General features: G+C 74.2%; 167 protein-coding genes, 3 pseudogenes and 1 riboswitch. Of the genes and pseudogenes, 82 read left to right on the top strand and 88 right to left on the bottom strand.

Going from position 1 to position 221,239, the window contains the following annotated elements; translation table 11 throughout:
• From ACWEFJ_RS11665 to ACWEFJ_RS11635, 7 genes are all read left to right on the top strand, one after another.
• Positions 1–805 (top strand): SAVED domain-containing protein (locus ACWEFJ_RS11665; protein ID WP_449713736.1); only part of this gene is annotated, 805 nt, incomplete at its 5' end.
• A gap of 25 nt (positions 806–830) precedes the next feature.
• Entirely contained in the window at positions 831–1,985 is a 1,155-nt protein-coding gene (locus ACWEFJ_RS11660; RefSeq protein ID WP_449713735.1) for a cyclic GMP-AMP synthase DncV-like nucleotidyltransferase, read from the top strand.
• Positions 1,986–2,079: 94 nt separating this feature from the next.
• Positions 2,080–2,385 (top strand): hypothetical protein, encoded by a 306-nt coding sequence (locus ACWEFJ_RS11655; RefSeq protein WP_449713734.1) that lies wholly within the window; start codon positions 2,080–2,082, stop codon positions 2,383–2,385.
• A 612-nt stretch (positions 2,386–2,997) separates the two neighbouring features.
• Positions 2,998–4,176: a putative glycoside hydrolase family 15 protein gene (locus tag ACWEFJ_RS11650; RefSeq protein WP_449713733.1), complete on the top strand. Its 1,179-nt coding sequence runs from the start codon at positions 2,998–3,000 to the stop codon at positions 4,174–4,176.
• Positions 4,177–4,276: 100 nt separating this feature from the next.
• The gene (locus ACWEFJ_RS11645; protein WP_378089159.1) at positions 4,277–4,588 is read left to right on the top strand and encodes a trypco2 family protein; all 312 of its coding nucleotides are present in this window, start codon (positions 4,277–4,279) and stop codon (positions 4,586–4,588) included.
• A gap of 9 nt (positions 4,589–4,597) precedes the next feature.
• Entirely contained in the window at positions 4,598–8,491 is a 3,894-nt protein-coding gene (locus ACWEFJ_RS11640) for a trypsin-like peptidase domain-containing protein (RefSeq protein WP_449713732.1), read from the top strand.
• 4 nt (positions 8,492–8,495) lie between these two features.
• Positions 8,496–8,966 (top strand): DUF4913 domain-containing protein, encoded by a 471-nt coding sequence (locus ACWEFJ_RS11635; RefSeq protein ID WP_449713731.1) that lies wholly within the window; start codon positions 8,496–8,498, stop codon positions 8,964–8,966.
• Positions 8,967–8,987: 21 nt separating this feature from the next.
• On the opposite strand, the gene ACWEFJ_RS11630 is transcribed toward ACWEFJ_RS11635, so the two are convergent.
• Positions 8,988–9,875: a hypothetical protein gene (locus tag ACWEFJ_RS11630; protein ID WP_449713730.1), complete on the bottom strand. Its 888-nt coding sequence runs from the start codon at positions 9,873–9,875 to the stop codon at positions 8,988–8,990.
• A complete protein-coding gene (locus tag ACWEFJ_RS11625) occupies positions 9,847–10,464 on the bottom strand; it encodes a hypothetical protein (RefSeq protein WP_378096468.1) in 618 nt (205 codons plus the stop codon). The genes ACWEFJ_RS11630 and ACWEFJ_RS11625 overlap by 29 nt, the downstream gene beginning before the upstream one ends.
• Before the next feature lie 4 nt (positions 10,465–10,468).
• Between ACWEFJ_RS11625 and ACWEFJ_RS11620 the strand changes: the two genes are divergently transcribed.
• On the top strand, positions 10,469–10,756 hold the full coding sequence (locus ACWEFJ_RS11620; protein ID WP_449713729.1) for a hypothetical protein: 288 nt from the start codon (positions 10,469–10,471) through the stop codon (positions 10,754–10,756).
• A 315-nt stretch (positions 10,757–11,071) separates the two neighbouring features.
• Here ACWEFJ_RS11620 and ACWEFJ_RS11615 read toward each other — a convergent pair whose 3' ends face one another.
• From ACWEFJ_RS11615 to mbhE, 8 genes are read right to left on the bottom strand one after another with little or no spacing between them, the layout of a single operon-like run.
• Entirely contained in the window at positions 11,072–11,890 is an 819-nt protein-coding gene (locus ACWEFJ_RS11615) for a universal stress protein (RefSeq protein WP_449713728.1), read from the bottom strand.
• A gap of 3 nt (positions 11,891–11,893) precedes the next feature.
• Positions 11,894–12,199, bottom strand: coding sequence for a monovalent cation/H(+) antiporter subunit G (locus ACWEFJ_RS11610; RefSeq protein WP_378096476.1), 306 nt, complete (start codon positions 12,197–12,199; stop codon positions 11,894–11,896).
• On the bottom strand, positions 12,196–12,465 hold the full coding sequence (locus ACWEFJ_RS11605; RefSeq protein ID WP_449713727.1) for a monovalent cation/H+ antiporter complex subunit F: 270 nt from the start codon (positions 12,463–12,465) through the stop codon (positions 12,196–12,198). The genes ACWEFJ_RS11610 and ACWEFJ_RS11605 overlap by 4 nt, the downstream gene beginning before the upstream one ends.
• 5 nt (positions 12,466–12,470) lie before the next feature.
• Positions 12,471–12,953, bottom strand: a complete 483-nt coding sequence (locus tag ACWEFJ_RS11600; RefSeq protein WP_378096482.1) for a Na+/H+ antiporter subunit E — start codon at positions 12,951–12,953, stop codon at positions 12,471–12,473.
• 14 nt (positions 12,954–12,967) lie between these two features.
• Positions 12,968–14,350 carry a complex I subunit 5 family protein gene (locus ACWEFJ_RS11595; protein WP_449713726.1) on the bottom strand — a complete coding sequence of 461 codons (1,383 nt, stop codon included), beginning with the start codon at positions 14,348–14,350 and terminating at the stop codon, positions 12,968–12,970.
• The gene (locus ACWEFJ_RS11590) at positions 14,350–14,787 is read right to left on the bottom strand and encodes an NADH-quinone oxidoreductase subunit K (protein ID WP_378096487.1); all 438 of its coding nucleotides are present in this window, start codon (positions 14,785–14,787) and stop codon (positions 14,350–14,352) included. Before ACWEFJ_RS11590 ends, ACWEFJ_RS11595 begins: the two co-directional genes overlap by 1 nt.
• Entirely contained in the window at positions 14,784–15,251 is a 468-nt protein-coding gene (locus ACWEFJ_RS11585) for an MnhB domain-containing protein (RefSeq protein WP_378096490.1), read from the bottom strand. Before ACWEFJ_RS11585 ends, ACWEFJ_RS11590 begins: the two co-directional genes overlap by 4 nt.
• Entirely contained in the window at positions 15,248–17,473 is a 2,226-nt protein-coding gene (mbhE, locus tag ACWEFJ_RS11580) for a hydrogen gas-evolving membrane-bound hydrogenase subunit E (RefSeq protein ID WP_449713725.1), read from the bottom strand. Before mbhE ends, ACWEFJ_RS11585 begins: the two co-directional genes overlap by 4 nt.
• Before the next feature lie 401 nt (positions 17,474–17,874).
• On the opposite strand from mbhE, the gene ACWEFJ_RS11575 reads away from it, so the two are divergent.
• Entirely contained in the window at positions 17,875–19,398 is a 1,524-nt protein-coding gene (locus ACWEFJ_RS11575) for a substrate-binding domain-containing protein (RefSeq protein ID WP_449713724.1), read from the top strand.
• 157 nt (positions 19,399–19,555) lie between these two features.
• Positions 19,556–19,798 (top strand): three-helix bundle dimerization domain-containing protein, encoded by a 243-nt coding sequence (locus tag ACWEFJ_RS11570; RefSeq protein ID WP_378098498.1) that lies wholly within the window; start codon positions 19,556–19,558, stop codon positions 19,796–19,798.
• A gap of 49 nt (positions 19,799–19,847) precedes the next feature.
• On the opposite strand, the gene ACWEFJ_RS11565 is transcribed toward ACWEFJ_RS11570, so the two are convergent.
• From ACWEFJ_RS11565 to ACWEFJ_RS11550, 4 genes are all read right to left on the bottom strand, one after another.
• Positions 19,848–20,249: a hypothetical protein gene (locus ACWEFJ_RS11565; RefSeq protein WP_449713723.1), complete on the bottom strand. Its 402-nt coding sequence runs from the start codon at positions 20,247–20,249 to the stop codon at positions 19,848–19,850.
• A gap of 122 nt (positions 20,250–20,371) precedes the next feature.
• Positions 20,372–23,137 carry a BTAD domain-containing putative transcriptional regulator gene (locus ACWEFJ_RS11560; RefSeq protein ID WP_449713722.1) on the bottom strand — a complete coding sequence of 922 codons (2,766 nt, stop codon included), beginning with the start codon at positions 23,135–23,137 and terminating at the stop codon, positions 20,372–20,374.
• Between the two features lie 275 nt (positions 23,138–23,412).
• A complete protein-coding gene (locus tag ACWEFJ_RS11555; RefSeq protein ID WP_378084898.1) occupies positions 23,413–24,861 on the bottom strand; it encodes an ATP-binding protein in 1,449 nt (482 codons plus the stop codon).
• A complete protein-coding gene (locus ACWEFJ_RS11550) occupies positions 24,858–26,537 on the bottom strand; it encodes an FAD-dependent oxidoreductase (protein ID WP_449713721.1) in 1,680 nt (559 codons plus the stop codon). Before ACWEFJ_RS11550 ends, ACWEFJ_RS11555 begins: the two co-directional genes overlap by 4 nt.
• Before the next feature lie 245 nt (positions 26,538–26,782).
• Here ACWEFJ_RS11550 and ACWEFJ_RS11545 point away from each other — a divergent pair, with 245 nt between their 5' ends.
• A complete protein-coding gene (locus tag ACWEFJ_RS11545; protein WP_378084896.1) occupies positions 26,783–29,854 on the top strand; it encodes a discoidin domain-containing protein in 3,072 nt (1,023 codons plus the stop codon).
• Between the two features lie 183 nt (positions 29,855–30,037).
• Here ACWEFJ_RS11545 and ACWEFJ_RS11540 read toward each other — a convergent pair whose 3' ends face one another.
• From ACWEFJ_RS11540 to ACWEFJ_RS11525, 4 genes are read right to left on the bottom strand one after another with little or no spacing between them, the layout of a single operon-like run.
• Positions 30,038–30,511, bottom strand: coding sequence for a hypothetical protein (locus ACWEFJ_RS11540; protein WP_378084895.1), 474 nt, complete (start codon positions 30,509–30,511; stop codon positions 30,038–30,040).
• A 57-nt stretch (positions 30,512–30,568) separates the two neighbouring features.
• Positions 30,569–31,270 carry a response regulator gene (locus tag ACWEFJ_RS11535; protein WP_378084894.1) on the bottom strand — a complete coding sequence of 234 codons (702 nt, stop codon included), beginning with the start codon at positions 31,268–31,270 and terminating at the stop codon, positions 30,569–30,571.
• Positions 31,267–32,481 (bottom strand): sensor histidine kinase, encoded by a 1,215-nt coding sequence (locus ACWEFJ_RS11530; protein ID WP_449713720.1) that lies wholly within the window; start codon positions 32,479–32,481, stop codon positions 31,267–31,269. The genes ACWEFJ_RS11535 and ACWEFJ_RS11530 overlap by 4 nt, the downstream gene beginning before the upstream one ends.
• Positions 32,478–33,035, bottom strand: a complete 558-nt coding sequence (locus ACWEFJ_RS11525) for a hypothetical protein (RefSeq protein WP_378084892.1) — start codon at positions 33,033–33,035, stop codon at positions 32,478–32,480. Before ACWEFJ_RS11525 ends, ACWEFJ_RS11530 begins: the two co-directional genes overlap by 4 nt.
• Before the next feature lie 265 nt (positions 33,036–33,300).
• On the opposite strand from ACWEFJ_RS11525, the gene ACWEFJ_RS11520 reads away from it, so the two are divergent.
• Genes ACWEFJ_RS11520 through ACWEFJ_RS11505 form a run of 4 tightly spaced genes read left to right on the top strand, consistent with a single transcriptional unit; the run spans position 33,301 to position 37,640 of the window.
• Positions 33,301–34,479: a 3-deoxy-7-phosphoheptulonate synthase gene (locus tag ACWEFJ_RS11520; protein WP_378084891.1), complete on the top strand. Its 1,179-nt coding sequence runs from the start codon at positions 33,301–33,303 to the stop codon at positions 34,477–34,479.
• Between the two features lie 13 nt (positions 34,480–34,492).
• Positions 34,493–35,491: an FkbO/Hyg5 family chorismatase gene (locus ACWEFJ_RS11515; RefSeq protein ID WP_449713719.1), complete on the top strand. Its 999-nt coding sequence runs from the start codon at positions 34,493–34,495 to the stop codon at positions 35,489–35,491.
• 17 nt (positions 35,492–35,508) lie between these two features.
• Positions 35,509–37,125 carry a hypothetical protein gene (locus tag ACWEFJ_RS11510; protein ID WP_378084889.1) on the top strand — a complete coding sequence of 539 codons (1,617 nt, stop codon included), beginning with the start codon at positions 35,509–35,511 and terminating at the stop codon, positions 37,123–37,125.
• 32 nt (positions 37,126–37,157) lie between these two features.
• Positions 37,158–37,640 (top strand): DoxX family membrane protein, encoded by a 483-nt coding sequence (locus ACWEFJ_RS11505; RefSeq protein WP_449713718.1) that lies wholly within the window; start codon positions 37,158–37,160, stop codon positions 37,638–37,640.
• 70 nt (positions 37,641–37,710) lie between these two features.
• Here ACWEFJ_RS11505 and ACWEFJ_RS11500 read toward each other — a convergent pair whose 3' ends face one another.
• Entirely contained in the window at positions 37,711–38,037 is a 327-nt protein-coding gene (locus ACWEFJ_RS11500; protein ID WP_378084887.1) for a DUF1540 domain-containing protein, read from the bottom strand.
• A gap of 158 nt (positions 38,038–38,195) precedes the next feature.
• Positions 38,196–39,863, bottom strand: coding sequence for a cellulose binding domain-containing protein (locus ACWEFJ_RS11495; RefSeq protein WP_449713717.1), 1,668 nt, complete (start codon positions 39,861–39,863; stop codon positions 38,196–38,198).
• 193 nt (positions 39,864–40,056) lie between these two features.
• Here ACWEFJ_RS11495 and ACWEFJ_RS11490 point away from each other — a divergent pair, with 193 nt between their 5' ends.
• The 4 genes from ACWEFJ_RS11490 to ACWEFJ_RS11475 all read left to right on the top strand — a co-directional run bounded on the left by ACWEFJ_RS11490 (position 40,057) and on the right by ACWEFJ_RS11475 (position 44,898).
• The gene (locus ACWEFJ_RS11490) at positions 40,057–40,917 is read left to right on the top strand and encodes a sigma-70 family RNA polymerase sigma factor (protein WP_449713716.1); all 861 of its coding nucleotides are present in this window, start codon (positions 40,057–40,059) and stop codon (positions 40,915–40,917) included.
• A 130-nt stretch (positions 40,918–41,047) separates the two neighbouring features.
• A complete protein-coding gene (locus ACWEFJ_RS11485) occupies positions 41,048–42,427 on the top strand; it encodes a glycosyl hydrolase family 18 protein (RefSeq protein WP_449713715.1) in 1,380 nt (459 codons plus the stop codon).
• 89 nt (positions 42,428–42,516) lie between these two features.
• A complete protein-coding gene (locus ACWEFJ_RS11480; protein ID WP_378084883.1) occupies positions 42,517–43,461 on the top strand; it encodes a DNA polymerase domain-containing protein in 945 nt (314 codons plus the stop codon).
• A 141-nt stretch (positions 43,462–43,602) separates the two neighbouring features.
• Entirely contained in the window at positions 43,603–44,898 is a 1,296-nt protein-coding gene (locus tag ACWEFJ_RS11475; protein ID WP_449713714.1) for a M28 family metallopeptidase, read from the top strand.
• A gap of 28 nt (positions 44,899–44,926) precedes the next feature.
• On the opposite strand, the gene ACWEFJ_RS11470 is transcribed toward ACWEFJ_RS11475, so the two are convergent.
• Complete coding sequence (locus ACWEFJ_RS11470; RefSeq protein ID WP_449713713.1) at positions 44,927–46,012, bottom strand: cytochrome P450; 1,086 nt, start codon at positions 46,010–46,012, stop codon at positions 44,927–44,929.
• Between the two features lie 228 nt (positions 46,013–46,240).
• Between ACWEFJ_RS11470 and ACWEFJ_RS11465 the strand changes: the two genes are divergently transcribed.
• The 4 genes from ACWEFJ_RS11465 (at position 46,241) to ACWEFJ_RS11450 (ending at position 50,131) form a co-directional block, all read left to right on the top strand.
• Positions 46,241–46,822, top strand: a complete 582-nt coding sequence (locus ACWEFJ_RS11465) for a hypothetical protein (RefSeq protein ID WP_449713712.1) — start codon at positions 46,241–46,243, stop codon at positions 46,820–46,822.
• A gap of 112 nt (positions 46,823–46,934) precedes the next feature.
• The gene (locus ACWEFJ_RS11460) at positions 46,935–47,480 is read left to right on the top strand and encodes a PadR family transcriptional regulator (protein ID WP_378084879.1); all 546 of its coding nucleotides are present in this window, start codon (positions 46,935–46,937) and stop codon (positions 47,478–47,480) included.
• On the top strand, positions 47,477–49,492 hold the full coding sequence (locus ACWEFJ_RS11455; RefSeq protein WP_449713711.1) for an oxidoreductase: 2,016 nt from the start codon (positions 47,477–47,479) through the stop codon (positions 49,490–49,492). The genes ACWEFJ_RS11460 and ACWEFJ_RS11455 overlap by 4 nt, the downstream gene beginning before the upstream one ends.
• Before the next feature lie 36 nt (positions 49,493–49,528).
• Positions 49,529–50,131: an HD domain-containing protein gene (locus ACWEFJ_RS11450; protein WP_449713710.1), complete on the top strand. Its 603-nt coding sequence runs from the start codon at positions 49,529–49,531 to the stop codon at positions 50,129–50,131.
• 20 nt (positions 50,132–50,151) lie between these two features.
• Here the strand turns inward: ACWEFJ_RS11450 and ACWEFJ_RS11445 are convergent, their stop codons facing one another.
• Positions 50,152–53,373, bottom strand: a complete 3,222-nt coding sequence (locus ACWEFJ_RS11445) for a S8 family serine peptidase (RefSeq protein ID WP_449713709.1) — start codon at positions 53,371–53,373, stop codon at positions 50,152–50,154.
• Between the two features lie 258 nt (positions 53,374–53,631).
• Here ACWEFJ_RS11445 and ACWEFJ_RS11440 point away from each other — a divergent pair, with 258 nt between their 5' ends.
• Positions 53,632–54,765: a hypothetical protein gene (locus ACWEFJ_RS11440; protein WP_449713708.1), complete on the top strand. Its 1,134-nt coding sequence runs from the start codon at positions 53,632–53,634 to the stop codon at positions 54,763–54,765.
• Here ACWEFJ_RS11440 and ACWEFJ_RS11435 read toward each other — a convergent pair whose 3' ends face one another.
• Together ACWEFJ_RS11435 and ACWEFJ_RS11430 are read right to left on the bottom strand one after the other, a co-directional pair.
• Complete coding sequence (locus ACWEFJ_RS11435) at positions 54,766–55,446, bottom strand: response regulator (RefSeq protein WP_449713707.1); 681 nt, start codon at positions 55,444–55,446, stop codon at positions 54,766–54,768.
• Positions 55,443–57,986 carry a DUF4118 domain-containing protein gene (locus ACWEFJ_RS11430; RefSeq protein WP_449713706.1) on the bottom strand — a complete coding sequence of 848 codons (2,544 nt, stop codon included), beginning with the start codon at positions 57,984–57,986 and terminating at the stop codon, positions 55,443–55,445. The genes ACWEFJ_RS11435 and ACWEFJ_RS11430 overlap by 4 nt, the downstream gene beginning before the upstream one ends.
• A gap of 188 nt (positions 57,987–58,174) precedes the next feature.
• Between ACWEFJ_RS11430 and ACWEFJ_RS11425 the strand changes: the two genes are divergently transcribed.
• Positions 58,175–59,860, top strand: coding sequence for a PHP domain-containing protein (locus ACWEFJ_RS11425; RefSeq protein ID WP_449713705.1), 1,686 nt, complete (start codon positions 58,175–58,177; stop codon positions 59,858–59,860).
• A gap of 228 nt (positions 59,861–60,088) precedes the next feature.
• Here the strand turns inward: ACWEFJ_RS11425 and ACWEFJ_RS11420 are convergent, their stop codons facing one another.
• Positions 60,089–60,457 (bottom strand): HIT family protein, encoded by a 369-nt coding sequence (locus ACWEFJ_RS11420; protein ID WP_449713704.1) that lies wholly within the window; start codon positions 60,455–60,457, stop codon positions 60,089–60,091.
• A 378-nt stretch (positions 60,458–60,835) separates the two neighbouring features.
• Between ACWEFJ_RS11420 and ACWEFJ_RS11415 the strand changes: the two genes are divergently transcribed.
• Complete coding sequence (locus ACWEFJ_RS11415) at positions 60,836–61,318, top strand: ricin-type beta-trefoil lectin domain protein (RefSeq protein ID WP_449713703.1); 483 nt, start codon at positions 60,836–60,838, stop codon at positions 61,316–61,318.
• 54 nt (positions 61,319–61,372) lie between these two features.
• Here ACWEFJ_RS11415 and ACWEFJ_RS11410 read toward each other — a convergent pair whose 3' ends face one another.
• The 3 genes from ACWEFJ_RS11410 to ACWEFJ_RS11400 form a co-directional block, all read right to left on the bottom strand.
• Positions 61,373–61,798 carry a DUF6010 family protein gene (locus ACWEFJ_RS11410; RefSeq protein WP_378084868.1) on the bottom strand — a complete coding sequence of 142 codons (426 nt, stop codon included), beginning with the start codon at positions 61,796–61,798 and terminating at the stop codon, positions 61,373–61,375.
• A 169-nt stretch (positions 61,799–61,967) separates the two neighbouring features.
• The gene (locus ACWEFJ_RS11405) at positions 61,968–63,524 is read right to left on the bottom strand and encodes an MDR family MFS transporter (RefSeq protein WP_449713702.1); all 1,557 of its coding nucleotides are present in this window, start codon (positions 63,522–63,524) and stop codon (positions 61,968–61,970) included.
• On the bottom strand, positions 63,521–63,979 hold the full coding sequence (locus ACWEFJ_RS11400) for a MarR family winged helix-turn-helix transcriptional regulator (protein ID WP_378084866.1): 459 nt from the start codon (positions 63,977–63,979) through the stop codon (positions 63,521–63,523). The genes ACWEFJ_RS11405 and ACWEFJ_RS11400 overlap by 4 nt, the downstream gene beginning before the upstream one ends.
• A gap of 200 nt (positions 63,980–64,179) precedes the next feature.
• On the opposite strand from ACWEFJ_RS11400, the gene ACWEFJ_RS11395 reads away from it, so the two are divergent.
• Positions 64,180–65,436, top strand: coding sequence for a cytochrome P450 (locus ACWEFJ_RS11395; protein WP_449713701.1), 1,257 nt, complete (start codon positions 64,180–64,182; stop codon positions 65,434–65,436).
• 51 nt (positions 65,437–65,487) lie between these two features.
• On the opposite strand, the gene ACWEFJ_RS11390 is transcribed toward ACWEFJ_RS11395, so the two are convergent.
• From ACWEFJ_RS11390 to ACWEFJ_RS11365, 6 genes are all read right to left on the bottom strand, one after another.
• Positions 65,488–67,908: a DUF7617 domain-containing protein gene (locus tag ACWEFJ_RS11390; RefSeq protein ID WP_449713700.1), complete on the bottom strand. Its 2,421-nt coding sequence runs from the start codon at positions 67,906–67,908 to the stop codon at positions 65,488–65,490.
• Between the two features lie 275 nt (positions 67,909–68,183).
• Positions 68,184–68,783: a TetR/AcrR family transcriptional regulator gene (locus ACWEFJ_RS11385; protein WP_449713699.1), complete on the bottom strand. Its 600-nt coding sequence runs from the start codon at positions 68,781–68,783 to the stop codon at positions 68,184–68,186.
• A 62-nt stretch (positions 68,784–68,845) separates the two neighbouring features.
• Positions 68,846–70,381 carry an MDR family MFS transporter gene (locus ACWEFJ_RS11380; protein ID WP_449713698.1) on the bottom strand — a complete coding sequence of 512 codons (1,536 nt, stop codon included), beginning with the start codon at positions 70,379–70,381 and terminating at the stop codon, positions 68,846–68,848.
• A gap of 114 nt (positions 70,382–70,495) precedes the next feature.
• On the bottom strand, positions 70,496–71,230 hold the full coding sequence (locus tag ACWEFJ_RS11375) for a TetR/AcrR family transcriptional regulator (RefSeq protein ID WP_449713697.1): 735 nt from the start codon (positions 71,228–71,230) through the stop codon (positions 70,496–70,498).
• 440 nt (positions 71,231–71,670) lie between these two features.
• On the bottom strand, positions 71,671–72,489 hold the full coding sequence (locus ACWEFJ_RS11370) for a helix-turn-helix domain-containing GNAT family N-acetyltransferase (RefSeq protein ID WP_449713696.1): 819 nt from the start codon (positions 72,487–72,489) through the stop codon (positions 71,671–71,673).
• A gap of 266 nt (positions 72,490–72,755) precedes the next feature.
• Positions 72,756–73,355: an ankyrin repeat domain-containing protein gene (locus tag ACWEFJ_RS11365; protein WP_449713695.1), complete on the bottom strand. Its 600-nt coding sequence runs from the start codon at positions 73,353–73,355 to the stop codon at positions 72,756–72,758.
• A 146-nt stretch (positions 73,356–73,501) separates the two neighbouring features.
• On the opposite strand from ACWEFJ_RS11365, the gene ACWEFJ_RS11360 reads away from it, so the two are divergent.
• Positions 73,502–73,783, top strand: coding sequence for an isoamylase early set domain-containing protein (locus ACWEFJ_RS11360; RefSeq protein ID WP_378084857.1), 282 nt, complete (start codon positions 73,502–73,504; stop codon positions 73,781–73,783).
• A gap of 112 nt (positions 73,784–73,895) precedes the next feature.
• Here ACWEFJ_RS11360 and ACWEFJ_RS11355 read toward each other — a convergent pair.
• Positions 73,896–74,198 (bottom strand): annotated as a pseudogene (locus ACWEFJ_RS11355) (winged helix-turn-helix transcriptional regulator); the annotation flags it as partial.
• A gap of 91 nt (positions 74,199–74,289) precedes the next feature.
• Here ACWEFJ_RS11355 and ACWEFJ_RS11350 point away from each other — a divergent pair.
• From ACWEFJ_RS11350 to ACWEFJ_RS11335, 4 genes are all read left to right on the top strand, one after another.
• A complete protein-coding gene (locus tag ACWEFJ_RS11350; RefSeq protein ID WP_378084856.1) occupies positions 74,290–74,889 on the top strand; it encodes an NADPH-dependent F420 reductase in 600 nt (199 codons plus the stop codon).
• Between the two features lie 160 nt (positions 74,890–75,049).
• Entirely contained in the window at positions 75,050–76,411 is a 1,362-nt protein-coding gene (locus tag ACWEFJ_RS11345) for a pyridoxal phosphate-dependent aminotransferase (protein ID WP_449713694.1), read from the top strand.
• Positions 76,412–76,487: 76 nt separating this feature from the next.
• Complete coding sequence (pip, locus tag ACWEFJ_RS11340; RefSeq protein ID WP_378084854.1) at positions 76,488–77,411, top strand: prolyl aminopeptidase; 924 nt, start codon at positions 76,488–76,490, stop codon at positions 77,409–77,411.
• Between the two features lie 90 nt (positions 77,412–77,501).
• Positions 77,502–78,263 (top strand): Clp protease N-terminal domain-containing protein, encoded by a 762-nt coding sequence (locus ACWEFJ_RS11335; RefSeq protein ID WP_378084853.1) that lies wholly within the window; start codon positions 77,502–77,504, stop codon positions 78,261–78,263.
• Here the strand turns inward: ACWEFJ_RS11335 and ACWEFJ_RS11330 are convergent.
• Positions 78,239–79,495: a serine hydroxymethyltransferase gene (locus ACWEFJ_RS11330; RefSeq protein ID WP_449713693.1), complete on the bottom strand. Its 1,257-nt coding sequence runs from the start codon at positions 79,493–79,495 to the stop codon at positions 78,239–78,241. The genes ACWEFJ_RS11335 and ACWEFJ_RS11330 overlap by 25 nt on opposite strands.
• Positions 79,496–79,523: 28 nt before the next feature.
• Positions 79,524–79,610, bottom strand: a riboswitch (ZMP/ZTP riboswitch).
• Positions 79,611–79,763: 153 nt separating this feature from the next.
• Between ACWEFJ_RS11330 and ACWEFJ_RS11325 the strand changes: the two genes are divergently transcribed.
• Entirely contained in the window at positions 79,764–80,621 is an 858-nt protein-coding gene (locus ACWEFJ_RS11325; RefSeq protein WP_449713692.1) for a hypothetical protein, read from the top strand.
• On the top strand, positions 80,618–81,277 hold the full coding sequence (locus tag ACWEFJ_RS11320) for a hypothetical protein (protein ID WP_378084850.1): 660 nt from the start codon (positions 80,618–80,620) through the stop codon (positions 81,275–81,277). The genes ACWEFJ_RS11325 and ACWEFJ_RS11320 overlap by 4 nt, the downstream gene beginning before the upstream one ends.
• Before the next feature lie 156 nt (positions 81,278–81,433).
• On the opposite strand, the gene ACWEFJ_RS11315 is transcribed toward ACWEFJ_RS11320, so the two are convergent.
• Positions 81,434–82,531, bottom strand: a complete 1,098-nt coding sequence (locus ACWEFJ_RS11315) for a VanZ family protein (RefSeq protein ID WP_449713691.1) — start codon at positions 82,529–82,531, stop codon at positions 81,434–81,436.
• 137 nt (positions 82,532–82,668) lie between these two features.
• Positions 82,669–83,505: a helix-turn-helix domain-containing GNAT family N-acetyltransferase gene (locus ACWEFJ_RS11310; RefSeq protein WP_378084848.1), complete on the bottom strand. Its 837-nt coding sequence runs from the start codon at positions 83,503–83,505 to the stop codon at positions 82,669–82,671.
• A 101-nt stretch (positions 83,506–83,606) separates the two neighbouring features.
• Here ACWEFJ_RS11310 and ACWEFJ_RS11305 point away from each other — a divergent pair, with 101 nt between their 5' ends.
• From ACWEFJ_RS11305 to ACWEFJ_RS11295, 3 genes are all read left to right on the top strand, one after another.
• Complete coding sequence (locus ACWEFJ_RS11305; protein WP_449713739.1) at positions 83,607–84,932, top strand: FAD-dependent oxidoreductase; 1,326 nt, start codon at positions 83,607–83,609, stop codon at positions 84,930–84,932.
• A gap of 121 nt (positions 84,933–85,053) precedes the next feature.
• The gene (locus ACWEFJ_RS11300; protein ID WP_378084901.1) at positions 85,054–85,380 is read left to right on the top strand and encodes an MmcQ/YjbR family DNA-binding protein; all 327 of its coding nucleotides are present in this window, start codon (positions 85,054–85,056) and stop codon (positions 85,378–85,380) included.
• A gap of 28 nt (positions 85,381–85,408) precedes the next feature.
• Positions 85,409–87,085, top strand: coding sequence for a serine/threonine-protein kinase (locus ACWEFJ_RS11295; protein WP_449713690.1), 1,677 nt, complete (start codon positions 85,409–85,411; stop codon positions 87,083–87,085).
• A gap of 10 nt (positions 87,086–87,095) precedes the next feature.
• On the opposite strand, the gene ACWEFJ_RS11290 is transcribed toward ACWEFJ_RS11295, so the two are convergent.
• The 3 genes from ACWEFJ_RS11290 to ACWEFJ_RS11280 all read right to left on the bottom strand — a co-directional run bounded on the left by ACWEFJ_RS11290 (position 87,096) and on the right by ACWEFJ_RS11280 (position 89,828).
• The gene (locus ACWEFJ_RS11290; RefSeq protein ID WP_449713689.1) at positions 87,096–87,485 is read right to left on the bottom strand and encodes an ATP-binding protein; all 390 of its coding nucleotides are present in this window, start codon (positions 87,483–87,485) and stop codon (positions 87,096–87,098) included.
• A gap of 86 nt (positions 87,486–87,571) precedes the next feature.
• On the bottom strand, positions 87,572–87,928 hold the full coding sequence (locus tag ACWEFJ_RS11285) for an STAS domain-containing protein (RefSeq protein WP_378084845.1): 357 nt from the start codon (positions 87,926–87,928) through the stop codon (positions 87,572–87,574).
• 226 nt (positions 87,929–88,154) lie between these two features.
• Positions 88,155–89,828, bottom strand: coding sequence for a sigma-70 family RNA polymerase sigma factor (locus ACWEFJ_RS11280; RefSeq protein WP_449713688.1), 1,674 nt, complete (start codon positions 89,826–89,828; stop codon positions 88,155–88,157).
• A 243-nt stretch (positions 89,829–90,071) separates the two neighbouring features.
• Here ACWEFJ_RS11280 and ACWEFJ_RS11275 point away from each other — a divergent pair, with 243 nt between their 5' ends.
• On the top strand, positions 90,072–91,109 hold the full coding sequence (locus ACWEFJ_RS11275; RefSeq protein ID WP_449713687.1) for a LacI family DNA-binding transcriptional regulator: 1,038 nt from the start codon (positions 90,072–90,074) through the stop codon (positions 91,107–91,109).
• Positions 91,110–91,544: 435 nt separating this feature from the next.
• Positions 91,545–93,854, top strand: a complete 2,310-nt coding sequence (locus ACWEFJ_RS11270; RefSeq protein ID WP_449713686.1) for a M4 family metallopeptidase — start codon at positions 91,545–91,547, stop codon at positions 93,852–93,854.
• 32 nt (positions 93,855–93,886) lie between these two features.
• On the opposite strand, the gene ACWEFJ_RS11265 is transcribed toward ACWEFJ_RS11270, so the two are convergent.
• Entirely contained in the window at positions 93,887–95,044 is a 1,158-nt protein-coding gene (locus ACWEFJ_RS11265) for a trans-sulfuration enzyme family protein (protein ID WP_449713685.1), read from the bottom strand.
• 63 nt (positions 95,045–95,107) lie between these two features.
• Between ACWEFJ_RS11265 and ACWEFJ_RS11260 the strand changes: the two genes are divergently transcribed.
• Entirely contained in the window at positions 95,108–96,508 is a 1,401-nt protein-coding gene (locus tag ACWEFJ_RS11260) for an aminotransferase-like domain-containing protein (RefSeq protein WP_449713684.1), read from the top strand.
• A gap of 8 nt (positions 96,509–96,516) precedes the next feature.
• On the opposite strand, the gene ACWEFJ_RS11255 is transcribed toward ACWEFJ_RS11260, so the two are convergent.
• Positions 96,517–96,753 (bottom strand): heavy-metal-associated domain-containing protein, encoded by a 237-nt coding sequence (locus ACWEFJ_RS11255; protein WP_378084840.1) that lies wholly within the window; start codon positions 96,751–96,753, stop codon positions 96,517–96,519.
• Between the two features lie 193 nt (positions 96,754–96,946).
• Here ACWEFJ_RS11255 and ACWEFJ_RS11250 point away from each other — a divergent pair, with 193 nt between their 5' ends.
• Positions 96,947–97,471, top strand: a complete 525-nt coding sequence (locus ACWEFJ_RS11250) for a hypothetical protein (protein WP_378084839.1) — start codon at positions 96,947–96,949, stop codon at positions 97,469–97,471.
• A 71-nt stretch (positions 97,472–97,542) separates the two neighbouring features.
• On the opposite strand, the gene ACWEFJ_RS11245 is transcribed toward ACWEFJ_RS11250, so the two are convergent.
• Positions 97,543–98,793: an SGNH/GDSL hydrolase family protein gene (locus ACWEFJ_RS11245; RefSeq protein WP_449713683.1), complete on the bottom strand. Its 1,251-nt coding sequence runs from the start codon at positions 98,791–98,793 to the stop codon at positions 97,543–97,545.
• Positions 98,790–99,467, bottom strand: a complete 678-nt coding sequence (locus ACWEFJ_RS11240; RefSeq protein ID WP_449713682.1) for a polysaccharide deacetylase family protein — start codon at positions 99,465–99,467, stop codon at positions 98,790–98,792. Before ACWEFJ_RS11240 ends, ACWEFJ_RS11245 begins: the two co-directional genes overlap by 4 nt.
• A 381-nt stretch (positions 99,468–99,848) precedes the next feature.
• Between ACWEFJ_RS11240 and ACWEFJ_RS11235 the strand changes: the two genes are divergently transcribed.
• A complete protein-coding gene (locus tag ACWEFJ_RS11235; RefSeq protein ID WP_449713681.1) occupies positions 99,849–102,809 on the top strand; it encodes a BTAD domain-containing putative transcriptional regulator in 2,961 nt (986 codons plus the stop codon).
• Positions 102,810–102,818: 9 nt separating this feature from the next.
• Positions 102,819–104,366, top strand: coding sequence for a bifunctional 3-(3-hydroxy-phenyl)propionate/3-hydroxycinnamic acid hydroxylase (locus ACWEFJ_RS11230; protein WP_449713680.1), 1,548 nt, complete (start codon positions 102,819–102,821; stop codon positions 104,364–104,366).
• Here ACWEFJ_RS11230 and ACWEFJ_RS11225 read toward each other — a convergent pair.
• On the bottom strand, positions 104,354–105,133 hold the full coding sequence (locus ACWEFJ_RS11225; protein ID WP_449713679.1) for an endonuclease/exonuclease/phosphatase family protein: 780 nt from the start codon (positions 105,131–105,133) through the stop codon (positions 104,354–104,356). The genes ACWEFJ_RS11230 and ACWEFJ_RS11225 overlap by 13 nt on opposite strands.
• Positions 105,134–105,187: 54 nt before the next feature.
• Between ACWEFJ_RS11225 and ACWEFJ_RS11220 the strand changes: the two genes are divergently transcribed.
• The 3 genes from ACWEFJ_RS11220 to ACWEFJ_RS11210 all read left to right on the top strand — a co-directional run bounded on the left by ACWEFJ_RS11220 (position 105,188) and on the right by ACWEFJ_RS11210 (position 108,232).
• The gene (locus ACWEFJ_RS11220; RefSeq protein ID WP_449713678.1) at positions 105,188–106,081 is read left to right on the top strand and encodes a LysR substrate-binding domain-containing protein; all 894 of its coding nucleotides are present in this window, start codon (positions 105,188–105,190) and stop codon (positions 106,079–106,081) included.
• A 72-nt stretch (positions 106,082–106,153) separates the two neighbouring features.
• On the top strand, positions 106,154–107,062 hold the full coding sequence (gene kdgD, locus ACWEFJ_RS11215) for a 5-dehydro-4-deoxyglucarate dehydratase (protein WP_449713677.1): 909 nt from the start codon (positions 106,154–106,156) through the stop codon (positions 107,060–107,062).
• Between the two features lie 24 nt (positions 107,063–107,086).
• Positions 107,087–108,232: an L-talarate/galactarate dehydratase gene (locus ACWEFJ_RS11210; RefSeq protein WP_449713676.1), complete on the top strand. Its 1,146-nt coding sequence runs from the start codon at positions 107,087–107,089 to the stop codon at positions 108,230–108,232.
• Positions 108,233–108,330: 98 nt separating this feature from the next.
• On the opposite strand, the gene ACWEFJ_RS11205 is transcribed toward ACWEFJ_RS11210, so the two are convergent.
• The 5 genes from ACWEFJ_RS11205 to ACWEFJ_RS11185 form a co-directional block, all read right to left on the bottom strand.
• A complete protein-coding gene (locus ACWEFJ_RS11205) occupies positions 108,331–110,886 on the bottom strand; it encodes a hypothetical protein (protein WP_449713675.1) in 2,556 nt (851 codons plus the stop codon).
• A 22-nt stretch (positions 110,887–110,908) separates the two neighbouring features.
• Complete coding sequence (locus ACWEFJ_RS11200; protein WP_449713674.1) at positions 110,909–113,056, bottom strand: glycoside hydrolase family 36 protein; 2,148 nt, start codon at positions 113,054–113,056, stop codon at positions 110,909–110,911.
• 174 nt (positions 113,057–113,230) lie between these two features.
• Positions 113,231–114,259, bottom strand: a complete 1,029-nt coding sequence (locus ACWEFJ_RS11195; protein WP_449713673.1) for a LacI family DNA-binding transcriptional regulator — start codon at positions 114,257–114,259, stop codon at positions 113,231–113,233.
• Between the two features lie 373 nt (positions 114,260–114,632).
• Positions 114,633–116,135 carry an alpha/beta fold hydrolase gene (locus tag ACWEFJ_RS11190; RefSeq protein WP_449713672.1) on the bottom strand — a complete coding sequence of 501 codons (1,503 nt, stop codon included), beginning with the start codon at positions 116,133–116,135 and terminating at the stop codon, positions 114,633–114,635.
• A gap of 140 nt (positions 116,136–116,275) precedes the next feature.
• Entirely contained in the window at positions 116,276–117,868 is a 1,593-nt protein-coding gene (locus tag ACWEFJ_RS11185) for a pectate lyase family protein (protein WP_449713671.1), read from the bottom strand.
• A gap of 297 nt (positions 117,869–118,165) precedes the next feature.
• Here ACWEFJ_RS11185 and ACWEFJ_RS11180 point away from each other — a divergent pair, with 297 nt between their 5' ends.
• Entirely contained in the window at positions 118,166–118,978 is an 813-nt protein-coding gene (locus ACWEFJ_RS11180) for an MBL fold metallo-hydrolase (protein ID WP_449713670.1), read from the top strand.
• On the opposite strand, the gene ACWEFJ_RS11175 is transcribed toward ACWEFJ_RS11180, so the two are convergent.
• Positions 118,975–119,832, bottom strand: coding sequence for a PaaX family transcriptional regulator (locus ACWEFJ_RS11175; RefSeq protein WP_378090276.1), 858 nt, complete (start codon positions 119,830–119,832; stop codon positions 118,975–118,977). The two genes, ACWEFJ_RS11180 and ACWEFJ_RS11175, sit on opposite strands and share 4 nt — an antisense overlap.
• Positions 119,833–119,955: 123 nt before the next feature.
• Here ACWEFJ_RS11175 and ACWEFJ_RS11170 point away from each other — a divergent pair, with 123 nt between their 5' ends.
• Together ACWEFJ_RS11170 and ACWEFJ_RS11165 are read left to right on the top strand one after the other, a co-directional pair.
• A complete protein-coding gene (locus ACWEFJ_RS11170; RefSeq protein ID WP_449713669.1) occupies positions 119,956–121,797 on the top strand; it encodes a cellulase family glycosylhydrolase in 1,842 nt (613 codons plus the stop codon).
• A gap of 249 nt (positions 121,798–122,046) precedes the next feature.
• Positions 122,047–122,109: pseudogene (locus ACWEFJ_RS11165) on the top strand (hypothetical protein); the annotation flags it as partial.
• Here ACWEFJ_RS11165 and ACWEFJ_RS11160 read toward each other — a convergent pair.
• On the bottom strand, positions 122,100–122,225 hold the full coding sequence (locus ACWEFJ_RS11160) for a hypothetical protein (RefSeq protein WP_449713668.1): 126 nt from the start codon (positions 122,223–122,225) through the stop codon (positions 122,100–122,102). The pseudogene ACWEFJ_RS11165 and the gene ACWEFJ_RS11160 overlap by 10 nt on opposite strands.
• A 317-nt stretch (positions 122,226–122,542) precedes the next feature.
• On the opposite strand from ACWEFJ_RS11160, the gene ACWEFJ_RS11155 reads away from it, so the two are divergent.
• The gene (locus ACWEFJ_RS11155) at positions 122,543–123,592 is read left to right on the top strand and encodes a hypothetical protein (RefSeq protein ID WP_449713667.1); all 1,050 of its coding nucleotides are present in this window, start codon (positions 122,543–122,545) and stop codon (positions 123,590–123,592) included.
• On the opposite strand, the gene ACWEFJ_RS11150 is transcribed toward ACWEFJ_RS11155, so the two are convergent.
• The 6 genes from ACWEFJ_RS11150 to ACWEFJ_RS11125 form a co-directional block, all read right to left on the bottom strand.
• Positions 123,581–124,492 carry a bifunctional methylenetetrahydrofolate dehydrogenase/methenyltetrahydrofolate cyclohydrolase gene (locus ACWEFJ_RS11150; RefSeq protein WP_449713666.1) on the bottom strand — a complete coding sequence of 304 codons (912 nt, stop codon included), beginning with the start codon at positions 124,490–124,492 and terminating at the stop codon, positions 123,581–123,583. The genes ACWEFJ_RS11155 and ACWEFJ_RS11150 overlap by 12 nt on opposite strands.
• Positions 124,489–125,097: a cyclodeaminase/cyclohydrolase family protein gene (locus ACWEFJ_RS11145; RefSeq protein ID WP_449713665.1), complete on the bottom strand. Its 609-nt coding sequence runs from the start codon at positions 125,095–125,097 to the stop codon at positions 124,489–124,491. The genes ACWEFJ_RS11150 and ACWEFJ_RS11145 overlap by 4 nt, the downstream gene beginning before the upstream one ends.
• A gap of 528 nt (positions 125,098–125,625) precedes the next feature.
• Positions 125,626–127,152, bottom strand: a complete 1,527-nt coding sequence (locus ACWEFJ_RS11140) for a serine hydrolase domain-containing protein (RefSeq protein ID WP_449713664.1) — start codon at positions 127,150–127,152, stop codon at positions 125,626–125,628.
• A 279-nt stretch (positions 127,153–127,431) separates the two neighbouring features.
• Positions 127,432–128,601: an MFS transporter gene (locus tag ACWEFJ_RS11135; protein ID WP_449713663.1), complete on the bottom strand. Its 1,170-nt coding sequence runs from the start codon at positions 128,599–128,601 to the stop codon at positions 127,432–127,434.
• Entirely contained in the window at positions 128,601–129,260 is a 660-nt protein-coding gene (locus ACWEFJ_RS11130) for a GntR family transcriptional regulator (protein ID WP_449713662.1), read from the bottom strand. Before ACWEFJ_RS11130 ends, ACWEFJ_RS11135 begins: the two co-directional genes overlap by 1 nt.
• Before the next feature lie 100 nt (positions 129,261–129,360).
• On the bottom strand, positions 129,361–130,626 hold the full coding sequence (locus tag ACWEFJ_RS11125) for a YncE family protein (RefSeq protein ID WP_449713661.1): 1,266 nt from the start codon (positions 130,624–130,626) through the stop codon (positions 129,361–129,363).
• Positions 130,627–130,844: 218 nt separating this feature from the next.
• Between ACWEFJ_RS11125 and ACWEFJ_RS11120 the strand changes: the two genes are divergently transcribed.
• The 7 genes from ACWEFJ_RS11120 (at position 130,845) to ACWEFJ_RS11090 (ending at position 137,842) form a co-directional block, all read left to right on the top strand.
• Positions 130,845–132,020 carry a PucR family transcriptional regulator gene (locus ACWEFJ_RS11120; protein ID WP_449713660.1) on the top strand — a complete coding sequence of 392 codons (1,176 nt, stop codon included), beginning with the start codon at positions 130,845–130,847 and terminating at the stop codon, positions 132,018–132,020.
• Positions 132,021–132,066: 46 nt separating this feature from the next.
• The gene (locus ACWEFJ_RS11115; protein ID WP_449713659.1) at positions 132,067–132,762 is read left to right on the top strand and encodes a TetR/AcrR family transcriptional regulator; all 696 of its coding nucleotides are present in this window, start codon (positions 132,067–132,069) and stop codon (positions 132,760–132,762) included.
• A gap of 29 nt (positions 132,763–132,791) precedes the next feature.
• Positions 132,792–133,532 (top strand): SDR family oxidoreductase, encoded by a 741-nt coding sequence (locus ACWEFJ_RS11110; RefSeq protein WP_449713658.1) that lies wholly within the window; start codon positions 132,792–132,794, stop codon positions 133,530–133,532.
• 391 nt (positions 133,533–133,923) lie between these two features.
• Positions 133,924–134,595, top strand: coding sequence for a DJ-1/PfpI family protein (locus ACWEFJ_RS11105; protein WP_449713657.1), 672 nt, complete (start codon positions 133,924–133,926; stop codon positions 134,593–134,595).
• An 85-nt stretch (positions 134,596–134,680) separates the two neighbouring features.
• A complete protein-coding gene (locus ACWEFJ_RS11100; RefSeq protein ID WP_449713656.1) occupies positions 134,681–135,874 on the top strand; it encodes an ATP-grasp domain-containing protein in 1,194 nt (397 codons plus the stop codon).
• A 122-nt stretch (positions 135,875–135,996) separates the two neighbouring features.
• Positions 135,997–136,464: a sigma factor-like helix-turn-helix DNA-binding protein gene (locus ACWEFJ_RS11095; protein ID WP_449713738.1), complete on the top strand. Its 468-nt coding sequence runs from the start codon at positions 135,997–135,999 to the stop codon at positions 136,462–136,464.
• Positions 136,465–136,471: 7 nt separating this feature from the next.
• Positions 136,472–137,842 (top strand): MFS transporter, encoded by a 1,371-nt coding sequence (locus tag ACWEFJ_RS11090; protein ID WP_449713655.1) that lies wholly within the window; start codon positions 136,472–136,474, stop codon positions 137,840–137,842.
• 6 nt (positions 137,843–137,848) lie between these two features.
• On the opposite strand, the gene ACWEFJ_RS11085 is transcribed toward ACWEFJ_RS11090, so the two are convergent.
• Both ACWEFJ_RS11085 and ACWEFJ_RS11080 read right to left on the bottom strand, forming a co-directional pair.
• The gene (locus ACWEFJ_RS11085) at positions 137,849–138,748 is read right to left on the bottom strand and encodes a serine hydrolase (RefSeq protein ID WP_449713654.1); all 900 of its coding nucleotides are present in this window, start codon (positions 138,746–138,748) and stop codon (positions 137,849–137,851) included.
• The gene (locus ACWEFJ_RS11080; RefSeq protein ID WP_449713653.1) at positions 138,745–139,629 is read right to left on the bottom strand and encodes a LysR family transcriptional regulator; all 885 of its coding nucleotides are present in this window, start codon (positions 139,627–139,629) and stop codon (positions 138,745–138,747) included. The genes ACWEFJ_RS11085 and ACWEFJ_RS11080 overlap by 4 nt, the downstream gene beginning before the upstream one ends.
• 107 nt (positions 139,630–139,736) lie before the next feature.
• Here ACWEFJ_RS11080 and bla point away from each other — a divergent pair, with 107 nt between their 5' ends.
• Positions 139,737–140,681, top strand: coding sequence for a class A beta-lactamase (gene bla, locus ACWEFJ_RS11075; RefSeq protein ID WP_449713652.1), 945 nt, complete (start codon positions 139,737–139,739; stop codon positions 140,679–140,681).
• A 128-nt stretch (positions 140,682–140,809) separates the two neighbouring features.
• On the opposite strand, the gene ACWEFJ_RS11070 is transcribed toward bla, so the two are convergent.
• Positions 140,810–141,862 carry a glucose 1-dehydrogenase gene (locus ACWEFJ_RS11070; RefSeq protein WP_449713651.1) on the bottom strand — a complete coding sequence of 351 codons (1,053 nt, stop codon included), beginning with the start codon at positions 141,860–141,862 and terminating at the stop codon, positions 140,810–140,812.
• 156 nt (positions 141,863–142,018) lie between these two features.
• On the opposite strand from ACWEFJ_RS11070, the gene ACWEFJ_RS11065 reads away from it, so the two are divergent.
• Together ACWEFJ_RS11065 and ACWEFJ_RS11060 are read left to right on the top strand one after the other, a co-directional pair.
• Complete coding sequence (locus ACWEFJ_RS11065; protein ID WP_449713650.1) at positions 142,019–144,172, top strand: amylo-alpha-1,6-glucosidase; 2,154 nt, start codon at positions 142,019–142,021, stop codon at positions 144,170–144,172.
• Positions 144,169–145,263 (top strand): glycosyltransferase family 4 protein, encoded by a 1,095-nt coding sequence (locus ACWEFJ_RS11060; protein WP_449713737.1) that lies wholly within the window; start codon positions 144,169–144,171, stop codon positions 145,261–145,263. The genes ACWEFJ_RS11065 and ACWEFJ_RS11060 overlap by 4 nt, the downstream gene beginning before the upstream one ends.
• Before the next feature lie 19 nt (positions 145,264–145,282).
• Here the strand turns inward: ACWEFJ_RS11060 and ACWEFJ_RS11055 are convergent, their stop codons facing one another.
• Positions 145,283–146,329 carry an alpha/beta fold hydrolase gene (locus tag ACWEFJ_RS11055; protein WP_449713649.1) on the bottom strand — a complete coding sequence of 349 codons (1,047 nt, stop codon included), beginning with the start codon at positions 146,327–146,329 and terminating at the stop codon, positions 145,283–145,285.
• Positions 146,330–146,404: 75 nt separating this feature from the next.
• Here ACWEFJ_RS11055 and ACWEFJ_RS11050 point away from each other — a divergent pair, with 75 nt between their 5' ends.
• Positions 146,405–147,298: a LysR family transcriptional regulator gene (locus ACWEFJ_RS11050; RefSeq protein ID WP_449713648.1), complete on the top strand. Its 894-nt coding sequence runs from the start codon at positions 146,405–146,407 to the stop codon at positions 147,296–147,298.
• Between the two features lie 68 nt (positions 147,299–147,366).
• Here the strand turns inward: ACWEFJ_RS11050 and ACWEFJ_RS11045 are convergent, their stop codons facing one another.
• The 6 genes from ACWEFJ_RS11045 to ACWEFJ_RS11020 all read right to left on the bottom strand — a co-directional run bounded on the left by ACWEFJ_RS11045 (position 147,367) and on the right by ACWEFJ_RS11020 (position 171,148).
• On the bottom strand, positions 147,367–147,738 hold the full coding sequence (locus ACWEFJ_RS11045; protein WP_449713647.1) for an STAS domain-containing protein: 372 nt from the start codon (positions 147,736–147,738) through the stop codon (positions 147,367–147,369).
• A gap of 79 nt (positions 147,739–147,817) precedes the next feature.
• Positions 147,818–148,603 (bottom strand): phytanoyl-CoA dioxygenase family protein, encoded by a 786-nt coding sequence (locus ACWEFJ_RS11040; protein ID WP_449713646.1) that lies wholly within the window; start codon positions 148,601–148,603, stop codon positions 147,818–147,820.
• Between the two features lie 55 nt (positions 148,604–148,658).
• Complete coding sequence (locus ACWEFJ_RS11035; protein WP_449713645.1) at positions 148,659–149,852, bottom strand: NAD(P)/FAD-dependent oxidoreductase; 1,194 nt, start codon at positions 149,850–149,852, stop codon at positions 148,659–148,661.
• A gap of 15 nt (positions 149,853–149,867) precedes the next feature.
• A complete protein-coding gene (locus ACWEFJ_RS11030) occupies positions 149,868–150,836 on the bottom strand; it encodes a TauD/TfdA family dioxygenase (RefSeq protein WP_449713644.1) in 969 nt (322 codons plus the stop codon).
• Positions 150,836–151,045 carry an MbtH family protein gene (locus ACWEFJ_RS11025; protein ID WP_378090228.1) on the bottom strand — a complete coding sequence of 70 codons (210 nt, stop codon included), beginning with the start codon at positions 151,043–151,045 and terminating at the stop codon, positions 150,836–150,838. Before ACWEFJ_RS11025 ends, ACWEFJ_RS11030 begins: the two co-directional genes overlap by 1 nt.
• Positions 151,046–151,057: 12 nt before the next feature.
• Positions 151,058–171,148: a non-ribosomal peptide synthase/polyketide synthase gene (locus ACWEFJ_RS11020; protein WP_449713643.1), complete on the bottom strand. Its 20,091-nt coding sequence runs from the start codon at positions 171,146–171,148 to the stop codon at positions 151,058–151,060.
• On the opposite strand from ACWEFJ_RS11020, the gene ACWEFJ_RS11015 reads away from it, so the two are divergent.
• Positions 171,032–173,719 carry an amino acid adenylation domain-containing protein gene (locus tag ACWEFJ_RS11015; protein ID WP_449713642.1) on the top strand — a complete coding sequence of 896 codons (2,688 nt, stop codon included), beginning with the start codon at positions 171,032–171,034 and terminating at the stop codon, positions 173,717–173,719. The two genes, ACWEFJ_RS11020 and ACWEFJ_RS11015, sit on opposite strands and share 117 nt — an antisense overlap.
• A complete protein-coding gene (locus ACWEFJ_RS11010) occupies positions 173,719–175,431 on the top strand; it encodes a carbamoyltransferase N-terminal domain-containing protein (RefSeq protein ID WP_449713641.1) in 1,713 nt (570 codons plus the stop codon). The genes ACWEFJ_RS11015 and ACWEFJ_RS11010 overlap by 1 nt, the downstream gene beginning before the upstream one ends.
• Here the strand turns inward: ACWEFJ_RS11010 and ACWEFJ_RS11005 are convergent.
• Together ACWEFJ_RS11005 and ACWEFJ_RS11000 are read right to left on the bottom strand one after the other, a co-directional pair.
• Complete coding sequence (locus tag ACWEFJ_RS11005) at positions 175,365–176,819, bottom strand: glycosyltransferase family 39 protein (protein ID WP_449713640.1); 1,455 nt, start codon at positions 176,817–176,819, stop codon at positions 175,365–175,367. The two genes, ACWEFJ_RS11010 and ACWEFJ_RS11005, sit on opposite strands and share 67 nt — an antisense overlap.
• Positions 176,820–176,836: 17 nt before the next feature.
• Positions 176,837–177,253, bottom strand: a complete 417-nt coding sequence (locus ACWEFJ_RS11000; protein WP_378087571.1) for a cold-shock protein — start codon at positions 177,251–177,253, stop codon at positions 176,837–176,839.
• A 209-nt stretch (positions 177,254–177,462) separates the two neighbouring features.
• Here ACWEFJ_RS11000 and dacB point away from each other — a divergent pair, with 209 nt between their 5' ends.
• On the top strand, positions 177,463–179,013 hold the full coding sequence (gene dacB, locus ACWEFJ_RS10995; RefSeq protein WP_449713639.1) for a D-alanyl-D-alanine carboxypeptidase/D-alanyl-D-alanine endopeptidase: 1,551 nt from the start codon (positions 177,463–177,465) through the stop codon (positions 179,011–179,013).
• An 18-nt stretch (positions 179,014–179,031) separates the two neighbouring features.
• Here the strand turns inward: dacB and ACWEFJ_RS10990 are convergent, their stop codons facing one another.
• Positions 179,032–179,763, bottom strand: coding sequence for a FadR/GntR family transcriptional regulator (locus ACWEFJ_RS10990; protein ID WP_378087567.1), 732 nt, complete (start codon positions 179,761–179,763; stop codon positions 179,032–179,034).
• Between the two features lie 111 nt (positions 179,764–179,874).
• Between ACWEFJ_RS10990 and ACWEFJ_RS10985 the strand changes: the two genes are divergently transcribed.
• The 3 genes from ACWEFJ_RS10985 to ilvD all read left to right on the top strand — a co-directional run bounded on the left by ACWEFJ_RS10985 (position 179,875) and on the right by ilvD (position 183,839).
• Positions 179,875–180,405, top strand: a complete 531-nt coding sequence (locus ACWEFJ_RS10985) for a gluconokinase (RefSeq protein WP_449713638.1) — start codon at positions 179,875–179,877, stop codon at positions 180,403–180,405.
• Between the two features lie 25 nt (positions 180,406–180,430).
• On the top strand, positions 180,431–181,819 hold the full coding sequence (locus ACWEFJ_RS10980; RefSeq protein ID WP_378087563.1) for a GntP family permease: 1,389 nt from the start codon (positions 180,431–180,433) through the stop codon (positions 181,817–181,819).
• A gap of 322 nt (positions 181,820–182,141) precedes the next feature.
• Positions 182,142–183,839 carry a dihydroxy-acid dehydratase gene (ilvD, locus tag ACWEFJ_RS10975; RefSeq protein ID WP_378087561.1) on the top strand — a complete coding sequence of 566 codons (1,698 nt, stop codon included), beginning with the start codon at positions 182,142–182,144 and terminating at the stop codon, positions 183,837–183,839.
• Between the two features lie 213 nt (positions 183,840–184,052).
• Here the strand turns inward: ilvD and ACWEFJ_RS10970 are convergent, their stop codons facing one another.
• From ACWEFJ_RS10970 to ACWEFJ_RS10955, 4 genes are all read right to left on the bottom strand, one after another.
• Positions 184,053–185,867 (bottom strand): hypothetical protein, encoded by a 1,815-nt coding sequence (locus ACWEFJ_RS10970; RefSeq protein ID WP_449713637.1) that lies wholly within the window; start codon positions 185,865–185,867, stop codon positions 184,053–184,055.
• 218 nt (positions 185,868–186,085) lie between these two features.
• Entirely contained in the window at positions 186,086–187,132 is a 1,047-nt protein-coding gene (sigJ, locus tag ACWEFJ_RS10965) for an RNA polymerase sigma factor SigJ (RefSeq protein ID WP_449713636.1), read from the bottom strand.
• Positions 187,129–187,866, bottom strand: coding sequence for an SDR family oxidoreductase (locus ACWEFJ_RS10960; RefSeq protein ID WP_449713635.1), 738 nt, complete (start codon positions 187,864–187,866; stop codon positions 187,129–187,131). The genes sigJ and ACWEFJ_RS10960 overlap by 4 nt, the downstream gene beginning before the upstream one ends.
• A 75-nt stretch (positions 187,867–187,941) precedes the next feature.
• Positions 187,942–189,957 carry an MMPL family transporter gene (locus ACWEFJ_RS10955; protein ID WP_449713634.1) on the bottom strand — a complete coding sequence of 672 codons (2,016 nt, stop codon included), beginning with the start codon at positions 189,955–189,957 and terminating at the stop codon, positions 187,942–187,944.
• Between the two features lie 74 nt (positions 189,958–190,031).
• Between ACWEFJ_RS10955 and ACWEFJ_RS10950 the strand changes: the two genes are divergently transcribed.
• The 6 genes from ACWEFJ_RS10950 (at position 190,032) to ACWEFJ_RS10925 (ending at position 196,962) form a co-directional block, all read left to right on the top strand.
• Positions 190,032–190,523 carry a MarR family winged helix-turn-helix transcriptional regulator gene (locus tag ACWEFJ_RS10950; protein WP_378087554.1) on the top strand — a complete coding sequence of 164 codons (492 nt, stop codon included), beginning with the start codon at positions 190,032–190,034 and terminating at the stop codon, positions 190,521–190,523.
• 100 nt (positions 190,524–190,623) lie between these two features.
• On the top strand, positions 190,624–191,718 hold the full coding sequence (locus ACWEFJ_RS10945; protein ID WP_449713633.1) for a glycosyltransferase: 1,095 nt from the start codon (positions 190,624–190,626) through the stop codon (positions 191,716–191,718).
• A 315-nt stretch (positions 191,719–192,033) separates the two neighbouring features.
• Entirely contained in the window at positions 192,034–193,179 is a 1,146-nt protein-coding gene (locus ACWEFJ_RS10940) for a glycosyltransferase (RefSeq protein WP_378087551.1), read from the top strand.
• Between the two features lie 111 nt (positions 193,180–193,290).
• Positions 193,291–194,448, top strand: a complete 1,158-nt coding sequence (locus ACWEFJ_RS10935; RefSeq protein ID WP_449713632.1) for a glycosyltransferase — start codon at positions 193,291–193,293, stop codon at positions 194,446–194,448.
• A gap of 115 nt (positions 194,449–194,563) precedes the next feature.
• On the top strand, positions 194,564–195,781 hold the full coding sequence (locus tag ACWEFJ_RS10930; protein WP_378087547.1) for an SGNH/GDSL hydrolase family protein: 1,218 nt from the start codon (positions 194,564–194,566) through the stop codon (positions 195,779–195,781).
• Between the two features lie 272 nt (positions 195,782–196,053).
• Positions 196,054–196,962: a S1C family serine protease gene (locus tag ACWEFJ_RS10925; RefSeq protein ID WP_378087545.1), complete on the top strand. Its 909-nt coding sequence runs from the start codon at positions 196,054–196,056 to the stop codon at positions 196,960–196,962.
• Between the two features lie 20 nt (positions 196,963–196,982).
• On the opposite strand, the gene ACWEFJ_RS10920 is transcribed toward ACWEFJ_RS10925, so the two are convergent.
• Complete coding sequence (locus ACWEFJ_RS10920) at positions 196,983–197,573, bottom strand: superoxide dismutase (protein ID WP_378087543.1); 591 nt, start codon at positions 197,571–197,573, stop codon at positions 196,983–196,985.
• Positions 197,574–197,758: 185 nt separating this feature from the next.
• Here ACWEFJ_RS10920 and ACWEFJ_RS10915 point away from each other — a divergent pair, with 185 nt between their 5' ends.
• Positions 197,759–198,277 (top strand): hypothetical protein, encoded by a 519-nt coding sequence (locus ACWEFJ_RS10915; protein WP_378087541.1) that lies wholly within the window; start codon positions 197,759–197,761, stop codon positions 198,275–198,277.
• A 4-nt stretch (positions 198,278–198,281) separates the two neighbouring features.
• Here the strand turns inward: ACWEFJ_RS10915 and ACWEFJ_RS10910 are convergent, their stop codons facing one another.
• Both ACWEFJ_RS10910 and ACWEFJ_RS10905 read right to left on the bottom strand, forming a co-directional pair.
• Positions 198,282–200,240, bottom strand: coding sequence for an endo-1,4-beta-xylanase (locus ACWEFJ_RS10910; RefSeq protein WP_449713631.1), 1,959 nt, complete (start codon positions 200,238–200,240; stop codon positions 198,282–198,284).
• Positions 200,241–200,398: 158 nt separating this feature from the next.
• Positions 200,399–201,694 (bottom strand): choice-of-anchor A family protein, encoded by a 1,296-nt coding sequence (locus tag ACWEFJ_RS10905; RefSeq protein ID WP_449713630.1) that lies wholly within the window; start codon positions 201,692–201,694, stop codon positions 200,399–200,401.
• A gap of 174 nt (positions 201,695–201,868) precedes the next feature.
• Between ACWEFJ_RS10905 and ACWEFJ_RS10900 the strand changes: the two genes are divergently transcribed.
• Positions 201,869–202,645, top strand: coding sequence for a DeoR/GlpR family DNA-binding transcription regulator (locus ACWEFJ_RS10900; protein WP_378087535.1), 777 nt, complete (start codon positions 201,869–201,871; stop codon positions 202,643–202,645).
• Positions 202,642–203,826 (top strand): MFS transporter, encoded by a 1,185-nt coding sequence (locus ACWEFJ_RS10895; protein WP_378087533.1) that lies wholly within the window; start codon positions 202,642–202,644, stop codon positions 203,824–203,826. Before ACWEFJ_RS10900 ends, ACWEFJ_RS10895 begins: the two co-directional genes overlap by 4 nt.
• Here the strand turns inward: ACWEFJ_RS10895 and ACWEFJ_RS10890 are convergent, their stop codons facing one another.
• The 3 genes from ACWEFJ_RS10890 to ACWEFJ_RS10880 form a co-directional block, all read right to left on the bottom strand.
• A complete protein-coding gene (locus tag ACWEFJ_RS10890) occupies positions 203,827–204,783 on the bottom strand; it encodes a hypothetical protein (protein ID WP_449713629.1) in 957 nt (318 codons plus the stop codon).
• A gap of 314 nt (positions 204,784–205,097) precedes the next feature.
• Positions 205,098–208,325 carry a S8 family serine peptidase gene (locus tag ACWEFJ_RS10885; protein WP_449713628.1) on the bottom strand — a complete coding sequence of 1,076 codons (3,228 nt, stop codon included), beginning with the start codon at positions 208,323–208,325 and terminating at the stop codon, positions 205,098–205,100.
• Positions 208,326–208,523: 198 nt separating this feature from the next.
• Entirely contained in the window at positions 208,524–210,443 is a 1,920-nt protein-coding gene (locus ACWEFJ_RS10880; protein ID WP_449713627.1) for a discoidin domain-containing protein, read from the bottom strand.
• Between the two features lie 190 nt (positions 210,444–210,633).
• Here ACWEFJ_RS10880 and ACWEFJ_RS10875 point away from each other — a divergent pair, with 190 nt between their 5' ends.
• Positions 210,634–211,614 (top strand): LacI family DNA-binding transcriptional regulator, encoded by a 981-nt coding sequence (locus ACWEFJ_RS10875; protein WP_449713626.1) that lies wholly within the window; start codon positions 210,634–210,636, stop codon positions 211,612–211,614.
• Between the two features lie 121 nt (positions 211,615–211,735).
• Positions 211,736–212,074: a hypothetical protein gene (locus tag ACWEFJ_RS10870; RefSeq protein ID WP_378095226.1), complete on the top strand. Its 339-nt coding sequence runs from the start codon at positions 211,736–211,738 to the stop codon at positions 212,072–212,074.
• An 88-nt stretch (positions 212,075–212,162) separates the two neighbouring features.
• On the opposite strand, the gene ACWEFJ_RS10865 is transcribed toward ACWEFJ_RS10870, so the two are convergent.
• The 3 genes from ACWEFJ_RS10865 to ACWEFJ_RS10855 form a co-directional block, all read right to left on the bottom strand.
• A complete protein-coding gene (locus ACWEFJ_RS10865) occupies positions 212,163–212,912 on the bottom strand; it encodes a GH12 family glycosyl hydrolase domain-containing protein (RefSeq protein WP_378095228.1) in 750 nt (249 codons plus the stop codon).
• Between the two features lie 212 nt (positions 212,913–213,124).
• A complete protein-coding gene (locus ACWEFJ_RS10860) occupies positions 213,125–214,507 on the bottom strand; it encodes an FAD-binding oxidoreductase (RefSeq protein ID WP_449713625.1) in 1,383 nt (460 codons plus the stop codon).
• 143 nt (positions 214,508–214,650) lie between these two features.
• On the bottom strand, positions 214,651–215,604 hold the full coding sequence (locus tag ACWEFJ_RS10855; protein ID WP_378095232.1) for a helix-turn-helix transcriptional regulator: 954 nt from the start codon (positions 215,602–215,604) through the stop codon (positions 214,651–214,653).
• Positions 215,605–215,703: 99 nt separating this feature from the next.
• Between ACWEFJ_RS10855 and ACWEFJ_RS10850 the strand changes: the two genes are divergently transcribed.
• Positions 215,704–216,264 carry an RDD family protein gene (locus ACWEFJ_RS10850; RefSeq protein ID WP_449713624.1) on the top strand — a complete coding sequence of 187 codons (561 nt, stop codon included), beginning with the start codon at positions 215,704–215,706 and terminating at the stop codon, positions 216,262–216,264.
• A 107-nt stretch (positions 216,265–216,371) separates the two neighbouring features.
• Positions 216,372–216,626 (top strand): annotated as a pseudogene (locus ACWEFJ_RS10845) (acyl-CoA dehydrogenase family protein); the annotation flags it as partial.
• 151 nt (positions 216,627–216,777) lie between these two features.
• Here the strand turns inward: ACWEFJ_RS10845 and ACWEFJ_RS10840 are convergent.
• Entirely contained in the window at positions 216,778–217,707 is a 930-nt protein-coding gene (locus ACWEFJ_RS10840) for an NAD(P)-dependent alcohol dehydrogenase (protein WP_449713623.1), read from the bottom strand.
• 88 nt (positions 217,708–217,795) lie between these two features.
• On the opposite strand from ACWEFJ_RS10840, the gene ACWEFJ_RS10835 reads away from it, so the two are divergent.
• On the top strand, positions 217,796–218,413 hold the full coding sequence (locus ACWEFJ_RS10835; protein ID WP_378095240.1) for a TetR/AcrR family transcriptional regulator: 618 nt from the start codon (positions 217,796–217,798) through the stop codon (positions 218,411–218,413).
• 170 nt (positions 218,414–218,583) lie between these two features.
• On the opposite strand, the gene ACWEFJ_RS10830 is transcribed toward ACWEFJ_RS10835, so the two are convergent.
• Complete coding sequence (locus ACWEFJ_RS10830) at positions 218,584–219,171, bottom strand: TetR/AcrR family transcriptional regulator (protein ID WP_378095242.1); 588 nt, start codon at positions 219,169–219,171, stop codon at positions 218,584–218,586.
• Between the two features lie 111 nt (positions 219,172–219,282).
• Here ACWEFJ_RS10830 and ACWEFJ_RS10825 point away from each other — a divergent pair, with 111 nt between their 5' ends.
• Positions 219,283–220,305: an aldo/keto reductase gene (locus ACWEFJ_RS10825; RefSeq protein WP_449713622.1), complete on the top strand. Its 1,023-nt coding sequence runs from the start codon at positions 219,283–219,285 to the stop codon at positions 220,303–220,305.
• Positions 220,306–220,321: 16 nt separating this feature from the next.
• Here ACWEFJ_RS10825 and ACWEFJ_RS10820 read toward each other — a convergent pair whose 3' ends face one another.
• The gene (locus ACWEFJ_RS10820) at positions 220,322–221,140 is read right to left on the bottom strand and encodes a siderophore-interacting protein (protein WP_449713621.1); all 819 of its coding nucleotides are present in this window, start codon (positions 221,138–221,140) and stop codon (positions 220,322–220,324) included.
• Positions 221,141–221,239: the final 99 nt, after the last annotated feature.

Genomic DNA, 221,239 nt, shown 5'->3' with positions numbered 1-221,239 from the left:
CAACCGCACCACGGTGCTGCGGGTGGTCGGCAACATCCACGGCAGGCCGGTCGAGCTCAACACCGCCAGCGTGACCACCGCGCTGCTGGCCCGCAGCCGATTCCCCGACTGGGTCCTGCGCGGCGCCGACGAGTTCGAGATCGACCTGCGGGCACTCCCCGGCGAGCAGACCAACAGCCCGACGTACTGGGCGGCCGCCCGCAGCCACCTGGAGGACCGCTTGGCGCACCTGCTCACGCAGGTGCGCAAGGAGGTGGTCAACCACGTCTCGGTCTTCGCCCTGGCCCGTATCCCGGTCCTGGTGCTGCTGGGCACTTATCTGGACAAGATGCTGCAGGTCGACATTTACCCCAAGCGCCGTGAGGGCCCCAGGGTGTGGGGGTGGGACGAGGTCGGCACGCCGGTGCACTTCACCGCGGAGCTGCGTCGGGGCGGCAGCGACCCCACACGGGTGGCGGTGATGTTCTCGATCTCGGGAAGCGTCGACATCAACCGCCTCCCGCCCGACGTGCTCGACTCGCACACCGTCTACGAGCTGCGCCCCAGCTCGGCGCTGCCGACTCCGGAACTGATCGACACCCAGGCGACCCTGGACCGCTTCTCCCACGCGTGGCGCACCCTGCTGTCCACCATCGAGGTCGACCACCCCGACGCCCCCGCCATCCCGATCTTCCCCGCAGTGCCACCCGCGGCGGCCATCGCCATCGGTCGTCACCTGCTGCGCGCCGCACACCCGCCCCTGCACATCTACGACCGCGCCCCCGGCTCCCACGACTACCTGTTCACCACCGACACCAACGCCTGATCCCCACTCAAGGAGCACCACGCCCATGACGGACTCCCCCGAGGACATCATCTCCACCCTGCTCACCGGCACCGTCGAGCACCTGGACATCCCCGACGACCTGCTGGACAAGACCGTCACCTGCTACGAGGACGTCGGTGCGTGGCTGCTGGACACCGGCGGTGAGCTCTGGTCGGTCTACCCGCAGGGATCGTTCACCCTCGGCACCGTCACCCGCCCTCCCAACGACGACGGCGAGTACGACATCGACGTCGTCTGCCACAAGGCGGTCAAGAAGACCAGCACCACCCAGGAGAAGCTCAAGAACGAAGTCGGCGACATGCTCGAGTCCTACGAGGAGCACAAGCTCGACGACGACAGCGACGACATCCCCATCCTGTCGATCAACGAGAGCCGGCGCTGCTGGACGCTGGGCTACGACGGCTTCCACCTCGACGTCGTGCCCTGCGTGACCGACGCGGAGCACCCGCCGACCAGCATCCTGCTCACCGACCTGAAACTACGGCCCTGGCACCACAGCAACCCCAAGGGCTACGCCGAGTGGTTCCGCACCCAATCCGCCGAGATGACCCGAGCCCTGGAGGCCAAGGCCGAGGAGGCCGGTGTCCCCGCGGTCCCCAACTGGACGGTGCGCACCACGCTCCAGCGCCTGGTGCAGGTGATCAAGTGGCACTGCGCGCTGCACTTCGCCGACGACCTCGACGACCGCCCGCCGTCGATCCTGATCACCACCTTGGCTGCCCACGCCTACGCCGGGGAGACCGACCTGTTCACCGCCACCGTGAACGCCGTCGCCGGCATGCCGAGGCACATCACCGAGGAAGGCGACAAGTGGTGGGTCCGCAATCCCGCCCACGAGCTGGAGAACTTCGCCGACAAGTGGAACGAGCCCAACCAGCGCCACAAAAAGTTCCTTTCCTGGCTCGACACCCTCGCCGAAACCCTGGACGATGCCGGGAACTCCGCCGGCAAGGGCCTCGACCACCTGGTCGACCGCCTCGGCGGCACCTTCGACCTCGGTCTGCTCCGCAAGTCGGCCCAACGCATGGGCCTGGAGACCAGGCAGTTCCGCGACGCGGGCAAGCTCGGCATGACCCGCAACGCCGGAGCCCTCACCACCCTGCCCACCGGCACGACCCGCGTTCGGGATCACGAGTTCCATGGTCCGACGCAGCGGTAGGGCCGTCCTCACCCCGGCACAAAAAGCCCTCGGTCTGCGGCGGGCAGTCGCCGACTGCCGGTGCCGCATCCGCGCAGGTGTACTGACCTGCATCGTGGACCTGCAACCCACGCCCATCTCACGCCGCTACACCGTCAAGATCACACAACAACCACCCCGCGCACCGAAGGTCGAAGTCCTCGCACCGGCCCTGCCCCTACACCCCGGTGCCACACGACTGCCACACGTCAACCACGACGACACGCTGTGCCTGCACCAGCGCGGCGAATGGGAATCCGACATGCCCATCGCCGACACCATCCTGCCGTGGACCAGCGAATGGTTCTATTACTACGAAATCTGGCTCATCACCGGCCAATGGACCGGAGGAGGCGACTGGCCCGCAGCCAGAACTACCTGACCTGACGAGAGAATACAACGATTCGATCTTCAGCCTGCACAGGCGACAACGCAGGCCGTAATCGACATCGTCAGCCTCCGACAACGTTGATCTCGGTCCTGCGCCGCCGGATCGATAGAACAGATCCTCGATCACGCCGACGTCATGGGCGCGTCTGGACGCACCACCAGATGTCGGTGACAGAACGCTCAGCAGGCGGCCATGCGCGACTTCAACACTCTGTAGTCGAATCACCACAGTGCGAACTATCGATCTCGGATGCACCCCGGACTTCCGTGATCGTTAAACAGTTGACGGAACAGCCGCGCCAATAGAGACGGCCGATTCACGCGTGATGTGGCGTGCGTTACTTGACTTGGCCGGAGAGCAGCGGTTTTACTGCGGTCGCGCTATCGCCTACCAGCGGGTAGGCGAGGTTCGCGCCAACGATACGAGCGTGGGCTCACGCATTCCTGTCGCGCCCATTCATTCGTCGTGTCCGACAGCGGATGACGCCTGCCGCAAAACCGGGAGTCCGGCATGTCCCTGCCCGATCGCCACGACCGCACCCGACGTCGGCTTGCGCGCCGAGGCCGAGGCCGCATACTGCTACCCGTCGTCGCCTGCGCCCTGATGGCGGCGCTGGTCACGCCGGCCAACGCCGTCGAGCAGCCCGCCCCGCCGGGAGGTGGCACCGTCCAGTCCTTCTGGCTGCACATGAACAGCACGCCGGTGTCCGACGAGGTGCTGGCCACCGAGGCGCGCCGCCGTGCGTACATCGTGCTGAACGCCTGGGAAGGCGGGTTGATCCCGAAGTTGAAGGCGGCGAACCCGGCCGTCCAGGTGTTCGTCTACAAAGACCTCTCCTCCACGCGGTCGTACGCGTGCCGTAACGGGGTGGACGACGCGCAGTTGCCGACCGGTGTCGGGTATTGCCAGGCGCAGAAGGACCACCCGGAGTGGTTCCTGCTCGACCCGAACGGCCGCCGGTTCGAGTACGGCGGCTATTCCGGGCACTGGCAGATGGACGTCGGCAACACCGCCTACCAGGACGCGTGGGCGGCCAACGTGGTCCAGAGCAGCACCAAGGCGGGATTCGACGGCGTGTTCATGGACAACGCCCTGTTCCCGTGCGATGCCTACCACCAGGGCGTGTGCCCGGCGAAGTACCCGACCGACGCGGCGTTGCAGGACGCCTACAAGTCGATGCTGGCCAACACCCGGGACGATTTCGTCGCGGCCGGGTTGAAGACGGTCGCGAACCTGTCCAACGCGCGACTGCACGCCGGCGCGTGGGACGCCTACACCGAACACCTCGACGGCGGCTTCGACGAGTGGTGGCTCACCTTCAACGACAACGACCTGCTCTCCGAATACCCCGAGGGCTGGAGCAGGCAGGTCGCCCAGATCACCTCCAACGAGGCGCGCGGCAAGATCACCTGGGTGCAGCCGCACCACAGCGACGGCGCGGACCGGCCCTACCGGTTCGCGCTGGCCAGCTACCTGCTCGCCGCCGGCGACAAGGCCGCGATCGCGAGCATCGACCAGACCGACGGCTACGGCGACCCCCGGCCGTGGCGGGCCGAGTACGACTGGGACCTCGGCGCCCCGACCGGTCCCTACAAGTCCGTCGGCGCGAACATCTTCCTCCGCGAGTTCTCCTGCGGCACGGTCGTGGTCAACGCCAACCGCACCGACACCAAGGCGGTGGACGTGCCGCTGGGCGGTTCCCACCTCACGGAGCGGGGCACGACGGTCGACCGGGTGTCCCTGGCCGGCACCAGCGGCGCGATCCTCCGCGCGGCCTGCTGACCGAAAAGGACAACTCACCCCACTTCCGCGACTTCGGCTCCGGTGCGGCGTGCGCGCGGCTACCATGCGCAGCGGCAATGAAGTGTGACGGAGGGTGAGCATGGCGTCTGGCGAGCACGACGAAGACTGGTTGGACCTGGCGGACGCCATCGACGTGTTGCGGGACCAGCTCTCCCAGGCCCAGCGGCGCGGCAAGGACTCGCCGCTGCGGTTCGTGCTGGGCGAGATCACCGCCGAGTTCGAGATCGAGCTGGTCCGGGCGAAGAACGGCGGCGGGGCGCTGAAGTTCGGTGTCGTGGAGGCGGACGCCCGGCGGGAGCGCACCACGCGGTCCACCCAGCGGCTGACGCTGCGGCTCAACCCGCAGCACCGCGACGGCGGGGACGTGGCCGTGGGCGACGACCGCGAGTAACCCGCCCCGATGGAGCACGACCAGGTCGTCAAGGTGCACGGCGCGCGGTTCGGCAGCGGGTACCTCGTCACGCCCCGGCTCGTCCTGACCGCCTCGCACGTGCTCGGGCCGGACACGGCGGTCGCCGTCTCCCGGCCGGCATCGCCCGCGCGGTTCGCGGCGGCCGTGCGGTGGGACGGCGGCCGGGCGCTGGACGCGGCCCTGGTCGAGATCACCGACCCCGCCTGGTCGCCGCCCGCGACGCTGCGGGGGCACCTCAGCCGCCGCGTCCAGCGGTGGGGCCGGTGCGTGACGGCCGGGAGTTCCGTGCCGGTCGCCGCCATGGGCTTCCCCCGCCAGCAGCGACAGGACGACGGCCGCGCCCCCGAGGAGGTGCTGGGCACGGTCCGACCGCGCCCCCACCCCGTCCTGGAGATCCTCGACCCGCACAGCCCGTTCGGCCGCGAGGAGGACACCGGCACGCCGTGGTCGGGCATGTCGGGCGCGGCCGTCTTCCTGGAGGGCTCGGACCTGCTGCTCGGCGTGGTGAAGGAGGACCGCGGGCCGCGCCACGGCACCCGGCTGACGGCCACCCGCGCCGAGGACCTGCTGGCCGACGACGGGTTCCGCGCCGCGGTCCGGGCGGCGGGCGGCGTCGACCCCCGGCTCGAACCGGTGGAGCTGGCCGACCTGCTGGAACCGGCGACGCCCACCGAGGTGCACTCGCCCGCGATGCTGCTGCGGGCGGACGCCGAGGTGGTGCCGTTCCTCGGCCGCGAAGAGGTGCTGGACGACCTGGAACGGTGGTGCCTGGCGGACGGCCCGCCCTCCGCGCGCGTCCTCACCGGACCGGGCGGCCAGGGCAAGACCAGGGTGGCCCGGCAGCTCGCGGCACGGCTGCGCGAGCGCGGCTGGGTGACCGGGTCGGTGCACGGCGAGCCGGGTGACGTGGGCGTGGTCCGGGCGGTCCGGCACCCGCTGCTGCTGGTCGTGGACTACGCCGAGTCACGGCCCGAGCTGGTCAGGACGCTGTGGCGGCAGACCAGGCGCGCCACCCACCCGGTGCGGCTGCTGCTGCTCGCCCGCTCGCTCGGCTCGTGGACGACCAAGGCGACCGGCACGCTGCCCGAGGTCAAGCTGCACGCGCTCGGCGCCGGCCCCGAGGACCGGGAGCGCGTGTTCCGGGCCGCGGCCCGGGGGTTCGCCCGCCGCCTGGCGGACGGCCTGGGCCGGCCGGACGTCGACTGGCTCGGCCTCGCGGACACCCTCCCGGTGACCCGCTCCCGGTCGGGCGCGGAGACGGCGTTGACGGTCCAGATGGCGGCCCTGGTCGCCTTGCTGCGCCAGGCGCGTGGCGAGGACCGGCGGCCGCTGGAGGCCGAACTGCTGGAGGAGCACGAGCGCGGCTACTGGGTGGACACCGCCGAAGGGCGGCGCGCCGGGGAGCTGGACGCGGGGCTGCTCGAACAGGCGGTGGCCACGGCCGTGCTGTGCCCCGCGCTGGACGAGGACGAGGCGCACCGGACCATCACCCGGGTGCTGCCCCACGAGCCGCAGTGGGTGGCCCGGGACGTCGCCGGCTGGCTGCGCGACCTGTACCCGCCGCCCGACGGCCAGTACTGGGGCCGCCTGGAACCGGACCGCCTCGGCGAGTTCCACGCCGCCCGGCAGGTGGTCCGCCACGCGAGCCTGTTCCGGCGGCACTTCGCCGAGGCCCCGGACCACCAGCGGCTCCAGACGCTCACCGTGCTCGCCCGCGCGGCCGTCGCCCACGCCAACGAGGGACGCGCGGACGACGCGCGGGAGGTCATCGCCCGGCTGCGCGCCGCGCTGCGCGAGGTCCCCGACCACGTGCCGCTGACCGCCGCGCTGCTGCGGGCGCACTCGGACGCGTTGCCCGCGCAGTCCCACGTGCTGCGGGACTACGCGCTCGACGTGGCCCACGAGCTGACCCGGCTCTGCCACGCCACCGACGGGGACCGGTCCGCGCTGCGCGACCGGGCGTGGGCGCTGCACAACCTGGCCGAGCGGCACCTCGCGGTCGGCCACCGCGCCGAGGCCGTGACCGCGGCGACCGAGGCGGTGGCGATCCGCGAGGGGTTGGCGCGCGGGCACGAGGCCCCGACCCACCGCACGGAGTGGGCCGAGTCGCTGCGGGTGCTGTCGCAGGCGTTGCGCGGCACCGGGCGGTTCGGCGACGCCTACCGCGTCGGCGAGCAGGCGCTCGGCCTGTTCCGGGCGCTGACCGCGGAGGACGGCGACGACGCCGGCAAAGGCGAGCGGGGGCTGGTGCGGGCGCTCATCGGCCAGGCGCGGGTGGTGTGGCTGCTCGACCCGCAGACGATCGGCTTCGACCAGGTCGCCAGGTCCGACGAGTACACCGACGAGGCCGTCCGCCGGGCCCGCGACCTCGTGGAGCGGTACCCGGACCTCGACCCGCTGCTGCTCACCGACGCGTTGGAGCAGCGGGCCACGAACCTCTGGCGGTTCCAGCGGCCGCCGACGGGCCTGTCGCCGAGCGAGGAGGCGGTCGCGACGGTCCGCCGGCTGGCCGAGGAGAACCACGACGCCTACGCCGGCGACCTGGCGAACGCCCTGCTCGGCCTGGCGGTCGAGGTCGGCGCGGACTCGCCCGGCGAGGCGATGGCGTTGGAGCACGAGGCGATCGCCCTGGTGCGCCCGCTCGCCGCCGACCTCCCCGAGGTCCACCTGCCCGAGCTGGGCACCCTCCTGCACAACCTCGCGTTGGACCTGTTCGACCTGGGGCGGCACGCGGCCGCGCGGGAGGCGATCGAGGAGGCCGTCGAGCACCGCCGCACCCTGGCCGACGACCCGTACGGGCTGGAGGTGCCCAGGCTCGCCCAGTCGATCTACACGCTCGGGTGGTTCGAGGCGTACGAGGGCGACCACCGGGCGGCGGTGGAGCGCTTCACGGAGACCCTGGCCCTCTACGCGAACGCCGTGGTCCCGCTCAGCGCGAGCCACCTGCGCCACCAGTCGGCCACCGCCCTGGCGCTGGCGCAGTCCTACGCGGCACTGGGCCGCACCGACGACGCGCTCAGGACCGTGGTGGAGGCGGGCGCGGTCCGGCGTCGCCTCAGCGAGTACGCGCCGAGCCTGTACGCGGAGGGGTACGCCGAATCGCTTCGCGACCTCGCCGACCTGTACCGGAGCAGGGGCCAGCGGATCCCGGAACGCATCGTGCTGCGGCACGCCCTGCCGATCTACCGGCACCTGGCCCGTGCCGACGCGCAGGGACGGGAGAAGCTCGCGTGGTGCCTGCACGAACTCGGCGCCAGCTACGGCGTGCGCTGGTCGACGGGCGAGCGGGCGGTCGTCACGCTGCGGGAGGCCCACGACCTGCTCGCCGAGCTGCCGTCCCGGACCGTCGAGCAGGACCGGCTCCTGGCCCGGATCCGCGCGGACCTGGTCGGCGCGCTGCTGCTGACCAGCCGCTTCACCGAGGCCGTGCAGGTCGCCGAGCAGGGGGTGCGGCTCCTGCGCCGGCTGTCGGTCGCCGACCCCGAGGGGCACCGCTGGTCCTTGTACTTCGCCCTCCTGGGGCTGTCCCGGGGGCTGGTGATGGCGGGCGACCCGGCCGCCGCCCGGCGCGCCGTGCTCGACGCGGAGGAGCTGGGCCGGGTGCTGGTGAGCCGGCCCGACCGGACGCCGGCCCAGGTCGCGCTCGTCAACGTCCGGTTGGCGCGGACCTTGAGCCTGTGCGGTCGGCACGACATCCGCCTGGTGCTGCGCGCGCTCGAACCGGCGCGGCGGGCGGCCCGCCTCAACCGGCGGCTGGTCGACCGCAACCCCCACGAGCACCAGGCCGCCCTGGAAGAGGCCGTCGGCACGCTCGTCACGGTCCTGACGCAACTCGGCCGGCACGCCGAGGCCGCCGAGGCGCGGTGGAGGAGAGGAGCATGACGCCATGACCACACCACCACGGGGCGTCGAGGAGCGCGACGAGTCGGCGGAGGACATCCGGCAGGACGAGGAGCGCGTCGGTCGCCCGGCGGAGCTGTTCTACCCCCACGTGGCCGAGTTCGTCACCGACCGGCTGATCTACCTGATCCCCCGCCCGACACCGGAGTCGCGGCTGGTGTGGTGCCCGAGCTGGTTCCGGCACGCGCATGCGCTCTCCCGGCTGGACTCGGTGTGGCGCGCGTGGGAGAGCCTGCGCTTCGACCCGGCGCTGGGGATGGCGAACTGGTGGACGCACTACGCGGACCCCCACCTGCGCGCCCTGATGGACCCGGTCACCGGGCCGTTCGCCCGCTGCGTCGACGGCCACCGGTCGGACGAGCCGCTGCCGGTCGACCTGCCCCCGGAGGGGCTGTTCACCGACCAGCGGAACACGTGGAACCTGCCGTTCCCCGACGACCCGCTGGCCCTCGACTGACCCCGACCGCGGCGGCCGGGGTCAGCGGGAGAACTCGAGGTGGATGTCGTCGGTCTCCTTCAACAGCATCACCCGGCGGTGCGCGGGATCCCAGCCGGCGCCCACGAGGAAGTACCGGGCGCCGGAGCGCTGCACCAGGCGCAGCCCGTCGTAGCGGAACTTGACGTGCGCGCCCGGCGCGGTCACGGGCGTCTCCACGACCCCGGGCAGGTTCGTCGCGAGCCGCTTCGCGCTGTGCACGGTGACCGCGACGAGCTGGTCCGGGTCGGCGGCGATGTTGTCCGCCTGGCCCTCGCCGACGGCCGTGGCGATGCGTTCGGTGTCCCAGAACACCGTGAGGCCCAGGGCCAGCAGGAGCAGGACGCGCAGGCTCGGCGTGCCCCGCCGGTCGCCCGCGTGGCGGCGCAGCACGTCGGCGTAGACGGCGCTCGACAACGCGACCGTGAGCACGTACGGGAACCACGTGCCGCCGGTCTGCGGCCACAGGGCGGTGAGCACGACCAGGCCGAGGCCGAGGAGCAGCGCCGTCCCGGTGAGCACGCGCGGCAGCGCGGTCCCGAGCCGGCGGCGTCGCACGGCCGGCAGGACGACCCGGTGGTGCGCCCAGTGCAGCCCGAGGGCGATCAGCACGAGCAGGGTCAGCGGCACGAACAGCACGTCGACGCTGCGCAGGAGGTAGTCCTGCACGGAGAAGTCGAGCAGCGCCGAGTCGTAGCCGAGCTTCTCGGCCTTCGCCCTCGTGCGGACCCAGCCGTAGTAGACCATCAGCGAGGTCGCCAGGGCGACGGGCGACCCGACGACGGCCACGGCGTGCAGGACGGAGGCGCCGGCGGGCCGCGGTGCGGCGGCGGGGGCGCGGAGGGAGGACAGCCGCCTGACCTCACCCGGTCGGGTGGGGCGAACTCGCACGACCCGCGGTCTCCTCGTCGAAGGTGTACTCCGCCACGGGCTCGAACGGCCAGGACGAGACCTTGACCCCGACGCGGGTGCTCGCACCCGATCCGGGTTCGGACAACGTCAGCAGCACGGTCGCCTCACGGCCGTCGACGGTGCGCACGTCGTCGATGACCGTCCACACGTTCTCCCCGGTGAGGTAGACCTTCACGACGGGCCCGAGGTTCCGGCCGACGAGGCGGACCTCCCGGCCGCTCGCCGGCCCGTGGTGCGGTTCGACGGCCAGGACGACCGGGCAGCTCGTGGACGCCGTCCCGGTGGCGGGCCGCTGCCTGCCGAACACGGCTCCGGGGTCCTGGCGGTGGGCCGTCACGACGTCGAGCAGCATCCGGTACAGGTCCCGCACGTAGCACTCGAACTGCCCGGTGGCCCCGGAGACCGCGTCGAGGCGGGCGTAGGCGGTCGGCCACAGGTCGGCGCGGCCGTGGAACGCGGCCAGGCAGGCGGCCGCGGCCCCGGCGAACACCGACGACACGGGCTCGGGGAAGTCCGGCGCGCTCGCCAGCGCGTCCGCGCACCGGCCGTTGGCGATTTCGTAGTACACGACGGTGGTGGTGTTGCCGCCACCGCCCGCCGGGGTGAACGACTCGATCCACGTGATGATTTTCGAACCGGACGGGCGCTGCGTCGTCTTCGAAACGGGCGGCGGTCCGGACGACGACGTGCCGGTCGTCGTGGACATCACCGCGGACAGGGGTGTCGGCGCGCCGGTCGACGTGAACCCGGGGGACGGCGTGAACGCGGATGACGACGCGTCGGGCGAATCGAACGCGGGGGGCTCCGGGGTCGGCGAATGCGTGCCCGTCGTGCCGCGCACGACGGGCACGTCCGCCTGACCTCGGGCTTCCGCGACGAGCGGATCGGACCGCAGACCGCGGTGCAGGGCGAATGCCGCGACCACGGCCACCAGCGCGCAGGCGCCGACGATGGCGATGATCCGCTGTGATCGGGACAAGCGGCTGAAACCCACGCCAGTTCCCCTCCCCGTGATGGTGGCGCGGTGTGCGAAGGCCGGACTTGCCTTTGCGGACCCCCCGGCGACGGCCGCCAGCCTATCCGCGGTCGACCACCGAAAGGCATCACACCATCGGGTATTGCGCTGGGTGATCGAGTGCTTTTCGGGTAATGCGCGCGGACGCCGAAAGGGAATCTCACGTGAGCGGAACGACGAGCACATCGCACGGCGCTTCGCGCAGCGCGTGGCGGCTCACGCTGCCGATGAGCGCGTGCCGCAGCCCCGATCCGCGCTCGACGCCCACGACGACCAGGTCCGCGCCGCGGCGGTCCGCGAGGTCCGGGACGAGGTCCTCGGGCCGCCCGGCTTCGACCAGGACCTCGGCGGGCGCGGGCGTGAGCCCGGCGGCCAACCGCTCGACCTCCGGCCGCGCCACCGCGAGCTGCCCGCGACGCAGCTCGCGGATCGCGCGGTCGTCCGCGCCGGTGAGCCGCAGCAGGTTCTCCCCCAGCACGGTGACGCCGTGCAGCAGCAGGTAGGGCGTGCCGCGGGTCAGCGCGATCCCCGACCGCGCGGCCCGGAACGACCGGCTCGTCGCGTCCACCGCGCACAGCGCCGACGAGTACGCCGAACCGCCGGCGCGCTTGACGACGAGCACCGGGACCGGGCTCAGCTCCACCACCTGCTCGGCGGTGGAACCCGGGAAGAGGTCCCGCGGCCGGTGCGCGCCGCGTGCGCCCACCACGACCAGCCCCGCCTCGCGGCGCTCCGCCTCCGCCACGACCTCCGGGCCGACCGACCCGGTGGCCACGACCGCCTCCACCGGCACCGCGGCGTCCCGCACCAGGTCCCGCAGCGCCCGGGACGCCGCCTCCACCAGCTCGACGCCCAACCCGGGCGGCGCGGCGTGCACGACCGTGACGTCCACGCCGTGGCGTCCGGCGATCGCGAACGCGCGCCGCAACGCCGCGCGGGAGCCCTCGGAGAAGTCCGTCGCCACCAGGACCCGGCGCACCGCTCAGCCCTCGCCGTCGGGCCGCCGGCCGCGGCGGTGGGCGGCGCGGGCGATCGCGTGGCTCGCCACCGGGGAGGTGAGCGCGATGAACGCGATCGCCAGCACGGCGAAGGTGATGATCGTGGCGTCCTCGGTCGCGATCGAGGACGCCAGGATCGCGATCACGCCCGGTCCCGTGGTCAGGCCCTGGGCGTGCAGTTGCACGTAGGTGTCGGTGCGGCGCAGGACGCCGACCAGGCTGACCGTGAGCAGGACCAGGCCGAGCAGGAGCAGCGCGCCGCCGAGCACGTCGAGCAGGATCGAGATCATCCGAACGGGCTCCCCGAGTCGAGGTAGCGGGCCGTCGCCACGGTGGCGACGAACGACAGCAGGGCCAGCGCCACCGCGGCGTCGAAGTAGTACGCCTGTCCCCGCAGGTAGCACAGCAGGGCCAGCAGCGCGATGACGGCGACCGCGAGGAGGTCCAGCGCGACGACCCGTTGGAGGACGTCGCGGGCGCGCACCAGCGCGATGCCGCCGGCGACCAGCAGCAGCGTCACCCAGAAGAGGGCGGTGATGACGACGACGGCGGGCATGGCGGTCACGGGAAGACGCGGCGCTGGCGCCGCCGGTAGGAGTCGAGCTGGGCGGCGATCACTGCCTCCGGGTCGCGCGCGTCGAGGACGTGCAGCAGCATCCGGCCGCGGTGCTCGTCCACCTCCACGACGACGGTGTCGGGCACGAAGCCGACGCGCACGCCCCAGGCCGCCGCGGAGGCCGGCGCGCCCGGCGGTATCGGGATCTCCACGAGCCCGCCCTCGGCCGGGCCGCGGCCGACGAGGGCGACGGCGGTCTGCCAGGTGCCCACCACCAGGTCGACCAGCGTCCCGCCGAGCAGCGCCGGCACGCCCGCGAGCCGGCGGCCCAGCGGCGGCGGTGGCTGCGCCGGCCGGACCCGCCGGGCCGCGACCACGATCACCGTCGACAGGAGGAGCCCGACGAGGACGTCCCCGGGGCGCAGGCTCGTCAATGCCAGCAGGTAGACGGCGGTGAGCACGACGACGCGGAGCAGCAGTGCGGGCATTCCGACCTCCCTGGTCATTCGGGGTGCGCGGCCAGCAGCGCGTCGACCGCGTGGCTGCCGATCAGGAGCAGCGGCTCGGGCCACAGCCCGGTGACGAGCACCAGCAGCGCCAGCGCCGCGGCGAGCAGCCGCTGCGGCAGCGGGCTCGGCGCGCCGGTCGCCTGCGGGTCCGGCCGCCAGAAGCGGCGTTGGTAGACCTGGAACATGTAGACCAGGGACAGCGCGCTGCCGACCAGGAGCAGCACCACGAGGGCGGCGCTGCCGGCCACGATCCCGGTGCGGAACAGCTCCAGCTTGCCGATGAACCCCGCGGCCGGCGGCACGCCCGCGACGCTGAGCGCGCCGACCGCGAACGCGCCCGCGACCAGCGCGCCCCGCACGCCCGCGGCCAGGAACAGCAGCGCCTTGTTCAGGGAGTTGATCACGCTGTAGAGCACCGCCGCCATGAGCCCGACCGGTCCGCCCACGCCGAGCGCCACCAGCACGTACCCGACCTGGCCGATCGCGGAGTAGGCCAGCATCTCGGCCGCGTCGCCGCGGGAGACCGCCAGCACGCCGCCGTAGACGATCGACGCCGCGCCCAGCACGACCAGCGCGACGCCGGCGAGCCGCAACTGCTCGGGGAACAGGTCCACGCCGAAGCGCAGCAGGCCGTACGCGCCGATGTTCGCCACCGCGCCGCTGAGCACGGCGGCGACCGCGGGCCGGGCGCCGGCGTAGACGGTGGGCAGCCAGAAGTGGAACGGGAACAGGCCGAGCTTGACGCTGAACGCGATGAAGAACCCGGCCGCGATCAGCACCGCCGCGTTGGGGTCGACGGCGAGCATGCGCGCGGCCACCTGTTCCATCGCCAGCGCGCCGGTCACCCGGTAGGCGCCGGCCACGGACAGCAGGAAGATGAACGACCCCAGCAGGTTGACCGCGGTGAACACCAGCGCCGACCGCAGCTGCCGCCGCTTGCCGCCGTAGGCGCTCAGCGCGTACGACGCGGTCATCGCCAGCTCGAAGAAGACGTAGAACGAGAACACGTCGGCGGTGACGAACAGGCCGGTCAGCCCGGCGCCGAGCAGCACGACCAGGCCGGGCAGGGTTCGCGACCGGACCCCGCCCACCGCCTCGTGGACGGCCGCGGCGAGCAGCACGAGCACCGACAGCAGCGCGAAGGCCACACCCAGGGCGTCGGCCCGCAGCACGATCCCCACGCCGACGGGCCAGCCGCCGGTCACGACCTCGCGCGCGGCGCCGGTGAACACGTCGGCGGCGAGCACGCCCAGCACGGCCAGCGTGGCGGCGAGCGACGCGACGGCGAGCCAGGCGACGACCCGCCGGCGCCCGTCGAGCGCGACGAGGACCGCGCCGGTCACCCAGGGCACGAGGAGGGCGGTCGAGAGCAGCATCAGGGCGTCACCCGCCCGGCCTCGGGCCGCGGTTCGTCGTCCCGGTCGTCGCCCTCGGTCTCCTCGCGGTCGGCCTGCCGCTGCCGCTCCAGGCTCGCCTCGTGCTCGGCCTCGGTCGCGGCCAGCTCGTCCTGCTCGGCGGTCCGGAAGACCACGACCGCGCGGTGCACGAGGGCGAGCAGCAGCGCCACCGTGGCCAGCCCGATGACCAGCGCGGTCAGCGCCAGGGCCTGCGGCAGCGGGTCGCTCACCGCGTCGCCCGGCGACACCGCGATCGCGGCCCCGCCGCGGGTCAGCGCCGAGGCGATGATCGTGACGACGGCGCTCTGCGAGATCAGCATGATGCCCGCGACCATCCGGACGAGGTCGCGCTTGAGCAGCAGGTAGGCGCCGGAGCCGAACAGGACGGCCGCGGCCAGGGCGAAGGCGAGGATCACCGCTTGCCCACCCCCGGCGGCCGGCGGGCGAGCTGGTGCAGCAACGTGGTGAGCACGCCGACGACCAGGACGAACACCCCGAGGTCGAACACCAGCGGGGTGAACAGCTCCAGCGTGCCGATCCTGGTGACGTGCTCGCCGCGACCGGGGCGGTGGCTGACCGGCGGCTCGCCGAGCAGGAGGGGGAAGAACCCGCCGGCGAGCGCGAGGAGCAGGCCGCCGACGGCGAGCTTGGGCGCGTGCCGCAGCACGGGCAGCGCCGACTCGGCGCCCTCGGCGCCGTAGGCCACGTAGATCAGCGCGATGGCCAGCGCGACGATCACCCCGGCGGCGAACCCGTCGCCGACCTCGACGTAGCCCTTGACGATCAGGGCGGCGGCGACGACCAGGCTCGGGCCGGGCAGCAGCCGGGCGACGACCCGGACCACCGAGTCCGGCGGCCCGTCCTCGTCCTCCGCGCTCACCACAGCCTGCCCCGTCGCATCAGGGTGGCCACGCCGACCACGGCGACCAGCAGCACCGTGATCTCGACCAGGGTGTCCAGGCCGCGGAAGTCGGCGACGATCACCGTGACCACGTCGCCGCCGTGCGCGACCGGGGTGAGCCGGATGTGCTCGGCCGACACGCTGTCGGGCGCGGGCTGGGACAGGAACCCCCACACCGAGACGAGCACGGCCAGCCCGGCGACCCCGCCGGCGACCGCGTCGCGCCGGCGGCGGGTGCGGGCGGGCGCCGTGGCGTCGGGGTCCGGGGCCTCGTGGGGCATGCGGGTCAGCGCGGCGACGAAGACCAGGGTCAGCATGGTCTCGACCACGACGGCCACCAGCGCCACGTCCGGCGCGCCGACGAGCGCGTACACCGCGGCCAGCGCGAAGCCGACCACGGCCAGGGCCAGCGCCAGGGCGAGCCGGGCGCGGGAGTTCGCGATCACCACGGTCGCGATGACCACCAGCGCCAGCAGCGGGAGGATCAGCCAGTCCGCCCCCGCGACCGGCCCGACCGCGTACGCGCCGGAGGTCGGGGTGACGACGAACGCCAGGCCGATCACCAGGCCGGCCGGCACGAGCACCGCGGCGATGCTGGTGCGCAGGTCCCTGACCTCCCGGTCGTGCACCGCGGCCGACGCGCGGTCCAGCCCGTGCAGCGCCGCCTCGTAGGCCCGGCGCGGACCCCACCGCTCCCCCGCCGCGGCCACCGCCCGCGCCACCGGGTCCACCAGGCGCGGCAGCACGAGCAGCAGCCCGCCCAGCACCCACGCGGCGACCGCCATGAGGTTCTCCGGGCGGGCGTCGAGGTGGTAGCCGGGGGACAGGGTCACCGGCCCGCCGGTCGACACGCCGGCCGCGTCGCCGGCCAGCCGCGCGAACGGCGTCGTGACCAGGCCGCCGAACACCGAGAGCGCGGCGAGGAACACGACCGGGGCGACCAGCAGGCGCGAGGTCGCGCCGATCCCGCCGCGGGGCGGGCCGAGGAACAGCCGCGCCCAGAAGCGCCCGATGTAGGCCACGGTCAGGGTCGCCGCGACCACGGCCAGCACCGCGGTCACCGGGCCGTGCCGCAGCGCCGCGGTGAACAGCAGTTCGTCCTTGAAGAACCCGATGGTCAGCGGCAGCGCGGCCAGCGTCGCGGCCGCCACCCCGGCCGCCGTCGCGAGCACCGGCGCCCGGCGGCCGAGCCCGCCCAGCCGGGACAGCCGGTCCTCGCCGGTGGCCATGGTGATCGCCCCCGCGGTCATGAACAGGGCGCTCTTGGCCATGGCGTGCGCCACCACGTAGAACGCGGCCGCGCCGTTGCCCTCGGCGCCGCCGATGCCGTACAGCATGACCAGGTAGCCGTACTGGGAGATGGTGGAGTAGGCGAGGACCTGCTTGAGCACGTCCTGGCGCAGCGCCAGCACCCCGCCCACCACGATGGACACCGCGCCGACGACCACCAGCCCGGTCAGCACCGCCTCGCTGCGGGCCAGCAGCCGGTGCACGCGGCCGATCACCAGCACGCCCGCCGCCACCATCGCCGCCGAGTGCAGGTAGGCCGAGACGGGGGTCGGCGCGGCCATCGCGCGCGGCAGCCAGAAGTGCAGCGGCGTCTGCGCGCTCTTGGCGATCGCGGCCACCGCCAGCAGCGCGGCCGCGAGCGTGGTCGTCGGCGACGGGTCGGCGCGCTCCAGCAGCTCGGGGATCGAGAACGTGCCGTGCGCGGCGTAGAGCAGCACGGCGGCCACCAGCATCGCCACGGCGGCGACCACGGTGACCAGCAACGCCATCAGCGCCGCCGTCCGCGCGGCCCGCTCGGCCCGGTCGAAGCCGATGAGGAAGTACGAGCACACCGCGGTCAGGTCGAAGAAGACGAACACCAGCACGAGGTCCTGCGCCGTGGCCAGGCCGACCATGGCCACGGCGAACAACGTCATCCAGGGCCAGAACCGCCACCGCTCGACCGCCGACCGGCGCTCGTGCTCCAGGTGCAGGGTGAGGTAGCGGGTGCCGTAGGCGAACACGAGGGCGCCGACCCCGGTGGCGAGCAACCCGTAGAGCACGGCGAGCCCGTCGAGCGCGAAGCCCAGCCGCAGGTCCAGGGTGGACGCCCAGGGCAGCGAGAACCCGCCGCCGCCGGCCGACCAGCCGAGCAGGCACAGCGCGAACCCCGCGGCCGCGGTCACGCACGCCGTCCAGCCCTGCCAGTCCACGCCTGGACGCCCCTCACCGCGGGTTCCCGCACCACCGCGAACGAGGACCACGGGCAGCTCCTCCGGCCGGACGTCGACTAGTCCGCAACGTACGGGATCCCGAACGGATCCGCAGACGGTGTGAACCCGCTCGGGTGGCCGTCGTCGCGGTGCGCAGCGGGTTTCCGGCCGTCCGAATCGGACGGGTCCGATGTGGTCGGTGCGCGCCGGCGGTTCACCTCGCCGACGCCCGGACGGGTTACACGGCGCGCCCGCCCCGGCCGGGGTGCCCGCGGGCCGGGCGCGTCGATTCGCCGAATTGCGCTTAAATGCAGGTGAACATGATTCCAACACCCGGAGAACCGCCCCGCGCCGTGACACACTGGACGGTGTCGGCGTTGTGATTCTGCGCGGAGGCGGCTTTGGCCGATTTACCGTGGGACTTCATCATCACGGTGGTCGCACTCGGGGTGTCCCTTTTCGCGTTCCTGTGGGAATTCGTGTTCGTGGGGCGCAAGCGGCTCGGCCACCGCGTCCAGATGGACACCACGGTCGCGAACCTCATCGCCCCGGAGTTCAGCGGCGACCTGCTGCCGGAGCTGGTCGAGAAGGACCGCTCCTACGTCCTGGTGCGCATCGAGAACAACGGCCGCACGCCCATCTCCACCGGCGACTACGCGGTGATGCCGGACAACCCGGTCGGCATCGAGATCCGGTTCCCGAACCGGCGGGTCACCGGGATGGCGCTGACCGACCTGACGCCGCCGACGCTCGACCTGTCGCTGCGCAGCTCCGAGCACAAGCCGGCCGACGGGCTGGGGACCCGCAACATCGAGGACGGGGGCCAGACCGTGGGCCTGGTCGAGCTGCCCAAGGTGCCGCTGAACCGGGGCGAGCACTACAAGGTGCTGGTCTCCCTGGAGAGCGCCGACGGCGACCGCGGGCCGTTCCCCGAGCCGAAGGTCGTCGGCGGCATCAGCGGGGGCACGTTCCGGGCCACGAAGAACCGCACGGGCACCTCCGCGCGCAGCGTCGCGCTGGCCGCGTTCCTCACCGCCGCCCTCGTCGGGCAGCAGGTCTACTCGCTCACCGCGACCGACGCGGCGCTGGACTGCGCGAGCGGGAGGCTGGTCCTCCTCGGCTCCACCGCGTTCCGCCCGATCCTGGACAAGGCCACCGCCACGTACCGCAGAACGTGCCCCCAGGCGGAGTTCTCGATCGAGCTGAGCAACAGCAACGCCGGGTTGGAGAGGCTGAACCGGGACGGCCCCGCCCACGCCGACGTGCTGGCGTTCTCCGACGGCGCGAAGCCCGACGGCTTCCCCCAACTGCTGCCGCGGCCGGTGGCGTTGCTGCTGTTCACCCTGGTGGTCCACCCCGACACCGGGGTCGGCGACCTCACCACCGCGCAGATCCGGGACCTGCACGCGGGCCGGATCGCCAACTGGCGCGACGTGGGCGGCAAGGACGTGCCGGTGCGCCTGGTCGGCCGCAACACCGGCTCGGGCACCCGCCGGGCGTTGGAGGAGCACGTGCTGGGCTCGTGGCAGCAGGGCGCCAACTCGGTCGACTGCCGGACCGTGGGCGCCGGCGCGCAGGACGGCGTCGTGCGGTGCGAGCGGGGCTCCACGCGGGAGGTGCTGGACACCGTGGCGGCCACGCCCGGCGCGCTCGGCTACAGCGAGTTCGGCCTGGCGACCGCGACGGAGGGGGTCGTGCCGGTGCGCATCAACGGCTTCGAGGCCACCACGGAGGGCGTGGATCGCGGTCTCTACCCGTTCTGGGAGACCGAGATCGCCTACACCTACGCCGTGCCGCAGGCCGACGCCCTGCCCGCGAGCTTCCTGCGCTACCTGACCAACCAGGTGGGCCAGGACATCATCCGCGCGTCGGGCCACCGCCCGTGCACGGAGATGGAGAACCTTCTCCTGTGCCGTCCGGAATGACCCGATCGTCGGAGTGTCCCGCCGGGCATGATGATGAGCAATTCATCGGATGTCCAGACTGGTGTCACTTCTCGTTCACCCTTACGGTCGATCCCGGCAGCGGTTCGGAGTACGTGCCGGCGGCGGGGATTCCCCCGCCCGTGGTGGGAGGGCTCTGATGGTCGAGAAGCTCGAAGGGCACCAGGTCCGCGACCCGCGCCGCCTGCGGGCCAACGTCGAGGTCCAACTGGACCAGGCCGCCGAGGAACTGACCCGCCGCCTGGCGGGCCGCGTCGCCTACCAGGTCGTGCGCGACGCCGTCACCGACGCCTACCACCGGCTCGCGGCCCAGGCCAAGGTCCACGGCTTCCTCCCCATCCTGGCCGCCCGTTCCGCGCAGCAACGCCTCCAGTCGTCCTGAACGGTCCGGGTCGGACGACGCGTCCGCCCCGGACCGCCACCCCCGCGGTTCAGTAGTACAGCGTCGTCCAGGTGAAGTTCTCCTGCGCGCCGCCCTCGCCGTCCTGGATCCACACCTCGAGCCGGATCTCATCGTTGCGGTTGGGCGTGTGCCAGAACCGGTCGAGCGCCGCACCCTGTCCCGTGCCGCTTTGCGGGGTGCAGCCATTGGCGCCGTTCTTGTCCTCCGGGTAGCCGAGGATCCTCCCCTGGGTCACGTTGACGGCCAGCGCCACGGCCCGCCTGCCGTCCGCCCGCGTGTCGCACACCTCGACCCGTCCGTAGTAGGTGTTCACGAACGCCCTCGCGCCTGTGGTGTACAACGGGTTCTCCGCCGCGTGGGCAGGTGCGGCGACGAGCCCGAGCAGCAGCGCCGCACTGGCGGGCACGGCTCCGAGCAGCAGTTTTCGCATGTGCTTGTCCCCCTGTGATCCGCTGCCGGAGACCCCTCGCCTCCGGCGGTCCTCAGCTTCGCCCCCGCGCGTGGGAGAAAGCTGGGGCGGATCTGGGATCGCCGCCGTGGCTCCGGCCGGGGTCAGGTGTCGAGCGTGCCGGGCAGGTCGCCGAGCAGAGCGGCGACGCGGTCGGCGTCGGCGGTCCGGTGTTGGGCCAGGAACAGCGAGACGGCGCGGCGGCGGGCGGCGGTGGCCTGGTCGTGGCGGTTGGCGGCGGCGTGGCTGTCGGCCAGGCGTTCCAGCGTGTCGGCGTAGTCGTAGGTGGCCCCGACCTCCTGGAAGTCGGCGAGCGCCTGCTCGTAGTGGGCCGCGGCTTCGTCGTGGTCGCCCGCCAGGTGGGCGATGTAGCCGAGGCTGTCCAGGGTGCGCCCACGGGCGTCGAGGTCGCCGTGGCGGCGGGCCAGGTCAAGCGCCGCCGTGCAGTGCGCCCGCGCCAGCGGCAGGTCGTGCAGCTTCGCGGCGTACCACCCGGCCTGGTTGAGGGCGTGCGCCTCGCGCATCTCGACGCCGAGCGTGCGCAGCATCGCCAACGCCCGCGTGGCGTGGTCCAGCGCGGCCGCATCGTCACCCCGTTGCTCGTGCACCCACGCCAGGGCCTGGTGCGCGTTGGCCTGTCCGGACAGGTCGCCCGACGCGCCACCGAGCGCCAACGCCCGGTCGAGGTGGCCGGACGCCTCGACCAGGTCGACACCGCGGGCAAGTGCCGCGCCCAGCCTCCAGGACGCCAACGCCCGCGCGTCGGGATCGCCCGTGCGGTCGGCGGCGGCCATCGCCGCCCGCCACACGGCCACCTGGTCGTCGACGAGGCCCTGGCGCCGCTGGAACGTGTCCAGCGACCACGCCAACTGCCACACGACCCGGTCCCACCCGCGCCGCGCGGCCAGTTCCTGGGCCGCGATCAGGCACGCGTACTCCGACGCCAACCACGCCAACGCGCTCGACTCGTCGGGGAACACGCCGTCGGCGGGCACCGGCTCACCCAGCGCGGGAGGGTGCTCGTACGGGTAGAGCACGCCCTCGGCGGCCCGTCCGACACGGGCGTAGTGCAGTACGACCCTCCGCAACGCCTCCTCCTGGTCCGCGCGGTCACGTGCCCGTTCGGCGGCGTAGAGCCGGACCAGGTCGTGCATCCGGTAGCGGCCCGGCACGTGCTGTCGCAGCAGGTGCCAGGTCTCCAGGTGCGCCAGCAGCCGCCGCGCCGCCGGCGGCTGCTGGTCCAGCAACTCGGCCGCGGCCCGCAGGGAGATGTCCGGACCGGGCGCGACCCCCAGCACCGCGAACGCCCGCGCGACCGGCGGCGGCAGCACCCGGTAGGACGACGTGAACACCGCGTGCAGGCTCATGCTCAGCTCGGTGTCGCCCGCGTGGGCCAAGCCGTCGGCCTCGCGCAGCTCCGCGACCAGCGCGCCGAGGGGGAAGTCCGGGTACGCGGCGGCGTGCGCGCCGACGATGGCCACGGCCAGCGGCAGCCCCGCGCACCACTCCAGCAGCGCGTCGACGGCGGCGGGCGCCTCGTGCACCCGCTGCGCGCCGACGTGACCGGCCAACAGCTCCCGCGCCTCCGGGTCGGGCAGCACGTCCAGCTCCAGCGTCGGCACACCGTGCGCGGCGGCCAGGCCGGTGAGGCGGTGCCGGCTGGTGACCAGCACGGTGCAGGTGCCGCTGCCCGGCAGCAGCGGGAGCACCTGGTCGGTGTCGCGAGCGTTGTCCAGGACCACCAGCAACCGACGCCCCGCCACGACGCTGCGGTACAGCGCCGCCTGCGCCTCCACCTCGGCCGGGACGGACGCCGGCGGCACGCCCAACGCGCCGAGGAACCGGCCCATCACCACCGCGGGGGACGCCGGAGGCCCGTCCGGGTCGAAGCCGCGCAGGTCGGCGTACAACTGCCCGTCGGGGAACCGGTCGACGGCGCGGTGCGCCCAGTGCAGGACCAACGCCGTCTTGCCCGTCCCGGCCGGCCCCACCACCGCCAGCACCGGCGACGCGCCACCGGACGGGACCAACGCCTTGTCGATCCGGGCGAGCTGGTCCGCCCGCCCCACGAACAGCCTCGGTGCCGCCGGCAGCTCGTGCGGCGTCGGCACGGCCTCCCGCCGCTCCTCCTCCCGGACCGTCGGCTCGCCCGCGAGCACCCGCTGGTGCGCCTCGCGCAGCTCCGGCCCCGGGTCCGCGCCCAGCTCCTCGGCCAACCGCCGACGGACCACCTGGTAGCGGTGCAGCGCGTCGGCCTGCCGACCCGACCGGTGCAGCGCCACGACCACCTGGGCGGCCAGCCTTTCGTCCAGCGGGTTCTCCTCGGCCAGCGCGGTCAGCTCCGCCATCACCTCGGCGTGCCGCCCGAGGCGCAACGCGAGGTCGTTGCGGTGCAGCACGGCCTGCCAACGCTCCTGCTCCAGCGTGCGGCGCACCGCCTCCGCCCACTCGCCCCGCAGCCCGCCCAGCGCCGGACCGCGCCACAGCCCGAGCGCCCCGCCCACCGAGGCCAGCGCCGCCCGGTCCTCCTCGCCCCGCGCCCGCCGGAGCAAACCGCGGAAGCGGTGCAGGTCCACCGCGTGCTCGTCCACCGGCAGCAGGTAGCCGGCCTGCGTGCGGTCGATCGCGACGCCGGGCACGTCCGCGAACGCCTGCCGCAGGCGGTACACGTACCCGTACAGCGTGTTCCGCGCTTGCCGGGGCGGCCGGTCGCCCCACACCCGGTCCACCAGCACGTCCAGGCTCTGCTGCCGGTTGGGTTCCACCAGCAGGGCCGCCAGCACGCACCGCTGTCGCGCGTGGCCCAGGTCGACCTCGACCCCGTCCACCCGCGCGCGGATCTCACCGAGCAGCAGGAACTCGACCGACATCCGCACCCCCTGTCACAGGGTGTATCGGTCCGGGCACGCACGGACAAGAAGAACTCGAGAACTTCCCCAGATCGCCGCAGGACAATGCGCCGCCCGCGCACACGTTTCCCGGCCGTCCTGGAGCTGAGCGCGCTGGGCCCCGCCCGCGCACACGACGCGCGGCCGTCCTGAGGCTCAGCGCGCGGGGTCAGGAGTACGCCGCCCGCGCGCGTACGACTCCCGGCCGTTCTGGAGCGGTCGACCGGGTCAGGGCATGCGCCGCCCGCGACTCCCGGCTAGCCGGCGTCCGTTCCGGAGCGCTCGGCCGGCGGGGTCAGCGGCAGGTGGACGCGGAAGCGGGTGTCGCCCGGTTCGGACTCCACCCGGATGTCGCCGTGGTGGCGTTCGACCACGATCCGCCACGAGATGTCCAGGCCCAGGCCGGTGCCCTCGCCCACCGCCTTGGTGGTGAAGAACGGCTCGAAGATCCGGCCCTTCACGTCCGGCGGGATGCCCGTGCCGGTGTCGCCGACCTCCACCACGAGGTCGTCGCCGACGCGGGACGTGCGCACGGTCAGCGTGCCGCGGCCCGCCATCGCCGCCACCGCGTTGTCGACCAGGTTCGTCCACACCTGGTTCAGCTCGGCCGGGTAGGCGGGCAGCGGCGGCAGGGAGCGGTCGAAGTCCTTGACCACGCGCACGCCGTCGCCCAGCTTGCCGCCGAGCATCACCAGCGTGGAGTCCAGCAGCTCGTGCACGTCCACGACCTGGAACGGCGCCCGGTCGACCTGGGAGTACTGCCTGGCCGCGCCGACCAGCGCGGACACCCTGGTGGTGGCGTCCTCGATCTCGTTCATCAACGTCTCGGTCTCGACCGTGTAGGCCAGCCAGCGCACCGCGGCCTCGGTGGCGGTCTGCGGGCACAGCGCCGCCGCCCGGTCCAGCCACGCCACGTCGAGCCCGCCCGCGACCAGCACCGGCGCCAGGTCCCAGCCGCCGGCCACGCCGTGCGCGTCCAGCCAGTCGGCGACCTCGTCCTCCAGGTCGGCGGTCTCCATCGGGCCGAGCTTCGGCGCCTTCGCGACCTGCTCGACCGCGCTCTCCTGCAACCGCACCAGCACCGGCAGCGTGGCCGGGTCCAGCGAGCCGCTCGCCAGCAGCGCGAGCTTGTGCCGCATCCCGGCGACCCGTTCCCGCAACGCGCCGGTGGCCCGCACCGCGGCGGCGGCCGGGTTGTTCAGCTCGTGGGTCAGCCCGGCCGACAGCGAGCCCAGCGCGAGCAGCCGTTCCCGCTGGCTCACGATCCGCTCGGTGTTGCGCATGCCGAAGAACAGGCCCTCCAGCAGGTGGATCGCCATCGGGAACCACGAGCGGAACATCGCGCCGAAGTCGTGCGCCGGCAGCTGGTACAGCCGCACGTCGGTCACCGCGTCGGCGGTCATCTGGTAGACCGTCCTGGCCTCGACGTCCGAGCCCAGGTACGCCTGCGTGGCCCCGAAGTACGCGCCCCGGTGGTCGGTGCGGTTGGTCTCCACGCGATGGCCGCCGATCACCCGGCTCAACGCCACCGTGCCGTCCAGCAGCACGTAGAAGCAGGTCGCGGGCTGCCCCTCGCGCAGCACCCGGGTGCCCGCGGCGTGGGTCTCCACCCGGCCGTGCGCGACGAGCCAGGCGAGCTGCTCCTCGGACAGGTGCTCGAACAGGAACAGCCGGCGCAGGTCGTCCACCGTCAGGTTCTCCGTCACGACTTCTCCAGGTAGCGGTGGACCAGGGACACGGCCATCGCGCCGTCGCCGACCGCCGAGGCGACCCGCTTGACCGAGTCCGCGCGCACGTCGCCGGCCACGAACACGCCCGGCAGGCTGGTCTCCAGGTGGTAGGGCGGCCGGTCGAGGTCCCAGCCCGCCGGCGGGCGGCCGTCGACCACCAGGTCCGGCCCGGCGAGCACGAACCCGCGCTCGTCGCGGGCCAGCGTGCCCGCGAGCCAGTCGGTGTGCGGCGCCGCCCCGATGAACGCGAACAGCCAGGACGTCGGCACGGTCGTCGTCTCGCCGGTCTTGTTGTGGCGCAGCGTCACGGACTCCAGGTGCTGCTCGCCCGTGCCGCCGACGACCTCGGTGCACGTGAGCACCTCGATGTTGTCCACCCGGGCGAGCTGTTCGACCAGGTAGTGCGACATCGACCGGGCCAGGGAGTCGCCGCGCACCACCAGCACGACGCGGCGGGCGTGCGCGGCGAAGTACAGCGCCGCCTGGCCCGCCGAGTTCGCGCCGCCGACCAGGTAGACGTCCTGCCCCGCGCAGCCGGGCCCCTCGGTGGTGGCCGCGCCGTAGAACACGCCCCGGCCGGTCAGCGCGCCCAGGCCGGGCGCGTCGAGCCGGCGGTAGGACACGCCGGTGGCCAGGATGACGGTGTGCGCGGCCAGCTCGGTGCCGTCGTCCAGTCGCACGACCCGCGCCGCGCCCCGCGCCTCCAGCGCCACCACGTCGCACGCGGTCAGCACCTCGACGTCGAACTTCACCGCCTGCCGCCGCGCCCGGTCGGTCAGCTGCTCGCCGGACACGCCGTCGGGGAAGCCCAGGTAGTTCTCGATCCGGCTGCTCGTGCCCGCCTGGCCGCCGGTGGCCCGGCGCTCGACCAGCACCGTGCGCAGGCCCTCCGACCCGCCGTAGACGGCCGCGCCCAGGCCCGCCGGACCGCCGCCGACCACGATCAGGTCGTAGAAGTCGGCGGACGGCCGCGTGGTCAGGCCGACCCGCGCGGCCAGCTCCGCGTCCGACGGCTCGACCAGCGGCTCGCCGTCCGGGGTGATCACCACCGGCAGCCGGGCGCCGTCCTCGCCGCACGCGGTGAGCAGCCGGCCCGCCTCGGTGTCGCCGTCGTCCAGGGCGTGCCAGCGGAACGGCACCGAGTTGCGGGCCAGGAAGTCGCGGACCTCGTAGGACCGCGACGACCAGCGGTGCCCCACGACCCGGACCTGCCGCACCGGGCCGCGGTCGGCCGCCGCCCACGCGCTCAGCAGGTCGTCCAGCACCGGGTACAGCTTCTCCTCCGGCGGGTCCCACGGCTTGAGCAGGTAGTGGTCGAGGTCCACGACGTTGATCGCGCGGATCGCCGCGTCGGTGTCGGCGTAGGCGGTGAGCAGCACCCGGCGCGCCACGGGGAACAGGTCCATCGCGGCTTCCAGGAACTCGATGCCGCTCATGCCCGGCATCCGGTAGTCGGCCAGCAGCACGGCGACCTCCTCGCCGCGCAGCTTGATCTCGCGGAGCGCGTCGAGGGCCTGCGCGCCCGACTCGGCCCGCACGATCCGGTAGGACTCGCCGTACTTGCGGCGCAGGTCGCGCGCCACGGACCGGGACACGCCCGGGTCGTCGTCCACGGTCAGGATCGACGGCCTGGCGACCTGAGGTGTCGTCATGTCCACATTGAACCAGCGGTCCGGGGCCGCCCTCCCGAGGTGCGCCGATGTCGGGACCGGGCGCTCAGGTCCGGACCGGAACGGGGCCGCGGGGGCCGCGAGAACCGGTCGCCCGCGCCCTTGACGAGGGCACGGCGGGTGAAGTTCGCTGTGGGAGAGCGCTCTCCGAAGTTCCCCGACAGTCCCTCGACGGTCCGCGGCCGGCGGCACACCGGCCGCGGCTCCCCCCTGCCTGGAGTCGCCCCATGCCCGAAGCGCTCGCCCGGCAACGCCGCCGGGCCCTGCCCCTGCTCGCCGTCCTCGCCGCCCTGGTGGCGGGGCAGCTCGCCGCCACCGCGCCCGACGCGCGGGCGGCCGGAGTCCTGCTGTCGCAGGGCAAACCGACCACCGCCTCCTCCGTCGAGAACGCGGGCACCCCCGCGTCCGCCGCCACCGACGGCAACGCGGGCACCCGCTGGTCCAGCGCGTTCACCGACCCGCAGTGGGTGAGCGTGGACCTCGGCGCGACCGCGGCGCTCGACCGCGTGGTGCTGACCTGGGAGGCCGCGTACGCGACCGCGTTCCAGCTCCAGACCTCCACCGACGGCGTCACGTGGAGCACGATCCACACCGCGACCGCCGCCACCGGCGGGACCCAGGACATCGCCGTCACGGGCACCGGTCGGCACGTGCGCGTGTACGGCACGGCCCGCGCCACCGGCTACGGCTACTCGCTGTGGGAGTTCCAGGTCTACGGCACCACCGGCGGCCCCAACCCGTCCGGCACGCCGATCTCGCAGTACAAGCAGGTCACGGCCTCCACGTGGGAGGGCGGCAACGCGCCCGCCGCGGCGCTGGACGGCCGCACCACCACCCGCTGGTCCAGCCAGTTCGCCGACGACCAGTGGCTGCGGGTGGACTTCGGCGGCGTCGCGACGGTCAACCAGGTCGTGCTGAACTGGGAGGGCGCGTACGCCAAGGGCTACCGGATCGAGCTGTCGAACGACGCGGTGAGCTGGACGCAGGTCTACGCGACCACCACCGGCGCGGGCGGCACGGAACGCCTCGCGGTCAGCGGCACGGGTCGTTACCTGCGGTTGTTCGCCACCGCGCGGGCCACGGGCTACGGCGTGTCGCTGTGGGAACTCCAGGTGTTCGGCACGGTGGACACCTCGGCGAGCACCCCGCCGATGTTGTCGCCGCCGACGAAGGCCCCCGCCGTGACCGGCCGGTTCGCGCTGTCCGCGCCCGCCGACAACGCGATGGTCACCACCACCCGCCGGCCGGTGTTCTCGTGGGCGGCGGTGCCGGGTGCGGTGCGCTACCAGGTGTGGCTGAACATCAGCCGCACGGACTACGACTTCACCGCATCGGGCAACCTGATCGACCTCTACACCAAGGTCGCGGAACCGACGGGCACGAGCTACACGCCGTCGTGGGACATCACCGACCGGTGGACGTACAAGTGGTTCGTGGTGGCGGTGGACGGCGCGGGGGCCACGAGCGCGTCGAACATCCGCACGTTCAGCCTGTACCTGCCGACGGTGACGACCGTGGCGGACGGCGTGCGGGTGGTGAACGGCAGCCGTGACCTGAACAAGAACGGCACGATCGAGCCGTACGAGGACTGGCGGCAGCCCGTGGAGACGCGGGTGAACGACCTGCTCGGTCGGATGACGATCGAGGAGAAGGCGTACCAGATGTTCTACAACGCCCAGGCGTTCCCCCGGTCGGGGTGGCACTTCGGGCCGGCGGAGGCGCAGGACCTGCACGCGGCGTTGCTGGGGTCGAGCGGGACGCGGCTCGGCATCCCGTTCGTGTCGGCGGGTGACACGATCGCCGGGTACAAGACGACGTTCCCGTTGCAGAGCGCATTGGCGGCGGCGAAGAACTACCCGCTGGACTACAAGCTCGGCGACATGCAGCGGCGCGAGCAGCTGGAGGTCGGCACGCGCGGTGTGCTCGGGCCGTTGGCCGAGGTGGGCACGAAGGTGCTGTACCCGCGCATCCAGGAGGGCAACGGCGAGAGCTCGGAGGTCGCGTCGGCCCAGGTGCGCGCGCTGGTGGCCGGGTTGCAGGGCGGGCCGGAGCTGAACCCGGCGTCGGTGCTGGCGACGGTGAAGCACTGGCCGGGCGAGGGCGCGGGCGGCGAGGCGCTGATCGTGTTCGACAACGTGACGATCAAGTACCACGTCGCGCCGTTCCGGGCCGCGATGGAGGCGGGCGCGGTCAACATCATGCCGGGGTACGCGGGCAGCTCGCTGCTCGACCCGGGCGGGCCGGGCGCGGGCGACAGCGCGAAGATCCTCGCGTACCTGCGGCAGAACCTCGGCTACACCGGCTTGATCACGACCGACTGGTTGCCGTCGGGCTCGTGGGTCGGCGCGGCGAATGCCGGGTCGGACGTGATGGGCGGGGCGGACCCCGGTGCGCCCGGGTTCACCATCGCCGGGTTCACCTCGGCGGTGCCCGCGGCGCGGATCGACGACGCGGTGCGGCGCGTGCTGCGGCTGAAGTTCAAGCTCGGGATCTTCGAGAACCCGTACGGCGACCCGGTCAACGGCCCGTACCGGTTCCACAAGCCGGAGTACGCGGCGCTGGCGAACCAGGCGTCGCGCGAGGCGATGACGTTGTTGAAGAACACCAACGGCGTGCTGCCCGTGCGGCTGAACCGGGGCGACAACATCGTGGTGGCCGGGCCGCGGGCCGACGACACGGCCGCGTGCTGCATCTGGACCAGCTACTTCCACCAGGAGTACGGGTCGCAGACGATGCTGGAGGCGATCCGCGCCCGTGCCGCGCAGGCGGGGGTGAACGTGCACAAGGACACGGGGCCGTCGCCGAAGCTCGCGATCGTGGCGGTCGGCGAGACGTCGTACACGCACGCGACGAGCTGGCCGAAGGAGCAGCCGTACCTGCCGCCGGACCAGCTGGCGCTGATCCAGGACTTCCACCGCCAGGGCATCCCGGTGGTCGTGGCCCTGGTGCTGCCGCGGCCGTACGTGATCACGGAGTGGCACGACCTGGCGAGCGCGATCGTGGTGACGTACCGCGGCGGTGAGGAGATGGGTCCGGCCCTGGCCTCGCTCCTGTTCGGCGACTACACGCCGACCGGCAGGCTGCCGTGGCAACTGCCGCGTGCCCTGTCCGACGTCCTGCGTCCGGGCGGCACGGACGTCCCGGCCGACGCCGTGGAGCACTGGGACCTGCCCTACGACCTGGGCGCGACCGCCGCCCAACGTGCCGAGATCCGCGCCCGCATCGACGCGGGCCAACCGGTCCCCACCACCTACGGCAACCCCCTCTACCCCTACAACTACGGCCGCACCACCTTCTGACCCGCGCGAGTCCTACGTTCGCGTCACGCGTGTCCTACGTTCGGAACACCCGAGTTGAGCATTCGGAACAAGGCCGGTCGTCCTGAATGTTCAACTCGGGGTACGCGAACGTAGGACACACGCGTTCCCAACGTAGGACACACGCGTTCCCAACGTAGGACACGCGCGTTCTGGACGTAGGACTCACGTGGTCAGGGTGGTGATTCGGGTGCGCAGGGTGGTTTCCAGGTCGCGCAGTTCGCGGGCCGGTGCGCCCAGGCCCGTCATCGCCAGGCGACGGCGTTCCAGGCGCTCCGAGCGGTAACGGGGGAACGCGAGCTTCAGCGCGCAGTCCAGCATGCCCAGGTGGTAGCGCAGCAGTTCCACGACCCGCTGCGGCGGCGGGGGGCGGTCGGTCTGCCACACGAGGTCCGCCGCCCAGCCGGTCAGCCGCCCGTACTGGCCCGCCACGGCACGCCCGGTGCGCGCGATCTCCCACGACGTGTCGCCGGGCTGCGCGCAGCTCACGATCACCGCCTCGGCCCTGGCCTGCAACGCCACGGCCTGCACCACGACCTCCAGCAACGCGCCCAGCCGCACGAGTTCGGCCGTGGCCGGGTCGAGCATCACGCTCGTCGGCACGGCACGGCGGTGTGCCCGGCGCGGGAGGATGCGCACCCGTCCACGGTACCGCGCCACCCCGCCCCGACACCCGCGCCGAACCGACCGTAACGGTCAAGACGGACGGCCGGCGGGCGGCGGCGGGCTGCTGCCCGGCGCGACCAGCCCGCTGTGGTACGCCGCCGCGATCGCCTGCGCCCGGTCCCGCAGCCCGAGCTTCATCAGGATCCGGCCCAGGTGCGTCTTCACCGTCGCCTCGCCCACCACGAGGTGCGCGGCGATCTCCGGGTTCGACAACCCGTGCGCGACGAGCACCAGCACCTCCCGCTCCCGCGCCGTCAGCTCCCCCATCTCCGCCGACGTCGGCATCTGGTTGCGGGGCCGGGCGGCGAACTCGCGGATCAGTCCTTTCGCGACGGTCGGGTCCAGCCACGCCTCGCCGGACGCCACCGTGCGCACCGCGTCGACCAGCTCCCTCGGCACCGCGTCCTTGAGCAGGAACCCCGACGCGCCCGCCCGCAGCGCCGCGTACACGGCTTCGTCCACGTGGTACGTCGTCAGAATGATGATCTTGGTGGCGTGGTCCTCCCCCGCCGGGTCGGCGTCGATGATCCGCCGCGTGGCCTCCACCCCGTCCACGCCGGGCATCCGCACGTCCATCAGCACCACGTCGGGGTGCAGCTCGACGGCCCGCGCCACCGCGCCGGCCCCCTCGTCGGCCTCGGCCACGACCTCGATGTCGGGCTCGGCGTCGAGCAGCATCGCGAGCCCCGCCCGAACCAGTGGCTGGTCGTCCACCAGCATCACCCGGATCACCGGGGTTCGCGGACGGTCTCGTCCGCCACCGGGCCGACGACCGGCAGCACGGCCGTCACCCGGAACCCGCCCGCCGCCTGCGGCACCGCCGCCAACCTCCCCCCGACGATCCCCAGCCGCTCCCGCAGCCCCACGAGCCCCTGGTGGGTCGACAGCGCGCGCTCCGGCCGCCGCCCCCGCCCGTTGTCCGCGACCTCCACGACCAACTCCTCCGCCTCCCACCGCAGCCGCACGTCCACCTCCGCGCCCGGACCGACGTGCTTGGTCACGTTCGTCAACGCCTCCTGCACCACGCGGTACGCGGCGAGGTCCACGCTCGCCGCCAGCCGGCGCGGCTCGCCCTCCACCCGCGTGTGCACCCGCACGCCCGCCGCCGAGATCGTGCCGACCAGGTGCCGCACGTCGGCCAGGCCGGGTTGGGGGCGGCCGGTCACGCCGTCCGCCGTCCCGTCGTCGTCGCTGAGCCGCAGCGCGGTCAGCATCCGGCGCAGCTCCCCCATCGCCTGCTCGCCGGCGTCCTCGATGTGGCCGAGCGCGTCGCGCACCCGCGCCGGGTCGCTGTCGAGCACCCGCCGCGCGCCCGCCGCCTGCAGCACCATCACGGTCACCGAGTGCGCCACGATGTCGTGCAGCTCGCGGGCGATCCGGGTGCGCTCCCCCAGCACCGCCTCGTGCGCCTCGACACGGCGGCGGAACTCCAGGTCGTCGGCGTGCTGCCGGCTCAGCCTGGCCCACCGCCCGCCCGCCCAGACGCAGCCGTAGAGCATCAGGTTGAACACCAGCGTGGCGTACATCGCCACCACGGCCTCGTCGTGCGTCCGCGACCGGGCCTCCAGCAGCGCGGACGTCAACGCGGGCACCGCGCACGCGAACAGCGCGACGATCGCGACCCGGCTCGGCCGGTGCAGCGCGACGGTGAACAGCGCGACGCACGGCGTCGCCGTCGGCGTGAAGTCCATCCCGCTCACCGGGGCGGCGAGCACCGCGCACGCCCACACCACGCCGAACACCGGCACCGGGTACCGGCGCCGCACGCACAGGGCCAGGAAGCCGGTCAGGGTGACGACGATGGCCGGCAGGTGGTCCACGCCGGCGGACTTCTCGTTGCTGATCGTGGAGAACAGCATGAGGTCCAGCGCCGCGGTCGACGCCGCCAGCGCGACGTCGACCGCGACCTGCCGGGACAACCACCCGGTGCGCCTCCCGCTCATGACGTGGGGAGGATGCACGCCTTGATGACCGGGCACAGCGACGCCGGTCCGGGCGCCAACGAGTGCTCGTCGCGGCGGGGCGCGCGCTGCGCCTCCTCGACCGCGGCCGCCTGCCGCAGCAGGTCCGGCGTGATCGCGTCCCGCACGCCCGGCGACACCGCGTCGACGGCCTCCAGCGCCGCCCACAGGTCGCCGTCGTGCGCGCGCACGGCCTCGTCCAGGTCCGTGCCGCGGAACGGCCGCACCTGCGGCGCGTGCCGCGACGGGTTGCCCACCCGCAGCACGGCCAGCCGCTCGTCGCCGCCCTCGCGGGTGGCGGACAGCAGCACGCCCTCGACGGGCAGCCGCTCGATCCGCCGGCCCTCGTCGAGCGGCAGCGGCAGCAGGAGCAGGTCGAGCCCCCCGGTCGCCTCGGCCAGCTCCGCCGGCGCGGACGGCACCAGCACCTCGTCCGGCGCCACCAGCACCCCGGTGGCCAGGTGGCCCTCCCAGGGCTTCTCCTCGAATCCGTGTGCCTGGACCGACACCACCAGAGGCACGTTGGAACCCGTCACTTTTCCTCCCCCGTCCCGCGACCCCGCGTTCGACGCGCCGCCATTTCCCGAGCGGTCGCGAACAATGGGATCACCCCCTCTGCGACATATCGTCCACCCGGCGTCGTAGCTTGACGATCCCCCTGCCGGTTTACCTCGATCGGGCGACGCAGCACGGGAAAGCGGACCGCGTGAATCCTCCCCCGGACCGACGAAAAGACCCGCGCGAATCGGAACCATTGTCCACGAAACCAGCCGGGGGAAATTGATCGACGGAGGTCCGAGAGTGTCCACGGAACCCGTTCCGCGCAACGACGCGAGGGCGTCGTCCGAGTGGGCGGCGGCAGCCTGGGGATCGCTGCCGGCCGCGCAGCAGCCGCCGTGGCCCGACCGCCGGGCGCGGGCCTTCCGCGCCCGCCTGGCGCGGCTGCCGGGCCTCGTCACGGCGGCCGAGGTCGCCGCGCTGCGGTCCGAGCTGGCCGAGGTCGCGGCCGGTCGGCGGCTCGTGGTGCAGGCCGGTGACTGCGCCGAGCCGTTCGCCGAGTGCGGTCCGGGGCCCGTGTCGCGCAAGGCGGCGCTGGTGGACCGGCTGGCCGGGGCGCTGGGCGGTGACCGCCCGGTGGTGCGGGTCGGCCGGCTGGCCGGGCAGTTCGCCAAGCCGCGGTCGCGGCCGACCGAGGTGGTCGACGGCGTCGAGCTGCCGGTGTACCGGGGCGACCTGGTCAACGCGCCGCAGCCGGACGCGCGGGCCAGGCAGGCCGACCCGGCGCGGCTGATCGCGGGCTACCACGCGGCGCGGTCGGCCGCGGCGCACCTGCGCCGCCGGCACCCGGCGCTGTGGACGAGCCACGAGGCGCTGGTCCTGGACTACGAGCTGCCGCTGGTGCGCTTGGACGACCGGGGCGTCCCGCTGCTCACGTCCACGCACTGGCCGTGGGTCGGCGACCGGACCCGGGCCGTGGACGGCGCGCACGTCCGGCTGCTCGCGTCGGTCGCCAACCCGGTGGCCTGCAAGGTCGGGCCGGGCCTGGGGCGGGACGAGCTGCTGGCGCTGTGCGAGCGGCTGGACCCGGACCGCGAGCCCGGCCGGCTGACGCTGATCGCCCGGCTCGGCGCGGACCGGGTGTCCGGGCTGCTGCCGGGCCTGGTGGCCGCGGTCCGGGCGGCGGGCCACCCGGTGATCTGGCTGTGCGACCCGATGCACGGCAACACGGTCGTCGCGCCCGACGGCCGCAAGACCCGACTGGTCGACACGGTGGTCCGCGAGGTCGCGGACTTCCTGGCGACCGTGCACGTCGCCGGCGGGGTGGCCGGCGGCCTGCACCTGGAAACCACGCCGGACGAGGTCGAGGAGTGCGGGTGGGACGGGTTCCCCACCGGCCCGTACACGAGCCTCTGCGACCCCCGGCTCAACCCGGACCAGGCGCTCGCCGTGATCGCGGCGTGGCGCTCGGCCCACTCCTGAGGGGGAGAAGACATTGCGTGGCAACGTGATCGCGACACCACCGTGCGCGTTCCGGACGGCGGAGGACTTCGCCGGCCTGGCCGGTGACACCGTGCTGGGGGCCGTCCACTACTCGGCCCAGGCCGGTCCACCGCGGTGGGAGCACGGCCGACCGGTCCTCCCGCTGCACATGGTGCGGCCGGGCGAGCCCGAGGTGGTCGAGGTCTGGCACACCGAGGGCCGGCCGGTGCGCGTCGGCGAGCACCGGGGGCTGCTCTACGCGCACGACGACGAGGTGCTGTTCTGCGCCGGGTGGATCGGCCCGTCGGTGGACTGCGGCGAGGCGACGCGCCGGGCGTACCTGGCGGCGTTCGACCTGGTCGAGCGCCTGGGCTACCGCAACGTGTTCCGGATGTGGAACATGCTGGACGGCATCACCGACCTGGACGCCTTCGGCACCGAGGTCTACCGGGACTTCTGCGTCGGCCGCGGCCGGGCGTTCGACGAGCGCGGGCACGCCATGCCGGCGTCGACCGGCATCGGGGCGCTGGGCGGCGGCATCGCGTTCTACTTCCTGGCGCACCGGTCCCACCGGGCCGTGCACCTGGAGAACCCGTTGCAGGTGCCCGCGCACGAGTACCCGGCGCAGTACGGGCCGAGGTCGCCGAGCTTCGCCCGGGCCACCTACCTCGCCCCGGAGGGCGGTCGCGGCTCGCTGTACGTGTCCGGCACGGCCAGCATCCTCGACCACGCCACCGTCGGCGTCGGCGACGTCGCCCGCCAGACCCAGGTGACGCTGGCCAACATCGCCGCCCTGATCGGGGCGGAGAACCTCGCCCGCCACGGCATCGAGGGCGGCAACGCGCTGCACGACCTGCGGGCGATCAAGGTCTACGTCAAGCGGCCCGAGGACGTGCCCACCGTCCTGCGGCTGTGCCGCGACGAGTTCTCCCGGCGCGCCGACCTGGCGGTCTTCACCGTCGACGTCTGCCGCCCGGACCTGCTGGTGGAAATCGAAGGGATGGTCCCGTGACCCGAGAGGAAGCACCCATGGCCAACACGTCGGTCCTCGCCGAGCCCGACCCGATCCGCATCCTGATGGTCGCCGACGGGACGGCCGGTTTCGACAGGGCCGACTTCGGCCTGGCGACGCTCGTGGACGTGCTGGAGCAGCCGACCTCGTCGTGGGCCCGGTTCGAGGTGACCAAGGCCCACCGCGAGGAGAACCTGCCCGCGCTGTCCGCCGACCTGCAGGGTTTCCGGTTCGACGGGCACGACCTGGCGCAGTACGACCAGATCTGGTTGTTCGGCGTGGCCCGCGCGCCCCGGCCCCCGCTGGAGCAGACCGAGCTGCGGGCGCTCGCCGAGTTCATGGACGGCGGTGGCGGCGTGTTCGCCACCGGCGACCACGAGGACCTGGGCGTCTCGATGTGCGGCGACCTGCCGCGGGTGCGCAGCATGCGCAAGTGGCACTGGCCGCAGCCCGGCCCCTTCGGGGAGCCGGTCGCGCCGTCGATCGACGGCCCGGACCGCCACGACACGCTGTCGGAGGGCCGGGACCCGATGTTCCAGTTCAACGACCAGTCCGACGACGTGCCGCAGGTGATCACGCCCCGGATGTACGCCACGTCGGACTCGCCGAAGTGGGCGCACCAGGCGTACCCGCACCCGCTGCTGTGCGGGCCGCGCGGCACGATCCGCGTGCTGCCCGACCACCCGCACGAGGGCGAGTGCTACGTGCCGGACGACCTGACCCGGTCGTTCACCTTCGCCGGGTACGAGATGACCGAGTACCCGGCGGGGCTCGCGCCGGAGGTCGTGGCGTGGTCCACGCTCAACGCCCGGCCCGCCGAGCGCGACCTGCGCAAGGGCCGGCTGAACGCGACCACGTTCGGCGCGATCGGCGCGTACGACGGCCACCAGGTCGGCGTGGGCCGGGTGTCGGTGGACGCCACGTGGCACCACTTCTTCAACGTCAACCTGGTCGGCGACCCCACGGTGCCGAACGACCCGGTCAAGAGCGTCGGGTTCGCCGCGTCGGCGGAGGGCCGGGCCGCGTACGAGGAGATCAAGTCCTACTTCCGCAACATCGCGGTGTGGCTGGCGCGACCGGCCACGCAGGAGGCGATGTGGTGGCGGGCGGTGTGGGAGGCGCGCTGGCACCACCGGGTGGCCATGGACCTGCGGCCCGCCCTGGTGGGGTCGCCGGAGGACCTGGACCTCGCGGAGCTGCTGCGGATCGGCGCGGACGTCCGGGAGGTGCTCGCGGCCACGGTGACCAGGGCGGACACCCTGCAGTGGGCCGGGCGGTACGGCGTCGGCGCGGTCGACCCGGGCCTGTGGGAGGCGGTCCGGCCGCACCTGGACCCGTGGCGGCCGCGCGACGCCGCCGAGCAGGCGGGCCACCTGCCGAACCTGGTCACGTCGATGCTGCCGGAGCTGGTGCTGGACGCGGTGCTCGGCGCGGTGGTGTACGCGGTGGCCGCGGCGTTCCCGGAGGCCACGGCGGACGCCCGCGACCGGGCGGCCGGCGTGGAGTGGCCGCTGACCGTGCGACCGCACCTGGACCGGGCGCTGGACGTGGTCGCCGAGCAGGTGCTGCGGACCGACGAGCGGCTGCGCTCGCTGGGCCGCTCGCTCACCGCCGCGCGCCGGACCGAAGCCTGACCGGCAAGACCGACGATGGGGGGAACCGACCGATGACCAGTGAACTCACCAGACCGCCGGACGTCCGGCCCGACCGACCGCGGCCGACGCCCGCCGACCGGGTGTCGCGCCTGGCGGACGCGGTGCTGGACCGGAGCGTGCCGCTGCTGCGGATCGCCCTGGGCGTGGTGTTCGTGTGGTTCGGCGCGCTGAAGGTCGCCGGCGCCTCGCCGGTGCGCGACCTGGTCGCCGCCACCGTGCCGTTCCTGCCCGGCTCGTGGTTCGTGCCCGCGGTGGGCGTGTTCGAGGTGCTGGCGGGCGCGACGCTGGTCGTCGCGGTGCGGGTGCGGTTGGTCGCGGCGCTGGTGGCGCTGCACCTGCTGGGCACGTTCCTGGTGCTGGTGGTGCAGCCGGCGCAGGCGTTCCAGCACGGCAACCCGCTGCTGTTGAGCACCACGGGCGAGTTCGTGGTGAAGAACCTGGTGCTGGTGACCGCCGCGCTCGTGGTGGTGCGGCACCACCGCCGACGGCGCTGACCCGCCGTCAGCGGCCCGCCGGTCGGTCAGCTCTGAGGGGTGCTGACCGGCCGGCGGTCGTCCGCGCGGGTCAGGACACCGCCGGGCTCGTCGCGTCCGCCCTGCGGGTGTAGGTGAGGCAGTTGGCGGCGTGGCTGCCCTGGCCGGGGCCGACCCGCACGTCGGACGCCGTGCACTCCAGCTCGGCGTTGTGGACGCAGTCCGTCCGGGAGCACGCGCCGACCTGCGCGACGACCTTCGGCAGCCCGCCCTTGCGCGCCAGCGGGATGAACGTCCCGCAGTCGGCCGCGCCGTTCGCGCCGTTCACCGTGATCGCGAAAGCGTGACAACCATCGTGGTTGTACGAACAACCCGTGACCGTGCACTCGCTGACGGCCGGCATTTCCGTGGTGGTCATGACCGCTCCTTCGGACAGCAGTTCGGCTCACCTCGGACGGTGCCACCGGCCACCCGGCACCGCAACACGAAATCATTGAGGCGAGGCTAACCTAAAGCCGTCGCGCAATTCCCGCCGCTGATCACACAATGCGATTCCCGCGTTGCGGGAGTCGGCCGTCACGGCGTGACCGCGATGTTGGTCAGCCCGACGACGGCCCGGGTCACCGTGTTGGACGCGTGCACCGCGTTCGGCAGCCCCGCGCACTTCGACGTGGAGGTGATCCGGATCGCGTACTGGCCCACGCCGCCGAGGTCGGAGCGGTTGTCCCGCCACACGTTGCCGCAGCCGTTGGCGAACGCCGGCGTGGTGACCGGGTTGTGGGTCTCGTACCCGTTGGCGAACGTGCCCGGCGCGGCGAACGTGCCGGTGTTGCCCTCGATCAGGTAGCCGACGCCCTTCACGTCCACCCACGAGTCCGCCGAGTTCTGCCCCGAGAGGCCCGTGCCGTCGAACGCGTTGCCGCGGATCACGCCGCCGGACGTGCCCTCCTTGACGTCGACGTGCTCGGCCGTCACGCCGGGTCCGATGCGGTTGCCCAGCACCTGCACCCGGTCGCTGCGGTCCACGCCGCCGGAGTTGCCGTGGCAGTCCCAGTTCGACGCGGCCGAGCCCAGGTAGACCCCCTCGCCGTAGCCCGGCTGCGCCAGGCCCGTGTGGCTGATCGCGGAGTCGCGCAGCACGCCGTCGGCCGAGGAGCGCCGGAAGTGCACGGCCTCCTCGTCCACGTGGTGCACCGTCACCCGGTCGATGACGGTGTGGTGCGAGTTGTCCACGACGATGCCCTTCTTGGACTCCCGCACGGTGAACCCGGCGAGGTTCCAGTACGGCGCGTCGTGCAGCCACAGCCCGTAGCCGGGGTCCCAGCCGGGCGTCGGCGCGGGGCAGGCCGGGCCCGACCCCGAGGGCCCGTCGTTGACCAGCACCGCGTCCGCCGGTCCGGCGAGGGTGACGGGGGCGGCGGCCGTGCCCGGTCGGGTGATGACGAACGAGCCCCGGTACACGCCCGCGGCCAGCCGGATGGTCTGCCCCGGCACGGCGGCGGCCAGGGCCGCCTGGAGCTGCGCCGCCGTGGCGACGTCCACAGTGGACCCGCCCGGGCCGGTCGCGGTGGTCGCCGTGACCGCGGCGCTCGGGGCGGAGGCGTTGCGCGCCGCGTCCCGCGCCCGGACGGTGAACGCGTAGGCGGTGTCCGGCAGCAGGCCGCCGACGGTCGCGGCGGTGGACGTCGCCGAGGCGACCACCGCCGTGCCGCGCAGCACCTCGTAGTCGGTCACGCCGACGTCGTCGGCCGACGGGTGCCACGCCAACGACACCGAGCCGGCCGTCACGCCCGTGACCCGCAGGCCCGCGGGCGCGGTGGGCGCGGAGGTGTCCGGCGCCGGCCCTCCGCCCGCGCACGGCGCGCCGTCGACCGTGCAGCCGAACGGCAGGCCGAGGCCGGTGACGGTGAAGCCGAAGTCCGCCGTGCCGCCGGGGCGGACGCGGCCGTTGAAGCCCGCGTTGGCGAACCGGTGCCGCTGCCCGTCCCGGGTGAGCACCGCGTTCCACGCGTTGGTCACCGAGGACCCCGGCGGCAGCTCGAACTCGACCACCCAGCCGGTGCTCTCCGCGTCGCCGGTGTTGGTCAGCACGACCTGCCCGCCGTACCCCGTGCTCCACACGGACGACTGGCCGACCGTGGCGGACAGCCGGGCCGCGGCCGCCCGAGCCGGTGACACGGCGGCACCGGCCAGGCCCGCCGCGACGCACACCGCGACGCCCAGCGCCCACGCGCGCTTCCTCATGCCGTTGACCCCTTCGCAAGGCCGGAGGTGCGCGGCTCACCCCTGGGACCAGCCCTTTATAGGGCTCTGCGGGACGGCTGGTCAACAAATTCGGAAATAGGGAAGTTCACCCGGTCCGGGAAGACTTTTTCCGCCGACGCGGTCACCTTTCGGCCCGCCGGCTCGTCCACCCCGGCAGGAGGGAAGGGGAACGATGCGCGACGAGCTGGCCGACCTGTTCGAGGCGCACCGCGGGCAGCTGCGCGCGGTGGCCTTCCGGATGCTGGGTTCGCTGCCCGAGGCCGAGGACGCGGTGCAGGAGACGTGGTTGCGGCTGTGCCGGGTGGACCCGGGCGGGATCGACAACCTCGCCGCCTGGTCGCGCACGGTGGTGTCCCGCGTCTGCCTCGACGTGCTGCGCCACCGCCGCCACCGGGAGGTCGCGGTCGACCGGGTGCCCGACGCGGCCGCGCCCGACGACCCCGAGGAGGAGGCCGTGCTGCTGGACTCGGTCGGGCGGGCGCTGCTGGTCGTCCTGGACACCCTCACGCCCGCCGAGCGGGTCGCGTTCGTCCTGCACGACGCGTTCGCCGTGCCGTTCGACCGGATCGCGCCCATCGTCGGCCGCAGCGCGGCGACCAGCAAGAAGCTGGCCAGCCGGGCCCGGCGGAAGGTGCGCGGGACGACGGTCCCGGACGCCGGGGCGACCGGGCGCCGGCAGGTCGTGGAGGCGTTCCTGGCCGCGGCGCGCGACGGCGACTTCGCCGCGCTGCTCGCCGTGCTGGACGCCGACGCCGTGCGCCGCGCGGACCCCGCCGCCCTGCCGCCCGGCACGCCCGCGGAGGTGCGCGGCGCGCACGCCGTCGCGGCGGAGACGGTGCTCCTCGCCGCGAACGCCCGGCACGCGGAACCGGCTCTGGTGGACGGACGCGTGGGCATCGTCGTCGCACCGCGCGGACGCCTGCGGTTCGCGCTCACCGTCGTCGTCCGGGACGACCGCGTCTCCGCCTACGAGGTCATCGCCGACCCGGTTCGGCTGCGAAAACTGCGCATCACCGTGCCACTTTTATCGTGACTTGAATCAAGTGCGCTAGTAAGGTCGGGCCCGGCTGCCGACCATTCCCTGACCGCGTTCGCGTCCGCGTGGCGCCTCCGCCTGCCGCGCGCGACCGACGCGGTGGTCACCCTGCGAAAGGACACCGTCCATGCAGTCCCCTGCACCAGCACGCACCCGGTGGGGCGCCGCGGGCCTCGCCCTCGCCACCGCGGCGGCCGGCCTCGTGGTCGCCGTCGCCACCGCCCCGGCGGCACAGGCCACCGTCCTGCCGGGCGGTTTCAAGAGCGTGGGCTACCTGCCGTCGTGGGCGGGCAGCGTCAGCGCCGTCCAGTTCGGCAAGCTCACGCACGTCAACTACGCGTTCGCCCTGCCCAACGCCAACGGCACGCTCCAGGCCGTCCCCGACCCCGGCAAGCTCTCGTCGCTGGTCACCCAGGCGCACAACAACGGCGTGCGGGTCTCCCTCGCCATCGGCGGCTGGAACGACGGCAACGACTCGGCGTTCGAGGCGCTGGCCGCCAACTCCGGCAGCCGCACGACTTTCGTCAACAGCGTCGTCAGCGTGGTCAACCAGTACAACCTCGACGGCGTCGACATCGACTGGGAGTACCCGGACCCCGGCGCGTCGGCGAACAACTTCACCGCCCTCATGGGACAGCTCAGCACCGCCATGCACAGCCGCGGCAAGCTCCTCACCGCCGCCGTCGTGTCCGGCGGCGGCACCGCCGAGGGCGTCCAGACCGCCGTGTTCGGCCAGGTCGACTGGCTCAACATCATGGCCTACGACGGCGGCAGCCCGCACGCCAACTACGACTGGTCCATCGCGTCGGTGAACTACTGGAAGTCGCGCGGCCTGCCCGCCGCCAAGGCCGTGCTGGGCGTGCCGTTCTACAGCCGGCCGAACTACTACACCTACGCGCAGCTCGTCGCCATGGACCCGGCCAACGCCAACCGCGACTGCGTCACCGTCGGCGGCACGCAGCAGTGCTACAACGGCGTGCCCACCATCAAGCGCAAGACGCAGTGGGCCATGGCCAACGCGGGCGGCGTCATGAACTGGGAGCTGTCGCAGGACACCACCGGCGGCACCTCCCTCGTGAGCGCCATCTACGACACCGTCATGGGCGGCACCACCCCGCCCGGCCGCACCGGCCCGATCACCGGCATCGCGGGCAAGTGCGTCGACGTCGCCTCCGCGTCGTCGGCCAACGGCACCGCCGTGCAGCTGTGGACGTGCAACGGCACCACCGCGCAGAGCTGGACCGTGGCCGGCGACGGCTCGTTGCGCGCGCTCGGCAAGTGCATGGACGTGGCGGGCGCCGGCACCGCCAACGGCACCGTCGTGCAGCTGTGGGACTGCAACGGGACCGGCGCGCAGAAGTGGCAGGCCGCCGCGGACGGCACCCTGCGCAACCCCGCCTCGGGCCGGTGCCTCGACGCCACCGGTCCCAGCTCGGCCGACGGCACCCGGCTGCAGATCTGGGACTGCTACGCCTCCTCCAACCAGGTCTGGCGGCTCCCCGCCTGAGCCCGCCCGTGACGACACGGCCCGTTCCCCCTCGCGGAGCGGGCCGTGTCCCGCTTGCCCGCGACCCCGTCACGGGGAAGGGTGGTGCGATGGGTGAAGAGCGGGACGGCGTGGCGCTGACCAACCTCGACCAGCCGTTGTTCGACGGCGCGGACGCGACCAAGGGCGACCTCGTCGACTACCTCGACGCGGTGCGCGACCGGATCCTGCCCGGCCTGGCCGGGCGACCGCTGTCGGTGGTGCGGGTGCGCCCCGGTCAGGAGCCGTTCACCCAGAAGAACCTGCCGAAGCACACGCCGCCGTGGGTGCCTTCGGTGACGCTGTGGGCGGAGACGTCCAAGCGGGAGATCCGGTACGCGGTGTGCGAGGACCGCCGCACGCTGCTGTGGTTCGCCAACCAGCGCGCGGTGGAGTACCACGTCACGCTCGCGCTCGCCGGCGCGTTCGAGCGGCCCACGCACCTCGTGCTCGACCTGGACCCGCCGGAGGGCGCGGGGTTCGACGTGGTGGTGGCGGCGGCGAAGCTCGTGCGGCGGGCGCTGGCCGACGACGGGCTGTCCGGCGTGGTGAAGACCAGCGGGTCCAAGGGCGTGCACGTGTTCGTGCCGGTGGAGGGCGCGGACCACGACGTGGCCGCCGCGACCCGGGCGTTGGCGGCGCGGGCCGAGCGGCTGGACCCGGACCTCGCGACCACGGCGTTCATCAAGGAGGACCGGGGCGGGCGGGTGTTCCTCGACTCCACCCGGGCCTACGGCGCGACCGTCGCCGCCGCGTACAGCCCCCGGATCCGGCCGGGCGCCACGGTGTCGTTCCCGGTGGGCTGGGACGACCTCGACTCCGTGACGCCCGCCGACTTCACCGTCAGGACCGCGCCCGCGCTGCTCGGCGACGAGGACCCGTGGCACGCCCGGATGCCCGCGCCGCAACGCCTGCCGGACGACCTCGTGGCCGAGGGGCACACCATCCCGGTGGCCCGCGTCCAGGCCATGCACGAGGGCAAGCGGCGGGCCCGGGCGCAGCGCGAACGGTCCTGACCGCCCGCCGGCGCGGGGCGGCGCGGCGGGCGGTCGTGCCCGCTCCGCGTCCGAACGTGCCACGACGAAAGGCGCTACCGCAGGGGTGCCGCAGCACGCAGGCTCGTGCGTGGCTTTCCCCAACACCCTGCGGAGGCAGCCATGTCCTTGCGGAGGACCACACCGGTGGCGAGCGCCCTGCTGCTCGCCGCCGCCCTGCTCAGCCCACCCGCCGCCACCGCGGCCCCGCCGACGGCCCTGGCCGTGCCCGACATCCCCGTGGCCAACGTCCAGGCGCACCTCAACGACCTGCAGGCCATCGCCACGGCCAACGGCGGCAACCGGGCCCACGGCCGGCCCGGCTACCTGGCCTCGGTCAACCACCTCAAGGCCAAGCTGGAGGCGGCCGGCTACCAGACGTCCGTGCAGCAGTTCACCTCCAGCGGCGCGACCGGGTACAACCTGATCGCGGACTGGCCGGGCGGCGACCCGAACGACGTGCTCATGCTGGGCGGCCACCTGGACAGCGTGACCGCCGGTCCGGGCATCAACGACAACGGCTCCGGCTCGGCGGGCCTGCTGGAGGTCGCGCTGACCGTGGCGCGGCAGGGCCTGGCCCCGAGCAAGCACATCCGGTTCGGCTGGTGGGGCGCGGAGGAACTGGGCCTGGTCGGCTCGACCTACTACGTGAACAACCTGCCGACCACCGAGCGGTCGAGGATCAAGGCGTACCTGAACTTCGACATGATCGGCTCGCCGAACGCGGGCTACTTCGTCTACAGCGCCTCCGGCCAGCCCACGGGGTCGTTGCTGCTCCAGCAGACGCTCCAGGCCGGGTTCAGCGTGCCGACCGAGCTGACGTCGGTGGGCGGGCGGTCCGACCACGCCGCGTTCGCGCGGGCGGGCATCCCGGTCGGCGGCACGTTCACCGGCGCGGAGGTCACCAAGACCTCGGCCCAGGCGCAGAAGTGGGGCGGCACGGCGGGTGTCGCGTTCGACCGCTGCTACCACCGCTCGTGCGACACGACGGCGAACATCGACGTCACCGCGTTGGACCGCAACAGCGACGCCATCGCCTACGCCCTGTGGACGCTGGCGGGCGCGGGCTCCCCGCCCGGACCGCGGTTCGAGAACCCGACCGACGTCACGATCCCCGACCTGAGCACGGTGGAGAGCGCGATCACCGTGTCCGGCGTGACGGGCAACGCCCCGTCGGCGCTGGCGGTGGGCGTGGACATCACCCACACCTACCGGGGCGACCTGGTGATCGACCTGGTGGCGCCGGACGGCTCGGCGTACCGGTTGAAGAACTCCGGGAACGACAGCGCGGACGACGTCGTGACGACGTACACGGTCAACGCGTCCTCGGAGGTCGCCAACGGCACGTGGAAGCTGCGCGTGCAGGACGTGGCGTCGGCGGACACCGGCCGGATCAACGGCTGGTCGCTCCAGTTCTGACGCGCCCGGGGTGCGCACCGGCCGGCTGTCACCGGTGGGTGCGCACCACCCGGAGCGCGAGGCCGCGCGGTGCGTGGAGCACACCCCGTGCCGGCTTGGGGTCGCGGTGCCGGACCAGGCGGTGGGTGCGGAGCACTTCGCCGAGGATGGTCGTCAGCACGACGGGGGCGGTGCGGGACGCCGGGCAGATGCGCGGCCCCAGGGCGAAGGGGAAGTAGCTACCGGGGACCGGACGGGCGTGCCGCAGCCAGCGTTCCGGGCGGAAGTCGAGCGGGTCGGCGTGGGCGGCCGGGTTCCGGTGGTTCAGGTAAGGGCTGAACACGACGGTCGCGCCCGCCGGGAGGCCGTGCACGGACGCCCGGAGCTGCCGCCGCAGCTGCCACACGGGCGGGTGGAGGCGCAGGGCTTCGCGGATCAGGCTCGCGCAGTACGGGCGTTCGGGGTTGCCGTCGGCTTCCGCCCGCACCCGGTCCTGCGCGTCGGGGTGGCGCGCGAGTTCGTGGAAGGCCCAGGCGAGCGCGGCGGCGGGGACGTGGTGGCCGGACAGCAGCATGGCGCGCACGGCGAGCGTGACGTGGTGCTCGTCGAAGCCCTGGGCCGCGAGCAGGGCGGGCAGCGGCCCGTGGTTGTGGGCCCGGATGGCGTCGTAGGTGGCGCGTTGGGCCCGCCGCAGCCGTCCGGGCAGCACGCCGTCCGCCGCGGACAACTCCGCCTCGACCAAGGCGGAGAGGGTCGCCGAGGGCGCGCCGAGCAGGTGGTGGAGGTTGGCGTCGGACACCAGGCGGACGGCCTCGCGCATGCCGTCGATCACGCCGGGCCAGCGCGCGGCGGTCCGTCGGGTCCGCTCGGCGACGGCAGGCAGCAGCGGGGTGGTGTGCGCGGTGGTCAGCACGGGCCGCATCGCGCGTCGGACCGCCGTCCAGGCGGCCGTCCCGTCGGGTCCCCATGAGGTGAGGCCGGGTGGTTGGCGGGCCCTGGCGGTCACCGCGTCCGGCGAGCCGAGCAGTCGCCCGGTCGCGATGGGCTCGGTGACCAGCCACAGGTCGGGTCCCAGTCGGGCGACGCCGGTACCGGCCTTCGCCGCGAGCGCTTCCCGGGGGTCGCGCCGGATCACACCGCCGGGTAGGCGTAGTAGCCGGAATTGGCGGAGCGGCGTCGGAAGATCCTCTTGATGAGTGTCATGCGCACCCTTCCTCGAGGTGGTGGGGAGCCACCCAGTCTTGCCGCGGGGTCGGGACGGCGGCAATGGGCCACGACCCCGTTCACCCGTTCCGCCGCGTCCGGTAACGGGTCGTCCCGCGCCGTCGATGCACGGGCGAACCGGGAGAACGCTGGGGGATCCATGGCACTGGACGACGCCATCCGCAGGGCCGCCGCCGAGGCCGACCGCGTGGACGCGGCCGAGAAGGCGCGTCGGGAGGAGGCGGACGCGGTGGCGGCAGTCGCGGTGCCCCGCCTGCTGGCGCTGCTGACCGAGGGCCGGGACCGGTTGCGGGACGCCGGTGTCGCGCCGGTGCACGTGCTCGCGCCCCGCAAGCCGACGCTGTTCCGCCCGGCGCGCTACGCCCCGCACGCCACCGTGTGGCGGGTGAGCCGGGTCGCCGTCGCCCTCGACGGTCGGCTCTTCGAGCTGAGCAACACCCGGCACACCGCGCGCGACCGGCGTCACGCCGGGGACCTGGGCCTGTCCGTGGGCGACGCCTACGCCGTGCTCGGCTTGTCGCGGCACACGAAGGGCGTGTCCGGCGCGGCGGAGATCGCGCCGCGCGACTGCCTGGCCCTCTCGGGCGGGTGGTTCGTCGCGGGGCGGTCCGGGAGCATCACCGTGCGCACCTCCTACGAGCCGGACGAGTACACCCCGCTGGAAGACATCATCGCCGCCCAGGTCGTCACCGCCTCCCGCCGTTCGACTCGGGGGTCCTGAGCGTTCGACACACGGGGACCCGTGAGTCGAACGCTCGGGACCTGTGAGTTCAACGCTCAGGATGTATGCAACTAGTTGCACTGCACCCCGTTGCACGGCTACGGTCGCCGGCATGGCGTTGGAGCACGCGATCCTCGTGTCGCTGGACGAGCGCTCGGGCTCCGGGTACGAGCTGGCCCGGCGGTTCGGGAAGTCCATCGGCTTCTTCTGGGCCGCCACCCACCAGCAGATCTACCGCACGCTCAAGCGCATGGTCGACCTCGGCTGGGTGACGTGCCACGAGGTCGTCCAGGAGGGCCGCCCGGACAAGAAGGTGTACGAGGTCGCCGAGGCGGGCCGCGCGGAGCTGGCCCGCTGGCTCGCCTCCCCCGGCGAGCCGGAGGCGATCCGGCACGAGCTGGCGGTGAAGGTGCGTGGCGCGTCGCTGGGCGAGCCGGGCGCGCTGGTCGCCGAGATCGCCCGGCACCGCGACCTGCACGCCGAACGCCTGGACGTGTTCCGCGCCATCGAGCGCAGGGACTTCCCCGACCCGTCCGCCCTGTCCGGCCGCCGGCTGCACCAGTACCTGGTCCTGCGCGGCGGGGTGCGGGCCGAGCAGGCGCTGGTCGAGTGGTGCGACGAGGTGCTGGCCGCGATGCGAGAGGACGACCGGCGATGACCGGGTACCCCACCCTGCTCCAGCCCCTGGACCTGGGCTTCACGACCCTGCGCAACCGCGTCCTCATGGGGTCGATGCACACCGGCATGGAGGACCGCGCCAAGGACTTCGACGCGCTGGCCGCCTACTTCGCCGAACGGGCGCGCGGCGGCGTCGGCCTCATGGTCACCGGCGGTTTCGCGCCCAACCGGGCGGGCACGCTGTACCCGTTCGCCTCCAAGCTCACCACCCACCGCGAGGCGCGCCGCCACCGCGTCGTCACGCGGGCCGTGCACGAGCACGACGGCAAGATCGCCCTCCAGCTGCTGCACGCCGGCCGGTACGCCTACCACCCGTTCGGCGTGTCCGCGTCCGCCCTCAAGGCCCCCATCGGCAGGTTCCGCCCCCGCGCGCTGTCGGACCGGGGCGTGCGGGCGCAGGTCGACGCCTTCGCCCGGGCCACCGCACTGGCCCGGGAGGCGGGCTACGACGGCGTCGAGATCATGGGCTCCGAGGGCTACCTCATCAACCAGTTCCTCGCCCCGCGCACCAACAAGCGCACCGACCGCTGGGGCGGCAGCGCGGAGAACCGCCGACGCCTCGCCGTCGAGGTCGTGCGCCGCTGCCGCGAGGCCGCCGGACCCGACTTCATCCTGATCTACCGCCTGTCGATGCTCGACCTGGTCGAGGACGGCCAGACGTGGGACGAGGTCGTGGCGCTCGGCCGGGAGGTCGAGGCGGCGGGCGCGACGATCATCAACACCGGCATCGGCTGGCACGAGGCACGCGTGCCGACGATCGTCACGTCCGTGCCCCGCGCGGCGTTCACGGACGTCACCGCGAAGCTGCGCCCGCACGTCGGCGTCCCCGTGGTGGCGTCCAACCGGATCAACATGCCGCAGGTCGCCGAGGAGGTGCTGGCGCGCGGCGACGCGGACCTGGTGTCGATGGCGCGGCCGTTCCTGGCCGACCCGGACTGGGTGCGCAAGGCCGGGACGGGCCGGGCCGACGAGATCAACACCTGCGTCGCGTGCAACCAGGCGTGCCTGGACCACACGTTCTCGATGAAGAGGGCGTCGTGCATGGTCAACCCGCGCGCGGGCCACGAGACCACGCTGACGCTGCTGCCGACCCGCCGGTCGAAGCGGGTCGCGGTGGTCGGCGCCGGTCCGGCGGGGCTCGCGGCGGCGACCGCGCTGGCCGAACGCGGGCACGCCGTGGAGCTGTTCGAGGCCGACGACGACATCGGCGGCCAGTTCGCCATCGCCCGCCGGATCCCGGGCAAGGAGGAGTTCGCCGAGACGATCCGCTACTACCGGCGGCGGATCGAGGTGACCGGCGTCAAGCTGCACCTGGGCGTCCGGGTCGCGGTGGACGACGTGGCGGGCTTCGACGAGGTCGTGGTCGCGACCGGCGTCACGCCGAGGGTCCCGGCCATCCCCGGGGTCGAACGCGCGCTGTCCTACGTGGACGTCGTCCGCCACGGCGCGCCGGTCGGCGACCGCGTCGCGGTGATCGGCGCGGGCGGGATCGGGGTGGACGTGACGGAGTTCCTCACCCACGCCCCCTCCCCCGCGCCGGACGTGGCCGCGTGGCGGGCCGAGTGGGGCGTCACCGACCCGGAACGGGCGCGCGGCGGCGTCACCGCGCCCCGGCCCGCCGAGGCCGCGCGGCGGGTGTACCTGTTGCAGCGCAAGACGTCCCGCATCGGCAAGGGGCTCGGCAAGACGACCGGCTGGGTGCACCGGGCGGCGTTGGCGGCCAAGGGCGTCGAGCAGTTGACCGGCGTGAACTACGAGCGGATCGACGACGAGGGGCTGCACATCACGTTCGGGCCGCGGCGGGAGCGGCCGCGGGTGCTGGAGGTCGACGCGGTCGTGGTGTGCGCGGGGCAGGAACCGGTGCGCGACCTGGTGGACGGGCTCGTCGCGCGCGGTGTCGTCACGCACGTCATCGGCGGCGCGGACGTGGCCGCGGAACTCGACGCGAAGCGGGCCATCGACCAGGGCACGCGGCTCGCGGCCACGATCTGAGGTGGGTAGGGCCGCGGCGGCCCTAGGCTGCACGGCGTGGACTTCATCTTCGCCCGGCCCGACTCGAAGGCCGCCGCAGCCGCGCTCGAGGTCTGCCACGAGTACGCCGAGCCCTGGCTGCTGAACCACTCGCAGCGCGCCTACTCGTGGGCCACCGCCTACGCCGCGAAAGCCGACGTGGCGCACGACGGCGAACTGCTGTACGTCGCCGCGCTCCTGCACGACCTGGCGCTCACCACCCCGTTCGACAGCCACACCGCGCCGTTCGAGGAGGCGGGCGGTCACCTGGCGTGGGTGTTCGCGGCGGGCGCGGGGTGGGGTCGGGTGCGGCGCGACCGGCTGGCGGAGATCATCGTGCGGCACATGCGCGACGACGTGGCGGCGGAGGACGACCCGGAGAGCCACCTGCTCCAGGTCGCGGTCACCGCCGACGTGTCCGGAGGCGGCCTGGACCGGTTCCCCGACCGGGTCAAGCGCGACGTCCTGACCCGCTACCCGCGCCTGGGCTTCGCCGACGCGTTCCTGGCGCGCGCCCGGGACCAGGCCGAGCGCAAACCGCACTGCGCCGCCGCCGGGCTGATGCGCGACGGCTGGGCGCAGCGGATCCTGGACAACCCGCTGGACGCGCCCGGCCGGTGACCGGGCGCGTCCGGCGGTGATCACTTCAGGGCGTAGGCCCGGATGATCGTCTGGTCGACCGAGTTGCCCGCCGCGTCCCGGGCCTGGGCCTTGAGCGAGACGAACGCCGCGCCGGCCGGGTGCACGACCGCCGCCAGCCACCGCTGACCCACCTTGACCAGCGGCACGGGCCGCCAGGACGCGCCGTCGTCGTACGACACCTGCACGGCGGGCCTGCCGACGTCGCGCGTGTCGGTCGTGCCGTTGCGCTGCACGTACACCGGGAACGTGAAGGGACGCCCGGCCGCGGCCCGGTTGCGGTCGTCCAGGGACGGCGCGAACCGCACCGCGAGCAGCGGCAGCGCCGCCGGCTCGTCGCCCGCGACGTGCTCGGACGTGAAGGACCAGTCCGCCACCACGCGGGTGGACAGCTCGGCCACGCCGGACCGCTCGGCCTCGGTGCGCACGCGGTACGTGCCCCTGCCCGGCGGCACCACGCCGGACACCGCGCCGTCGTACGGCGACTCGGCGAGCAGCACGCCGTCGCGGTGCAGCGTGGTCTTCGCCGCCGTGACCTCCGAGAAGCCGTAGTGGTTCGGGTCCTGGTCGCTGAACATCGGCGCCGAGACGGCCACCTCGTCGCCGAGCCGACCACCCCACTCGGCGGCGCGGGTCATCGGCGGGAACGCCGGGCCGAACACGGCGGCGTTCCACTTCTCGGTGGTCGGCCGGTCGAAGCGGCGCGCTTTCGCGGTGCTCTGGGACGTCTGCGGCGGGAACGCCTGCGGTTCGGGCATCTGCAGGAAGTCGCCGTGCCAGTCGACGCCCGGCGAGTAGTACCGGTCGACGTGCAGCGGCAGCGGGCCGCCCGTCATCTGGTCGAGGAACCCCGTCTGGCCGGCGCCGCCCGCGGCCGCGACCGCCTTGACCTTCACCAGGTCGCGCCGCTGGAACGCGCGGTCGAGCCGGTCGGGCACGGCGCCGTCGTGCGACCACGCCACGGAGTACTGGTACGGGCTGCCGAGGTAGGAGCCGTCGCCGTCGGGCTTGGCGAGCCGGCCGGCGACGGAGAAGCCGGCCACGCCGGGCGCCGAGGTCTTGGACGGCGTGAACAGCACGTCGCCTGGGCGGAACCCGATGAAGCCGGTGCCCGTCTCGCCCCAGCTCGCCGTGCGGCGGAAGTACACCTCGGTGCGCCCGACCTCCGCGCCCGGCTCGTCCACCGCGAGCGCGATCGGTTTGCCCGCCCGCGCGTCGAACACGGCCTCGGTCGGACCGGTGACGGTGAAGCTGGGCTCCAGCACCTGGGTCACCTGCCGGGTGGCCGGCGTCTCGATGAACGCGTCGGCGTAGAACGTGCCCTTGGGCAGGCGGGCGACCACGGTGCCGGACGGGTCGTGGTCCAGGTAGGCCATGCGGTGGTCCACGTCGACCAGGCGGTAGAAGTACTCCGGGGTGGGCGCGCCGGTGTGGTCGAGGAACGTGAGCTTCACGTCGTAGCTCTCGACCTCCTTGGTGAACCCGATCGGCGTGCGCAGCGGCGTCGCGCCGCCCTCGACCACGAGCGCGCCGCCGTACCGGCCGTCCGGCGCGTCCACCGAGGTGGTGACGGTGACCCGGACGGTCGCCTCGCCGCCCGGCGGCACCGTGACCGACGACGGCGACACCGCGACCATGCCGGCGGGCGCCGGGTCCCCGTTCGGGTCTCGCAGGTCCGCGGCCGGCTCCAGGGTCACCGGGGCCGGGCCGGCGTTGTGGTAGGCGACCTCGGCCACCAGCGGCTGGTCGTCGTGGTGCGGCCACCGGGCCACGCCCAGGCTCAGCGAGGCGGGTCGCGCGGTCAGCGACGTGGTGACGGCCGCGGCCACGTCGAGCCGGCCCGCGCCCTGCTCGTACGGGGTCAGGTCGGCGTTCGGCCGGGCGCTCGCCATGAGCGCCGCCTTGATCCGGTCGGCGGTCCAGTCGGGGTGTCGGGCGGCGAGGATCGCGGCCGCGCCCGCCACGTGCGGCGTCGCCATCGACGTGCCGGACAGCGCCACGTGCCCGTCGTCGGCCGGGGCGCCGATGCGGCCGAGCTTCGCCTTGGCCGCGACGATGTCCACGCCCGGCGCGGTGATGTCCGGCTTGATCGCGTGGTCGGACCAGCGCGGTCCGCGCGAGGAGAACTCGGCCAGCCGGTCGGACCGGTCCACCGCGCCGACGGTGAGCGCGCGGTCGGCCGCCGCCGGGCTGCCGATGGAGTGCTCGCCGGGGCCGGAGTTGCCCGCCGCGACGACGAACAGCGCGCCGCTGTCGGCGGTGAGCCGGTTGAGCGCCTGGGACATCGGGTCGGTGCCGTCGGTGCGCATCGAGGCGCCCAGGCTCATGTTGACCACGTCGGCTCCCGCCGCCACGGCCCACTCCATGCCCGCGATGATGTCGGACTCGCGGCCGCCGCCGTGGTCGCCGAGCACCTTGCCGTTGAGCACCACGCTGTCCGGCGCGACGCCCTGGTAGCGGCCGGAGCCGGTGATCGTGGCGGCGACGTGCGTGCCGTGGCCGACGCGGTCGTCGGTGTCGGGGCTGTCGCTGAAGTTGCGCGACTCGACCACCGCGCCCGCGAGGTCGGGGTGCGTCGCGTCGACGCCGGTGTCCAGGACCGCGACCTTCGCGCCCGCGCCGGTGTGCCCGGCCTGCCACGCCAGGGGCGCGCCGACCTGCGGGACGCTGCGGTCCAGGGTGGCGCGGACGGGACCGTCCAGCCACACCTCCCGCACGCCGGACGCCCGCAGGCCGGTCCAGAACGCGGTGTCCTTGGCCGCCTCGACCGCGTACCCGCCGACGCTGGGCAGCGGCTGCCCCGCGACGGCCGGGCCGGTCGACGTGACGATCAGCGGCGTCACCCGGGTCGACCGGTCGTCGTACCCGGCCCGGATCAGGCCGCTCACCGCGAACAGCCGCTCGTCCAGCCGCCCCGACCGCAGGTCCCCCAGCACGTCGGTCGGCAGCACGTGCAGGTCGCCGTGCTCGTCCAGCCGCTGCACGAACCCCACGTCGCCGCGCCCCCGACCGGGTCGCACGTCGGCGCGGCCCCCGCGCACGGTCACCACGTCACCGGTCACGAGCGTGACCGTCCCCTCCGGTGGCGCGCCGTCCCCCCGGCCGCCGGTCGGCGGCGCGGGCGCGGCGGACGACGGGACGGTCACCGCCGCCGTCACCACCGCCGCGGCCAGCGCGAGCGCCAGCGGCGCCGCGATCCTGCGTGCCCTCGTGCCCCAGGCCATCGAACTCCCCTCGTCGTGGCGGCGCCTCCGCGGTCGCCACTGCCCTCGGTGACTAGGACACCCCGGAGAGCGACGACGTTGCTTCGGGGAGGCGCAGCCGGGGCCGCGACACCCGATCGGCCCAGTCGCGGCACGTCGTGCTCCGGCGGCGGCCGGTCGCCGGTCCGGCCGGCGATTCCGCTGTCCGGACGACGCCGGCCGCGGGGCCGCGCGGTTACGTTCGAATCGATTCAGTGGACATCTCGCAATGGAGCGACCATGCCCAAGTCACGCACGACCGCGGCCATCGCGGCGCTCGCCCTGGCCCTCCCGCTGGTGGCCGCGCCGGACGCCCGGGCCGCCGTCCTCGTCACCGCGCTGCCCGGCCTGCCCGGCTACCCGACGCACCGCGCGGTCGCGGTCAACGACCTCGGCCAGGTCATCGGGTTCACGTCCGGCAACGGCGCGCCGCACACCGTGCACTGGTCGCCCGGCGGCGCGGCCACCGACCTCGGCGCCGGCACGCCCTCGGGGCTCAACCAGGTCGGCCAGGTGCTGATCCAGGAGGCGGTCAGCGGCGCCGGGCCGTACGTCCAGCGGCCGCGGATCTGGCAGGCGGGCGGGGCCACCGACATCTCGCCGGGCAGCGGCTGGGTCGTCGCGTCGGCGATCAACGACAGCGGCTCGGTGCCGATGACCACCTCCTCCTCGTCGTCGGGTTACCACCAGGAGCGCGCGATCCTGTGGCGCGACGGCACGCACACGACGCTGCCGGTGTCCGGGCCGCACCTGTGGCTGAGCGCGATCAACGACGCCGGTGTGGTGGCGGGCGCGAAGCTGCCGATGTTCAGCGGGGACGCGTACGCGTTCCGCTGCGCGACCACGACGACGTGCGAGCGGCTGGCCACGGTGCCGGGCTCGGGGACGTACTCGGTCGAGGCGATCAACGGCGCGGGCGTCGTCGTGGGCAACCAGGGCACGCAGGCGTTGCGGTGGGACGGCTCGGGCGTGACGGTGCTGGCCGAGGACGGCGGGGTGGCCAACGGGCCGCAGGCGCTCAACGAGCGCGGTGACGTGGTCGGCTGGACCAGGCAGTTCACCGGCGAGCGCAAGGCGGTGCTGTGGCCCGCCGGCGGCAAGCCGGTGGACCTGGGCGTGCCCGGCCCGTCCGAGGCGGTCGCGGTCAACCAGCGCGGCGACGTGATCGGCTGGACGTCGGCGGCCAACCCGGACGCGCCCCGCGCGTTCCTGTGGCGCAACGGGACGGTGACCTACCTCGGTTCCCTGGGCGGCGCGCACAGCCTGCCGACCGCGTTGAACGACCGGGGCACGGTGGTGGGCGAGAGCACCACCGCCGACGGCACGCTCAAGGCCGTCAGGTGGACCCTGCCCTCCCCCGCGCCGAGGCGCTGATCAGGGCTGGAAGCGGTAGCCCCGGCCCGGTTCGGTGACCAGGTGCCGGGGGTGGGCCGGGTCCGGTTCGAGCTTGCGCCGCAGCTGGACCAGGTACACGCGCAGGTAGTGGGTGGCCGACGTGTGGTTCGGCCCCCACACCTCCGCGAGCAGCCGCTGCGGGCTGAGCGCCTCGCCGCCCGCCCGCACCAGGGCCTCCAGCAGGCCCCACTCGGTCGGCGTCAGGCGCACCTCGGTCCCGTCGCGGTGGATCTTCTTCGCGGTCAGGTCCACGGTGAACGACGCGGTGCGGACGAGCGGCTCCTCGGCGGGGACCCGCCGGTGGGCCGAGCGCCGCACGGCGGCCCGCAGCCGGGCCAGGAACTCGTCCACGCCGAAGGGCTTGGTGACGTAGTCGTCGGCGCCCGCGTCCAGCGCGCGCACCTTCTCCGCCGAGTCCGTCCGGGCGGACAGCACGATGATCGGCGCGGTGGTGGCGCGGCGCAGGCCGGCGATCACGTCGACGCCGTCCGCGTCGGGCAGGCCGAGGTCCAGCACCACCACGTCGGGGTGCTCGTCGGCCGCGCGCAGCGCCGACGCGCCGTCGGACGCGGTGAGCACGCCGTAGCCGCGGGCGTTGAGCGTGATCCGCAGCGCGCGCACGATCAGCGGGTCGTCGTCGACCACCAGGACCGTGGTCATGCGGTCGTCACCGCGGCGGTCGGCAGCGAGATGACGATGGTCAGGCCGCCGCCGGGGGTGTCCTCCGCGGTGATGGCGCCGCCCATGGCGTCCACGAAGCCCTTCGCCACGCTCAACCCCAGGCCGACGCCGGGCGTGGCGTCGCGGTCGCCGAGGCGTTGGAACGGCGCGAACACCGCGTCGGCCGTGTTCTTCGGCAGCCCCTGCCCGTGGTCCACGACCCGCAGCTCCACCCGGTCGCCGTAGGCGCTGGCGCGCACCGCGACCTCCGGCTCGTCGGCCCGGATCCGGCCGTCGCCGTCCACGTCGACCAGGCGGCGCGGGGTGAGCCTGCCGTGCCGCAGCGCGTTGTCGACCACGTTGGCGACCACGCGTTCCAGCAGGCCGAGGTCCGCGAGCACGGGCGGCAGGTGTTCGGCCACGTCCACGGACACCGTGTCGCGGTCGTCGATGCCGGCCAGGGCGCGGGCCACCACCTCGTCGTAGGTCACGGCCCGCAGTTGCGGCACGACCGCGCCGGTGGCCAGCCGGGACGAGTCGAGCAGGTTGTCGATCAGGCCGGTCAGCCGGTCCGCGGACACCTCGACGGTCTCCAGCAGCTCCGACGTGTCCTGCTCGGACAACGCGAGGTCGGTGTCGCGCAGGCTGCCGATCGCGGCCTTGATCGAGGTCAACGGGGTGCGCAGGTCGTGGCCGACGGCGGACAGCAGCGCCGTGCGCAGCTCGGTGGTCTCGGCCCGCCGCTGCGCCTCGGCCGTCTCGGCGGCCATCCGCTGCTGCCGCAACGCCATCAACGCCTGCCCGGCCGCGGCCTCCAGCGCCCGCTGGTCGGCCGCGGGCAGCGTGCGGCCGCGCAGCGCCAGGTGCACGTCCGCCGTCACGGGCACGTCCACGTCCGCGTCGTCGGGCTCGGCGCACGGCCGCGGACCCACGCACGCCACCCGCTCCCACGTCCCGTCGCGCCGCTCCAGCAACGCCACCGACTCCAGCCCGAAGTTCTCCCGCACCTTCTCCAGCAGCCTCGGCAACGGGAACGGGCTGGTCAGCACCGTGCGCGCGTAGGAGGCGAGCAACGCGGCCTCGGTGCGGGCCCGCGCGCCCTGCTCGGCCAGCCGGGCCGCCCGGTCCACCACCAGCGCGACCAGCACCGCCACCACCAGCATCGCGACCAGCGTGACGAGGTTCGCCGGGCCGGCCACGGCCAGGCTGTGGTAGGGCGGGGTGAAGAAGTAGTTGAGCAGCCCGGCGCCGAGGAACGCGGTCGCCACCGCCGGGCCGTACCCGCCGACCAGCGCGACCACCACGGTGGCCAGGAAGAACCCGATCAGGTCCGTGGATGGCGAGAGGCTGTCGTGCCACAGCCGGCCCACCGCCGTCACCAGGGCCGGCAGCAGCACGGCCAGCCCCCAGCCGAGCAGTTGGCGGGACCGGGCGTGCTTCGCGCCGCCCCACCGCCGCCGCGGCCCGCGCCGGGCCTCGTCGTGGGTGACCATGTGCACGTCGATCGGCCCGGACGCCTGGATCACGGCCGCGCCGATGCCCTCGTCGAACACCCTGGCCAGCCGCGACCGGCGGGACGTGCCGAGCACGAGCTGGGTCGCGTTCACGCCGCGGGCGAAGTCGAGCAGCGCGGTCGGCACGTCGTCGCCCACCACCGTGTGGAACGTCGCGCCGACGTCCTCGGTCACCCGCCGCAGCCCGGCCACGAGCTGCGGTGACACGCCGCGCAGGCCGTCGCCGCGCAGGATGTGCACCACCATGAGGTCCGCGCCCGCCCTGGCCGCGACGCGCCGGGCCCGGCGGATCAGCGTCTCGCTCTCCGGCCCGCCGCTGATCGCCACCACGACCCGTTCGCGGGTCTCCCACGTGTCGGTGATGCGCTGCTCGGAGCGGTAGCGCTGCAACGCCACGTCCACCTGGTCGGCCACCCACAGCAGGGCCAGTTCCCGCAGCGCGGTCAGGTTCCCGAGCCGGAAGTAGTTGCCCAGCGCCGCGTCGATCTTGTGGGCGGCGTAGACGTTGCCGTGGGCGAGGCGGCGGCGCAGCGCCTCGGGCGTGAGGTCGACCAGCTCGACCTGCTCGGCGCGCCGCACCACCTCGTCCGGCACGGTCTCGCGCTGCCGCACGCCGGTGATGCGCTCGACCACGTCGTTGAGCGACTCCAGGTGCTGGACGTTGACCGTCGAGAGCACGTCGATCCCCGCATCCAGCAGCTCCTCGACGTCCTGCCAGCGCTTGGCGTGGCGGGAGGCCGGCGCGTTGGTGTGCGCCAGCTCGTCCACCACCGCGACCTCGGGCCTGCGGGCGAGCAGCGCGTCGAGGTCCAGCTCGCCGTCGGACGGCCGGCGCGGCAGCTGCTCCAGGCCGTCGAGCAGGGCCGCGGTCCTGTCCCGGCCGTGGGTCTCGACCAGGCCGACGACCACGTCCGTGCCCCGTGCCCGGCGGCGGTGCGCCTCGCCGAGCATGGCGAACGTCTTGCCGACACCGGGGGCCGCGCCGAGGTAGATCCTCAGCTCGCCGCGCTTGCGCTTGCCGTCCACGGGGCCCAGTGTGCGCGCGTCCGTTGCGCCGCACGGGCGAACCCCGGTCCTTTACGCGGTCTTGACGGGCCGGCGCGGGCCGGCGTCGGAGTGTTCACCGGGTGTTCGGCTCGACGCACCACCCGGCTCGGGGCGCCGAACCGATACTCGGCCTGCCGCCGTCCGGGCCGCTGCGATCGGAGTTCCGCATGTCACACGACCACCACGCCCACGATCACCACCACGGGGAAGCGGAAGGCAGCCGGCGCGACGTCGGGGACGACCGGCCGCTCTCGGTGGCGCGACGCCGGTTCCTGGCCGGGCTGGGCGCGACGGGCGTGGCCACCACGCTCGGCGCGGTGCCCGCCCACGCGCACGACGACCGGCCGCCGGTCCCGGTGAACCCGTGGCGCGGCCGGGGGCGGTGGTTCGCGGGCGACCACCACACCCACACCAAGTACTCCTCCGACGGCCAGTACGAGGTGGCCCAGCAGGTCGCCAAGGCCCGTGAGCACGGGCTGGACTGGATCGTCATCACCGACCACGGCGGGGTGGCGCACGAGAAGTTCTCCGTCGGCCAGGTCGCGCCGGACGTCGAGCGCGCCCGCCGGGCGCACCGGGACGTGCTCGTCTACCAGGGTCTGGAGTGGAACATCCCGGGCGCCGAGCACGCCACGGTGTTCCTGCCGCCCGGCCGGTCCGCGGTGGACATCCTGCGCGCCTTCGAGGCCGCCTACGACGGCGGGATCCTGTCCACGCCCGCGGCGAGCGGCGGCAAGGGCCTGATCGCCCGCGCCACCTCGGCCGACGGCGAGCCGTACGCGTTGGCCGCGCTGCGGTACCTGGAGGCGCAGGTGCTGTCCGGCCGCACGGAGATCGCGCTGATGTTCGCCAACCACCCGGCCCGGCGCGGCGTGGACAGCCCGCACGAGCTGCGCGGCTGGCGCGACGCCGCGCCGGGCGTGGCGGTGGGCATGGAGGGCGCGCCCGGCCACCAGGCGGCGGGCATCAGGACCGCCGACGGCGGCCGCGGCGGCGCGCGGGGCTACTACGACGGCGCGCCGAACCAGGACAGCTTCCCCGGCTTCGCGCCCACGGCCGCCGAGAACCCGTACCGGACCTACGGCGGGTTCGACTGGATGACGGCCAAGGTCGGCGGCCTGTGGGACTCGCTGCTGGCCGAGGGCAGGCCGTGGTGGGTCACCGCCACCTCCGACGCGCACCAGGTGCACCTGGACACGTTCAAGCCCGGCGCCGGCGACCACAACGCGACCGGCAGCCGGGGCGCGCCCGTGGACACCGGCACGCCGCAGGTCTACGGCGACTACTGGCCCGGCTTCTACAGCTCGACCCTCGTCGGCGCGGACTCGAAGTCCTATGTGGACGTCATGCGCGGGATGCAGGCAGGCAGGGTCGTGGCGGTGCACGGGCGGCTCATCGACGGGCTGACCGTGCGGGTGAGGTCGCTCGGGGAGGGCGACGCCCGGGGCGTCACGATCGGCGGCCGCACGTTCGTGCGGCGCGGCGACGACGTCGAGGTGGTGGTCGAGGTCGACCTGGCGCGCGGCGCGAACTTCGGCGGCGCCGTGCCCCGGCTCGCGAAGGTGGACCTGATCGCGGGCCCGGTGACCGGCCCGGCCGCGGACCGCGACGCGTTCTCCGCGCCCGGCACGCGGGTGGTCGAGCAGTTCGAGGTGCCCCGCACCGCGCGCGGCACGGTGCGGTTCACGCACGCGTTCCGCCGCGTGGAGGGCGCGTTCTACCTGCGGCTGCGCGGGTCGGACGGCAACCGGCTCACCGCCGACGGCCACCCGGTGATGGACGTCGTCGGCGACGCCGACCCGTGGTCGGACCTGTGGTTCTACGCGAACCCGGTCTTCGTGGACGTGATCTGACACCGTGTCCCGCGCCGTGCCGTCACGCGCGGCGCGGGGCACTGCCGGAGGCCCCGGGGCGGCCGATGTCCGCAGTGGAGCCGGGGGCGCGATGACGGCTCCTCGCGCTGCGATGACGACGTGCGCCTCGGGTGCCAGGCGGCGACCCGCGACCGGCCGCTCGCCGAACGGCTCACCCCGGCCGTGATCGTGTTGTGGCGCGGAGAGCCGTTCGCCCCGGCCGGCTCGTCAGACCGCCGCCCCGCCGGCGCGGGTCGCGGGCCGCGGGGTCCACGGCAGCGGCAGGCCGTCGTCCTCCCGCCGCGGCACCACGTGCACGTGCAGGTGCCGGACGGTTTGCGTGGCGGCCCGGCCCTTGCTGGTGATGACGTTGGCGTCGGGCAGCTCGGCCGCCAACTCGGCCGCGCGCCGCATCACCGCGGCCGTCACCGCCGGGTCGACGCCGACGTCGTCCACGTGGACGCGCGGGAGCACCAGGACGTGTCCCGGGTTCACACCGCCCGAGCGCGGGCGGATCGCCACGGCGTCGGGCCAGGAGCGGACGACGACCGCCGGGGCGTCACCGGCGGCGATGGAGCAGAACGGGCAGTTCGTCATGGTCCGATCGTCGCGCTCGGACCCCCTCCCCCGGCAGCTGTCGCCCGTTGCCCGGCGGGTCGGGCAACGGGTCACGGGGACGGCGTGCGCCGCCTCCGGTCACGCCACCGCGAGCCGGTCGGGGAGTGGCGCGGACGGTGGGCGCGGCAGGCTCACTCACCCACCTGTGCCGGTGAACGTCGGTTCGGCGCGGGACCGTCGAACGGGCGCGCTGCGTGGTGCCGGTCGTCGCTTGAGCACCGCAACGGGTTCTCTCTTCACCCGCACGAGTCGCGTTGCTGGCTGTCGTGGGCGCGCTCTCGCTGTACTGGGTCGGCCGAGTTTCGGCTCTCCGGGCCGCCCACCACGCCGCCCGGGACAACGGGAGAGGTGGATTCCATGGCACTGCGCAAGGCGTTGGTCGCACTGGCGGTCGTGGGTTCGGCGGCGGTGTTCGCCCCGCACGCGGGGGCGGAGGCGAGAGCGGACGTCGCCGCGCAGGCGACCCTGGCGGTGATCGAGAGCGCGAACGGCTCGGAGGACGTCTGGCTGCAGACCCTCTGGGACACCAAGCCGATCATCACCGAGGAGTACCGGGGCATCGACCGGCAACGGTGGCGCCTCGGCAGCGGCGACAACCTGATCCGGAACGTCGGGACCGGCCTGTGCGCGGCGGCGATCGGCGGCATCCTCAAGGGCCGCGAGTGCGACCCGGGCGACCCCGGGCAGTTGTGGTGGCGCGAGGGCAGCGGCGCGTCGCGGGTGTTCGTCAACGACGAGTTCGGCACCTGCCTGACCTACGACGGGCACGAGCGCAGCCCGCGCCTGGAGGAGTGCGACCTCTCCGACCGCGACCAGCGGTGGTACGTGAACGAGCAGTAGCCCGCCGGATCGTCGCCACGGGGTCACGCGCCCGACCCCGTGGCGGCCCCGGCGCTACCGGTCGGCGGTGCGCGACCGGCGCAGGGCCCGCACGAGCGCCGCCGGGGTCATCGACCGCAGGCCCGGTCCGCCGGCGAACGCCCACAGCGCGATCACCGGGTCGCAGATCGCGCAGCCGAGCGACGAGTGCTCGGCGAACGGGACGATCGGGTTGCCGTACCGGTGGTGCGCCACGTCGGCGGCCGTGTGCACGAGCCACCCGATGCCGATGAACGTCCACGACCGCAGGCCGCGGAACGCGCAGTAGGTGATCACGGCGGTGATGGCGAACTCCCACGCGCCGAGCCCGCCGCCGCTGAGGTAGGCCGCGCCCGCGCCGCCGACCATGACCGCGTTGAACGGCCGGCGGTGCCGCTCGGGCACGAGGGAGTTCAGGAGCACGTACAGCACGCCGATGAGCAGTGCCGTGACCACGACCATGGTTGGCGGTCCTTGTCGTCGCAGGTGGGTTGTTCACCGTGGACGGTAGGAGCGCGACGGCCCGCGCGGGAGCGGCCGCGGTGCCAGATCCCGACGGGTTCTCGCCAACAGAAGGGCGGGGCGGCGACCTGTGGTCACCGCCCCGCCGGGATCCCCTCGGTCCGACCCGTCAGGCGTCCGCCCCGACCGCCGGCCGCTGCTCGGCCAGGTCCAGGCTCGTGCGCAGGGTGATCGGCTTGAGCAGCAGCGCCGCCGCCACGCCGACCACGGCGATGGCCGCCGAGATCAGGAAGATGTGCCCGGTGGCGTCGCCGTACGCGGCCCGGATGATGTGCTGCACGGCGTCCGGCAGGACGTTGAGGTTGAGGCTGCCGCCGCCACCGCCGGAGACGGGGATGCCCGCCGCGGTCAGGTCGCGGGTGATGGCGCTCTCGACCCGGCGCGCCAGCACCGCGCCGAGCACCGACACGCCGACCGTGCCGCCCAGCGACCGGAAGAACGCGATGGTCGAGCTGGCCGCGCCGATGTCCTTCAGCGGCACCGTGTTCTGCACCGCGAGCACCAGGTTCTGCATGCTCATGCCGACCCCGACGCCGACGAGCAGCATCGCGCCGCCGACCAGCACGAGCGACGTGGCGTGGTCGATCTGGCCCAGCAGGAAGAACCCGACCACCAGCGTCGCCGCGCCCGCCACGATGTAGGGCTTGACCCGACCGGTCTTGGTGATCAGCCGCCCGGACACGATGGACGCGCCCAGCACGCCGGCCATCATCGGGATGGTCAGCAGACCGGCCTCGGTCGGGGTGTAGCCGCGGCCGATCTGGAAGTACTGGCCGAGGAACACCGCGCCGCCGAACATCGCCATGCCGACCGCCACGCTGGCCAGGATCGCCAACGCCGTCGTGCGCTGCTTCACGATCCGCAGCGGCACCACCGGCTCCGCCGCGCGGGCCTCCACGGCCACCGCCGCGCCCAGCAGCACCACCGACGCGCCCACCATGGCGAAGGTCTGCCACGACAGCCAGGCGAACGACCCGTCCACGAACGAGATCCAGACCAGCAGCACGCTCACGCCGACCGCGATCAGGCCCGCGCCCAGGTAGTCGATCTTCACGTCCTCCCGCCGCACGCTCGGCACCTTCAGGGTGGCCTGGAGCACGAACAGGGCGATCACCGCGACCGGCACGCCGATGAAGAAGCACCAGCGCCAGCCCAGCCACGAGGTGTCCACGATGAGGCCGCCGAGCAGCGGGCCGCCGACCGTGGCCAGGGCCATCACGCCGCCGAGGTAGCCGTTGTAGCGGCCGCGCTCGCGGGGCGGGATCATCGCCGCGATCACGACCTGCACCAGCGCCTGCAGGCCGCCGACGCCGATGCCCTGGAACGCGCGGGCGGCGATGAGCTGGCCCGCGCTCTGCGCGAAGCCGCTGACCACCGAGCCCAGCACGAAGATCACGATGGCGACCTGGACCAGGGTCTTCTTGTCGAACAGGTCCGCGAGCTTGCCCCAGATCGGCGTGGCGGCGGTCGCGGTCAGCAGGGTGGCGGTCACGACCCACGTGTACTGGGTCTGCGAACCGTCGAGCGCGCCGATGATCTGCGGCAGCGCCGTGGAGACGACGGTGCCGCTGAGCATCGCGACGAACAACACCAACAACAGGCCGCTCAAAGCCTCCAGGACCTGCCTGTGGCTCATCGCGCCGGTGGTGGTGGCGGGTGCGCTCATCGCGCGGCCTCCAAGGTGGAGCCGAGGGCTCCTTCGATGTCGGTGGTCAGGCGTCCCAGGGATGCGGTCAGCGCCTCGACCTCTTGCGGGCTCCAGTCGGCGAACGCGCGGTGCAGGAGCTGGTGGTACCAGTCGCGCATGGCGGCCAGCTCCGCGTGACCGCGCTCGGTCACCACGAGGATGCTGGCGCGGCCGTCGTCGGGGTCGGCGCGCCGTTCGACCAGGCCGTTGGCGACCAGGGCGGCCACCGCCCGGCTGACCGTGGACGGGTCGAGCCCGGCCTGGGCGGCCAGTTCCTTGGCGTGGCAGCCGGTGGGGTTGCCGGCGGCGCGGTCGATCAGGGCGAGCGTGCCGATCAGGCCGGACGAGAGGTGGTGGCGCCGTTGCTTCACCATCCGCACGATCCTGAGCAGGTCGCGCATCCGGTCCTCGACCTCGCGCAAGACGGCGTCCATGCCGTCCCCCTTCCTCGCATTGCTTGCCGCATACAACTATCGCTCTAACTTGCACGTCGTGCAAGTTTGCTCGCTGTGCATTGAGTTACACCGGCCTGCCCGCCGAAAAAGCTGCACACTGTGCATGTTTTGGTACCGTGAGTCATCACATCGCCGAGAGCAGCGGCCCGGTCACGCACCGGGTCGGGGACGGAACGTCGATGACCACCGCTTCCCAGGACAAGCGCCCCGCCTCCGGCAGACCGACGGTTCCCCTGCCGCCCGAGCACACCCGCCGCGACGCGGGCCCCTTCGACCCGCCGCGGGCCCTCTCCGAGCTCGTCGCGCAGGGCCCGGTGCACCGGATGACCATGCTCGACGGCGACCCGGTGTGGGTCGTCACGAACCACGCGCTGGCCCGCACCCTGCTGGGCGACCCGCGGCTCAGCTCCGACCGGTTCCGCAGCCGCCGCGTGCTGGAGAAGCTGCCCCCGGAGGTCCGCGCCCGGCTCGCCGACGGCCGGGCCCGCGCCGGCAGCTTCATCACCATGGACCCGCCCGACCACACCCGGTACCGCAGGCTGCTCACCGGCCAGTTCACCGTGCGCCGGATGCGCCGGCTCGAACCGCGCATCGAGCGGATCGTCGCCGACCACCTCGACGCGATGGTCGCCGCCGGTCCGGGGGCCGACCTGGTCCGGGCGTTCGCCCTGCCGGTGCCGTCACTGGTGATCTGCGAGCTGCTGGGCGTCGAGTACCGCGACCGCGCCGAGTTCCAGGAGCGCACCGGCACGCTGCTCAAGCTCGACGTGCCGGTGGCCGAGACGATCCGGGTCGCCGACGAGCTGCGCGCGTTCATGCGCCGCCTGGTGGAGGCCAAGCGCGCCGAGCCCACCGACGACATCCTGTCCGGCCTGATCGAGGCCGACCCGACGCTCACCGACGACGAGCTGATCGGCATCGCGAACCTGCTGCTGGTCGCGGGCCACGAGACGACGGCCAACATGCTGGCGCTCGGCACGTTCGCCCTGCTGGAGCACCCCGGGCAGCTCGCCGCGCTGCGCGCGGACCCGTCGTTGGTCGCCGGGGCGGTGGAGGAGCTGCTGCGCTACCTGTCGATCGTGCACCTGGGGGTCGTCCGCACCACGCTGGAGGAGGTGGAGATCGCCGGCGAGGTGGTCCCGCCCGACTCGACCGTGCTGGTGTCGGTGCCGGCCGCCAACCGCGACCCGCACCAGTACCCCCGGCCGGACGAGCTGGACGTGACCCGCCCGCGCGGGCCGCACCTGGCGTTCGGGCACGGCGTGCACCAGTGCCTGGGCCAGCAGTTGGCGCGGGTGGAGATGGCGGCCGGGTTCACCGGCCTGCTCACCCGGCTGCCGGGCCTGCGGCTGGCCGTGCCGGCGGAGGAGGTGCCGCTGCGCGAGGACATGCTGGTGTACGGCGTGCACGCGCTGCCGATCACCTGGGACGCCTGAGTCGCGCGGGGTGGCCGGTGGGGACGGCGAGCGCCCCCACCGGCCGGTCGGCTACCGCAACGCGCACAACAGGGAGCAGGCGGTGGCCGACGACCACGCCGAGTACGACGGCGGGGTGTCGGCGGGCGAGTTGCGCGGGACGAAGCTCGCCTTGGCCTGGTTGGTCATCGGGAACAGCGTGATGACCGCGTAGGTCGAGCAGTAGAACCGCTTGGTCTCACCCGGCTGGAGCGTGAACGTCCCGGCCGCCGCCTCGCAGCCGGGCTCCTCGTAGTCCACGACCCGCGCGTCGGTGACCGCCACCGGACCCTGGTTGGTCACCGTGATCCGCCAGTACGCGGTGGCGTTGAGCAGGCCCAGCAGCCCCACGGGCGCCTGCTTGGCCCACGGCCCGGCGCCGTTCGGCCCGCAGTGGGACGCGGTCTTCGAGGCGCAGATCTCCTTGTCCACCGTCACCACCGGCCGGCAGGCGGGTCCCGGCGCGACCGGGACGGTGACGGTGTTCGAGCTGAACGCGCCGGTGGTGTCCGTGCCGGTCGCGGTGTTGGCCACGTCGGTCACGGCGCACTCGGTGGCGATGGTGGTGCGGAAGCACACCTGCGGCGGGTCGCCGACGAAGTCCACCACCAGCCGTGGCTGGTTGCCGCCGCCGAAGTCCGCGCCGTTGTTCAGCACGAGCGTCGTGGTGACCTCGAGCGTCGGGTGGGCGGTCGGCGACACGCCGCTCAGGTCCACCGTGCCGTCGGGCGCGAAGCCGGGCGTGGCCACGGTGGCGCCGTCCTGGTCGGTGACGGTCACCTGGGACGCGCCGAAGTCGACGTTGCCGGGCGTGACGCCGACGAGTCGGGCCGCGCCGTAGCCCTGGACGTGGCCGGTGGCCCCGTCGCAGTAGAAGTCGCCCGGCGTCAGCCTCGCCTGTCCGCCGGAGCGCACGCACGGCGAGCCGCCCGTGAGCGGGTCCATCGAGAACAGCACGCCCGCGTCGCCGAGCCCGATCATGCAGCCCGTCGGCACGTCGTAGGCGTAGCCGTAGTCCCGGGTGACGCCGCCGTTGACGGTCGGGTGGGTGATCGGGTTGGGGAGGCCGGCGCACGCGGACGCGGTGGTCCAGTCGTGGCAGATCGTCGCGCCGGCGTAGGGACCGCTCCAGATCGGCAGGTAGCTCCGGAGGTGCCCGTTCGGGTCGGTGACGACCTCCGGGTTGAACGCGATCACGCCGGCGGGCAGCCCGACCGCGGACGACGGCGCGGCCAGGGCCGACCCGTCCAGGGCGTAGCAGGTGGTCACGCCGGGCGACGAGCCGGTGGTGGTGGAGCAGGCGCCGACCTGTGCGCCCGCCGTGCTGTAGGCGGTGTAGGCGTTGTAGGTGTAGTTCTCGGTGGGGCCGGTCGGCCGGGGCGAGGCCCAGCCGGCGCACGCCGTGCCGGTGGCCGGGTCGAAGCAGCCCAGGGCCGGCTGGAGGCCGCTGCCGGACTGCGACGACGAGGCGAACACCTTGCCCGCCGCGACGGTCATCGCGCCGTAGTACCACCCGTTCACCGCGCCGGGCTGGGCGTTGCTGGGCGGGACGATCGCCGCGAACGGCTGGCCGGGGCACGCGGCGCGGGTGGCGACGTTCCAGCAGAGGACCTGGCCCGTGCTCACGACGCCGTACAGGTTGCCATCGACCTCCACGAAACCGGCGACGTCGTTCACGCTCAGCGGCGAGCCGCCCCGCGCCGACAGGGGCCAGTAGCCGCAGTTCGCCGCGGCGGCGAGGTCGAGGCAGCCGACGCCGATCGACGACGGGGTCACCGCGGCGTACAGGACCTGGGACGGCGCGCCGGGGTCGCGGAAGTACTGCGGCGCCATGGGGCTGCCGATGTCGCCGGTCGCGCCGCTGCCGAGAGGTCCGGGCGTGGTGTTGAGCGGCTTGGGCCACGGTCCGCCGGCGCAGGGTTGGCCGGTGGACAGCTCGATGCACACGACCTTCGGCACGGCGGGCGCCGCGTGGTGGTAGATGTTCCACGCCTGGAGCGCGCCGGTGGGCGTGCGGTGCAGCAGCGGCGTGAACCCGTCACCGCCGGTGGCGGTGGTGGACGCCTGGACCGGCGGGGTCAGCAGGGCGTCCAGCGACGTCCCGCCCGGCCGGGCGGTGGGGTTCTGCGCGCGCACCGCGACCACGCCGGAGCCGGGTTCGGCGGTCTGGAACGTGCTGCCGTCGGTGGACCACGACGGGGTCCAGCCGGGCGGCACGTCCAGCGAGCCGGTCACGTAGGACTGCCCCGCGCCCACGGCGTCGGTGACGGTGGCCTGGCCGACGCCGGTGCCGTTGTTGTCGTACGCCACGACCCAGGTGGCGGTGGCCCCGTGGTCGGCGGGTGACGACACCCCGCCCACGGACTTCGTCAACGTCGACACCGCCGCGGTCGAGGGGTCGGCCGCCGCACCGGGAACTGTCATCGCGGCGGCCAGCAGAGCACCCGTCGCCACTTGGATAACCGCACGTCTTCGCACCGCGGTACACCTCGTTTCGCTTCCGCCGGAGCGCGGATCGCCCGGCCCCAGGCAGGCTATGGACCTGCACCGGTACCGGATTCCCCCGTCACCCGCCTGCGGCCGGCCGGGCATACCGACAGCGCAGTACCCCGAGATGTGCTCCTACCGGGGTGCTCCATTCCACGTGGGCGCGGACTGGACGTTCACCCGGATGTCCCCGATTTCGGCGGACCGCGGCGCGGCGGGACGCGATAACGGCGGACCGGGTCCTAGCCGCGGTCCGGGCGCACGGCGGCGAAGCCCGCGTCCAGACGGGCGATCATCACGTCGATCAGCTCGGACAGCTCGGGCCGTTCGGCGGCGTCCAGCCACCAGCCGACCACGACCCGCAGGGTGGCCATGGTCGTGGCGGCGAACATCGCGGGGTACAGGTCGGTGGCCGGGTCCACGCCCACCCGTGCGCCGACCACGGCGGCGAGTTCGCGTTCCTGCACGGCGAACGCGGCGATCTGGTGCGGCAGCAGCGCGGGGGTGCGGCGCAGGGCGCGCAGCTGCGCCACGCGGTCCGGCTCGATCCGGTCGGACACGACGTCGACCAGGGCGGCGCGCAGCGCGGACAGCACGGGCTCGTCCGCGGGCCGGTCCGCGAAGGCCCGGACGAAGGCCGCGGCGGTCGCGACGTCGCCCGCGACGACGGCCTCCTCCTTGGAGGAGAAGTAGTTGAAGAACGTGCGCAGCGAGACGCCGGCCTCCGTCGCCACCTGTTCGACGGTCACCCCGTCGAGGCCGTGCTCCACGCACAGCCGCAGCGCGGCGTCGGCCAACGCCGTGCGGGTGGCGAGCTTCTTGCGTTCGCGCAGTCCGGACACGGCGAAAGTGTCGCACTTGTCCGACCGGGAGCCGGACAAGTGCGACACGTGTCTTCCCGCGGTCAGTGGCCCGCGGCCATCTCCGCCGCCAACCGCTCGTCACCGCTGAGGGTCTTGAGCGGCTTCTCCTTGATGAACAGCACGGCCAGCAGCGCCAGCACCGCGATCGGCGCGCCGATCAGGAACAGCTCCGCGGTGGCCGTGGCGTAGATCTCCCGCACGACCAGCCGCACCGGCTCGGGCAGCAGCGCGAGGTCGGGCACCGTGCCCTCGCCACCGCCGGGGGCCGGGCCGAACTTCTCCTCGCTCAGCGACGTCACCCGGTTGGCGAGCACCGCGCCCAACGCGCTCACGCCGATCGCGCCGCCGAGGCTGCGGAAGAACGTGAGGGTCGAGGTGGTCGCGCCGAGGTCGCGGGCGGGCACGTCGTTCTGCGCCGCCAGCACCAGGTTCTGCATGAGCATGCCGACGCCGATGCCCAGCACGGCCATGTGCACGCTGACCATGAACACGCTGGTGTTCGCGTCGATCGTGGCCAGCAGCAGCATCCCGCCGATCATGATCACACCGCCGGCGACCAGGAACGCCTTCCACCTGCCCCACTTGGTGATCAGCTGGCCCGCGACGGTCGACGACACCAGCAGGCCGAAGATCATCGGCAGGCTCATCAGGCCCGCCTGCGTCGGCGTCTTGCCCAGGCCGATCTGGAAGTACTGGGACAGGAACACCGTGCCGCCGAACATGGCCACGCCGACGAGCGCGCTGGCCACCGTCGTCAACGTCACCGTGCGGTTGGCGAAGATCGTCAGCGGCACGATCGGGTCGGCCGCCCGCGACTCCACCCACACGGCCAGGCCGAGCAGCACCACGCCGACCGTCACCAGCAGCGCGGTCCACGCCGAGGCCCACTCGAACTGGTGGCCGGCCAGCGTGGACCACACCAGCAGGGTGGACACGCCGCCGACGATCAGCGCCGCGCCCAGGTAGTCGATCGTGACCTCCTTGCGCACGACCGGCAGGTTCAGCGTGCGCTGGAGCAGGAAGATCGAGGCGAGGGTGAACGGCACGCCGATGAAGAAGCACCAGCGCCAGCCCAGCCACGAGGTGTCCACCATGAGGCCGCCGATGAGCGGGCCGGCGACCGTGCCGACGCCGAAGACCGCGCCGAAGATGCCCGCGTAGCGCCCCATCTCGCGCGGCGGGATCATCGCCGCCATCACGATCGTCGCCAACGCCGTCATGCCGCCCGCGCCGAGGCCCTGCACGATGCGGCTGGCGATGAGCACCTCGACGTTCGGGGAGAAGCCCGCGATGAGCGAGCCGACCACGAACAGGCCGAGGGAGAGCTGGATCAGCAGCTTGCGGCTGTAGAGGTCGGCGAGCTTGCCCCACAGCGGCACGGTCGCGGTCATCGCCAGCAGCTCGGTCGTGACGACCCAGGTGTAGACGGACTGCGAGCCCTTCAGGTCGGAGATGATGCGCGGCAGCGCGTTCGACACGATGGTCGAGGCCAGGATGGCCATGAACATGCCCAGCATGAGGCCGGACATGGCTTGCATGACGTCCCGGCGCGAGGTCGTGCCGGCTTCGGTGGACATCGGTTCCCCCAGGTTGTCGCGTTGGGTCTTCGCGGTGGGTTGTCGTTGGCTTGTCGCAGTGGCTTCAGGCGTCGCCGTGGCCGGGCGTGCGGTGGGGTCGTGGCTTGAGGCCGTTCACGGCGCGTCGTCGCGCCGCACGTCGGCGTGCCGCGCTTCGGTCACTTGCCGCGCTTGGTCTCCCCCGGGTTGATCTCCCCGGGGTTGACCATGGCGGTCATCGCGGAGTCGACCGTCCCGCGGCTCCGCACGCGGCGGCTCCGCGAGCCCCGCGGCGAGCATGTCGAGCGCTTCGGCGAGCAGGTTTTGCAGCGGCGCGGCCGTGCTCGACCAGCGGGTCACCGCCACCCGGAACGCCGCGCCCGCCGCCGCGGCGAGCAGCAGCGGGTAGGTGTCGTCGGCGGGCAGGCCGACCCGTTGGGCGATGGCGGCGACCAGGTGGCGCTCGACGGCCTCGCCGCCGGCGAAGACCTTGGCCACCAGCACGGGGTGCTGCTGCACCACGCGCATCCGCAGCAACCAGAAGTCGCGGTCGTCGGCCAACTCGGCGGCGACCTCCGCTAGCAATGCCTCCCGCACCGCCTCGGCGGCGGACAGGTGCGCCGGCTGGGACAGCACGTTGGCGCGCATGCGGGGACCCGCCTCCGGGTCCGGGCCGAGGACGGCGTCCTCCTTGCCGGCGAAGTAGTTGAAGAAGGTGCGCGGCGAGACGTCGGCGGCGGCGCTGATGTCCTCGACGGTCACGTTGTCGAGGCCGCGTTCCGCGACCAGGCGGACGGCGGCGTGCGCCAGAGCCGTGCGGGTCTGCCGCTTCTTGCGGTCGCGCAGCCCCTCGGCCGCGTGCGTGCTCACTCGATCAGGGTAGGGAAAATCATGCACTGACTGCAACTTTGCAGGCACTGCACCCTTTGTGATCCCGCTCTCGTCACCGACACCCCTCCCCTGCCGCCACCACCCACAATTCACCCCCGACACCCCTCGCCTTTTTCCGGCAGCCCCATTCCGAGCGGCGATTCTGCGACATGACCGGGGTCTTGCCACAAGCCCCCGTGTGCGCTATAAATTGAAAATGGGAAGGGAGCCGCCATCCCGCGCGCCCCAATTCGCCCTACCCAACCGCGTCCCCACACCCTCCCCGCCCTACCGCCTCCGACCCTTTTCAGCGCTTGTCACGGGTGCTCTCAGGGCCAGGGCCTCTGCCGCGGTTTCCAGGGTCTTTCACACGGGTTCTCCGGCACCTTCCGCGCCCACCTTCCGCGCCGCGCTCCGGCCCGTTCAGCCGCGCCGACCCGTCAGGCGCGCCGCTCCAACAGGAGCGTGTCCCGCCAAACCCCGCAGTGCACCGCGATCCGCTCCCGAACCCCGACCGTCCGGAACCCGGCCGACCGGTGGAGCGCGACACTCGCCCGGTTCTCCGGGAACACCACCGCCTGCAACGTCCACAACCCACCGGCATCCGCCGCCCCGACCTGCCGGTGCAGCAACGCCTTCCCCACCCCACGCCCCCGGAACCGCGCGTCCACGTACAGCGACGTCTCCGCCACCCCCGCATAACACTCCCGCGGCGACACGGGCGTCGCCGCCGCCCACCCCGCGACCACCCCATCCACCACCGCGACCCACCGGTGGTCGAGCAGCCACTTGACGTCCAACGTCCGCCGACTGGGCACCTCGGTCTCGAACGTGGCGTCCCCGGTCGCGATGCCCTCGCCGTAGATGCGCCGCACGTCGGCCCAGTCGTCATCCACCATCGCCCGCACGGCGACGTCCGCGGGCGGCTCCAGCGGCCGCGCGGGGATCGCCCCGAGCACCGCGTCCACCGCGTGCGGCAGCAACACCCGGCCGGCCGGGTCGACCGAGGCCAGCGTGGCGGTGCCGTCGCGGCGGAGGTGGACGAACCCGGCGGCGGCGAGCTTGCGCAGGTGGTGCGAGCAGGTGGGCTGGCTGACCCCGAGCACGTCCGCCAACCGGCCGACCGTGGTCTCGCCGGCCGCCACCGCGTGCAGCAGTCGCACCCGCGTCGGGTCGGCCAGGCACCCGAACCGCTCGGCGTACGCGACGGCCTGGTCGACCGTCAAGGCCACTCGGGGCGTCACAACGGGGCTGCTCATGCCCGGATTCTTTGCCTCGCCGGCCCGCATCGTCAATCGAATGCGGTCGATGCAGTGCGACTCACTTCATAGACACCTGTCTATGGACCGTCGACCGCACTCGCGCTCCGAGCGCACGGCCTGGACGCACGCGCCCCTCGCTCCTTGTCCGGCTCCTCGCCTCCGTCCTCCTGCCTGCGCCCACGCCTCGGGGCCGCGCCGCCTCCTTCATTCCCGGCAACGAAACTCGCGCCGGGAAAGTTGCCCATGGGCACGTCATTCGCTCCTTACGGTGATCTTTGGGCCATCACGGCGTCCACCCCCGCGTCACCGGTCGGCGCGTCGTGGCTGGTAGGAGCGTTCACAGCGATCAAAGCGGCGACAGTCGCGGCATAGTCGCCGTCGGCGGCGCGGTTGTGGCGCACTCCCCACAACGCGCGGTCGAGCGGCGTGGGGCCGGTGTGGTCGAAGGCTTTGTCGGTCACGTCGGCGCCGCGCGCCGGCAACAGCCGCACGACGTCGGCACGGCCGTTCATCGCCGCCTGCTCCAACGGCGTGAAGTTGCTCCACCCCCGCGTGTCCGCGGCCATCCCGGCGTCCAGCAGCGCCGCGACGACGTCCCAGCGGCCCCACGGCAGGTTCACGTCGGCGCCCGCGTCGAGCAGCACCCCGATGACCTCGGCGCTCCGGCCGCGGCCGATGGCGTGGTGCAGGCAGAACTCCGCGTTGACGTCCACCCCCCGGTCGAGGAACCAGCGCAGCCCGGCGACGTCCTCGAAGTCCGGCTTGTGGTTGACCATCCGCTCGAACCCCGGCCGGTACAGCGCGTCCAGCAGCGCGGTGTCCGACTGGCTCGCACGCGCGGTAGAACGCGTCCGCCGCGTCACCCGATGTCGACGGCACGACCGGCAGCGTGGTCACACCGACGGGTGACCACCGGCGCAGCGCGGCGCGCCCGCTTGAAACGCCGCCACGCCGCCGGGACGCTGGTTCCGCCCGGAGTCCTGGCCAGATCGACTCGCGAGGGAGAACGATGCTCCGCAGCACTCGCCTCTTCGGCCCGAAGCGCCGCGTGACCTTCTCGCTGCCCCTCGACCACCCGCGCGGACCGGTCAGCGTGGTCGGCACGTTCAACGACTGGACCCCCGGCGTGCACGAGCTGGTGCCCCGCCGCGACGGCACGCGCACGGTCACCGTGGTCCTCCCCCCGGGCACGCACCGGTTCCGCTACCTCGCCGACGGCGGCCACTGGTTCGACGAGCCGGACGTGCCGACCGTGGACCGCGACGGCTGCGTGCTCACGATCGACGGCTAGCGGCATCGACGGCCGGCGGAGCCGAGCGGACGCCCAGAACCGAGCGGACGGCCGGGGCACTCGGGCGTTCGTCCACTTCGGACCCGTGATCACCGGGAACGCCGTCGAGGGTGATCTCGTCACCGCGCTCGTGCGCCCACCGGCCCAGCGCGTCGAGCGGTTCCAGCAGGCTGCGGCCCAGGTCGGTCAGCTCGTACTCGACCCGGTCGCGCAGCTCGCGGCGCACCACCAGGCCGGCGGCCGCCAACCGGCGCACGGTCTCGGTCAGCACCTTGGACCGGATGCCGCCGATCGCGCGGCGCAGCTCGGCGGGTCGGCGGGGGCCGTGCCGCAACGCGTGCAGCACCACCGGGTTCCAGGTGTTGGCCAGCAGGTCGAACGCCTGCCGGGCGCGGCAGTCCGCGAGGAAGGCCATGGCCGCTCCCCCTTGTCGTGGGCACCGTTCGGTGTCCGCCGGGTTCCCTAACGTCGGTCCGGTCGAGCATGCCGGACGAGGAGGCGCGGGGATGCGGGTCGGGGTGTTGGGGTCGGGCGGGATGGCGGAGGCGCTGGGCGGGCGGTGGGTCGCGGCCGGGCACGAGGTGCTGGTCGGCGGGCGGTCGCGGGAGCGGTCCGCGGCGGTGGCGGCGCGGATCGGGGCCGTCGCGGGGTCGCCGGCGGACGCGGTGGCGTTCGGGGACGCGGTGCTGCTCGCGGTCCCGGCGGCGGTCGCGGTCGAGGTGCTGGGGCACGCGCCGGGCCGGGTGGTGGTCGACTGCACGAACTCGGTGGTGCCGGGCCGGTTCGTGCTGGACGAGCCGCGTGCCGCCGCACGGCTCGCGGCGGCGTCGGGCGCGCACGTGGTGAAGGCGTTCAACCTGTGCCACGTGGACGTGTGGCGACGGCCGTCGTTGGCGTTCGAGGGGCGACCGCTCGGGGTGCCGCTGTGCGGCGACTCGGCGGACGCGCTGGAGGTGGCGCGGGCGCTGGTGCGGTCGATCGGGTGCGTGCCGGTGGACGGCGGGCCGTTGGAGCGCGCCGAGTTGCTGGAGGCGACGACGGCGTTCGCCATCGGGCTGTGGGTGGCCGGCGCGGACGTCCGGTCGATGTTCCCGGCGGTGCCGTGACGCACCGTCGCGGCGCACGACGACCGTGACGCACCGTCGCGGCGCGCAACGGTCGGACGACATCGCCGTCCCCGACCGGGTGGAGTGCGGCCGGCCCGCCCTGGCGGGGGCGTGCCGGCTGCTTGTATGCCAGCGAGGGCTCCCGACCCGAGAGGTGGGCATGACGAGCGATCCGTTCGACTTCACGGCCGCGGACCTGGACGCGCTCGCCCTGGTGCCCGACGAGGAGCAGCGGTCGATCCTGGGCCGCGAGCTGCTCGCCGAACGCGGCCTGCCGGCGCCCGACGACCTGTCCGTCGCGGAGAACGTGCTGGTCTACCCGGAGCTGCGCGACGTCGTGTTCGGCCGGCTGCCGGTGCTGCCCGAGCAGGGCATCCGGTACGTCACCGCGTACGGCGCGCCGGAGCTGCGGGAGCTGGCGGCGGAACGGCTCGGCCGCAGCCTCGGGGCCGAGATCTCCCCCGAGCACGTCTTCGGCGCGGCCGGGGTGTCGGGTGCGCTGACGTGCGTCGCGCTGGGGCTGCAACAGGAGGGCGGGCCGGTGCCGCGGGGCAGCTCGGTGCTGTTGCCCGCGCCGTGCTGGCAGGGGTTCTACTGGTGCTTCGACCAGGAGGCGGGCCTGCACAGCCGTCCGGTGGCCCTGGCCGACGAGGAGACCTTCCGGCTCACCGTGGCGGACCTGGCCCGCGCCTACGACGAGGCCCCGGAGCCGAAGCCGAGGCTGCTGGTGCTGACCAACCCGCACAACCCGCTCGGCTACAACTACGAGCCGGCGCTGCTGGAGGACGTGTACCGGTGGGCGTTGTCGAAGCCCGACCTGCACGTCATCTCCGACGAGATGTACTGCCACTCCCAGCTGGAGGCCACGTCGACGCCGTTCGTCAGCGCCCTGGCGCTGGAGGCGACGAGGTACGCGCCCGAACGCGTGCACGTGGTGTGGGGGTTCGCCAAGGACTTCGGCCTGTCCGGGTTCCGCGCCGCGTTCGTCGTGTCGCGGTCGAGGTGGGTGCGCGAGGTGATGCTGGGCGACAAGGCGAGGCGGCGGACCTCGCAGGCGTGGTTCAGCACGTACGACTCGCTCAAGCACTTCTTCACGCGGGACGTCTTCACCGCCGAGGGCGGCGCTTTCTGGGACCGGGCGATGCGGGCCTACCGGCGGCGGCTGACCGAGTCGTTCGAGGCGGTCGCCCGCGTGCTGGACGTGCACGACATCCGGTACGTGCGGCAGCCCTTCGCCAACTCCGCGCAGTTCTTCTGGCTGGACCTGCGGGAGTTCCTGGCCCTGGCCCCGCCCGCCGGGTCCGCCGCGGCCCTGTTCGGCGACGGGCGCGCCGAGGACCCCGAGACCGCGCTGTGGGGCGCGATCCGCGCCAACGCGGGGGTGACGCTGCTGACCGGGACCACGTTGAGCTGCCGGCGGCCGGGGTACTTCCGGCTCTGCTTCACCGCGCTCGACCGGGACCGGGTGGTCGCGGCGGTGGAGCGGATGTGCCGGTACCTCAGGAGCATCCGACCGGCCTGACGCGGGAAAACCGGTTCGTCCCGGGCACCGGCCGGCCTAATGTAACAGCACTGTTGTATCTCGTGAGGAGGTAGGCGTGCTGTACCCGGAGATCGAGCCGTACGACCACGGGATGCTCGACGTCGGCGACGGGCACCGCGTGTACTGGGAGGTGTGCGGCAACCCGGACGGCAAACCGGCCGTGGTGCTGCACGGCGGGCCGGGTTCGGGGTGCACGCCCCGCGCCCGGCGCTACTTCGACCCCGACGCCTACCGGGTGGTGCTGTTCGACCAGCGCGGGTGCGGGCGCAGCACGCCGCACGCGGGCCTGCCCGTGGTGGACCTGTCCGCCAACACCACCGACCACCTGGTGGACGACCTGGAGCGGTTGCGCGGGTTCCTCGGCATCGACCGGTGGCTGGTGTTCGCCGCGTCCTGGGGTTCGGTGCTCGGGCTCGTGTACGCGGAGCGGTTCCCGCACCGGGTGTCGGAGATGGTGCACGCGGGCGTGGCCACGGGGCGGCGGGCGGAGACCGACCTGCTGACGACGGGGCTGGCCCCGATGTTCCCGGAGGCCCATGCCCGGTTCCGGGAGTTGGCGCCGATCGGCGACCCCGCGGCCGCGTACCTGGAGCTGCTGCTGTCGCCCGACCCGGCCGTGCACCGCCGGGCGGCGGCGGAGTGGTGCGCGTGGGAGGACGCGTTGCAGCCCCTCTCGCAGGGCGGGACGCGCTTCGACAACCCGGAGCACGGGCTCGCGTTCGCCCGGCTCGTCACGCACTACTGGGCGCACGGCTCGTGGTTGCCCGAGGGCGTCGTGCTGGAGGAGGCGTGGAAGCTCGCGGGCATCCCGGGCGTAATCGTTCAAGGAGTGCTCGACCTGGGAAATCTGATCGGGACTCCGTTCGACCTCGCGCACGCCTGGCCGGACGCGGAATTGATCCTCGTCCCGGAGACCGCGCACGGCGGCGGCGACGCGATGACCGAGGCCCGGCGGAGGGCTGCTGACAAATTCCGGTAACACCCGGAAACTCGGTGCGATGGAGTGATTACCGCACGAGGTCGAAGGGTCGACGTGGAACGGTTCACCGAGAGCGCGCGACGGGTCTCCGTGATCGCCTTGCGAGAGGCTCGGGGGTTCAACCACACCGCGATCGGCACCGAGCACCTGTTACTGGGGCTGGTCGGCGAGGGCGGCGCGGCGGCGTCGGTGCTGGCGTCGGCGGGGCTGTCGCCGACGGCGTGCCGGACGGGGGTGCTGGCGGTGGACGGGCGGGGCATCCTGCCGGTGCCCGGCCGGCTGCCGTTCACGCCGGGCGCGAAGCGGGCGCTGGCGTCGGCGGTGCGCGAGTCGCTGGCGCTGGGGCACCGGCACGTCGGCACCGAGCACCTGCTGCTCGGCGTGCTCGCGGAGGACGAGGGCGTGGCGCTGGACGTGCTGGCGCGCTGCGGGATCGACCCGGCCGACGTGCGCGACCGGGCGTTCGCCGCCCTGGTGGGGATCGACCTGTCGCCCCGGGCCGCGCGGCTGTTCCTCAGCTACCGGCACCCGCAGGACCTGCACCTGGCCGGGCGGATCGCGGACCGGCTGGACGACATCGGCCGGCCGGTGGTGCGCGACGTCGGCGAGTGCGACGTGCTGCTGGCCGTGGTCGGGCCGGACTGGGCGCCGACCGAGGTGATGCGGGCCGAGGTGGAGCGGGCGGCGGAGCGCTCGGTGCCGGTGGTGCCGGTGCTGGTCGACGGGGCGGTGCTGCCCGCCGACCAGCTGCCGGCGACCACCGACCACGTCACGCTCCGGCACGAGACGTTCCGGGCGGACGTGGCGCGGCTGGCCGACGTGGTGCGCTACGCCCAGCCGGGCATCGGGTAGCCCGCCATGAGGTCGGCGACCTCGGCGGCGATGCGGTCCAGCGCGTCCACGTCGTCGGCGGACCGGACGGCCCGGTCGATCCACTCGGCGATCCGCGGCATGTGCTCCCCGGTGAGGCCGCGGGTGGTGACGGCGGCCGTGCCCAGGCGGACGCCGGACGGGTCGAACGGCTTGCGCGGGTCGAACGGGACGGTGTTGTAGTTGGCCTCGATGCCGGCCCGGTCCAGGGCCCTGGCGGCGGGCTTGCCGCCGATGCCCTTGCCGGTGAGGTCCAGCAGCACCAGGTGGTTGTCGGTGCCGCCGGAGACGAGGTCGAAGCCCCGGTCGAGCAGCGCGGTGGCCAGGGCGCGGGCGTTCTGCACGACGGCGTGCGCGTAGAGGCCGAACGACGGCTCGGACGCCTCGCCCAGCGCGACCGCGATGGCGGCGGTGGTGTGGTTGTGCGGGCCGCCCTGCAGGCCGGGGAACACGGCCTTGTCGACGGCCCTGGCGTGCTCGGTGTCGGTGAGGATCATCGCGCCGCGCGGTCCGCGCAGGGTCTTGTGGGTGGTCGTGGTGATCACCTGGGCGTGCCCGACGGGTGACGGGTGCGCGCCGCCCGCGACGAGGCCCGCGATGTGCGCGATGTCGGCCACGAGCACCGCGCCCACCTCGGCCGCGATCGCGGCGAACGCGGGGAAGTCGATGGTGCGCGGGATGGCCGTGCCGCCGCAGAAGATCACCTTGGGGCGTTCGGCGAGGGCGAGGTCGCGGACCTGGTCGAGGTCGACCACGCCGGTCTCCTTGGCCACGCCGTACTGGACGCCGCGGAACCACTTGCCGGTGGCCGAGACGCCCCAGCCGTGCGTGAGGTGGCCGCCGGCGGGCAGCGCCATGCCCATGACCGCGTCGCCGGGGTCGAGGAACGCCAGGTAGACGGCGAGGTTGGCCGGGGAGCCGGAGTAGGGCTGGACGTTGGCGTGGTCGACGCCGAACAGGGCCTTCGCCCGGGCGACCGCCAGCTCCTCCACCGGGTCCACGAGCTGCTGGCCCTCGTAGTAGCGGCGGCCCGCGTAGCCCTCGGAGTACTTGTTGGTCAGCACCGTGCCGGTGGCCTCCAGCACGGCGGTGGAGACGTAGTTCTCCGAGGCGATCAGGCGGACCTTCTCGAACTGGCGGCGGGCCTCGGCCTGGACCAGGCGGGCGACCTCGGGGTCGGAGCCGGTCAACGACGGGAGTGCGGGTTCGTGCACGACGACCTCCACGCGCGCGGGGGCGCTGCCGGAGCACCCAGGCGCGCGGTGCGATTCGGCTCAACGCTCCCCGGTGGTCGATCCCACCCTCGGCACGCCAGTCGCGAACACCGGGAATCGTACACCGGCCCGCCGGCGGGGTTTTCGCGGTTTTTGGGCGGAACGGGCCATTGCCGGAAGGCGCGGCCACCCATACTTTGTGGGTTGGAAAAGTTCCAACCGGCCCTGTGCCACGTCAGCACTTCCCCCTGCCCCCGAAAGGACTGACGTGCTCGATCGGCGAACGTTCGTGCTGGGTGCGACCGCGACCGCGGCGCTCACCGGCGCACTACCGGCCCACCAGGCGGCCGCGGCCCCCGGACCGGGCGCCGCGGCGGACGACAACCCCCGCAAGGCCGCGGGCGTGCTCCTCGCGCCCGACGGCACCCCTTCCATGGTGACCGAGCAGGACGGCCGGTGGGTGCTGGCCGACGAACGCGGTTCGGTCCGCATCACCGACGGCCTGGCCGGCGCGGAGCTGGTGGACGTCACCGGCTCCGGCGGCGCCTACCACGCCGTCGGCGCGGTGAGCGGCGACCCGACCGCCACGATCTGGGAGTCCGCCGACGGCGTGCGGTGGCGCGAGGCGCGCCGGCTGCACGGCGTGCGCTCGGCGTTCACCGCGGTCGGCGGCGGCCTGGCGTTCGGCTCCGTGCTCAAGCACGAGCGCGCGTCGGTGGTCCGCATCGCGGCCCGCCGCACCGCGTCGGGCTGGCACACCGTGCCCGTCCGCGGTCTGGAGTGGACCGACGGCCTGTCCGCGACCGCCGTCACCGCGACCGCCGACGGGTGGGTCGTGGCGGCCGTCGACCTCGCCGGCACCGTCCTGCACGCCTCGCGCGACGGCGTCACGTGGACCGCGCTGCCCCGCCTGGACGGCGTCGCCGTGCGCGGCCTGGCCTCGGTGGGCGGCCGCGTGCACTGGGTCGGCAACGAGGTGGTCGACGCCACCCCGCTGACCGGGGTGCTGGACGCCGACCGGACCAGCCCCGCCGTGCCCCGGGACGCGAAGGCGCTGGGTGTCGCGGGCTCCCGGACCGGCTGGCTCGCCGGCGGCCGGCTCGTCACCGCGGAGGTGGCCCGATGATCACGTTCCAGCGCATCGACGGCACGCCCGTCTACTACTGGCGGTCGGGTCGCGGCAACACGACGCTGCGGAACTGGCAGGCCACGCAGGCGTTCTACGACTCCCTGGTGCTGTGGATCCGGGACCTGCGGTCGTTGTCGTCGGCGTACGGCAGCATCCAGTACCTGGTGTCGGCGGGCTTCTACGTGAACAAGCCGGGCGAGCACGGCTCGGGCACGGCGATGGACCTCGACCACGTCCGGTGGAGCGGCGGCCAGGTGTCGTCGCCGCTGGACCGCGACCACGCGTCCGGCACGCTCGCCGTGCGCCGCCGCTACCTCGCGGTGGACGCGGTGTGCCGGCGGCGGTTCCGGTTCGCGCTGGACGGCTGGTACAACGCCGACCACGCCGACCACATCCACAGCGACTTCGGCGGCCTGCCGGTGCGCTGCGTGACCGGGTCGGAGAGCGACACGAAGTTCGTGCAGGCGCTGTGCAACAACTTCATGAGCTCGGGCCTCGCGGTGGACGGCATCTGGGGTCCGCTGACCACCAGCGCGTTCACCACCGCGAAGTCCCGGCTGGGCATCACCGGCGACCCGCACACCAGCAGCGCGGCGTGGCAGTCGTTCCTGTCCGCGGCGGCCCGGAAGGGCTTCGCGAACCAGGCGTTCTGACCGCGCCGGGTGCTTCGCGCACCAGCGGCTCCGACCGCGCCGACGGCTTCGCGCACCGGGAGTTCCGACGGTGCCGAGGGCTTCGCGAACCCCGGGTGTTCGACGGCGCGGCGGACCCGCGGGTCCCGGTGACCCGCGGGTCCGCCGCCTGCCCGGCTAACGCGCTCCGTCCGGCAGCAGGGCCGGGTCCGCGCGGCGGGTGGTCGTGACGGTGCCGGAGACCAGGCCGAGGAGGCTGCGCCGGTCGCCGCGCGAGCGCGCCGCCAGGCCGAGCACGACCACCACGACGAGCACCACGCCGGAGTGGCCGGACGAGATCAGCAGCAGCACCGGCAGCCACCACAGGGCGAACCGCAGCAGCACCGCGCGGGCCGGCGCGACCCCGCCCGTGCGCGCGTCGGCCAGGGCCAGGTTGAACGTGATCTGGCCCGGCGTCGCCCGGTCCCGGCGCAGCAGCGGCACCACGACCGCGGCCACCACCGGCACCAGCACGCCCAGCGCGGCGCCGAACCAGTCCGAGGTCGCCAGGTCCGTGAGCCGGGGCGTCCCGGTGCCCTCGCCGACCAGCACGAGCACCGCCCGGCAGGCGAACTGGGCCAGGGCCAGGGTGAGCAGGTCGCCCGCGAACGCCAGGCCGCGGCGCACCAGGCCCGGCGGCCCGCTGTCGGCCACCGGCTCCGGCACCGCCGCGGGCAGCCGCCGCCCGACCGACCACGCGAGCAGCCACCCGACGACCGCGCCCGCCGTGTTGGTGATCAGGTCGTCCACGTCCGCGATCCGGTACGGGCAGGGGTACAGGCCGAACACCGCCGTGCCCTGGGTGACCTCCACCGCGAGCGACACGAGCAGCCCGAGCGCGGTCGAGGCCGGCAGGCCGCGCCGGAACCGGTAGCGGAGCAGGAATCCGAGCGGCACGAACAGCACCACGTTGAGCGCCACCTGGAGGAACGCGGGGCTGGTCAACGAGTGCCCGGCGGCGGCGATGTCGTCCAGCGAGGCGAACGGCCGCAGCTGCCAGTAGTGGCGCAGCGCGCGGCCCGTGCAGAACCCGCCCGTCACGTCCGGCAGCGGGAACAGGGTGAACGCGACCAGGCCGCACGCGTACAGCGCGCCGCCCGCCGCCACGACCGCGGACCAGCCGCGCAGTTGGCCGTAGCGGCGGTACTGCCGGTGCACCCACGGCAGCACCGCCACCGGCACCAGCAGCGCGAACAGCACCAACGTGATGATCGACTCGCTCAGCCGCACCGACACGGCGGCCACGCTAGGCCGCGCGCCCGGCCTCCGCCCGCCGGTCACCTGTTCGGGTGGCACCCGGCGCCGCTCCGCCGCCGATCACGCCGGGGGCCGCCCAGGGCCGGGCGACCGTCCCCTGTGGACGGACCCGGGCGTCAGGCGGCGGTCGTGCGGCGTTCGAGCAGGACGGTGTCGCGCCACACGCCGTGGTGCCGGGCGATGCGCTCGCGGACGCCGACCGTGCGGTAGCCCGCCGAGTGGTGCAGGGCGATGCTCGCCCGGTTCTCCGGGAAGATCGCCGTCTGCAACGTCCACAGCCCGCCCGCGTCGGCCGCGGTGACCTGCCGGTGCAGCAACGCCTTGCCCACGCCCCGTCCCCGGAACCCCTCCCCCACGTAGACGGAGGTCTCCGCGACGCCGGAGTAGCACTCGCGGGTGGAGACCGGCGTGGCGGCGGTCCACCCGGCGACGCGGCCGTCGACCTCGGCGACCCAGCGGTGGTCGGGCAGCCACTTGGCCTCCAGCGTGCGCCGGGAGGGCGGCTCGGTCTCGAAGGTGGCGTTGCCGGTGGCGATGCCCTCGGCGTAGACGCGCCGCACGTCGGTCCAGTCGGCGTCGGTCATGGCGCGCACGGCGACGTCCGCGGGCAGGTCGACCGGGCAGCACGGGCGGGTGACGATCGTGCCCATGACGGCGTCGGCGGCGTGCGGCAGTCCGGTGCAGCAGGCGGGGTTGACCGAGACGAGCGTCGCGGTGCCCTCCTTGCGCAGCCGGACGAAGCCGACGTCGGCGAGCTTGCGCAGGTGGTGCGAGCAGGTGGACTGGCTGATGCCGACGGCCTCGGTGAGCGCGCCCACGGTGATCTCGCCGGCGTGGGTCGCCACGGTGTGCAGGAGGCGCACGCGGGTGGGGTCGGCCAGGCACGCGAACCACTCGGCGTAGGTGGTGGCGTCCTCGGCGGCCAGGCCCACGGCGGGCAGCGTCGTCGTCATGACTCCAGTCTATCGACCGACACCGATGGTTGCTTTCATCTACGCCCTTCGATAAATTGCGCTTCGTTCAATCGAGAAACACCGATGAAAGAGGGATCGTGGTGGACGAGTTCCCGGTGGTCGTGGTGGGCGCGGGTCCGGTCGGGTTGGCCGCGGCGGCACACCTGCTGGAACGCGGCCTGCGGCCGTTGGTGCTGGAAGCCGGCCCGCGGGCGGGCGCGGCCGTGGCGCAGTGGCGGCACGTGCGCCTGTTCTCGCCGTGGTCCGAGCTGGTGGACCCCGCCGCGCGGCGGCTGCTGGAGCCGACCGGCTGGCGCGCGCCCGACGGCTACCCGACCGGCGAGGAGTGGGCGTCGGCGTACCTGGGGCCGCTGGCCGACGCGGTGGGCGACCACGTCCGGCTGAACGCCCGCGTGGTCGGGGTGGCCCGCCGCGGCCGTGACCGGGTCGTGGACGAGGGGCGGGACCGCGAACCGCTGACCGTGCACGTCGAGGGCGGCGGGCGGATCACCGCGCGGGCCGTGGTGGACGCGTCCGGCACCTGGGGCGGGCCGAACCCGCTGGGCGGCGACGGGCTGCCGGCCGTCGGCGAGCGGGAGGCGGCGGACCGGATCGGCTACCGCGTGCCCGACGTCGTCGGCGAACGGGACCGGTACGCGGGCCGGCGCGTCGCCGTGGCGGGCAGCGGGCACTCCGCGCTGACCGCCCTCGTGGCGCTCGCCGACCTGGCCGACCGGCACCCCGGCACGCACGTGACCTGGCTGCTGCGCCGCGGCGCGGTCGGCAACGCCTTCGGCGGCGGCGACGCCGACCAGTTGCCCGCCCGCGGCGCGTTGGGGGCGAGGGCGAGGGCCGCGGTCGCGGCGGGGCACGTCGAGGTCGTCACCGGGTTCCGCACCGCGGCCGTCGAGCGCGCCGGGGACCGCCTGGTCCTGGTGTCCGGGCACGGGCGGCGCCTCGACCCGGTGGACGAGGTGGTGGCGCTGACCGGGTTCCGCCCGGACCACTCGTGGCTGTCCGAGGTGCGGCTCGACCTGGACCCGGTGCTCCAGGCCCCGACGGCGCTGGCGCCGCTGATCGACCCGAACGCGCACTCGTGCGGCACGGTCCGCCCGCACGGCGCGCGCGAGCTGCGCCAGCCCGAGCCCGGCGTGTACCTGGTCGGCATGAAGAGCTACGGCCGCGCGCCCACCTTCCTCGCCCTGACCGGGTACGAACAGGTCCGCAGCGTCGTCGCGGAGATCGCCGGCGACCACGACGCCGCGGCGCGCCCGGAACTCACGCTGCCCGAGACCGGGGTCTGCGGCGGCTCCGGCGTCTTCGACGGCGGGCCCGAGGCGTCCCCGGGCGGCTGCTGCGGCGTGCCGCGCGTCGCGGATCTGACGCTCACCGCGCCGGCGGCCCGGCGTCGAACCCGCGCGGTGTGACCCTCGGCGGCACGGTGTTCCCTCGGGGTTCCCTCGGGTCCGTGCCGCCGAGGGGTGAGAACTAGACTGTGCGGCCGAGACTTCTGTGGGGGCCGCGGTGGCAGTGAGCAGTGAGCAGTTCATGCGGATCGTGAACGGGCTCGTCGACGTCGAGCGTTCCGAGGGCGAGCGGCACAGCTCGTTCGGCGTGCGGGGCAGGAAGTTCGGCTACTACTGGCCGCGCACGCAGACGGTGGGGTTGAAGCAGCTGCTGTCGGAGCAGCAGGCGTTGGTGGCCGAACGGCCGGACGTCTTCGAGGAGCAGTTCACCTCCGGCGGGTTCGGGTGGGTCGTCGTGCGGCTGGCGGGCATCGAGGCCGACGAGCTGGCCGAGCTGGTCTTCGAGGCGTGGCGGCTCACCGCGCCGGAGGAACTGGTCGCCCGGGTGCCCGACCCGGCGCGCGGCTGACGGCCGCCGGGCGGGCGGGGCGTCGGCGGTGGACGCGGGGCACCTGGTGGCCGGTCGGTACCGGCTGCGCGGACGGGTCGGGGCCGGCGCCATGGGCGTGGTGTGGCAGGCGTGGGACGAGCGGCTCGACCGCGTGGTGGCGCTCAAGCAGCTCGTGGTGCCCGACGGCGTGGACCCGGTCGAGGCGATCGGCCGGGCGGCGCGGGAAGCGCGCATCGCGGCCCGGTTGCAGCACCCGAACGCGGTGACCGTGCACGACGTCGTGGAGGAGGACGGCCGGCCGGTGCTCGTCATGGAGTACCTGCCCGCCCGGACCCTGGCCGACCGGATCGCGCGCGGCCCGGTGCCGGCGGCGGAGGCGGTGGCCGTCGGGGCGCAGGTGGCCGGCGCGCTGGCGGCGGCGCACGCGGCGGGGATCGTGCACCGGGACGTCAAGCCGGGCAACGTGCTGCTGACCGACGACGGCACCGCGAAGATCACCGACTTCGGCATCGCCCGCGCCGTCGGCGACGTCACGGTCACCCGCACCGGACTGCTGGCCGGGACGCCCGCGTTCCTCTCGCCGGAGGTGGCGCGCGGCGGTGAGCCGGGGCCGGCGTCGGACGTGTTCGCGCTCGGGGCCACGCTGTACGCGGCGGTGGAGGGCCGGCCGCCGTTCGGGGACGGGGACAACGCGATCGCGCTGCTGCACGCCGTCGCCGCGGGCCGCTTCGCGCCGCCGGCGCAGGCGGGACCGTTGACCGGCGTGCTGCTGGAGCTGCTGCGCACGGACCCGACGAGCCGGCCGACCATGGCGGTGGTCGCCGACCGCCTCCGCGCCCTCGCCACGACCGGGCCCGCCGCCGCGGCACCCTCCAGGCCCGCCGCGACGAGGCTCGACCTGCACCCGGCCGACACCCCGCCACCGCCCGCGCCGCACGGCACCGGACCGCACCGGGACTTCCCGGCAGGGCACCACGCCGGCCCGCACGACACCGCCTCCGCCCCGCACCACACCGGCCCGCCTGCCGCCGCCCCCGTCCCGCACCACACCGGCCCCCACGGCACCGCCCTGGCCCCGCACCCGGCGGACGCGTACCCCGCGCCACCGCCGACAGCGCCGCCCCGCACCGCGCTCGCACACCCGGCCGCCCTCACTCCCCCGCCGTCGAAGCGCGGACGGGTGGGGGTGATCGCGGTCGCGGCGGTGGCCGTCGTCGGGCTGGTGCTCGCGGCGATCGCGCTCACGGCCGACGACCGGTCACCCGACGCCACGACCGGCTCGGCGACCCCGCCGCCGAGCAGCGCGCCGCCGACCCCCTCCCCCGCCCGGCTGGAACAGGCGGTGGCCGAGTACTACGCCCTGCTGCCCAGGAACACCGCACAGGCGTGGGAACGGCTGGGCCCCGGCCTCCGCGCGCAGGACCGCCGCCAGTACGACAAGTCCTGGCGGGACGTCAAGGACCTCACCGTCAGCTCCCCGCCCACCGCGTCCGGCGACGGCACCGTCACCGTCGGCCTCGACTACACCGGGCGGGAGGGCCGGGTCCGCGAGTCACGCCGGCTGCGGCTGGTCGTGCAGGACGGCACCCCGCTGATCGACTCCGAGGAAGTCGTGTCCTCCCAACGCATCGACGAGGACGAGGACGACGACGACAAGGGCAAGGGCCACGGCGACAAGAAGGGCGACCCCAAACGCGGAGGCGGCCGGGACGGCGAAGGCTGACCGGCCGCGGTCAGGCGACGACCTCGCCCCACACGGACTTGTACTCCGGCCGGGGATCCACGCCCCAGCGCGACGCCAACCGGTTGACCAGCCGCAAACCCCGGTGCCGCAGGCTGCCCGGCCTGCCGAGCACGGGCAGCAGCTCCGGGCTGGCGTCGAGCACCTCCACCCGCACCACCCGCAGGTCGCCGCGGCGGCTCAGCCGCAACCGGCGCGGCGCGCCGGCGTGCTCGAAGGCGTTGGTCACCAGCGCGTCGGCGATCAGCAGCAGGTCGAGCCGCTTGGCCTGGTCCAGGTCCAGGACGTTCCCGGTGATCCACCTCCGCGCGCGGCGCACCGGCGTGGCCCCGCACTCCAGGTCGAAGTCGACGGGGTCAACGGGTGGTCGGACGACATCCAAAACGCGAGCCTTCCAGCACTAGGCAATCCCCTCCGCCGCAGGGCACGGGTTTCCCTCCCGGGCGCCGGCCAACCGTGACCGCCGCCTCACCGGGGGTCCGCCCGGATCACGTGGTCGACCAGCCCGGCAGGCGCGTCCACCAGGCCGACCACCCGCTCGACCGCGGGCGAGGCCACCAGGGTGAGGTCCATGCCCTGGTCGCGGCACAGGTCGGCGGCGTGCAGCAGCACCGCGAGCCCGGCCACCCCCATGAACGTCACACCGCCCAGGTCGAGCCGGACCCGCTCCGGTCCCAGCCCGCCGCCGACCAGGCAGTCCTGCACGTGGTCGGCCGCCCGGACGCCGATCTCGCCGGCCAGCGTGATCACCGTGGTGCCCTCGGCGGTCCGGCACTCGCAGGTGAACCCGGCACGGGAACCGTGCTTCTCGTGGTCGGGCGTCACTCATCGCCTCCCCTCTCAGGTCGTCCGCGGACCCGCGTGGCGCGGGAACGGCTCGCGACGAGCCGGGGCCGGCAGGGCGCTCGGGTGTCCGCCACCCGCGCCCCGGTGGGCGTGGTCCACGATCCGGCGCGGGAACCGGGCGTCCGGGAGGGTCACGCCCGTTCCCACCAGGGCCCACCTCGGCCCGTTCTGCCGGGGGTACCCGTCGGGCGGTGGGGGAAACGGCCTACTTGGGCACGACCTCGACCGGCACGTGGACCGGCGCGGACCGGCCGGGGCCGGCGGTGACCGTGCCGCTGATCGCGCCGGCGACCGCCTTCGGGCCCGCCAGCAGCCGGAACACGAACGTCACCGAGCCGCCGGGGGGCAGCTCCGCCCCGGCCGTGCAGGTGATCGTGCCCTTGCCCGCCGGGCACCCCACCCTCGACTGCGCCGCGCCGTCCAACCGCAGCGCCGGCCCGGCCCGCAGGTTCTTCCCCGGCCCCACCACCTGCACGCCCTCGGGCAGGGTCACCACGAGGGTGGCGGGCGCGAGGGGCGTCGCCCCGGTGTTGCGGACGGTGATGGGCAGCTCGGTGGGCGGCCCGCCGGTGGACAGGGCGACCCCCTCGGGCACGACGGGTTCGAGCGGCTCGGCCACGGGCTGCGCGACCGCCTCCGTCGTAGTCGCCACCGGCGCGGCCGGAGCGGGCGGCTGCTCCACGGCCCCCGTCGTGGTTACCGACGACCCGCCGAAGTCGGGCACCGGGTCCGACGACGGTTCCGGGACCACCACCGGGGCCACCACCGACGTCCCCTCGACCGTCGCCTCCGGGGTCGGCACCGCGGTCGGCGGCGAGATCGCCTGCGGCGCGGTGTTCAGCCCGACCACCACCGCGGTGACCACCGCGGTGGTCGAGGCCGCCGCGCCCAGCCACTTCGCGGTCGTCGTGGCGAGGGAGTTGGCGACCACGCCCGCGACCGCCGTGCCCGCCTTCGCCGCGCCCGCCGTGGCGGCCAGGTAGCCGGCGACGCCCGCGCCGAGCACGAGCGGCGCGACGTAGGCGCGCAGCGTGGCGTTGACGTCGGCCAGCTCCGCGGCCATCGCGCGGCACGTCGCGCACTCGTCCAGGTGCGCCTCCACCTGGGCGGTCTCCCGCTTGGTGAGGCCGCCCCGGGTCCACGCGGCGAGCTTCAGGACGGTGGCGCGGCAGCGGTCGGTGGGGCTGTGCTCCAGGTGCGCCTGGAGGTAGGCCGTCTTGAGCCCTTCGCGCGCCCGGTAGGCCAGCGCCGACGCGCCGTTGGCGGTCAGGCCGAGCAGCTTCGCCAGCTCCGACGCCGACTGGCCCTCGATCTCGGTCTGCCACAGCACGGTCTGCCAGCGCTCGGGCAGGCTGGCGAACGCCCTGGTGGCCAGCGACCGCTCCAGCGTCGCCACGGCCGGGTCGTGGAACGGCACCGTGGTGACCTTCTCCACGCCGGAGACGGCCTCCACGTCGTCGGCCAGCTTGAGCCTGCGGTCCCGGCGGGACTTGTCGTAGGCGGTGTGCCGCACCGCGGTGAGCAGGTAGGCGCGGAACGCCGAGTCCGGGCCGCCGCCCGCGCGCAGCACGTCGAGCACCTTCGCGAACGCGTCGGACACCAGGTCCTCGGCCTCGGCGGTCGACCAGGACAGGTGCCGGGCCAGGTTGCGGGCCGCGCGCACGTGGCGTTCGAACAACTGCCCGTACGCCTGGATCTCCCCGCCGCGCACCGCCTCGATCAGCTCGGCGTCCGACTGCGACCGGGACGACGCGGAGGAACTGCGCGACGGCCCGGACGGGGCGTCCTGGTTGAGCGCCTGGTCGAGGTCGTCGCGCAGCGCCGCCATGTCCGCGGTCGCCCACCGCTCCAGATCGTGCTCGTCGGGATGCCCGATCACCGGACGTTTACCTCCCAGCACGGTAGGTGAGCGATTTCGGTGCGGACGATATAGAACGGCCGAACCGGAGCACACACCGATGCACTCTATGGCGCAGCGGGAAGACCTCAACGTTCCCGCGTTCCGCCGATCCGGTCGATCCGTTCCGCCGACCACGGGACTTCGGCACCCCGAACCGGCGACCGCGGGCCGCGGCGCGCGAGCAGGACCGGGCCGGGGTCGCCGTTTCCGTACACTGCGGCCGTGGCGGGGAGCATCGCGGACGGCCAACGACGGGGCCGGCGACGGGGCGAGCTGACGGTCGCGACGATCGCCCGACTCGCCGGGGTGTCCAAGCCGACCGTCTCCAAGGTGCTCAACGGCCGGGCGGGCGTCGCCTCGGAGACGCGGCAGCGGGTCGAGGCCCTGCTGCGGGAGCACGGCTACCGGCGGCCGGACGCCATCGCGCCCGCCGCCCTGCTCGAAGTCGTGTTCTACGGCCTGGAACGGCACATGGCGATCGAGATCCTGCGCGGCGTCGAGCCGGTGGCGCGCGAGCACGAGCTGGCGGTCGCGTTCACCGAGGTGGTCGAGCCGACCGCGCCGGGCCGGTCCTGGGCCGAGCAGCTGCTGGCCCGGCACCCGCTCGGCGTGCTCGCGGTGTACTCGGCGTTCACGCCGGAGCAGCACGCGCTGCTGGAGGCCAGCGCGATCCCGCTGGTGGCGCTGGACCCGTCCGGGGAGCCCCTGCACCCCGTCCCGTCGGTGGGCGCGACGAACTGGACCGGCGGCATCACCGCCGCCCGGCACCTGCTCGACCTGGGCCACCGGCGCATCGCCGTGATCAGCGGCCCGTCCCGGTCGCTGGGCGCCCGCGCCCGGCTGGAGGGCTGCCGGGCCGCGCTGGACGCCGCCGGCGCGCCGCTGGACGAGCGCCTGGTGCGCGCCGGCCGGTTCACCTTCGAGCACGGCCTGGAGCTGGGCCGCGAGCTGCTGGGCGGGGCGGACCGGCCGACCGCCGTGCTGTGCGGCAACGACCTCCAGGCGCTCGGCGTCTACGCCGCGGCGTGGGGCCTGGGGCTGCGCATCCCCGACGACCTCAGCGTGGTCGGGTTCGACGACATCGAGAACACCCGCTGGTGCACGCCGCCGATGACCACGGTGCGGCAGCCGCTGACCGAGATGGGCGCGACGGCCGCCCGGATGCTGCTCACCCTCGCCGGCGGCGGCACGCCGGCCCAGACCCGCGTGGAGCTGGCCACCACGCTCGTCGTGCGCGAGAGCACCGCTCCGCCCGCCTGACGCCCGCGCCCGAACTGTTTCGCCCGATGCTCCCGACTGTTCCAACGCGGTCGTGGAACACGCCCGGCCACTTCTACGCGAAAGGGACTTCGCGGATCATCCGGGACAAATTCGATCCGGTTACCCGGTCGACTTCCGGCCACCGCGACAACGCGAGTCCTGTTCTCCTCCGGAACAACGACCACCGCTACCCCGCCGTCGTGCACTCCCCACCGCGTGACCACGCGTTCCGGCGGGCGTGGCACCGACCCTCACCGGGTGCGCGAATGGCGCTATAAAGAAGAACAGATGACCACGACGTTATGGCCGGATTCTTTTCGCCGATTTCCCTCTGGCAACGGTCAAAGCTCGATCGGGGCTCGGTCGGGGCGCTAGACAGGAGTTGTCCATCGAGGCCGCCACTCGGGATTTCCCTGCATTGCCTGAGGAGCTGGCGTGAAACGCAGAATCGGCATTCACCTCGTCGCGTTCCTGGCGGCGCTGCCCGTCGGGCCGGTGGTGGCCCAGGCGGCGCCCGCGCCGCCCGCGAGCCCCGTCACGCTCGCCGTCGACGCGGCCGACCGGGCCGCCGCGTCCGGGCTGGACGCCCTGGCCAAGGGCCCGCACGAGGTGTTCCGGCGCAGAGCGGTCTACCAGGGCGGCGTCCCGGGGCGGAAAGACCTGTTCTATGTCTCCTACGACCGCACGTACCGGGGGTTGCCGGTCATCGGCGGTGACGCCGTGGTCGCCACGGACGCGGCCGGCACGGTGCTGGACACGGTGGCCGCGCCGGTGGACGACCTGTCGGTCGACCCGACCGCGACGATCACGCCCGCCCGCGCCGCCGCCGTCGCCCGCGCTCAACTGTCCATTGTGGACCGCGTGGAGGGCTCCACGCTGTCCGTGCTGGCGGGCGGGCGCGGCACCCTGGTCTACGAGACCGTCGTGTCCGGGCGCGTGGACGGCGCGCCGAGCCGCCTGCACGTGTACGTCAACGCCCGCACCGGGGCTGTCGAGGGCAGCCGGGACGACGCGCGGGCGGGCACCGGCACCAGCCAGTGGAACGGCCCCAACCCGCTGTCCCTCGACACCAGCAACAACAGCACGGTCGACGACACGCGGCCCGGCCTGCGCTGCGTGGACTACGCGACGAACCAGCCGTTCACCAAGTCGACCAACGCCTTCGGCAACGGCAACGCCACCAGCAAGGAGACCGGGTGCGCCGACGTGCTCTGGTCCACCCAGAAGCAGTGGGACATGATGCGGTCCTGGTTGGGCCGCGACGGGATCGACGGCAACGGCCGCGGCGTCACGGTCAAGGTCGGCCTCAACGCGGTCAACGCCTACTGGACCGGCCGGCACATCGAGATCGGCCGCAACAACGCCAACCAGTGGATCGCGTCGATGGACGTGGTCGCGCACGAGCACGGCCACGCCGTCGACCAGTACACGCCCGGCGGCGCGGCCCGCGAGGCCGGGCTCGGCGAGGCCACCGGCGACATCTTCGGCGCGTTGACCGAGGCGTACGCCAACGAGCCCGCGCCGTTCGACACGCCGGACTACCTGGTCGGCGAGTCGGTCAACCTCGTCGGCCGCGGCCCGATCCGCAACATGGCGAACCCGTCGGCCGTCGGCGGCCACCCGAACTGCTGGTCCAGCGCCATCCCCGGCACCGAGGTGCACGCCGCCGCCGGTCCGCTCAACCACTGGTTCCACCTGCTGGCCGAGGGTTCGGCGGCGAGCCCGACGTGCGACGGCTCCACCGTGACCGGCATCGGCATCCAGGCGGCGGGCCGGGTGTTCTACAACGCCATGCTGCTCAAGACCTCGGGCATGACGCACTTCCGGTACCGCGTCGCGACCCTCACCGCGGCGAAGAACCTCGACCCGACGTGCCGGCAGTTCGCCGCGGTCAAGGCCGCGTGGAACGCGATCAGCCTGCCCGCCCAGCCCGGCGAGCCGACCTGCGTCGCCGCGCCGGTGGACGACTTCACCCTCGCGCTCGACCCCGCGTCGGGCGCGGTGGAGCCGGGCGGGACGGCCCAGGCGACGGTCCGCACGACCACCACGTCCGGCGACCCGCAGACCGTGGCGCTCGGCGCGACGGGTCAGCCGGCCGGCGTGACGGTGCGGTTCAGCCCGTCGTCGGTGACCTCCGGCGGGTCCTCGACCATGACCGTGGCCACGACGTCCGCCGTCGCGCCCGGCACGTACCCGATCACCGTGCGGGGCGAGGGGTCCACCGCCCACACGGTGACCTACCTCCTCACGGTCGGCGGCCAACCGCCGGCGGACGACTTCGCGCTCGGGCTCGACCCGACCGCGGGCGCCACCCGGCCGGGCGGCGCGGTGACGGCCGCGGTGACCACCACGACCACGTCCGGCGACGGGCAGAAGGTCGTGCTGTCCGCCTCCGACCTGCCCGCCGGCGCGACGGCGACCTTCGAGCCGGCCACGGTGACGTCGGGCGAGTCGTCCCGGCTGACGATCACGACGGCCGCCGGCACGCCGGCGGGGACGTACCGGGTCACGGTCACCGGGGCGGGTCCGGCGGTGTCGCACTCGGTCACGTACGCGCTGACCGTCGAGGACGGCACGCCGGGCGGCTGCGCCGGGCTGCCCGCGTGGAGCGCGAGCCGGGCCTACGTGCCGGACGACGTGGTCTCGCACAACGCGCACCGGTGGACCTCGACCTGGTACTCGACCGGCGCGGAACCCGGCGCGCCCGGCTCGTGGGCCGTGTGGCGCGACGGGGGCGCCTGCTGATCGGCCGCCGCTGACCCGGTCGCGGGGCCGGGTCAGCGGTCCAGGGCCCGGGACACGTCGTGCCACAGGTCGTCGGCGTCCTCGATGCCCACCGACAGCCGGATCGTGCCGCCGGTGATGCCGCCGGCGGCCAGCTGCCCGTCGTCCAACTGGCGGTGCGAGGTGCTGGCGGGGTGCAGCACCAGCGTCTCCGGGCCGCCCAGCGACGGCGCGAGCCGGACCAGTTCGAGCGCGGTGACGAACCGGCGGCCCGCCTCGGCGTCGGCCAGGTCGAAGGAGAACGTGCTGCCGTAGCCGTCCAGGAGCCGCTTGGCGACGGTGTGGCTCGGGTGGGTGTCGAGGCCCGGCCAGTGCACCACGCGCACCGCCGGGTGCCCGGCCAGCCGCCGGGCGAGGACTTCGGCGTTGCGCTCGTGCGCGCGGACCCGCAACGCCAGCGTGCGCAGGCCGCGGAGGGTGAGCCAGGCCGCGAACGGGTCGGGGGTGACGCCGAGTTCGACCGAGTGGCGCCAGGTCTCGCGGTACCGGTCGTCGTCGGCGAAGACCGCCACGCCGCCGGTCACGTCGCTGTGCCCGCCGAGGTACTTGGTGGCCGAGTGCACGACGACGTCCGCGCCGTGCTCGATCGGGCGGCACAGCAGGGGTGACGCGAACGTGTTGTCCACGACCGTGAGGACGTCGTCGCCCGCGGCTCCGGCGAGCGCGGGCAGGTCGCTGACGTGCCCGGTGGGGTTCGCGATGGTCTCCAGGTAGAGCACCCTGGTCTCCGGTCGCCGGGCGGCGCGGACCTCCTCCGGGTCGTGGCCGCCGACGTAGGTGACCGTGACGCCCCAGCGCCGTTCGAGGTCGCCCAACAGGGCGAGGGTGCCGCCGTAGAGCGCGCGTTGGGCGATCACGTGGTCGCCCGCCGCGAGGTGGACCAGCAGGACCGCGTTGATCGCGCCCATGCCGGACGCGGTGGCCAGCGCGGCCGTGCCGCCTTCGAGGCCGGCCACGGCGTCCTCCAGCGCCCGGACCGTCGGGTTGCCGAACCGGGTGTAGACGAACGCGCCGTCCGGCCTGGTCATCCCGTCGGCGAAGGCGTCGAGGTCGGTGAACGAGAAGCCGGAGGTCTGGTAGAGCGGCACGGACAGGGGCGTGCTGGTCAGCGCGGGGACCTCGGTGTGCACGACGCGGGTGTCGGGTTGCATGGACCGAGCATGCGTCGACAAGCGGTGTGGCTGTAGGTCCAATCCCGCTAGATTGGTCTTCTCATGAAGCCAATCTCCGTGGACGACCTGGCGGGACGGCTCGGCCGCTGGTCGGCCGGCCGGGGCTCGCTGTACCTGCTGCTCGCCGCGCGCCTGCGCGAGCTGATCGACGAGGGGCTGCTGCCCTCGGGCACCGTGCTGCCGCCGGACCGGGCGCTGGCCGCGGGGCTCGCGGTCGGGCGGACGACCGTGATCGCGGCCTACGACCTGCTCCGCCAGGAGGGGCGGCTGACCCGGCGGCGCGGCAGCGGCACGTGGGTGTCGCCCGGTGGTGGCGCGGCGGCGGCCCGCGAGGAGACCGCCAACCCGATGTTCGTGAACCTGCTGGAACCGCCGGACGGGGTGCTCCAGTTCGCCTGCGCCGGACCGCTGGAGGCGCCCCGGAGGCTGGTCGAGGCGCACCGCCGGGCGCTCGACCTGGTGGGCGGGGCGGATCTCGGGTACCACCCGTCCGGGCACCCGGCGTTGCGGGCGGCGCTCGCCGCGCGCTACCGGGAGCTGGGCGTGCCCACCACCGCGGGCGAGATCCTGGTGACGACGGGCGCGCAGCAGGCGTTGGCGCTGCTCACGCGCGCGCTCGTGCGGCCGGGCGACGAGGTGCTGGTGGAAGCGCCGACGTACCCGGGCGCGCTGGACCTGTTCCGGGAGGTCGGCGCGGTGGTGCGGGCGGACGACGACCTGGCGGGCGCGTTGGCGCGGCGCCGGCCCGCGCTGGTGTACGCGATGCCCGCGTTCCGCAACCCCACCGGCACGTCCCTGAGCCCGTTGGCGCGGGCGCGGCTGGCGCGGTCGGCCGGCGACGTGCCGCTGGTGTTCGACGAGGCGCTGGCCGAGCTGGACCTCACCGGCGCCCCGGCCGCGCCGCCCACCCCCGGCGCGATCACCGTGGGCTCGCTGAGCAAGGTGGTGTGGGGCGGCCTGCGGGTCGGCTGGGTGCGGGCCGACGCGGCGCTCGTGGCCCGGCTGGCCCGGTTCAAGGCGGTGCACGACCTGGGCAGCGCCGTGCTGGACCAGGTGGCGGCGGTCGAGCTGCTGGCCGACTTCGCGGCCGTGCGGGCCGAGCGCGTGGAGGCGTTGCGGCGGCAGCACGACCACCTGTGCGCGCGGCTGCGCGCGGAGCTGCCGGAGTGGGAGTTCACGCCCGCCGAGGGCGGTCAGACGCTGTGGGTGCGACTGCCCGGCGCGGACGCGGCCTCGTACGCCCAGGTGGCGCTGCGGCACGGGGTGGCCGTGCTGCCGGGCGGCTCGCTCGACCCGACCGGCCGCAGCGCCCACCGGCTGCGGTTGCCGTTCACCGCCGAACCGCCGGTGATCGGCGCCGCCGTCGCGGCGCTCGCGACGGCGTGGCGGGTGTTCGCCGCGGAGTCCACCCGCCGTCCGCTCGTGCCGTCGCTGTCGGTCTAGCGGGCGCGTCACACGCGTTCGAGCGTGTACCCCGCGTCCCCGACCGCCGCCTTGACCGCGGTCTCGTCGGTCGTGCCCAGCACGCGCAGCGTGGCGGCGTCCGGGTCGAGCCTGACCTCGGTGACGCCGCGCACCCGCCGGGCCGCGTTCGCCACGGTGGCCGCGCAGCCCTCGCAGCTCATGCCGCGGACCACGAACTCCAGCTCCGCCCGGGCGGCGGCGGGCGTCTCCTGCTTCTCGGACATGCGACTCGACTCCTCCGGTTCCATACCCTACAGGGGTATGAGGCCGAGCCTAGCGGGGCCGACGTCCGCGGCGCCTCTCGCAGATTGCCCGTTCCCTGGACCACCGGCGTCGCGCGAAGGGAAGGCGACCTGCGCGGGTCGTCGCCACCACCGCCGGGGACATGAACGGTCCCCCAACGGGTACTCCCGGCAGATGTTGATGCGCTCGCTACGCCAGGGTCTGGTCGCCGGGACGGTCGGGGCGGTGGTGATGACGATCGGGGAGAAGGTCGAGCAACGGCTGACCGGCCGACCCGACTCGCACGTGCCCGGCCGGGTGCTGGCCCGCCTGACGGGCGCGGCGGAGGGCAGGTCGCGCGCCCTGAACCTCCCGATGCACGTCGGGCAGGCCGCGATGCTCGGCGTCGTGCGCTCGCTGATGGCCAACGCGGGCGTGCGCGGCCCGGTCGCGTCGGCGATGTTCGCGGTGGTGCGGTTGAGCAACGACCAGGTCCTGGAGAACGCCACGGGCGTCGGCGCGCCGCCGCAGACCTGGCCCCGCTCGGAATTGGTGGTCGACGTGCTGCACAAGACCGTGTACGCGTTCGCCACCGGCCTGGTCGCCGACGCGCTGGCCGCGCGCACCGGGCCGGGACCGGGTCAGCGGCACGCCGCGCTGCGCCCGGGCAGGCACTCCGACATCGGCCCGCTCCCCCGCACCGCGGCCGCCGGCCGGTGACGCCGCCACGCGGGCGGCTCCCGGGCGCGGTGCGGGGCCGTCCGGCGTTGCGGACGGCCCCGCACCCCCGCTCACTTGAACAGGCGCAGCGGCACGGCGGCGGCCATCGCGGCCATGCCCGCGTCGTTCGGGTGGAGGTGGTCGCCGCTGTCGTACGCCGGGTTCAGCCGATCGGGTTGCTTCGGGTCGCGCACCGCGCGGTCGAAGTCGATCACGCCGTCGTACTCGCCGCCGGTGCGGATCCAGTGGTTGACCGCCTGGCGGGCCGCCTCGTTCTCCGGGCTGTGGAAGCCCAGCGTGTCGTCCCGGAACGGTGTGATGGTGCCGCCGTGGATCCGCAGCCCCTGGGCGTGCGCACGGGCGATCAGCTGCCGGTGCGCGCCGATGATGTCCTGCGCGGTCACCTTCTCCGACAGCGGCGCGCTCGTGCCGGGGTGGCCGAGGTCGTTCACGCCGAGCAGCACGACGACGTGCCGGACGCCGGGCTGGGCGAGCACGTCGCGGTCGAAGCGGCGCAGGGCGGACTGCCCGAAGTACGGCGCGTAGTTCTCCGCCGGGTGGCCGGCCGGCGGGTTGGGGTCGTGCAGCAGCCGGTTGCCGCTGATGCCCGCGTTCACCACGCCGAGGTGGCGCAGGCTCCGCTCGTCCTGCAACCGCCGGGCCAGGACGTCGGGCCAGCGCCGGTTCGCGCCGCGCGTGGTCTCCGCGCCGTCGGTGATCGAGTCGCCGAACGCGACCACGGTCGCGCCGCGCTTGCCCGTGACGCTGACGCCGGTCAGGAAGTGCCACTTGCCGAGCACTCCGGTCGGCGTGATCTCGGTGCGCCCGGTGACGTTGCCCGCCGCCACGTACCCGTCCTGGAAGGGGAACGCGTGCACGGTGGTCGCGGGCGTGCGCCGGGGCAGGTGGATGCTCACCACGAGGCCCGAGTCGGCCGCCACGGACAGCGACACCGGGTCGCTGAGCAGGGGCGTGCCGGCGGGCAGGGTCGCGGACGGGCGACCGCCGAACGTCAGCCGCCGGTCGGTGCCCGGCTCGATCGCCGAACCCGTGCCGGCGCGGCGGGCGACGTGCGCCTCGCCGATCACGAGCGGCTGCGTGCCGAACTCGTTGGACAGCCGCACGCGCACCGTGTCGCCGCCGACGCTGAGGTGCACGACCTGGCGCAACGTCTGGTCCTCGAACGACGTGGTGTCCGAGGCGGGCACGGTGGTGGGCGACGTCGCCCACGCGCCGACCCACTCCGCCCGCGGCGACGCGGACGCGGTGGTCGGCAGCAGGAGCAGCACGGCGGCCGCCGCGGCCGTCAGCGAGCGCTTCACCGGCGGGCTCCCCGGGCGGGCCGGTCGAAGCGCCAGCCGTCGGCGCGCAGCTCGGGGATCAGCCGGGCCACCGCGTCCACGGTCTGGCCCCGGTCGTTGGGGCCGTCGTGCATGAGCACCACCGCGCCCTCGGTGAGGCCGTCCTTCACCCGGCGCACCAGCTCGTCGACGCCGGGCGGCTCCCAGTCGCCGATGGCGAGCCGCCAGCCGAGCGGCGTCATGCCGAGCTTGGCCGCGACCTGCGGCGTCTGACCCCAGCTCCCGTAGGGCGCGCGGAAGTAGCGGATCGGCACGCCGGGCGCGGCGCGGTGGATGGCGGCGCTCGTCCGCTTCAGGTCGGCCTCGATCTGCTCCGGCGTCCACGAGCCCATGTCGTCGTGCCGCATGCTGTGGTTGCACAGGGTGTGCCCGCCCGCCACGATCTTGCGCACGAGCTGCGGGTTGGCCTCCACGTACTCGCCCCACAGGCAGAAGACCGCCTTGACGTGGTGGCGGCGCAGCACGTCGAGCAGGCGCGGGGTGTCGGCCGGGTTGGGACCGTCGTCGAAGGTGAAGGCGACCGTGCGGCCGCCGTGCTCGGTGGAGTCGACGATCACCGGATCGGCCGCGGCGGCGGGCGCGGAGCTCAGGCCGAGCACCAGCCCGGTGGTCAACAGCACGGTTCTCCACCTCATCGGGAAACCCCTTCCGTCGGACGAGCGCTGACCACTATCAGGTCGCGATCAACCCGCCTACCAGAGGTTGCGCGGAAGTTTCGGGTCTCAACTGGCCGCCGCCGCGAGGGGCCGCGCGGGTCGGCAGCCCTGCGCGTCGGCCATGGCGGAGTACGCGTCGCCCAGGCCGAGGTAATAGGAGGCGTACGGGTCCCCGACGTCCTTGAGGATCGCTTCCGCCGCGTACCGGTACGCCGCGGCCGGGGCAGGGGCACGATGTCGGGGACGACCCGGACCTCTTGCCCCACCTGTCGTCGGCCGGCCGCCCGCCGCTACGACGCGCCGGACGTGGGCCGGCCGGCCGGTAGACTGCGCCGTCACGCGGTTCGGGGGGTGTCGCCGTTGCGGTTCGCGGTGTTGGGGCCGTTGCGGGTGACGCGTGACGGCGTGCCGGTGGCGGTGGGCGGGCCGAAGCAGCAGCGGCTGCTCGCGGTGATGCTGTTGCGGCACAACGAGCCGCTGCGCGCCGACTGGCTGGTCGACGCCCTGTGGGACGGGCGGCCGCCGGCCAGCGCCGAGGTCACCCTCCGCACGTACGTGGCCGGGCTGCGCCGCGCCCTGGAGCCGGACCGGCCGGCGCGGTCGTCGGGCGGGCTGCTGCTCAACCACCCCGGCGGCTACGAGCTGCGCGTGCCGCCCGAGGCGATCGACTTCGTGGAGTTCACCGAGCTGGTGCGGCGGGCGGGCGAGGCGGCCGACCCGGTGACGGCGGAACGCCTCCACGCCGACGCGCTGGCCCTGTGGCGCGGTGACCCCGTCGACGCCGCCGCCGTCCGGCCCGAGGTGGCGCGGCTGGTCGAGACGAGGGTGGCCGCCGAGGAGGGCCGGTTCGCCGCCGCCGTCGCGGCCGGCCGCGCGCCCGTGCCCGAGCTGCGCCGGTTCGTCGCGGCCCACCCGGAACGGGAGCGCGCCCGCGCGCAGCTCATGCTGGCGCTCTACCGGACCGGCCGCCAGGCCGACGCGCTCGCCGTGTACGCCGAGGGCCGCCGCGTGCTGGTCGAGGAGTACGGCGTCGAGCCGGGGGCGGACCTGCGCGACCTGCACCGCCGGATCCTCGACCACGACGTGCCCGCCGAGGTCCCGCCGGCCGGCGACCGGCTCGTCGGGCGGGACGGCGAGCTGGCCTCGTTGCGGGGGCTGCTGGCGGCGGCGTCGCGCGCCGGGCGCGTGGCCGCCGTCGTCGGCGAGGCCGGCATCGGCAAGACCAGCCTGGCCCGCGCCGTGGCCGACCACGCGGCGGCGCGGGGCGTCCCGGTCGTGTGGGGCCGGTGCCCGGACCTCGGCCAGGCGCCGCCGTTCTGGCTGTGGGCGCAGGTGGTGCGCGCCCTGGTCGCCCTGCCCCAGGCCGGCGAGGCCGGTCGCGCGCCCGCGCTGGCCGGGTTCGCCGCCGGGCCGCTCGCCGACTCCGGCGTCGACCCGGCCGCCCGGTTCCGCACCTACGAGGCGGTCGCCGAGCTGGTGCGGGCGGTCGCCGCGCCGGCCGGGCTGGTCGTCGTGCTGGACGACGTGCACGCCGCCGACCGCGACTCCTTGCTGCTGCTGCGCTACCTGAGCACCACGCTCCACACGGGACGGACGCTGGCGCTGCTCACGTTGCGGCCCTACGAGCACGACCCCGACCTGGTCGCCACGCTCGCCGACCTGGCCCGCGCGCCCGGCTTCCGGCAGGTGCGCCCGGCCGGGCTGGACGCGGACGCCGTCGCGGACCTGGTGCGCGGCCGCACCGGCGTCGAGCCGTCGCCGCGCCTGGTGGCGGGGCTGGTCGAGCGCACCGGCGGCAACCCGTTCTTCATCACCGAACTGCTCAGCGCGGACGACGGCGCGCCGCCGCCGGGTGTGCGCGACACCGTCCGGGTGCGCCTGAACGCGCTCGACGCCGCCACGCGCGAGTGCCTGGACCTGCTCTGCGTCGCGGGCCGCGACCTGGAGCTGCGGGTGCTCGCGCGGGCGTGCGGCGGTGACGTGGCGCACCGGCTCGCGCACCCCGGCGCGGCCCACCTGGTCGTGGAGGGCGGCCCCGGGGTGGTGCGGTTCCGGCACCCGCTGTTCGCCGAGGCCGCCTACGCCGACCTCGCGCCGACCCGTCGCGCGGCGCTGCACGCCCGGCTGGCCGACGCGGGCTCCGACGCGCTGACGCCCGCCGAGCTGGCCCACCACTACGGGCAGGCGGTGGGCCTGGGTCGCGGTGACGACCACCTGCGGTGGACGCTGCGCGCGGCCGAGGACGCCACCCGCCGGCTGGCCTACGAGGACGCGCTGGCGCACCTGGACCGGGCCGCCCCGCTGCTGACCGGCTCGCCCGACCGGGAGCTGGAGGTGCACCTGCGCCGCATGGCCCTGCTCCAGATCACCGCCGGCGTCGGGGGCGACGCCGTCGACCGGGCCGCCGCGCGGGCCAGGGCGCTGCTGCCCCGCGTGGACGCCGACCCGCGGCCCGCGTTGTGGACGCTGGGCGAGCTGGCGTGCACCCGGGCGGAGTTCGGGCTCGCCGCCGACCTGGCCCGGCGGATCGTGGGCGGCGAGGGCGTGCTGTCGGCCGCCCGCCCGTACCTGCTCGGCGTGGTCGGCTACTTCACCGGCCGCCTCGCCGGGGCCGACGCGGACCTGACCGAGGCCGTCGACCGGCTGCGCGACCTCGACCCGCGCCAGCTCGTCGGGCAGGCGGGCCGCACGCCCACGCTGTCCCCGTACGAGTTCCGCGCGCTGGTGCGGTCCCTGCGCGGGGACCGCGAGGCGGCCCGGGCGGACCTCGACGCCGCCCGCGACCTCGCCGAACGCGCCGACGACCCGTACGGCCGGGGCAACGCCGCCCTGTTCACCGCGTGGTTGGCGATGCAGGAGCACGACGTGGAGCTGGGCGGAGAGGCGGCGCGGCGCTGTCGGGAGATCGGCGAGCGGCAGGGCATGCGCCACTTCGTGACGACGGGCGACTTCGTGGCGGAGTGGGCGGCCGTGCGGGCCGGGGCGGCGGACCGGCTGGACGCGATGCGGGCCGCCGCCGCGGCGGTCTACCGGCCCGGCCTGCGGTCGACGCGCACCGTGACCACCGCCGCCATGGCCGACGCGTGCCTGGTCGCCGGGCTGCCCGCCGAGGCCGGGCGGTTGGCGGAGGAGGGCCTGGCGTTCGCGGAGGCGACCGGGGAACGGGTGCTCGTGGCCGAGCTGCGCCGGGTCCGGGCCGTCGTCCGGGGTGACGCGGCGGAGCTGGCCGCGGCCGCCGGGCTGGCCGCCGCGCAGGGGGCGCTGCTGGTGGCGGCGCGTGTGGAGGCCGACCTCCACACGGATTCCACAGCGGCCCGCTGACATGGGCGCATGGAGTTCGACGTGGTGGTTGTCGGTTGCGGTCCCGTGGGCGCGGTGACCGCGAACCTGCTCGGCCTGCACGGCGTCCGCACGCTGGTCGTGGAGCGCGCCACCGCGCCGCACGGTCAGCCGCGGGCGTTCTCGTGCGACGACGAGGCGTTGCGGATCTACCAGCAGGCCGGTCTCGCGGTGGGCCGCGACATGCACCGGCCCTCGACCGTGGAGTACGTGGACGCGGCCGGGCGGCCGTTCGCCACGATCGCGCTGGACGAGATCGACTTCGGCCTCGGCGCGGGTCCCCTGCACTTCTTCGACCAGCCCCGGCTGGAGGCGGCGCTGCGGGCGGGCTTGGCGCGGTTCCCGCACGTGGAGCTGCGGACCGGGGTCGAGCTGGTGGAGTTGGGCGAGGACGACGTGGTGGTCCGCGACGTCCGGACCGGCGAGCGGGAGACCGTCCGCGCCCGCTACGTGCTGGGGTGCGACGGCGCGCGCAGCGCCACCCGGGCGGCGGCCGGGATCGGGTTGTCCGGGTCGTCCTACGGCGAGCCGTGGCTGGCGGTGTCCGGTTCGGTGGAGCCGGGGGCGGTCCGGGTGCCGACCACGCGGTTCGTGTGCGACTGGCGGCGCCCGGCGTTCGTGTCGCCGGGCGCGTTCGACACCTACCGGGCGGAGTTCATGCTCCGGCCGGGCGAGACCGCCGAGGAGATGACCCGGGACGACACCATCGCGCGGCTCGTGGGCCCGTACGTGGACCCGGAGCGGTTCACCGTCACGCGGGCCACCGTCTACACGTTCCACCGCCTGGTGGCGTCGCGCTGGCGGTCGGGGCGGGTGTTCCTGCTCGGTGACGCGGCGCACCAGATGCCGCCGTTCCTGGGCCAGGGCCTGTGCAGCGGGCTGCGCGACGCGGCGAACCTGACCTGGAAGCTCGGCCTGGTGCTGCGCGGTCACGCGGACGAGTCCCTGCTGGACAGCTACGAGGCCGAACGCCGGCCGCACGTCGAGGAGATGGTGCGCACGAGCGTGGGCCTCGGCCGGGTGTTCCTGGTGCGCGACCGGTTCGCCGCCGCGGTCCGCGACGCCGTGCTGCGCGCGGCGCAGACCGTCCCGCGGGTGCGGCGCTTCGTGCGGCACTTCGAGTTCAAGCCGCTGCCCGCGCTGCGCCGGGGCGTGCTGGCGGGCGGCAGGCGGCGCGGCCCGGTGGGCACGATGTTCCCCCAGCCGGACGTGACCGTGCCGGGCTCCCCGACGCCGCAGCCGCTCGACTCCCTGCTGGGCGCGGAGTTCACCGTGATCGGGCCGGGCGTGGATCGGGCGACGGCGACGGGCTGGCAGGGTCCGCCCGCGCGGTTCGTCCGCGTGCTGTGGGGCCCGGACGGGGACACTGCCGGGGTGACGTCGGTGGTCGACGTGGACGGGACGCTGACGGCCTGGTTCGCCCGGCACGGCACGGAGGTGGCGGTGTTGCGGCCGGACCGGTTCGTCTACTCCCTGCGGCCGGAGATCGAGGCGGGCGGAGGGCTGCGGCCCGTCGGGCCGGCGCGTCAGAACGCGTAGTTCACGACGAACGCCGGGTGGTCCGTCCGGTACATCGCGTAGGTCTCGGTCGACACGAAGGTCAGCGTGCGGGCGATGACGTGCTGCACGTCGCCGTCGCCCTTGCGGAACCAGCCGGACGGCACGCAGTTCTGCGCGTTCGTGGCCGAGCCGGGGCTGTAGCGCAGGTTCAGGTCGCCGGCCACGACGTGCCGGGTCGTCGCGGAACCGGTCGGGTCGAAGGACAGCGGGATCGCGGGCACCAGCTCCCGGCACTGCGCCAACGCGGTCGTGCCGGTCGTGCTCAGGTGCGTGGTGCAGGCGGTGAACCCGCGCACGCCGCTCAGCGCGCAGGCCCACGCGCGGACCTCGGTGCCGCCGTCCTGCGCGGTGTACGTGCCGTCACCGCCGCTCCGGACGCCCTCCTTGACGATGACCGCGCTGCCGTAGGCGCCCCTGCCGTCCGTGCACTCGATGTTCGCGCCCGTGGGCTCGCGCCGCGCGAACGCGAACCGGTACCCGGCGGCCGGGCCGACGGCGGCGGTCAGCCGGGGCACGTCGGACAGGCACACCTCGTTCGCCGACACCACGTCCGGCGCCCGGCGGCCGATCATGGTCACCGCCTCGTCCACCGCCCGGCCGCCCTGGTAGCAGCCGGCCACGCCGCTGTTGCACAGGTTCATCTGCAACACCTTGACGGCGGTGGCGGCGCCCGCGGGCGGCGTCGCCAGACCGCAGAGCAGGAGCACGGCCAGGAAGGGGGCGAAGGTGCGGCGCGGCAGGCCCATCTCCCCATGTTCGCCTGCCACACCGCGCGTGACCAGGGTTGATACCTTGCCCGCATGGCGTTCACGCTGGAGCAGCTACGGGGTTTCGTAGCCGTCGCGGAGGAGTTGCACTTCAGCCGTGCCGCCGCCCGGCTCGCCATGACGCAGCCGCCGCTGAGCCGGCAGATCCAGAAGCTGGAGCGGGCCGTCGGGGCGCGGCTGCTGATCCGGGACAACCGGCGCGTCACGCTCACCGCGGCGGGCGAGGTGTTCCTGGTCGAGGCGCGGCGGTTGCTGTCGCTGGCCGAGACCGCGCCCGAGCTGGCCCGGCGGGTGTCCTCCGGGTCCAGCGGCGTGGTGCGGGTGGGCTTCACCGCGTCGGCGACCTACGGCATCCTCGGCCGGCTGCTGGACGAGCTGGCCGGCCACCTGCCCGACGTGGACGTGGAGCTGGCCGAGATGGTGACGCGCGAGCAGGTCGCCGGGCTGGCCAACGAGGAGATCGACCTCGGGCTGGGCCGCCCGCCGGTCGACGACTCGACCTTCGGCTCCCGGCTGCTCTACCGGGAGGGGCTGCTGGTCGCCGTGCCCGCCGGCCACCGCCTGCTCGCGCTCGGCCGGGACGCGACGCCCGCCGACGTGGTCCGCGAGCCGGTCATCATGCACTCGCCCACCGACGCCCGCTACTTCTACGACCTGGTCGTGCGCACGGTGCCGATCGCGCCGGAGAACACCGTGCACACGGTGGGCCAGGTGCTCACCATGCTGTGGCTGGTCGCGGCCGGTCGCGGGATCGCGTTCGTGCCGGAGTCCGCAGCCCGGCTGCGCATCGACGGCGTGGGGTTCGCGCGGCTGGACGCCGCGGTCGCCGAGCCGGTGGAGCTGCACCTGCTGTGGTTGCGCGCCTGCGCGAACCCGGCGCTGTGGCGGACGTTGAGCGTGCTGGAGGGCCGCACGCCGTTCCGGTGATGCTCTCGCGGTATCACGCAATGCCGAACTACTCTTGGACAAGCATCGCCCCTGGTCCATAGCTTGGGGGCCGTGACGCACCCAGCCTCTCTCGCCGACCGGCTCGCCTCCGGGCTGCTCTCCTTCCCGGTCACCCACTTCGACGCCGACCTGCGGTTCGACGAGGCCCGCTACCGCGAGCACCTGTCCTGGCAGGCCGGCTTCGACGTGGCCGGGCTGTTCGCCGCGGGCGGCACGGGCGAGGGCTTCTCGCTCAGCCCCGCCGAGGTCGACCGGGTCGTCCGGGTGGCCGTGGACGAGGTCGGCGGCCGGGTGCCGGTCGTCGCGCCCGCCACCGGGGCCACCGTCGTGTCCGCGGCCCAGGCGCGGGCCGCCGAGGACGCGGGCGCGGCCGGCGTCCTGCTGTTCCCGCCCTACCTCACCGAGACCGACCAGCGCGGTCTGGTCGAGCACGTCTCCGCGGTGTGCCGGGCCACCGGGCTGGGCGTGATCGTCTACAGCCGGGCCAACGCCGTGCTCACCGACGCCACCGTCGCCGAGCTGGCCGACCGCAACCCCAACCTCATCGGGCTCAAGGACGGCATCGGGGACATCGAGCGGATGACCCGGACCTACGCCCGCGTCGGCGACCGGCTGATCTACATCGGGGGCCTGCCCACCGCGGAGACGTTCGCCCTGCCGCTGCTCCAGCTCGGCGTCACCACGTACTCGTCGGCGCTGTTCAACTTCGTGCCCGAGTTCGCGCTGCGGTTCTACGCCGCGGTCCGCGCCCGGGACCGGGCCGCCGTGTACCGGATGTTGGCCGACTTCGTCCTCCCCTACCTGGACCTGCGCGACCGCGCCCGCGGGTACGCGGTGTCGATCGTGAAGGCCGGGCTCACCGCGGTGGGCCGGGACGGCGGCCGCGTGCGCCCGCCGTTGAGCGACCTCACCGAGGACGAGCTGGCACGGCTCACCGACCTGGTGCGCCGCGTCGCCTGACCCACCCCCGACCGAAGGAGCCCGATGTCCTCCAGCCCCGCCGTCAGCGACCGGATCAGCTCGGTGGCGTTGTCCTCGGTGCGGCTGCCGCTGCCCACCCCGATCAGCGACGCGAAGGTGTTCACCGGCCGGCAGCGGCCGATGACCGAGGTCGCGCTGCTGTTCGCCGAGATCCGCACCGAGGCGGGGTGGGAGGGGCTCGGGTTCGGCTACAGCAAGCGCGCCGGCGGCCCGGCGCAGTTCGCGCACGCCCGGGAGGTCGCCCCGGAGCTGATCGGCGAGGACCCGAACGACATCGGCCGGCTGTGGACCAGGCTGGTGTGGGCGGGCGCCTCGGTCGGGCGCAGCGGCGCGGCCACCCAGGCGCTGGCCGCGTTCGACATCGCGCTGTGGGACCTCAAGGCCAAGCGCGCCGGCCTGCCGCTGGCCAAGCTGCTCGGCGCGCACCGCGACTCCGTGCGCTGCTACAACACCTCCGGTGGCTTCCTGCACGAGAGCGTGGAGCGGATCAAGGACAACGCCGACCGCACCCTCGACTCGGGCGTGGGCGGCATCAAGATCAAGGTCGGGCTGCCGGACGCCGCCGAGGACCTGCGCCGGGTCGCCGCCGTCCGGGAGCACCTCGGCGCGGGCGTGCCGCTGATGGTGGACGCGAACCAGCAGTGGGACCGGCCCACCGCCGCGCGCGTGTGCCGGGCGCTGGAGGAGTTCGACCTGGTGTGGATCGAGGAGCCGCTGGACGCCTACGACGTCGAGGGCCACGCGGAGCTGGCCCGGTCGCTGGACACGGCCGTCGCGTCCGGCGAGATGCTGACCAGCGTGGCCGAGCACCACGCGCTGATCCGGGCCGGCGCGGTGGACGTGCTGCAACCGGACGCGCCGCGCGTCGGCGGCATCACCCAGTTCCTCAGGCTCGCCACCCTCGCCGACCACCACCACCTCCAGCTCGCGCCCCACTTCGCCATGGAGATCCACGTCCACCTCGCCGCCGCCTACCCGCGCGAGCCGTGGGTGGAGCACTTCGACTGGCTGCACCCCCTGTTCAACGAACGGCTGGAGATCAGCGGCGGGCGGATGCACCTGTCGGGCCGGCCCGGCCTCGGCGTCACCCTGAGCGAGCGGACACGCGCCTGGACGGTCGAGACCGCGACGGTCGACGCGCCCAGGTGACCTGCTCACCGGCCGCGGCGCTGCCCACCGCCCGGAACTGTTCGTCTACGCCACCGCCTACGACCGCGGCACCGGGTCGGCGCGCGACGCCGTGCCGCTCAGGTGCTGTCGGTGCCGGTCCCGACCGGGATCGCCCTCGTCCCGGGGTGGAGCACGAGCGGCGCGAGTCGGACCCAGTCGACGTTCGGGCCGTGGCCGCCCGCGTTGCCGAAGGTGAGGTCGCCGTCGTCGGTGACCAGGTCGAGCGGCGAGGTCTCCGGCCAGAAGCCGTCCCAGGTGTAGTTGTGGCGGTACGGCGCGCGGGTCGTGCCGCCGCCGGCTTCCACCACGTCGAGGAACCGGGTGACCGCGTCGGTGTTGTAGAGGTGGCCGGTCTCCTTCTCGGCGTGGGCGTAGGCGACGGTCAGGTGGTACCGGCCCGCGCCGAACCCGGCGGGGCGCGGGACGGTCAGCGTGCCGCCGCGGCCGAGCCGGGCCACGTACGCGCCGCCGGACGCCCACGGCCCCGGCGTCACCACCGCTCCCCCGCCGAGCCGGCCGTCCTCGGCCTCGACCCGGACGGCGTGCCGGTCGGCGGCGGCGTCGCGCACGCAGGTCAGCGTGCCCAGCACGAGCGGCGCGGGGCTCTCGTTGGTCAGGACGACCTCGGTGACGCCGGCCTTGAGGTGCGCGGTCACCTCGCCCGACCACGCGCCCTCCCGCTCGGCGGTCAGGTCGCCGCCGAGCGCCCGGCGGCCGGACAACGTGAGGCCGAGCGTGGCGCGGGCGACGGCGAGCCAGGTGGCGGACAGGGCGTGGTAGCCGTCCTCGGCGGCGGACACGTACGTGGTCACCGAGTCGCCGGGGTCCAGCACGACCGCGTCGGGCACGCCGAGCCGCAGCGCGCGCTCGCCGCGGTCCACGGAACCGCCGGACCGGCGTGACTCGGCGAGCGGGTACACCGTCCGCTCGGGACCGGCGACCTCGGTGAGGTCGAACCGGTCCAGCGCCACGTCCGCCGGCGCGCCGAGGAACCCGTCGGGTCCGGCGGCGCGCAGGGAGACGCGGCGCCGGCCCGCGGTGAGCGACAGGTCCGTGTCGAGCCTGCCCCGGTAGTCCGCGGCGAGCGTGGCCGGGAAGATCAGGTCCCGCACGTGCGCGTCGTCCACGTAGAGCGCCAGCCGGCCGACGAACCCGTCCGTGCCGTAGAACACGCCGAGCCGGTACGCGCCGTCCCGGGGCACGTCCACGTCGACCGTCACGCGGGAACCCGGCTCCCGCAGGGACCGGACGTCGGCGCCGCCCGACGTGGTGTACCGCTGGGCCATCTCGTGCGAGCCGGAGCCGTCGTCGCGGGTGGCGACGACCGCGTGCTCGACCGTGCCGGCCTCGACCTCGTGGCTCGCCCGCCACGGCGCGTCGGCCCGCGGTGGCGCGCCGGGACCGGCCGGGGTGATCACCACCCGGTGCGCGGCCAGCGGGTCGCCGCCCGGCACCGCGATCGTGACCCCGCCGTCGACCACGCGGATCCGGTCCGCCGCGACCACGGGCGGCTGCCCCGCGTCGCCCTCGTAGCCCGACCACCCGGTCCGGGAGATCCGCACGTCCACCTGTCCGCCGAACAGCCCCCGGTCCAGGCCCGTCACCACCACGTCGACCGGGTTGGCGGTGCCGCCGAGCAGGACGGTCGCCCTGGCGTCGGCGCGGTCGAGCGCGGCGAGGCCCTGGAGCGTGTCGCGGGTGCCCGGCCTGGGCGGGGTGACCCGGACCGTGTCGCCGGACAGGTCCGCGTACCACTTCGCCAGCCACCAGCCGCCGTTGGCGCGGGCGGTGCGCACCGCGTGGTCGCTGAGGTTGCCCGCGACCGTCCAGTACGCCATCTGCCCGTCGACCTTGGTGTCCTCCAGCATGGCGAGCCACTGGACCAGTCGGCCGGGCACCGACGTGTCGCGCCGGTTGGCGTACTCGTTGATGTTGACCGGCCGCGGCGCGAGGCCCAGCGACCGTTCGAGCGCCCGGTAGTCGGCGTGGTGGGCGCGGTAGGTCGACAGGGAGTCCGGGCCCAGTTCGTGCCAGGTGACGATGTCGGGCAGCACGTCGTGCGCCTTGGCGTGGACCAGGAAGTCGCGGAGGTGGTCCGGCCGGTAGCGGGTCTCGCCGGGCCCGGCGATGCGGGCGTCGGGCAGCACGGACCGCACCAGCCGGTGGACGGTGGTCCAGTCGGCGAGGAACCGGTCGCGGTCGGCGTCCCGGTCGGCGTACCAGATGAAGTCCGGCTCGTTGAAGATCGTCCACACGAACCGGTCGCGGTCGGGCCGGGCGGCGACCCGCGCCAGCCGGGGCCGCAACCGCGCGACGTAGTCGTCGATGCCGAGGTTCTCGTAGGGCCAGCTCCGGTAGACGTCCTGCGCGTAGACGTGCAGTTCCCCGCCGCCCGCGGCGAAGAAGCCGTCCGCCACCGCCAGGGCGTCGCCGTTGGGGTGCTGCTCGCCGTCCGGCGCCTTCTGGGACACCGTGCGCGGCCGCATGCCGGCGATCAGGTCGTGCGACGGGACGCCCGGATCGCCGAGGCCGTAAAGGACGCCGGTCGCGCCGCCGCGGAAGGGACCGGTCGGCGAGCCGAGGTCGACCCGCAGCTCCTCGGTCGCCGTGGGCGCGGTCGGTGCGTCTCGCATCGGTGCTCCTGTCGGGTGGGGGTCATTCGACCGCGCCGCCGGTTCCCGCTCCACCCGTGGCCGGTGACGCCGGACCGGCGGTGATACGGAACAGGCGCGCGGACGGGGTGTCGGCGCGAACCGGCGTGACGGTCAGCGACCCCGCGCCGGGGTCCCAGACGTGGGTCCAGGCGGGCAGGTCGCGCGGGTAGAGCAGGTCGACGTCGACGTGCCGGCCGCGCAGGTGGGGCAGGGACAGCGCCACGTGGTCGCCGTCCCGCCGCCACACGCACACGTGGGTGACGTCGCCGGAGCGCAGGCCGAGGCTCAGCCACGGGTCGTCCCACCGGGGCAGGCCGAGCGGCCAGACCGGGACCGCGCCCGCCAGGTCCGCACGCAGGTCGCGGTGCACCCGCACCGCGTCGCGCACCGACCGGAGCCGGTCGGGGCGCAGCAGGTCGAGCCGGCCGGACAGGTAGAGCCGGCCGAGCATCCCGGTGCACAGGGTGTGCGCGAACAGCTCGTCCGGCAGGTCGGGCTGCGGGTAGGCCCAGTTCGCCGCCTGCTCCGGCAGCACGGACATCGGCGCGGACACCGCGATGGGCGGGTACCGCGCGGGGTCCTGCTGGTCGCTGGTGGACTGCAGCTGCATCCGGGACAGCAGCGCGTAGTCCATGCGCATCGCCCCGGACGCGCAGTTCTCCAGGACCAGGTCGGGGTGCCGGTCGAGCAGCCGGTCCAGCCACCGCAGGTGGGCGCGGTTGTGCGCGAGCAGGCCCGCGCCGGGGCTGTCGGCGGCGACGTCGGTGCCCGCGCCGGGGTCCACGTTGTAGTCGAGCTTGAGGTAGCCGACGCCGAGGTCGGCGACCAGCCGGTCCACCACGGCGTCCAGGTGCGCGACGGCGGCGGGGTGCCGCAGGTCGAGCACGTACCGGTCGTGCTCGACCAGCCGCACCCCGCCGCGCTGGAGGAACGCGGCGGCCGGCAGCGCGCCGGCGACCGGGCTGCGCACCCCGATCACCTCCGGTTCGAGCCACAGGCCCGGCACCATGCCCCGGTCCCGGATCCGGTCCAGCACCTCCTCGATCCCGCGCGGGAACCGGGCCCGGGACGGCAGCCACTCGCCGACCGCGTCCCACCAGCCGGAGCCGTCGTCGTACCAGCCGGCGTCGACGCAGAACACCTCCGCGCCGGCCTCGGCGGCGGCGTCCACCAGCGGCAGCAGCTTCGCCGTGGTCGGATCGCCCATCAGCGTGTTCATGTAGTCGTTGAACACCACCGGCAGGGCCGACCGGTCGCGGTGCGGGCGCAGGAGTTCCCGCCGGTGCGCGGTCATCGCGGCGACCGCCCCGTCCACCCCGGACCCGGACACCGCCACCGAGACGGGGACCGTGGTGAAGGACTCGCCCGGCAGCAGCCGGTGCTGCCACTGGTGGTCCACGTCCGTCGGCCCGAGCAGCGCCAGGTACGCGCCGGACAGCCGCTCGCCGACCTCCCACCGCCAGGCGCCGTTGTGCTCGACCTGCCACAGCCACGCCTGACCGCCCCGGCGGTCCACCACACCGCCCGTGGGCAGGTGCGTGCCGGTGGACCACGTCCCGGTGCTGACGGCGGCGAACCGGCCCCGCCCGTCCTGCCCGTGCAGCCGCAGGTTCAGGTCCGGCGACACGCCGTCGCGCAGCGGGCTCCGGGTCCACCGGCCCTCGCCCAGCCACTCGCTGTCGCCCCGAAGCAGGTCCACGTCCTCGACCCGCGCGCCGGGGAAGCCCGCGGCGAACGACGTGACGCCGAGCAGGAGCGCCGGCGCCCCGCCCCGGTTGGTCACGGTCGTGCGGACCTGGCAGGCGGCCACGCCCTCGACCGACCGGAACGACGTGCGCGCGACCAGGCCGGTCCGCTCGTCGCGCACGTCGACGTGCAGCTCGCTCCACTTGCCGTCGGACGTGCGGGCCGACCCGGCGTAGACCATGCGCCGGCCGGGCGCGGTGTCGGAGAACCGGTGCGAGGCGCGGGCCCGGCCCTCGCCCGCGACCAGCAGCTCGACCAGGGGCTGCGCGGACCGCGGCACGTCCGGCCGCGGTCCGGTCGCCAGCGAGCGGACGCCGACCGGGCCGTCCGGCGACACGTCCACGACGAGGTCCAGGGCCGAGTGGCCCCACGTCACCGCCGTGGCGGACTCCCACGAGCTCACGGTGCTCCTGTCCGGCCGCGGTCCCCGGCCGAGGGGCGCGGCGATCACGTGGCGCGGTGTGCGTCGGCATCGACCGGCTGCGTGTGACCGGTCACATCACGTCGATTGTGACCGGTCACACGAGTCGGCGGAAAGGGCGCGTTACCTTGTTGTCACCCACATCCGCGCGGTCGCTCAGCGACGGCGGGGTGGCGCGGTCGACTCGCGGACGACCAGGGCCGGCGCGGCGAGGTCCGCGACCGGCGGCGGACCGCCCTCGACCTCGGCCACCAGCGCGACCAGGCAGGCGCGACCGAGGGCCGCGAAGTCCATCCGCACCGTGGTGAGCGCGGGCGTCCAGTACGCCGCGCCGGGCACGTCGTCGAACCCGATCACGCTGACGTCGCCGGGCACGTCGCGCCCGGCTTCGTGCAGCGCCCGGCGGACGCCCAGCGCCGCGTCGTCGTTGCCGCACAGGACCGCGGTGACGTCCGGGTCGGCCGCCAGCCGGCGCCCGGCCAGGTAGGCCGACCGCACGTCCCACCCGACCGGCACGACCTCGGGCACGGCCGCGCCCGCCCGCTCCAACGCCCGCCGCCACCCCGACTGCCGCGCGCTCGTGCCGGTCTCCGACGGGATGGCGACGTGGTGCACCGTGCGGTGGCCCAGCGCCAGCAGGTGGTCCGTCGCGTCCGCGGCGGCCTGCCGTTCGTCCAGGCAGATCGTGGTCCGGCGGCTGTCGGCCAGGCCGCCCGCCTCGGTCGCGGCGACGGCGGGCACGTCGGGCGGCAGGGCGCGCAGCACCCCGGCGCCGGCGGCGTCGAAGGCGATCACGACGACGCCGCCGGCGTTGGGGTCGCTCACGTGCTCCACCGCGTGCCGGACGTCGGCGGGGCGGTCGGACTCGACCACCCGCACCCCGACCGCGAGCCCCTTCGAGCGCGCGGCCTCCTCGATCCCCCGCACCGTGGCGGCGTACCCGTACAGCGTGGTGTCGGCCATCACCACCGTCACCGAGCCGGACCGCCCGGAGCCGAGGGCGCGGGCGGCCCGGTTGGGCCGGTACCCCAGCCGGTCGATGACGTCGAGCACCTGCCGCCGGGTGTCGGGCCTGACGTTCGGCGACTCGTTGAGCACCCGGGACACGGTCTGGTAGGACACGCCGGCGGCCGCGGCGACGTCGCGGATGCTGGGCGCGGCCCGCTTCCGCGCGCGTGGTGTCACCCCGTCATCGTGATCGCTGCCGACGGGCGCGTCAAAGCCGGGTCGGGTGACGGCCCACTGCTGGGCGTTGTTGCCGTTGCCCGGGCCCGCGACCTCGCCCGACGGTCCCGCCGGCACGGTCGAGGTCGCGACGGTGACCCCTCGGGTGGGGCGGTGGCCGGCGGCGGGAGACGGGCCGCCGGCCACCGGCAGGGCAACCGGCATCGGGACGTGCAGGTGCTCCGGGTCGTGTCGCGTGTTAACGCTAACAGGTGAGCGTGACGCAGCTCAAGCCTTCCTCCTCGACTTTCCGGCTCCGTCGGTGCGATTCGACGGCCTCCGTTGTTAGCGCTCACAGATGCAGGGGACCTGCGCGGACGCCACCCTGCGCGACCTAGCCGTGGACAGGCAGGTGCACCGTGACGTCGCGCAGCGCCATCACGCCCGGCGTGCGGCTGCCGTGGAGGGGGAACATGTCCGACAGCGGGGTGACGGTGAGGAACAACGACTGGCCCGCCGGGACGGTGGCGGCGACGGCGGGCAGTTCGATCGCGCGCCGCGTGCCGAGGGTGAGGCCGGGTTCGCGGTGCGGCAGCACGTTGTGCTGGATCACCTTGGCGTCCAGGGGCGACCGGCCGACGCTGAGGGCGAAGAACGCGCGGGTGTCGAGTCCGAGCGTGCTCACGACGGCGTCGAGCGCCGGCGAGCCGGCGAGGGTGAGCGGGCCGTCCGCGATCCTGATCGCCTGCGGCAGGCCCGCGCCGGCCGTGGTCACGATGTCGGGCAGCGCGACGGCGGTGGTCGGCGCGACGGAGGCCGTGTCGACGCACCCGCCCTCGGCGGTCATGAGGTGGTAGCGGCCGTGGCCGGTGACGGTGCGGGGCGCGCCGTTCAGGTTCTCGGCGAGGAACCGGAGTTCGAGGTCGTCGTAGCCGGACGCGCCGAGCGTGGCCGAGCACGCGTCGCCGGCGACGGCGTACCCGGCGGGCAGGACGTTGGGCAGCGCGTGGCCGCCGTTGTAGCCGACGAGCAGGCTGTTCGCGCGGGCGCGCGGGGTGAGCGCGCGGTCGAAGTTGTCGATCGCCTGGTCGAGCGGGAACAGGTTGTCGCTGATGCCCTGGCGCAGCAGCACGGGGATGTCCAGCCGGCGGCCGGCGGCGACGTGGTGGGCGGGGCCGTTGTCGCGGAAGAACTCCGCCATGGCGGCGGGCCAGTTGCCGGTGAGCAGGCCCTCGGCGTAGCCGGCGTGCAGCGCGGAGGTGTGCGCGTCGAGGGCGGCGGCGTACAGGGCGGTGACCCAGGTGGTGCGCACGACCTCGCGCGGCGCGAGGCTGTCGTTGAGCGAGTGCCAGGTGATCTGCGGCGCCAGCGCGTCGAACCGGGTGCGGCCGGTCTTCATGATCTCGGTGAACGCGCCCGCGAACTGGTAGCCGCCGCCGTAGGAGCCGCCGATCGCGCCGAGCACGGGGTCGTTCGGGCCGGTCGTGCGGACCCAGTCCAGCGAGGCGACGTGGTCGATCACGCGGATGACGTCCTCCCCCTCGAACGCGGGGTCCTCCACGTGCGCCTTGCCGCCGCTCTCGCCGAAGCCGCGCTGGTCGATGCTGACCACGCCGAAGCCCGCGTCGAGGTACCGCCGGAACGAGCCGGGCGCGGACGTGCGGCTGCCGCCCCAGCCGTGGCTGTGCAGCAGGACGGGCACCCGGTGGGCGGGCGAGGCCGCGGCGGGCCGGAACACGCTGACGCAGATGTCGACCGGTCCGGGCTCCAGCGGGTCGGTCTCCGGCACGCTCGCGAGGCACACGTGCTCCGGCGCGGGGTGCTCCGCGGCGGCTGCGGTGGGTGCGGCGACACCGGCGACGACCGCCGCCACGACGAGTGCGGTCTTGAGGCGCATCGGTTCCTCCGGTCCGTCGGCTGGGTCGCGCAGTGTGTCCAACGACGCGTGCCGCGAATCGGTGCGCGCCCGGTCCGACGAGCCGTTCACCGGCACGGCGCGGCCACGTCGTGCCGGTGAACGGTCACCCGGTCGGCCGATCAGCCGATCTTGCCGACGCCCGCGCCCGCCGTGACGGCGGCCTTGACGGTGTTCGGGTCGTCGAGCGCGTAGGCGTAGTAGTCGCGCGGCTCCTGCACGGTGCCGCTGCAATCGGGTCGGCCCGACTCGCCGACGAAGACGTTGTCGCGCGCGACGCAGCGCCCGCCGGGGCCGGCGTAGCTGTTGCTCACGGGCTCCTCGACGTCCTCGAAGTAGTTGCCCTCCACCACGCAGCCCGAGTCGGCCTGGCACGCCACGCCGACGTCGGTGTTGTAGACGTAGTAGTTGTTGAACACGTGCACCGGCTCGCCGAACCGGACGCGCGGGTTGCGCTGCGGGGTGCGGTCGAACCAGTTGTGGTGGTAGGTGACCTTGAGCCGGCCGACGTCCTGCGCGCCGTTGCCGTCGTCGTGGCCGAGCAGCATGTTCTTGGTGTGGTTGTGGGTGTGGTTCCACGACACGGTGACGTAGCTGGAGCCCCGCTTGATGTCGATCGCGCCGTCGTAGCCGGTGGACAGGTCGTTGTGGTCGATCCACACGTGGTGGGAGAACATCTGCACGTTGATCGCGTCGTCGGCCCAGTTGCGGAACACCAGGTTGCGCACGATGACGTTGTGCACCGCGTCGGCGGGCGGCGAGGTGGCGTCCGAGACCGGCAGGCCGATGTTCAGCCCTCCCCCGGTGAGGCCGGAGTTCGCGCCGATGCCGACGATCGTCTTGTCCGAGGTGACGTTGTGCATCGGGCCGGGCAGCGCGAGCATGCCGCGCACGCAGATGTTCAGCGGCCCGGTCTGGGCGATGGCGGCCAGGAACTCCGCCGCCGTGTCGACCTCGATCGTGGGGCCGCCCGCGCCGCCGGTGGTGCCGCTCTGGCCCCACGCGGTGACCGAGGCGAACCCGGTCGGGCGGCCGGAGGTGGCGCACGTGCCGGGTTGCTGCGTGGTGGTGGTCGTCGTCGTGGTGCCGGTCGGGCCGCCGGGCCCGGCCACGTCGGTCACCAGCACATCGTCGAAGGAGGCGGCGGCGTAGTGGGTCGCCAGGCCGACCCGGCCGCTGCCGAAGGCGGCGTCGGTGGCGGTCACGACCTGCGCGCCGTCGACGAAGCCGCGCAGCGTGGCGCCGAACGCCTCCAGCCGGAGCGTGCGCCAGGCGCCGACGGTCACGGCGGCCGGCGCGGAGGCCAGCGGGGTGAACCCGCCGCCGACCCGCTTGCCGAGCACGACCGATCCGGCGTTGGACAGGCCGAGGTAGTAGTAGTTGCCCGTGTTCTGCGCCCGCGCGATCACGGCGACGTGCCGGTTCGCGCCGTTGAACGCGGTCGGCTTGACCCGCGCCTGCACCGACTGGCCGGACCAGGCCGTGCCGGCCAACGTCCGGGCGTCGGCGCTGACGCCGGACTGCCGCAGCGCGCGCGAGCCGTCGGTGACGACCGACCAGCTGCCGCCGCTGGAACCCCAGCCGGCCGCGTCGCCGTCCTCGAAGTCGTCGCCGAACAGGGTGGCGGCCGATGCCGAGGGCACCAGCACGAGCGCCACCGCGACCAGGAATCCGCTCGCCACCGCGGCGAGCGAGGCTAATCTCCGCTTGCTCAAACCGAGCCTCCTGAGTGGTGAACCGGGCGTTTCTCGACCGATTCCGCCGTGCCCGTTCCGTTCACGTCGATGAATGCGTTCATGCTGGTGAACAGTGGTGGGCGACGGCTGCCGACAAACGGAGGCGGCGGTTGGCGGCACGCTGTCGAACGGGTGTGCATTTCCTGTCGCCCGAAGGTATCGGCTCGTTTCCGGGACGTCAACGGCAGGTCACGCCGAGGTACTGCGGAACAATCGCGGAAAAGGTCGGAAAAGGTGACGCGGACCGTCGTGCCGCGCTCCTCTAGGCTGCGGCGGGTGACCGACGGACGATGGATCGACGTGGCCGACGGCGTGTACGCCCGCCGCTACGAGGAGCTGGACCTCACCGTCGGCCTGGTGGTCGGCGGGACCGGTTGCCTGGTCGTCGACAGCCGGGGCGACGTGGCGCAGGGCGCGGAGCTGGCCGACGCGGTGCGGGCGATCACGCCGCTGCCGTGGACGCTGGTCTACACGCACGCGCACTTCGACCACTGCTTCGGCACCGCCGCGTTCCTGCCGTGCGACGTGTGGGCGCACGACGGGTGCACGGCCGACCTCGCCGCGCACGGCGAGGCCGAGCGGGCGCGGCGGATCGCCTCCTACCGCGCCGAGGGCAAGCCCGGGATCGCCGAGGCGCTGGAGCGCACGACGATCACCCCGCCGAACCGCGTGCTGCGCGACGACGCGGACCTCGACCTCGGCGGCCGGCCGGTGCGGCTGGCGCACCCCGGTCCGGGGCACACCGACCACGACGTGGTGGTCCACGTGCCGGACGCGGGCGTGGTGTTCGCCGGCGACCTGGTCGAGCACGGCCCGCACGGCTGGACGGCGGACTCGTTCGGCTCCGACGCGCACGTGCGCGAGTGGCCCGCCGCGCTGGACGCGGTGCTGGCCCTGGAGCCGCGCGTCGTGGTGCCGGGCCACGGCGACCCCGTCGACGCCGCGTTCGTCGCCCGGCACCGCGACGGCCTGGGCCGGCTGCTGGAGCTGCGGGACGCCGTCGCGGCCGGGGAGGTCGCCGAGGACGACGCGCCGCCGCGGTCCCCGTACCCGCGGGACGTGACGCTGGCCGCGCTGGCGACGACCTAGGCCGGGCCGTCGACCGGGATCGCGTCCAGGACGGACTCCGCGATCGACCTGGCCGGCCGCTTGTACGCCTCGGCGAGGGTGTGGAAGACGTGCTGGGCGCGGATCGCGGGCCAGTCGTCGGGCAGGTGCTCGGCGGGCAGCCGGGGGTCCTGGCGCACGAGCTGGAGCCACTCGGTGTGCAGCAGCAGTTGCCTGGCCAGGTCGTCGGGCGCGTCGGCCAGCGGCCGGTCCCGGTCCCAGCGGCGCAGGAACGCGCGGTAGCGCTCGGCGATGGCGGGCACGTCGAACGCGGTGCGCGCGATCTGCTCGGCCTCGGTCGGCTTGGCGGTGTGCGCGGTGAACACCTTGAGGTAGTCGCTCAGGTCGAGGTCGGCGACCAGGGTGGGCACGTCGACCACGCCGGGCGCGACCCACAGCCCGTTCTGCAGCGGCCCGAATCCGCCCCAGACCAGGCGGGACCGCAGGTCGTGCCGCTGGCTGCGCCAGGACTCGGGCAGCGAGAACCCGACCATGGTCCAGGTGCCGTCCCAGTCGCCGTTGATCGCGCCGCTGCGCCAGATCCGGTGCTCGCCGTCCTCCAGCACGGCCGCCGAGCGCGCGGTGAGCCCGAAGTACATCCGCCGGCCGTTGCGGTGCCGGGCCAGCAGGTCGCGCTTGACCATGCGGGTCAGCGTGGAGCGCACCGCCTCCTCGGAGACGCCGACCCGCGCGAACACGTCGATGACGCTGCCGGAGAAGACGGCGATGCCCCGGTTGAGCACGTGGATGCCGAGGAAGCTGAGCATCAGCGACTGCGGCCGGACCGATGCCTCCTGTCCACGGCCCTCGGCCTGCGGGTCGTCGTGCGGGATCACCGGCCGAGCGTATCCCGCGGTGTCCGGGGCCGCCGCCGACGGCGGTTGCGCGGCGCGACCGTTCCGCTACGCTGAACGTGAAACGCCTTCATCTTCGGTGCGGTCGGGCGAAGGGTGGACGCGGTGAGGCACGTGGTGCTCGTGGTGGTGCTCCTGCTGGCGTCGCTGACGGCGCCCGCCGCCGCCGTGCCGGGCGGGCTGTGGTTCGACGACTCCCCCGTCGTGGTGGCCGACGGCGCGTTCCGCGACGGGCACGGCCGCGAGGTGGTGTTGCGCGGGTTCAACGTGTCCGGCACGGCGAAGCTCGCCGAGCACCGCGGCCTGCCGTTCGCGAGCACCGCCGACGCCCGGTCCGCCGCGGTCGCGCTGCGCCGGCTGACCGGGGCGAACGCGGTGCGCTTCCTGGTCACGTGGGCGTGGGTGGAGCCCGAGCCGCGCCGGATCGACGACGGCTACCTGGACCGGGTGGCCGAGCAGGTCACCGCGTTCACCGACCAAGGCGTCCGGGTCTACGTGGACTTCCACCAGGACCTGTACTCGCGGCACCTGTTCAACCGGGACAGCTGGTACACCGGCGACGGCGCGCCGGAGTGGGTCGTGCGCGCCGGCGGCTACCCCAGGGAGTCGTGCGGGATCTGCGTGCACTGGGGCCAGAACATGAAGAACAACAACGCGGTCACCGCCGCCGTGCACGACTTCTGGCACAACCGCGAGCTGGCCACCTCCGCCGGTCCGATCCGGGTCCGCGACGAGTTCCTGCACCAGGCGGGCGAGGTGATGCGGCACCTGAAGTCCGCGTTGACGCCGGAGGCGTTCCGGCTCGTGGTCGGCGTGGACCCGCTCAACGAGCCCTACGCCGGCCGCTACGACCCGGGGCAGGACGGCGTCTCCTGGGAACGCGACCTGCTCGTGCCGTTCTACCGGCAGTTCCGGCAGCGGATGGACGAGGTGGGGTGGGCGGACAAGCCCGCGTTCGTCGAGCCGCTGGTGTTCTGGAACCAGAACGTGGACTTCTTCGCCGAGCCGGGCGGTTTTCCGGCCGTGCCCTCGCTCGGGCCGCGGTTCGTGTTCAACGCGCACTTCTACGACGGCAAGGCGCAGTCGGGCCTGCTCAAGCCGGGCAAGGCGGGCGACGGCGAGTACGCGGCGGACTTCGGCCGGATCCGGGACCGCGCGGCGGCGTTGGGCACGGCCGGGATCGTGTCGGAGTTCGGGCACCCGGTCGCCGGCTTCACCTCGGACAAGAACCCGTCCGTGCTCAAGGCGATGTACCAGGCGCTGGACTCGCGGCTGCCGGGCGCGCGGTGGTGGGCGGGCGCGGCGGGGTCCGGGCCGGTGCTGTCGGGCAGCCAGTGGCACTGGGACGTGAACTACGGCCGCCACCACGAGCTGATGAACGACAACCCGGACAAGGTCCGCACCGAGGGTGACGCGATGAACGACGAGCACTTCTCCGCCGTGCGGCTGGACGACGGCGGCGACCCCGTCCTCATGGTGGACGGTCGGGTCGTCGACCGGCTGTTCCCGCGTGCCGTCGCGGGCCGGACGGCGGCGTTCGCCTACGAGGACCGCGCCCGTGACGGCGGTGCGGTGCTGTCGTGGAACCGGGTGCCGGACACCATGCCCGCGGTGCGCGCCCTGGTCGGGACGGGCCGGTTCGGCGTGCTGGTGTGGCGCGGCAACGGCGTCGCGGCCCCGACCGAGCTGCACCTGCCGTCGTCGTTCCCGCTCGCGTCGACCACGGTGGTCAGCGACCTCGGCGCCGTGACCGGGCCGCCCGCGTACACCGGGGGCGAGCCGGTGGCCGTGGCGCCGGAGCCGGGCGTCGCGGGCGTGCACCGGCTGCTGCTGTCCACACGCGACACCGGCGTGCACTTCGCGCTCGTGACCGAGGCCGCGCCGACCGGGTCCGCGGACGCCGCGCGGGCCGAGTTGGCGGCCTGGGTGGCCGCCACCTTCCGGTAGCGACGGGTCCGGAGAACACCGATCCGGCCTGGCACGCGTCCTTGCCGAAAACCTTTCGTCGGTCATGGTGACGGAGCGGGTCCGCCCGCGGTCACCGCGTCGCAGTGGTTCGACGTCGTTCGTCGAACGCGGTCGACGGGGCTGACGAAGCGTTTCCGGTCGTGATCGCCGCCGACGCCGGGAATTCCCTGGAGGAATCGAGTGGCAGGTGTTCGACGGTAGTACACCAAGGACCGCGACGGCCTGGCGATGTTCAACCGGCTGTGGAACGAGGCCCGCAGCACCGAGCACCCGTTGGAGGTCTACCGGCGGATCACCGGCATCGGCCAGGCCGAGCTGAACCGCCGCGTCGGCGAGTACGCCACCCGCAACAACGGCGGCCTGGTCGAGGCGGTGGACGCGGGCGCGGGCCACTTCCGGTTGAACACCAGGGCCGCCCCCGTCCGACTACGGCTTCAACAAGATCAAGCTGGTGGCGGGCGACGGCGCGCTGGTCAAGGTGCGGCGGAAGCGGGTCGCGTCTCCCTGACCGCACACGGGGTTCCGGGCGCGTTTGCGCTGTCCGGACGACGCCGCAGCGACCGGGTCGGGACTACCGTGGGAATCGATCAAGTACCACCCGACCTGGACATCTCGCAACGGAGCGACCATGCCCGAGTTACGCGGGTCGTTGGCCGTGTTGGCCCTCGCGACCGCCCTCCCCTTCGTTCCCGCACCCTCTGCGGTCGCCGACACCACCCCCACGATGGTTGTCGGCGAGCTGCAGTCCCTGCCCGGTTTCGCCAACCACTACGTGGTCGGCATGAACGACCTCGGCCAGGTCGTCGGCAGCGCCCAGGACAACGGCGTGGGGCGCGCCGTGCTGTGGTCGCCCGGCGGCGGCGCGACCGACCTCGGTCCCGGCATCGCCCGCGCCGTCAACGAACACGGCCAGGTGATCGGCCTCGAGTTGCGCAGTGCCGGCACGCCGTACCGGAACAAGGCGTGGATCTGGTCGGGCGGCGCACGCACCGTCGTCGCCCCGCCGACCGCCGCGTGGTCGCTCGCGCCGGCCATCAACGAGGACGGCGTGGTGCCGCTCAACTACTCGACCTCCTCCACGCGGCAGCAGCACGACCACGCCGCCGTGCTGGCGAACGGTCAGTACACCGACCTGGCCCTGTCCGGGCCGGACCTGTGGGTGTACGGGATCAACGACGCCGGCGTGGTCATCGGCAGCTACGCGTCGGCCGCCAACCAGGACTTCGCCGCGGTCCGCTGCACGGTGGACACGTGCACGCGCCTGCCCGGCATCCCCACCGGCTACGGCCCCTACATCCCGGAGGCGATCAACGAGTCCGGGGTCGTCGTCGGCAACCGGGCCACGATCGCCCTGCGGTGGGAGGGCGACGAGGTCACCGTGCTGTCGGAGAACGGCCGGGTCACGCACGGCGAGCAGGCGCTCAACGAACGCGGCGACGCGGTCGGCTGGACCGCGGACGCGAACGGCTTCCACCGCGCGGTGCTGTGGCCCCGCGACGGGAAGCCGGTCGACCTCGGCGTGCCCGCGCCGTCCGAGGCCGTCGCCATCAACGAGCGCGGCGACGTCGTCGGCTACACCGCGGGCACCGGCACCGACCGGCCCCGCGCGTTCCTCTGGCGGGACGGGCAGGTGACCTACCTGGAGCCGTTGGCGGGCGACTACAGCATGCCGATCGCGATCAACGACCACGGCGTGGTCGTCGGCCACAGCTCCGCGCCGGACGGCACGGAGAAGCCCGTCCGCTGGACCCCGAGCGCCGCCTCATTCGGCTAGCCGGGCGTTGCGGTAGAGGCGGACGGCGTTGCGCATCGCCATGGTGACCGTCATCGACCCCACGCGGGGGACGAACACCGAGGCGCGGTCCACGATGTCGTCGGCGAAGTTCTTCATCGTGGAGAAGTTCAGGCACACCGCGCCCGGCTTGATCTCGTCCGCCCGCACGAGCGGGAAGTCGCGGGACGGCACACCGGTGACGACGACGTCCGCCTCCGCCAGGGCGGTGGCCCGGTCGACCGCCACGGCGTCCACGTGGTGGCCCTGGATGCCCGCCGCGTGCCGGAACACGAGGGAGCCGCCGAGGTCGAACGACGTGACCTCGGCGCCGTCGTTGGCCAGCATGGCGGCCAGCGGGCGGCCGACGATCTCGCTGCGGTTGAAGACGCACGCCTTCACCGACGCCAGCGGGGTGTCGGCCGGGCCGCGGAACGCGCCGGCTTCGCCGAGCAGCTTCATCAAGGCCAGCGGGGTGCACGGCAGCACGGCCCGCCGGGTGCCCGCGTCGTCGATGAAGCGCCGGTTCTCGTAGAGGCAGCGGCTCCAGAACGAGTGCAGGCCCTCGACGTCCTTGCGCGGGTCGACCAGCTCGCGCAGCCAGCGGTCGCGTTCGGGGTCGCGGACCGGGTAGTAGACGAACACGCCGTGCACGCCCTCGTCCGCGCTCGCGTCGCGGACCGCGGTCTCGATGTCGTCGGCCCGCGGTGTGCGGAGGTCGAAGTCGATGCCGACCTCGGTGCACGCGCGCCGGGTGTACTCGGCGTAGGTGCGCGCGGGCCGGTCGCCGTCGACCAGGAAGCCGACCACGGTGAGGCGGTCCGGGATCGCCGCGAGGTCGGCGCGGATCTCGGCGCGGATGGACTCGGCCAGCTCGGCCGGGTCGATGGTGCGTGCGGTCATCGGGGTTCCTCCGGGGTGAGGTCGATGCGGGCGTGCGCGGCCTCGGCGGCGCGGCGCAGCGCGTCGAGGCGCGCGGTGAACGCGGGCGCGTCGTCGCCCATCTGCGCCACGTTCGCCTCGGCTCCGCGCAGGGTGGCGAGCACGGACCCGAGCAACAGGTCGGCCCCGGCACGGACGTCGCTCACCACCGTGCCGGCGACCAGCGGCAGCACGGAGAACGCCCACTCCAGCGCCTCCACGGCGACCGCCGCGGCGGCCAGTGGCCCTTCCGTGGCCGCCGCCGACGCCGCCGCCACCGCGGCCCGCCGGGTCTCGCGCTCCTCGTCGGTGCCCCGCGGCAGCCGCCGCGCCCGCAGGTAGTCCTCGAACAACTCCACGTCGCGGTCGGCGGCCGGCTCCAGCCGGTCGAGCAGGGACCTGCCGGTCGCGATCGCGTCACCGACCGCCGGGTCGCGGCGGGCGGTGATCTCCAGGGCCATGAGCACCAGCGCACAGCCGAACGCCGCCGTGACGGCCGCCACCGAGCCGCCGCCCGGCGTCGGACTGGCGCTCGCCGTCCGGGCACGCAGGTCGGCCAGGGTCACGTCCCACAGGCTGTCACTCACCCGACGATCTTCGCGTGCCTCGGCGTCGGCTGCCACAGCGCGTGGTCCACGCAACGCCCGGTCCGGTGCGAGCCGGCCGCCGGCCCGGACGCCGGCGTGACCGTCACGCACCTCGCCGAGCCCGCCGGCCCGACGACGACAGCCGGCCGCCGGCACCCGCCCCGGCCTTCACGAGAAGCTCTCAGACCGCGGATCCCGTCGCCGGCGTGGCGGCACGACCCGATGGACGCGGGTGGGCCGGAACCGGACGATCACTCGGGGTCGCCGTTGTCGCCACGGCCTCACGGACCCGGCCGGGCAGGGTGGTGGCGGCCAGGATCGCGGGCGTACCGCTTCCACCCACGCCGACGCTGGACCGAGGCCACCATCGCCCAACCCTGCGACCAGTTGCCCACGGCCGGGCCAAGGGCTCGAACAGTCCTCCTTCGCTGCCGCCTCACCCACTGCTTCTCCCTTACTGCCTCCTTCCTCGCTGCTTCCGCCCTCACTGCCGTCTTCTCCGCGCTGTCCGCAACTCGCCCGGACCCATCACGCCCCCGGTCGCATCCCGCCTCCGCCGGGCATGGTGGGGTCATGCCGGGGTTCGCGGCGGTGGCCCGTTCGCCGGCACTGCGGTGCGAGCGGTCTTCGGAGGGCGAATGCCCTCGTCACGAGCACGGCGGCGCAGCCGAGGGTCGTGACGCCGAGCAGGAGCATGAAGGTCGGGTACAGGTAGAGCACCTGGAGCCACGCCACGTCCCGACCCCGGTAGAGGTAGCCCACGACCCGGTGGATCGTCACCAGGAGCACCAGGGGCAGGACCCATGGCAGCAGCCGAGCGACCGTCCACAGGTTCCGGGACCGCCGCGCGGCCCAGCGCCGGGACCGGACCACGCCGCGGGCGGTCAGCGCGACAACTGCCGCCGTCAGCACGAGCAGCACCACGTCGGTGACGATGTACGGGTCGTCCACCGGTAAGGGCGGCCGTCCCTCGATCAGGGCGATGAGGCGTTCGCCGATCGCCTGGGCGTCGCCGTACTGGAGGCCGGTGTTCGCCAGGACCGCGATGCCGTAGCCGGAGCCGGGGAGCAGTGCCTGGTACGCGGTCGAGGTGAACAGGTCGCCGCCGTGGTCTACGAGCGGCGCGCCGGACGGGGTCGTGCCGATGAACCAGCCCAGGCCGTAGGAATCCGACACGGCGGACGGGGTGTGCATCGCGGTGATGCTTTCGGGGGTGGCGATCGAGGTCCCGTCGGGGCCACGGCCGCCGTTGTGCTGCGCGATCAGCCAGGCGGCCAGGTCGTGGGCCGACGTGAGCACGCCGCCGGATCCGTTGCCGAAGGCCGGTGGCTCGGGTAAGGGGACCGCCGCGCCGAGCACCTTCAGGTGGCCGCGGGCGCTGGGCGGCAGATCGCGTTCGGTGTCGACGGTCCGGCTGTCGCGCATGCCGAGGGGCGCGAACACGTGCTGCCGCAGGTAGTCGGCGAACGGCACCCCGGCGACCACCTCCACCAGCCGGGCGGCGACCTGGAAGTTCGGGTTGTGGTAAGCCCACGCGGTGCCGGGGGCGGCGGCCAAGCGTGCGTCGCGCATGGCCGCCACCGCCTCGGTCAGGGTGTCGACCCTCGGTCCGCTGAAGGAGCGGAACGTCGTGTCCGACAGGCCCGAGGTCTGGTCGAGGAGCCGGCGCACGGTGATGTCCGCGGCACGCGGGTCGGCCGGGGCGAACTCGGGCAGATGGTCGCGCACCGGGTCGTCGAGCCGGATCCGCCCGCTCTCCGCGAGCTGCACCACCGCCAGCGCGGTGAACGACTTGCTCACCGACGCCGCCGCCATCACCGTGTGCTCGGAGACCGCTTCCCCGTCGGGTGTGTGGCCGTAGCCGGCCGCGTGCACGACGGTGGGGCCGCGGGTGACGACCACCGCCACACCGGGCAGCGCGGTCTCCTCGCGGTAGCGCCGCACGACGGCGTCGACGGCGGCGGCGTCCACGACGGGTTGCGCCGCGACGGCTGGAGCGACCGGGGCAAGCGGGGCGGCGAAGGCGATCAGGGCGGGGAGCAGTGAGGTGAGCACGCAGTCAGTTTCGGCGTTTCCCGTTGCCCTGTAATCGGACCGTGGTCTGAGATTCTCGCGCCCTGGATCGGACTACGGTGTCATCCCGGTCCAGGCAGGGCTCGCCCCGACCGCGGCCGCTCGTGCTCGACGCGGTGGCTGTGGACGCGGTCGTCGGTCGGACGGTCCGCGATCGACGACCCCGGCGCTCGGGAATTCCGCTGCTCGGCCGCGGGAATCGGCCTGGTGCGTCGCGCTCATCGCGGATTGGTTCCTCAAGAACGAGGCCGGTCGCCGGCGCTACTGCGAGGTCGAGTCGGGTGGCCGTCGGCCGGCCGCGACACCGGCGGCGGTCAGGCCGGCGGCGGTCAGCACGAGCACGCCCGCGGCTCCCGTGCCGGCCGCGAGCAACCCTGCCGCGCTGGGCACGACGACCTGGCCGAGGCGGTTGCCCGTGAGGCGCAACGACATCGCCCGACCGCGCAGCCCCGGCGGCGTCGCCTCCGCCAGCCACGACATGGTCAGCGGCTGCCCGACACCCAACCCGAGACCCACCACGACCACGACCACGACCAGCAGCCACACGGGCATCGGCACGGCCGCCGCCGCCAGCCCGACCGCCGACAACGCCACACTGCCCGACAACAGGCGACGCCGACCCAGCCACCCGGCCAGCCGTCCGAGGAACAGCCGTGACGTCATCGACGCCGCCGCACGAGCCGCGAGCAGCACGCCCACCACGCCGGACGGGATACCGCGCTCGGCGCCCAACGCGGGCAGGTACACCAGGGTTATGTCGACGGCCGCGATGACGACGCAGCTTACCGACAGCGTCCGCACCAGCCCGGGCCGCCGCAGCAGGTCCCGCACGCCTTCCGGAGCACCATCCACTGTGGATGCCCGGCGGACGGCGGGCGCGCGCAGCGCCACCGTGACGCCGATCAACCCGACGGTGATCGCGAACGCCACCAGGAACACGGTATCGGTGCGCGGGATCGTCCGGTCACCGCCGAACAACAGGATCAGCCCGGGACCGACCGCCTGCCCCAACGACGCGGCGAACGTGTAGTAGCCGAACGCCGCGTCGTACCGCGCGGTCTCGGTCGTGTTCGCCACCAACGCCTGCTGCGCCACCACCGAGCACAGGTGCCCCGTACCCAGCAGCACGCTGCCGACGAGCAACCCCACCACCCCGCCGCCGACGAACGCGAACGTCCCGGCGGCGGCGCACATCAGCACCGCGCCCGCCAGCATGACCCGCCGTTCGCCCAGCCGGTCCACCGCGTGCCCGGACGGGATGGCCAGCACCAGCGGCGCGACCGCGAACCCCGCCGACAGCACCCCGAGCCACCCCGTCGGCACGCCCAGTTCCAGCGCGCGGTAGGTGGCCGTGGGACGCAGGACGAACGTGACGAGCTGCACCAGCACGGTGTGCGTGAGCAGCACCGCCGTCCGCCCGCCGCCGGCCATCAGGTCGCGCCCAGCCGGGCCGCGGCCTTCGCGCCGAGGCTCGTGGAGACGTGCCGGCGCATCACGTCGGCCGCCGCGTCGGCGTCGCCCGCGGCGACGTGCTCCACGAGCTGCCGGTGCTCCGCGGCCTTCAGCTCGGCCTCCTCGTCCTCACGGCCGTCCGCCAAGGCGAGCCGGCGGTACCGGTCGGCCTTGTCCCACAGACCGTCGAGCGTGGCGATGAGCAGGTTGTTGTGCGACGCGCGGTAGAGCGCGGCGTGGAATCGGCGGTGCGCGGCGAGGTCCGCGGTCCGGGGGTCGCGCCGCAGCGGTTCCAGCCCGCGCAGGGCCGCGCGCAACGCGCGGAGGTCCGACTCCGTGCGGCGCAGGGCCGCGAGCGAGGCCGCCAGCGGGTCCAGCGACGCGCGCACCTCCAGCAGGTCGCGGGCCTCCGCCGCGGTCAACTCGGTGACGCGGGCGTCGCGGTGGGCATCGAGTTCGACCAGCCCTTCCGACTTCAGCCGCCGCAGCCCTTCGCGCAACGGCGTCGTGCTGATGCCGATCGTGCGCGCCAACGTCGCCTGGTTCAGCACCTGACCGGGCGCGAACTCGCCGGAGAGGATCTTCTGCCGCAGCGTCGTGTACGCGAAGTCGCTCTTCGTCGTGAAGGGCTCCGCCATCACCACCTCCTCGCTATAGGTTATAACCTATAGGATGCGACCGGACAGACAAAAGCGGTGGTCAGCGCCCTGGAGGGCACCGACCACCGCTCGGCTGTCGTCAGTTCGCGGGGCCGGTCCAGCCGGCCGGCACGTGGCCGATCCGCACCCGCTGCGGGTGGTCGCCCACCGGCACCGAGACCAGCTTGCGCCCGGTGGCGAAGTCGATCGCGGTGACCTGGTCGGCGCCGCTCTCGGAGATCACGCAACTGCGCCCGTCACCGCTCACGGTCGCCCAATAGGGCTTGGAAGCGGGCACGAGCGCGCTCTCCCGCAGGCTCGCGCGGTCCACGACCACCGCGTAGTCGTCCATGGTCCCGGCCACGCACAGCTTGTCCCCCGCAGGGCTCATCGACATGCCGTGGTGGCGCGAGTCGTTCACCCAGGTGGTGCGATCCGGGCTCGTCGCGGGGTTCTTCGGCAGTTCCTTCAACCGGGTGATCCGGTCCGCGGCCACGTCGTACTCCAGGAACCCGTGGAAGAACGACACCTGGAAGTACAGCTTCGACTCGTCGGGCGTGAACGCCACCGGCCGCACGGAGTCGGACAGGTCCGAGCGCCCGAACGCGTCCAGCCTCGGCCGCATGTCGATCACCTTGACCTGCCGGAACGTGGTCGTGTCCACGACCGTGATGCGCCGGTCGCCCTTGGTGAAGTCCAACGCCGGGTCGTCCAGCGCGGTGTTGACCTCGCCGATGGACATGTTCCACAGGTACCGGCCGTTGTCGGTGAACACGTTCTCGTGCGGCTTGTCGCCGGTGGCGAACGAACCGACCTCGCGCCCCGTCCCGATGTCCAGCACGTGCACCGTGTTGGACGTCGACGCCGACACCGCGACCCGCCGCCCGTCGGGGGAGACGGCCATGTGGTCGGAGCGGAAACCGGACACCGGGAAGCGCCAGTTCACCCGGCCGGTGGCCAGGTCGATCGAGACCACGTCGGCGAAGCTGGGCCGGGAGGCGACGACCGCGCGCCCGTCCGGCGTCGTGTACATGTCGTCGACGAACTGGTCGTGCCCTTCGCCGGGACCGGACCGGATGCCGAGGAAGAACGCCAGCCTGATCGGGTTGAGGTAGATCTCCCAGAGCCGCTCCTGGCGATCCGGGATGATGTTCACCCGGCCGATCTTCGCGAAGTCGCCGCTGGAGGCGATCACGTCGGCGGTGCCGTCCCAGTTGTTCCCGACGAACATCACCTCGCGCAGCGCCGTGCCCGAGGGCGGGGCGGCGGACGCGGCCGGCGCCAGGCCGGCGGTCAGGGCGCAGGCGGCCAGGGCGCCCAGCAGCCGGGCGCGGTTCCGCCGGGTCGAAACGGGTTTCTTGTCCACGAGAACTCCAAACCGGATGCGCGAGTTGTCACATCCGTGCAGGGTCGAGTCGTGCGCGTCGATCGCCGGACTCGCGTCGGGCCCCGAGCCCGGCGGGACTGTTACCGTTCAGTAGGAAAGGAATACCGGCTCGCGGCCCGCCCGCGGTAGGGGCCGACGCCCAACGAGCCGGGCGCTCGTTATGCCACTGCCACAACGTCGCGGCGGGAGGAGGAGCGGTGTCGGCAGCCCACGACCGCGGACGACTGCTCGGAGAAGTGATCAGGGGCATGGCCGCCGACCGCAGCGTCGTGGACGAGCTGGTGCGCGCCGCCCGCGGCAACTCCCCCGAGGTGGCCCGGTTGCCGGAAGCGGAGAACCGCCGCCACGTGGAGGTGCTGCTGGCGATCGGGCTGCACTTCTTCGAGCGGCCCGACGAACCCGGCGCGCAGGACTTCCAGGCCGCCGAGGCGCTGGGCGCGGACCGGGCGGCGCAGGGCATCTCCATCGACGGGCTGCTGCGCGGCGTCCAGGCGGGCCGCACGGAGGCGATGAGGATCGCCATCGCGCGCAGCCGGGACGCGGGCGTGCCGGACGAGGTGCTGCTGGCCGGGATGGTGGACCTCGACCGCTACACCGGCGCCCTGGAACGGCACGTCATCAACGGCTACCACACCGCCGAGCTGGAGCTGTCCCGCACGAACCGGGACGCCAACACGCACCTGCTGCGACGGCTGCTCCTGCACGGCGACGGCGCGCACCCGGGGCCCGAAGAGTTGCGCCGGGCGGGCCTGTCTGCCGACGGGGCCTACCACTGCCTGGTCTCCGACGTGACGCAGCCCGCCGAGGCCCGCGCGCTGGAGCAACGCCTGCTGGAGTTCGGCGGCGTCTACGGGTTGGTCGACGGGCGGCTGACCGGGTTGGCCGCCCGCCGACCCGACCCGGTCACCCTGCCCCGCGACGTCCTGCTGGTGGCCGCGCCCGCGACCGGGCTGCCCGCGTTGCGCGACGTGCACCCGCTGTGCGTGGCGGCCCTGCGGCTCGCGGGACGGGCGGGCCTGCGCGGCGTGCGCGACCTCACCGACCTGTCCGGCGAGGTCGCGCTGGCCGCCCAGCCCGTGCTCGCCGAGCTGCTGCGCGGCACGCTGGCGGGCCTCGACCGCGACGACGACTTCCACCGCGAACTGGTCGCCACCGCCCTGGTCTACCTCGACCACGGCCAACGCCTCGGCCACGCCGCCGCGGCGTTGCACGTGCACCCCAACACCGTCCGGTACCGGCTCGACCGCCTCGCCGAACTCACCGGCACGCCGTGGGACGACAGCGCGCCGACGGTCCTGGGCACCCTGCGCCACTGGTGGGCACTGCGGACCTGGCTCGACCACCGGCCGCCCACCCGATCGGATCATCGCTAACGAGCATCTGTTGTCAACGATCCACCGCAGTGTTACCGTCGCTAACGTGGACAACAGATCAGCGATCCTGTCGGCAGCCTCCGAACTGCTGGAGACCTCGCCCAACGGCGACATCTCCACGCGTGCCGTGGGCGAGAAGGCCGGTGTCCAGCAGCCGGTCATCTACCGGCTGTTCGGCGACAAGGACCGACTCCTCGCCGCGGTCGTCGACCAGGGGTTCGCGGAGTACCTCGCGGCCAAGCGCGCCGCCGTGCCGACCGACGACCCGGTGGCCGACCTGCGGCGCGGCTGGGACGACCACACCCGGTTCGCGCTCGACCACCCCAACGTGTACCGCCTCATGTACACGCCCCGACTGACCTCGCGCCCCGCGGCGGTCCGCGAAGCCCACGCGCTGCTGCGCGGCATGCTCGAGCGGATCGCCCACGTCGGCCGCCTCGCCGTCGACCCGGACCTCGCCGCCGAGATCGTGCTGTCCACCAACAGCGGCGTCGCCCTGGCGCTGCTCAACAGACCGGAGACCGACCGCGACCCGGCGCTCTCGGTCCGGGTCCGGGAGATCGTCCTCCCGGGCATCCTGACCCCCGAACCCGACACCGATCCCGCGACCGTGCCGCTCACCGTGGCGCAGGCCGCGACCACCCTCGCGGCGCTGCTGCGCGCCGACCAGCCGAAGTCGTTCAGCCCCGCCGAACTCGGCCTCCTCACCCAGTGGCTGACCTACCTCGCCACCAAGCCGTGACCACGCACGGACAACCGGAAGGAACCCCCATGACCGAGCACACCTCCACCAGGGTCGCCCTCGTCACCGGTGGCAGCGGCGGCATCGGCCGCGCCGTCGCCGACCGGCTGGCCGCCGACGGCTTCGCCGTGGCCGTGCACTACGCCGGAGGCAAGGACAAGGCCGACGCCGTGGTCGCCGACATCGCCGCCCGCGGCGGACAGGCTCTCGCGGTGGGCGGCGACGTCGCCGACGAGCACGACATGAAGGCCGCGTTCGACGCCGTGGAGACCACGTTCGGCGGCATCGACGTGGTCGTGAACACGGCCGGGATCATGGTGCTGGCCCCGATCGCCGACCTGGACCTCGCCGACCTCGACCGCATGCACCGCACCAACATCCGGGGCACGTTCGTGGTGGCGCAGCAAGCCGCCCGCCGCGTCCGCAGAGGTGGCGCGATCGTCAACTTCTCCACCTCCGTCACCCGGACCCAGCTGCCCACCTACGGCGCGTACGTCGCCAGCAAGGCCGCCGTGGAGGGCATGACCCTGATCCTCGCCCGCGAGCTGCGCGGCCGGGACATCACGGTCAACGCGGTCGCGCCCGGCCCCACCGCCACCCCGCTGTTCCTGGAGGGGAAGGACGACGCCGCGATCGCCCACTTCGCCAAGGTCGCCCCGCTGGAGCGCCTCGGGCAGCCGGAGGACATCGCCGCCACCGTCTCCTTCCTCGCCGGCCCGGCCAGGTGGGTCAACGGCCAGGTGCTCTTCGCCAACGGCGGCCTCGCCTGATCACTCCACTGAGGACACCGCACGTCGCCGTGACGTGCCACCCCGCAAGGAGGACCGTCATGAACAACACGATCGACATCACGGGCACTTCCACCACCGGCACCAAAAGCCGCGATCACCTCCGCACCACGTCGCCAACGCCCGTGCCGGGTATGCGCCGACCCGGCGGACGGCGGATCGAAGGCGGTCTCCGACCGCGTCCGCGGCGATGTCGTCACCCGGATGGACCTGACCTACTCGTCTGTCGACTTCGTTCCACACTGAAGTTATAGACGTGACAGGCGATCACCGGCCCCGGTCGGGCCCGGTGATCGGGGAACCGGATGCCGACTCCGTCCGACCACTGGGTGAATCGGGAACCGGGGAGGTCACCGTGGAACGTCGTACGTTCTTGCGCGCATCGGCTCTGTCGGTCGGCGCGGCCGGCGCGGTCGCGGGTGGGGCGGGGGTCGCGTCCGCCGCGACGCCGGTGCGGGTGCAGGTGTTGCTGTTCGACGGGGTGGAGGAGCAGGACTTCGTCGCACCGGTGGAGGTGCTCGGCCTCGCCGGGCGGATCAGCGGCGGGGCGCTGACGACGAGCCTGGTCGGCGTCGGCCGTCCCGGGGCGGTCACCTGCACGTACGGGACGCGGGTCGAGGTTCCGGAGGGCTGGTCGCCGGGCCGGGCCGACGTGCTGGTGGTCCCGGGTGGCGGGTACGCCGACAAGACGGGCCCCGGCGTCAACCGGCTCATCGGAGACCAGGGCTTCCTGCGCCGCCTGGCCGGCGCGGACCTGGTGCGGGTCGGCATCTGCACCGGCACGATGGTGCTGTCCGCCGCGGGCCTCACCAGGGGGCGTAACGCCACCACGCACTCCGGCGCGAAGGCCGACCTGGCCGCACAGGGAGCGAACGTCGTCAACGCCCGCGTGGTGGACGACGGCGACCTGATCACGGGCGGCGGCATCACCTCCGGTCTCGACGTGGCCCTCTGGCTGGTCGAACGCTTCCTCGGCGCGAAGACCGCCCAGCGGGTCGAGACGGTGTTGGAGTACGAGCGGCGGGGCACGGTCTGGCGAGTCTGACCGATCCCGTCCGGAACGACCCACCCGGTGCGCCGGGCGCACGGCCCACTGCTGTCCCACCACACCCCGGAAGGAATCCCGTGCCGTGACCATCGTGCTGCTGGAAGCCCTCACCTTCGGCCTGGGTCGGCTCGCGTCCGCCGCCGAGGACGCGGGCCACGACCTCGTGCTGCTCACCGGCGATCGGTCCATCTACACCCACGAGCTGGCCGTGGCGGGCGACCGGGTGCGGGTGGTCGACATCGACACCACGGACGTGGCGGCGTGCGAGACCGCCTTGCGCGCCCTCCCGGACGTGACCGGTCTGATCAGCTCGACGGACACGTGGGCATTGCCGGGTGCGGAACTCGCGCGCCGCCTCGGCCTGCCGGGACCGTCGGTGGAGGCGGTGCGCGTGCTGCGGGACAAGGGCGAGGTCCGGGCGTTGCTGCACCGGCACGGGCTGAGCCGGGGCGGACCGGTGGACCCGCGGTCGGCGGACACCTTCCCGCTCGTGGTCAAGGACTCGGCCGGCACGTCGTCGCGCGCGGTGTGGCTGGTCCGGGACCGGGGCGAACTGGCCGACGCGCTCCGGGAAGCCGAACGGACGCCGCTGAAGGGGCGGTTGGTCGCCGAGCCGTACTTCGCCGGTCCGCTCTACAGCGCCGAGACGGTGACGTGGCGGGGGCGCACCCGATTACTGGGCGTGCTGAGCCGGCAGCTGTCCCCCGAGCCCGTGCGGCGGGAGGAGGCCGCCGCGTTCCCGGTGGCGTTCCCCGAGGCCGACTTCGCCGAGTTGGCCGAGTGGATCGGCCGGGTGCTGGCCGTCGCCGGGCACGAGCGGGGCTTCGCCCACACGGAGTTCGTGCTGACCGCCGACGGTCCGGAGGTGGTCGAGATCAACGCGCGGATCGGTGGCGCGCTCGTCGGCGAGGCGTTGTGCCGGTCGTTGGGCACCAACGTCTACCGCTCGATGGTCTCGATGGCGTTGGACCGGGAGCCGGCGCTCCTGACCGAGCCGGTGCGACCCGGCCTCGGGGTGGCGTTCGTGCTCTCCTACCCGGCCGAAGCCGGGGTGCTCAAGGGGTGGTCGGGGCTGGACCGGCTGGCGGGTCTGCCCGGCGCGCCCGAGTGGTACCCGACCGCGAGCCCCGGTGACCGGATCGAGCACCTGACCGATCAGCGCTCGTGCACCGGGATCGTGCTCGCCGAGGCCGCGACGGCGGAGTTGGCCCTGCACCGGGCGCTGGCGGCGGCGAACGCCGTCGCACCGCTGATGTCCACATCGGACCTGTCTTGAGGAGGGAGGTGGTCCCGACCGGGGTGCGGTCGGGGGCCGGGGTCGGTGCCGTGCGGCGCTGTGCGGTCGGGCCATTCGGCGCACGAGTTTCCCGCCGCACGTCGTTACGATTCAGAGTCGTGATGCTCCCCAACGTGACGAACCCCGACGACGAGGTCACGCGCTGGGCGTTGCGGGCACGGTCCGGTGACCGGGACGCGCTGGAGCGGTTCGTGCGGGCGACCCAGCGGCAGGTGTGGGAACTCGGCGCGCACCTGGCCGACGTGGGGTCGGCCGACGACCTCACCCGCGAGACCTACGCGCGGGCCGTGGCGGGTCTGCGCCGGTTCTCCGGGCGGACGCCGGCGCGCACGTGGCTCCTGGCCATCGCCCGCCGGGTCGTGCTGGACCGCCGGGGCGAGCCGGTCTCGGACCGGCACGAAGCCCTCGTGCTCACGCAGGTCCTGGGCCTGTCCTACGCCGAGGCGGCCGAGGTCGTCGGGTGCGTGGTCGAGGAGGTCCGGTCCCGGGTCGCGCGGGCCAGAGCGGACCTGGTGCGTGCCGCCCGCGAGTCCGGCTCCACCGAGTCCGGCACCACCGAGGTCGGCTGAGCCACGCGTGGGCGAGGACGTCGCACGACCGGCCGCGCCGTCAGCGCGGTTGTTCCGCGACGTGTCGTTCCTGCGGCTGTGGGCGGGTGCGACGCTGTCCGGCCTGGCGACGTGGGCATTGCCGTTCGTGCTCGGGTTCGCCGTGCTGGAACGGTCGCTGTCGGCGGTGGGGCTGGGTGTCGTGCTGGCCGCGCGGACCGTCGGCTTCCTCGTGGCGGTGCCGGTCGCGGGGGTGCTGGCGGATCGGCACTCCCGGCGGCGGGTGGTGCTGTGGTCCGGTGCGGTGGCCGGTCTGGGCACCCCGGTGATCGCGTTGGGGTTGGGGCGTTCGGTGGCGCTGATGGCCGTGGCGGCTGCCGTGGTCGGGGCCGGGCAGGGCGCGTGCCGGCCCGCGTTCCAGGCGCTGACGGCGGAGGTCGTGGCCGAGGGCCTGCGGCGGCGGGCGAACGCGGCGATGACGTTGGCGGTCCGGGTGACGTCGCTGGTCGCGCCGAGCGTGACCGCGCTGCTGGCGCTGGTCGTCGGCACGCCGGCGCTGGTGGTCGCGACCGGCGTGCTGTGGTGGGGCGCGGCCCTGATCCCGCCGGCCGGGGCGCGGGGCGTGGTCCGCACCGCCCCCGACGGCTCGGGCGTCGCCACGCGCACGTCCGCACCCCGCCCGGGGGCGGGGAGCGGGCTCGTCGCGGCCGTGTCCTCGGGCCGCGGTGGGCCGGTGACCCGAAGGCGGCCCGCGATCGGCCTGCGGGCCGGCTCCGTGGCCCGTTTCCTGGCCGCGTTCGGGGGCGACTTCCTGGACGGGATCCGGGAGGCGCGGCGGCACCCGTGGTTCGTGGCGGGGCTGGCGGCGTTGACGGCGGTCATCGCCACCGGGTACTCCACGACGAGCGTCGTGCTGCCGCTGGTGAGCCGTGACCGTTACGGCACGGCGGCCGTGCTCGCGGCGGCGACGACCGCGTTCACGGTCGGCGCGCTCGGCGGCGCGGTCGTCGCCGCCCGCCGGGGTCGGCGCGCGCAGGGGTGGACGGCGCTGGCGGGGCTGGCGTGCTACGGGTTCGTGCCGCTGAGCCTGCTGCTGCCGGTGCACGCGGTGGTGGTCGTCGCCGCGTACGCGGTGGCGGGCGCGGGGATCGAGCTGTTCAACGTGCCGTGGTTCACGGCGACCCAGCGTGAGGTCGAGCCCGCGATGCTGGCCAGGGTGTCGTCGTTGGACTTCCTGCTGTCGTACGGCCTGGCTCCGGTCGGGTTGGCGTTGATCGCGCCGGCGATCGACGGGTTCGGCGCGTCCGCCGTGCTCGCGGTGTGCGCGGTGGTCTGCTTCGCCGCGCCGGCCGTGGCGGCGCTGGTGCCGTCCGCGCGTGACTTCCGGGTCGGCCGGTGAACCCGGTCACCGCATCCGCAGCCGGTCGCGCAGGGTGCGGGCGACGTGGGCCATCAGCGCCTCCGCGCCGGGCTGCACGACGGCGGGCACGCGGGACTCGGTGAGGGCGGCGACGGCGAACGCCTGCCCGTCGGCGTGCTCGACCACCCCGACCTCGTGGCGGAGGTTGAGCAACGTGCCGGTCTTGGACGACCAACGGGACGCGTCGGAGCTGAAGTCGGGCGCGAGCCGGTGCCGCACCACGTTCTCGCCCATCAGCTCCCGGACCCGCGCGGCGACGGCGGCGTGGATCGTCGTCGGCCGCCACAGGCCGTGCAGCAGGTCCACGAACGCCCGCGCGGACCCGGAGTTGGCTCGGCTGATGTCCAGCTGCGTCACCGGGTGGCCGCGGCCCGCGGTCCCCGCCGCGATGGCCAGCGAGTGGGCCAGGTGGCCCTCGGCCGGGGTGAACCGCTCGGCCGGCGTGTCGACGAGGTCGCGCATGAGGTGGCGGACCGTGATGCCGTCGTGGCCGAGCCGGCGCAGCTCGGCGGTGACGGCGGCGGGCGGGGTGAGGGCGAACAGGGCGTCGGCGGCGGTGCTGTCGCTGATCGCGGTGCTCAGGTAGAGCAGGTCCTCCACCGCGATGGTGGCGGGGTGGCGGAACTTGGGCAGGCCGATCGGCCCCGCCGTGGTGAGGCGGCCGGGCGACACCTCGATCGGGGTGGCCGCGTCGAGTTCGCCCCGCCGCACGCGTTCCAGCGTCGCGATCGCGAGCGGCACCTTGACCAGCGACGCGACCGGGTACTCCACGTCGGCGTCCAGGTCGAGCTCCTCGCCGGTGTCGAGGTCGCGCACCAGGAACGATCCGCGCAGACCTGCCTCCTCCAGCGCTTCGCGCGCCTCGCGCAGCACCCTGGTCGTCACGCCGCGCCCGCCGGGACGCCCAGGCACCGGCCGATCGCGGCGTGCGGCAGGTCGCGCACCCGTTCGGCGTCCTCGCGCACGCCGGCCGCGATGTCGTAGCCGCGGGCCAGGTCCAGCTCGCCCACCGGTCGCCAGTGCAGGCCGAGGTCGTCCGCCTGGCCGGGTGAGCAGAGCAGGAGGTCGGAGGAGCCGAGCACGTCGGCCGCGGCGGCGACGAGCGAGGACGACACGGCGACCTGGGACGGTTGCAGGCCCACGGCGTCGCGAAGGCGGGTGACGCGGTCGCGCACGTGCGGGACGTCGTCCTCCGGTTGGAGCCAGACGCGGCGGCGGCGGGCGGTTCGTTCCGCACGTCCCGCGCGCAGGGTCTCCACGTAGAGGGACGCCGCACCGGGATCGTCCCGGCCGGCGAGCCCCAGCGGCACCCGCCAGGAGCCCTCGTCGGGCGGCACGGCGACCAGCGCCGCCCGCACGTCCTGGGCGCGCACCAGGTCCGCGCGCTCGCCGGGTCCGGCGGGGTGCGGGTCGAGGTCCAGGTCGTGGCGGCGGGCGTCGGCGACCAGCCGGGCCAGCGGGCGCGGTGCGCAGACCGCGGGCACGGCCAGTCGGAACGGCCGCAGCTTGGCGCGTTCGGCGTCGTGCGCCATCGCCTCGGCGAGGTCGACCAGCCGCCGCGCCGACGGCAGCATCTCCCGGCCGAACGGCGTCAGCGTCACGCTGCGCGAGGTGCGGGTGAACAGCCTGGCCCCGAAGTGCTCCTCCAACGCCGCGACGCGCCTGCTGGCGACGGATTGCGGTATCCGCGCCGCGGCGGCCCCGACCGTGAAGCTGCCGTGCCCGCCGACGGCCACGAACGCCTTGCACGCTTCGACCAAATCCACGGGCCGCGATTCTATGCGGGATCGGCATGGATGACGGCGTTCCCGTCTTGGACGGCATCGCGACCGGCTGTGAACCTGGGCGACAGGACCAACGGGAGGGGAAGATCTTGACGTCACACCGGTCGATCAGCCGCCGCGCGTTCCTGGGAGCGGCGGCACTGCTGCCCCTGGCGGGCTGCGCCCCGGAGTCGGCACCGTCCGCGCGCTCCCCCGAATCCGCTCCCCCGACGACTCCCACGACTCCGACGACGACCTCTGCCGCGGTGGAGCGGCACGAGGCGCTGGTGGAGCTGGAGCGGAAGTACGACGCACGGCTCGGGTTGTACGCGGTGGCCACGGGCACCGGCGCGACGATCGCGCACCGTGCCGACGAGCGGTTCGCGTTCTGCTCGACGTTCAAGGGGCTCGCGGCGGCAGCGGTGCTGCACCGCAATCCCCTGTCCTACCTGGACACGGTCGTCACCTACGCCGAGGGCGACCTGATGAAGAGTTCCGTGATCACCCGGCAGCACGTGGGCACGGGCATGACGATCCGCCAGGTGTGCGACGCGGCGGTGCGCCACAGCGACGGCACGGCGGGCAACCTGCTGCTCCGCGAACTCGGCGGTCCGGAGGGGCTGACGGCGTACACGCGCACGCTCGGAGACACCGTCACGAGGGCGGACCGGGTCGAGCCGCACCTCACCTCGGCCGTCCCCGACGACCCCCGCGACACGACCTCGCCCCGGGCGATCGGCTCGGACTACCGGCGGATCGTGCTCGGGGACGCGTTGCCGCCGGAGAAGCGCGACTTCCTGCGCGACCTGCTGGAGCGCAACGCCACCCAGGCCGGCACGCGACGGGTCAGGGCCGGTGTCCCGCGGGGGTGGAGGGTGGCCGACAAGACCGGGACCGGCGACTACGGCACGGTCAACGACATCGCGGTGGTGTGGCCGCCGGACGCCGCGCCGCTGGTGATCGCGGCCATGTCCAGCAAGGCCACCGCGGACGCCGGTTACGACCAGGCGCTGCTCGCCGAAGCCGCCGCCTACGCCGTGGCGGCCCTCGCCTGAGCCACGCCACGCCGGGCGGCGTCCACAGCGGGCCACCGCCACGCCGCGCGACCCGCGCGTCGGCCACCGGCCAAGCCGGGCGATCCCGGGCGACAGCCGACCAACGCCGCGGCACCACTCGTCCGAGGTCACCCGGTCATCGTGATGGCGACCTTGACGTCGTCCGGCCGGGGCGTGAACGCGTCGGCGAACCGCTCCAGCGGCACGCGGCGGGTGATCAGGCCGTCGAGCCAGTCCGGGTCGGCCTTCGCCAGGGCGTCGGCGGCCTGTCGGTAGTGGCGAAGGTTGGCGTTCACCGAGCCGACCACCACGTCGTTCTCCAGCACCATCGCCCGGTTCGCGCCGGCGACGTCGACCTCCACGGCCAGGTCGCCCGAGGAGAGGCCGGTCAGGCAGACGACGCCGAACGGCGCGGTGTGGCGGATCGCGCCGAAGACGACGCTGCCCACGCCGGTCGCCTCGATCACCACGTCGGGCCGCAGCTCGGCCGCTACCTCCTCGGCGTCGCGGTGGTGGTAGGTCGCGCCCAGCCGCCGCGCCAGCAGCGGTTTGGGGCCTCCGTCCACCCGGTCGAGCACGTGCACGTCCAAGCCCTGCTGCGCGCCCATCATCGCGGCCAGCAGCCCGATCGGCCCGGCACCGGTCACCAGCACGCGCTCCGGCTCGTACCACGCGCGCTCCCCGATCCGGCGGACCTGCTCCCACGCCTTGGCGACCACGGAGGCCGGTTCCAGCAGCACGCCGACCCGTTCCAACCGGGGGTCCAGCGCCACCGCGTAGGCGGCTTCCACGCACCACAGCTCGGCCGCGTACCCGTCCAGCTCCTTGATGCCGCGCTCGGTGTACCGGCCGTTGCGGCAGTTGTCGAACTCGCCGTGCGCGCACGCGCCGCAGGGCACCGGATCGGGTCGGCGCACGACCCCCACCACGAGGTCTCCCGGGGAGAAACCACTCGGCCCGGGGGCGGATTTCACCCGGCCGAGCGATTCGTGGCCCAGTACCAGCCGATCCCGTCCGGGCGGCGCCCAGCCGTACTCGCCGTCGGCGATCTCCTTGTCGGTGCCGCACACGCCGACGGCCAGCCCTTCCACGAGCAGCTCGCCCTCCCGGGGCTCGGGCTCGGGCAGGTCGGCGACCCGCAGCGAACCGGCTTCCCTGGGGTCGAGCGTGAGAGCGCGCATGGCCCGGGACTACCCGTGTCCACAAGGGACATGCACGCCGTGGGCCGCCGCGAGGCCGACGTCCCCCGGTGGGATGGGTGTTGTTTGCCGACCGGGGCCGGTGGCACCCGTGGTGGACCCGAACGGCGGCAGCGACACCCGGCGGAGGAGGCCGCGATGACCGAGGGTGGTTGGGCCTACGACGGCGCGCCCGTCGCGTTGTCGCCCGAAACCGTGACCCTGGTCCACGGAACGTCGTTCTGCGTCTGCGGCAGTGACGGCAACATCGACGGGGCCGCCGCGCAGGGCGTGTTCTTCCAGGACACCAGGATCGTGTCCGGGTGGTCGCTGCGGGTGGACGGCGGGAGCGTCGAGCACATCACCACCGTCACCCGCGACCCGTTCCGGATGACGTTCGTCGGGCGCGGCCGGTCCCGGTCCCACGACGCCGAGAGCACCCTGCTCGTGCGCCGCGAGCGGTACGTGGGCGAGGGCATGCGCGAGGACATCACGCTGCGCAACTTCGGCCGAGAGGCCGTCGCGCACGTCGTCACGGTGCACGTCGAGGCGGACTTCGCCGACCTGTTCGAGGTCAAGGAGGGCCGGGTCCGCCAGCGCGGGCGGCAGGAGTGCGACGTGGAGCCGGAGGAGTTGCGCATCACCCGGTGGTGGGACGGCCGGAACCAGGGCGTGCGGGTCCGGGCCGACGGCGCGGACTACTCGCCGTGCGCGCTCACGTTCCGGATCGTCATCCCGCCGAAGGAAGCGTGGTCGACCCGCGTGACGGTGGAGCCGGTGCGGGACGGCCACGCGACGGAGTCGATGTTCCCGCGCGAGCGCCCGATCGAGGAGTCCGTGCCGGTGGTGCGCGCCCGCCGGTGGCGCCGGGAGGCCCCGGTGCTGCGGTACACGGGCAAGCCGTCGCTGGCCGCGACGCTCCAGCGCAGCCGGCAGGACCTGGGGGCGCTGCGGATCTTCGACCCGGACCGGCCGTCCGACACCGCAGTGGCGGCCGGCGCGCCGTGGTTCATGACGTTGTTCGGCCGCGACTCCATCCTGGCCTCGCTGATGTCGCTGCCCATCGACCCGAACCTGGCGCTCGGCACGGTCCGGACGCTGGCCCACCACCAGGGCACGCGGGTCGACCCGGACAGCGAGGAGGAGCCGGGGCGGATCCTGCACGAGATGCGGTTCGGCCCGGACGCGTCGCTGGCGCTGGGCGGCGGCAACGTCTACTACGGCACCGCGGACGCCACCCCGTTGTTCGTGGTGCTGCTGGGCGAGTTGACGCGGTGGGGCATCGACCGCGACCAGGTGGCGGCGATGATCCCGCACGTCGACCGCGCGCTGGCGTGGATCGACGAGTACGGCGACCGGGACGGCGACGGGTTCGTGGAGTACCGGCGGGCGACCCCGCGCGGCCTGGTCAACCAGGGCTGGAAGGACTCGTGGGACGGGGTGAACTTCGCCGACGGCCGGATCGCGGAGGGCCCGATCGCGTTGTGCGAGGTGCAGGGGTACGTGCACGCCGCCTACCTGGCGCGGTCGTGCCTGTGCGAGGACTTCGGGGACCGCGAGGGCGCGCGGTACTGGCGTGAGCGCGCGGCGCGGCTCAGGGCGCGGTTCGACGAGAGCTTCTGGCTGCCCGACCGCGGCCACTACGCGATCGCCCTGGACGGCGACAAGAGGCCGGTGGACGCGCTCACCTCGAACATCGGCCACTGCCTGTGGAGCGGCATCGTGGCCGACGACAAGGCGGAACGGGTCGCGGACGCGTTGCTGGGTCCCGACATGTTCACCGGGTGGGGCGTGCGGACGCTGTCCGCGGCCATGGGCGCGTACAACCCGATGAGCTACCACAACGGATCGGTGTGGCCGCACGACAACGCGCTCGTCGTGCACGGGCTCATGCGTTACGGATTCGTGGAGCACGCGCGGCGGGTCGCCACCGCGGTCCTGGACGCGGCCGAGGCGTTCGGCGGCCGGCTGCCCGAGTTGCTGTGCGGGTTCGACCGGGCCGAGTACCCGGACCCGATCCCCTACCCCACGTCGTGCTCGCCGCAGGCGTGGGCGTCGGCCACGCCGGTGCACCTGCTGCGCGTGCTGCTGCGGATCGAGCCGTACGCGCCGCACCGCAAGGTGTGGTTGGCGCCGGTGCTGCCCGAGGCGTTCGAGCCGCTCGCCCTCGACGGCGTGCCGATGATGGGCGTCCGGGTGTCGTTGGAGATCGACGGGGACGACGTGCGGATCACCGGTCTGCCCGACGACGTCGAGCTGATCCGGGCCCCGGTCGCGCCGCACCCCGAGCTGAACGGAGGTCGATGGCGGTGAAACCGTTGCGCATCGCGATGATCGCACCGCCGTGGTTCGAGTTGCCGCCGGCGGGTTACGGCGGCATCGAGGCCATGTGCGCCGACCTGGTGGACCGGTTGGTGGCGCGGGGCAACCACGTGGTCCTCGTCGGCGTGGGCCGCAACGGCACGGCGGCCGACTTCCGGACGACGGCGGTCCCGCCCGAGCCGGAGCGGATGGGCGAGAGCCTGCCGGAGGTCGTGCACGCGACCGCGTTGCCCGCGATCCTGGCCGAGCTGGACGTGGACGTGGTGCACGACCACAGCCTGGCGGGACCGCTGCTGGCCCGCGGCCGCCCGGAGCCGACCGTGGTGACCGCGCACCGGCCGGTGACCGGTGAGACGGGTCGCTACTACCGGAACCTCAACGGCAGCGTGCGGCTGGTGGCCGTGTCGGACGCGCAGCGCGCGCAGGCGGCCGACCTGGACTGGGCCGGCACCGTGCACAACGCGGTCCCCGTCGACCGGTTCCCGTTCCGGCGGGAGAAGGACGACTTCGCGTTGTTCCTGGGGCGGGCCGCGCCGTACAAGGGGATCCCGGAGGCGATCCTCGCCGCGCGCGCGGCCGGGGTGCGGTTGCGGATCGCGGCGAAGTGCCGTGAGCCGGAGGAGCACGACTACTTCCACCGGGAGGTCGAGCCGCTGCTCGGCCCGGACGTCGAGTGGCTCGGCGAGGTCGACCGGGACGGGAAGCTGGAGCTGCTGACTGCCGCCCGGTGCCTGCTGTTCCCGATCCGGTGGGACGAGCCGTTCGGCCTGGTGATGGTGGAGGCCATGGCGTGCGGCACGCCGGTCGTGGCGTCGCGGCGCGGGTCCGTGCCGGAGGTGGTCGCGCACGGCGAGACCGGGTTCGTGTGCGACGACGACGCGGCGATGGTCGACGCCCTGCGCCGGGTGGAGGAGCTGTCGCCCGACCGGTGCCGCGCCGAGGCGTCGGGCCGGTTCGACGTCGAGCTGATGGCGGCCCGGTACGAGAACGTCTACTACGAGGTGGTCGCCGAGGCGCGGGAGGTCGCCGTCAGCCTGCCCGCCGCACGGCACGCGTGGCTCGCGTCCGAACGCGGAGCCTGACCCACCCCCCGCGTTCGACTCACGAGAGCCAGGTGGTCAGTTCGCGGAGCAGTCGGTCGCGGCCGTGGGCGGGGCGGTCGAGGTGTGCCCAGTGGGTGGCGCCGGCCAGGCGGACCGCCCGCACGTCCTGCGCCCGGCCCAGGTCCGCGACCAGCGTCGGCACGTCCTCCGCACGTGACCAGAAGTCGTGCTCGGCCCGCACGACCAGGGTCCGGGCGGTGATCCGGCGCGCGTCCCACAGCCGTTCGCCGATCGCGAGCCGGAAGCTGTCCTTCAGCGCGCCGGTCGGCGCGCGGAAGCCCGGCGGCTCGCGGTCGGCCGAGGTCGGGTCGCTCGCCAATGCGTGCTCGACGTACGCCGCCGCCACGCGGGGGTCGCGCCACCGGTCCTTGTCGTCCCACGGGATGCTCGCGTCCCAGCCGGCGAGCAGGCCCGGCCCGGTCGCGATCCGGTACGCGCCGTGCCGCGCGTCGTCGAAGTGGCCCGGCCGGTCCGGGTCCTCGAGGTCCGAGCCGCGCCCCAGGGTCGGGTGGCCGTCGACCGCGCCGTAGAGGCTGTTGTAGAGGACCAGGTGCTCGACCCGGTCCGGGTGCTCGCTCGCGTACCAGCCCGCCCAGTGCCCGCCGGTCGCCCAGCCGACGAGGTCGACGCGGTCGTGGCGGGTCGTCGCGCGCAGCCGGTCGACCACCGACGCGATGTCCCGCACCACCTCGTCGCCGGTGACGGCGGGCGGGTTGGCGGACGGCGGCGCGTCGAGCGCGGGCGGCCGGTCGGACCCGCCGTAGCCCCGCGCGTCGAGGATGAACACCCGGAAGCCCCGGCGCGCGAGGTCCGCCGCCAGCGAGCCGCCCGGCACGGGCAGGTCGAACGACGCGACGCCGGGCACGCGCGCGCCGTGCAGGAGCAGGACCGGCCGGCCGCGTGCGCCCCGGTCGAGCCGCACCTCCCGGACGGCGAGGTCGCCCGCCTCGCCGCGCACCTTCCGGTCCTTGCGCACCACCTGCCCGGAGGGCGGCGCGTGGGTGACCGACGCGGCCAGGGCGAGCGTGAGGATCGTCTTCAGCATGTGGCCAGGGTGCCGCCGGACGGGCCGCCTGATCTGATTGTGCACTGGATCAGCGGCCATTGATTCGGGACGGACATGGAACTCAAGCACCTGCGCGCGGCCGTCGCGGTCGCCGACCACCTGCACTTCGGCCGGGCCGCCGCCGCGCTGGGCGTCGGGCAGCCGCAGTTGAGCCAGGCCCTGAAGGCGTTGGAGGCCGAACTGGGGGTAGTGCTGTTCGACCGCGACACCCGCAACGTGCGGATCACGGGGGCGGGCGAGGCGTTCGTCGCGGACGCGCGGACCGCGTTGTCCACGGTGGACGCCGCGACGCGCCGGGCGCGGGCGGCGGGCCGGGGCGAGGAGGGTTCGCTGGCGATCGGCATGGTGGGCTCGTCGGTGCTGCACCCGTTGCCGATGATCATCCGGGCGTTCCGGGCGCGGTACCCGGCGGTCGCCCTGTCGTTCACCGTGCTGCCGACGATGTCGCAGGTGGAGCGGTTGCGCACGGCGGAGCTGGACGTCGGCCTGCTGCGCCCGCCGCTGCCCGGTCCGGCCGACGACCTGGAGCTGGTGCCGGTGTCGCGGGAGCCGCTGGTGGCGGTGGTGCCGAACGACCACCGGCTGGCCGGTCGGCGGCGGGTGGACGTGCGCTCCCTGGCCGGCGAGCCGTTCGTGCTGTTCCCGCGCCACCTCGGGCCGGGCCTGCACGACGAGATCACGGCCCTGTGCCGGCGCGGCGGCTTCACCCCGCGGGTGGCGCAGGAGGCGGTGCAGATGCCGACCATCGTCGGGCTGGTCGCGGCCGGGTGCGGGGTGAGCATCGTGCCCGGCTCGTCGGCCGCGCAGCCCCGGCCGGACGTCGCGTTCCTGGCGTTGCGGCCGGCGGTCCGGCTGGTGGACCTGGCGATCGCGCTGCCGGTGCGGGGCCGTTCCCCGGCCGCGGCCAACTTCACCGCCCTCGCCCGAGACCTGACGCGGGCGCGCTGACGGTGGCGCGCTGACGGTGGCCGGACCGGACCGGGTCCGGCCACCCGGTCCGGCCCCGGTCCGGCTGCCTAGGAGGCGTCGGCCTCGACGGCGGCGAGCGCGTCCTCCAGCGCGTCGTGCAACGGCAGCAGCTTGTCCAGCGCGACCAGCTCCAGCGAGCGGCGGACCTGGCGGCTCGCCACGACGTGGACGGGGCGGCGGCCCAGCTCGGCGTTGTGGGTGCGGATGTGGCCGAGGGCGGCGATGCCCGACGAGGCGAAGAACGAGACGCCGGAGAAGTCGAGCACCAGGGCGGTCGTCCCGGCGTCGAGCAGCTCCAGGCAGTGTTCGCGCAGGGTGTCGCTGTTGGACATGTCGATGTCCCCGGTCACGCGGACGACCACGGCCTTGCCGTGCGGTTCTGTGGTGAGCCCGGGTGTGGGCGAGTCGGCATGAGTCACGGCGACATGATGACCCACGACCCGCGCGGGCACAGCCGCTGGTCGGCCGCAACACCGCGGTCCACATCGGACCGCGGGCTCACCGCCCGACCGGGGTCGTGTCGCGGTCCACCAGAAACTCCGGCCTGGTCACGTGGCGTGGCGTGTTGCGGACGGAGTTGTACGTGACGAACACCACGGTCCGCCGGTCCTCGGACCGGTTGTCCGAGGACGAGTGCACGACGTTCGGGTGGAACGCCGAGATCGTCCCGGCCGGTCCCAGCAGGCGCGCCGGGGCGTGGTGGCGGGCCAGGTCGGCCGCCAGCTCCCCCGGCACGCCGTGCGTGAGGTCGGCCGACACGTGCCCGCGCCAGTCGCCGCCCGCCACCGGCTCCGCCGCGCCGGCCGGCCGCACGACGCCGAGCCGGTGCGACCCGGACAGCACGGTCAGCGGGCCGTTGCCCTCGTGCACGTCGTCCAGGTTGATCGCGACGTTGACCGCGTCCGGCGCGGGCATGCCGTCCTCGACGGACCAGAACGCGAAGTCCTGGTGCCACGGCCACTGCCGCCCGACCTGCGGGTTCTTCACGTTGATCTTGAACTGGTAGACGTAGACGCGCTCGCCGACCAGCGCCTCGGCCAGGTCCACGAGCCGCGGGTGGCGGACCAGCGCCGCGCACACGTCGTCGAACCGGTGGCAGCCGTGCAGGGCCCGGACCGCGCGGCCGTCCTCCTCGTGCACCACCTCGTCGCGGACCATCGCGCTGATGCGGTCCACCGACGCGCGCAGGTCGCGCACGGTGTCCTCGCCGATACCCTCGTCCAGGACGACCCACCCGTCGCGGTGGTAGCGCGTGCCGATGTCGTCCGGTTCCGTCCCGGTCATCCGTTCCTCCCCTGTTTCCCGATTCCGGTCGCCCGGCCCCCGTGCCGGGAGCGGTTCAGCCGTCCCGCGCGGCCCCGGACAGCAGGTCCGGCGAGTACAGCTCCCCGACCGGGAGCACGCCGGACACGACCGAGAAGTAGCCCTCCACCAGGCGCGGGTCGCGTTCGATGAACCGCAGCAGCCTGATCCGCTCGTCCTGCACGTCGAGGCGGGCGACGGACAGGGTGTTGCGGTAGGACTCCAACACCTGGTCGCGGCGCTCGACGTCGTAGGCGGCGAGGGCGTCCCGCAGCGCCGTCGGGTCGTCCAGGTGCGGCACGACCCGTGCGGCGAACAGGTCCGCCTGCCGGAACGCGTCGGTGATGCCCCGCGCGGTGATGGAGTCCTTGTGGTGCCAGGCGTCGCCGAGCAGCACCCAGCCCGGCCCGTGGCCTTGGCGGACGAAGTTGCGCTGGTCGCCGACGGCGTAGAGCTTGCCGAACCGGTCGTCGTCGGCGGTCGCGTCGCGCAGCGCGGGCACCAGCCGGGCGACGTTCTCGGCGTAGGTCCGGCGCGCGTCGCGGCGGACGGCTTCGAACTCGGCCTGCGGGAAGTACACCGACACCACCGACAGGCCGTCGTCGGTCGGCACCGTCCCGGCGAACCGGCCGGCCGCCTCGAACAGCTCGAACCGCGGGGGCAGGCCCCGCCAGTACGCGTAGTAGACGCAGGTCAGCGTGGGGTCCTCGACCACCGTCGGCGCGCCGGTGAAGCGCGCGACCGCGGACCGCATGCCGTCCGCGCCGACGACGAGCCGGCCACGCGCCTCGTGCACCCGGCCGTCGGCCGTCCGGTACCGCACGCCGCGCACGCCGTCGTCGTCGGACAGCAGGGCGACGGCGGTGGCCTGGTCTCGGAACTCGGCGCCGGCCGCGACCGCGGCGTCGGCCAGGGCCGCGTCGAGCACGGTGCGGCGGGGCGCGTACGCGGCCTGCTGCCCGTCGCTCGGTCGTGACGCGCCACGCAGGTGCACGTCGGCGACGTGGTAGCCGCTCTCCACGATCGGCGGGCAGCCGCCGGCCAGCGCCGCGTCCAGGACGCCCCACCGGGCGAGGAGCGCGACGCCGGGCTGGTGCACGAGGTGCGTGGACACGGTGTCGGCGGGCATCCGGGCGCGGTCGAGCACCAGGACGCGGCGTCCGGCGCGGGCGGCGAGCAGCGCGGTCGACGCGCCCGCGCAGCGCCCGCCGATCACGATGAGGTCGTACACGGAAGACCCTCCCCCTCAGGCGGACAGCACGTACCCGTCGCGCGGGCGCGCGACTCGGGACCGCCGCAGGTCGGCGACGGCGAAGGTGCGTTGCAGCCACCGGTCGCGGCCGTCGTAGCGGGGCCGGAACGCGGTGCGCCCGTGCACGGCGACGCGGTTGTCCACGACGGCCAGGTCACCGGCCAGCAACCGCAGGTCGCGGGCGGTGGACGCGAGGGCGTCCGCCAGCTCGCCCAGGGCGTCGCGGCCCGACGCGGTCAGGCCGGTGGTGGCGGCGAAGTCCACCCTCAGGTCGGGGTCGGCGGGATCCCCGGTCAGCACGGCGTGCCGCCGCGCCGCGCCGCCCGTGCCGAACGACGGCGGCGGCGCGGTGTGGAAGTCGGGCCGGGCCAACGCGTCGCGGGCGGCCGCGGACAGGCGCGGCAGCGCCTCCCGGACCGAGGCGACGCGCAGGCACGCGACCCGCTCGTGGTCGGGTCGCAGGCACAGCAGCGCGACGAAGTCGGGGCGGTGCTCGTGGAACGCGTTCTCGCTGTGCATCGTCAGCTCGACCGAGCCCGCGTTGCCCTGCACCTCCTCCCGGCCCGGCACCGGCACGACGTCCTGCACGAGCGCCCCGGACTTCTCCGGCGCGAACGCGACCGGGTCGCCGAGCCCGCACGCCGCCATGACCAGGACCGCGGCCGGTGTGCTCGCGTGCCGCTGGACCGAGTCGCCGGCCGACGGCGTGTCCGGCGGCGCGCCCACCGGGAGGCCGCGCACCACCAGCGCCCCGGCCGCGCCGGAGTCGCGGCGGAAGCCGCGGAGCCGACGCCGCAGCCCGGCGGGCAGGTCGTCCCAGGCGTCCCTGGCCCGCGCGACCCACGCCCGGTCGTCCACGGCGGGGCCGCCGGCCGTCACCCGGTCCGCGACCCGCGCCACGTCGCGGGCGTCGGCGTCGGCCAGCCGGAACTCGTGGTCGGCTGCCGCGGCTCCCGCGCCCACTACCGCTCCATCGCTTCGATCAGGCTCTTGGGCCGCATGTCGGTCCAGTGCGTCTCGACGTAGTCCAGGCACGCCTGCTTGTCGGCCTCGCCGAACACGACGGTCCACCCCGCCGGCACCTCGGCGAAGGTGGGCCACAGCGAGTGCTGGCCCTCGTCGTTGACCAGGACGTAGAACGGCCGGTCGTCGCTGTCGAACGGGTTGGACATCGGTGTTTCCCCTCACTGGTTCCGGTCGGTCCGGGACAGGGCGTCGGCGAGGATCGTGCCGATCTCCGCCAGCGGTCCCGGGTTCATCATTTCGTCGTGCGCGCAGGCGATGTCGTGGTTGGTCACGACGCCGTCCACGTGCGGTCGCCACGCCTCGAACGTGGGCAGGCCCTCCGGCCGGTCGCGCACGGCCGTGAAGAACAGCAGGTCGCCGCGGAACACGCCGCGCGTCACCTCCTGCGCGAACGCCCAGTTGTTCAGGTAGACGTCCACGAAGGCGGAGATCCGGTCCCGGTCGACGCCCGCCACGCGGCCGCCGTGCCGCAGGACCAGCTCCTCGACCTCGGCGCGGTCGAGGTCCCCGGTGGTCCCGGCCGGCCGGCCGAGGCTCTCCAGGATGGCGCGCAGCACGTCCTGCTCCGCGGGCCTCGGCTCGGCGGGCGGCTCCCGGTGCGGGTAGTTGTCCAGGATCGCGAGCAGGTCCACCCGCTCGCCCTGCCGCTGCAACTCGACCGCGAGCCGGTGCGCGATCTTGCCGCCGAACGACCAGCCGACCAGCCGGTACGGCCCGGTGGGCTGCACGGACCGCAGGTGCGCCGCGTACTCGGCCACCATCTCGTCGGTGTCGGCCGGCAGCGCGGTCGCCTCGGCCAGGCCGCGCGCCTGGATGCCGTAGAGGCGGGCGTGCCGGCCGAGCTTGCCGACCAGGCCCGCGTAGCACCAGCTCAGGCCGCCGCCGGGGTGCACGCAGAACACGATCGGCGCGTCGCCCGCCGGGTGCAGGGGCAGGATCACCCGCAGCCCTTCGTCGTCGGCGGGGTCGTCCTGGTCGAACCGCCTGGCCAGGTCGGCCACGGTGGGGTTGGCGAACAGGTCGCGGACGGACAGCTCGCGGCCGAGCGTCGCGCCGATCCGGGCCACCAGGCGGGTGCCGAGCAGCGAGTAGCCGCCCAGGTCGAAGAACGACTCGTCCACGAGGACCTCGGGCAGGCCCAGGACCTCGGCGAACAGGTCGCACAGGATGCGTTCCCGGGGCGTCCACGGGTGGCGGCGCGCGTCGCCGTCCTGTGCGGTCGGCGCGGGCAGGGCCGACCGGTCCAGCCGGCCGCCCGGTGTCGACGGCAGGTGGTCGAGGGTGACCAGCGCGGTGGGGATCAGCGGGTCCGGGAGGAGGCTCGCGACGTACTGGCGCAGCTCGACCAGCGTTGGCCCGCGGTGCCCGGCCGGCACGACGTAGGCGACGAGGCGTTCGTCGCCCGGTCCGCGCCGGGTGGCGACGGCGGCGTGCGCGACGGCGGGGTGGGAGGCGAGGGCGGACTCGACGCGGGTCGGGTCGAGGCGGAACCCGCGGATCGTGAGCTGGTCCTCGGCCCGGCCGAGGCGGACGAGGGTGCCGTCACGGGTCCACCGGGCGAGTTCGCCGGTGCGGTGCAGGCGGCTGCCGGGCGGGCCGAACGGGTCGGCGACGAGGCGGGTGGCGGTGAGGACGGGGCGGTCGAGGTAGCCGCGGGCGTGGGCGGACGTGTAGAGGTCGCCCACCACGCCGGGTGGGACCGGGGTCAGGGTGTGGTCGAGCACGTAGGCGCGCGCTCGGGGTGTGCGCAGGGATGCGTGGTCCGCGACGAGGCCGTCCGGGGCGTGGAGCGAATCCGTCGTGTAGGCGATCACCGCCGTGTTGTGCGGGGAGAGCGGCGCGAGGCGGTCGGCGTCGGTCAGGTCGGTGTCGGGGTGGTGGATTAGGGTGAGGTCGTCCAGTTCGAGCACGTGCTCGACGTGACCGGGCACCGCGATCGCGCCGGCGGTGGTGGTCAGTGCGAGGAGCGGCTGGGTCTCGTCGAACACGGCCGCGATCCAGTCGACGGGGCGCTCGGGGTCCACGGGCACGTACGCGCCGCCCGCCTTGAGCACCGCGAGGGTTGCGATCGTGCGGTGGTCGGAGGGCGGGAGCACCAGTGCGACCGGCTGTTCCGGTCCGACGCCCAGCTCGACCAGGTGCCGGGCGAGTTGGTTGGCCCGTGCCTCCAGCTCGTGCCCGATCGGGTGAACTTGGATGCGGTCATGAAACGTAACGCCGTTTTGAACGGTGTCGAACGTCGGTTGAAACAACGAGGCCGGCAACCAACCCGTGCCCTCGGGATCGGCGGGAGTGGCGGGAGGTGTGGCAGCCGTGCGGTGGTCGGGGTGGCCGGGACGCGCGGCATGGGCGGGACGCGCGGGCACAGGCGCATGGCTCGCGGGGCGTGCCGGATCGGGACTCGCGGGGCCTGCGGGGCGTGCGGGACCGGGACTCGCGGGGCGTGCGGCGTCTGGCCTTGCGGGGCTCGCGGCGCTTGCGGGGTCAGGGCTTGCGAGGTCGGGGCGTGCGGGACCATCGGGATAGAGCGGGATGGCCGGATCGGTCGAAGCCGGCCACGAGGCCGCTGCGGGTATCAGGTTCCCGGTCAGGACCTGCTCGCGCTCGGCCGGGTCGAGCACGTCCACCCGGCCGACCGGGGTCGAGAGGTCGGTGGCCATCGCTTCGAGCACCCGGACCAGGCGTCCGAGCACGCGGTGGGCGTCGTCGGCGTCGAAGAGGTCCGGGCGGTAGCCGAGGCGCAGGCGCAGCTCCTCGTGCGGGATCACGAGCAGGCTCATGGGGTAGTGCGTGGCGTCCTGCATCCGCACGTCCACGAAGCGCAGGTCGTGGCCCACGTCCCAGCCGGTGTCGGGGCCGAGCGGGTAGTTCTCGAACACCAGGTCGGTGTCGAACAGCTCGCCCAGGCCGGTGGCCTGTTGGATCTCGGTCAGGCCCAGGTAGTGGTAGGGGGCGAGCGCGGACTGCTGCTCCTGGAGCCGGTCGAGCAGGTCGCCGAGCGGCCGCGTCGGGTCGAGCCGCACGCGGGCGGGGAGGGTGTTGATGAACAGGCCGATCATCGACTCGACGCCGGGCAGGTCGGCGGGGCGGCCGGAGACGGTGATGCCGAGCACCACGTCGTCGCGGCCGGTGAGGCGGCCGAGCACGATGGCCCAGGCGGCTTGGACCAGGGTGTTCATCGTGACGCCGCGGGCGCGGGCCAGGGTGGTCAGGCGGGTGGCGAGGTGGTCGGGCAGGACGTGGGCGACTTCCTCGGGGACGACGGGTGGTCGGGCGGGGTCGGGGAGGTCGAGCAGGGTCGGGCCGGCGAGGCCGGCGAGGGCTTCGCGCCAGTGCCGCCGCGCCTCGTCGCGGTCCTGGTCGGACACCCACGCGAGGTAGTCGCGGTACGGGGGCACGCGGGGCAGGGCGTGGTCGTCGCCGGCGGTCAGGTAGAGGGCGAACAGCTCCCGCGCGACGAGCGGGCTGGACCAGCCGTCGAGGACCAGGTGGTGGTTGGTGACGACGAACCGGAAGCGGTTGTCGCCCAGGCGGATCAGGGTGAAGCGGATCAGGGGGGCGCGGGTGGTGTCGAAGCGGCGCACGCGGTCGGTGTCGGTCAGCCAGGCCAGTTCGTCGTCGCGGTCGGCGGCGTCCAGGTCGGACAGGTCGTGCTCGTCCCAGAGCGGGTCCACGTCGCGCAGCACCACCTGCACGGGCCGGTCGAGGCCGTCGTGGGCGAACGCGGTGCGCAGGTTGGCGTGCCGCCGCACCAGCGCGCCCGCCGCCGCGCGCAGCGCGCCGACGTCCAACGCGCCTTCGAGGTCCACGTACAGCTGCACGAGGTACACGTCGAGCCCCTGTTCGTCGTACAGGGCGTGGAAGAGCAGCCCTTCCTGCAGCGGGGACAGCGGCAGGACGTCCTCGACCCCCGGCCACTGCCGCTCGATCCGCGTGATCTGGTCCTGGCTCAGCGCCACCAGCGGCAGGTCGGACGGCGTGAAGCCGCCGGCGCCGGGCTCGCGGGCGTGCTCGACCAGGCCGGTCAGGGCGTCGACCCAGGCGTCGGCCAGCGCGCGGACGTCCGCCTCGGCGAACAGCTCCCCGGGCCACGACCAGCTCGCCCGCAGCACGCCGTCGTGCACGGCGGCGTCGACGGTCAGCGCGTGGGCGGCGGGCAGGTCCGGGGCGGCCGGGGTCACGGTGGCCGCTTCCGGGGCGAGCGACCAGTCGCCGGTGTCCGGCGCGCCCGCGCGGCCGAGGTAGTTGAACGCGACCTCCGGCGTGCCCGATTCGGCCAGCACCCCGGCGGTCGCGGGGTTCAGGTGGCGCAGCAGGCCGAAGCCGAGGCCGTGGTCGGGGAGGGCGCGCACCTGCTCCTTCACGCGTTTCAGCGCCTCGCCGGGGCCGGCGTCGCCGACGTCCAGCCGGACGGGGTGCAGGGTGGTGAACCACCCGACCGTGCGCGACACGTCCAGCCCGAGGTCTTCGCGGCCGTGCCCCTCCAGGTCCACGACCACCGGGCCGGGTCCGCGCCACCGCCGCACGGCGATCGCCAGCCCGGTCAGCAGCACGTCGTCGATCCCCGCGTGGAACAACGCCGGCACCTCGCCCAGCAGCGCCCCGGTGACCTCGGCCGGCACCTCCACCGACACCGACCGCACCCGGTCCGCGCGCTCCCGGGCCGGGTCCAGCGGACGGGCGGCCAGCGCGGGGCCGGGGTCGCGCAGCACCTCGGTCCACCGCGGCAGCTCGGCGACCCGGGCGTCGGACCGGGACTGCGCGACCAGCTCCTCGGCCCACCGGCGCAACGACGTGCGGACCGGTTCGAGGGGCGCGCCGGCCCGCCACGCGGCGGCCAGGTCGGGCAGCAGGATCCGCCACGACACGCCGTCGACCGCGAGGTGGTGCACGACCAGCAGCACCCGTCCCGAACGGCCGGGGCCGGCGTCGAACCACACGACCTCGACCACCGCGCCCCGGGCCGGTGCCAGCCGGTCCTGCGCGGCGTGCAGTTCCGCCTGCACGGCGGCGGCCACGTCGTCGGTGGCCGGGAGGTCCACCCGCCGCACCCGTTCGCGCGCGTCGACCGCGCCGGGCGGTGGCACGACCGGGTCGTGACCGGGGCGCACGACCAGGCGCAACGCGTCGTGGTGGTCGACCACGGCCTGCACGGCGGCGGTGATGCGGTCCAGGCCGAGGTCGGCCGGCACCCGGAGCAGCACCCACTGGGCGAACCGGTCCGCCGAACCGCCCCGCTCGGCCAGCCACCGCATGATCGGCGTGGCGGGCAGGTCGCCGACGCCGACGTCCGGGGCCTGGCCGGCGTCCGCGTCGAGCGGGACGGCGACGGCGGCGACCGCCTCGACGGTCTTGTGCTCGAACACGGCCCGCGGCGTGATGCCCCACCCCGCCTGACGGGCCCGACTCACCAACTGGATCGAGATGATGCTGTCGCCGCCGAGGGCGAAGAAGTTGTCCGCCACCCCGACCGCGTCCAGGCCGAGCACCTCGGCGAACAGGCGGGCGAGGGTGCGCTCGGCCGGGGTGCGGGGCGCGCGTCCGGACGCGGCACGGCGGGAGTCGGGCGCGGGCAGCGCCGCCCGGTCCAGCTTGCCGTTCGCGGTGATCGGCACGGCGTCCAGCCGCACGAACGCCGCCGGCACCATGTGGTCGGGCAGGAACCGCGCCGCGAACGAGCGCAGCTCATCGGCCTCGGCCTCGCCGACGACGTACGCGACCAGCCACTTCCCGGCCGGGCCGTCGTCCCGCGCCACGACCGCCACCTGCCGCACGGCGGGATGCCGCGCCAGCACCGCCTCGACCTCGCCCAACTCGATCCGGAACCCGCGGATCTTCACCTGGTCGTCCGACCGGCCCAGGTACTCCAACTCGCCCCGGACCGTCCACCGCACCACGTCCCCGGTCCGGTACATCCGTTCCCCCGCCGGGCCGAACGGGTCAGCCACGAACCGGCCGGCCGTCAGCCCGGCACGACGGAGATAGCCGCGCGCCAATTGCGGACCCGCCACGTACAACTCGCCTGCCACACCGGGCGGCACGGGATTCAACCCGGAGTCCAACACGTAGGTCCGGAAGTTCGGCAAACCTCGACCGACCACGCTGACACCGTCACCGGCGACCACGTGATGCGTGACGTGCACGGTCGCCTCGGTCAACCCGTACATGTTCACCAACACCGGACCGCCCGGATGACGCTCGAACCAGCCCGACAACCGGTCGAACCGCAACGCCTCCCCACCGAACACCACATACCGCAACGAACCACCGGACACACCCGCGTCAACCAACCGGTAGAACGCCGAGGGCGTCTGGCTCAACACCGTCACACCCTCCGCCACCACCAGATCCCAGAACTCCTCCGGCGACCGCGACACGTCGAACGGCACCACCACCAGCCGCCCACCCGACGACAACGGCCCCCACAACTCCCACACCGAGAAGTCGAACGAAAACGAGTGGAACAACGACCACACATCGTCCACACCGAACTCAAACCGATCGGCGGCAGCACCCAACAAAGCCACCACGTTCGCATGCGACACCGGAACACCCTTCGGCATCCCCGTCGAACCCGACGTGTAGATCACATACGCCACATCGTCCACATGCGACCGACCGCGCTCGACATCGGTCAAGTCCTCGCCCGAAAGACCGTCCAACCCGGCCAGGGAATCCAACCCGTCCAGCACCACCACCGGCTTGGCGTCGTCCAGTAGGAATGCGATCCGCTCCGCCGGATAACCGGGATCAACAGGCACATACCCGCCACCCGCCTTCACCACCGCCAGGACCGCGACCACCAGGTCCAGCGAACGCGGCAACACCAGCCCGACCAGGGAACCGGGACCCACACCACGCCCAACCAGCCACCGGGCCAACCGGTTCGCCCGAACGTTCAACTCCGCATACGTCAACGACTCGCGCTCGAACACCACTGCGACCGCCGAGGGATCACGTCGCACCCGCGCCTCGAACAAGGCCGGCAACGTCGTCACCGGCACATCCCGCACCGGACCCTGCCAACCCCGCAGCACCCGCTCCCGCTCCACGCGGTCCAGCACGTCGATCCGCCCCAACGGCACGTCCGGGTCCGCCACCAGGGCCTCCACCACCCGCACCAGGCGGCGCAGCACGAGGTCGGCCGCGTCGGCGTCGAGCAGGTCGGGCCGGTAGCCCAGGCGCAGCCGCAACCCCTGGTGCGGCAGCACGAGCAGGCTCATCGGGAAGTGCGCGGCGTCGCGCCCGTGCGTGCCGGTGATCCGCAGGTCGGGGCCGAGGTCCCACCCGCTGCCGGGCCCGACGGGGTAGTTCTCGAACACGAAGTCGGTGTCGAACAGCTCCTCCACCCCGGCGAGCCGGTGCACCTCCGCGAGGCCGAGGTGCTGGTGGGCGGTCAGGTCGGCCTGCTGTCGCTGGAGCGCGTCGAGCAGGTCGCCCGCCGGGAGCGCGGGGTCGAGGCGCACCCGCACCGGCAGGGTGTTGACGAACAGCCCCACCATCGACTCGACGCCGGGCAGGTCGGCGGGTCGCCCGGACACGGTCACGCCGAGCACCACGTCGGCGCGTCCGGTCAGGCGGCCGAGGAGCACCGCCCAGGCGGCCTGGAGCACGGTGTTCAGCGTGACCTCGCGCCGCCGGGTGAGGGTGGTGAGCCGGGCGCGCAGGTCCTCGGGGACGGTCAGCACGACCTGCTCCGGCACGACCGGCGCGCGGGCGGCGTCCGGCGGGGCGACGAGCGTCGGCCCGTCCACCCCGTCGAGCAGGTCGCGCCAGTGGCGGCGGGCGGCGTCGCGGTCCTGGCCGGAGAGCCAGGTCAGGTAGTCGCGGTAGGGCGTCACCCGCGGGAGGCCCCGGTCGTCGCCGCGGGTCGCGTAGAGGGTGAACAGCTCCCGCGCCACCAGGGGGCCGGACCAGCCGTCCAGCACGAGGTGGTGGTTGGTGACCACGAACCGGAACCGGTCGTCGCCGAGGCGGACGAGCGTGAAGCGGACGAGCGGCGGGCGGTCCACGGGGAAGCGCTGCTCCCGGTCGGCCCGGGTGATCCGGTCGAGTTCGGCGTCCCGGTCGCCGGGGTCGAGGGCCGACAGGTCGTGGTCCGCCCACGGCAGCGGCACTGCGCCCACGACGACCTGCACCGGCCGGGTCAGCCCTTCGTGGGCGAACGCGGCGCGGAGGTTCGCGTGCCGGCGCAGCAGGGCGGCGGCGGCCGCGCGCAGTGCCCCGACGTCCAGGTCGCCGTGCAGGTCCACGCCGAGTTGCACCACGTAGACGTCCGGGCCCTGCTCGTCGTACAAAGCGTGGAACAACAAGCCTTCCTGCAACGGCGACAGGGGCAACACGTCCTCGATGCCCTGCCAACGCGCCTCGACGGCCTCGACCTCTGCCTGGGACAGATCGACCAGCGGCAGGTCCGACGGCGTGCGGCCGCCCGCTCCCGGTCGCCGGGTGTGCGCGACGATCCCGGTCACCGCGCGGGTCCAGCGCCGTGCCAGCCCGCGGACCTCGTCCTCGGTGAACAGCTCCTCGGGCCACGACCAGGTCGCGCGCAACACGGTGCCGTCGACGCCCGCGTCGACCACGATCGCGTGCGACGCGGGCAGGTCCGGCGCGGTCGGCGACACGACGTCGGCTTCCGGGGCGGGCGACCAGTCGCCGGTCTCCACGGCCCCGGCGCGCCCGAGGTAGTTGAACAGGATCTCCGGCGTGCCGAGCCGGGCCAGCTCCGCACCGCGCTCCGGGTCGAGGTGGCGCAGCACGCCGAACCCGAGGCCGCGGTCCGGGAGCGCCCGCACCTGCTCCTTGACCCGTTTCACCGCGCGCCCGGCGGCCGGGCCGCCCGCGCACACCTCCTCGAAGCCGACCGGGCCGGGGTCGAGGCGGACGGGGAACATGCCGGTGAACCACCCGACCGTGCGGGAGAGGTCGACGTCGGGGTGGTCGCGGCCGTGGCCTTCCACGTCGACCAGCACGGCGGTCCGGTTCTCGCGCCACGTGCCGACCGCGACGGCCAGCGCGGTCAGCAGCACGTCGTCGACGCCCGCGTGGAACGCGGCCGGCGCCTCGCCCAGCAGGGGCGCGGTGGTGTCGGCGTCCAGCTCGACCGTGACGGACCGGACGCGGTCCGCGCGGTCGCGCGTCGGGTCCAGCGGGCGTGCGCCGAGCGCCGGTCCCGGATCGCGCAGGACGTCCGCCCACAGCGGCAGTTCCGCGGCCCGCGCGCCGGAGCGCGCCTGCTCGACCAGCAGGCCGGCCCACCGCCGGAAGGACGTGCCGACCGGGGCGAGCGCGGGGGTGCGGCCGGTGGTCACGGCCTGCCATGCCTCCGCCAGGTCGGGCAGCAGCACCCGCCACGACACGCCGTCGACCACGAGGTGGTGCAGCGTGACCAGGAGTCGTCCCGGGGTGTCCGGTCCGGCGTCGAACCACACCACGTCGAGCACGACGCCGTCGGCCGGTGACAGGCGGCCCAGCGCGGCGTCGGCCTCGGTGTTGAGCACGTCGACCACGTCGTCGGAGTCGCGGAGGTCCACGCGGCGGACCCGTGGCCGCACGTCGACCGACCCCGCCGGCCGCACGGTCAGCGACCACCCGGCCGCCGGGTCGGGGCGGGCGACGAGCCGGAGCGCGTCGTGGTGGTCCACGACCGCCTGGCACGCCGCCGTGACGCCGTCCACGTCGAGGCCGGGCGGCACCCGGAGCAGCACCCACTGCGCGAACCGGTCCGCCGAACCGCCCCGGTCCGCCAACCACCGCATGATCGGGGTGGCGAACACCTCGCCCACGCCGTCGTCGGCCGTCTCCGCCGGCACGCCGTCCAGGGCGGTGGCGACGGCGGCCAGCCGTTCCACGGTCTTGTGCTCGAACACGTCACGCGGCGTGAAGACCAACCCGGCTCGGCGGGCCCGGCCGACGAGCTGGATCGACACGATGCTGTCCCCGCCGAGGGCGAAGAAGCTGTCCTCCACCCCGACGCGGGCCAGGCCGAGCGACTCGGCGAACAGGCGGCAGAGCAGCTCCTCGCGCGGGGTGCGCGGTCCGCGGTCCGACACCGCGCCGGCGAAGTCCGGGGCGGGCAGCGCGCGTCGGTCGAGCTTGCCGCTCGGCGTCAGCGGCAGTTCGTCCACCACCACGACGGCCGCCGGGACCATGTGCTCCGGCAGCGACTCGGCCACGAACGCGCGCAGGGACTCCACCAGCTCGCGCAGTTCGTCCGGCAGCACCGGTTCGTTGGCGTAGGCGGACAGGTCGGTGGTGGCGTCGGTCGGCTGCCGGTAGGTGTCCGTGAGGGCCGTGCCGCGGGCGTGGGCGACGAGCACGGCGTCGAAGCCGTCCTCGGCGTCGGGCGACCAGGTGGTGGCGACGGTGTAGCCGAGCCGTGCGCCGAGGTCGTGGAAGTCCTCCGGCTCCCGGCCGCCCGGCGCGTCGGCGAGGCGGGCGTTCGGCACGTCGGTCACCCGCACGCGGTCCGGTCGCTTGACGGCCAGGTGGTTGGCCAGGCCGTCCAGGTCGGTGACGTGGGTGCCCCAGCGCAGCCGGAGCGCGTCCGCGACGGAGAGGGCCGGGCCCTTGTGCAGGACCGCGTCGTACCGGTAGCGGGTCAGCTCGTTGTGCCGGGTGCCCCGCTTGAGCCGCAGGTCGAGGCCGGTGACGCCGTCGGTCGTGGCGGCCAGGGCGGCGAAGAACCCGGGGTCGAGCAGGAGTTCCCGTTCCCGGACGGCACCCCGGTGGCCGAGCGCGTTCCGGAGGTGCGGGAGCAGGCGCAGGTTCCGCACGTCGCCGACGAACACCGCGCCGCCGGGCACGACGAGGTCGAGGGCCCGGCGCAGGACGTCCGCGAGGTAGTCGACGTTCGGGAAGTACTGCGCCACCGAGTTCAGCACGACCGTGTCGAAGTAGCCGGTCGGGAGGCCGTCGACCACGTGCGCGGGTTGCGCCCGCAGCTGCACCCGGTCGGCCAACCGCGCGTCGGCGTCGACGTGGGCGCGCAGCGCGTCCACCGCCTCGCGGGACAGGTCGGTGCCCCAGTACGCCTCGCACGACGGGGCGAGCCGGGCCAGCAGCAGACCGCTGCCGACGCCGATCTCCAGCACGCGGCGGGGTTCCAGCTCCCGGACGCGCGCCACGACGTGGTCCCGCCACTCCCGCATGTGGTCGAGCGGGAGGGGTTCGCCGTCGTAGCTGCTGGTCCAACCGGAGAAGTCCTCGCCGAGCGGTGTGCGGGCGACGTCGTCGTAGACCGAGCGGTAGACCGACTCCCAGTTGCCGAGGGACCGCTGCTCGCGGGCGGCGTCGCGGTCGCCGGGCGCGCGGGTGGTCGGCGCGACGTAGGCGACGAGCCGCCGGTCGGCGGTCCCGTCCCGGCGGGCGACGACGGCGGCCTGCCGGACGGCGGGGTGCCGGGCCAGCACCGACTCGATCTCGCCGGGCTCGATCCGGAATCCCCGGATCTTCACCTGATCGTCGGATCGGCCGACGTACTCCAGTTGACCGTTGTTCCAGCGCACCAGATCACCGGTCCGGTACATGCGCGCGCCCGCCGGGCCGAACGGATCCGCCACGAAACGCCCAGCGGTCAACCCGGGTCGCTTCAAATACCCCTGCGCGAGCTGAACACCCGCGATGTACAACTCCCCCACCACACCCGGCAACACCGGAGCCAACCCGCCGTCCAACACGTAAACCCGCGTGTTCCACACCGGCGAACCGATCGACACCACCGACACACCCCGCTCGACCCGAGCGGCGGTCACATCCACAGCCGTCTCCGTCGGCCCGTACAGGTTGTGCAACGACACGTCCAACACCGAGTGGAACTCGTTGGCCAGCTCGGGCGACAACGCCTCACCACTGCACACCACCAGGCGCACGCCGTCGCACTGGCGCACCCCCGGATCACGCAGGAACGCGCCCAGCATCGACGGCACGAAGTGCAGCACCGACACCCGCTCCCGCCGGATCACCTCCACCAAATACGCCGGATCCCGGTGCCCCTCCGGCCGGGCCACCACCAACACCGCACCCGTGATCAACGGCCAGAACAACTCCCACACCGACACGTCAAACCCGAACGGCGTCTTCTGCAACACCCGATCCACCGACGACAACCCGAACTCACCCTGCATCCACAACAACCGATTCACCACAGCCCCATGCCCCACCACCACACCCTTCGGCACACCCGTCGAACCCGACGTGTAGATCACGTACGCCGGAGAGTCACCCGTCAGCGGCGCACGCCGATCGGCGTCCGTCAGATCCGCACCCGACAGATCCCCACCGAACTCCACACCGTCCAGCACCACCACCGGCTCCGCGTCGGCCAGCAAGAAGTCGATGCGCTCGCGCGGATAGTCCGAGTCGATCGGCAGATACGCACCACCTGCCTTCAGAACACCCAACACCGCCACGACCAACTCGACCGAGCGCGGCAACCGCACCCCCACCACAGAACCCGCGCCAACCCCCAAACCCACCAAATAACGCGCCAACCGATTCGCCCGCACGTTCAACTCCGCGAACGACACCGACACACCCTCGAACACCACCGCGACACCCGAACCCGCAACCCGAACACGCTCCTCGAACAAACCCACCAACGACACAACAGGCACATCACGAGCCGTGTCATTCCACGACACCAACACCCGATCCCGCTCACCCACACCGAACACGTCCACCCGACCCACCGGCATCCCCGGATCGGTGGCCATCGCCTCCAGCACCCGGGACAACCGGTCGAGCACGGCGCCGGCGAACCGCCGGTCGAACAGGTCGGGCCGGTGGATCAGCCGGAAGCTCAGCCCTTGGTCCGGGTGCGCCACCAGGCTCATCGGGTAGTGCGCCGCGTCCTGGCCGTGGTAGCCGGTGACGCGCAGGTCGGGGCCGAGGTCCACCCCGTCGGCCGGGCCCACCGGGTAGTTCTCGAACACGAAGCTGGTGTCGAACAGCTCGTCGGCCCCGGCCTCCCGCAGGACGTCGGCCAACCCCAGGTGCTGGTGGCTCGTCAGCTCGGCCTGCTGCTCCTGCACCCGGTCCAGCACGTCGGCCAGCGGGGTCGCCGGGTCCAGCCGCAGCCGCACCGGCAACGTGGTGATGAACAGGCCGATCATCGACTCGACGCCCGCCAGCTCGGCGGGGCGGCCGGACACCGTCACGCCGAGCACCACGTCCTCGCGCCCGGTCAGGCGACCGAGCACCACGCCCCACGCCGCCTGCAACAGGGTGTTGAGGGTGATCCCGCGTTGCCTCGACACGGCGGTCAGCCGCGTGACGAGGTCTTCGGGCACGGTGACGGTGACCTCGTCCGGCACGACCGCCGCCCGTGCGGCGTCCGGCGGCCCGACCAGCGTCGGCCCCTCCACACCGGCCAACACCTCGCGCCAACGCCGACGCGCCTCCTCACGGTCCCGCCCCGCCAACCACACCAGGTAGTCCCGGTACGGCGTGACGGGGGGAAGCGTGCTGTCGTCACCGCCGGTGAGGTAGAGGGCGAACAGCTCCCGCGCCACCAGCGGGCTCGACCAGCCGTCCAACAGGATGTGGTGGTTGGTCATCATCAGCCGGTAGCGGTCTGCGCCCAGCCGCAGCAGCGTGAACCGGACCAGCGGCGCGCTGCCCACGTCGAACCGCCGCGCGCGATCGGCGGCGACGATCCGCGCCGCCTCCGCCTCGGCGTCCACTTCGGACAGGTCGTGTTCCCGCCACGGCACGTCCACGTCCCGCAGCACCACCTGGACGGGGTGCCCGACTCCGTCGTACGCGAAGGCGACCCGGAGGTTGGCGTGCCGCCGCACCAACGCTTCCGCCGCCGCGCGCAGCGCGGGCACGTCCACCCGACCCCGCAGGTCCACGGCGAGCTGCACCACGTAGACGTCGGGCCCCTGCTCGTCGTACAGGGCGTGGAACAACAACCCTTCCTGCAACGGCGACAGCGGCAGCACGTCCTCGATCCCCTGCCAGCGCGCCTCGATCGTGTCGACCTCCGCCTGGGACAGGTCGACCAGCGGCAGGTCCGACGGCGTGCGGCCGGCCACACCGGGCTGCCGCGCCTGCTCCACCAACGCGGTCAGCGCGTCGGTCCAGGCACGGGCCAGGGCGCGGACGTCGTCCTCGGCGAACAGCCCCTCCGGCCACGACCAGTCCGCCCCCAGCACGCCGTCCCGCACGATGGAGTTGATCGACAGGGCGTGCGTCGCCGGGAGGTCCGGCGGTGCCGCTCCCACGTCCGCGTCACGGGCGAGCGACCAGCCGCCGATGTCGGCCACGTCCGCGCGACCGAGGTAGTTGAAGACGATCTCCGGCGTGCCCGCGGCCGTCAATGCCTCGGCGGTAGCCGGGTTGAGGTGCCGCAGGAGGCCGAACCCGATGCCGTGGTCCGGGATCGCCCGCAGCTGCTCCTTGACCAGCTTGACCGCCGCGCCGGGCCAGGCGCGACCCGCGTCCAGCCGGACGGGGTGCAGGGTGGTGAACCACCCGACCGTGCGCGACACGTCCAGCCCGAGGTCCGCGCGGCCGTGCCCCTCCAGGTCCACCACCACCGGACCCTCACCACGCCACTCGCGGACGGCGACCGCCAGCCCGGTCAGCAGCACGTCGTCCACCCCGGCGTGGAACAACGCCGGCACCTCGCCCAGCAGCGCCCCGGTGACCTCGGCCGGCACCTCCACCGACACCGACCGCACCCGGTCCGCGCGGTCCCGTTCCCGGTCCAGCGGACGGGCGGCGAGCAACGGCCCCCGGTCGGCCAGGATCCCCGTCCACAGCGGCAGCTCCGCGACCCGCGCCGCGGCTTCCGCCGCCACCCGCTCCGACCAGCGCCGGAACGACGCGCCCACCGGGGCCAACGTCGGGGTCGCGCCGTCGCGGACGGCCCGCCACGCGGCGGCCAGGTCGGGCAGCAGGATCCGCCACGACACCCCGTCCACCACCAGGTGGTGCAGCACCAGCAGCAGCCGACCGCGGCGGCCCGGACCGGAGTCGAACCAGACCACCTCGACCACCCGGCCCTCGGCCGGGGACAACCGGTCCTGCGCCGCGTGCAGCTCGCGTGCCACGTCACCGCCGACGACCCGGCGCACCCGTTCCCGCGCGTCCACCGAACCGATCGGCCGCACGGTCGGCGTCCCGTCACGATCCACCACCAGCCGCAGCACGTCGTGGTGGTCGAGCACCGCCCGCACCGCCGCCGTCAGCCGGTCCAGGCCCAGGTCGGCGGGCACGTCCACCAGCAGCCACTGGCAGAACCGGTCCGCCGAACCGCCCTGCTCGGCCAGCCACCGCATGATCGGTGTCGGCACGACCTCGCCCACGCCGACGTCCGGCACGTGTTCGGCCTCGTCGTCCAGCGCCACCGCCACGGCCGCCAGACCGGCCACCGTCTTGCGCTCGAACACCTGCCTCGGCGTGATGCCGACCCCCGCCGCACGCGCCCGGCTCACCAGCTGGATCGACACGATGCTGTCCCTGCCGAGGGCGAAGAAGTTGTCGTCCACCCCGACCGAGTCGAGGCCCAGGACGTCGGCGAACAGCCGGCACAGCACTTCCTCGCCCGGTGTGCGCGGTGCGCGTCCCGAGGTGGTGGCGTTGAAGTCCGGGTCCGGGAGGGCCTTGCGGTCGAGCTTCCCGTTGCGCGTCAACGGCAACGCGTCCAGCACGACGACCGCCGACGGCACCAGGTGGTCCGGCAACGACTCCGCCACGAACTCGCGCAACTCCGCCGACTCGACCTGACCGACCACGTAGGCGACCAACCGCTGCCCACGGGCGACCACCGCCGCCTGCCCGACCGCCGGGTGCCTCACCAGGGCGGCCTCCACCTCCCCCGGCTCGATCCGGAACCCCCGGACCTTCACCTGATCGTCCGACCGACCCAGGTACTCCAACTCGCCCCGGACCGTCCACCGCACCACGTCCCCGGTCCGGTACATCCGCGCACCAACCGTGCCGAACGGGTCAGCCACGAACCGGCCGGCCGTCAACCCGGCACGACCCAGATACCCCCGCGCCAACTGCGGACCCGCCACATACAGCTCACCCGCCACACCGGGCGGCACCGGGTTCAACCCGGAGTCCAACACGTAGGTCCGGAAGTTCGGAAGGCCCTGGCCGATGACACTGGCACCGCCGCCCGTCACCACGTGATGTGTCACGTGCACGGTCGCCTCAGTCAACCCGTACATGTTCACCAACACCGGACCGCCCGGATGACGCTCGAACCAGCCGCCCAGCCGGTCGAACCGCAACGCCTCCCCGCCGAACACCACATACCGCAACGAACCACCGGACACACCCGCGTCAACCAACCGGTAGAACGCCGACGGCGTCTGGCTCAACACCGTCACACCCTCGGCGACCACCAACTCCCAAAAGTCCTCCGGCGACCGCGACACGTCGAACGGCACCACCACCAACCGCCCACCCGACGACAACGGCCCCCACAACTCCCACACCGAAAAGTCGAACGAAAACGAATGGAACAACGACCACACATCGTCCACACCAAACTCGAACCGATCGGCGATCGCGCCGAAGAGCCCGACCACGTTCGCGTGCGACACCGGAACACCCTTCGGCATCCCCGTCGAACCCGACGTATAGATCACATACGCCACATCGTCCACATGCGACCGACCGCGCTCGGCATCGGTCAAATCCGCGCCCGACACCTCCACCCCGTCGAGGAACGCGAGATCGTCCAGCACCACCACCGGTTTCGCGTCGTCCAGCACGAACGCGATCCGCTCCGCCGGATAAGCAGGATCAACAGGCACATACCCGCCACCCGCCTTCACCACCGCCAGGACCGCCACCACCAGATCCAACGAACGCGGCAACACCAAAGCCACCAACGACCCCGGCCCGACACCACGCCCAACCAGCCACCGGGCCAACCGATTCGCCCGAACGTCCAACTCCCCATACGTCAACGACACACCCTCGAACACCACCGCGACCGCCGAAGGATCACGCCGCACCCGCGCCTCGAACAACCCCGGCAACGTCGCAGGCGGCACATCCCGCACCGGACCCTGCCACCCCCGAAGCACCCGCTCCCGCTCGGCCGCATCGAGCACGTCGACCCGCCCCAACGGCACGTCCGGGTCCGCCACCACCGCCTCCAGCACCCGCACGAACCGGTCGAGCACCGACTCGGCCGTGCCCGGGTCGAAGATGTCGGTGCTGTACTCCAGCGCGAGGTCGATGCCGCCGGTCTCGTGCTCGGTGACGTAGAACGTCAGGTCGAACTTGGCCGCGCCCAGGTCGGTGTTCTCCGCCGTCACGGTGACGTCGCCCAGGTCGGCGCTGATCCCGGCCGGGTGGCCGGCGGCCAGCATGACCTGGAACAGCGGGTGGTGCGACAGCGACCGCTCGGGGTTGAGCGCCTCGACCAGCCGCTCGAACGGCACGTCCTGGTGCGCGTACGCGGCCAGGTCGGCCCGGCGCACCCGCGCCAGCAGGTCGCGGAACGCGGGGTCGCCGGACGTGTCGGTCCGCAGCACGAGGGTGTTGACGAAGAACCCCACCAGCCCGTCGAGGACGCCTTCCCCGCGCCCGGCGACCGGGGTGCCGATCGGCACGTCAGTGCCCGCGCCCAAGCGGGTCACCAGCGCGGCCAGGGCGGCGTGCAGCACCATGAACACGGTCGCCTGCCCGTCGCGGGCCACCGCGCCAATCGCCCGGTGCAGCGCGGTGTCCAGCTGCCGGGTGGCGGTGCCGCCCCGGTAGTCGCGCACGGCGGGTCGCGGCCGGTCGGCGGGCAGGTCGAGGCGTTCGGGCAGGTCCGCCAGCTCGCGCCGCCAGAAGTCCAGTTGCCCGCGCAGCAGGCTCGTCGGGGCGTCGTCGCCGCCGAGGAGTTCCCGCTGCCACAGGGCGTAGTCCGCGTAGCCGACGGGCAGCGGCTCCCAGTCGGGGGCCTTGCCGTCGGCGCGGGCGCGGTAGGCGGCGGTGAGGTCGCGCACGAGCGGGGTCAGGGACCAGCCGTCGCCCGCGATGTGGTGCACCACCATCACGAGCACGTGCTCGTCGGCGTCGACCCGGAACAGGGCGGCTCGCACCGGCAGGTCCGCGGTGAGGTCGAACCGGGTCCGCACGACCGAGTCGACCGCCGGTCCCAGCGCGGCGCGCGTGGTGGGGGTGACCGCGAGCGGCGGCCGGGTGTCGTCCAGGACGCGTTGGTGCGGTTTGCCGTCCACCTCGGCGAACACCGTGCGCAGGCTCTCGTGCCGCCGCACGAGGTCGGCCAGGGCGGACTCCAGGGCGGGCACGTCGAGCCGGCCGGTGAACCGCAGCACGAACGGCAGGTGGTAGGCCGCGCCGAGGTCTTCCAGCCGGTCCAGGAACCACAGGCGGGACTGCGCGAACGACAGCGGCACGAGGTCGGGGCGCGGCCGGGCGACCAGGTCGGGGCGGGCCGTGACGTCGCCGAGGCCCGCCGCGATGCCGGCGACGGTCGGCGACTCGAACAGCTCCCAGATGGACAGCTCCGCGCCCAGCACGGCGCGGACCCGGGACACGAGCCGCGTGGCGAGCAGCGAGTGCCCGCCCAGCTCGAAGAAGTTGTCGTCCACGCCGACCCGGTCGAGGCCGAGAATCTCGGCGAACAGGTCGCACAGGACCTTCTCCCGCGGTGTGGCCGGTTCGCGCCCGGTGTCGTCGCCGACGAACTCCGGCGCGGGCAGCGCCCGGCGGTCCAGCTTGCCGTTCGCGGTCAGCGGCAGCTCGGCGAGCACGACGACGCCGGCGGGAACCATGTGGTTCGGCAGGCTGTCGGCGGCGAACGCGCGCAGCGCGACCACGTCGACCAGGCTGCCGCCGGCGGGCACGACGTAGGCGACGAGCTGCTTGCCGCCGGCGGCGTCCCGCGCCACGACCGCGACCTGGCCCACGGCGGGGTGGCGGCCCAGCACCGACTCGACCTCGGCCGGTTCGACCCGGAACCCGCGGATCTTGACCTGGTCGTCGGCGCGGCCGAGGAATTCCAGCTCGCCGCGGCGGTTCCAGCGCACCAGGTCGCCGGTGCGGTACATGCGGGTGCCGGCGGGCCCGAACGGGTCGGCGACGAACCGGGACGCGGTGAGGCCGGGGCGCTTGAGGTAGCCGCGGGCCACCTGCACGCCCGCGACGTACAGCTCGCCCACCACGCCCGGCGGCACGGGCGCCAGACCGGTGTCGAGCACGTAGACGCTGGTGTTGTCGATCGGGGTGCCGATGGGCGCGAGGTCGGGCCAGTCGGCCACGTCGAGGGGCAGCGTGTGCGCGGTGACGACGTGGGTCTCGGTCGGGCCGTAGTAGTTGTGCAGGCGGCGGCCGGGCACCAGGGCGTAGAAGTCGCGGACGGCCTGGCCCAGGCCGAGCGCTTCGCCCGCCTGGAGCACGTCGGTGAGGTCGGGCAGGCGTCGGCCGGTCGCGGCGGCGGCCTCGGCCAGGCCCTCCAGCACGGGGTTCGGCGCGTACAGCTCGGCGGTGCGGTGGGTCTCGAACCAGGCGGCCAGCCGGTCCAGGTCGAGCCGGGTCTCGCTGTCGGTCACGACGAGCGTCTTGCCGTACAGCAGGGCCGACAGGATCTCCTGCGCGGCGGCGTCGAAGCTGAGCGCCGCGAACTGGGCGGTGCGCAGGTCGGGGCGGTCGGTGGGGAGGTTGCGCGCGTTCCACGCCATGAGGTTGGCCAGGGCGACCGCGGGCAGGCTCACGCCCTTCGGCCGGCCCGTCGACCCGGACGTGTAGATCACGTAGGCGGGGTGGTCGGGGAGCAGTGGTGTGAGCCGGTCGGCGTCGGTGAGGTCGTCGCCCGGGTAGCGGGCGAGGTCGGCGGCGGTCGCGTCGTCGTCCAGCACCACCGCGCCCGGCACGGCGGTCCGCGCGGCGGCCAGCACCACCACGGGTTCGGCGTCGTCCAGCATGAACCGGACGCGGTCGGCCGGGTAGGCGGGGTCGATCGGCAGGTACGCGCCGCCCGCCTTCAGCACCGCCAGGGTCGCGATCACCAGGTCGGGCGACCGCGGCAGCAGCAGGCCCACCAGGTGCTCCGGGCCGACGCCGAGGTCGACCAGCCGCCGGGCCAGCCGGTTGACGCGTGCGTTGAGGTCGGCGTAGGTGAGCGAGCGGTCGCCGAACACCACGGCGGCGCGCCGGTGGCGGACCCGTCGTGGCGCGACCGGGAGCTGCGCCGGCCGGTCGGCCCGGACCGCCCGCTGCGCGTCGTGGTCGGCCGGCACCCCGACGGGCGCGAACTCGTCCTCGTCGCGCACCGGGCGTGGCTGCACCGCGCGGAGCTGACGGCGCTGGCCGCCGCGCTGGCCACCGGCGAGCCGGTCGCCGTCGACCGCCGCCCGGCCCCGGAGCCGCCCGACGGCACCGTGGTCGCGTTCCACCCGTTGAGCCTGGACTGGTGCGGGGACGGGCCCGCCGACCGGGGAACGGTGGAGCTGGGGCCGGGGGTCGACGACGCCACCGCGTTCGCGGCGCTCGCGCTCGCCCTGGCCCGGTACGAGAACCGCACCGACCTCGTGCTCGCCGCGATCACCCCGACGGGCACCGCGCTCGTGCCGATCACCGTGGACGAGGACCGCCCGGCGCGGGACCTCGTGGCCGGGGCGGGCGCCGCGCTGGCCGCGGCCGGCCGGCGGCCGGACCCGGCCCGACCCGAGGGCGGGCTCGCCACGGTCGCGGTCCAGCTGGACACCCGCGCCGACCCGGCCGACGGGTACGTGCCGGGGCCGCTCGCCGACTTCCCGCTGACCGTGCACGTGACCCGTGCGCCGTCCGGCGCGGTGGTGGCCCGGGTGCTCGGGGACCGCGACCCGCGCCGGTTCGCCGCCCACTTCGCGCGGCTGGCCCGGGAACTGGCCGCGCACCCGCGCAGGCCGGTGGCGGAGCTGAGGATGCTGGCGGAGCGGGAGGAGCGGGACATCGTCGCGCTCGGCGACGGCGGCCCGCTGCCCCCGCCGGACTTCGCCACCGTGCCCGAGGGGGTGGCCGCGCGGGCCGCCGACCGGCCGGACGCCGTGGCGGTCTCGGCCGAGGACGCCGAGCTGACCTACAGGGAACTGGACCGCGCCGCCGACCGGGTGGCCGCCGCGCTGCGGGCCCGCGACGTCGGACCGGGCACGCGGGTGGGCGTGTGCCTGCCCCGGTCGGCCGGGCTGGTGGTGGTGCTGCTCGGCGTGCTGAAGGCCGGCGCGGCGTACGTGCCGATGGACCCGGAGCACCCGGCGGACCGGCTGCGCCACATCGCGACCGACGCCGGGCTGACCGCGGTCGTCGCGGCGGACCCGATTCCCGCCGGGCGGGACACGGCGACCCTGCGACCGGCCGACCTGCTCGGCGGCGACGGCACCACGGGCGACGGCGCCACGGCGGACTCCCGTCCGGAACCGTCCGACCGGCCCGCGACCGCCACACCGGGCACCGCCCCCGGCCACCACGCGGCCACCACGTCGAGCACCGATCCCGGCCCCACCACCACACCCGGCGCCGGGCCCGACGATCCCGCCTACGTCGTCTACACCTCGGGGTCGACCGGGCGGCCGAAGGGCGTGGTGGTGCCGCACCGCAACGTCGTCGGCCTCCTCGCCGCCACCCGCGACCTCTTCGGGTTCGGCCCCGACGACACGTGGACCCTGTTCCACTCGGTCGCGTTCGACTTCTCCGTCTGGGAGCTCTGGGGCTGCCTGACGACCGGCGGCCGGCTCGTCGTCGTGCCGCCGCCGGTGGCCCGGTCGCCGGACGAGTTCGCCGACCTCCTCCGGCGGGAACGGGTGACGGTGCTCAACCAGACGCCCACCGCGTTCGGCCAACTCGCCGGCGCGGACGTGCGGGGGCTCGCGCCGCGGCTGGTCGTCCTCGGCGGCGAGACCCTCGACACCCGGTCGTTGACCGGCTGGTTCGACCGCGTGCCGGAGTCCGCGTGCCGGCTGGTCAACATGTTCGGCATCACCGAGACGACCGTGCACGTCACGGCGGCCGACCTCGGGCGGCGCGACGCGCTCGCCGCCTCGCGCTCGGTCGGCCGGCCGCTGCCCGGCTGGTCGGTGGTGGTGCGCGACGCCAGGGGCCGGGTCGTCCCGGTCGGCGTGGCGGGCGAGATCGTGGTCGGCGGCGCGGGCGTGGCGTCGGGCTACCACGGCCGGCCGGACCTGACCGCGCTGCGGTTCCGGGAGGGCACGTACCGCAGCGGCGACCTGGGCCGGCTGCGCCCCGACGGCGCGCTCGACCACCTCGGCCGGCTCGACGACCAGGTCAGCGTGCGCGGGCACCGGGTCGAGCCGGGCGAGATCACGGCCGTGCTGCTGGAGGACCCGCTCGTCACGGCGGCGGCCGTGACCGCCGAGGAGCACCCCGACGACGGCACCAGGCTGCACGCGTTCGTCGTCGCGCCGGAGGGCGTCGACCCGCTGGAGGTGCGACGCCGGGCCGCGCGGACGCTGCCGCACTACATGCTCCCGGCCACCGTCACGCGCGTGCCGCACCTGCCGTCGACCGGCAACGGCAAGCTGGACGTCGACGCGCTCCGCGCCCTGCCGCGCGCGCAACCGCCGCCGGCGCCCGACCACGGCGGCGAGGGGGTCGTCGCGACCGTGTGCCGCGTGCTGGGCCGCCTGGTCGGCACGGCGGTCGAGCCGGCGGACGACTTCTTCGAGCTGGGCGGCAACTCCCTGCTGGCCACGAAGCTGTCGCTGCACCTGCGGGCCGAAGGGCTGCCCGCGCTGCCCGTCCGGCAGCTCTACCGCAGGCCGACCCCGCTGGGCGTGGCCGCCTACTACGACGAACTCGCCTCGGCCGAGCGGGCCGGCGCGGACCGGAAGGGCGCAACGGACTGATGTTGATCTGCGGCATCAAAGCCTCCCACGACGGCGGGGTCGCCGTCATCGCCGACGACCGCCTGCTGTTCAGCACCGAGATGGAGAAGCTGGGCAACGGGCCGCGCTACAGCGCCCTCGACGACCTCGACCGCGTCACCGCCGTGCTGGCCGCGGAGGGCATCTCACCGTCCGATGTGGACAGGTTCGTGGTGGACGGGTGGTGGACGGCGGGCGCGGACGGCGCGACGGCGGTCCTCACCCGGCGCGCCGGCGCGCCGTTCGACCTGCCGGTCGCGCCCTACCTCGACGGACCGCGGGGCCTGCTGCGGCCGCACGAGTTCGACGCGCACGACTTCGGCGGCCGCACGCCCGGTTACGTGAGCTACCACCACGTCGCCAACCACGTGCTGGGCGCGTACTGCTCCAGCCCGTTCGCCGAGCGCGGCGAGGACTCGCTGGTCCTGGTGTGGGACGGCGGCATGGTGCCGCGCCTGTACCACGTCGGCGGCCGGGCCCGGACGGTCACCGCGATCGCGCCCGTGCTGCCCGTGACCGGCAACAGCTTCGCCGACTTCAGCGCGCGGTTCGAGCCGTTCCGGCTCGACACCGACGACCTGTCGCCGGACGAGGCCGTGCGGCACCACCTGTCGATCGCCGGGAAGGCCATGGCCTACGCCGCGCTGGGCCGGGTCGAGGAGGCCGCGTTCGCCGTGTTCGACGAGATCCTGACCGGCCTGCCCGGCATCGGGCAGGAGAACGCGCGGGTGCTCGCCGAGAAGGTCGCGGTGAACCGGGACCACCTGGTGCCCGGCCTCACCGACGCCGACCTGATCGCGACCTTCCAGGCGTACCTGGGCGACCGGCTGCTCGCCGGGCTCACCGCGCTGATGCGGCGGCGGTTCCCGGGGCAGCGCCCGCACCTGGCGCTCGCGGGCGGGTGCGCGTTGAACATCAAGTGGAACAGCGCGTTGCGCGCCAGCGGCCTGTTCGACGGGATCTGGGTGCCGCCGTTCCCGAACGACGCCGGCGCGGCGATCGGCACGGCGAGCTGCGAGATGTTCCGCGCCGGCGGGCACACCGCGTTGCGGTGGGGCGTCTACAGCGGACCGCGGCTGGTGGCGGGCGACGTGCCCGACGGGTGGCGGGTGCGGCCGTGCGACGAGCGGGAGCTGGCCGCGCTGCTGCACCGCGAGGGCGAGCCGGTCGTGGTGCTGTCCGGCCGGGCCGAGATCGGGCCGCGGGCGCTGGGCAACCGCAGCATCCTCGCGCCCGCCACCGACCCCGGCACGAAGGACCGGTTGAACGCGATCAAGGACCGGGCCGCGTACCGGCCCGTCGCCCCGATCTGCCTCACCTCGCGGTCCGAGGAGGTGTTCACGCCGGGCGGCGCGGACCCGTACATGCTGTTCGAGCACCACGTCCGGCCGGAGTGGGTCGAGCGCATCCCCGCCGTGCTGCACCTGGACGGCAGCGCGCGCCTGCAGACCATCGACCCGTCGGCCGACAGCGCCACCGGCCGCATCCTGGCCGCGTACGCGGAGCTGAGCGGCATCCCCGTGCTGTGCAACACCAGCGCCAACCTCAACGGCCGCGGCTTCTTCCCGGACGTGGCGTCGGCGGCGCGGTGGGGCGGCGCCCGGCACATCTGGTCGGAAGGGCTGCTCTACACCAACCCGCGCAGCTCCGCCCACAGCGACGACCACGACCGCTTCGGCCCGTCGCACCGGTAGAGCGGGACGCGGTCGTTCGTCCCCGGCACGCCGCTCGGGTTCTCCACCACGGTCAGCAGCCGCACGCGGTCGAAGTGCCGCCGCAACGACTCCTCGTCACCGCCGACGTGGACGACCACGTCCGCGCCCTCCGGCGGCGTGCCGAAGTCCGCGTAGCCGCGGTGCGGGCTGTAGACCTCCGGCACGTCGGTGGCCAGCACCTCGACCGCGCCGGCGAGGAAGTAGGTGTCGGCGACGACCACCGCGTGCCGCCGCTCGTCGGGCGTCAACGCGCGGTACGCGGCGTCGACCCGGTCGGCCAGCTCGGGCCAGCCCGTGCTGTACCGGCCGAAGAAGTCCGTGGCGGGCAGCCGGTCGCGGGGCGGCAGCGGCAGCTGGGCGACCGCGACCGCCGCGCACAGCACCGCGACCGGCCACGTCGTGGTCCACCGCCACCACGCCGCCGGCCGACGCCGCTCCAACTCCACCCCGCCCGCCACCCACAGCAGCGGCACCAGGCCGGACGCGTAGTAGTAGCGACCGCCGGACACCAGGAAGATCACCGTGACGACGACCGCCACCCAGCCCAGGAACCGGTGGTCCGCCAACCCGGGCGACCGCAGCAGCCGCACCCAGCCGTGCACCAGGAGCACCCCGCCGAACAGCAGTCCGCTGTAGAGCAGCAGCATCGGCAGGAACGGCAGCCACGGCGGCATCCCGAACACGGGCTGCCGGCCGAGCGCCGAGGACAGGGTGAGCTGCGGCCACCCGTGGGCCGCCTGCCACAGGACGCCCGGCGCCGCGGACAGCGCCGCGACCGCCGCGCCGGCCCACGCCCACGGCGTGCGGAGCAGACCGCGCGGCCCGACGACGGGCACCACCACCGCGAACGCGGCGCAGAACGCGACGATCAGCCACTTGTTCTGCACGGCGACCGCGACCACCACACCGCACCACAGCAGCAGCCGGTCGTCCCGCGTGCGCACCCACCGCGCCGGCAGCCAACCGAGCAGGGTCCAGCAGAACAGGTCGACGATCACCGTGTGCGTGACGTGGCCGAACAGCAGCGTGGTCGCCGACACCGCGCACGCCGCCGCGGCGAGGAGCTGCGCCCGGCGACCGCCGCCCAGCTCGCGCGCCGTCGCGCCGGTGAGGACCACCAGGCCGGCGGCGAGCAGCGCCGCCGGCGCCCGCAGCGCCACCACGGAGCCCGGGAACCACGCGTCGACCGCGTGCGCCAGCAGCGGCGTCAGCGGACCCTGGTCGGCGAACCCCCAGTCGAGGTGGCGGCCGGCGGCCACGTGGTACAGCTCGTCCCCGAAGTAGCCGTAGCGCCCGCTCACCGCGAGCAGCAGCACGCCCACCGCGGCCCCCAGGACCGTCAGCGGGCGCAGGGCTAACGCGGGCACGGGCTCGCGGGCGCCGTTCAGTCCTCGATCCAGTTGTACTTGCGGGCCATCCCGACCAGGTTCTTGCGCACGTTCAGGATCTGCTCCGCGGTCATCCCCGGCGCGGAGGTCAGCAGCGTCTCGGTGACCTCCTGCAGGAACCGCTTGGTCGACACGACCTCGCAGTACACGTCCCCGCCGTTGACGTCGTCGCCGGACGGGTAGGTCGACGTGCCCGAACGCGGGGACGCCTCGCGCACCAGGCTGACCCGGGACGCCTTCGGGCCGCGCTCGCCCAGCTCCACCAGGAACTCGACCAGGGCGCCCGGCGCCAACAGGCGCTTGTCGAAGTCGATGTCGTTGACGTGGATGAAGACGTCCTCGCCGCCCTCGTCGGGCGAGACGAAGCCGTACCCGCGCACCTCGTCGAACCGGACGACCTTGCCCCTGACCACCACCGCAACCCCTTACCGCCGCATGTGCCACACCCGTGGCCACCGCACCGCGATCGTAACGCGTCCGGACGACGACTGACCGGGGCTCCAGCATGCTTCAGCTCCCGCGTGCCCGCAGCCCGACCCCCGACGGGTGTGTCAAACCTTCACAAGGCATCACGGCAGGTGGACAATCTTCGCCGAAAACCCGCGCACCCGGAGGAGCACCCATGCCCCGATCACGGTCGTTCGCGCTCGTCCTCGCCGCCGCCCTGCTCGTCGCCGCGCCGGCCGCCGACCTGGCCGCGCCCGCGTCCGCGCAGGCCGACGACGCGCTGCGGCGCGACCTCCAGGCGATCGTCACCGACCCCTCGCTCGACGGCGCGGACGTGGGCCTCGTGGTCCGCCACGCCGGGACCGGCGCGGTGCTGTTCGCCTCCGGGGCCGACCGGCGCGGCCAGCCCGCGTCCAACGGCAAGCTGCTCAGCTCCGCCGCCGCGCTGGAGATCCTGGGCCCCGACCACCGGTTCCGCACCACCGCGGCGGCGTCCGGGCCGGTGCGCGGCGGGGTGCTGGCGGGCGACCTGCACCTGCGCGGCACCGGCGACCCGACCGTGCTCGCCGCCGACTACGACGCGTTGGCCGCCGAGGTCGCGCGCCGCGGCGTCAAGCTGGTCCGGGGCAGGCTCCTGGCCGACGACACGTGGTTCGACGACGTGCGGCTGGGCACCGGCTGGGCGTGGGACGACGAGCCGTACTACTACAACGCCCAGATCTCGGCGCTGACCGTCTCGCCGGACACCGACTACGACGCGGGGACCGTCATCGTGCGCGTCGCGCCCGGCGCGGCGGGCGCGCCCGCGACCGTGACCACCGAGCCGCCGACGGACTACGTCACCGTGGTCAGCACCGCGGTCACCGGGCCGCCCGGGTCGGCGTCGAGCGTGACCGTCGAGCGCCGGCACGGGGCCAACGTGATCGACGTGCGCGGCACGGTCCCCGCCGGCGGCGCGGCGGTGTCGGAGTGGAGCACGGTCTGGGAGCCGACCGGGTTCGCCACGTCGCTGTTCCACGACGCGCTCGCCCGCCACGGCGTGCGGGTGCTCGGCGGCACGGGCCTCGGCGCGACCCCGGCGGACGCGCGCGTGCTGGCCGAGCACCTGTCGATGCCGCTGTCGCGGCTGATGGTGCCGTTCCTCAAGCTCAGCAACAACATGCACGCCGAGGTCCTGGTGAAGGCGGCGGGCCGCGCGGTGTTCGGCGAGGGGAGCTGGACCGCCGGGCTGCGCGCGATGACGGCGCGGCTGGCCGGGCTCGGCGTGGACCCGGCGGCGCTGTCGCTGCGGGACGGCTCCGGTCTGTCCAGGATGGACCAGGTCGCGCCGGACCAGGTGGCCGCACTGCTGCTCGCGGCCAGGGCGAAGCCGTGGTTCCCGGGCTGGTACGACGCGCTGCCCGTGGCCGGTGCGGGCGACCGGATGGTCGGCGGCACGTTGCGCAACCGGATGCGCGGCACGCCGGCCGAGGGCAACGTCCGCGCCAAGACCGGCAGCCTGACCGGCGTCAGCGCCCTGTCCGGGTACGTGACCACGGCGGACGGCGTCCCGCTGGTGTTCGCCATGATCAGCAACAACACGCTCACGTCGGCGAAGCCGGTCGAGGACGCCGTCGCGGTGCGGTTGGCGGGCCACCGGGACGGGCAGGACGCGGCCGCGGTGCGGATCGCGCCCGCCCCGGACCACCCCGTCGAGCTGGAGTGCGGTTGGACCAAGTCCTGTTAGGGCGTCCCGCGCGCCGGGTCAGCGCGGGACCGCGTGGGGTCCGTTGACGGGGACCACGGCGTCGCGCACCTCGGCCACCAGGGCGCGCATGGCCAGCTCGGCCGCCTCGGGGTGACGGGACGCGACCGCCCGCGCCACCTCCTCGTGCAGGTCCAGCGCGCTCGGCACGGGCTTCTCCGGCATCAGGCCCAGGCTCGTCCGGCCGCGCAGGACCACGGCCACCACGTTCGTGAGCGCGGCGAACATCTCGTTGCCGCCGGACTCCAGGAGCAGCGCGTGGAAGGCGACGTCGAGTTCGAGGAACTCGTCGAGCCGGCCCTCCTCGCCGAGCCGGCGCATCCGCCCGGCCAGGTCGAGCAGGCGGTCGCGCTCCCCGGCCGACGCGTTCCACGCCGCCCGCGCCGCCGCCACGGGTTCGACCGCGATCCGCAGCTCGGTGAGCGCCCGCAGCTGCGCGTCGCGGTGCGGGCCCGCCAGCCGCCACCAGATCAGCCGCGGGTCGTAGACGTGCCACGCCGACGCGGGCTGCACCGTGATGCCGACCCGCCGCCGGGACGTCACCAGGCCCATCGACTCCAGCACCCGCATGGTCTCGCGGGCCACCGTCCGGGAGACGCCGAACCGCTCGCGGATGCCGTCGAGGGTCAGGACCCGGCCCTCCGGGAGATCACCGCTGGTGATCTGGAGCCCGAGGGTGTCGAGCACGGAGCGGTGCAGGGCGTCGCCGCCCTCCTGGCGTGGTACCGGCACGGCAGCAGGGTATCCCCCGGGCGGCCTTCCTCGACCGCATCAAAGGTGCTACCTTTCGCCGCCAAAGGTACTACTTTTGATCGTCTCGTCGTCGCAGCCGAGGGGTGTCGCATGACCACCAGCGCCGAGCCGACCTGCGTGGTCGTGATGGGCGTGTCCGGATCGGGCAAGAGCACGGTGGCCCGGTCGCTCGCCGACCGGCTCGGCTGGCCGATGGCCGAGGCGGACGAGTTCCACCCGGCCGCGAACATCGCGAAGATGTCGGCCGGCACCCCGCTCACCGACGCCGACCGCGCGCCCTGGCTGGCCGCGATCCGCGACTGGATCACCGGGCGCGCCGCCGCGGGCGACAGCGCGGTCGTGACCTGCTCGGCGCTCAAGCACGCCTACCGGGACGTGCTGCGCGGGGCGGGCGCGCGGGTCCGGTTCCTGTTCCTGCACGGCGACCCGGACGTGATCGGCGACCGGATGCGCCGCCGGTCCGGCCACTTCATGCCGCCGTCCCTGCTGCGGTCCCAGCTCGACGCCCTGGAACCGCTGCGGCCCGACGAGGACGGCGTCGCGGTCGACGTGGCCGGCCCGCCCGAGCGGATCGTCGACCGCGCGATCGCCGGACTGCGCCTCGCCGGCCCCACCCCCTGACCCTTCGAGAGCGACGGAGCTGCCGATGACCACCACCGACGACTGGGTCCAGACCCTCGGCGCGGGCGCCCTGCTCGGCATCGCCGGGGGCGCGATCGCCCTGCTGCTGATCCTGATCATGTACCTGCGGGTGCACGCGTTCCTGGCGCTGGTGGTGGTCAGCCTGCTGACCGCGTTCGCCGCGGGCATCCCGGCGGGCTCGGTGGTGTCGATCCTGACCACCGGGTTCGGCACCACGCTGGGCAGCGTCGCGCTGCTGGTCGGCCTCGGCGCGATCCTGGGCAGGCTGGTCGAGGTGACCGGCGGCGCGCAGTCGCTGACCGACGCGCTGATCGCCCGGTTCGGCGAGCACCGCGCGCCGCTCGCGCTCGGCGTCAGCTCGCTGGTCTTCGGCTTCCCGATCTTCTTCGACGCGGGCCTGGTCGTGATGCTGCCGATCGTGTTCGCGGTGGCGCGCCGGCTCGGCGGCGGCGTGCTGCGGTACGGGCTGCCCGCCGCGGGCGCGTTCTCCGTGATGCACGTGTTCGTGCCGCCCCACCCCGGGCCGGTCGCGGCGACCGAGCTGCTGGGCGCGGACGTCGGCCTGGTGATCGCGTTCGGCCTGCTGCTGTCGATCCCCACCTGGTACGTGACCAGCTACCTGTACGGGCTGTGGGTGGGCAAGCGGCTCGTGCTGCCCGTGCCGACGATCCTCAGCGGCGGACCGCAGGAGGAGGACCGGCAGGACCCGCCGCGGCCCGCGACCGTCGTCGCGCTGCTGCTGCTCCCCCTGGTCATGATCTTCACCAACACCGGCCTGGACGCCGCGCGGGCGGCGGGGTGGGTCGACGGCGACGCCACGTGGTTCGCCGTCGCCCGCGCGCTCGGCGCGACGCCGGTCGCCCTGCTGGTGACCGTGCTGGTGGCGTCCTACGTGCTCGGGGTGCGCCGCGGGCACGGCAAGGCGGCGGTGGAGAAGCTGGTGGACTCGGCCCTCGGGCCGGTGTGCGCGGTCATCCTGATCACCGGCGCGGGCGGCATGTTCGGCGCGGTGCTGCGGGCCGGCGGCATCGGCGACGCCCTGTCCGACGGCCTGGCCGACCTCGGCCTGCCGGTGTTCGTGGCCGGGTTCGTGATCGCCGCCGCGTTGCGGGTGGCGCAGGGTTCGGCCACGGTCGCGCTGACCACCGCGGCCGGCCTGGTGCAGCCCGTGGTGCAGGCGGGCGGGTTCAGCGCGGTCGAGCTGGCCGCGATCGTGCTGGCGCTGGCGGCCGGCTCGGTGATCGCGAGCCACGTCAACGACTCCGGCTTCTGGCTGGTCGGCAACCTGATGGGCATGGACGTGCGGACCACGTTGAAGACGTGGACGGTCATGGAGACCACGATCAGCCTGATGGGCTTCGGCCTGGCCTCGGTGGTGTTCCTGCTCGGTTGACGGAGGGTCGGCGTCCGGGGGCCGGGGCCGCGGTTCGGGACCAGGGTTCGGGCCGGGGGCCGCGGTTCGCGGGCCGGGCCGCTCGGGTTCGGGGCCGGGGCCGCGTCGGCAGGGTCGGCCCCTCGCGCGGTTCGGCCCTCGCGGTCCGGCGGCCCTCGCGCGGTCCGGCCCACTCACGCGGTCCGGGCTGCTCGCGGTCCGGGTTCCTCGCGGTCCGGTTCTCGCGGTCCGGCACCCTCGCGCGGTCCGGCCGCCCCCGCGGTGGGCGTCGCACCGGCCGGTCACCGGTGCGACGCCCACCCCGGGACGTTAGGTTCCGTCCATGAACGAGACCCCGGACATCAAGCCGCGCAGTCGCGACGTCACCGACGGCTTGGAGAGGACCGCCGCGCGCGGGATGCTGCGGGCGGTCGGGATGGGTGACGAGGACTGGGCCAAGCCCCAGATCGGCGTCGCCTCGTCGTGGAACGAGATCACGCCGTGCAACCTCCCGCTGGACCGGCTCGCCAAGGCGAGCAAGGACGGCGTGCACGCGGCGGGCGGGTACCCGCTCGAGTTCGGCACGATCTCGGTGTCCGACGGCATCTCGATGGGCCACGAGGGGATGCACTTCTCCCTGGTGTCGCGCGAGGTCATCGCGGACAGCGTGGAGACGGTCATGCAGGCCGAGCGGCTGGACGGGTCCGTGCTGCTCGCGGGCTGCGACAAGTCCCTGCCGGGCATGCTCATGGCGGCCGCGCGGCTCGACCTGGCCAGCGTCTTCCTCTACGCGGGCTCGATCCTGCCCGGCCGGGTCAAGCTCACCGACGGCAGCGAGCGCGAGGTGACGATCATCGACGCGTTCGAGGCGGTCGGCGCGTGCGCGCGGGGCCTGATGAGCCGCGAGGACGTCGACCTGATCGAACGGGCCATCTGCCCCGGCGAGGGCGCGTGCGGCGGCATGTACACGGCGAACACGATGGCGAGCGCGGCCGAGGCGCTGGGCATGTCGCTGCCCGGCAGCGCCGCGCCGCCCGCCACGGACCGGCGGCGCGACGGGTTCGCCCGGAAGTCGGGTCAGGCCGTGGTGGAGATGCTGCGCCGGGGCATCACCGCGCGGCAGATCATGACGCGCGAGGCGTTCGAGAACGCGATCGCCGTGGTGATGGCGTTCGGCGGGTCCACCAACGCGGTGCTGCACCTGCTGGCCATCGCGCACGAGGCCGAGGTGGAGCTGAGCCTGGACGACTTCACCCGGATCGGCGCGAAGGTGCCGCACCTGGCCGACGTCAAGCCGTTCGGCCGGCACGTGATGACCGACGTGGACCGCATCGGCGGCGTGCCCGTGGTGATGAAGGCGCTGCTGGACGCGGGCCTGCTGCACGGCGACTGCCTGACCGTCACCGGCCGCACGGTCGCCGAGAACCTGGCCGACATCGCGCCGCCCGACCCGGACGGCACGGTGCTGCGCGCGATGGCCGAGCCGATCCACCGCACCGGCGGCATCACGATCCTGCGCGGCTCCCTCGCGCCCGACGGCGCGGTGGTCAAGTCCGCGGGGTTCGACTCGGACGTGTTCACCGGCACCGCCCGCGTGTTCGACCGCGAGCGCGCGGCGATGGACGCGCTGGAGGACGGCACGATCACCGCGGGCGACGTCGTGGTCATCCGCTACGAGGGGCCCAAGGGCGGGCCGGGGATGCGGGAGATGCTCGCCATCACGGCCGCGATCAAGGGCGCGGGCCTGGGCAAGGACGTCCTGCTGCTCACCGACGGCCGGTTCTCCGGCGGCACGACCGGGCTGTGCGTCGGCCACGTCGCGCCGGAGGCGGTGGACGGCGGGCCGATCGCGTTCGTCCGCGACGGCGACCCGATCACGCTCGACGTCGCCAACGGCACGCTCGACCTGGGCGTCGACCCGGCCGAACTGGAGGCCCGCCGCGAGGGCTGGTCCCCGCTGCCCGCCCGGTACGAGCGGGGCGTGCTGGCGAAGTACGCCAAGCTCGTCGGCTCCGCCTCGGGCGGCGCGGTCTGCGGCTGACCGACCTGCGGCCGACCGGATCGCGATGCCGGCCGGCACGGCCCCCGGGTGACCGGAGAGCGGTGCCCGCCGGCGCGGCCCCCGAGGGGACCGAAGCGCGATGCCGGCCGACACGGCCCCCGGGTGACCGGAGAGCGGTGCCGGCCGGCGCGATCCGCGGGTGACCCGCGAGCGGTGCCCGGCCCGGCGCGGGTCGGGCACCGCTCGGCGGCGTCACGGCAGCGGGTACTCCGCGATGTAGACCGGAGCGCCCACGTTGGTCATGTCGGCCGGGCCGCCCACGCCGTTGACCACGTGGTCGATCACGCCCGCGCTGAGGTTGACCGTCATGATGTGGTGCAGCCGCACGCCCGGCGTCTCCGGCACCTCGAAGCCGTTCTCGGTGTGGATCGACGGGTTGTTCTGGTTGAACACGTACACGCCGCCGCCGTGCAGGGTGTGCTTCTTCACCCGGTCGCCGACCTTGTAGCCGGCCCAGCCCTCGACGTCGCCCTTCATCCAGTCGGCCTGCGTCGGCGGGTCGTAGGGCAGCTCGTTCTGGTAGAGCACGACCGTGCCGCGCTCGCCGTTCCACACCGTGTTGTGCCGCTGGAAGTGCTCCACGAACAGCCCGGTCGCGGTCACGTCGTCGCCGTTGACGACCACGCCGGTGAGCCCGGTGTTGGTGTTCCACCGCTGGGTGTCGGTGAAGCCCTCGACGCCGTGGTCGGCCCGCCACACCCAGGTGTGGTCGATGAGCACGTGGTCGCTGTTGACCTCCAGCGCGGTGTCCACCTTGCCGACGTGCGGACCGCCGACCCGGAAGTAGACGTCGGACAGCGTGGTCGGGTTGGCCGGGTTCGACGGGCGGTGGCCGTGCTTCTTGCCCACGCGCAGCAGCACCGGCGACAGCTCGGTGCCCGCGTCGATCGTGACCCCGGCGACGACGACGCCCGGCACGTCCGCGACGTCCAGCGGGATCGCGCCGTCCACGGCGGTCAGGGTGGCGTGCCCGAGGCCGAGCACGACCGTGTCGGCGCGCTTGACCTCGATGCTGCGTGCGATGTCGTACACGCCCGGCGTGAGCAGCAGGTGCTTGCCGCGGGCGAGCTGGTTGTTGATGTCGCGCACGGAGTCGCCCGGCTCGGCGACGAAGAACTCCGACAGCGGGATCGTGCGGCCCGGGGTGGGGCCGTCGGCCCACGAGACGCCGCTGGTGTTCTTGCGCGCCGCCGGCACGCGCACGTTGTACCGGCCCTTGTCGTCCACGAACAGGTAGGGCTTCTCGCGGCTCACCGGGGTGGTGTCGAGCGTGGTGTACGGCGGGTTCGGGAACGCCGAGTCGTCGGGCGCGCCCGCGACCCCGGAGAACACCTGGTTCCACACGCCGTTCGACCAGCTGCCCAGCTCGCTGTTGCGGGTCAGCCACTGCTGCTGCGAACCGTTGACCACGGACGGCAGCCGGGAGTCGGCGATGAAGCCGCCGCTGGCGTACTGCGGGCCCGCGGTGCAGTAGTCCATCAGCGTGAACGTGCCGCTGGTGACGTTGAGCCTGCGCAGCGACACGGCCTGGGACACGGCCCAGAAGTTCGCCCCGGAGCGGCAGCCGTCCTGGCCCTTGCCGTCGATGTTGATCGTCAGGTTGCCCAGCGTGCGCCAGAAGTTGACCAGCGCCAGGCAGTTGCCGGTGCCGCCGTCGGCCAGGCAGCGGTTGTAGACCTCGACCTTGCCGTTGATCACCACGTCGGTGGGCGACGCGCCGAGGCCGGCGATCTCGGTGTAGTAGCCGACCTTGAGCTGCAGCGGCTGCTCCGCGGTGCCGTAGTGGCCGGGCTTGAACAGGTACGCGTACCGCCGGGTGCCCATCTCGTTGTCGACCTGGGCGGCGTGGGTCGCGTCGAGGGCGGCCTGGATCTCGGCGACCGGCATGGACGGGTCGAAGACCTTGACGTTGACGCCGAGGTCGGTCGAACCGCGCCGGGGCGGGTCGGCGCTCGCCCCCGGTGCGGCGGCCGTGGCGGCGGCGAGGGCGAGTCCGAGCACGAGCACCCGGCGCAAACCCGTGTGAGCGCTCCCACGTCTGGCGTGGCGCATGATCGTCATTGACATGCCTCTGGGGTGGTGGTGCCGACCGCCTCCCGCACGTGAGAGCGCTCTCTCGTCCGGGGCGGTCGGGCGTTGGCGATGTGAGGTTGGCTATTTCTACTTCACGATCAGCTCCCGCGCCATGCCCCGGGGCCGGGAATTTCGCCGGGCGCGCCCGCGCGTCAGAGGTCCAGCGCGCGCGGCAGCTTGTCGGGGGCCACCACCATGTCCACCCGCGTGACGCGTCCGTTGTGGAGGGTGAACGAGCAGACGAACCGGGTGGCCGCGCCGATGAGCACGGCGAACCCCGGCCCGCCGTTCACGGTCAGCGGCGCGATGCGCTGGTCCGCCGGCATCTTGCGGCGCACGCCCACGAGGAACCGCGCCACCCGGTCCGCGCCCAGCACCGGGCGGCGGGCCACGCCGTGCAGGCCGCCGCCGTCGCTGGTCAGCACGACGTCCGGGTCGAGCACGGCCAGCAGGCCGGCCAGGTCGCCGTGGCCGACCGCGCGGAGGAACGCGTCGACCGCCCGGCGGTGCTCGGCGCTGCCGACGTCCACCCTCGGCGCGCCGGCGGCGACGTGCGCCCGCGCCCGCACGGCGAGCTGCCGCACCGCCGCCGGGCTGCGGCCGACCACGGCGGCGACCTCCGGGAACGACAGGCCGAACACCTCGTGCAACACCCACGTGGTGCGCTCGGCCGGGGTGAGCGTCTCCAGCACGACCATGAGCGCGAAGCTCACCGTGTCGTCCAGCGTGACCCGTTCCGCCGGGTCCTCGGCGACCGCCACCAGCGGCTCCGGCAGCCAGGGCCCGACGTACTCCTCGCGCCTCGCCCTGGCCGACCGCAGCACGTCCACCGCGCGCCGGGCCACCGCCACCACCGCCCACGCCTCGACGTCGCGGACGCGCTCCCGCCCGTCCGCGGCGGTCAGCCGCAGCCAGCAGTCCGACACCACGTCCTGCGCCTCGGCGACCGTGCCGACCAGCGAGTACGCCACGCCGACCAGGCGCGGCCTGATCCGGGTGTACTCGGCGGCCAGCTCGGCGACGCGGTCCGCAACGGGCCCGGCGGCGGCCGGTTCGGCGGCGGCGACACGGTCCGCAACGGCGTCACGGTCCGCGGCAGGGGCGACACGGTCCGCGGCAGGGGCGACACGGTCCGCGGCAGGGTCGGCAAGGGCCGGGTCGGCGGCGGGAGCGGCGGGAGCGGCGGCGGGGTCGGTCACGCGCCCACCGTCTCCAGGTACTCGGCGAACGTCCGCTTGCCCTCGGTGTAGTCGCCTTGCGGGCACAGCGCGCCCGTGGCCAGCCCTTCCGGGCCCTCCCCCGCCTCCTCGACCTCCAGCGCGTCACCCCTGCGGGCGACGAGCCGCCGTGCCATGTCGACCAGCCGGATGCGCTCCGGCCCGGCGATCGGCGTGGTGAGGCCCTGCGGCTCGCCCGTCGCCAGCTCCACCAGGCGGGCCGCCACGTCGGAGGTGGACACCGGCTGCGAGAGCATCGGCGGCACCTGCGCGACCGGCCCCGTCGCGCCCGCCAGCACCTGGCCGGCGAACTCGAAGAACTGCGTCGCCCGCAGCACGGTCCACGGCACCGGACCGGCCGTGACCAGCGCTTCCTGCTTCCGCTTGCCGAGGTAGTAGTCGAGGTCCACCACGTCGGAGCCGACGATCGACAGCACCACCAGGTGCCGCACGCCCGCGCGCGCCGCCGAGTCGACCACGTGCCGGGTGCCCTCGGTGAAGAACCGCACCACCTCGTCCGGGCTCTGCCAGCCGGGCGGGTTGGACACGTCGATCACCGCGTCCGCGCCCCCGAAGGCCGCGTCGAGCCCTTCGCCGGTCAGCAGGTCCACGCCCGCGGCGCGGCTGACCACGACGGGCTCGTGCCCGGTCCGCGTCACCTCGTCGACCACCCGGCGCCCCACCGCGCCCGTCCCGCCCACGACCACGATCTTCATCGTCCGTCCTTCGTCCCGTCCCAACCTGGCACAAGGAGGACGAGGCGGCCCGCGGGAACTGTGACACGCCGGCGGTCAGTCACCCTTCCGGGCGAGCGCGGAGGGCCACCAGACGCGCCGGCCCACGTCCACGGCCAGCGCCGGGACCAGCAGCGACCGCACCACGAACGTGTCCAGCAGCACGCCGAACGCCACGATGAACGCGATCTGCGCCAGGAACAGGATGGGCAGCACCGCCAACGCCGAGAACGTCGCCGCGAGCACCACGCCCGCCGACGTGATCACCCCGCCGGTGATGGTCAGCCCGCGCAGCACGCCCTGCCGGGTGCCCAGCTCGCGGGACTCCTCGCGGACCCGCGTCATGAGGAAGATGTTGTAGTCGATCCCCAACGCCACCAGGAACACGAACCCGAACAGCGGCACCACCGGGTCGGCCCCCGGGAAGTCGAAGATCCCGTTGAACACCAGCGCCGCCACGCCCATGGTCGCGGCGAACGACAGCACCACCGTGGCGATCAGCAGCAACGGCGCGAGCAGCGACCGCAGCAGCAGCGACAGCACGATGAAGATCACCAGCAGCACGATCGGGATGATCACCAGCCGGTCGCGCTCGGACGTGGTCTGCGTGTCGAGCTGGGTGGCGGTGGGGCCGCCGACCTTGGCGTTGGCGTCCGGCACGGCCCGGACCGCGTCCCGCAGCCGCTGGACCGTCGCCACGGCCGCCTCGGAGTCCGCCGGGTCGTCCAGCACGACGTCCAGCCGCACCAAACCCTCGGCCTCGCCCGCCGGCCGCACCTCGGACACGCCGGCCACGTCCGCCGCCCGCGCCACGGCCTCGGCCTGCCCGGCGCGGGCGAGCACCACGGCCGGCGTGCCGCTGCCGCCCGGGAAGTGCCGGGACAGCACCTCCTGGCCCGCCACCGAGTCGACGTCGGTGAGGAACACGTCGGACTGGGCCGTGCCGGACGCCTTGAGCTGCGGCACGAACGCCACGCCGACCAGCAGCACCAGCGTGGTGACGACCCACGTGGCGCGCGGCCGGGCGGAGATCAGGCGCGCCACCCGCGCCCACAGCCCGCTCGCCTCCGGGTGCGGCGAGCCGAGTTCCGGCCGCCGCGGCCAGAACGCGGACCGGCCGAGCAGCACCAGCACGGCGGGCAGGAACGTCACCGAGGCGAGCAGCGCCGCGCCGATGCCGATCGCGGCGACCGGGCCGAGGCCCTTGTTCGAGTTGAGGTCGCTGAACAGCAGGCACAGCACGCCGAGCACGACGGTGCCCGCGGACGCGGCGATCGGCTCGATCGTGGCCCGCCACGCCACCCGCATCGCCCGGTAGCGGTCGTCGGTGTCGCGCAGCTCCTCGCGGAACCGGGACACCAGCAGCAACGCGTAGTCCGTGGCCGCGCCGAACACGAGGATGAACAGGATGCCCTGGCTCTGCCCGTTGAGGTCGATCACGCCGCCGTCGGCGAGCAGGTACACCGCGAGGCTCGCCAGGCCGAGCGCGAACACCCCGGACAGCAGCACGACCAGCGGGAGCAGCGGGCTGCGGTAGACGAGCACCAGGATCAGCGCCACCACCGCCCCGGCGACCAGCAGCAGCAGGCCGTCGATGCCGCCGAACGCCTCCTTCAGGTCGGCCACCTGCGCGGCGGGTCCCGCGACCAGCACGGTGAGCCCGTCCGGCGGGTCGGCGAGCTGCTCGCGGATCCGCTCCACCGCGCCCGCGGGGTCGTTCGGGTCGACCACGACGACCACCTGCGCGGCCTGGTCGTCCCGGGTGGACGGGATGACCGGCGACGCCTCGCCCGGGAAGTCCCGGCCGCCCAGGTAGTCGCGGTCGGCCGGGGTGAGGCCGGAGGGCCGCTCGGCGACCACGACCGCGGGCAGGCCGCGCGCGTCCCCGAACGCCTTGAGCCGCTCGGACACCTCGGTGGCCTCGGCGGACGACGGGAGGAACGCGGTGCTGTCGTTGACCGCCACCTCGCTCAGCCTGCCCGCGAACGGGCCGGAGAAGCCGCCGAGCGCCAGCCACGCGACCGCCACCAGGGCGGGCAGCAGCCAACGGGTGCGGGACGGGGTCGCGGTCACGGGAGAATGACCTCCGAGGTCACATGGTTCGACGATCCAATAGTTCGACCGTCGAAACAATAACGGGAGGGCGCGTGGTGGACAACTCGGTCCTGGTCAGGTTGCTCCGGCAGCTCACGGTCGAAACCGACCGCTTCGCGGAGCTGTTCGGCGAGCGGCAGCGCATGCATCGCACCGACCTCAACGCCCTCGCGCTCATCATGGACGCCCGGTGGAGCGGCGCGCCGATGTCGCCGAGCAGGCTGGCCGAGGCCCTGCACCTCAGCGCGTCCGCGACCACGTCCGTGCTGGACCGGCTGGAGGCGTCCGGGCACGTCGAACGCGCCCGCAACCCGCACGACCGCCGCAAGGTCGAGCTGCGCGTGCCGGACAAGGCGCTGGAGCTGGGCCGCCGCTTCTTCGGCCCGCTGGACACCGCGTTCACCCGGGCGTGGGAGGGGTTCAGCGACGCGGACCGGGAGGTGGTCGCCCGCTTCCTGGCCGCCAGCATCGAGGCGACCGTCGCGGTGCGGGCGGAACTGGCCGCGCCGCCCGAGCCGAAGTCATCCCGGCCCGGTCCGCAGTGACCGACCGGTAACCCTTCCGCACCGGCCCGGACGCGACAGGGTCTCACGCGTGAGAATCCTCTTCTCGAGCCTCGGCTCGCACGGACACACATTCCCCCTCGTGCCCCTCGCCGTCGCGGCGCGCGAACTGGGCCACGACGTCGCGTTCGTGACCACCGACAGGTTCGCGCCGACGCTCACCGCGCAGGGCATCGAGCACGTCACGGGCGGGATGGACATGCTGGAGGCGTTCGAGCTCGGCAACGCCGGCCCGGCGGCGCGCAAGGAGCCGGACTTCGACCCCCGGCGGGTCTCGGCCGTGTTCGGCCGGATCCTGGCGAGCCGGTACGCGGCGGACCTCGCGCAGGTCATCGCCGACCGCAAGCCCGACCTGGTCGTGCACGAGGTGGCGAACGTCGGCGCGGCGGTCGCGGCGAAGGCGGCGGGCGTGCCGGCGGTGTGCCACTCGTTCGGCCGGTACTGGAAGCCCAGCGGACCCGTGGCGGACATCCGCCGGCACCTGGCCGAGGTCGCCGCCGGGTACGGGGTGGAGGTGCCCGACGGGGACGTGATGCGGTTCGGCAACCCCTACCTCGACCTGTGCCCGCCGTCCGTGCAGGACCGGGACTTCCTCGCCACGGCGACGGACCGGGTGCCGCTGCGGCCGGTGCAGTTCGCCGAGCCGGGCGGGCTGCCGCCGTGGGTGCTGGACCACCGCGAACCGCTCGTGTACCTGACCCTGGGCACGGCGTTCACCACGGCGGGCGTGCTCCGCACCGCGATCGACGGCCTCGCCGCGCTGGGCGTGCGGGTGCTCGTGTCCACCTCCATGCTCGTGGGGGTGGACGAGCTGGGCGACCTGCCGGACACCGTGACCGTGCGGGCGTGGCTGCCGCAGGGCGACCTGCTGCCGCACGCCGACCTCGTGGTCCACCACGGCGGCGCGGGCACCACGATGGGCACGTTCGGCGCGGGCGTGCCGCACCTGGTCCTGCCGCAGGGCGCGGACCAGTTCGCCAACGCCGCGATGGTGACCGAGGCCGGGTTGGGCGACCGGGTGCTCGGCGCGGAGCTGACCGCCGAGGTGGTCGCCGCCAAGGCGCGCCGCCTGCTCGCCGACGACGCGGTGCGCGACGCGGCCCGGGCCATGGCCGACGAGGTCGCCGCCATGCCGTCGCCGCACGATGTGGCGGGCGTCCTGCTTGACTACGCCTGAGCCGCACCGGGCGAGTCGCCGACCGGCGCGCGCACGCGGATCGGCGGTTGCCGGCCGACGCGCCGGAGCGGATGCGCGCCTCCCCGCCCGCGGAGGTGGCACGCGGTCCCCCGACCGGCCCCGCCGGACGGACGCGGTTGCCGACCGGCGCGCCGGAGCGGGCCCGCGGGTCCCGACCGGATCACCGACGCGACCGCGGCGGTGCGGTCCCGAGATCCCGGCCGCACCGACCGGTCGTGAGTGATCTTCGCCTCGTCCGGGTGAAAAGGGACGAAATTCACCCGTTGTGGAAATGACCTCGCTACGCTCGAACCAGTGCGAATCCTCTTCTCCAGCCTGGGCTTACACGGGCACACCTACCCCCTGCTGCCGCTGGCGATCGCCGCCCGCGAGCTGGGGCACGACGTCAGCTACTTCACCGGCGCGGCGTTCGCGAACGCCCTGACCCCGCACGGCATCGAGCACATCGTCGGCGGCATGGACCTGCGCGAGGCGTTCGCCATCGCGAACGAGGGCGTGCCGCCGGGCAAGCCGCAGGAGGCCGACCCCGAGCGGATCGCGGCCGCGTTCGCCTCGGTGCTGCCGCGCGCCTTCGCCCGCGACCTCGCGCCCGTGCTCGCCGACCGCAAGCCCGACCTGGTCGTGCACGAGGTGGGCAACCCCGGCGCGGGCCTGGCCGCCAAGGTGGCCGGCGTGCCGGGCGTGTGCCACTCGTTCGGCCGGATGTGGCAGGAGGACGAGTTCGCCGACGCGGCGACCAGGCACCTCCTCGCGGTCGCCGCCGACCTGGGCGTCGGGATGCCCGAGGACAACCTCATGACGCTCGGCAACCCCTACCTCGACATCTGCCCGCCCTCGGTGCAGGACAAGGGGTTCCTCGCCACCGCGACGAACCGGATCCCGCTGCGGCCGGTGCCGTTCGCCGAGCCGGGCGAGCTGCCGCCCTGGGTGTTCGACCACCGCGAACCGCTCGTCTACCTGACGCTGGGCACCGCGTTCGGCGACCCGGGCGTGCTGCGCACCGCGATCGACGGCCTGGCCACGCTGGGCGGCCGGGTGCTGGTGGCCGCCGGCCCGACGGTGGACACCGCCGCGCTCGGCGGGCTGCCCGACCACGTCGCCGTGCTGCCGTGGGTGCCGCAGGCGGACCTGCTGCCGCACGTGGACCTCGTCGTGCACCACGGCGGCAGCGGCACCACGATGGGCGCGTTCGGCGCGGGCGTGCCGCAGCTCGTCGTGCCGCAGGGCGCGGACCAGTTCAGCAACGCCGCGATGGTGACCGAGGCCGGGCTGGGCGACCAGGTGCTCGGCGCGGACCTCACCGCCGAGGTGGTCGCCGCCAAGGCCCGCCACCTGCTGACCGACGAGGCCGTGCGCGCCGCCGCGCGGGCGATCGCCGACGAGGTGGCCGCCATGCCGTCCCCGCACGACGTGGCCCGCACGCTGCCCGACCACGCCTGAGCCCGCCGCCCGCCCGGCCGCGCCGAGGGGTCGCGGCCGGGCGGGCGCTGCGGGAAGGTCCCCGAACGAAGTCCGATGGCCGGCGCGGTCGCCTGACCTACGCTCCGACCGGTGCGCATCCTCTTCTCCAGCCTCGGCCTGTACGGCCACACCTACCCCCTGCTGCCGCTCGCGATCGCCGCCCGCGAGCTGGGCCACGAGGTCGCCTTCTTCACCGGCGCCGCGTTCGAGCGGACCCTCACCTCGCGCGGCATCGAGCACGTCGTCGGCGGCATGGCGCCGCGCGAGGCGTTCGAGATCGCGATCGGCCGGACCCTGCCGGGCACGCCGCGGGAGGCCGACCCCGAGCGGATCGCGTACACGTTCGCCTCGGTCCTGCCGCGCAGCTTCGCCACCGGCCTCGCGCCGGTGCTCGCCGACCGCGCGTTCGACCTCGTCGTGCACGAGTTCGGCAACCCCGGCGCGGGGCTGGCCGCGAAGGCGGCGGGCGTGCCCGCGCTGTGCCACTCGACCGGCCGGATGCTCCAGGAGCCCGAGTTCGCCGAGCCCGCGCGCCGCCACCTCGCCGAACTCGCCGCGGAACTGGGCGTCGAGGTGCCCGAGCGCGACACCATGGTGCTCGGCAACCCCTACCTCGACATCTGCCCGCCGTCGTTGCAGAACCCGGAGTTCGCGGCCTCGCCGACGCGCCGCGCCCCGCTGCGGCCGGTGGCGTTCAGCGAGCCCGGCGAGCTGCCGTCCTGGGTGCGCGACCACCGCGAACCCCTGGTGTACCTGACGTTGGGCACGCTGTTCGGCGCGGAAGGGGTGCTGCGCACCGTGGTCGAGGGCGTCGCGGCGCTGGGCGCCAAGGTGATCGTGTCGGTCGGTCCGCGGACGGAGGTGGGGGCGCTCGGCGAGCTGCCCGACCACGTCGTGGCGCTGCCGTGGGTGCCGCAGGCCGACCTGCTGCCGCACGTGGACCTCCTGGTGCACCACGGCGGCGCGGGCACGACCCTGGGCGGGTTCGCCGCGGGCGTGCCGCAGCTCGTCGTGCCGCAGGCGGCGGACCAGTTCGGCAACGCGGAACTGGTGGCCGAGGCCGGGTTGGGCGACCGGCTCGTGGGCGCCGACGTGACCTCGGAGGCCGTGACGGCCACGGCCAAGCGGCTGCTCGCCGACGAGGCCGTGCGCGCCGCCGCGCGGGTCGTCGCCGACGAGGTGGCCGCCATGCCGTCCCCGCACGACGTGGCCCGCGCGCTGCCCGACCACGCCGTGCTTAACACGTAAGCCGGGCCACTCGTCGCAACGATCACGCCGCTCGTCGTGGCCTGCTTGACCGGTTAATCCCACCGCTGCCACCGTCGGCGACGCCACCACTGACGACTGGCGTTGGGAGACCTCCATGGCAAGACACGTCGGGAAGGCGGCCGTGGTCGCCGCGCTCGTGGCGGCGGCCGTGCTGCCGCCCACCGCCTCCGCGCACGGCAAGCCCTGGGTGGCCGGCTGGGCGGCGAGCCCCGTGGTCGGCAGCGGGATCCCGTGGAGCGACTGCCCGGCGGGCGAGGGGCTGCGCGACCAGACCGTCCGCAACGTCGTGTTCCTCAGCGCGGGCGGCGACTCGGTGCGGGTCCGGCTGACCAACGCGTTCGGGGCCGCGCCGCTGCGGGTCGGCCGGGCGTCGGTCGCCGTGCAGGCGTCCGGTGACGCGGCGGTGCCCGGCACGCTGCGCGAGCTGACGTTCCGGGGCCGGCGGAGCGTCACGGTGCCGGTCGGGCAGGAGCTGTTCAGCGACCCGGTCCGGTTGCGCGTGGAGGCGCTGTCCACGCTCCTGGTGAGCGCGTACCTGCCGGAGGCCACCGGGCCGCTGACCAACCACCCGTTCACCGCGCAGGGCAACTACCTCGCGCCGGGCGACCGGACCGGGGCGCTGTCGGGCGGGTTCCGGGGCACGCCGTGCTGGATGGCGGTCAGCGGCGTGGACGTCGCGCCCGCCGGGCGCGTCGCGGGCACGGTGGTGGCGTTCGGCGACTCGATCACCGACACCGCCAACACCACCGGCAACGCGAACCGGCGCTGGCCGGACTTCCTGGCGCGGCGGTTGAACGCGGTGCCGGGCCGCACGCTGTCCGTGGTGAACGCGGGCCTGGGCGGCAACCGCCTCATCGCCGACCGCGACGAGCCGTACTGGGGCGTGGCGGGCGTGACGCGGGTGCGGCGGGACGTGCTGTCGCAGACCGGGGTGAAGGCGATGATCCTGCTGGAGGCGGTCAACGACATCGGCTACAGCGCCTCGGCCGAGGACCTGATCGCGGGGCACCGGGACGTGATCGGGCAGGCGCGGGCCGCGGGCGTGAAGGTGTACGGGGGCACGATCCTGCCGTTCAAGGGGTCGTTCGTCTGGACCGAGGAGCGCGAGGCGACCTGGCGTGCGCTCAACGACTGGATCCGCACCTCCGGCGAGTTCGACGGCGTGATCGACTTCGCCGCCGCGACCGCCGTGCCCGGCGACCCGGCCACGTTGAACCCGGCCTACGACAGCGGCGACCACCTGCACCCGAACGACGCGGGCACGGAGGCGATGGCGAACGCGATCGACCTGGCGATGCTGCTGCGCCGCTGAACCGGGGCGGGTTCCGCCCGGTCCCGTGCGCGCCGGCCGAGGCGGTCCCGCGCCCCGGGGTCGAGGGCTGTCCGGGAAGTGGACGAAGGCGGTGCAGGTCTCGGTGACGAGTCGTGGTGCCCCGGCGGCGATGGTGCCGAACCCCCACCGCCGGGGAGCCCGCTGTTCCCTAGGTCCGCTGTCCGGGGAGTCCGCTGTCCGCGAACGCCCCGGACAGCGCGGTCCGCCAGGGAGCACGATGGATCCCGTGATCGTCTGACCGGGGAGGCGCGATGGATCCGCTGGACGCCTACTCGCGCGCCGTGATCGCGGTGGCGAAGTCGGTCACGCCCCACGTCGCGAGCGTGCGCATGCCGCGCGGCACGGGGTCGGCCGTCGTGTTCACCGACGAGGGCCACCTGGTGACCAACGCGCACGTCGTCGGCGGGGACCGGGACGGGACGGCGGTGTTCGCCGACGGGTCCGAGTCGCCGTTCACGGTGGTCGGCGCGGATCCGCTGGCCGACCTGGCGGTGCTCCGGGCCGGCGGTGACGCGCCCGGCGCGGCGCGGTTCGGCGACGCGGACGCGTTGCAGGTCGGCCAGTTGGTCATCGCCGTCGGCAACCCGCTGGGCCTGGCCGGTTCGGTGACCGCCGGGGTGGTGAGCGCGCTCGGCCGCGCGGTGCCGGTGCGCAACGGCCGGGCGGGACGGGTGATCGAGGACGTGATCCAGACCGACGCCGCGCTCAACCCGGGCAACTCCGGCGGCGCGCTGGCCGACTCCGCCGGCGAGGTGGTCGGCATCAACACCGCGCTGGCGGGCATCGGCCTGGGGCTCGCGATCCCGATGAACAGCACCACCCGGCGGATCCTGTCGACGCTGCTGGTCGAGGGTCGCGTGCGCCGGGCCTACCTGGGCGTGGTCGGCGCGCCCGCTCCCCTGCCGGACGCCGTCGCCGAGCGCACCGGGCAACGCGCGGGCGTGCGGCTGGTGCAGGTGGTGCCCGGCGGTCCGGCCGAGCGGGCGGGCCTGCGCGACGGCGACCTGGTGCTCAGCGTGGCGCGGACGCCGGTCGGCGACGCGCAGGGCATCCAGCGGCAGCTGTTCGCCGAGGCGATCGGCCTGCCGCTGCCCGTCACCGTCCTGCGCAACGGCGCGATGGTGGACGTCATCGCCACCCCGACCGAACTCGACGGCTAGCGCCGCCGGGCCGCGCGGGCTCAGCGGAACGAGGCGGTCAGGCAGGCGACCCGGCCGCCGGCGCTGCCCGCCCGGCCCTGCGCGGTCTCGGTCTTGGGCTGCTCGTGCAGCACGATCGAGCCCGGCACGCGGTCGCCGAAGGTGAACGGCACGGTGGTCTCGGCCCGGCCGTTGCCCTGGCCGTCGGTGACCAGCTCCAGCCAGATCTCGTTGCGCGGGTTGGCGTACGCCGGGTCGACCGACGGCCGCTCCGGCGTCGCGGCCGGGTCGATCTCGTGCTGGTAGTGCGGCCCGGCGTCGGTGCTCTTGCGGCCGCACGGGTCGGTGTGCGCGTGGGCGGCGTAGCCGCGGTTCGGCTGGAGCAGGTCGGCGGCCAGCCGCACGGTCGTCGTGCCGTCGCCCTCGACCACTTCCAGCGCGAGCTGCGCGCCCGCCGGCGCGGCGGCCTGGTCGTAGGTGAACGCCGTGTCCGCCGCCTCCGCCGCGGCCAGCACGCCGACGTCCCGGCTGCCCGCCTCCGGCGTCGGCGAACCGGCCCGGCCGGACCCCGCCTCACCGCCGCACCCGACCGCGGCGCAGAGGACGGCGGCCACGACGATGACGACCCGCATGCCGGTCCCCTTCGGACGTCCACTGCGAACGCCGTCCGACTACCCCCGCCGCCCCCGGCGAAACGGCGCGGGCGGCGGACCACCCGGCCGGGTGGTTCGGCACTACCGGCCCGAACGCGGGGAAACCTCGTGTTGTCGACGCCGCGGCCGGCACCCGCGGCACACCACGATCCCGAGGGGGTTCGATGAGCACCCGCACCCTGATCGCCGTGCTCGCCTGCGCGGCGGCGCTCCAGGCGCCGGTCGCGCACGCGACCGCGGACCCCGGCGCGCTGATCGCCTGCGAGACGGCCCCGGAGGACCGGGCGACGGCACGCGCCGAGACGCAGGCCCGGTCGCAGTCCTGGTTGGACGAGCAGGTGCCCTACAGCCAGCGGACCTGTCACCGCAACGAGTACGGCAGCTACCGCGCCGACTGCTCCGGCTACGTCTCGATGGCCTGGGGCCTGACCCACTCCCGCACCACGACGACGTTGCGCGACGTCTCCACCGAGGTGCCGCGCGCCGACCTCCGCCCCGGCGACGCCCTCGTCAACGACGGGCACGCGGCGCTGTTCGTGCGGTGGGCCGACGACGCGAAGTCGGAGCCGGTCGTGCGCGAGCAGACCGGCCCCGACGGCGCGCCGCCGGTGGAGCGGAAGTGGACGGCGCAGACGGCCGCCGGCTACACCCCCGTCCGGTACTACAAGGTGGTCGAGGACTGACCCGTCAGCTCCGGCAGGCCGCCCCGTTCAGGCTGAACGCGGTCGGCTTGCCGTTCGCCCCGGCCCAGCTGCCGAGGAAGCCGAACGACGTCGAGCCGCCCGGCGGCAGCGTGCCGTTCCAGGACGCGTTGCGCACGGTCACCGCCGCGCCGTCCTGGGTGTGCACGCCCGACCACAGCTGGGTGATCCGCTGACCGTCGGGGAACGACCAGGTCACCGTCCACGGCGTGATCGACCTGGTGGTCGCGTTGGTGATCCGCACCTCCGCCTGGAAGCCGCCCTGCCACTGGCTGCCGACCTTGTAGTCGACCGTGCACGTCACCGGCGGCATCGTCATGGACGTCGTGGTCGTGGTGGTAGTCGTGGTGGTGGTAGTCGTGGTCGTGGTCGTCGTCGTGATCCGGCTCGGGTCCACCACGCCCCAGTACGCGCCCTTGGCCTGCAACCGCGTGTCGAACAGCAGCGGGTGGTCCTTGCGGGTCACCGGGAAGCTGTCCAGCCACGTGTTGTCGTCCGCGAGCCCCCACACCGTCACCGAGCTGATGTGCTGCGAGTACTTCCTGTACAGCTCGAAGAAGTCGCGGTACCGGTACGCCTGGGTGAGCAGCACGTCGGCCGGCGGCGTCGGGTAGGACTGGCTGTTGTCGGTGTAGATCGAGACGTCCATCTCGGTGATCTGCTGGTCGATGCCCAGCGGCACGAACTTGGCCAGCATCGCGTCGGTCTCGGCGATCGACGGCCACTGCACGTTGACGTGCATCTGGTGGCCCACCGCGTCGATCGGCACGCCCTCCGCGCGCAGCTTCACCACCAGGTCGTACAGCTTGTCGCGCTTGGCCGGGACGTTGGTGTTGTAGTCGTTGATCACCAGCTTGGCGTTCGGCGCGACCTCGCGGGCCACCCGGAACGCCGTGCGCAGGTAGTCCAGTCCGGTGATCTCGAACCACTTGCTGCGGCGCAGGCCGTCGGCCTGGTTCTCGTCGATCACCTCGTTGACCACGTCCCACACCGGGATGTCCGCGCCGAAGTGGCCGACGACACCGCGGATGTGCGCCTCCAGCCGGGACAGCAGCAGCGCCTTGTTCTCCGGGGTCGCGGTCATGTCGTTGCCGGCCGCGTCCTTGAACACCCACGCGGGCGTCTGCTGGTGCCAGACCAGCGTGTGCCCGCGCACCGCGGCGCCGTTGGCCTTCGCCCAGGCAACGAGCTCCTCGGCGTCGGCGAAGCGGAACGTGCCCTCGGAGGGCTCGGTGGCGTCCCACTTCAGCGTGTTGCCGGGCGTGATCGAGTTGAAGTGCCTGGCGAGCAGTTGCCCGTGGTTGTTGAGCAGCTCGGCGTTCCCGACCGCCGCGCCCACCGCGAAGTGGTCGGCCAGCACGTCCTTCAGCGCCGGGATGTCGGTCTGGATCGGCGGCAGCGGGGTGTAGGACAGCGAGAAGTCGTCGATGTGCAGGGACGCCGTGGCGCTGCCCAGCTCGACGTAGGTGGTGAGGAAGTCGACGTCGGCGGCGAGGGTGTAGCTGCCGCGGAGGTTGACCCAGCCGTCGGCGGTGACCGCGGTGTCGCCGACGACCTGGTCGTAGCTCGGCGTGCCGGCGGTCTGGCGTTCGACCGACAGCCGCGCCTGGGTCAGCGCTTCGCCCGCCGCGAGGCGGACCCACACCGACAGGTCGTAGCGGATGCCCTTCTGCACCTTGCCCAGCAGGTTCAGCGTGGGTCCCTGCCAGGTCTGGGCGCGACCGCCGACCGCGAGGCTGTGGGTGCCGCTGCGGGCCACCGCGGTGCTCGGCTCCACCGCTTCACCGGCACGACCCGTCCAGCCTTGCGCCGTGCCGTCGTCGAACGTGCTGGAGACGACGACCACGGGTTCGTCTGCGGCGGCCCGCGGGCTCGCGTGCGCCGCCAACGTGACCAGGCCGGCGACGACCGAGGTCGCGAGCACACCGGCGAGAACTCTCCTCATCGAGGGTCCCTCTTCCGTCGGACGCGTTCTGGGAGCGCTCCCAGAACATCTCGCCCGGACTATAGGCAGCGAGCGGCGCGCCGGCCGGCCACCGTTCAGCCCAAACGTCCGATGTCACCGGTCGGCGGACCGCGGCGCCGGAGGCGGGGCGGGGGTCGTCAGCGGCGGCGGCGTGCGGTCAGCGTCAGCGCGGCCGTGCCGGCGACCAGCAGCAGACCGCCCAGCAGCACCGGGCCGGCGGTGTTCGCACCGGTGTCGGCCAGGTCCTCCGGCCGCACCGCGCCCGGACGGGTCGTCGTGGTGGCGGTCGCAGTGGTCGGCCGGGTGGTGGTGGACGGGCCGCTCGTGGATTCGGAGGTCGTGGTCGTCGGAACCGTGGTCGTGGTGGTGGTCCCCGTGCCGGTGGTGCTCGTGGTGGTGGTCGTGGTCGGGACGGCGCAGGACGGCAGGTCGCCGGTGAACGGGTAGGCGTGGAACTCGTTGCCCGTGCCGCCGCCGGTGCCGCCGTGGGTGAGCGAGCCGGCGGTGAAGAAGCGGCCGGCGGTGCCCGGCACGGTCACCGTCGTGGTGCTCGCCGGGTTGCCGACCAGCACGCTGCCCTGGAACTGGGCCGTGCCGGCGATCTCGACCGCGGTGGCGTCGGGGAAGTTCCACAGCAGCCGCTCGCGCAGCGCGTTGACCGGCCCGCCGTCGGCCGGCTCGCCGGTGTAGGTGACGATCCGGCGGGCGTCGCCGACGAGGTTGACCAGGACCGTCGCGCCGTCGGGGATGCCCTCGAACACGATCCCCTGCTGGCCCCCGCTCGGGCCGGCCAGGTCGAAGTCGACGGTGAACACCTGGAGCGACGACGTGCCGTCGCCGGTGAACCGGGTCTGGTGGTTCTCGTTGACCGCCGTGCCGGTGGCGGTCGCGGTCGCGTAGCAGGCGCCGGCCGCGGACAGTTGCGCGGCCAGCCCGGCGTAGGGGGCGAACGCCTGCGGGTCCTGGCGGGTGGCGCCCGTGACGGTGCCGGTCACCGTGCCGGCGTGGCGCACGACGCCCTGCTCGGCGATGAGGGTCTGGCCGGGCGCGACCGTCACCGAGCCGCCGGTGACCAGGAAGTCCGACCCGTCCGGCGGCGGCACCCGCGAGCCGACGCCGACGATGCCGACGTTGTAGACCGAGGACGCGCCCGCCGCCTTGGCCAGGTCGAAGTCGCCCCCGACCACCACCCGGCCCTCGGCCTCCGCCGCGCTCTGCCGGACCAGGAAGTCGCCGCCGACGAAGATGTTCACGGCGTCGTCGCGCCCGGCGAACGGGCCGTTGTTCAGCGGCGGGTACGCGTCCGGGCACTGCGCGCCCAGGCACGGCCCGAGGCCGCCCGGCAGCGGGTCGGCCGCGCCGACCCCGCACCACGCCGCGGCGGCGACCAGCGCCGCCGCCCCGACCACTCCGAGCACCTGCGACCGCGACATGCGATCAATGCTCGGACCGCTTCCCGCTCCCGCACGGCGAAACCGGCGCGGCTACCCGCTCGGGGCCGTGAACTGCCCTGGGCGGGTGAACGCGTACGTCCGACCGCACCGACGCTGCGATCGTAAGCACAAAGGACTTGTTCGATCGCACATCCGTTTGCGAAGGTTGCTCGCGTGAAGAGCGCCGACCGCCACCGCGTGATCGTCGAACGGCTCCGCTCCGGCGCGCAGGTCGCCGTGGCGGAGCTGGCGTCCGCCACCGGGGCGTCCGAGATGACCATCCGGCGCGACCTCGACCTGCTCGCCGCCGGCGGCGTGCTGCGCCGGGTGCACGGCGGCGCGGTGCCGCTCAGCCCGGCGGGCGTGGAGCCGCCGTTCAGCGCGCGCACGGCGACCGCGCACCGCGCGAAGCGGGCCATCGCGGCGGCCGCCGTCGGGCTGATCCGGGACGGCGAGACGATCGTCCTGGACAGCGGCACGACGGCGCTCGAGGTGGCGAAGCTGCTGCGCGGCCGCCCGGTCACCGTGATGCCGCTGTCCCTGCACGCGGTGCGCGAACTGCTCGACGCCCCGCAGGTGCGGCTGCTGCTGCCCGGCGGCGAGCCCAGGCCCGGCGAGCTGGCCCTGGTCGGCCCGCTGGCGTTGGCGTCGCTGCGCGCGCTGCGCTTCGACGTCGCCGTGCTCAGCCCGTGCGCGTTCGGCCTGGAGACCGGGCTGACCGCGCACGACCTCGCGGACGCCGAGGTCAAGCAGCAGGCGATGGCCGTGTCCGGGCGCACGATCGTGCTGGCCGACAGCACGAAGTTCGACCGGACCGCGCTCGCCCACGTGTGCCCCGCCGACCGGCCGGACGTGCTGGTCACCGACGACGACGCCCCCGCGGACGTGCGACGTGGACTCGCCGACCGCGGCGTGCTCGTGCATGTAGCCGAACGACTGGAGACCCTGTGACGACCCCCCTGCCGCGCGCCGCGCGCGCCGCGACGTGGATCTACTTCACCCTCAACGGGTTCGCCGTCGGCCTGTGGGTGGTGCACATCCCCAACGTCGAGCGCGCGACCGGCATCTCGCACAGCGCCCTCGGCGGCCTGCTGCTCGTCCTGGGCGGGGCGGCGTTCGTCGGCATGCAGGTCGCCGGCCCCCTGGCCGACCGGTTCGGCCAGCGCAAGCTCCTGCCGGCGGCCGGCGTGCTGCTCGGCGTGGCGATGTTCTTCCCGGGCCTGGCGCAGTCGTGGTGGACGCTCGGCCTGGCCCTGCTGTGCCTCGGTTTCGGCAACGGCACGATCGACGTGGCCATGAACTCGCACGCGGTGGTCGTGGAACGCGCCTACCCGCGGCCGATCATGGCGTCGTTCCACGCGATGTGGTCGATCGGCGGCGCGATCGCCGCGGTGGTGGGCGCGGCGACGCTCGGCGCGTCCGTGCCCACCGCGGTGACGTTGAGCGCGTGCGGCGTGTTCACCATCGTGGTGTCGCTGCTGACCGGCCGGTTCCTGATCGACGCCGACGCGGACGAGCCGGCGGAGGGCGCGTCGTCCGCGCCGGCCGCGAAGCCCTCGACGAAGCTCGTGTGGCTGCTGGGCGCCATCGCGTTCGCGATGATGCTCGCCGAGGGCGTGGCCAACGACTGGGCCGCCCTGCACGCCGAGGACGTGCTCGACACCTCCACCAGCACGGCGGCGTTCGCCTACGGCTCGTTCGCGGTGGCGATGACCGTGGGCCGGTTCGCCACGGACCGGGTCGCCGCGCTCGTCGGCCCGGTCGCGATCGTGCGGTACGGGGCGGCGTTGGCCGCGATCGGGCTGACGCTCGTGGTGTTCACGCCGTGGGTGTGGTTGGCGTTCGCGGGCTGGGCCCTGTTCGGCCTGGGCCTGTCCGGCAGCGTGCCGCAGCTCTTCACCGCGGCGGGCAACCTGGACAAGCGGTCGTCCGGCGCGTTGATGGCGCGGGTCGTCGGGCTCGGCTACGTGGGCCTGCTCGCGGGTCCGGCCCTGATCGGCGGCCTGGCCCACTGGATCCCGCTGAACGTCGCGTTCCTCGTGCCGGTGGCCCTGTGCCTGCTGGGCGTGGTGTTCGCCCACGTCCTCGACCCGCGCACCGCGCCGGCCGAGGACGGCGCGCGGGTCGGCTGACTACTCGCACCCGATGCCGTCGTTGTCCCGGTCCAGGTCGTACTCGTCCGGGCCGATGACGGTGACCGGCCCGCGCACGTAGACCGGCCCGTTCCCCGAGCCGTTCGCGCAGTCGGCGTCGCTCGCGATGGGCACGCACGGCGTGTAGCTGGGGTGGCAGCCCTGGTTCGGCGCGGGCGCGGGCGGCGGCGGAGGGGCCTGGGTCGCCGGGTTCGGCTGCGGGTTCGGCTGCGGGTTGGGTTGGGGGTTGGGCTGCGGCTTCGGCTCGGGGTTCGGGGCGGGAGCCGCGGTCGTCGTGGTCGTGGTCGTGGTCGTGGTGGTCGTGGTCGTGGTCGTCGTGGTCGTCGTCGGCGCGGCGGTCGTCGTGGTGCGCACGGAGGTCGCCGTTGTCGTGAGCATCGCGGCGGTGTCCTTCGTGGACGGTGAGTCGTCCGCGAACGACCCGATGACGATGAACAGGAACACCACCGCGGCGGCGGCGATCCACAGTGGACGGCGCGACTTGCGCGGCGCCGGGTGCGGGACGAGGGCGGTCGGCCGGGCGAACGCGGTCGGCTGGGCGACGAACGCGGTCGGCGGCGGCGCGGCGGCGGCCGACGGGGTGCGGGGCAGGTACAGCACGACCTCCAGGCCGCGGGCGCCGAGGCGGATCACCGCCTCGCAGCCCGGCGTGCCGCCGCCCTCGATCACCCGGCCCATCAGGTCGGCGTAGCGCCGCGACATCAGGTACGTCAGCTCGCCGACCCGCTGCCCGTCCAGCCGCACCTCGATGGCGTGCTGCCCGCGGTGCTTGCCGGAGGCGATGGCGCACCACGCCAGCGAGACGGCCACCCGGCGCTCGCCGCCCGGCGCGACCGGGTACCTCGCCAGCCACTCCTGGTGCCGTTCCTCGCCCGTCACCACGACCGGCGTGCCGGCCTCCAGCATGACCAGACCTAACGCCGAGTTCTCCACCATCGGGCCACTCCTTACACCGAACGGATGCACGATCCATCGACTCGGCCTGACGCTGCGTTACCACCAGGAGGAGGAACCGAACACTCACCGAGGCCCGGCCGCCCGCTCGACATCCCCTCCCGTGACCCGGTGAAGTGGTGCGACAAGAGTGAGTGACCGACCACCCAGAGAACCGCTGCCGAAGCTGTGCGAGGGCAGCCGGGGTTCGGCCGGATTCCGCAACGACCTCGACGCCGACAGCAGCCCGCGTCCCCGACGTGACGGCGTGAGGCGCGCGTGCCGGGAGGGACGGCCCTCCCGGCACGCGCGCCCGGTCACGCGGTGATCTTGTATGCGCGGATCACGGTGTGCGTGAAGGTGTTGCCGTCGCTGTCGGAACCGGAGGCGCGCAGCGAGGCGTAGCCCGCCTTGGCCGGGTTGCGCACCAGCGCCGCGCCACCCGCGACGGGCACCCGCTTCCACGTCCGGCCGTCGTCGAACGACACGTCCACCCGGACCTGGCCCACCTCGCCGTTGTCCGCGCCGTCCTGCTGCTCCACGGTCAACGGCACGCTCAGCACGCGCCCGGCGGGCGTGGCCCCGGCCGCGTCCAGCTCCGGCGTGAACCGGACCAGCGACAGCGGCAGCCGCCGGCCCTGGCCCTTGGGCAGCACGTCCGTGCGGAACGTCCACGCCCCGGTGATCCGCGTGGACAGCTCGGCCGCCGCCGGGTCGCGCACGATCTCGTGCTCCACCCGGTAGTCGGCCTCGCCCGCCGGCACGCTGAACTCCGCCCACTGGTCGCGGGCCAGGCCGACGAGCCGCCCGTCCCGGTACACCGCGGTGCGCGCCGACTCGTAGCTGCCCCGGCCCAGGTTGTCGTCGCGGTCGTTGATCAGCGGCACCTGCGCCGTCAGGCGGTCCTCGTACAGGCCGAGGTAGGTGGCCGAGTACCCGGACAGGCCGGGCCCGAGCACCGGGTAGGCGAACCGCTCGGCGTAGTCGCCGTCCAACCGGTACGTGCGGTGGAACGACGAGTAGTCCGCCTCGGTCCGGTACTGGGGCGACAGCCGCTGGTAGCCCCAGCTCCAGGTGAGCCGGTCGGGGGTGATCAGGTCGACCACCGACCCGCCCGCGGGCACCGGCAGCAGCACCGACCAGCCGCCCGAGCCGTCCGGCGGGTTGGCGTTGCCGCTGTGCAGGTGTTGGCGGTCGGGCGGGCCGGGCGCGAACCGGGTGCGCACCTCGGCCAGCTCCTCGCGGGCGGGCGCGCGGGTGAAGCCGGTGGGCACCGCGCCCGGCTCGACCCAGCGGAACCGGTAGTGCGTCGGCGTGCCGTCGACCGGCGGGCCCTGGAACTGCGCGCCGATCGAGGCGCTCAGCTCCTGCTCGGTCAGCCGCGGCCCGGCCTGGCCGACCGACATGTCGCCGAAGCCGCCGATGAACGCGGTGTTGAGCACGACGCGCCGCCCGTTGAACACCCGGGACACGTTGATGTCGCCGATCATCGGCAGCGCGGCGGGGTCGGGCGCGGTGACGCGGAGCGGCCGGGCCACCCGGGCGTCCACCTCGAACCGGGTGTGCCCGGCGTCGACCGTCATCGCCGGCCGGGGCACCACCGCGGCCCGCGAGCCCGTGCGCACGAACGAGCGGGTCAGGTACTCGCCCTTGGGCAGGCGCGTGGTGACCGCGCCGTCCACCCCGTACACGTCGCGGTAGACGTCGTTGTCCATGCCCACGATCACGGTCGAGTGGTCCAGGGCCGGGTTGCCGTCGGCGTCGAGGTGGTCGATCGTCACGTCGTAGCTCTCGACCTCGCGGGCCAGGCTGACCGGGACCCGGGACGGCCCGCCGACCAGGACGCCCGCGAACACGCCGTCGAGCGAGCCGACCCGGGTGTCCGCGGTGACGGCCACGTCGGCCGTGCCGCCGGCGGGCACGGTGACCCGCGCCGGGTCGACGGTCAGCAGCCCGGCGGGCGCGGCCTGCCCGCCCGGCCCGCGCAGCTCGGCGGCGAGGTCGAAGGTGACGGGCTCCTTCCCGCCGTTGCGGTAGGTCACGGTCTTGGTGACCGGGGCGTCGTCGTGGTGCGGCCAGGGCTGCTCCTCGAACGTGACGCTGACCGGCGCGGCCCCGACCGTGGTCGTGATCGCGCGCGTCAGGTCGACCCGGCCCGCGCCCTGGTCGAACACGGACAGGGCCGGGTTCGGCTTGGCGGAGGCCATGAGCGCGCCCTTGAGCTGCGCGCCGGTCCAGTCCGGGTGCTGCTGGGCGAGCAGCGCGGCCGCGCCCGCGACGTGCGGGGTGGCCATCGACGTGCCGGACAGGGCGAGGTGCCGCCGGCCGACCGGGGTGCCGATCCGGGCGCCGGCGGCCTTGGCGGCGACGATGTTCAGGCCGGGCGCGGTGATGTCCGGCTTGACCGCGCCGTCGCCGTTGCGGGGACCGCGGCTGGAGAAGTGGGCGAGGTCGTCGTCGTGCCGGACCGCGCCGACGGTCAGCGCGGCGTCGGCGCTGCCGGGCGAGTCGATGGACTCCGACCGGCCGCCGTTGCCCGCCGCGACGACGAACAGCGTGCCGGTCTTCTCCGACAGCAGGTTCACCGCCTCTTCGAGCGGGTCGACGCCGGGCGAGTCGTAGCCGCCGAGGCTCAGGTTGACCACGTCCGCGCCCTGGTCGACGGCCCACTGCATGCCCGCCATGACCCAGGACTCGGGGCAGCCGCCGTTCACGCACACCTTGCCGTCGAGGATGCGGGCGTCGGGGGCGACGCCCCGGTAGGTGCGGTCACCGCTCGCGATGATCGCGGCGACGTGCGTGCCGTGCCCGTCGAGGTCGGCGCTGTCGGGGTCGTCGGTGAAGTTGCGCTCGGCGACCACCTTGCCCCTCAGGTCCGGGTGGTCGCCGTCCACGCCGCTGTCGAGCACCGCGACCTTGATCCCCTTGCCGGTCAGGCCGGACTTCCACGCGGTGGGCGCGCCGATCTGGGCGGTGGACCGGTCGAGGCTGGGCCGCAGCATCCCGTCCAGCCAGACCTTGGTCACGCCGGGGTCGGCGAGCAGGGCGCGGAACGTCGCGCCGGCGTCGGCCTTGGGCGCTTGCGCCGCCACCGCGCCGGACGCGGGCAGCGCCCGGGCCGAACGCAGGCCGACGGCCGGCGCGCCGGTGACGATCAGCGGCACGTGGTCGGTGCGGGAGTCGTCGTACCCGGCTTCGACCAGGCCCGTGACGTCGAACAGCCGCGGGTCGAGCCGCCCCGCGGCGACGGCCTTCGCGGCGTCCTCGGGGACGACCCGCAAGCGGCCGTCCCGGTACGTCGAGTGGAACGTGATCCGGTCGCGGCCGGGCCCCGGCTGGAACGCGCCGACCGCCTCGCCCCGCACCACGACCCGGTCGCCGGTGATCAACGTGACGGTGCGGGGTGGGGCCGGTGAGGCGGCTTCGCCGGCCGGCCGCCCGGCCGCCGGCGCGGCGTCGGCGACGCCCGCGGCCGACGCGGCGGCCAGGACGACGGCCAGCACGACGGCCGCCGGTCCCCTACCGCGCTTTCGTGGTCTGAACACACGTACCTCCCGAATCCGGTGGTGCGCTGGGATCGCGCAGTCGGGAGGCGCCGCAGACCCGCGGTGGCGGTGGACCGTAAGTGACGAAGCCCCCGACGACCTCGACGCTAGCCACCCCCGCGGGCGGGGTCAGCGTCTCTTCGGCGGGCCGGGCGACCAGCCGAACGCACCACGGGTCGTCGGGGGCGATCCCGCCGATCAGTCGTACAGGCGGACGTCCGCGATGCTCCACCAGCTCCCGGAGCTGCCGGTCGAGGTGATCCGCAGGTGCCGCGCGCCGGTGCGGCGGACGTCGATCGTCGTCAACTGGCCGACGCCCGTGCCGGACGCGAGCGTCCGCCACGTCGTCCCGTCGTCGCTCGCGGAGAGCCGCCAGCCGCGGGCGTGGTCGCCGAGGTGGCCGCCGCTGTCCACGGCGACCCGGCGGAAGTGCTCGCGGGCCCCGAGGTCGACCTGGAGGTACTGGCCGGGGGCCTGGCCCTGGCCGCTGCTCCACCGGGTCGAGGCGTCGCCGTCCACGGCGAGCGCCGCGCCCTCGCCCGCCGGGGACGCCGTCGCGGTGGCGCGGGTGAGGGGCACCGGGTCGTGCCGGTCGTCGAACGCGCGGTGGGCGGGCCAGGTGAAGGTGGCCAGCGCGCCGCCGGGCAGGGTGTACTCGAAGGTGCGGTCGCCGACGTTCACCGCGAACGTGCGCGGGTCGTCGTTCTGGTTGTGCGCCACCAGGGCCGTCGAGCCGTCGGGGTTGCGGAACGCGACGTCCATGACCTGGCCGTTCCACCCCGTGGTGCCGAAGGAGGTGCTGGCGATCCGCCGGGCGCCGGGCTTCACGAACTTGGCCAGGTGGCCGATCGTGTAGTACTCGGCGTCGGTGGTCACCGAGCCGTCCGGGTGCGCCGTGACGAGCCCGGTGCACGTGCCGCAGCCGCCGTTGTGCGGTCCGCCGGCGCTGTCCAGCGCGATGTTCCAGTTGACCGCGCTGCGCGCCCAGTTGCGGGTCGTGCCGATGACGACGTTGCGGGCGTGCCAGGTGAGCGTGTCGCGGAAGACCTTGGCGGGCGGGTCCTGCGCGCCCTTCGAGCCGGAGCACTCGGTGAACCAGATCCCCTTGGCGGGGAAGGCGTCCCGCAGCGCGGTCTGGGCGCTCGGATCGCCGTAGTAGCAGTGGAACGCGGTGCCGGCGACCCAGCGGGCGGCCCGGCCGCGCAGCACCTGGTACGGGTAGTCCGTCTCGGGCGACGAGCCGGGCGGGGTGGCGGCGACGTCGTTCGGGTGGGTGGCCCAGTTGTGGTCGTAGGCGAGGATCTTCGTGCGGGGGCTCGCCAGGCGCAGCTTCGGGCCCAGTGCCTCGATCACCGCGAGCTGCTGCGCGACGGGCATGTCCGTGCCGGGGTAGGCGTCGGGCGTGCGGTTCTGCGGCTCGTTCTGCACGGACAGGAAGTCGATCGGCACGCCGGCCGCGGTGTACGCCTGGACGAACTTCACCAGGTAGCGGGCGTAGGCGTCGTGGACGGCGGGGTCGTCCTTGAGCCGGCCGCCGACGAGCGAGTCGGTGGTCTTCATCCACGCGGGCGGGCTCCAGGGCGTGGCCATGACCTTCAGCGCCGGGTTGAGCCGCTTGGCCTCGCGCAGCAGCGGGAGCACGGTCCGGCGGTCGTGGTCGATGTCGAAGTGGCGCAACGGGAAGTCGGTCTGCCCCGGCGGCACGTCGTCGTGGGTGTAGTGCTCGGCCTCGGCGGTGAAGTCCGACGAGCCGATCGGCTGGCGCAGGAAGCTCACGCCGATGCCGTGCACGGGGTCGAACAGGTCGCGCAGGGTCTTCGCGCGGACGTCGGGCGCGAGGCCGTTCAGCACGGCGGCCGACGAGTCGGTGATCGACGCGCCGAAGCCGTCCACGGTCTGGAAGGCCCGGTCGGGGTCGACCACGATCGTCGGGTGCGGGGACGGCGTCGTGCCGAACGCGACGGGCGGCCGTTCGGCCAGCAGCTCGGCGCGGTCGGCGGTCGTCACCCAGACCCGCGCCCGCGGCACGTCGGGGCCGCCGGCGGCCTGCGTCGCGCCGCCGGCGACGAGGCCGAGCGCCAAGGCCACCGCCGCGGCGCGGCGAACAGTCGTGCTCATGGTCGTCCTTCGGGTCGGACCGGCAGGGATGTAACAGATGATCAATCATGGTGGAACACGAGCTTGCAGGATGAAACACGCGCCGTCCCGCCGACGTCAACCCCCAGCGTGGCCGGTGGCTATAGTGATCCGGTGCAGCCACGAGCCCGTCACCTGCGGCGACGCCATGCCGGATAGCCGGCGCGTCACCGTGCGTGACATCGCCGCGGAGGTGGGCGTCTCGATCGCCACCGTGTCCCGCGTGCTCAACGACCACGCCAACGTGGCGCCGCGCACCCGGGATCTGGTGCTGCGCGCGGTCGAGCGGAGCAGGCTGCGCGACCCGGAGCCCGACGCGCCCCGCACGGTGTACGTGCGCTGCCCGTACGTGCTCACGGACTACTTCGGCCTGCTCGTCTCCTCGATCGCCGAGACGCTGAAGCTGCACGGCGTGCGCGTGCTGCTCGACGCCGGGGAGTCGTCCCGGCACGCCGACGCGCTCGCGCGCCTGCCCGACGAGCCGGGCGTCGACGCCGCGATCCTGATCCTGCCGCCCGAGGACGGCGACCGGCTCGTCGCGCTCTCGCGCACCGGGCTGCCGTTCGTCGTGGTGGACCCGCGCACCCCGCCGCCGCCGGACGTGGCCGCCGTCTCGGCCGCGCACTTCGCCGGGGCGCGGGCGCTCACCGGCCACCTGGTCGGGCTGGGCCACCGCGACATCGGCGTCGTCGCCGGCCCGGCGGAGTGGCTGGCGGGCGACGCGCGCCTGGCGGGCCACCGCGCGGCGCTGTCCGAGGCGGGCGTGCTGCCGGTGGCGCACCACCTGTGGCACGTCGAACCCACCGCGGAGGCGGGCCACCGGGCCGCCGCGGCGCTGCTCGACCACCCGCACCGGCCGACCGCGATCGCGTGCTTCAACGACAAGCTGGCCGTCGGAGCCCTGCGGGCGGCTCGGGAACGCGGGCTGCGCGTGCCCGACGACGTGTCGGTCGCGGGCTTCGACGACATCGACCTCAGCCAGGCGACCCACCCGCGGCTGACGACCGTGCGGCAGCCGTTGCGGGAGATGGGGCGCATCGCCGTGACCCAGCTCCTGCGCATGCTCGACGGCCCGCGGCCCGAGGCGCTGCACATCGAGCTGGCCACGACCCTCGTGGTGCGCGAGTCGACGGGACCCGTCGCGCGCGGGTGAGCGGGGAGTGCCCGGAAGGGCGGCGTGCGGTGCCCGCGAGCACGGCCGCCGGGCCGGCGTTCCCGCCGATACGCTCGATGCCCGCGGCCGACCCGGTCGCCCCTCCGGAGGAGGAGACGCCATGGCCCTGTTCCAGAAGAGCTTCGATTCCTACCTGGTCTACTACCGCTGCGGGCCCGACGGGGTCGGGCCGTGGGCGGGCGGGTACCGCGCGCTCGTCAACTGCTACGCGGCGAACTCCTACGTCGGCGGGCTCCGCTTCCTCGCGGAGGGCGTGGCGCTGCCGGCCAACACGGGCGGGCCGAACAGCATCGAGCTGCACTACCCCGTGAGCGCGTTGTCCGACATCCTCGGGATCCTGCGGTACGAGAAGCCGTTGCGCCTCGACTTCCACGACGACACCCTGGTCGGCGTCCTCTCCACCACCGCCGAACCGATCGGGGAGCAGGAAGGCGTCTGACCGCGCGGTCCGGTCGGGTGGCGACGCCGTGAGCCCTCCACCGGACCGAACCGGGCCGGTCCGGGTGCGGACCGGCCCGGGGCGGGGATCAGCCGCTGACCGAGGCGGAGAAGCTGTTCACCGCCAGGCCAACGCCGCCGTTCCACGGCTCGAACCCGGCCTGGATGCTGGTCAGGTACCAGGACGTGGTGATCGCGCCGCGGTTGCGGACGTCGTTGACGAAGTCCATCACGTTGAACGACCACGAGTTGATCGGCGACGGCGCGACGTAGGAGATCACGTTGTTCGAGCCGTTGCTGCCGCGCCAGACCTGCCACGTCCGGCCGCCCACGTTGGCGTTGCCGACCGCGCTGCCGATCGGCTGGATCGAGCCCTGGCGGTTGAACCAGATCATGATCTCCATCTGGTTGACGCCGTTCGTCTTCGGGGTCGGGTCGAGCCAGATGTCGTAGGAGGCGTTGTAGGTGCCGCCGACGTAGGTGTAGTTGATCGACGACGACGCGCTGCGGATCCGGCTGACCTGCATCGGCAGGTTGGTGCCCGGCGAGCAGTTCGAGTAGTGGCAGCCGAAGAACACCGACGGGTACGACAGCGGCGCGCCGTTGGTCGGCGCCGAGCCCTGCTGCTGGGTGATCCGGAAGCCGGACGAGGTGACGTTGATGCACTGCGTGGCCGAGGTGCCCCACCTGTTGTTCTGGACCACGTAACGGCCCTGGATGGTGGTCGACCCGTACTGCTCGCAGATCGTCGTGTCGGCCTGGGCGGCGGGCCCGGCGGCGACGACGGCACCGGCGGCCAGCAACCCGGCCAGCACGATGCTGCGGAGAGAGCCTCGCATGGAACTCCTTTCGACGGTCCACGACGGCGGGGAGCGAATCTTGGGAGCGCTCCCAGAGTAGACCGGATCGCCGTCCGCCGCATTGCTCGCGTCGGGGGACCGCGCCGCACCGCGGCCTCTCCCCCGGTCCATCGCGCCGCAACGCCGTCTCTCCCCCGGTCCGGGGCGCCGCCGGGCACGTCACCGCCAGGGCCGGGCGCCGAACCCGGCGGTCAGGCGAGCCCTTGCGGGAAGGCCAGGACCCGGTCCGGGTCGTAGCGGCGGGCGACGCGGCGCAGGCGCGGGAGGTTGCGGCCGTAGTAGGCGGTCGGCCAGTCCGGCATCTCGGGGTCGATGTAGTTCACGTAGCCGGTCCCCTGGCCGATCCCGTCGCGCAGGTCGGCCAGCAGCCGGCGCGCTTCCGCCTCGCCCACGCCCACCACGTCGACGAACGCCTGCGCGCTCGCGATCGCGCCGCGGTGCGGGAACGGGGTCGCGTCCGGCGGCACCCGGCCGATCGCGCCGCCGAACGAGTCGAACAGCACCACGCCCAACCGCCGCCCGTCCAGCAGGTCCACCACGCGCGCCGGGTCCACCGGGCGCAGCAGCATCCGCGACGACGCCACGAACGGCAGGCCGGCGGGCGGCTCGCAGGTGGTCTCGCAGCCGGCGAAGTACCGCATGGCGGTGCCGTAGTCCATCCGCCGCACGGTGCTCCCGCTCGGCGCGACCCGTGCGGTGAACCGCTTCAGCAGCCGCTCCAGCTCGTCGTCCGGACCGATCCACGCCCCGCTGACGACCACCCCCGGCGGGCTGCCCGCCGACGGGGTGCAGGCCGTCCACAGCCCGTCCGGCGCGCCGACCATCCACTCCTGCCACGTGCCCAGCACGTCCGTCGCCGAGCCCGTGGGGTAGGTCAGGACGAACGCCGTCACGTCGGTGGCCGGCGCGGTGTCGAACGTGAACGACGTGACCACGCCGAAGTTCCCGCCACCGCCGCCGCGCAACGCCCAGAACAGGTCGGGTTCGACGTGCGCGTCGGTCCGGTGCACCCGGCTGCCCGGCGTGACGACCCGCGCGGCGCTCAGGCGGTCGCACGTGAGGCCGTGCTTGCGGCCGGTCACACCGATCCCGCCGCCCAGCGCGAGACCGCCGATGCCGACGGTCGGGCACGACCCGGCGGGCAGCAGCCGCCCCTGCCGCGCCAGCGCGTCGTACAGGTCGAGCAGCCGGACGCCCGCGCCGACCACCGCCCGGCCGTCCGGCAGGACCCGGACCGAGCGCAACGCCGACAGGTCGACGACGAGCCCGCCCTCGGGCACGGAGTAGGCGGCGTAGCTGTGCCCGCCGCTGCGCGCCGCGACGGGTATCCGCTCCCGTGCGGCGAACTCCAGGCAGCGCGCGACGTCGGACTCGTCGGCGCACAACGCGACCGCGGCCGGCCTGCGGTGCGCGTACACCGTGTTGAACGGCCGGCGCAGGCTGTCGTAGTCGTCGTCCTCGGGCAGGACGAGCCTGCCGGTGAGCGACCGGCGCAGCCGGTCCCAATCGCGTTCCCACGTCCCCAGCGCCAGCAGACCGGTGGCCTGGAGGAAAGTCCTGCGGCCGAATTCCATGAGTCCCCCTGCCCCATGGTGCCCCCGCCGGGCGATCCGCCACTCCGCCGAACGGGTTGGCGTCGCCCGAACCGCCCGCACCACCGCCACCACCACGGCCCGACGTCGCCCAACCGGCGCACTCGGCCCCGGCGTCGGCGAACTCAACCCCGCGCCACCGCGGCCGCCAGGCGCGAGGCGACCGCCGCCACGGCGGCCCGCAGCTCCGGCCCGCCCTCGACGCGGAAGCCGAACGGCACGGTCGCCAGCCACTCCTGCGCGTACATGGCCGGGTTGTTGGTGCTGCCCACGAGCACGCACCGGTCGCCCTGGGCGGTGAGCCTGCCCATCGGCGGCCGGATCCACGGCGCGACCCGGTCCGCGGGCGCGTCGAACACGACGCGGGTCGGGAAGTCCCAGCCCGTCCCCAGGTGCTCCTCCACCGCCGCCACCGGGTCGAGCCCGTCGGGCGGCACGAACCGGCGCTCGGTCCGCCGCACCGCGCGCACGCGGTCGACCCGGTAGGTGCGGACCGCGGCGGAGCGGTGCGAGTGGCACAGCAAATACCAGCGGCCGTGCCGGACGACGACCGCCCACGGGTCCACTTCGGACTCCCACTCGACGCCGGAGTCGCCGCGGTAGGTGACGACCACCCGGTGCCGGGCGGCCACGGCGGCGACGAGCGCGCTGGTGGTGGCGGGGTCCGGGCGGGCCGCGCGCCGGTCGGGCGCGGCCGACGCGTGCGCCCGCAGCACCGCCGCCTGCCTGCCCACGTGCTCGGGCAGCGCCCGGATGACCTTGCCCAGCGCGTCGCCGACCAGGTCGTCACCGCCGGACGCCTGCCCGTCGAGCACCGCCATGACCAGCCCCAGCGCCTCCGCCTCGGTGAACACCACCGGCGGCAGCCGGGTGCCGCGCCCGAGCCGGTACCCGCCGTAGGGGCCGCGGGTCGACTCCACGGGGACGCCCGCCTCGCGCAGGATGCCGACGTACCGCCGCGCGGCCCGTTCGGTCACGCCCAGCCCGGCGGCGAGTTCGCCCGCCGTCACGCCGGGGCGCGCCTGGAGGATGTCCAGGGCGCGCAGAGCTCGCGCGGTCGGGCTGAGTTCGGTCGGCACCCCGGCAGGGTAGGGCGGCCGGCGGCAGCGGCCCGCACGGGGAACCGATTCGCCGTCAGGCAGAATACGGCCGAGCCGCCGACGCCCTGGAGGAGTGCGATGACCGTGCCCGGAGTCGACCGGCGACCCACCCGGCTCGACCTCGCCCGGGCCGAGGCGGAAGCCGTGCTCGGCGCGCGGGCGGCCGCCCGCGTGCAGGCGTTCCCCGACGGCGGTCTCCACGTCCGGGCGGGCGAGGCGCGGCGGTTCCTGGCGTGGTTGGCGGACTTCGCGGTGTTCGCGCTCGCCACGGGCGTCGGCCTGGTCGCCCTCGGCGTGCCGTACGGCCGCGGCGCCTTCGACCGCTCGACGCTCACGCTGCTGGCCCTCGCCGTCCTGATCGCGGTCCCGCTGCTGTACGGCCTGTGCTACCGCAACGGCCGCGCGCTCGGCGGCGTGCTCACCGGCACCCGGCTCGTCCGGATCGCCGACGGGGGCCGGATCGGCGCGAAGGGACCGTGGGCGATGACGGTCCGGACCACGCTGTTGCCGTTGCTGCTCCTCGGCGTCGTGATCGGCTCCCTCGCCGCCGGCTCGCCGCTCGGGTCGCCGGCGCGCACCAGCGTCGACCACCGCGCCACCGCCCGGCTCCACGCCGCGGGCCTGCGCCGGCTCACCTGACGCGGCGCGCCCCGTTCGGCGGGGTGGGGCGACGCGACTGGCCGGTCCGGACCGGCGGTCCCCGGTGGGACGATCGTCGCCGTGGCCGACCACCAGGGGGTTGAGCGATGGTTCCCGACGTCCTGACCGCCGTCGCGGACCTCGCGCCGCGGTTGACCGCCGCCGCCGCGCGGGCCGACGAGGACCGCCGGCTCGCCGACGACACGGTGGCGGCGATGCGGGAGGCGGGCGTGTGCCGCGTCGCCCGGCCCGCCCGGTACGGCGGCGGCGAGGCGTCGATCCGCACCCACCTCGACGTCTCCTCGGCGGTCGCCGCGCTCGACGGCGGCGCGGGGTGGTGCACGGCGCTGTGGAACGGCGGGAGCTGGATCGTCTCCCTGTTCCCGGACCGGGCGCAGGACGACGCGAACGTGGCCGCCCGGCACGGGATGCTGACCCCCCGGGTCAACCTGGAGCTGTGCGGCTCGGCCCTGGTCGGGGCGGAGAACACGATCAGCCCGCTCGTCCGACCGGTCACCGGACCCGGACGACGTGCTTGCCGCGCACGCCGCCGGCCTCCAGCGCGCGGTGCGCGTCGGCGATCGCCGACAGCGGGTGCACGGAGTCGACCACCGGCCGGATCGCGCCCCGCTCGACCAGCGCGGTGAGGTCCGCGAACAGCTCGGTCTCGGGGTTGCCGCTGAAGAACCGCACCCGGCGCGACCCGAACACGGCCGACGCGAGGAGGTAGCCGACGTCCCCGGCCGAGCGGAACGCGATGCCGACCATCCGGCCGCCGGGGCCGAGCAGGCGGCGGTACGCGGGCAGCGCGCTGCCGTGGGTGTCCAGGACGACGTCGAACCGGCCGAGGTCGGCGGGGTCCGTGCGGTAGTCGACCGCCTCGTCCGCGCCCAGCTCCTCCCGGACGAAGTCGAGGTTCCGCTTGCCCGCCAACGCGGTGACGTGCGCGCCGTACGCCTTGCCGAGCTGCACGGCGACGCTGCCCACTCCCCCGCTCGCGCCGCGCACGAGCAGCCGTTCGCCCGGGCGCAGGCGGGCCCGGTCGCGCAGGGCGGTGATGGCGGTCGTGCCGACGCCGGGCAGCGCCGCCGCCCGGACGAGGTCCAGCCCGGCGGGACTGGGCGCGAGTTGGCGCGGGCTCAGCGCGAGGTACTCGGCCGCGCTCCCGAACCGCCCGCGCGGCAGCCCGCCCCACACGTGCGCGCCGGGCTCGTAGCCGGGCCCCGACACGACCTCGCCCGCGAAGTCGATCCCCACGCGCTTGGGGAACTTCGGTCCGAGCAGGAGCTTCAGCCGCCCGGACCGACCGAGGACCTCGCCGCCGTTGACGCTGACCGCGTGCACCCGCACCACCACCTCCCCCGGTCGGGGCACGGGTTCGGGCACCTCGCCCTCGTACAGGACGTCCGGCGGGCCGTACCGGTCGAACAGCGCTGCGCGCATCCCTCACCTCACAAGTGGAAGACACCCTCCACTTCGACGCTAACACGACAACCGGAGGGTGCCTTCCGCTTGCGCTAAAGTGAGAGGCGTGGCCGGTGAGACGACTCGGTTGCGCGTGGACGCGCGGCAGAACCGGGACCGCATCCTCGCGTCCGCGCGGGAGACGTTCGCGGCGGTGGGGCTGGACGCGTCGATGACCGAGATCGCCCGCCGCGCCGGGGTCGGCGTGGCGACGCTGTACCGCCGGTTCCCCACCAAGGCGTCGTTGGTGACGGAGGTGTTCGCCGACCAGTTGGCGGCGTGCACGGCGGTGGTGCACGAGGCGTCCGAGGACCCGGACCCGTGGCGCGGCTTCTGCCGGGTGGTCCGGGAGCTGTGCGAGATGCAGGCCCGCGACCGCGGGTTCAGCGCCGCGTTCCTGCGCGCGTTCCCCGACGCGGTGCCGGTGGAGCGCAAGCGGGCGGAGGCCGAGGAGGTGTTCGCCGGGCTGGTGGCCCGCGCCCAGGCTGCGGGCGCGCTGCGGCCGGACTTCACCACCGACGACCTGGTGCTCGTCCTGATGGCCAACAACGGCCTGGTCACCGGCTCGACGGACGCGACCGCGGCCGCCTCGCGCCGCATGGTCGCCTACTTCCTCCAGGCGTTCCGGGCCGGCGACCCCCTGCCGCCTCCGGTCCGCCTCGCCCTGCGCGAGGCGCTCGGCTAGACCCGGTCAGCGCGATGTCGGGCCGGCGCGAACTCTCACGGACCCGGCGGCGCGAACCCCGGGCAAGCGCGATCCCGGGCCGGACCCGACCGGCGCGACCCGACCGGCGCGACCCGACCGGCGCGAACGGCGGCGCGAAGTCGGGCAAGCGCGATCCCGGGCGGCCCCGGTCAGCGCGATTTCGGCGCGCCGTAGCGCAGTCCGTCGACCAGCAGCGCGATCATCCGCTCGGTGTGCCCCTCGAACTCGTCGGAGGCCAGGGTCAGGTTGGCCGTGGCGCGCAGCAGGTCCCGGGGGTCCACGTCGGAGCGGATCCCGCCCGCCGCCGCGGCGGCGTCGAGCAGCGCGCCGAGCACGGGCACGAACCGCTGGTCGAAGTAGCCGGGCAGGGTGTCGTAGGCCGGGTCGCCCGAGTGCAGCGCGGCGCTCAGCCCGCGCTTGGTCCCGATGAAGCCGGCGAAGCGCCGCAGCCACCGGGCGAGCGCCTCGACCGGCTCGTGCCGCGCGGCGAGGTCGGGCGCGGCGTCGGCGCACGCGTCCACCTCGTGCCGGAAGACCGCGGCGATGAGGTCCGAGCGCTGCGGGAAGTGGCGGTAGAGCGTGCCCGCGCCCACGCCCGCCCTGGCGGTGATCTGCCGCACCGGCGCGTCCACGCCCGAGGTCCGGAAGACCTCCGCCGCGGCCGACAGCAGCGCGTCGATGTTCCGCCGCGCGTCGGCGCGCACGCGCTTGCCCGGCTCCGGGGTGCCCTCGGTCACACCAGCCCTCCCTGGCTAAGTGGAACATCGTTCCGTATCGTCGTAGTCGGAACACCGTTCCGCTTCGTCCAGGGTAGCCGCACCCGCACCGACCACCGCACGAGGAGCGCCATGAAGTACCGCACGCTGGGCCGCACCGGGATCAAGGTCAGCCCGTACTGCCTGGGGGCGATGATGTTCGGCCCCGTCGGCAACCCCGACCACGACGACGCCGCCCGCATCATCCACAAGGCGCTCGACGCGGGCGTCAACTTCGTCGACACCGCCGACTTCTACTCGCACGGCGAGTCGGAGGAGATCGTCGGCAAGGCCCTCAAGGGCCGCCGGGACGACGTCGTGCTCACCACCAAGGCCCACCTGCCGATGGGCGAGGACCCGAACCGGCAGGGCAACTCCCGGCGCTGGCTGGTCCGGGCGCTGGAGGACTCCCTGCGCCGGCTGGGCACCGACCACGTCGACCTGTTCCTGGTGCACCGCCCCGCGCCGGACACGGACGTGGAGGAAACGCTCTCGGCGCTCACGGACCTGGTGCGCGCGGGCAAGGTCCGCGCCTTCGGCTCGTCCACCTTCCCGGCGTCGGACCTCGTGGAGGCGCACTGGGTCGCCGAACGGCGCGGCCTGCACCGGCTCCGCGTCGAGCAGCCGCCGTACTCGATCCTCGACCGGGGCATCGAGCGCGAGGTGCTGCCCGTGTGCGAGCGCTACGGCATGGGCGCGATGGTGTGGAGCCCGCTCGCGCAGGGCCTGCTCACCGGCCGCTACCGCAAGGGACAGGCGACCGACAGCCGCCGGGCCGCCTTCCGGCACATGAGCGACGAGCGCCGGCTCGACGCGGTCGAGCGGCTGATCCCCGTCGCCCGGGACGCCGGGATGTCGTTGACGCACCTGGCGATGGCCTTCGCGATCGCCCACCCGGGCGTCACGTCCGCGATCCTCGGCCCCCGCACGGAGCAGCAGCTCGACGACCTCCTGGCCGGCGCCGGGATCGCGCTGGACGACGACGTGCTGGACCGGATCGACGCGATCGTGCCGCCCGGCACCGACGTGGGCGCGCTCGACATGGCCTACAACCCGCCGGCGGTCCTGCGGCCGGCCCTGCGCCGCCGCGCGGCCGACGAGCGGTCCGCCGCCTGAGGCGGGGCCGCCCGGGTCAGCCCTGCTCCTGCTCGACCCGGCGGTTCCACTCGCGCTTGGTCGACTGCCAGCCGTCCTCGTCGGAGCCGAGCCGCCAGTAGCCGGAGATCGACATCTGCTCGCGCGGCACGCCCCGGTCGAGTCGCAGGTGCCCGCGCAGGTCCTTGACCATCGTCGCCTCGCCGTGGACGAACACCTGGACCACGCCCCCGGGGAACTCCGCCGCCCGGACCGCGTCCACGACCAGCCGGCCGCGCGGCCCGCCGCGGCGGTGCAGCCACCGCAGGTCCACCCGGCCGGCGGTCCGCACCTCCTGCTCGTCCTCCGGCCCGTCGACCTCGGCGAACACCAGTGCCCGCGCGCCCGCGGGCAACGCCTCCAGCGCCGCCGCGATGGCGGGCCACGCGCTCTCGTCACCGGCCATCAGGTGCCAGGCGACGTCGGGGTCGGGCGCGTACCCGCCGCCGGGGCCGGCGAAGTGCAGCACGTCGCCCGGCTGGGCCTTGGCCGCCCACGGCCCGGCCACCCCGGCGTCGCCGTGCACCACGAAGTCCAGCCACAGCTCGCCGGCCTCGGCGTCCCAGCGGCGGACGGTGTACGTGCGGATCCGGGGCCACCGGTCCCGCGGCAGGGTCGCCCGGATCACGCCGAGGTCGAACGGCTCCGGGTAGAGCACGTCCTCCAGCGGGAACGCGAGCTTGACGTAGCTGTCGGTGTAGGGGCCGACGGCGAAGTCGGCGAGCCCTTCGCCGCCGAGGACGACGCGGATCATCCCCGGCGCGATCCGCTCGGTGCGCACCACTCGTCCGCTCCGCCCACGGGACCGTTCAGCCATGTCGCCTACTCCTCGGTGATTCCAACGGCGCAACGCCCTTCACCGTACGTGCCGCCGGTCGCGGCGGACCGGGCGGTGGGACGTGACGTCCCACCGCCC

It is taken from the genome of Actinosynnema sp. NPDC004786 (genome assembly GCF_053601135.1).
Note: the sequence above shows the minus strand (reverse complement) of the source record. Positions and strands in the feature narration are given on the sequence as shown.

Bases quoted from the DNA above. Each gene is read 5' to 3' on its own strand.
- ACWEFJ_RS11660 (WP_449713735.1), top strand. From the start codon at position 831: ATGACGGACTCCCCCGAGGACATCATCTCCACCCTGCTCACCGGCACC.
- ACWEFJ_RS11650 (WP_449713733.1), top strand. From the start codon at position 2,998: ATGGCGGCGCTGGTCACGCCGGCCAACGCCGTCGAGCAGCCCGCCCCG.
- ACWEFJ_RS11645 (WP_378089159.1), top strand. From the start codon at position 4,277: ATGGCGTCTGGCGAGCACGACGAAGACTGGTTGGACCTGGCGGACGCC.
- ACWEFJ_RS11640 (WP_449713732.1), top strand. From the start codon at position 4,598: ATGGAGCACGACCAGGTCGTCAAGGTGCACGGCGCGCGGTTCGGCAGC.
- ACWEFJ_RS11635 (WP_449713731.1), top strand. From the start codon at position 8,496: ATGACCACACCACCACGGGGCGTCGAGGAGCGCGACGAGTCGGCGGAG.
- ACWEFJ_RS11610 (WP_378096476.1), bottom strand. From the start codon at position 12,199: ATGATCTCGATCCTGCTCGACGTGCTCGGCGGCGCGCTGCTCCTGCTC.
- ACWEFJ_RS11605 (WP_449713727.1), bottom strand. From the start codon at position 12,465: ATGCCCGCCGTCGTCGTCATCACCGCCCTCTTCTGGGTGACGCTGCTG.
- ACWEFJ_RS11600 (WP_378096482.1), bottom strand. From the start codon at position 12,953: ATGCCCGCACTGCTGCTCCGCGTCGTCGTGCTCACCGCCGTCTACCTG.
- ACWEFJ_RS11595 (WP_449713726.1), bottom strand. From the start codon at position 14,350: ATGCTGCTCTCGACCGCCCTCCTCGTGCCCTGGGTGACCGGCGCGGTC.
- ACWEFJ_RS11570 (WP_378098498.1), top strand. From the start codon at position 19,556: ATGGTCGAGAAGCTCGAAGGGCACCAGGTCCGCGACCCGCGCCGCCTG.
- ACWEFJ_RS11565 (WP_449713723.1), bottom strand. From the start codon at position 20,249: ATGCGAAAACTGCTGCTCGGAGCCGTGCCCGCCAGTGCGGCGCTGCTG.
- ACWEFJ_RS11560 (WP_449713722.1), bottom strand. From the start codon at position 23,137: ATGTCGGTCGAGTTCCTGCTGCTCGGTGAGATCCGCGCGCGGGTGGAC.
- ACWEFJ_RS11550 (WP_449713721.1), bottom strand. From the start codon at position 26,537: ATGACGACACCTCAGGTCGCCAGGCCGTCGATCCTGACCGTGGACGAC.
- ACWEFJ_RS11545 (WP_378084896.1), top strand. From the start codon at position 26,783: ATGCCCGAAGCGCTCGCCCGGCAACGCCGCCGGGCCCTGCCCCTGCTC.
- ACWEFJ_RS11530 (WP_449713720.1), bottom strand. From the start codon at position 32,481: ATGAGCGGGAGGCGCACCGGGTGGTTGTCCCGGCAGGTCGCGGTCGAC.
- ACWEFJ_RS11510 (WP_378084889.1), top strand. From the start codon at position 35,509: ATGGCCAACACGTCGGTCCTCGCCGAGCCCGACCCGATCCGCATCCTG.
- ACWEFJ_RS11505 (WP_449713718.1), top strand. From the start codon at position 37,158: ATGACCAGTGAACTCACCAGACCGCCGGACGTCCGGCCCGACCGACCG.
- ACWEFJ_RS11500 (WP_378084887.1), bottom strand. From the start codon at position 38,037: ATGACCACCACGGAAATGCCGGCCGTCAGCGAGTGCACGGTCACGGGT.
- ACWEFJ_RS11495 (WP_449713717.1), bottom strand. From the start codon at position 39,863: ATGAGGAAGCGCGCGTGGGCGCTGGGCGTCGCGGTGTGCGTCGCGGCG.
- ACWEFJ_RS11490 (WP_449713716.1), top strand. From the start codon at position 40,057: ATGCGCGACGAGCTGGCCGACCTGTTCGAGGCGCACCGCGGGCAGCTG.
- ACWEFJ_RS11485 (WP_449713715.1), top strand. From the start codon at position 41,048: ATGCAGTCCCCTGCACCAGCACGCACCCGGTGGGGCGCCGCGGGCCTC.
- ACWEFJ_RS11480 (WP_378084883.1), top strand. From the start codon at position 42,517: ATGGGTGAAGAGCGGGACGGCGTGGCGCTGACCAACCTCGACCAGCCG.
- ACWEFJ_RS11475 (WP_449713714.1), top strand. From the start codon at position 43,603: ATGTCCTTGCGGAGGACCACACCGGTGGCGAGCGCCCTGCTGCTCGCC.
- ACWEFJ_RS11465 (WP_449713712.1), top strand. From the start codon at position 46,241: ATGGCACTGGACGACGCCATCCGCAGGGCCGCCGCCGAGGCCGACCGC.
- ACWEFJ_RS11460 (WP_378084879.1), top strand. From the start codon at position 46,935: ATGGCGTTGGAGCACGCGATCCTCGTGTCGCTGGACGAGCGCTCGGGC.
- ACWEFJ_RS11455 (WP_449713711.1), top strand. From the start codon at position 47,477: ATGACCGGGTACCCCACCCTGCTCCAGCCCCTGGACCTGGGCTTCACG.
- ACWEFJ_RS11445 (WP_449713709.1), bottom strand. From the start codon at position 53,373: ATGGCCTGGGGCACGAGGGCACGCAGGATCGCGGCGCCGCTGGCGCTC.
- ACWEFJ_RS11440 (WP_449713708.1), top strand. From the start codon at position 53,632: ATGCCCAAGTCACGCACGACCGCGGCCATCGCGGCGCTCGCCCTGGCC.
- ACWEFJ_RS11435 (WP_449713707.1), bottom strand. From the start codon at position 55,446: ATGACCACGGTCCTGGTGGTCGACGACGACCCGCTGATCGTGCGCGCG.
- ACWEFJ_RS11425 (WP_449713705.1), top strand. From the start codon at position 58,175: ATGTCACACGACCACCACGCCCACGATCACCACCACGGGGAAGCGGAA.
- ACWEFJ_RS11420 (WP_449713704.1), bottom strand. From the start codon at position 60,457: ATGACGAACTGCCCGTTCTGCTCCATCGCCGCCGGTGACGCCCCGGCG.
- ACWEFJ_RS11415 (WP_449713703.1), top strand. From the start codon at position 60,836: ATGGCACTGCGCAAGGCGTTGGTCGCACTGGCGGTCGTGGGTTCGGCG.
- ACWEFJ_RS11410 (WP_378084868.1), bottom strand. From the start codon at position 61,798: ATGGTCGTGGTCACGGCACTGCTCATCGGCGTGCTGTACGTGCTCCTG.
- ACWEFJ_RS11405 (WP_449713702.1), bottom strand. From the start codon at position 63,524: ATGAGCGCACCCGCCACCACCACCGGCGCGATGAGCCACAGGCAGGTC.
- ACWEFJ_RS11400 (WP_378084866.1), bottom strand. From the start codon at position 63,979: ATGGACGCCGTCTTGCGCGAGGTCGAGGACCGGATGCGCGACCTGCTC.
- ACWEFJ_RS11395 (WP_449713701.1), top strand. From the start codon at position 64,180: ATGACCACCGCTTCCCAGGACAAGCGCCCCGCCTCCGGCAGACCGACG.
- ACWEFJ_RS11380 (WP_449713698.1), bottom strand. From the start codon at position 70,381: ATGTCCACCGAAGCCGGCACGACCTCGCGCCGGGACGTCATGCAAGCC.
- ACWEFJ_RS11370 (WP_449713696.1), bottom strand. From the start codon at position 72,489: ATGAGCAGCCCCGTTGTGACGCCCCGAGTGGCCTTGACGGTCGACCAG.
- ACWEFJ_RS11360 (WP_378084857.1), top strand. From the start codon at position 73,502: ATGCTCCGCAGCACTCGCCTCTTCGGCCCGAAGCGCCGCGTGACCTTC.
- ACWEFJ_RS11350 (WP_378084856.1), top strand. From the start codon at position 74,290: ATGCGGGTCGGGGTGTTGGGGTCGGGCGGGATGGCGGAGGCGCTGGGC.
- ACWEFJ_RS11345 (WP_449713694.1), top strand. From the start codon at position 75,050: ATGACGAGCGATCCGTTCGACTTCACGGCCGCGGACCTGGACGCGCTC.
- ACWEFJ_RS11320 (WP_378084850.1), top strand. From the start codon at position 80,618: ATGATCACGTTCCAGCGCATCGACGGCACGCCCGTCTACTACTGGCGG.
- ACWEFJ_RS11310 (WP_378084848.1), bottom strand. From the start codon at position 83,505: ATGACGACGACGCTGCCCGCCGTGGGCCTGGCCGCCGAGGACGCCACC.
- ACWEFJ_RS11300 (WP_378084901.1), top strand. From the start codon at position 85,054: ATGCGGATCGTGAACGGGCTCGTCGACGTCGAGCGTTCCGAGGGCGAG.
- ACWEFJ_RS11265 (WP_449713685.1), bottom strand. From the start codon at position 95,044: ATGCAACCCGACACCCGCGTCGTGCACACCGAGGTCCCCGCGCTGACC.
- ACWEFJ_RS11260 (WP_449713684.1), top strand. From the start codon at position 95,108: ATGAAGCCAATCTCCGTGGACGACCTGGCGGGACGGCTCGGCCGCTGG.
- ACWEFJ_RS11255 (WP_378084840.1), bottom strand. From the start codon at position 96,753: ATGTCCGAGAAGCAGGAGACGCCCGCCGCCGCCCGGGCGGAGCTGGAG.
- ACWEFJ_RS11250 (WP_378084839.1), top strand. From the start codon at position 96,947: ATGTTGATGCGCTCGCTACGCCAGGGTCTGGTCGCCGGGACGGTCGGG.
- ACWEFJ_RS11240 (WP_449713682.1), bottom strand. From the start codon at position 99,467: ATGAGGTGGAGAACCGTGCTGTTGACCACCGGGCTGGTGCTCGGCCTG.
- ACWEFJ_RS11230 (WP_449713680.1), top strand. From the start codon at position 102,819: ATGGAGTTCGACGTGGTGGTTGTCGGTTGCGGTCCCGTGGGCGCGGTG.
- ACWEFJ_RS11225 (WP_449713679.1), bottom strand. From the start codon at position 105,133: ATGGGCCTGCCGCGCCGCACCTTCGCCCCCTTCCTGGCCGTGCTCCTG.
- ACWEFJ_RS11220 (WP_449713678.1), top strand. From the start codon at position 105,188: ATGGCGTTCACGCTGGAGCAGCTACGGGGTTTCGTAGCCGTCGCGGAG.
- ACWEFJ_RS11210 (WP_449713676.1), top strand. From the start codon at position 107,087: ATGTCCTCCAGCCCCGCCGTCAGCGACCGGATCAGCTCGGTGGCGTTG.
- ACWEFJ_RS11205 (WP_449713675.1), bottom strand. From the start codon at position 110,886: ATGCGAGACGCACCGACCGCGCCCACGGCGACCGAGGAGCTGCGGGTC.
- ACWEFJ_RS11190 (WP_449713672.1), bottom strand. From the start codon at position 116,135: ATGCGCCTCAAGACCGCACTCGTCGTGGCGGCGGTCGTCGCCGGTGTC.
- ACWEFJ_RS11155 (WP_449713667.1), top strand. From the start codon at position 122,543: ATGGTTGTCGGCGAGCTGCAGTCCCTGCCCGGTTTCGCCAACCACTAC.
- ACWEFJ_RS11150 (WP_449713666.1), bottom strand. From the start codon at position 124,492: ATGACCGCACGCACCATCGACCCGGCCGAGCTGGCCGAGTCCATCCGC.
- ACWEFJ_RS11135 (WP_449713663.1), bottom strand. From the start codon at position 128,601: ATGGCCGGCGGCGGGCGGACGGCGGTGCTGCTCACGCACACCGTGCTG.
- ACWEFJ_RS11130 (WP_449713662.1), bottom strand. From the start codon at position 129,260: ATGGCGGAGCCCTTCACGACGAAGAGCGACTTCGCGTACACGACGCTG.
- ACWEFJ_RS11110 (WP_449713658.1), top strand. From the start codon at position 132,792: ATGACCGAGCACACCTCCACCAGGGTCGCCCTCGTCACCGGTGGCAGC.
- ACWEFJ_RS11095 (WP_449713738.1), top strand. From the start codon at position 135,997: ATGCTCCCCAACGTGACGAACCCCGACGACGAGGTCACGCGCTGGGCG.
- ACWEFJ_RS11070 (WP_449713651.1), bottom strand. From the start codon at position 141,862: ATGCGCGCTCTCACGCTCGACCCCAGGGAAGCCGGTTCGCTGCGGGTC.
- ACWEFJ_RS11065 (WP_449713650.1), top strand. From the start codon at position 142,019: ATGACCGAGGGTGGTTGGGCCTACGACGGCGCGCCCGTCGCGTTGTCG.
- ACWEFJ_RS11055 (WP_449713649.1), bottom strand. From the start codon at position 146,329: ATGCTGAAGACGATCCTCACGCTCGCCCTGGCCGCGTCGGTCACCCAC.
- ACWEFJ_RS11050 (WP_449713648.1), top strand. From the start codon at position 146,405: ATGGAACTCAAGCACCTGCGCGCGGCCGTCGCGGTCGCCGACCACCTG.
- ACWEFJ_RS11040 (WP_449713646.1), bottom strand. From the start codon at position 148,603: ATGACCGGGACGGAACCGGACGACATCGGCACGCGCTACCACCGCGAC.
- ACWEFJ_RS11025 (WP_378090228.1), bottom strand. From the start codon at position 151,045: ATGTCCAACCCGTTCGACAGCGACGACCGGCCGTTCTACGTCCTGGTC.
- ACWEFJ_RS11010 (WP_449713641.1), top strand. From the start codon at position 173,719: ATGTTGATCTGCGGCATCAAAGCCTCCCACGACGGCGGGGTCGCCGTC.
- dacB (WP_449713639.1), top strand. From the start codon at position 177,463: ATGCCCCGATCACGGTCGTTCGCGCTCGTCCTCGCCGCCGCCCTGCTC.
- ACWEFJ_RS10985 (WP_449713638.1), top strand. From the start codon at position 179,875: ATGACCACCAGCGCCGAGCCGACCTGCGTGGTCGTGATGGGCGTGTCC.
- ACWEFJ_RS10980 (WP_378087563.1), top strand. From the start codon at position 180,431: ATGACCACCACCGACGACTGGGTCCAGACCCTCGGCGCGGGCGCCCTG.
- ilvD (WP_378087561.1), top strand. From the start codon at position 182,142: ATGAACGAGACCCCGGACATCAAGCCGCGCAGTCGCGACGTCACCGAC.
- ACWEFJ_RS10960 (WP_449713635.1), bottom strand. From the start codon at position 187,866: ATGAAGATCGTGGTCGTGGGCGGGACGGGCGCGGTGGGGCGCCGGGTG.
- ACWEFJ_RS10930 (WP_378087547.1), top strand. From the start codon at position 194,564: ATGGCAAGACACGTCGGGAAGGCGGCCGTGGTCGCCGCGCTCGTGGCG.
- ACWEFJ_RS10925 (WP_378087545.1), top strand. From the start codon at position 196,054: ATGGATCCGCTGGACGCCTACTCGCGCGCCGTGATCGCGGTGGCGAAG.
- ACWEFJ_RS10920 (WP_378087543.1), bottom strand. From the start codon at position 197,573: ATGCGGGTCGTCATCGTCGTGGCCGCCGTCCTCTGCGCCGCGGTCGGG.
- ACWEFJ_RS10915 (WP_378087541.1), top strand. From the start codon at position 197,759: ATGAGCACCCGCACCCTGATCGCCGTGCTCGCCTGCGCGGCGGCGCTC.
- ACWEFJ_RS10910 (WP_449713631.1), bottom strand. From the start codon at position 200,240: ATGAGGAGAGTTCTCGCCGGTGTGCTCGCGACCTCGGTCGTCGCCGGC.
- ACWEFJ_RS10905 (WP_449713630.1), bottom strand. From the start codon at position 201,694: ATGTCGCGGTCGCAGGTGCTCGGAGTGGTCGGGGCGGCGGCGCTGGTC.
- ACWEFJ_RS10890 (WP_449713629.1), bottom strand. From the start codon at position 204,783: ATGGTGGAGAACTCGGCGTTAGGTCTGGTCATGCTGGAGGCCGGCACG.
- ACWEFJ_RS10880 (WP_449713627.1), bottom strand. From the start codon at position 210,443: ATGAGCACGACTGTTCGCCGCGCCGCGGCGGTGGCCTTGGCGCTCGGC.
- ACWEFJ_RS10870 (WP_378095226.1), top strand. From the start codon at position 211,736: ATGGCCCTGTTCCAGAAGAGCTTCGATTCCTACCTGGTCTACTACCGC.
- ACWEFJ_RS10865 (WP_378095228.1), bottom strand. From the start codon at position 212,912: ATGCGAGGCTCTCTCCGCAGCATCGTGCTGGCCGGGTTGCTGGCCGCC.
- ACWEFJ_RS10860 (WP_449713625.1), bottom strand. From the start codon at position 214,507: ATGGAATTCGGCCGCAGGACTTTCCTCCAGGCCACCGGTCTGCTGGCG.
- ACWEFJ_RS10850 (WP_449713624.1), top strand. From the start codon at position 215,704: ATGACCGTGCCCGGAGTCGACCGGCGACCCACCCGGCTCGACCTCGCC.
- ACWEFJ_RS10840 (WP_449713623.1), bottom strand. From the start codon at position 217,707: ATGCGCGCAGCGCTGTTCGACCGGTACGGCCCGCCGGACGTCCTGTAC.
- ACWEFJ_RS10825 (WP_449713622.1), top strand. From the start codon at position 219,283: ATGAAGTACCGCACGCTGGGCCGCACCGGGATCAAGGTCAGCCCGTAC.
- ACWEFJ_RS10820 (WP_449713621.1), bottom strand. From the start codon at position 221,140: ATGGCTGAACGGTCCCGTGGGCGGAGCGGACGAGTGGTGCGCACCGAG.